This is a genomic window from Curtobacterium flaccumfaciens, assembly GCF_004361695.1.
Taxonomy (GTDB): domain Bacteria; phylum Actinomycetota; class Actinomycetes; order Actinomycetales; family Microbacteriaceae; genus Curtobacterium; species Curtobacterium flaccumfaciens_B.
Map to the genome: position 1 here is coordinate 55,834 of NZ_SNVW01000005.1, position 188,457 is coordinate 244,290.

A 188,457-nucleotide genomic window follows, 5' to 3' on the forward strand; every position below is an offset into this window, starting at 1 on the left:
GGGAGCGCGAGCGTGGCGACGCCCGAGCCGGCCTCGGCGAGCAGCGAGTCGGAGTGGCCGTGGTAGTGCCCGGCGAACTTCACGAGCAGGTCACGACCGGTGTAGCCACGGGCGAGCCGGATGGCCGTCATCGTCGCCTCGGTGCCGGTGGAGACCATGCGGATCTTCTCGATCGGCCCGTCGCCGTCGACCGAGACCCGCTGCTTCACGAGTTCGGCGAGCTCGGTCTCCCCCGGGGTCGACGCCCCGAACGAGAGCCCGCGCGCGGCGGCCTGCTGCACGGCCTCGACGGTGCCGGGGTGGGCGTGGCCGAGGATCGCGGGACCCCAGGACGCGACGAGGTCGACGTACTCGCGGCCCTCGGCGTCGGTGACGTAGGCGCCCTTCGCCGAGGTGAGGAACCGCGGGGTCCCGCCGACCGACCCGTAGGCGCGGACCGGCGAGTTGACCCCGCCGGGGATGCTGTTCTTCGCCCGGCTGAAGAGCTGGCCGTTCGTGGACGCTGCCGTGGTGGTCATTCGGGGGCCTTCCCGGTCGAGGCGATGCCGGCGACGTCTGCCGTGCTGCCCGAGGTGCGGAGTCCCGCTTCCTCGTTGAGCTTCCGGGCGATGTCGACGGCGAAGTAGGTCAGGATGGCGTCGGCGCCGGCACGCTTGATGCCGACGAGGGCCTCCATCGCGGCGGCGTCCCGGTCGATCCAGCCGTTCTGGGCGGCTGCCGTGATCATCGCGTACTCCCCCGAGATCTGGTAGGCCCACACCGGCACCGGCGAGGTCGCGGCGGCCTCGGCGAGGACGTCGAGGTAGCTCATCGCGGGCTTCACCATGACGACGTCGGCGCCCTCCTCGATGTCGAGCGCGACCTCGCGGAGGCCCTGGCGCCCGTTCGCCGCGTCGATCTGGTAGGTCCGACGGTCGCCCTGCAGCGAGGAGTCGACCGCTTCGCGGAACGGCCCGTAGAACGCGGAGGCGTACTTCGCGGCGTAGGCGAGGAGGGCCGTCCCGCTGTGCCCGGCGCCGTCGAGGGCATCGCGGGCGGCGGCGATCTGGCCGTCCATCATCCCGCTCATGCAGACGAGTTCGGCGCCGGCCTCGGCCTGCACGACGGCCATGTCGCGGTAGCGCAGCAGGGTGGCGTCGTTGTCGACGGAGCCGTCGGCGGCGAGGACACCGCAGTGCCCGTGGTCGGTGAACTCGTCGAGGCACAGGTCGGACTGCACGACGAGCGCGTCCCCGACCTCTTCCTTCGCGATGCGGATGGCGACGTTGAGGATGCCGTCCGGGTCGGTGGCGCCCGACCCGGTGGCGTCCTTCGCGGTCGGGACGCCGAACAGGTTCACGCCGCCCACGCCGACCGCCGCCGCCTCGTTCAGCGCGCGCCGGAACGAGTCGAGCGAGTGCTGCTCGACGCCGGGCATGCTCGAGATCGGGATCGCCGACGTCGCCCCCTCGCGGACGAACATCGGCAGCACGAGTTCGGCCGGGTGCAGCCGGGTCTCGGCGACGAGTCGTCGCATCGCGGGGGTGGCACGGAGCCGACGGGGGCGGACCTGGGGGAAGCGGCCGGTCACGGGTGGCCTTCCTGTTGGGGAGCGGATGGTGCGAGGGTCTCGACGACGGCGTCGAGCAGGGCTTCGGCGGATCGCGTGTGCGCGACCACGTGGACGGGCAGTCCGGCGGCGCGGGCGTCGTCGGCGGTCCCGGGGCCGATGCAGGCCACGATGGTCCGGGGGTCGAGCGGGGCCATCCGGCGCGCCACCTGGCGAGCGACGCTGCCGCTCGTCACGAGCACGGCGTCGGGCGGTGGGTCGAGGGTGATCGGCTCGTCGCCGGTCCCCACGGTACGGTACGCGACGACGTCGTCGACGTCGATCCCACGGGCGACGAGGCCCTCGACGAGCGTGGGGGCGGCGATGTCGGAACGCGGGAACAGGACGGTGCCGGTGGTGTCCGGCAACGCGGCGGCGAGCACCGCCGCGGATGCCTCGGCGGGCACGAGGTCGACGACCCAGCCCGCAGCGCGCGCGGCTCGCGCGGTCGGCTCGCCGACCGCCGCCACCCGCAGGTCGGACGGGAGGCGCGCCACGCGTTCCGCGACGACCCGCACGGCCGTCGCACTGGTCACCACCAACCACCCGTACCCGGCCACGTCGGTCGGGTCACCGGCGTCGGGCGGTGATCCGTGCCTCCCGGCACCGCCCTGGGCGACCAGCCGACGGACCGCGGCGGCGAGGGGCGACGGATCGAGCGGTGCGGCGTCCGTGATGAGCGGGACGACCACGGGGGCGAGCCCGCGGTCCCGTGCCGCCGACGCGACCCGCGCACCCCACGCGCCACCCCGCGGGACGACGACGACCGGAGGTCGTGCGGGTTCCGCGGCGATGGGCGGGCGTGCGGCGGGGCGTGTGGCGGCGGGCTGCGCGGCGTCGGGGTGCGTGGCGACCGCCCTACTCCGCGGGGGTCGCGAGGCCCGGACCCGCGGTGTGCGGTCCGTCCGTGGTGTCCTCGGCGACGGACGTCGCGAGGTCGGCGAGATCGGCGGCACCGTTCTCGAGGAGCTCCGCGGCGACACGGCCGCCGACCTCGAGCGCTTCGTCGAGTCGGTCCTGCGCCGAACCGTCGAGCACCGCGGCGTGTGACGCCGTGCGGTACTCGGAGCCGTCGGGCCGGTACACCGTCGCCGAGACGAGCAGCATCTCGGCGTCGACGATGGCGGTCGCACCGATCGGTGCCGAGCAGCCGGCCTCGAGCTTGGCGAGCACCTCGCGCTCGGCGGTCACGGTCAGCCGGGTCGGCGCGTGCTCGATCTTCTTCAGGGCCGCCAGGAGGTTCCGGTCCGTCTCGTCCGCACGCGTCTCGATCGCGAGCGCACCCTGACCAGGGGCACTCGGCCAGAAACCGAGGTCGAGCAGCTCGGTCGCGGCGTCGAGCCGCTCGATCCGGCCGAGACCGGCAGCGGCGAGCACGACGGCGTCGAGGTCGTCGTCCACCCGGCCGAGACGGGTGTCGATGTTCCCGCGGATGTCCACGACCTCGAGGTCGGGGCGCTTGGCCTTGAGCTGCGCGACCCGGCGGGGCGACCCGGTGCCGACCTTCGCGCCCTCGGGGAGGGTGTCGATCGTGGCGGCGTTCCGCGCGACCAGCACGTCGCGGGCGTCGGCGCGCTTCGGCACCGCGGCGATCGTGAGCCCCGGGTACGGCGCAGTCGGCAGGTCCTTCAGCGAGTGCACGAGGACGTCGACCTCGCCGGCGACCAGGGCCTCGCGCAGGGCGCTGGCGAAGACGCCCGTGCCGCCGAGGCTCGCGAGGGACGCACGGTTCGTGTCGCCCTCGCTCGTCACCGTGACGAGTTCGACCGGTCGACCGGCCGCCTTCGCCAGACGGTCGGCGACGTCCTGCGACTGCGCCACCGCGAGCCGGCTGGCACGCGTGCCGAGCCGGATCGGAGCGGTTGCCGGGCCGGTGTCGGTCACGGTGCCGTCGTCGGTCACGGTGCCAGTCCGGCGGCGGCCGGCTTGAACCCGGCGCGCACGTTCTCGCAGCACCCCGGACGGCAGACGTCGTACCAGGGGCCGATGTCGGTCAGGGCCGGACGCTCGGCGGTCGGCGTGCCGTTGACGCGCTCGAGCACGAGGTCGACCAGGCCGGACACGTACGCGGGGTCGACGCCCGGCGTCTGCGTGCGGAGCGACCAGAAGCCGAGCTCACCGGCGGTCTCGGTGGCCTCCTCGTCGAGGTCCCACATGACCTCCATGTGGTCGCTCACGAAGCCGAGCGGGACGATGAGCACCGCGCGGGTCGGGCCGCCCGCGAGTTCCTCGTTCATGTAGTCGTTGATGTCGGGCTCGAGCCACGGCTGCGAGGGGGGCCCGGAGCGCGACTGGTAGACGAGCTTCCACGGGGGCGTCGACGTGCCGCGCAGGGACTCGTGCTCCGGCTGCTCGAGCAGCTCGGCCCACGCCTGGTCGAGCACGACCTGGGCGACGGCGAGGTGCTGCGCCTCGTACGCGCCGTGCTCGTCGAAGCCGCGGTAGTCCGGTCCGGACTTGGCGGCGTCGGTCGAGGGGATGGAGTGCGTCGAGAACAGGACGTGCAGCTCGCTCGCGACGTCGAGCCCGTCGTTCTCGGCGATCGCCCGGGCGATGCCGTCGCGGACACCGTCGACGAACGGACGGACGAACCCGGGGTGGTCGAAGAACTGCCGCACCTTGTCGATCTGGATCGTGTCGACCAGGCCGGTCTCGGTGAGCACGCGGGCGTAGTCCTCGCGGTACTGCCGGCAGCTCGAGAACGACGAGTACGCGCTCGTGGCGATGGCGATGAGCTTGTTGTAGCCCTTGTCGGCCGCCTCGGTGAAGGCCTCTTCGAGGTAGGGCGCCCAGTTCCGGTTGCCCCAGAGCACCGGCATGTCGATGCCGCGCGACGCCAGTTCGGCCTCGAGCGCCGCCTTCAGCGCACGGTTCTGCGCGTTGATCGGGCTGACGCCGCCGAAGTGGCGGTAGTGGTGGGCGACCTCTTCGAGGCGCTCGTCCGGGATGCCGCGGCCGCGGGTGACGTTGCGGAGGAAGGGGATGACGTCGTCCTGGCCCTCGGGGCCACCGAAGCCGGCGAGCAGGATCGCGTCGTACGCGGTCGGGACCTCGACGTGCTCGGGCCCGGACGCGGCGGCGGGCGTGGCGGCGAGGACCTGGCCGTTCGTGATCATGCTGGTGTCGGTCATGACAGCACCTCCGGGAGTTCGGCGGTCGTCACCCGACGACCGGTGAAGAAGGGCACTTCCTCGCGCACGTGCATGCGCGCCTCGGTGTAGCGCAGGTCGCGCATCAGGTCGACGAGGTCCACCAGGTCGGGGCTCTCGAGCGGCAGGATCCACTCGTAGTCGCTCAGGGCGAAGGTGGCGATCGTGTTCGTCAGGACGCGGCGGTACTTCGCGCCGGCGACGCCGTGGTCGCGGAGCATCGTCGAACGCTCGTCCTCGGGCAGCAGGTACCACTCGTAGGAGCGGACGAACGGGTAGACCGTGATCCACGCCTCGGGGTCCTTGCCGCGCAGGAACGCTGGGGTGTGCCGCTTGTTGAACTCGGCTTCGCGGTGCATCGCCATCGCGTGCCACACCGGTTCGGCGTCCTGGAAGAGGCCCGTCCGGCGGATCTCGCGGAGCACCGCCTGGATCGCCTGTGCGTCGTCGCCGTGCAGCCAGACCATGACGTCGGCGTCGGCGCGGAAACCGGAGACGTCGTAGAAGCCGCGGATCGTGACGCCACGCTCGGCAGCGGCGGCGACGACCGCGTCCAGCTCGGCCACGGCGTCGTCACCGACGCGGTGGATCGGGCCGAGCGGCCGGCGGAACACCGCCCAGAGCGCGTACGCGGTCAGCAGGTTCGGGTCGATGCCCGAGGACGGGTCCGTCTCGTGGACGGGCGACGGCGCGGGTGAGGACGACGCAGTGGAGCTCATGGAATCCATTGTCCTATCGGTTGCCAGGGGAACTTTCGCCCCCTCTGCCGAGGGAGCCTGCACTCCTCACCGGCGACCACCGATCGGGCGGTCTACCGCCGTCGGAGCACCGTCACGACGATACCCCCGACCACCGCCACGCCCGCTGCGAGCCCGGCCAGGTACGGTACCGGCTTCTCATCGATCCCACGCTTGACCTTCGACGCCGCGATGCCGATCTGCTTCGGCACGTTGAGCTTGTCCTCGATCGCGTCGAGGGTGTCGAACAGCTGGGCTCGGGTCGCCGCGACGCGGTCCGCCAGGTCGTCGTGCTGATCGGTCACGTGGTTCCTCCGGGAGTGGGTGGGGTCGGGCGCCGCAGCGAGCGGCCGACGGCTAGAAACGGCCGCCGACGTCCGGATTGCGGGCGCCGTACTGCGTCGGCGGGGTCGGCTTCTTGCCGAGGCCCTTCACCGCGTTGACGTCGTTCTTGACGCTGTCGATCGTGCGCTTCGGCGTGAGCGGGAGCCCCTTCTTCAGGCGCTTCCAGCCGAGCAGCCCGAGGATGCCGGCGACGATGAGCATCAGCACGGCGATGAGGATCGCGGCGAGCCACGCGGGCATCACGGTCGCGAGGCCCATCACGGCTGCGGTGAGCAGGACGCCGATGGCGTACAGCACGATGACGAGCGCGCCCACGAGCAGACCCGCGGCGAGGCCGAAGATCTTCGCCTTCGTCAGCATTTCGGCCTTGAGCAGGTTCAGTTCCCCCGTGACCAGCTCCTTGACGAGCTTGGGGACGTCACCGACCAGGCCGAACAGCGAACGCGGCTTGCGGTCGCGGGTGTCCGTCATGAGGTTGCGGTGTCCTTCTTCTGCCCGACCTTGCGGACGACCTTCTTGGTCTGCTCACCGACGAACTCGGCGACGTCGGGGGTCTTGTCGGCGATGAAGTCCTCGGCGACGTGGACGCCCTTCTGGACGCCGTTGCTGTTCCAGATCTTGCCGCTGACGGTCTTGATCTGCTCGTACCGCGCCCGTCCGGCTCGCGATCCCAGGACGTACCCGAGTGCTGCGCCGGCGACGAACAGGAGCTTGCCTCGCATGTGCGAATCCTCCGTTGGGTCAGTGTGCGTGGTCATGCGCCGAACGGAATACGTCCGGCGTTCCTGCAACAGTAGCCCTCCTCCCCGGTGGGGTCCGCTCAGGAATCCAGGATGCGTCCAGCGGCCGTGCGCGACGCCGCCACGATGCCCGCCAGCCCCCGCCCGGACGAGGCCTCGCCGATGCCGACGACCCCCTCGGCCAGACCGGCCGCGGTCGCGTCCGGTCCGTTCCAACGGACGCTGGCAGCGCCCACGACGGCGTCCGGTGCGATGTGGACGCCGAGCAGGGCGGACGCGTCGCGGGTGGCGCGGGTCCCGGTGGCGTCCGCGGGGTCGACCGGGAGGCTCGTGGCCAGGTCCGCCTGGTCGGTCGCGGCCGTCGTGTAGCTGAGTCGCAGGACGTGTCGGCCAGCGGCCGCCTCGGCGAGCCACGGCCACTTCACGGTGGCGTGCGTGATCGCCTTCGCGGCGACGCCCTCGGCCTCGGGGTGCACGAGCATCCCGGTGCCCCGCGGCGCGGCGTCCAGCTCGGGCTGGTCGACCACGAGCGTGACGAGCTCGATGCCCGTGCGCGCGGCAGCGGCACTGCGGGTCGGGTCGGCCGTCGACGCGAGGACGTGGTCGGCGTGCAGGCGCTCGGTCTCGCCGTCGGCGCCGAGGACCTCGACCGCGTGCTCCTCGATCGCGGTCGCCCGGGTGTGCAGCCGGACGTCGACGCGGTAGGTCTCCAGGTCGGCGACGAGTTCGTCCACCAGCCGGACGGTGCCGCCGCGGATGCCCTGCACGGCGGACCCGGCGGTGGCCCGGGCGCGGAGGGCGAGGACGGCCCTGGCGAGCGAACCGTCGCGGAGCAGGGCGGCGCGGAGCCCCGGCGCCACCCGGTCCGGGTCGAGGTCGTCGGGGTGCGTCGAGTGCACGCCCGCGACGATCGGCACGACCAGGTCGTCGAGGACCCGCTCCCCCATCCGCTTCCGGACGAGTTCGCCGAGCGAGGGTGCCTTCGAGCCGACGAGCGAGGGCAGCAGCGAGTCCATCTGTGCCCGGAACGCGGCCTGCTGACCCACGACCGCGATCACGTCCGCCGCCATCGGGCTGCCGGGGATGCCGAGCAGCCCGGTCTGCGGGATCGGGTGGACGCCTCCGGTGCGGGTCATCAGCCAGGCGCCCCGCGGGTCCGGGGTGGTGACGTCGTTGCCCAGCCCGAGTTCGACGGCCAGGCGCCCGACGGCGTCGTTCCGGGTCGCGAACGAGTCGGCCGCCATGTCGAGGTCGATCCCCGCGACGGTGTGCCGGCGGACCATGCCGCCCAGGACGCCGGAGCCCTCGACGAGCACCACGTGCGCCCCGCCCTTCGCCAGGTCCCGCGCGGCGACCAGTCCGGCGACCCCGCCGCCGACCACGACGACGTCGGTCACGCCGGGACTCCGTCCCCGAGGCCGTGCACCAGCTCGACGATGCGGGTGAGCACCGCGGGGTCGGTCTCCGGCGGCACACCGTGGCCGAGGTTGACCACGTGGGCACGCGCGGCACCGCCGCGGCGGACGACGTCGCGCACGTGGGCCTCGAGCACCTCCCACGGGGCGGCGAGCATCGCCGGGTCGATGTTGCCCTGCACGGTGACGCCGGTGCCGACGCGGCGGACGGCCTCGTCCAGCGGCAGGCGCCAGTCGACGCCCACCGCGTCAACCCCCACCGTGTCGGTGCCGAACGTCGTCATGTCGTGCAGGACCTCGCCGCTGCCGACGCCGAAGTGGATGCGCGGGACGTCGAGGTCGGCGACGTGGGCGAGGGCCGCCGCGGAGTGCGGGGCGACGGACTGCACGTAGTCGGCGCGGGACAGCGAGCCCACCCACGAGTCGAAGAGCTGCACGGCCGAGGCCCCGGCGAGCACCTGGGCTCGGAGGAACGCCCCCGACACCTCGGCCGCCCAGCCGAGCAGTCGCGACCAGGTCTCCGGGTCGGCGTGCATGAGTGTGCGGGCGCGGATGTGGTCCTTGGACGGGCCGCCCTCGACCAGGTACGCGGCGAGGGTGAACGGGGCACCGGCGAACCCGATGAGCGGGGTGTCCCCGAGCTGCTCGACCGTCCGTGCCACGGCCGCGCTGATCGGGGCGAGCGCCGCCGGGTCGAGCGACTCGAGCGCGTCGACGTCGGCCGCCGAGCGGATCGGCGAACCGAGCACCGGACCGCGGCCGGGGACGATCTCGACGTCCACGCCGGCGAGCTTGATCGGCACGACGATGTCGCTGAAGAAGATGCCGGCGTCGACCCCGTGCCGACGGACCGGCTGCAGCGTGATCTCCGACGCCATCGCCGGGTCGAGGCAGGCGTCGAGCATGGCCGTGCCGACCCGGAGTTCGCGGTACTCGGGCAGGGACCGTCCGGCCTGCCGCATGAACCACACCGGCAGGGTCTCCGGGCGGTCGCCGCGCAGCGCCCGGACGAGCGGCGACCCCGACGTGCGCCCCGAGACGAGCGGGTGCGAGGCGGGCAGGGCGGTGGTCGGCGCGTCGGTCACCGGACGATTCTCCCATCGGCGAACAGGGCGTATCCCGAGCACGCACGATGCGGACGGGAGACCGAGCGGATGCGAGTTACCATGGAACACGTGCTCATCTGTCTCACGGCGTCGCACCGCAACGCCAGCTTCGACCTCCTGGAGCGACTGAGCATCGGCGCACCGACCGCCGCGAGCCGTCTCGTGACGGACTCCGACGTGCTGGACGGGGCCGTCGTCCTCGCCACGTGCAACCGCTTCGAGGCCTACCTCGACATCGCGGGCGACGACCGCGACTCCGCCGTCTCGGCCACCGTCGATGCCGTCGCCACCGCCAGCGACCTCGACCCCGCCGAGGTCCTCGACTCCGTGCAGGTGCTCGGCGGCAAGGACGTCGTGCAGCACCTCTTCGCCGTGTCGAGCGGCCTCGAGTCCGTCGTCGTCGGCGAGACCGAGATCTCCGGGCAGGTCCGGCGTTCCCTCGAGGACGCCCGCTCGAACGGCACCACCACCTCCGACCTCGAGCGCCTCTTCCAAGAGGCAGCGCACACCTCCCGCGGCGTGAAGACCCGCACCCGGATCGGTGCCGCCGGCCGCTCGCTCGTGCGACTCGGCCTCGAGCTCGCGTCGTCCCGCATCACCGACTGGGGCCACGCCCGCGTGCTCCTCGTCGGCACCGGCAGCTACGCCGCCACGACGATCGCCGCCCTCCGCGACCGCGGCGCCGTGCACATCCAGGTCTTCTCCCCCTCGGGCCGCGCGTCGTGGTTCGCCGCAAAGCACGACCTCGTCGCCGCGCGCGACCTCCGCCAGGCGATCGCGACGAGCGACGTCGTCATCACCTGCACGTCGAGCGAGGTGCCGGTCGTCGAACCAGCCGACCTCGACGACGGTGTCCGCCGGATCGTCATCGACCTCGGCCTCCCCCGGAACGTCGACCCGGACGCCGCCGACGTCGACGGGGTCGAGCTCCTCGACCTCGAGACGATCAGCATCCACGCCCCGGTCGCCGAGCTGAACGCCGAGTCCGAGGCCCGCGCCATGGTCGACGACGCCGTCTCGCGGTTCCGCGCCCAGGCCCTCGAGCAGTCCACCACCCCGGCGCTCGTGGCCTTCCGCAAGCACGTGTTCGACATCCTCGACGACGAGATCGACCGGGCGAAGCGCCGTGGCGACGCCGACGGCGAGTCCGTCGAGCAGACCGAGCGCGCGCTCCGGCACCTCGTCGGCGTCCTGCTGCACCGGCCGTCCGTCCGCGCCCGTGAGCTCGGTCGCGCGGGTCGCGGCGAGGAGTTCGTCGGAGCGCTCGACGCGATCTTCGGCGTCCGTCCCGAGCCGGAGGCGGAGCTGCCCGCGCCCGTCGTGCCGCTCGCGGAGCGCACCGCGCCCGACCGCGCCGTGGCGGACCGGGCAGACGAGGCGGACGCGAGCTGAGCCTCCAGGCCGTGCCGCCGACCCTGCGCGTCAGTGCGCTGCTGCTGGTGCGCGACCGACGCGTCCTGATGGTGCGCGCGCGAGCGCGCGACGTCCTCTACCTGCCCGGCGGCAAGGCGGAGCCCCACGAGACCGACGTCGAGGCGGCGATCCGCGAGGCGCACGAGGAGACCGGCCTGCGGCTGACCGCCGACGACGTCGACGCGTTCGGCACGGTCACCGAGCCCGCGCACGGGCAGGCTCCCGGCACGATGGTCGCGATGGCGCTCTTCCTGGTCCGGCCTGGAGGCACGCTGGACTCCGCCACGCCGGTCGCCTCGGCCGAGGTGGACGAGGTCGAGTGGGTCACCTCCGCGGACGCGGACCGGTGCCCGCCGGCGGGCGTGGAGACGCTCCGCCGCCTGGTGGCGGCGGAGCTCATCGACTAGCGATCAGGCCTGGTCGCGGTCCGTGTAGTGGCCGACCTCGCCGTCCGGAGTGGGCTCGGCCTCGCCCGGGATGTCCGACTCGACGTACTCACCCTCGCCGGTGCCGCCCTCCGGACGGACCTCACCGGGGATGTCGCTCGACACGAACTCACCAGCGGGCTCGTTCGTCCCCACCGGCGTCTCGCCCGGGATCTCGCTGTCCGTGAAGGCTCCGGCGCGGGGCTCGACGCCGTCCGACCGGCCCTCGTCGCCGCGTGCCTGTTCGTGCTTGCCTGCCATGTCGACCTCCGTTGCTCGAGCGCTCGCGCGCGTGCTCCGGAGTGTGCTCGTGACGGCTGGACGTCGCCCGAGTCGTGTACCCCGGTGCGGTGGTTGCGTTGGATCATGCAACAACGCGCGCGGATCACCGTCCTCGTCGGCACCGGCATCGTCGCCGCGGCCCTGCTCGCCGGCTGCTCGTCGGGCGGGACCGGCACCCCGACCGAGACGGCGACGGCCACCGAGACGGTCACGGCGTCGCCGACCACGGCCCCCTCGTCCGCCGGTGCATCGTCGCCCGGCGCCACCACGCCCGCGGGGGCATCGGGCGCGGGCGGCGGGAGCAGCGCGTGTGCGACGAGCTCGCTCGCGGGCAGCATCGAGGCGGGCAGCGGCGGGGCGGCCGGGAGCACCTACGTCCACCTCGTCCTCCGCAACACGGGTTCGGCGACCTGCACGCTGCAGGGCTGGCCGGGGGTCTCCTTCGTCGGGGACACCAACGGCACGCAGCTCGGCAACGCGGCGTCGCAGGACCGCGCGTCCGCGCACTCCACCGTGACGCTCGCCGCCGGGCAGCAGGCGGTCGCGCCGCTCAAGATCACGAACGCGGAGAACTACCCGGCCGGCAAATGCGACCCGGTCTCTCCCGACGGGTTCCGCGTCTACCCACCCGGGTCGAAGCAGTCGCTGTTCATCAAGGATGCCGACTACACGGCCTGCCGTTCCACCGACGTGAGCGTGCTGGAGGTCCAGGGTCTGGTGGCTGAGGGGCAGGCCGTCGATTGACGATGACCATCGCCGACGAGCGGCCCGGTCGGGACGAGCTGGTCGGGCTCTACGACGCCGTCGGATGGAGCGCCTACACGCGTGAACCGGACGCCCTCGTCGACGCGATCTCCGGCTCACACGCAGTCCTGACGGCACGGATCGACGACGGGTCGCTCGTCGGTCTGGTGCGGACCGTGTCCGACGGGGTCACGATCGCGTACGTGCAGGACCTGCTCGTCCGTCCCGCACACCAGCGGGCCGGCGTCGGCGGTGCGCTCCTCGACGCCGTGCTCGACCGGTACGCGGGCGTCCGGCAGACCGTGCTGCTGACCGACGCCGAGCCGGGGCAGCGCGCGTTCTACGAGTCGCGCGGGTTCACCGAGGTGCACGACGTGACTCCGGCGCCGCTGCGGTCATTCGTGCTGCTTCGCTGAGGCGTCGACGGCGGTGTCAGGTCAGGACTCGGCGCCGTCCGTGACAGTACGCTCGTCGCCGTGTCCCAGCCCACCATCCCGGACCTCGTCGAGGCCGCCGCACGCCTGCTCGGACGACCGCTCACCCTGGTTCGCGAACTCACCGGCGGACAGCACGCCCGCACGCTGCTGGCCGCCGACGGTGCGGAGCGCGTCGTGGTGCGGTCGTTCCCGCGCGCCGACGACTCGGTCGACCGTGAGTTGGCGGTGCTCGCCCGGCTCGGGCCCCTCGGTCGCCTGGCTCCTGCGGCGCTGGCCCACGGCGACCTGGACGGGCACGGGGTCATCGTGACCGAGGCCGTCCCGGGCGGACCGCCGTCGCCGACCCTCGACCCGGTCGTGATCGGCGAGCAGCTCGGCGTCGCCCTCGCGGCGATCCACCGGCTGGACCCGGTCGGCCTGCCGGACGAGGACCGCGAGCCCACGCACCGAGCGGGTCGCCTGGCCGCGATCGCGCAGGAGGCCTGGCGCGAGGCCGATCGCGACCGGGTGCTCACCCACGGCGACTTCTGGAGCGGCAACACCGTCTGGGACGGCGACCGGCTCACGGGGGTCGTCGACTGGTCCGGCGCACGCTCGGCGCCGCGCGGGGTCGACCTCGCCTGGTGTCGGCAGGACCTCGTGCTGCTCGGCTCCCCCGAGGCCGCCGAGCGGTTCCTGACGGCCTACGAGGCAGCAGCGGACCGCCGGGTCCGGGACGTGCACGCCTGGGACGTCGTCGCCGCCGCTCGTGCGGACACGTACGTGGAGACCTGGGCGCCGAACTACGCCGGGATCGGACGGCCGGAGATCGACGGTCGCCTGCTGCGCGAGCGTTTCGACGGCTGGGTCGGCACGCTGATCGGCGGGCGGATCGCGCGCTGACGCAGCGCTTGCTGACCCGACGCTTCGCGACGCAGCGCTGCCCGACTCAGCGCTTCGCGGGGGCGTGCACGGCCTCGAGCACCTCGGTGCCCATCGTCCGCAGCGCCTCGATCACGGCGAGCCGACGCTGCAGCGTGGCGTCGTCGAACGTCACCGTCACGGCGTAGCTCACGGACGAGCCGGGTCCGCGGAGGATCCCCGCCTCGGCCCGCACACCCGTGCTGGACCCGGTCACCGAGACGACCTGCAGCCCGTGGTCGAGCGCCCGGTGCGCCAGCGGGTCGAGCCCGAAGGCCCCCGCGACGAGGCTCAGGTCACTCGCGAGCGACAGCCAGCCGAGCACACGGTTCGACACCGCTTCGTCGACGACCTCGCCGAGCGCGAGACCGCGCATCAGCCAGGCGAGCTCGCCGGTCGGCGCGACCGAGGCGTCCGGGGCGTCGTCCGGCCCGCGACGGTCCCGCACCCGGTCGATGAGGGCGGTGCGCTCGATCCCCAGCGACTCCGCACGCTCGCGGACGGCGTCGATCCCGACGGTCGACAGCAGCGCGTTCGTCGCCCAGGCGTCCGCGCTCGCGCCGACCAGGGTCGCGAGGTCGGGCACCTGCATGGTCGGCTCCTGCAGGAACTGCCACAGCCCGGCACCGGTCGCGGTGTCCCGCGCCATCCGCTGCAGCCGGTCGCCGTGCAGTCGGCCGTCCTCGAGCCGCGCCGCGACCTCGACGAGCAGCAGCACCCGTCCGAGGCTCGCCACGGGCTGCACGAGGGTGTCGTCGACCGCGAGCAGGGCCTTGCCGGTCGAGGTGTCGATGACGGAGGCACTGACGGACGCACCGTCCCTGGCGATCGTGCCCAGCGCCTCCAGGGTGGACGCGAACCGGTCGTCGGCGCCCCCGCGGTGGCGACCGTGGGGACGACCGTCGGCCCCGCCGGCGTGCTGTCGTCGACGCGACCGTCGAGCCGCTCCCGGCTCGGACGACGGAGCCGCGTCGGGCTCGGTCATCACCAGATCGCGACGCGCTCGGCCGGATCGAGGTACATCGCGTCCCCCTCGGTCACGCCGAAGGTCTCGTAGAAGCCGTCGATGTTGCGGACCACCTGGTTGCAGCGGAACTCGTTCGGCGAGTGCGGGTCGATGCTGAGCAGGCGTGCGGCCTCTTCCGGACGGATCGCCATCCGCCAGGCCTGCGCCCAGCTCAGGAAGAACCGCTCGGCACCGCTGAGTCCGTCGACCACGGGCGGCTCCTGGCCGTCGAGGGAGAGCAGGTACGCCTTCCACGCGATGGACAGCCCACCGAGGTCGCCGATGTTTTCACCGATGGTCAGGGCACCGTTCACGTGGCCGTCCGGCACCTCGGTCGGCACGAGCGCGTCGTACTGCGCGATGAGGGCCTTCGTGCGCTCCTCGAACGCGGCACGGTCCGCCTCGGTCCACCAGTTCTGCAGCCGGCCGTCGCCGTCGTACTGCGAACCCTGGTCGTCGAAGCCGTGCCCGATCTCGTGCCCGATGACGGCACCGATCGCGCCGTAGTTCGCGGCGGCGTCACGGCCGGCGTCGAAGAACGGGAACTGCAGGATGGCCGCGGGGAACACGATCTCGTTGAACCCGGGGTTGTAGTAGGCGTTGATCGTCTGCGGGGTCATGAACCACTCGTCGCGGTCGATCGGCTTGCCGATCTTGCCGAGCTCGCGGTCGACCTGGAAGCTCGCGACGGCGCGGACGTTGCCGATGAGGTCGTCGGCAGACACCGGCAGCGCCGAGTAGTCGCGCCACTTCACCGGGTAGCCGATCTTCGGCGTGAACTTGTCGAGCTTGTCGAGGGCACGCGCCCGGGTCTCGTCGGTCATCCAGTCGAGCGCGGTGATGCTCTGGCGGTAGGCCTCGACGAGGTTCGCGACGAGGTCGTCCATCGTCGCCTTCGAGGTCTCGTCGAAGTGCTCCTGCACGTAGACGCGCCCGACGGCCTCGCCCATCGCGCCCTCGACGAGGGAGACGCCGCGCTTCCAGCGCTCGCGCTGCTTCGGTGCACCGGTCAGCGCCGTGCCGTAGAACGAGAAGTTGGTGGCCGAGAACGTGCTCGTCAGGTAGGCCGCCGACCCGCGGATGACCTGCCAGCGGAGCCAGTCCTTCCACATCTCGAGCGGTTCGCCGTGCAGCAGCTCCGACAGGCCGGTGACGAAGGACGGCTCGCGCACGACGACGGTCTCGAAGGCCCCGGCGGGCGCGTCGATGGCCTCCCACCAGTGCTGCAGCTGGACGTCCGCGGCGAGCGCGGCGACCTCGGCCCAGGGCAGCTTGTTGTAGGTCTTCTGGCTGTCGCGGGTGGTGACGTTGTCCCAGTGCCGTGCGGCCAGGGCGGTCTCGAGCGCGATCACGTTGTCCGTGCGCTGCCCGCCGTCGGCGAACCCGGCGAGGGGGAACATCGCGGCGACGAACTCGCGGTACTTCGTCCGGATGTCGGCGAAGCGGTCCTCGCGGTAGTACGACTCGTCGGGCAGGCCAAGGCCGGACTGCTCGAGGAAGACGACGTAGGACTCCGGGTCGCCCGGGTCGTTGTCGACGAAGAGCTGCAGGAAGCTCGGCAGTCCGATGCGTTCGAAGCGCCCGACCATCCGGACGACCTCGTCGACGGACTCGATCGCGGTGATCTCGGCGAGCAGGGGCTCGATCGGCGCGGTGCCCAGGGCCTCGAGCCGTTCCTCGTCGGTGAACGAGGTGAAGAGGTCGCCGACCTTCCGCTCCTCGGTCCCCGGGGCGGCGAGCTGCGAGCGCTCGATGATGTCCCGCACCGCGATCTCGGCGGCCTCGGCCAGCACCGTGAAGGAGCCGTACCGTGCCTTGTCGTCGGGGATCGGTGTGGCGTCGATCCAGGAGCCGTTCACGTGGCGGTACAGGTCGTCCTGGGGGCGGACCTCGGCGTCCAGCTCGTCGGTGTGGATCCCGGAGGTGCGTGCGACGTCGGTCATGCGGTCCACGATAGCCACCGCCGCCCTGATCGAGCAGGTCGGGCGCCGTCACGGGCCGCACCCTGCCGGTACGGTCGTCGCATGGGACTTCCGTGGAAGCTGCACGGGGACGGCAAGACCGTCTCGGCGACGACGATCGTGGCACCGGACGAACGCCTCACCTGGCCCCGGACGATCGGGCTCGGCGTCCAGCACGTGGTCGCGATGTTCGGCGCCACGTTCCTGGTGCCGCTGCTGACCGGCTTCCCGCCATCGACGACGCTGCTGTTCAGCGGCATCGGCACGATCCTGTTCCTGCTCATCACCGGCAACCGGCTGCCGAGCTACCTCGGGTCGTCGTTCGCGTTCATCGCCCCGATCGGTGCGGCCACGAAGATCGGCGGCATCCCGCTCGCCCTGTCCGGCATCATCGTCGTCGGCGTGCTGCTCGCGGTCGTCGGGCTCGTCGTGCACCTGGCCGGAGCCGGCTGGATCGACCGGCTGATGCCCCCGGTGGTCTCCGGCGCGATCGTGGCCCTGATCGGCTTCAACCTCGCGCCTGCGGCCCGAGACAACTTCACCGCCGCCCCGGTGGTCGCGCTCATCACCCTCGCGGCGATCATCCTGGTGACCGTCCTGTTCCGGGGCCTGATCGGCCGGTTGTCGATCGTCATCGGCGTGCTCGTCGGGTACGTCGCCGCGCTCATCGGCGGCCAGGTCGACTTCTCGAAGGTCGGCGAGGCGAAGTGGATCGGCCTGCCCGACTTCACCGCTCCCGCCTTCGACCCGGGGCAGATCGCGATCTACCTGGCGTTCGTGCCGGTGGTCCTCGCGCTCGTGGCCGAGAACGTCGGGCACGTGAAGGGCGTCGGGCAGCTGACCGGCCGCGACCTCACGCCGCTCACCGGTCGCGCGCTCTTCGCCGACGGCGTCTCGACCGTCCTGGCCGGTGTCGGCGGCGGGTCCGCCACCACCACCTACGGCGAGAACATCGGCGTGATGGCCGCCACTCGCGTCTTCTCCACCGCCGCGTACTGGGTCGCCGCCATCGCGGCCGTCCTGCTCGGCCTGTCACCGAAGATCGGTGCGGTCATCTCCTCGGTCCCGGCGGGCGTGCTCGGCGGTGCCACCACCGCCCTGTACGGCCTGATCGGCGTCATCGGCATCCGCATCTGGGTCGAGAACCGCGTCGACTTCTCGAAGCCGAAGAACCAGCTCACCGCGGGCATCGCCCTCATCATCGGCATCGCGGACTTCACGTTCCGGTTCGGTCAGGCGAGCTTCGGCGGCATCATCGTCGGCACGATCGCCGCGATCGTCGTCTACCACGTGATGGACGTCATCGGTCGGGCCCGTGGCACCGACGAGCCCTCGACCGAGGCAGCGGACCCCGCGCACGCCGCCACCGGCGGTGTACCCGCCGAACCACGCGCCGACTGACGCGAGTGGTCGGCCGGAACGCGCGTCCGGCCCGACGACGTGGGACCACCGGACTGGAGGCCCGTAGCGGCGCCGCCACGGGCCTCCAGTCCGTCCCGGCTTGACGCCCACCCCGTCGGCCGGCCACGACGGGTCGGCATCGCCGACAGAATGGATCGGTGCCCCGACCGACGAGACCCGCTGCGACCGCCGAGCGGCGCGCGGTCGACCGTGACATCGTCCGGCTGGCGGTGCCCGCACTCGGCGCGCTCGTGGTCGAGCCGCTGTTCCTGCTCACCGACACCGCCCTCGTCGGGCACCTCGGGGCGACGCCGCTCGCCGCCGTCGGTCTCGCGAGTGCCGTGCTGTCGACCGTGACCGGGCTGCTGGTGTTCCTGGCGTACTCGACCACGCCCGCCGTGGCCCGCGCCCTCGGCGGCGGCGACCGTCGGAGCGCCGTGCACGCCGGCATCGACGGTATGTGGCTCGCGCTCGTGCTGGGAGTGGTCCTGGCGCTCGTCGGGTGGCCGCTCGCCGGACCGCTCGTCGACCCGTTCGGTGCCTCACCTGACGTGTCGGCGACCGCGACCGCCTACCTGACGGTCTCGCTCATCGGGCTGCCCGGGATCCTGGTCGTGACCGCCTCGACCGGGCTGCTGCGTGGCCTGCAGGACACGAGGACGCCGCTCGTCGTCGCGACCGTCGGGTTCGTCGCGAACGGGCTGCTCAACGCCGTCCTGATCTACGGCGCCGGCTGGGGTGTCGAAGGGTCCGCCGCCGGCACCGTCATCGTGCAGTGGGCGATGGCGATCGTCTACGTCCGGATCGCGGTGCGGGCCGCGCGGTCGTCGGGGGCCCCACTGCGGCCCGGCGCCTCGGGCGTCGTCCGTGCCCTCCGGTCCGGAGCATGGCTGTTCCTGCGGACCGCCTCGCTGCGGATCGCGATGCTCGCGACCGTCGGGGCCGCTGCCGGGCTCGGGACCACCGGGCTCGCGACCACGCAGGTCGGGCTCACGGTGTTCTCGACCCTGGCGTTCGCGCTCGACGCCCTGGCCATCGCCGGGCAGGCACTCGTCGGGCACGGACTCGGCGCGCGGGACCCCGGGCGGGTGCGGCTGGTGACACGGCGGCTCGTGCTGCTCGGCATCGTCGGCGGGGTGCTGCTCGGGGTGCTGACCCTGGCCGTGAGCGGGGTGCTCGGGCCGGTGTTCTCGGACTCGTCCGCGGTGCGGGACGCGCTGCCCGTCGTGCTGGTGCTCATCGCGGTGGGGATGCCGGTCGCCGGGTACGTCTTCGTGCTCGACGGGGTGCTGATCGGTGCGGGGGACGCTCGGTACCTGGCGATCGCCGGCGGGGTGAACCTCGTCGTGTACCTGCCGCTGCTGTGGTGGGCGGGTGGGACGCTCGCGGGGCTGTGGGCGGCGTTCGCGCTCGGCTACATCGGCGTGCGGGCGGTGACGCTCGGGGTGCGGGCGCACCGGAGGGGGTGGGTGGAGCAGGCGTTGGCGCGCTGACGGGCGTCGTCGGGGCCGCGGGGTAGCGTGGCCGCATGGCGCACGACGACCGTCCCCATCGTGGTGGCATCCCCGTCGTGCCGGTCGTCGCGTTCGCGCTCGGTGGTCTCGTCGTCGCCGCGGCTGGTCTGGGGGCCCGTCCGATCCTGACCGGCGCCCGGTGGTCCCCGACCGTCGCCCCGGCCACCGCGCCGCCGCAGCCGGACGACGCCTCGGCACCGGCCACCGCCGAGCCGCAGCCGCTCGGTGCACGGGCCGCCCAGCACGTCGACACGACCTGGCTCCTCGTCGTCGCGACAGTTGTCCTCATCGCTCTCGGCGTCCTCGTGGTGCTGTACGTCCTCCGTCACCGGCGCCGCCGTGTGCGCCCGGAACGGATCGACGTCGCCGGACTCGCGGTCGACGTCACGACGGACCCCTCGGCCGAGGTCGGGCTGCAGCACATCCGCCGCGGGCTCAGCCGCGCGCTCGCGGTGCTGTCCGACCACCGCGACCCGTCCGACGCCGTCACCGCGGCGTGGCTCGGGCTGCAGGAGTCCGCGGAGGACGCCGGGTTCCGCCGCGGCCCCGCGGAGACGCCGACCGAGTTCACCACGCGCATCCTCCAGCAGCACGACGTCGACGAGACCGCCCTCGGCACCCTCCGTCGGTGCTACCTCGCGGTGCGGTTCGGCGGCGTACCGGCCACCGACGCGGACGTCGACGCGGTCCGTGCCGCCCTGCGGACGCTGGAGCAGCAGTGGTCCGTGGCCCCGACGGGCCGGACGTGAACCCCCGCGCCGCGGCCGGCGTCGTCGTGCTCGCCGTGATCGCGTCCGCCGTCGTCTGGTTCTTCGGCGTCGGCGTCGCACTGTCCCTCGCCGTCGGCGGCGTGGTCGCCGCAGTCGGACTGACGTGGACCGCGATCCGCGACGCTCCCTCGCTGACCTGGCCCGTGCCTCCCGTCCGATCCGCGCCCGGCGCACGACGCGGGCTGTCCGAGACCGCCTGGTCGCTCCGGTCCCGCGGCGGCGTGCCGGAGCGGGCGCTCGGCCGCGCCCGCGCGGTCGCTCGACACCGACTCAGGACCGTCCACCGGCTCGACCTGGACGACCCGGACGACCGCCCCGAGATCGAGGCGCTCCTGCCGCCGGACGTCGTCGCCGTGCTGCGGAGTGAACGGCGGCCCGAACTCGACCTCACCGCGTTCGGGGCCGTCCTCACCGCCGTCGAGGCGCTCGCACCCCCCACCGACCGCACCGCGACCGAGAGGCATCCGTGACCGTGACACAGCCCGAGACCGAGGCCCCGATGCCGATCGCCGAGGTCGCCGCGCGAGCTCGTGACGTCCTCGACGCGGTCGGCGCCGTCGTCGTCGGGATGCGCGAACCGCTCGCGCTGGCGTTCGCGAGCATCCTCGCCGGCGGCCACGTGCTCTTCGAGGACGTCCCGGGGCTCGGGAAGACCCTCGCAGCGCGGAGCCTCGCCGCGGCGTGCGGACTCGACTTCCGTCGGCTCCAGTGCACCCCGGACCTGCTGCCGGCCGACATCACCGGATCCTTCGTCTACGCCCCCGCGACCGCCGAGTTCGTCTTCCGGCCCGGTCCCGTCTTCACCGGCATGTTCCTCGCCGACGAGATCAACCGGACGTCACCGAAGACGCAGTCGGCGCTGCTCGAGGCGATGGCGGAGGGGCAGGTCACGGTCGAGGGTGAGGGCTTCCCGCTCCCGCGGCCGTTCCACGTCATCGCGACGTCGAACCCGATCGAGTACGAGGGGACGTACGCGCTCCCCGAGGCGCAGCTCGACCGGTTCATGGTGCGGCTCTCCGTCGGCTACCCGACCCGGGAGGGCGAGCAACGCGTGCTCCTCAACCGGATCGGCCGGCGACACGAGGTGGCGGAGGTCCCCGCCGTGGTCAGCGCGGCCGAGATGCTCCGGATGCAGGCGAGCGTCGAGGGCGTGCACGTCGACGACGACATCGCCCTGTACTGCGTCGACCTCGCGAGCGCGACGCGGTCCCACCGTGACGTGCAGGTCGGGGCGTCGCCGCGCGGTGCACAGGCGCTCATGCTCGTCGGCCGTGCACGGGCGGTCATGGACGGGCGGGACTTCGTCACGCCCGAGGACGTCAAGATCACCGCGGTCGCGGTGCTCGCGCACCGCATCTCGCTGACGCCGCAGGCGTGGGCGAACGGGGTCGACCCTGCGGGGATCGTCCGGGGCATCGTCGCGCAGGTGCCGGGGCCGCCGGTGGTCGGCCGGGGTGCGTCGGGACCGTCCGAAACGGTCGACCGGGAGGCGCGGTGAGCGTCCCCGACCCACCTCCCGCCCGGCACCGGCCCGGCCCCGACACCGCGCCGGTCTGGGTGCGCAACCCAGCGCTGGTGTTCGGGCTCGCCGGCGGGGTGTTCCTCGCCGGTCTCGCGCTCGTGACGGGGCGCCCCGAGCTCGCCGTCGTGGCGTTGCCGGCGCTCGTGGCCGCCGGGTTCGGCGCCCGTCCGCGGCTCGGCCGAGCGCCCCTCCGGGTGGTGACGACGCTCGAGCCGTCCGACTCGGGCCGCGGCGTCGGCTACCGGACGGAGATCGCACTGCCGCCGTCTGCCGAGGCCGTCGCCCTCGAGCTCCGCGTCGCGGGCGACCGACGACACGTCGTCGTGGTCGATCGCCGGACGGCTGCGAAGCTCGTCGGGACCGTCCCCGTCTCGCACTCCGGGCCCCAGGAGATCCTCCGGACGCACGTCTCGCTGCTCGGACGGGGCGGCACCGCGGTGTCGGTACCCGCCGCGGGACCGATCGCCGAGGCGGTCGTCCCGCCACCGCACCTCCGCATGCAGCACCTGCCGATGCCGCACCGCGTGACGGGGATCACCGGCGCGCACGACTCCGCCCGACCGGGCGACGGCGGTGAGTTCCGCGACGTCGCCCTGTTCGCGCCCGGGGACCGCCTCCGACGGATCGACTGGCGGCGCACCGCACGTCGCGCCGAGCGCGTCGGGGACCTCTACGTGCGACGGACCTTCGCCACCGCGGACGCGCTCGTCGTCCTCGTCGTCGACGGCCGCGACGACCTCGGCTCCGACGTCACGGAGTGGGGCGGCTCCCGCCACCGCGCGCACGGCGCGACGTCGCTCGACCTCGCGCGCGAGGCCGCCGTGTCCCTCGCGACCGCGTACATCTCCGCCGGCGACCGGGTTGGCTTCCGCGGTCTGGCCGGTACCGCGCGCTCGGTCGAACCCGGCGGCGGCACACGGCACCTCGAACGGCTCCGATCGACGATCGCCTCGGTGACCCCGACCGGCGACGCGACCGAGGCGGCACGGATGCCCCTCGTGCCGGCCGCGTCGCTCGTGGTCGTCCTGTCGACGTTCCTCGACGACCAGGCCGCCTCGATGGCGATGACGTGGGCCGCCACCGGTCACCGGGTCGTCGCGGTGGACGTGCTGCCGACGCCGGACCTGCGCCGGGCGAGCAAACACGAGCGCGCGTCCTTCCGGCTCCTCGCCCTCGAGCGCGACGACCGGCTCGCGGAGATGGCCGCCACCGGCGTCGAGCGGATCCGCTGGCAGACCGGCGACGACGGCTCCCCCGCCGTGCAGCTCCGGCTCCTCAGTCGCCCTCGGCGGGCCGGATGAGGCTCGGCTCGCGAGCAGAACGGGCCGGGGCGCCGTCGATCGGCGCTGCCGTCCCCGCGTGGACGATCGGTGCGCTCGGCCTCGTCGCGGGGATCACCGGGTCCGCCGTCGTCATCGGAGCGAGCGGGTGGCTCGTCGTCGCGGTCCTCCTCGCCGTGGCCGCCGCACTCCTGCCCCGCGGTCCGTTCGCCGCCCTGCTCGTGGTGCAGCTCGCGATCGCAGGGCTCAGCGGAACGAGCCTGCCGCTGCTCCTCGTCACGACGCACCTCGTCCTCGCCACGAGCCTGCTCTGGGCGTGGACGCCGCCGACCGCCCGCGTGCAACTCCGGTCGCTCCTGCCGTCGGCGCTGCGGTTCGCCGCGGTGCAGGCGGGGACGCAGGCGGTGGCGTTCATCGTGGTCGCGCAGTTCGGCGGCGCCGGGTCCATCGGGGGCGTGTGGCTCGCGGTGGCCGGCGCGGTCGCGCTCCTCGCACTGGCGCTCGGCCTGTTCGTGCCGACGCTGCTGCGCGTCGAAGGCGATGCCGAGGGCTGACCGGCGGAGCGCCGTGCGAGGGGCTGCGTCATCAGAGGACGACGCGGCCTTTCATCCCGGCGCGGCGAAGCGCTGTCTCGTCTTTCAGATGAGCACCGTTGCGATGACCATGACAGGGAACACCAGCAGCAGCTCACCTGTCCGACGTTCGCAAGCTGCCGAAACCACGAAACCGGTGGTTCCGGGCGAGCGACGCGGTGGGCGAAGTCCGCGACGAGGGACGGGTCATGCTCGCGCAGGACGACCGGGAGCCGATCGACCCGCGCACCATCCCGCGGAGTTGCCCGCACGTACCATGACGCCATGCCTGGGGATCAGAAGAAGAACGCCGACGGGCGGTACGCGGGGAGCAACTACCGGTACAGCGACCGGTTCATCAAGGTCGTCACCGGTTGTCTCATCGCGTGGATCTTCGTCGGAACTGGCCTCGGGTTCGCGCTGGGCGCGCTGGGCGACGTGTTCTTCCAGGGCGAGTACGGCCCGCAGACACCTGACTGGTACAGCCGCACGGCCGCGGCGATCGCCTTGAGTGGCGTGGTCTTGCCGCTGGTCGCAGGAGCGGTCCTGGGAGCGCTCGCGATCAACAAGTACGCCGCTCCGGTTGCGGTGCTGCTGCTCGCGGCCATCGGGTCGTTCATCTACGGCCGGGTCGTCGACGGGCAAGGAGTCTGGATGCTCTACGGGGTCGCTGGTGGCGTCGTTGCTGTCGCGCTGTTCTTCTCCATCGGGCTCCAGGCGAGGGTGCCCGTGTGGCTGCAGCTCCCCGGCCTGAACTCTCCACGTGTCCATCTCACAAGAGGCGATCCCGACGACAGCAAGCCCCCGCACAGGTGACGAATCGTTCGCACCGCCGTTCTTCCGCTCGTTGACCGAGCGTGGTCCTGATTGCTACGTTGAGTCGCATGTCAGTCGGGCCGAACGGACTCGCGGGCCAGTTCGGGCCGCTCGAGTTCGCGATCCTCGAAGCGCTCTGGGCCGGCGGAGAGTCGTCCGTGGGCGAATGCGCCGAGCGACTGAGCGGTGGCCAGGCGTACACGACGGTCAAGACCGTGATGGAGCGGATGACCGTGAAGGGGCTTCTCCTGCGGCGCAAGGAGTCCCGTGCCTACCGGTACAGCGCAGCGCGGACGCGTGACGAGATGAACCGAGACGCAGCGGAGCGGTCGAGCCGCGAGCTCCTCGCCGGGTTCGGCAGTGTCGCGGTGAGCAGCTTCGTGGACGCGATCGATCCGAGCTCGCCGGAGTTCGACGACCTGGTCGCGCGGCTCCGGGCCGTCGCCGGGCGGACCGAGGAGTAGACGGCGCCGAGCGCGTTGGGGGATGCACATGGACTTCGGAGTGATCGGTTACCCGCAGGTGCTGCTGGGGCTCTGGGGGCCCCTCGCCCTCCGCGCCGCGTGGTTCGTGTGGACCCGCCGCGGTGCCGCCAACGTCGCACCCGCCACGCGGGCACTCGTCACCGCAGCCGTCGCCATCGCGCCGCTCGTGGCGCTCTTCGTGCCGTTCGAGCCGTCGACACCGCTCCGCGACGCCTTGCCCTGGCGCGCACCCATCGCCTGGGGCATCGCGATCGCACCGCCTGCCGACGCCGAGCGGTCGCCGGTCGGACTGGTGCTCATGCTGTTCGCGGTCGTGCCCGTCGTCTCCGTCCTCGTGTCGTTCGCGATCGGTGTCGTCGAGGTGGTGGTGTCGCGGTGCCGACTCGCCCGTCTCGAGACCGGTCGCCGAGGGGGACTGCGCCTCATCGCCGAGAACGACAGTCTGACCGCGTGCGTGGCTGGCCTCGTGGTGCCACGGGTGTACATCACGGAGTCGACACTCCGCGGTCCGCACTCGTCGGCAGTCATCGCGCACGAGCGCGCGCACCAGCGTCGTCTCCACCCGCTCCTCAAGTGGACCGTCGGGTGCGCGCTCCGCGCGTGGTGGTGGATCCCCGGTGCTCGGGCGATGCGGCACGACCTCGTCGTCTCGACCGAACTCTGGGCCGACGATGCGGCGAGGCGACGCGTCGGCGACCGTGCGGTCGCGTCGGCGCTGCTCGGTTCGATGGAGCACGCCGGCGTGGGCGGGCTGCGGACGGCGGTCTCGGTGGCCGGTCTCGTCGGCGCGGAGAGCGTCCTCGGAATGCGCGTCGGAGCGCTGTGCGTGCCGGTGCGTGCTCGCCGCCCCGTCGAGCGGGTCCTCGTGCCGGTGTTGCTCCTCGGCTCGCTCGTCCTCTTCGTCCTCCTGTTCTGAGCCGTCTGTTCTGAGCCCCCTGGCGTTCCGCCGTCCCGAACCCGCCGGCGAAACCCCCATCTGCTACTTTGTGTAGCAGTTCGCATCGGAGCGAGCGTGGACGGAAGGGGACCACGGTGGACCATGCAGCAGCGACGGGGTGGGAGCGCGGCACGGGGACGATGGTGGGGAAGCCGGTCGCGGAGACCGGCGGGCTCACGAAGCGCTTCGGCCGGACAGTGGTGGTCGACGGCGTCGACCTCGTGGTGCGACCCGGCACCGTGTACGGCCTGCTCGGGCCGAACGGCGCGGGCAAGAGCACGACGCTGAAGATGATGCTCGGTCTCCTCAAGCCGACCTCGGGCGGGGTCGACCTGTTCGGGGAGCCGTGGAACCGCGCCGCACTCGGCCGCATCGGTGCGAGCGTCGACGGCCCGGGTCTCTACGAGCACCTCTCCGCCGCGCAGAACCTCGGCGTGCACGCGGAGCTGCTCGGACTCGATCGGGGCGGGATCGACACGGCCCTCGACATCGTCGGCCTCGCGCACACCGGACGGAAGGCCGTCCGGCACTTCTCCCTCGGGATGAAGAGTCGCCTCGCGCTGGCAGTGGCTCTGCTCGGCGAGCCGGAACTCGTCATCGTGGACGAACCCCAGAACGGGCTCGACCCGGAGGGGATCGCCGCGACGAGGCGGCTCCTGCGGTGCATCGCGGACTCCGGTCGCACCGTGTTGCTGTCCAGCCACGTGCTCGCCGAGGTCGCCGCAGTCGCGGACGACATCGGCGTCATGGCCGCGGGCCGGCTCGTCTACCAGGGGTCACTGACGGACCTCGCGCCCGACGGCGACCTCGAGCGGGCGTACTTCGCGCTCACCGCTGGCGGTGTGCGGTGAGCACGATGACCGGTGTCGCTCCCCTGCCGCGGGTGGTCGGTGCCGAGGCACTGCGGTGGCGGCGCGACGTGGCCGCATGGCTGCCGTTGGGCGGAGTCGTCATCGGCGCCGGTCTCGGCGTGCTCTCCGGTGGAGTCCACGCCGGGCCGGGATGGGGCGCCGTGCTGGCGTGGCTCAACCCGTGGGCGGTCTTCGTCGGACCGATGCTCGCCGTGCTCGTCGTCGGTGTCTCCGTCGCGGGCGATCGCACGTGTCGCGGCGGTGGGACCTGGTGGCGGCCGGTCGACGCCCTCCGTGCGGACGTGGCGAAGCTCGCGGTCGCAGCCGTGTTCCTCCTCGCGATGGACCTGCTCGCGGTCCTCGGGGTCCTCGGCATCGGGGCGACGCGTGCCAGCGGTGCGTTGCCGGTGCTCCGGGTCCTCGCGGTCGTGGTCGTGCTCTGGTCCGGGTCGCTCTGCGTGGCCGCGATCGGTCTCCGGGTGGCTCGACGGCTCGGCGTGCTCGCGGGGCTCGGCGTCGGCGTCGTGTGGTGTGTCGTCGGGGCCCTCGCCGCCGAGGGCAGCGCGGCGCTGTTCGTCCCCCCGGCGTGGGCGGTCCGCGCGACGATCCCGCTCCTCGGGACGCACGCGAACGGCGTCCCGCTCCCGGAGTCCTCCACCCTGCAGTCGATCCAGCCGCTCCCCCTCGCGCTCGCCTGCATCGTGCTGGCCGTCGTGATCGTCGTCGTACGCCTCCCGCAGGCACGCCCGTCCGGGATCTCGCACCGCTCCGGTCGACGTCGGCCCGACGCCGGTGGAGCCGGCGCAACGGCACCACCGCGGGCGCTCGACGCCCGCGAACGCGGAGCCGAGCCGGTCGAACGCGCGGTCGGCCGCCGGGCAGTGCGTCCCAGCGCGGCCGGTGCGGTGACCGCGTCGCTGCGACGCACCCCGGTCTGGATCCTCCCGGTCGGATCGGTCGCGCTCTGTCTCCTCATGACCCGGTGGCAGGCGCCGGATCGAGTCCTCGTGATCGTCCCCGTGCTCGTCGTGCCCGTCGTCGCGTTCGTCGCGCCGATGGTCCTGTGGGGACGGCAGCGGCCGGCGTGGCGGGCGATCGCGAGTCGGACGGTGCCGATCGAACGGGTCGCACACGCCCTCGCCCTCACGAACGCGGTGCTCGCCGCCGTGTCCGTCGTCGTTCCGCTCGTGGTGCTCGGCGTCCTCGCCGAGGCGCGGCCGGCGCGGGTGCTGCTGCTCGCCGGTCTGGGCTGTCTGGCCGTCCTGGCGGTGTCCGCCTGGCAACTCGTCCTCGAGATGACCGTCGGGCGCGTGGTGGCACTCGCCGTGGGGATCGTCGGCACGTTCGTGTCGCTGCTCATCGGCGGCAGCGGGCTCGGGACGGTCTTCTGGACCGTCGATCCGTGGTCGTGGGGCGCTTTCGGCGCGCCAGCACAGATGGTCCTGACGGTCCCGGTCATGCTCGCCGCCGTGGTCCTCGCGTGGTTCGTGATCGCCCGGTGTGGACGGCGGGCAGCCGCGTGACCGACGACCTGCTCGACCTCGATCTCGGCTCCGCACCGCGGCCGTCCGAGATGCCCGACGTCCGTCTGCTGGGCCGCCCGACGGTCAACGCCAAGCAAGTGCGGTCGACGAAGCCGCTGGAACTCGTCGCAGCGGTGGCACTCGCCGGTGGCCGGTACTCCCGGGACGGACTGGTCTCGGGCATCTACGGAGGCGAAGCGTCCGATTCGGCGCTCCCCACGCTCGCCTACCGCGCTCGCCTCCTCGGGCTCCCCGTCGAGTACGACCCGTACACCGGGTTCTACGCCCTGACGAGCGCGATCTCGCTCGACGTCGTGGACGTGCTGCGGCTCTCGGCCGCCGGACGCGCGAGTGATGCGCTGTGTCTCTACCGCGGACCGTTCCTCCCGCGGAGCGGGAGCCCGTTCGCCGCGACGCTCCGTGCGGAGATCGACAACGCCGTCGCCCAGGCGGCGCTGGCCACGGGCGACCAGCGCGTGATCGAGTACGCGGCGCGAGCGGTCCTGCACCCGATGCTCGCGGACGCCGTCCGTCGCGCTCGACCGGACGTCGCCTCGACCGTGCTCGGCGCGGCGTACCTGCGCGGCATCGGTGCGACCTCGTGACGTCCGGAGCGGAACTGTGATGGGGGTGTGAAGGGGGTGCGACCCATCGCCGCGACAGTGGTTCCGACGGGCCGACCGGCCCGTCGGAATCCTCGTTGAAAGGGGGGTGGAGATGAGCAACAGCGACTTCGATCTCGACCTGCAGGTCGAATCGACCAACGCGACGGTGACGCCGCAGATCACCAGCGTCTCGCTCTGTACGCCGGGTTGCCCGACGGGCGGCTTCGCGTGCTTCACGGCGGCGTGCACCGGTGGGTGCACGATCTCGTCGTCCAGCGCCTGACGGCAGCGATGCGCACGACGGCCGATCGCCCACGGGCGGTCGGCCGTCTTCGTTCCTCCGGGGTCTGCCAACTGTGATCGTCGTGTGAATCGTGGACCGTACGGTCTGGCCATGACGGACGCAGAACTCGAGTCGATCGGCATCGCGATGATCCGCATGCCGTTCTGGTCAACACGGCGGCTGGAGGCCCTGTCCGGCTTCGATCGACCCGACGAGGTCGTGCCGGTCCTGTGGGAGGATCCCGACTTCCGCCGGGCCGTGCGCATCAGCAGCCCGAGACTCGCCGCGGACGCGGACTGGGCGACGTCGACCGCCGCGGTACCCGGCAAGCGGCTCCGCGGGGTCGGTCTCGCGCTCCTCCGGTACGCGATCCGGATGTCGAGCCGACCGACACCGTTCGGCGCCTTCGCGGCCGTGGGCACCGTCCCCACCGAGACCGGCTCCGACGACGCCGTGACGACCGTCCACTCCACCGGGTTCCGGAGCCGGCACCGGATCGGCTCCGGCGCGGCACAGGGCGCCGTCCTCGCGACCGAGCGCGAGGCGCTGGAGGAGCTCGAGGTCATGATCAACCCGACGGTCCACCGCAGGTCCGACCGTCTGGAACTCCTCGTCAACGCGGCACAGGACCGGGAGACAGCGCACGACCTCCTCTCGGTGCGCTGGACGCCCGCGGTCGAGAAGACACTCGAACTCGCTGCCGGGCCGATCCGAGCAGACGCCCTCATCCGCGCACTCGTCGGCGACGGGGACGGGGAGATCCGCACTCGCGTCGAGTCGTTCGTCCGCACGCTCCTCGGGCGCGGCTTCCTCGTCTCGAGCGCCCGTGCGTCGTTGACCGACAGCGGCGCAGTGGAACGCGTCGCCCCCCTGGAACCGACCGGCGACCTGCGACGGACGGTGGATGCACTGGACCGCGGAGAACTCGACGACGCCGCGCTCGAGGACGTCTTCCGCTCGCTCCGGCCCTTCGTCGACTCGGAGACGCAGGAGATGCTCCAGGTCGACGTCGCCGCAGCCACCGAGGGAGTCGTGTCCGGCCGCCTCGTCGACCGGATCACCGCGGCGGCGACGGCGCTCACCCTCCTCTCGCCCGCACCGGGCCGATCGCCGGAGCTGCGCGACTACGCCTTCGCGTTCCAGGAGCGGTACGGCCGGCGGGAGGTCCCCGTCACCGAGCTCCTCGACGAACTCGTCGGTCTCGGATTCCCGCACGGGTACCCGGGCTCGAACCGACCCGCGCCGCCCCGGTTCGACGAGCGGTGGGAGGCCGACCTCGCGATCCTCCGGCGTCGGCTGACCACCCGCGCCGAGGTCGTCGACGGCATCCCGCACAGCGAACTCCTCGACGCGGACCTGACGCCGTTCCGCACGCGCGGCGACCGGCCGCCGGCGTCGCTCGACGTGTTCGCACTGATCGGGGGCACCGACGACCCGGACGGTGCGACGATCGCGCCGGTCGGGGCAACCACCCCGGCGGGCGCTGCGTTCGGTCGCTTCGACGCGATCCTCGACGACGTCACCGCGGTGCTCCACGGCGGCAGCGAGCTCGAGCTCGCCGCGCAGACCGACACCCGGTTCTGCCACGTCGACTACCTCAACCCACGGCCCCACATGAACAACGTTGCGTTCGCGCCACAGCAGTTCGACACGGTCATCCCACTGACGAGCACCGCCCACGCGGGCACCCCCGGCGCACTCCCGCTCGCCGACGTCCTGGTCGGCTGGGCCGACGGCTTCCACCTCCGGAGTGCGAGCACCGGCGCGCGGATCATCGTGCGGAACCCGAACATCCTCAACCGCGTCACGCAGCCGGGGCTCGTCCGGTTCCTGCTCGACGTCTCGGACGACGGCACGGCGAAGCCGGGCTGGGCCTGGGGTGCGCACGAGGAGCACGTCGACGTGCTCCCACGCATCGTCCACAACGGCATCACGATCGCTCCCGCACAGTGGCGGCTGCCGGAGACGGCCGGGGACCGCGACGAATCCGTGGCCGCGCTCCGCACGTGGCGGACGAAGCACGGCGTCCCGCGCCGGGTGTACGTCGGTGTCTACGACAACCGGCTGCTCGTCGACCTCGAGGACGATCTCCAGACAGAGGTGCTCCTCCGCGAGCACCGGGCAGGCGCCGCCTGGGTGCAGGAGGGTCCGGAGACGCTCGACTCCCCCACCGTCACCGGACCGGACGGGCAGCCGCGGCTCGCCGAGATCGTCCTGCCGTTGCGGCGCCGGACGGTCGAGCCGCACCCACCGCTGCCGCCCCGACGCGGATCGGTCGGCACGTCCGTCCCGCAGCCGTCGCCCGGAGCCGACCCACTCGCGGCGAGCGCGGCGCGCGGCCTGCGCGAACGATGCGCACCGGGCGTCGAGTGGTGGTCGTTCCGGATCGCCGGACGACGGAAGGACCAGGACGACGTCCTGCGCGCCATGACCGCGGCCGCGACGACGGCCGGTGCCGACTTCTTCTTCGTGCGCTACAGCGATCCCGAGGACCACGTCCGGTTCCGCGTCCGTGCCACGACGGCACCGGGTCCGGTGTTCGCGTGCGCCGGTGACCTCCTGTCGTCCGGTCGGGTGTCGGACGTCTCACTCCGGTCCTACGACCGCGAGGTCGAGCGGTACGGCGGCAGGGCGGTCTTCCCGAGGTGCGAGACGTTGTTCTGCCGGACGTCGCTGGCCACCGTCGGGCTCCTCGCGGCGCTGCCCGGCGAGCACGACGAGGACGGCGACCGCACGACGGCCGGGGCGTTCGTGGTCGACGCCTTCCTGCAGGGTCTCGGTGTCGGCGCCGAACGGTCCAGCGGTCTCCTGCAGGGCATGGCGGCCGGGTACGCGATGGAGTTCGCCGAGGAGGGTCCGGCCCTCCGCCGTGCGGTGCAGCGTGCGCGTCCCCTCCGGCGACCGGCGCTGGCCGCACTCATGGCATCGCGGGAGTCCGGCGCTCCGGGGGCGCTCGTGTCGGGGCCGCTCGTGACGGGGGCGACCGCCCTCGCCGCAGCAGCCGTCCACGACGGACCCGCGATCGTCGACGACGTGTTCGCCGCCGGTGACGACACGGCGTTCGGGGTGCTGAGCAGCCTCGTGCACATGCAGGCGAACCGACTCGGGTTCACCCGCCAAGAGGAGTACCAGATCGTGCTCGTCCTGCTGGACGGGCTCGCTGCGCGGAAGCACCGCGCGGCAACGGAGCAAGGGGGAGTTCGATGACCGACACAGCCGGGCTGCGGACGGCAGCCGTCCGCGACGCGCAGAGCATCGCCTGGGACACCGTCGCGCGGATCAGGGACGACGCGGAACGGGCGTCCCGACCGACGCCCGACGAGTTCACCGGACGGGTCGAGCCACGATGGCACCCGCTCAGCATCGACCAGGGCGACCTCGGCCTGGCGTTCATGTACGCGACCGCCGATCGGGTCGACCCGGATGCGGGATGGGACTCGAGCGCGCACCAGCACCTCTCGGCGGTCGGAGCGTCGTTCGGCTCGGTCGGACCGATCGGGCCGGGCGTCTTCGGCACCGGCGCGGTCCTCCTCGCGTTCCGGGCCCTCAGCCGAGGCGGTGCGCGGTACCAGCGCGCCGAAGCAGAGGCGGAGCGGGTGCTCCGGGAACGCCTCCGCTCGCTCCTGCGGTCGAGTCCGCTCCGTGGCGGCCTCCCGACGGCGGCGTTCGACGTGGCATCGGGCGTGGCCGGCGCACTCATGACCGGACTCACGACGGCCGGCTCCGACCCGAGCGCGCACCAGATGGTCGCCGAAGCCGCGGCCGCCCTCTCGATCTGGGCCCGACAGGCGGCGCCGGAGGGGCTCTGGACACCGCAGACCGGGGTGACCGACTTCGATCGGGCGCACCGCCCGGAGGCCGCGAGCGGCTACATCGACCTCGGGTACGCCCACGGTGTCCCCGGCGTGCTCGCGGCGCTCGGCGGGGCTCGTCGTGCCGGGATCGCGGTCGACGGACTCGACGACGCCGTCGATCGCCTGCGGGCGGAGCTCACGGCCGACCTGATCGACACGAGATGGGGTGCCGACGTCCCGTACCGACGCACGGCCGCGGTCTACGGCGAGTACCTGCCGGCCAGGACCGCGTGGTGTTACGGGGGCCCGGGCGTCGCCCTCGCCCTCGCCGTGAGCGCACGTGACGCCGGTGAACTGGGGGTGTCGGAGAAGCTGTGGCGCAGCAGCGTGGACCGGCCCCGCGCGGCGCGGAACACTGCCGCCGCCGGCATCTGCCACGGCACGGCCGGGCTGCTGCTGGTCGGCCGTGCCCTCCGCCGCGCCGGCCTCGAGGTGCCGGACTCCGATCTCGACCGACTCGTGGGCGAGATCATCGACGATCACGACGACGGAAGCCGGTACGGGTTCCGAGACCTCGACCACCACGGCGTCGCGTTCGACTCGGCAGGCTTCCTGCAGGGTGCAGCCGGCGTCGCGGCGGCCCTGCTGTCGATCACGGCGGAGGCCCCGTCGCCCGCGGAGACCGTCTTCACGGGGGTGGCCGATGTTCGAGCTCGCTGACGTCGCCGTCCGGTACCCCGGGGCGCCGGCCGATGTCTTCTCCGGTGTCGACCTGGCGCTCCCGGACGGCACCCTCATGGTGCTCGTGGGGCCGAACGGAGCGGGCAAGACGACGCTGCTCCGCGCCATGTGCGGCCTGATCCGCCCGACGAGCGGACGTATCGAGATCGACGGGTGCGACGTGGTGGCGCACCCCGACCGGGCTCAGCGCAGCTTCGGTGTGTCGCTCTACCCCGAGCGCAGCTTCTACTTCCGCCTGACGGCGCGGCAGAACCTCCGCTACTTCGCGGCACTCCGCGGGCTCGGTCGTCGCGACGCGATCGCCGAGGTGGACCGCGTGCTCGCCGTCGCCGGACTCGAGGAACACACGGAGCTGCCGTTCATGCGACTGTCGCTCGGACTCCGGAAGCGGCTCGGCTTCGCACGGGCGCTCCTCGGCACGCCGAGCACGCTCCTCCTCGACGAGCCACTCGCGAACCTCGATTCCGCGAGCGCCACCGCCGTCGTGGAGCACCTCGCCTCGCTCCGGGATGCGGGCCACCGGGTGGTCCTGTCGACGCACGAGGCGAGCGGCGTCGCGTCCCTGGTCGACATCGTCGGACAGCTCCGCGACGGGCGCCTCACGACGACCGACGAACGCACCGCGCTCGTCCTCGGCAAGACGGTGATGGTCGAGACCGAACCGGCACCGGACCCCGGAGTGCTCGTGCCCGGCTGGGCGACCACCTCGTACGGGTTCTCCCGGATGGTCGGCGCGGACGAGGACATCACGCCGCTCCTCACCACGCTCGGCGCGGCCGGCTTCCGCGCGGTCCGCATCGGCACCCGCCAAGAGGCCTCCGTGCTCCCCGTCTCGGAGGTCCTCGTATGACGGCCCTCGAGCAGCTGCGGATGGTGCTGGTGCGGTCCGTCTGGGAACGTCGGACCTACCGGACCGCGATGCTGCTGGGCGTGGTGACCGCCGTCATCGGCTGCCTCCAGTTCGCGATCATGGGCAAGTTCCTGCAAGCGGGCAACTCGTTCCCCGGGCTGCAGGCCTACGGCGGGGACATCCTCTCGTTCCTGCTCACCGGATCGATCTTCACCGGCTTCGTGAACATCTCGCTCGGCACGTTCTCACGGTTCGTCCAGAACGAGCAGCGGTCCGGGACGCTGGAGTCGCTGGTGGTGTCGAACGTCTCGCTGCTGCGCCTGATGATCTACCACGGCGTCGTCGGCATGGTCGGCACGGTCGTCAGCTCAGCGGTGATGCTCGTCGCGTTCGGGTTCGTCTTCCACGTTCCCTTCGACATCGACGTCTGGGCGTCCGCGCTCGTCCTCGTGGTCCTCGTGCTGACGATGGGCAGTCTCGGCCTCGCGGGGTGCGGCGTCCTGCTCGTCACGAAGCGCGGCGACCCGATCACGTGGGTCCTCACGACGCTGACGGTCCTCATGTCCGGGGTGCTCTACCCGACGTCGGTCCTGCCGCCCTGGATGTCCGCGACCGCGCAGTGGCTCCCGACGACCCGTGCTCTCGATGCGATGCGCCTGACGCTCGGTTCGCACGGCGGCGTCTCGGCGGTCGCCCCGGACCTGCTCGTCCTGGCGGTGTGGTGCCTCGTCGCGATGCCGGTCGGCGTGTGGACGTTCCGGACCGGGCTCCGACGAGCGCGCCGAGCGGGGTCGCTCGCCGAGTTCTGAGCCGCCGCGTCGACCCCGGCGACGGAGCGCGACCGGTCCCGACTCGCTCGACTCACGGACGAGGGTCGCGCACCGGCCCGGTGGTGTCCCCGATCCGCAGCTCGGACCGGAACGCCGCCGGCACGGGCTCGTCCCCCTCGAGCATCGCGAGCGCGGCACGAGCGGCAGCGCGGCCCTTCTGCGCGAACGGCTGCACGAGGGTGGTGAGGTGCCGGATCGGCGTGCGGTGCAACAGGCTGTCGTCCACCGTGATGCCGTCGAAGCCCACGACGCTGACGTCCTCCGGCACCCGGAGCCCGGCGTCGAGTGCGGCCGAGATCACCCCGACGGCGAGCAGGTCGCTCTGCGCCACGACGGCGGTCGGGACCGTCGACCCGGGGGCGAACAGGGCGTCGCCGGCGATCCGTCCTTCTTCCACTGAACTGCCCGCGGTCTCGATCGCGACGGCGTCCGGGTAGACCCCGCGCACGCCGCGCAGGCGTTCGAGGGTCGTGTGGGCGACGCCAGCGGCCTCGCGCGCAGCGTCGACCGGGCCCCGACGCCGAGCGGCGTCGAGCGGCAGCGCGACGATCGTGACCGAGGTGTGCCCGAGGTCGCGCAGGTACGCGGCGGCCCGGCGCGAGGCCTCGCGGTTGTCGAGGTGGATCGGCACGGCGCCCTCGATCTCGTCCGCCTCGATCGCGACGACGGGGATCTGCCGGCGGCGGAGGACGGCGACGGCGGGGTCGATCCGGACGTTGCACCCGACGAGCACGACGGCGTCCATCGGGGCGTCGACGATCGGACCGGCGCCCTGCTCGTCGTCGAGCGGGCTCCGGACGAGCAGCAGCGAGGCACCGGCGGCTCCGGCGACCTCGGCGATGCCGTCGAGCGTGAGGACGTTGACCGGGTCGCGGAAGGCGTCGCTCAGGCGTTCGTCCATGACGACCCCGATCACCCCGGATCGACCGCGGCGCAACGAGCGGGCGCGGGGGTCGGGGCCGCCGTACCCGAGCTCGGCGGCTGCGGCGAGCACGCGGGCCTTGGCGTCCTCGGACACCGGGCCGCTGCCGCTGAACGCGAGCGAGGCGGTCGACGGGGCGACCCCGGCGGCACGTGCGACGGCGGCGAGGGTCGGGCGCGACCGACGTGCGACGCCGTCACGGGCTGCTTCCGTCCGCGACGCGCCGGGTCCTGTTGCCGGTTCGTCCATCGCCCGTTAGCGTAGCCGGAACCAGCGGTCGAATCGATTCGACCGAAGCGCGACACGCACAGCACGACCCGCGCAGCACGACCCGCGCAGCAGCACGCACAGCACGACACTCACAGCACGACCCGCGCAGCGGCACGCACAGCACGACACCAGCACCACCCCGCCACGACCAGCACCGAAGCACGATGGGACCACCATGACGACGACGTCCGCCCGCACCACCCCGACGACACGGGCCTGGATCATCGCGGTGTTCGTCGTGTTCACCCTGTCCGGGCTCGACATCGCCACGTGGCTCGGCCGGATCCCGAGCGTCCGCGACGCCCTCGGCGCGAGCACGTTCGAGATGGGCCTGCTCGTGCTCGGCATGGCGGTCGGCTCGATCGGGGGCCTGACCTTCGCGGGGCACATCGTCTCGAAGCTCGGCGCCCGTCGTGGCGTGCAGGTCGCCGCAGCCTGCCTGGCGCTCGGCATGGTGTTCGCCGGGATCGCGGTGACGCTCGGGTGGGGCTTCGCCGCGATCTGGATCGCCCTCATCGCGTTCGGGTTCGGCAACGGCCTGTGCGACGTGTCGATGAACGTCTCCGGTGCTGCGGCCGAGAAGGCCGGCGGGCGCACGATCATGCCCCTGTTCCACGCCGCGTTCAGCCTCGGCACGCTCGCGGGCGCCGGCCTCGGGGCCCTGGCCGAAGCCCTCGAGATCCCGGTCGCGTGGCACTTCATCGTCCTCGTGCTCGTCACCAGCGCCGCGATGCTCGTGGCGGTCCGCGCTTTCCAGGACGAGCACCGGTTCGCCGACGCCGAGCACGTCGCCACGGAGACCAGCCCGGTGCCGACGCAGGTCACCCGCTGGCAGGTGTGGGCGCAGCCGTCCACGATCCTCATCGGCGTGATCGTGCTCGGCATGGCACTGGCCGAGGGATCAGCGAACGACTGGCTCCCGCTGGCGATGATCGACGGCCACGGGCTCGACAACGCCGCCGGCGCCGCGGTGCTCACCGTCTTCCTGGCGGCGATGACCGTCGGCCGCGTCGCGGGCAGCCCGCTCATCGACCGGTTCGGTCGTGTGCCGATCCTGCGGATCAGCGCCGCCGTCGCGGTGGTCGGCCTCGGCATGCTCATCTTCATCGACAACGTGCCGCTCGCGATCGTGGGCGTCGTGCTCTGGGGTCTCGGCGCCAGCCTCGGGTTCCCGATGGGGATGTCCGCCGCGGCCGACGACCCGCGGACCGCCGCACTCAAGGTCAGCGCCGTCGCGACGATCGGCTACGTCGCGTTCCTCGCCGGGCCGCCGATCATCGGGTTCCTGGGCGAGCACGTCGGACTCCTCGGTGCGCTGCTCGTGGTGTTCGTCTTCATCATCGCGGCCGGACTGGCGTCGGGAGCCGCCCGCGAGACCGGCGCCGCCGCCAGGCCGACCCGTCGCGGTCGCGACGCGGACGGCGGGGCCGGACCGCGCCTCCAGGCCGACGGCGCAGACCGGACCGACGCGACCGACCGGTCCCACGGGACGGAGGAGACCGACAGCGCCGACCGTGCAGACCGGCCCACGTCCGACCGCGCCGCCGACCGCAGGTAGGCTTCCCGGCGTGCGTCTCGTCATCGCCCGCTGCTCCGTCGACTACGCCGGTCGGCTGTCGGCCCATCTGCCGCTCGCCACCCGTCTGCTCATGCTGAAGGCCGACGGCTCGCTGCTCGTGCACTCCGACGGCGGCAGCTACAAGCCGCTCAACTGGATGAGCCCGCCGTGCTCGATCGAGATCACCGAGCCGGACGACGAGCAGTCGAGCGCCGGCATCACGCAGGTGTGGACGGTCACGCAGAAGAAGACGCAGGACAAGCTCATCGTGTCCCTGTACGAGGTCGTCTCCGACGAGACCCACGACCTCGGCGTCGACCCGGGCCTGGTGAAGGACGGGGTCGAGGCGCACCTGCAGCAGCTCCTGGCCGAGCAGATCGAGCTCCTCGGCGACGGGCACACCCTGGTCCGCCGCGAGTACATGACGGCCATCGGTCCGGTCGACATCCTCGCGCGGGACGAGGCCGGGGCGAGCGTCGCGGTCGAGATGAAGCGCAACGCCAACATCGACGCGGTCGAGCAGCTGACGCGGTACCTCGAGCTGATGAACCGCGACCCCCTGCTCCGTCCGGTGCAGGGCGTGCTGGCGGCGCAGACGGTCGCGCCGCAGGCGCGCACCCTCGCCGAGGACCGCGGCATCCGCGTCCTGGTGCTCGACTACGACGCGATGCGCGGCATCGAGGGCGGCCACACCCGCCTGTTCTGAGCAGCAGGCTCGGGTGCAGCACCGACTGCCCCGCCGGTTCCGAGGGCGGGCCTGGAGGCGCGGGTCGACTCCGCCACGTCGGCACGCCACCGCGCAGATAGGGTGGGGAGGACATGACCAGCCCGTTCAGCGCCATCCTCTTCGACCTCGACGGCACCATCAGTGACTCCGCTCCGGGCATCCTCGAGAGCCTCACGTACACGTTCCGCAAGGTCGGCGTGCCGGTGCCCGACCACGACACCCTGATGTCGTTCGTCGGTCCGCCGATCATGGACACGTTCACGACGGCCATGGGGATGGACCAGCAGCAGGCCGAGCACACCCTCGCCGTCTACCGCGAGCACTACTTCTCGCACGGCGCCCTCGACTCCGAGATGTTCCCCGGGATCGACGTCGTGCTCCGCACGCTGCACCAGGCCGGGCTGCCGATCTCGACCGCGACGAGCAAGCCCGAGACCCCGGCGACGTACATCCTCGAGCACTACGGCCTCACCGGGGACATCGACATCATCACCGGGGCGAGCGACGACGAGGTCCGGAGCTCGAAGGCCGACGTCGTCGAAGAAGCACTGAAGCGGCTCGACGCCCGCGGCTTCGACATCTCGCGTCCGGTGCTCGTCGGGGACCGCCTGCACGACGTCGAGGGCGCGACGGTGCACGGCGTGCCGGTCGTCTTCGCCGCGTGGGGGTACGGCTCGCCGTCCGAGGCAGAGGGCACGATCGCCACCGCGGCGACCCCGCTCGACCTGCTGCCGATCCTGCTGCCGTGACCCGCGCCGTCTCGACGGGCCTGCGCGGCGCGGCGTGGTTCCTGCCCGCCGCCATCGTCCTCATCGCGCTGAACTTCCGCGGCCCGATCGTCGCGACGGCTCCGGTGATCGGCGACGTCCGGGCCGACCTCGGGCTGACCGCCACGATCGCCGGCCTGCTGACGACCATCCCGGTGCTGTGCTTCGCCCTCGCGACGCCGTTCGCCAGCTGGGTGATCGCGAAGGCCGACCCGGAACGCGCCGTCTCCCTGTCGCTCGTCATCGTGCTCGTCGGCACCGTCGTCCGGTCGATGCCGTCCGCCGCGTCGCTGCTGATCGGCACCGCGGTCATCGGCATCGGGATCACGATCGGCAACGTCGTGATCCCGGTGGTGATCCGCCGCGACACCTCGCCGGAGCGGGTCGGCCTGGTCACCGGCGTCTACACGTCGGCGCTCAACGTCGGGTCGATGATCACCTCGCTCGGCACCGCGCCGATCGCCGCCGCGTGGGGCTGGCCGGTCGCGATCGCGATCTGGGCCGTGTTCGCGGTCATCGCCGGCGTCGCGTGGACGTCCGCCGTCGGTGCGCGAGCCGCCTGGATGCGTCCGACCCGCGCCGCCGCCGAGGAACCGCTCCCCGTGACCGGCCCGATCGACCAGGTGCTCGACACCGGCGCGATCCGGACCGTCCGTGCCGCGCGCGCCGCCGAGCTGGCGGCCGCCGAGCCCGTCCGTCCGGCTCGTCGACTCATCACCTGGGGCCTCACGCTGGCGTTCGGCGGGCAGGCCTTCTCGTACTACGCCCTCACCGCGTGGATCCCGACGCTGCTGCACGACGAGATCGGCTTCTCGAAGGCGTCGTCCGGCGCGAGCTCGTCGGTGTTCCAGATCCTCGCCGTCGTCGGGGCGCTCGGCGTGCCGATCCTGGCCGCGAAGTGGCGCCCGCGCGCGATCATCGCCCTCGTCGCGTTCCTCTGGCTCGCGATGCCGCTCGGCCTGCTCTTCGCGCCGCAGCTCTGGCTCCTCTGGTCGGTGCTCGGCGGAGCAGCCCAGGGTGGCGGCATCACGGTGATCTTCATCGTGATCGTCCGGATCGTCTCGAGCGACGCGGATGCGCGGCGGATGTCGGCGTTCGTGCAGGGCGGCGGCTACCTGCTCGGCTCGGCGGGGCCACTCGTCGCCGGGTCGCTGCACGGGGCGACCGGGGACTGGACGGCACCGCTGCTCGTCGTCCTCGGCGCGGTGCTGGTCCTCGGCGTCGTCGGCACGTTCGCCGCGCGTCGGGTGTCGTAGCGCTGGTCGCGCGTCAGCCCTGCTCGAGCACCTCGCGCAGGGACATCGGCCGTCGCCCGGTCACCCGCTCGACGTCGCCGGAGACCCGCGCGAGCGCGCCCTCGGCGATCGCCGTGTAGGTGCTCACCCACGCGTCCGCCTGCCACGGTTCGGGGTTCCACCTCGCCCGCGACGCGTACGCCTCGTCGAGGGTCTCCGGGTGGTAGGTGACGGTCCGCCCGCGGACCTCGGAGACGGTCGCCGCCGCCTGCTCGAGCGTGATCGCCGTGGGCCCGGTCAGCTCGTACGTCCGGTCGAGGTGGCCGTTCGGGTTCCGGAGCACCTCCGTCGCCACGCGTGCGACGTCGGCGCGCGCGACCGCCGCCATCGCTCCGTCGCCGGCCGGCCCGCGGATCACCCCGTCCTCGCCGACCAGGTCCTCGACGAAGTCCAGGTAGAAGGCGTCCCGCAGGAACGTGTGCGCCATCGACGTGGCCCGGATCGCCTGCTCCGTCGCCCAGTGGTCGCGCCCGAGCGTGAAGGTCGCGTCGGCCGCGGCGCCCATGAAGGACGTGTAGACGACGTGCCGGACGCCGGCCGTCGCCGCCGCGCCGACGAAGGCCTTGTGCTGCGCCAGACGGTCCGGGGCTTCGGCGCCGGACACCATCAGCAGCAGGTCGACGCCCTCGAGCGCGGCTCGGCTCGCCTCGACGTCGCCGAAGGTCGCCACCGCGGTCTCCGTCCCGGGGAGTTCCGGTGCGCGCGACGCGTCGCGCACGATCATGCGGAACGGCACGCCGTCCGCGGCGAGCGCTCGTGCGACGGCTCCGCCGATGTTGCCGGTCGCGCCGGTGAGTGCGATGGTCATGGTCGCTCCTGATCTGTCGGGGTCACCGGACGTGTGGTCACGTCCGGACCGTCCTGGAGGCACGGATCACCGTGGGCGCGACCCTCGCCGCGTTCACGCCGTCGACCTCCACCGCCCAGCGGCGGGCTGCCTCGTGGTCGCGTCCGTGCCGCATGTGCCGGCCGACGAGGCGGTCGACCCGGACCGTGTCGTCCACGGCGCAGAACCACGTCTCGGCGAACAGGTCGGGGAGCGCGGTCCAGGGGGCGGTGTCGTCGAGCAGGTAGTTCCCCTCCGACACGACCAGCCGGGCCGTCGGCGGGACGGAGATGCTGCCGGCGACGGGCTCGTCGACGCGGCGGTCGAAGTCGGGCGCCCAGACGACCGGCCCGTCGGGCGCTCCGTCGACCAGGCGGCGGACCAGCGCGACGTAGCCGTCGGCGTCGAAGGTGTCGATCGCACCCTTGCGGTCGTGGCGGCCGAGCGCGTCGAGGGCGGCGTTCGACAGGTGGAAGCCGTCCATCGGCACCTGCACGGCCGTCCCGGTGCCGAGGGCGTCGTCGACCGCGACCATGATCCGCCGGGCCAGGGTGGACTTGCCGGCGCCCGGTGCACCGACGATGCCGAGCACGACGCGTCGGCCGGCACCGGCGAGTCCGACCGCGCGGGTCACCGCTTCGTCGACGGACATCTCGGGCGGGGTCACGGCTTCATCCTGGCAGAGCCGACCGATGGGCTCCCGGAACGGGTCGCGGGCGAGTGGGCCAGCGGGTCAGCGGGTCAGCGGGTGAGCGCGCCCGCCCAGCCGAGGGCGATCGGGACGACCAGGCCGTGCCGGTGGTGTGGCAGGTCGGCGATCGGCAGCCAGGCGGCCTCGTCGGTCGACCCGTCGAGCTCCGACCGCAGCGACCCGCCGGTGATCGACGCCCGGAAGACGACCTGCACGGCCTTCATCGGTCGCCCGTTGGCGTGGATGCGACGCTCGGCGGGCACGATGTGGTGGCGGACGCCGAGGAGTGCGCCGACCGCGGCCTCGAAGCCGGTCTCCTCCCGGATCTCGCGCACGACGGCCTGCTCGACGGACTCGTCGAACTCGACCCCGCCGCCGGGCAGGGTCCAGGTGCCCGCCTCGGGGAACCGGAGCTTCGCGAGGAGCACGCGGTCGCCCTCGGTGATCACGCCGTAGGCGGCGAGCCGGGTGTCGTAGTCCGTGTACTCCATCTGCCGACCATGCCAGCAAGCCCACCCCGGACCGCTCAGCCGCGCCGGTCGCGCCCGGTCGTGGCGGTGTCGGTCAGGACAGCGTCGTGACGGAGCCGGTCGTGGGCGATGCCGCGGCGGCAGCCGACCACCCGACGCGCATCCGTGTCACGGCACGGTCGAAGCCGGCCAGCGGGTCGGTGTCGTCGCGGACCATCGACTGCAGCTGCAGCCCCTCGTACAGGGCGACGAGCTGCTCGGCCGCGTGCCGGGGCGAGGTGCCGCGGGGCTCCCGCCCGGCGACCACGTCGCGCACGAGGGCGAGGGTGATGTCGTCGAACGAGCGCGTGTACTGGCCGCGGAACCACCCGGCGGCGGGGTGCTCCGGGTTCGACGCGGCGCTGAGGAGCGCGGTCCGGAGCCGGACGAGCGCGGGTTCGTCGAGGCCGGCCTCGAGTCGGGCGCGCAGGTACGCGACGGCCCCGGAGCGTTCGGCCACGACCCACAGGGCTCGTCGGTTGCCGTTGTTCCACCGGTCCATCACGGCGACGACCAGGAGCTCCCACGACGGGTAGGCCCGGTGGACGTCGGCCTCGGTGACCTCCGCGTGCGCGGCGACCTCGGCCGGGCCGACGGAGTGGAAGTCGGATGCGCGGTACGCCTCGATCGCGCCCGTGACGATGCGGGCGCGCAGGTCGGCGTCGGACTCGGGCATGCCCTCGATTCTCCGGGCCGCACGCCCACCCCGCGAGCCGCCTGTTCTGGGGGCGTCCGGCCGGGTCCCGTCAGCCGCGGTCGAACGTCAGCGTCTCGTCGTCCTCGGCGGTGACCCGGCCGGTGCGCGCGAACTCGGCCCAGATCGCCCGGAACGCCCGGCCGCGCCGTTCGACCTCGGGCCAGTCGCGCTCCGGCACGAACCGGGTGCCGGCCCAGGCGTCGCGGCCGCCGAGCAGCAGCGGCAGGTCGCTCATGTGCACGGCACCGGTCGGCTTCGTCGTGACGCCGCGGTGCAGCCGGTACGCGGTCGCTCGACCACCCGCCGCCCGGTGGCGTTCGGCGAACCGTCGGACGTCGCGCCCGTAGATCACCTCGGACAGCGGGCGGACGAGCAGCCAGCGGAGGAGCGGACGGACCGCACGGAGCCTGGCGACCGACCGCAGGCCGGGGATGAGCGGGACGTACATGCCGGTCTCGTCCGAGGCGGACCCGATCAGGACGTCGACGTCCGGCGCGACCGCGCTCCAGGCACGGTCGAGGTCGCGTTCCGCGGGCAGCGGCGCGTGACCGTACTGGGTGCCGTACGGCATCCCGCTGGCCAGGCCGTACGGAGCAGCCGCCCTCGTGCCGACCGCCTGCCGGTCGAGCAGGTCCTCGAGCGGGGTGTCCGGGTGCACGGCGCCGATGGCCCTGGTCATCGCCCGGTTCATCCGGGCCCGACCCCGCGAGAGGCCGAGCGGCGCGCTCTGGATGATCGCGCGCCGGAAGAGCCCGGCCGTCCCCGCGCTGATCATGAGGTGTGCGGCCGCGTCCCCGCCGGCCGACTGCCCGAACACGGTGACGAGGTCGGGGTCGCCGCCGAACGCCGCGATGTTCCGCTGCACCCAGCGGAGGGACTCGACCAGGTCGAGCAGTCCGAGGTTCGCGGGGACGGTCTCCCCGTCGCCGAGGAACCCGAGGATCCCGAGCCGGAACGTCACCGACACGAGCACCACGCGCTGCTCGGTCACGAGCTCGCGCGCGTCGTAGATCGGTAGGTCGCCGCCGCCGATGACGTACGAGCCGCCGTGGATCCAGACCATGACGGGCAGTCGTTCGCCGGGCTGCACGTCGGCCGGCGCGGTGATCGACAGGCGCTGGCAGTGCTCGTCGACGGCGAGCCCCTCGACCGGCCGGAGCAGCTGGTCGACGAACTCCGCCTTCGGCTGCGGGGCCACGGGCGACGGCACGGTCGCCGGGTACGGCTCGGTGAACGTCGGCATCGGCTCCGGTGGCGCGAACCGCTCGGCGCGCGCGTACGGGATCCCGAGGGCACGGACGACGCTCCCGTCGACGACGCCGGTGACGGGTCCGGCGGGTGGTTCGAAGGTCAGCGAGGCGGCGTCGAGCATCCGCTCACGGTACCGAGGTGACCACACGGCGGCCTGGAGGCGCGGGGCGGGCCGGTCGCGCGCCTCCAGGCCGTCGTCAGTCCCGTCCGGCGACCGGACGCAGGGAACCCGACGCCGCGAAGGCCGCGACGAACAGGACGGCGACCAGCCAGAGCGCGCTCAGCGCGCCGACGTGCTCGGCGATCGCGCCCACGACGGGTGGCCCCGCGAAGTTCGCGAAGTACCCGATCGACGCGACCACGCTCACCCGCGCCGCCGGGTTGGGGCCGCTCTGGGCCGCCGCGGACATGCCGAGGGGGAAGCCCATCGAGACACCGACCGCCCAGAGCACCACGCCGATCAGCGTCAGCCACCAGCTGTCGCCGACGATGAAGAGGACCGCGCCGACGATGCCGAGGGCCGTCGTCCAGCGGATGGTGGCGACCCGGCCGAGACGGTCGACGACCGGTCCGGCGAACACGCGCGTGGCGGCCTCGGACACCGCGAAGGCGGTGAAGAACAGCGCACCCACCGCGGCACTCTGCCCGTGGCCGTCGGTGGCGGCGAGGGCGAGCCAGTTGTTCGCGGACCCCTCACCGAGCTCGACGCCGAGCATCACCACGCCGATGAGCAGGAGCCGCACGTCGGCCCACCCGCGTGCCCACTGACGGAGGCGCTGCCGACGGCTGAGCGTGGTGTCGGGCGGCTCGGCACGGCTGCCGTCCGGGATGCCGCACATCGCGACGGTCCCGACCACCAGGATGACGACGGCCTCTCCCAGGAGCTGGGCCGACGGGGTGATGCCCAGCCACGCGCAGAGGGCGGCGATCCCGGCGCCGAGGGCCGCGCCTCCCGACCAGGCGGCGTGCATGAGCGGGAGGAGCGTGCGTCCCGCGAGCACCTCGATGGCCGTGCCCTCGACGTTCGCCATCACGTCCAGCGCACCGATGCCGGCACCGGCGATCACGAACCCGACGGACGCCAGCGGCGCGGAGTGCAGGGCCGCCGCGGTGCCGATCACGCTGATCGCGGCGGGCACGAGCACGACGACCGCGGTGAGCGCGCGGCGGCTGCCGAGCCGGCGGAGGAGCGGTGCCGCACTGAGCAGACCACCGATCGACCCGATCGTGACCAGGCCGAGCATGAGCCCGATCGTGCCGACGTCCACGCCGAGTTCGACGCGGAGCTCGGGGAGACGCGGACCCCAGGCAGCCAGGCTCACCCCGCCGATCGCGAAGGCGGTGATGACGGCGTTCCGCCACCCGGCGAGCTGTCTGCGGTCCACGTCGACCCCGAGCTGGTGCATCCCGCTATCGAACCCGCTTGATGGGGATCACGGCAAGGGCACCGAGGACGGCTGCGGCGCCGGCACCCCAGAGCATGAGCGTGTAGTTCTGCGCGTCCGGGCTGCCGACCTGCAGGAGCCAGAGCGCGACGGCCGGGGCGAGCGACTGCGGCAGCGCGTTCGCGATGTTGATGACGCCGAGGTCCTTGCCGGGGCGGTCCGCGTTCGGCAGCACGTCGACGACGAGCGCGGTGTCGACGGCGGAGTAGATGCCGTACGCGAAGCCCATGATGACCTCGGCGACGTAGAACGTGCCGACCGAGTCGGCGTGCGCGAGGACGACGAGACCGACCGCGAACAGCGCGGTCGAGCCGCCCACGAAGACCTTCCGGCGACGGAACCGGTCGGAGAGCCAGCCGGAGACGGCGGCCGCGACCATGAGGACGATCGTGTAGAGGAGCACACCGAAGGCGACCGCCGCGGTGGCCTCCTTCTCGTCCTCGATGCCGAGGTGGTCCTGCATGTACAGCAGGCGGTACGTCGTGAACATGAAGGTCGCGAAGATGATGAGGAAGCGCGACCACCACGCGAAGCCGAAGTCCGGGTTCTTGATCGGGTTCGTCCAGAACGACGAGATGAGGTTGATCCAGGTGAACTTCTTCAGCCGGTACGTCGGCAGGTCGTCCCGCGCGACGAAGCAGTACACGAGGATGAGCACGACCGCGAGCACACCGGGGGCGATGAAGAGCACGGGCAGGTTCGCGACGAAGAACACCGACAGGTAGGTGCCGGCGAGGATCGCGATGTTCTGCGCGAGCGCGATGATGCTCGACGACCTGCCCCGCTGGAACTGCGGCACGTTGTCGGCGAAGCTCGCCGTCAGGGTCGCGAGCGTGGCGTTGGCCGCGACCTGGGCGAGGAGCCACGCGAAGGTCAGCTGCAGCTGGTCGGGCGCGTAGGCGATCCAGACCAGGGCGACGAGGAACAGTGTGACGCCGGCGAGCATCCACGGACGGCGGCGGCCCCAGCGGGTGCGGGTCCGGTCGGAGAGCGCGCCGGCGAGCGGGTTCGCGACGAGGGCGCCGAGCGCGCCGACCGGCAGCACCGCGCCGATGAGCGCCGCGGGGTTGTCCGGGTTGAGCTGCGACGCCTTGAGCTGCATCGAGACCATGACCGGGGCCATGAGCGCCACGAAGAGCCCGAACTGGCCGAGGAAGAGGGCGGCCTGGTACCCGGCCCCGACCTTCATCGTGCTGACCGGCTGGGTGATGCCCTGGTCGGGCTGCAGCAGGACCGGGGTCTCCGCGGGTTCGGGTGTGCTCATGACGCCTCCTTGAGTCGATGAAAACCTTGTCGGGCAAGGTTTTGACGAACGCGAGCATACATCGATGCCGGACGGGGGCAACAGGTGTGGTCGACGCGCGGCGTCACGGGGTCGTTGCGGTGCCGTCGCGCTGCAGGTGCGCCGCCGTCACGCGGCGTGACGGGCGGCGTAACGCGCGGCAGCAAAAACTACACACCGGGTGGTTTTTGGGGTAGCGTCGTCATCGATCTCGCCGCGGAGCATCGCTCCTCGACGGGCCGCGACACCCAGTCAGGACCGAAGGAGCCTCTGCAATGCCCACCACCTCTGTGCAGCTGTACTCGCTGCGCGACGCCGTCGCCGAAGACCTCGACAAGGCCATCGCCCGCGTCCGTGAGATCGGCTACGAGAACGTCGAGCCCTACGCGTTCGTCGAGCGTGCCGCCGACCTCGAGCGCGCCTTCGCCGCCACCGGCCTCAAGGCACCGTCCGGCCACGTCGCCGTGATCGACGCCGACGACACCGCCCCGATCTGGGACGCCGCCGAGCGCCTCGGCATCCAGACCGTCATCGACCCGTTCATCCCGACCGACCGCTGGCAGACCGCCGACGACGTCGCGAAGATCGCCGAGCGCGTCAACGAGCTCACCGCCGAGGCCGCGTCGCGCGGCCTGAAGTTCGGCTACCACAACCACCAGTGGGAGTTCACGAACAAGGTCGACGGCCGCACCGTCTACGACCTGTTCGTGTCGCAGCTCTCGCCGGAGACCGTCCTCGAGGTCGACACCTTCTGGGCGACCGTCGGTGGCGCCGACGCCCCGGCCGTGCTGAAGGCCCTCGGCGACCGCGTCGTCGCGATCCACGTCAAGGACGGCAAGGTCGACGGTGACATCCGCACCGCGCTGCCCTCGTCCGAGAGCGCCCTCATCGTGCCCGAGGCACTGCAGCGTGCCTTCGAGAACCAGACGCCGGCCGGCCAGGGCGACGTCGACGTGGCCGCCATCCTCGCCGCGGCCCCGCAGGCCATCCGCGTCGTCGAGTTCGACGCGTACAAGGGTGACGTCTTCGAGGGCATCGCCGAGTCGCTCGAGTGGCTGAAGGCCAACGACAAGTGAGCCGCGTCGGGATCGGCATCATCGGTGCCGGCAACATCTCCACGCAGTACCTCGAGAACCTGACGAAGTTCGCCGACGTCGAGGTCCGCTTCGTCGCCGACGTGCTGCTCGACCGTGCGGCCGCCCAGGCAGCCGCCTACGGTGTCGGTGCCTCGGGCAGCGTCGAGGAGCTCCTCGCGCGTGACGACGTCCAGATCGTGATCAACCTGACGATCCCGGCCGCACACGCCGAGGTCGACCAGCAGATCATCGACGCGGGCAAGCACGTCTGGAGCGAGAAGCCGATCGCGACCGACCACGAGTCGGCCGCCGCGGTGCTCGAGTCGGCGAAGGCCAAGGGGCTCCGCGTGGCGACCGCCCCGGACACCGTGCTCGGTGCGGGCATCCAGACGGCACTCCGGGCCATCGCCCGCGGTGACATCGGCGAGCCGCTCTCCGCGACGACGCTGTTCCACGTCCCCGGACCCGAGGCGTGGCACCCGAACCCGGACTTCCTGTTCGCGACGGGTGCCGGGCCGCTGTTCGACATGGGCCCGTACTACGTGACGACCCTCGTGCACGCGTTCGGCACCGCCACGCGCGTGCAGGCCGTGTCCTCGAAGTCGCTCGAGCGCCGGACCATCGCGTCCGGTCCCCGTGCGGGTGAGACGTTCCCGGTCGAGGTCCCCACGCACCACGCCGCGCTGATCGAGTTCGCCGGCGGGCAGTCCGCCCAGTCGACGTTCTCGTTCCAGCACGCGCTGCCGCGGATGGGCTTCGTCGAGATCAACGGCACGCTCGGCACGATCTCGCTCCCCGACCCGAACACGTTCGAGGGCGCGTCGCAGCTCTGGCGCTACGGCCAGGAGGAGCCCGAGACGCTCGAGGCGGTCGGCTCCACCTGGGGTCGCGGCACCGGCGTCGTCGAGCTCGCCCGCGCGATCGCCGAGGACCGTCCGGAACGCGCTTCCGGTGCGGTCGCGCTGCACGTCCTCGACGTGCTGCTCGGCATCCGCGACGCCGCCGAGGCCGGGTCCGCCGTCGACATCACGTCGACCGTGGACGCGATCCCGCCGCTGCCGGAGGACTTCGATCCGGCCGCCGCGGTGCTCACCGCCTAGCAGTCGCGCTCCGCGTGCCGGAACGGCCGGGTCCCGATCGGGACCCGGCCGTTCTCGTTCCGTCCCGGGCTGCGCCGGTGCTCAGCGGTCGCCGGGGACGAGCGCCTCGAGCAGTCGCAGGACCTTCTCGCCGTCGACGGCGTCCGGGTCGAGCAGCCACTGCACCTGCAGCCCGTCCGACGCGGCGATGCTCAACGACGCCAGGTCGACCGGATCCAGGTCGGCACGGATGCGTCCGGCCACCTGGTCCGCCTCGATGAGCGTCGCGAGGTCGGCCCGGAGCCGGGTGAAGCGCTCCCGCATGAACTCCCGGGTCGCCGGGTGGCCCTCCTGCACGGCATCGGCCGCGAGCGTCGTGTAGAGCTGCACGAGCCCCGGCACCGCACGGTTCCGCGAGGCACTCTCGCGCATGTCCCCGATCGCGGACTTCATCCGGTCGGGAGCGCCCTGCTCGCGCACCTCGTGCTCGCGGTACACGGCGAGCAGGAGTTCGTCGCGGTTCGGGAAGTAGTGGCGCAGGGCCGCGTGGGTGATCCCGAGCGCGTCGGCGACGGATCGCAACGACGACGCGTCCACCCCGTGGTCTGCGACCATCCGGATCATCTCGTCGAGGATCTGCGTCCGGCGCTCGGCACCCTTGCGGTACCCGCCGCGTCGCGGCGGGGCCGCGTCGTCGTCGACCGGGTGCGTCATCCCCCCAACCTACCGCTGGAAGTTACCGCTGGAAGGTTTTTTCCTGGAGGCGCGTGGGGACCCGTCCACGACGATCCGGTTCAGGGGACGTCCGGCTCTGCGACCGTCCGGCTCAGGAGTCGTTCGGCTCCGCGTCGCCGTCCGGGTCGACCACGTACTCGTCGACCGGGGCGGGGGCGCCGCCGACGAGGGCCTCGGTGATCTGCACCAGGCACCGGGTGAGGACGTCGTTCTCCTCGGTCGACAGGTGGTCCATGACCTCGACGACGGCCTCGTGGAACCGCGCGTACGAGGCGTCGATCTTCTTCGCCGCCTGCACCGTCGGCTCGAGCACCTGCGCGCGGCGGTCGGTGGGGTGCGGCACGCGGACGATGTCGCCCTTGTCGACGAGTCCGTCGACGATCTTCGTGACCGAGGCGTTCGACACGTTGAGCATGACGGCGAGGTCCTTCGGACCCATGGCCCGGCCGTCCCGGTGCGCCTGGAGCATGTACCGGACGGCGAGGAACTCGTTCTTCGTCAGCCCACTCTCGGACCGCGCCTGCTCGAGCTGCTGCTCCTCGGCGTGCTGCAGCCGGAGGAGGGCGTCGACGGCGACCTTCGCGGCACGCGACCGGGGCTCCCGGGCGTAGAGGTGCATGTGCTCGCGGCGGACGACGGTCAACGGCATGTGTTCGGGGGTTCTCTCGTGCCTGGTGGAGGGGCCTGCGGCGCGGTGCTACGCCGCGGACACGCTGAAGAAGTCCGCGTAGGACGGTTCGGAGCGCCCCGACAGGAGCGACGGGTCCTGGATGCGCCGCTCGACGTAGGCGTCGATGACGGCGGGGTCGGTCAGGCCGACCCGGGTGTGGGTCCCGCCGAGCCGTGCGTGGCGCGGCATCCCGGTGTACGTGCTGTGCATAGCGATCCCGCCTTCCGGCTTCCGAGCTGTCCCCTGCGGACGGTCAGAACTCTTTCACGAACCGAACGATCAGTGCAACGAACCTTTTTCGTTCTGTACGGTTCACGCACTGAACGGTTCGACGGGCCGAACGACAGGGGTCTCGGGCCAGGGTCGTCACCGGTTGCGGAGGAGCGAGGCGGCCCCGGCCGGGAACCACTGCCCGGCCGCTGGCCCGCCGTTGCAGGTGCCGTCGCTCTCTCCCGGGAGCTTCACCCAGAGCAGCGCGTCGAGCCCCGTGGCGTCGTCCACCACCGTGGGGTCCTGCCCCAGTCCGGCGGCTCGGGAGTTGCACCAGGCGCCCGTCGCTCCCCGACCGTTCCGCGACACGTCGATGACGAAGTGCCCTCCGGTCAGGCGCCGCAGCTGTTCGCCGTAGGCCCGTTCCCCCGCCGTCGCGTACGAGTTGGAGACGTTGAGCGAGAAGCCCCGCGCCTCGGCGACCCCGGCGTCTCGCAGGAGCCTGGCCATCGTCGTCGGCGCGGTCCAGCCCTCGTGACCGGCGTCGATGTACACCGCAGCGCCGGCCGACGCGAGGTCGTGCACCGCGGTGCGGATGAGGCGGGTCCGCTGGGTGGCGTCGGTCCCCGGGCAGGACGACAGCTGTGCGAGGGCGTCCGGTTCCACGATGACCGCGGCACGGTGCCCACGGAGGGTGTCGGCCAGCACGCGGTTCCACGTGCCGTACGCGCCCGGCGTGAGTCCACCGGCGGAGAAGCTCCCGCAGTCGCGGCCGGGGATCGCGTACGTGACGAACACCGGGGTGCCACCCTGGGCCGACGCGGCGGCGAGGTGTCGCTGGACGGTCGTCCGGAGTGCGGCGGTGGACAGCCAGTCACCGAGCCAGACGCTCGCCGGGCGGGCGGCGATCGTGCGGGCGACCGCCGCGTCCGATGCCCGACCGGCTGCGGCGAGCGCCGTCGCCTGGCGGGAGGCCGTCGTGTCGGCGGGGTGGTACAGCCCGCCGGCGAACACGTCGGAGCCGCGCGCGCTGGCGGACGGCGCGGGCCCGATGGTGGCGGCAGTGACGGCGGCGAGCAGCACGGCGAGTACCAGTGCGGGGACAGAGCGGCGGGTGCGGAGGAGCGGCATGGCGGCCTCGGTTCCTGGTCCGTGGACGAGCGTGGTGAGTGCTACCCGTCGAGGGTCCCTCCTGCTCCATAGAGCCCGTCACCGTTTCCCAGCCATGACGGAGGTTCGCAGGCATCGCCAGGCGGCTCCGGAACGAGGAAAGCCCCGCGGGCGCGCCCCGACGGGCATAGCGTGGACGCGTGGACCTCGAACTCAAGAACCGTGTCGCGCTCGTCGTCGGAGGGAAGGGGTACATCGGCGCAGCCGTCGCCGATCGACTCCGGGCCGAGGGGGCGACCGTCGTCGTGGCCTCCCGCAGCGCGGACGCCGCCGACGGCGTCGTGATCGACACCGCGGACCGGGCATCGGTCGACGCCGGCGTCGCGCGGGTGCTCGAGCAGCACGGACGCATCGACGCACTCGTCGTGACCGCCGCGCCGAGCGCCGGCACGCTCGACCCGTCGCGGAAGTCCGACCCGGAGCAGGTGCTGTCCGCGATCGACGGCAAGGCGCTCGGGTTCCTCCGCGTCGCGAACACCGTCCTGCCGGCACAGCGCGAGGCCGGCTACGGCCGGGTCGTGGTGGTGAGCGGGCAGAACGCGTACCTCTCCGGCAACATCACCGCCTCGCTCCGGAACACCGCCGTGAGCGTCATCGCGAAGAACCTGGCCGACGAGGTCGCCGGCTCCGGCGTCACGGTGAACGTCGTCAACCCGGGAACGGTGACGGACTCCCCCGCCGCCGAGGTCCAGCGCGGCGCGGGCGGCGAGTCCAGCCCGCAGCAGATCGCGGACCTGGTCGCGTTCCTCGTCTCGCCGCTGTCCGCGGTGTCGGGCGAGTCGATCTCGATCGCGCACCGGGTGCTCGGCCAACTGACGATCTGACGGACTGGAGGCGCGTGGCGGGCCCGCCCCGCGCCTCCAGGCCGCCACCGGGTCACGACGGTCTTTCACCCGGTGGGATGAAGCCCTTCGCCCGCTGGTCCGATGTGGCGGCGCCCGCGGTTGTCGATGCTGGTGTCATGGAGACCTCGACCAAGCACACGATCGCCACCCTGTTGCTCTGCGCGGCGATCGTCGTCGTCACCGCCGTCGCGCTCGTCGCGATGTCGCCGATGCCGTGACCGCCGGCTCCCACCATCGTGCGATGATCGAGCCGTGACGGAACGGCGCACGTTCATCCGGCCGCTCGCCACCCGAGCGATCGTCGTCGACGTGGCCTGGGCGGCGCTCGCTGCGTTCGTCTTCCTGCTCCCCATCGACCTCGAGCTGCAGCACGCGAGCCTCCTCGCGGTCCTCGCCGCGGCTGCCGCGATCGCGCTGCGCCGGATCTCGCCGACGGCGGCGATGGCGATGGTCGTCGTGCTCGGCGTCATCCAGGTCGGCGGCGGGGAACGGCCGTCGCTCGTGGACCTCGCGATGTTCGTGGTGATCGGCACGACCGCCGTGGTCGGGAGCCGTGGCGAGGTCGTCGCGTCCGGGCTCCTCGCCCTCGTCGCCGGCGTCGGCGCGACGGTGTACCTCGCGTCGACCGGTTTCCGCTTCCTGCTCCTCATCAACGGCCCGCGCGACCAGGCGTTCCTCGCCATGGCCGCACCAGTGACGGCGCTCCTCGGGGTGTGGGCCGGCGGGATCGCCCTGCGCGCGTTCCGTTCGCGCGACCGCGAGTCCGAACGGCGGGCCGACGCCGAGGCCGCCGCGTTCCGTGCCGAGGCCGTCGCGACCGAGGCGGCCGCCACCGCCACCCGCGCGATCGACGAGGCGGAGTCGGAGCGCATCCGCGCGGACATCGCCCGCGACGTCCACGACGTCGTCGGGCACTCCCTCGCCGTGATCATCGCGCAGGCCGACTCGGTGCCGTTCCTCGACGACGAGGCCCGCATCCGCGAGGTCAGCGCCACCATCGCCAGCACCGCCCGGAGCTCCCTCGTCGAGGTCCGGCAGGTCCTCGGGCACATCGACGGCTCCGGGACGGACACCGACCCAGGGTCGCTCGACGAGATCGTGCAGGGCATCCGCGAGGCCGGGGTCGACGTGGACCACAGCCGCCGCGGGGCCCTCGTGACGCTCGGCCCGGACAGCGGGACCGCCGCACGCCGTGTCCTGCAGGAGATGCTGACGAACGCCCTGCGGCACGGTGCCCCGGGACACCCCCTCGTCGTCCGCGAGACCTGGCGGAGCGCCGACCTCGTGCTCGAGGTCGAGAACCAGGTCGTCGATGCGGCCGCTGCCCTGCCGAGCACGCGTGGCTCCGGCCGGGGCCTCACCGGGATGCAGTCCCGGCTCACCACGCTCGGCGGGTCGTTCGACGCCGCCGTCCTGGACGACGTGTTCGCCGCACGCGCCCGCATCCCGTTCGACGTCCATGGGGGGACCATCCGATGACCGATCCGATCCGCATCCTGCTGACCGACGACCAGGCACTCTTCCGCGCGGGCCTGCGCGTGGTGCTCGACGCCCAGGACGACATGGTCGTCGTGGGCGAGGCGTCCGACGGGGCCGAGGCGCTCGGGCTCATCCCGCAGCTCCGACCGGACGTGGTGCTGCTCGACATGCGCATGGCCGGGATGGACGGTGTCGAGACCGTCCGCCAGCTCTTCTCCGGCGCCGTGCAGGGCCCCCTCCCCCGCGTGGTCGTCCTCACCACGTTCGGCCTCGATCCGGCCGCGGCCACGGCGATCCGCCTCGGCGCGAGCGGGTTCCTCCTCAAGGACACGACGCCGCCGTTCCTGTTCGCCGCCGTCCGGGCCGTGCACGAGGGCAGCTCGGTGATCGCGCCGAACGACCTGTCGCAGCTGTTCGGTGCGGACGTCGAGCGCGCCCCGTCCCCGCAGCCGTCCGAGTTCCAGTCGCTGACCGACCGGGAACGCATCGTGTTCGGCTGGGCGTCGCGCGGGCTGTCGAACGCCGAGATCGCGGCGAAGGAGTTCGTCACCGAGTCCACGGTGAAGACGCAGATCTCGAGCATCCTCGGCAAGCTCGCCCTTCGGGACCGGGTGCAGCTCGTCGTGTACGCGCACGACCACGGGCTGGCCGGCGCGCGCGGCGAGTCCTAGAGCGCCACCACCTCGTCGAGGATCGTCTCGACCGCGGTCGGGTCGTGCGCGAACCGGCCGAGGAACAGCCCGCCGATCCGGCCCTGCCCCCGCGTGAGCAGCCCCGGACCGGCACTGCCCCCGTAGACGACCCGCGACCCGGCCAGCTCGGGTCGCGTCGCGAGGTGCGCCGACACCCCGGCCAGCACCTCGACGACGTGGTCGTCCGGCGCGGGGGCCGGCGCCCCGATCGCCCACACCGGTTCGTAGGCGACGGTGAGCGGTCGGGCCTGCCCGGCGGCGACCGCCACCGAGACGGCGCGGTCGAGCTGCGCGGTCACGTCCGCGATCGCGTCCGGACTGGAGGCACGGGTCGCCTCGCCGACGCAGACCAGCGGACGCAGGTGGTTGCGGTACGCGGCGTGCACCTTGCGCGCGACGTCCTCGTCCGTCTCGTGGAACAGGGAGCGCCGCTCGGCGTGGCCGATCTCGACGAGGTCGACCCCGATCTCGCGGAGCTCCGCACCGGACACCTCGCCCGTGTACGCCCCCTCGTCCGCCCACGCCAGGTCCTGTGCGCCGAGCAGCACCGGGGCGTCGCCGAGGACCTGCCGCACCGGCACGAGCGCGGGGAACGTCGGGATGACGAACAGTTCGGCCGCTCCGGAGCGCACCGCGGGGTGCCGCCGGGCGATGTCCCCGACGGCCGCCGCCCACGAGAGCGTGCGGGCGTGCGAGAAGTACATCTTCAGCGACACCCCGACGGTGATCACTCCGCGACCGCCTCCACGATGAGCGCGAACGACACCGCGCCCGGGTCGACCGTGCCGACGGCCTGCTCGGCGTGCGTGCGGGCGCGGCCCTTCTTCGGCATGAGCTCCGCCGTGCCGTCCGCGGCCTCGCGGGCGGCGGCGACCGCAGCTGCCCAGGCCTCGGCGAGCGGTGCCCCGGAGTCGACGCGCGCACGGAGCGTGTCGTCGAACGGGACGAGCGCGTCCACCATCGTCTTGTCGCCGGGCACGGCGCCGAAGGCGAGGACCGCGTCGGTGGCGGCGTGCACCGCGTCCGCGACCTGCGCCGACGACGGACGCGAGTCGTCCCCGAGGACGCGACCCAGTGCCTCCAGGGCGGCTCCCCAGATCGCGCCGGAGGTGCCACCCGCCTTGTCGGACCAGGCGTCTGCGGCGATCCGGAGGACGGATCCCGTTCCTGCACCATGCTCCAGCGCGTCCGAGGCAGCGGCGTCGGCGGCGTGTGCGCCGCGCTGCATGCCGATCCCGTGGTCGCCGTCGCCGGCGACGGCGTCGATGCGGCCGAGCTCGTCGGCGTGCTCGTCGATGACGGCGCGGACGGCTGCCAGGCCGGCCGCCACCCGTCCGGCCACCGCTCGCGAGTCGTCGCTCGCCGGGCCGATCGCCACGGCTGCTTCGTCGGCCGAGGCGACCGACGGGTCGACGCGCTCCTGCGGGACGGCACCGCCCTTCCGGTAGGCGGGGGTGTCCGCGGGGGCCGACCAGAGTTCCTCGAGCTCGTCGTCGAGCCAGAAGAGCGTCAGCGAGACGCCGGCCATGTCGAAGCTCGTGACGAGCTCCCCCACCTCGGGTTCGACGATGACCACGCCCGCGTCGGCGAGCCGGCGCTGCACCGATCGGTAGACGACGAAGAGCTCCTCGTACTTCACGCTGCCGAGGCCGTTGAGGATCGGGACCACCCGCTGGCCGCCGAGCGAGACGCCGTCGGGGAGCTCGTCGAGGAGCTTGCCGACGAGCAGCTCGGCCAGGCCCTCCGCGGTCGGCACGTCGGTCTCGTCGATCCCGCGCTCACCGTGGATGCCCATGCCGATCGCCATCCGGCCCTCGGGCACCTCGAAGAGGGGCTCGTCGGCGCCGGGCAGCGAGCAGCCCGAGAAGGCGACACCGAACGACCGGGTGCGGTCGTTCGCGCGCTCCGCGATCGCGGTGACCGCCTCGAGGTCGTCGCCACGCTCCGCGGCGGCGCCCGCCACCTTGAAGACGCAGAGGTCACCCGCGATCCCGCGCCGTTCGTCCGCACGGTCGGCCGGCGCGGACACGACGTCGTCCGTGACGCGGACGGTCCGGACCGGGATGCCGTCCGCCTCCAGCGTCCGCGCCGCCGCGTCGAAGTTGAGCACGTCGCCCGCGTAGTTGCCGTAGCTGAGCAGCACGCCCCCGCCGTGCTCGGCCGCCCGCGCCACCCCGGCCACCTGCTGGGCGCTCGGGCTGGCGAACAGGTTGCCCATCGCGGCACCCGCGGCGAGGCCGTGGCCGACGAGCCCGCCGAACGCGGGGTAGTGACCGGAACCGCCGCCGATGACCACGGCGACCGTCCCCTCGGGGCTGGTGGTCGCACGGGCGACACCGCCGTGCACCTTCCGGACCCAGCGCTCGTTGGCGGCGACGAAGCCGTCGGTGGCTTCGTCCGCGAAGTCCGCGGGGTCGTTGAACAGTCGGGTCATCGGCCCGTCTCCTTCCGGTCGGCAGTGGCGACGTGCGAGGTGTCGAGCAGTTCGTCCGCCTTCGCCCCGCGGAAGAACTTGGTGCAGAAGATCATCACCGCGGCCACGAACGCCAGCACCCCGAGCGACACGATGCCGAACGCCCCGCTCTCCGTCGGGACGACCTCGTTGATCGCCGTGCGCATGATCGGTGCCACGAACCCGCCGAGGTTGCCGAGCGAGTTGATCAGGCCGATGCCCGCCGCCGCCGCGGCACCCGTGAGGAACGCCGTCGGGTACGCCCACGTGATCGGGCCGACCGCCAGGAAGCTCGCGACCGCCAGCGTGATGAACACGATGCCGAGGATCGGCTGCCCGTTCGCGCCGGCCCACGCCGACCCGAGGATCGACAGCCCCGTGGTGATGTAGAACAGGGAGCCCCAGCGACGACGACGGCCGACGGTGTCCGCCCGCGAGCCGACCAGGTAGCAGGCCACGAGACCGACGAGCCACGGGATGGCCGCGACGAGGCCGACCTGCCAGCCGACGTCCTGCCCGAGCAGCGCGGAGACCTGCTGCGGCAGGTAGAACGTCGTGCCGTACACGGCGACCTGCAGGCAGAAGTAGATGATCGTGAAGTACCAGACGCGGCCGCTTGCCATCGCCTTCCAGATGCCCGTCGGGCCGTCCTCGCTGCGCGCCGTGTCCTCGCGCTCCATCGCCGCGGTGAGGGACTGCTTCTCCCCCGGCTCCAGCCACTTCGCCTGCTGCGGACTGTTCGTCAGGAACACGAGCGCGGCGATGCCGGCCAGCACGGCCAGGATCCCCTCACCGGCGAACATGACCTGCCAGCCGTGGAACGGGGTGGCCTTGTCGCCGAAGCTGATCAGGCCACCGGACAGCGGGGCGCCGATCATCTGCGAGAACGGCTGCGCCAGGTAGAAGATCGCGAACATCCGCACGCGGACCTTGTTCGGGAACCACTCGGACAGGTACATGATCACGCCCGGGAACAGCCCCGCCTCGGTCACGCCGAGGATGAACCGCAGGATGATGAACATCGTGTCGTTCGTCGTGAAGGCGAACAGGGCGGCGACGATGCCCCACGTGACGGCGATGCGGGCGAGCCAGAAGCGCGCCCCGAACCGCTTGAGCAGCAGGTTCGACGGGATCTCGAAGATCGCGTAGCCGATGAAGAAGATGCCGGCGCCGAGCGCGAAGGCCGCGTCCGAGATGCCGCGGTCGACGCTGAGCGCCTCTTCCGCGAAGCCGACGTTGGTGCGGTCGAGGAAGGCGACGAAGTACAGGATGACGAGCATCGGCATCAGGTGCTTGGTCGCCTTGCCGATGGCGGACTTCAGGCCGGGGTCGTTCGTCGACCCGAGCGCTGGTGCAGGGGGTAGTGACACGGGGTTCGCTCCTTTGCGAGCACGGTGCGGTTGCTGACTGGAGGCGCGGATCGCGTCGCGTGTTCGGCGCACGACCGCAGGCGGCCGGGCCTAGTGCATGTACAGGCCGCCGTCGACGTTGAGCGTCTGTCCGGTCACGAAGCCGGCGTCCTCGCCGATGAGGTAGGCGATCGCGGCGGCGATGTCGCGCGGTGTGCCGATGCGGGGCAGGACCCCGTCGGCGGCCAGCTCGGCCTTCCGCTCCTCGGACAGCGTGCCGCCCATGATGTCGGTGTCGATCGGGCCGGGGGCGATCGCGTTGACGGTCACGCCCTTCGGCCCGAGTTCACGGGCGAGTCCGCGGGTGAGGCCGATCACGCCGGCCTTCGCCACCGTGTACGGCGTCTTGCTGAACGTGCCACCGCCGCGCTGGGCGGAGACCGACGACAGGTTCACGATGCGCCCGTACCCGTTCCGCACCATCGACTCCGCCGCCCGCAGGCTCGCGAAGTGGACGCCGTCGAGGTTGATCGACAGCACGCGGTGCCACTCCCCCTCCGGCAGGTCGAGGTACGCGTGGGCCGACGAGACACCGGCCAGGTTGACGAGCGCCGCGACGGGCGGCAGCTGCGACTCGATCGTGTCGAACGCCGCACGGACGGCCGACTCGTCGGCGACGTTCGCGCCCGCTCCGACGGCCTGCACGCCGTACTGGTCGCGGAGCTCGGCGGCGACGGCCTCGCTCGCGGCCTGGTCGAGGTCGATGACGCCGACGTTCCAGCCGGCCTCGGCGAGGTGGTGGGCGGTGGCCCGTCCGATGCCGCGCGGTGAGGCGGCTCCGGTGAGGACGACGGTGCGGTCCTGGTTGCTCATGGTCGTCCCCCTCAGTGGATCGGCGCCGGGCCGAGGTCGTCGAGGAGCTTCTGCATCGCGACGTACGCCTTGTTCCGGTACGCGACGAGCTCAGGGGTCCGGTCGGCCGGCACGTCGAGGTAGCCCGCGCCGGACTTCGTGCCGAGTTCGCCGGCGTCGACGTGCTGCTGCAGCGAGGCCGGGGTCGCGAAGCGCTCGGGCCAGCGGGTCTGCAGCGACTCGAAGCAGAACGCGTAGACGTCGAGGCCCGCCATGTCTGCGATCGCGAACGGGCCGAAGAACGGCAGGCGGAAGCCGAAGGTCGTGCGGACGATCGTGTCGATGTCGTCGGGGCTGGCGATGCCCTCGTCGGCGATCTTGGTCGCCTCCTCGAACAGCGCGTACTGCAGGCGGTTCAGGACGAAGCCGGTGGAGTCCTTCACGCGGGCGGACTGCTTGCCCGTGGCCGCGACGACGGCTTCGCCGACCTGGATCGCGTGCTCGCCGGTGGTGGGGTGCGGGATGAGCTCGACACCGGGGATGAACGGCGCGGGGTTCGAGAAGTGCACCCCGAGGAAGCGCTCCGGTCCGGTGACGGCCTCGGCGAGCGACTCGATGAGGATCGTCGACGTGTTGGACCCGATCACGGCATCGGGACGAGCCGCCTCGCTGATGCGCCGGAGGGTGGCGTGCTTGATCTCGAGCTTCTCCGGCACCGCCTCCTCGATGAAGTCGGCGGTCGCGACCGCTTCCTCGATGGACTCCGCGGCGCTGAGGTGCGCCCGGACGCGCTCGACGGCGTCCGCGGGGAAGAGCCCGTCGGCGACGAACTGCTCGGTCTCCCCGATCAGCCGCGCGAGGTTCTGCTGCGCGATCTCCGCGGAGACGTCGGCGATGCGGACGGTGTGGCCGGCGAGGGCGAGGACCTGGGCGATCCCGCCGCCCATGTAGCCGGACCCGACGACGGCGATGTCGAGGGTGCTCATCGAGTTGCTCCTTCGTGCTTCGTGCCCACGCTCGAGGTGGCGAGGACCGATCGGATGTACTGCTGGTTGGTGGCGCAGACGCCGAGGCTGTCCCCGCCGTACTGCTCGGTCATGAGGATCCCGCGGAACCCGTCGGCGACGGCGTCTCGGAGGACCTGGCGGTAGTTGATGAGGCCGGTCTCCATGGTGCTCGGCACGCTCGTCGCCCAGCTGCCGTCGGCGGCCTCGTCCCGCGTGTAGTTCTTCACGTGCAGGTAGTTCGTGACCGGGAGCGTCTTGGCGAACAGCTCCTTCCAGTCCTCCACCGGGCGGTGCAGGCGGATGAGGTTCGCGACGTCGGCGTTGAGGCCGACGTTGTCGAGGCCGATCTCCTCGATCAGTCGGACGGCGCTGTCCGCGGTGCCGAGGTAGGTGTCCTCGTAGAGCTCGAGCGCCATCGGCAGGCCGACCGACGCCGCGTGCTCGCCGAGCTCACGGAGCCGCGAGACCGCCGCCGCGCGGACCTCCGGGTCGTCCGGGTCCTTCGGGCCCTGCGCCGTCCAGAACCAGAGCGCGCGCTGCTGGTCCTCGTTGAACGGCTGGTGGAGGCCCGTCGAGAAGACCTGCATGCCCCACTCGGCCGCCGCGTCGATGGTGCGGTGGGCGTACGCGAGGTTGTCCTCCTCGTGCCCGGGCTGCACCACGCTCTTGCGCTGCAGGTGCACCGACGGGATCCCGACGCCGTGGGCCTTCGCGATGGCGAAGAGCTCGTCGCGACGGGAGCGCTCGAGGTCGGCGGGCCGGATGTGGCTGTCGGCGAGCTCGGCGAGCGAGAAGCCGACGGCCTCGATCTGCGCGAAGACGTCGTCCCAGACCGCGGGATCCGCGTCGTGGAAGGCGACGCCGTCGCGGGTGACCGGCGGGAACCCGTGCAGGCAGGTGGCGATCGGCCAGGTGTCCGACGTCCAGCTGGTGGGGTTCCAGTCCTGGTCGACCCAGTCCTGTGGTGTGCTCACGGAATGCTCCCTTGCATGTCTCGGTTCGACGATGAACCTCTTTCCTATAGGAAAGATACTCGCATGATCATCTCGCGCAACCCAGGTCGCGTGATCTGGTGTCTACCCGGTGTGCGTCGCGTCCGCCCGCGACCGCAACCGAACCGCGTCGATGTGGTGCCGCATCGCCGCGACCGCTTCCGCCGGCCCCGTGCCCAGGGCGTCGAGCACGGCGCGGTGCTCGTGCACGGCTCGGTCGGTGTCGTCCCCGCCGCCCTCGACGATCTGACGCATCCGGTGGACCCGGGTCGTGATGACCTCGGACATCTCCTCGAGGAAGGGGTTCCGCGTCGCGTCGAAGATCAGTTGGTGGAACTGCCAGTCGCTCCGGAAGAACCGGGCCATCAGCTCCTCGGACGCCGCCTCGACACCCACGGCCGCGACCTCCTCGGCCACGGCGGACTGCTCGGCCAGCGCGGCGGCGAGCCGGTCCCGCAGCAGGTCGACGTCGCCGCGGGCAGCGAGTTCGACCGCGCCGCTCTCCACGATGAGCCGTGCGTCGAACAGGGCCTCGAGCTGGTCGCCGGCGAGCGGTGGGGACACCCGGTACCCCTTGTTCGCCTCGCGGGTGACGAGCCCGGTGCGCTCGAGCTGCACGAGGGCTTCTCGCACCGGGGTCGGCGAGACCCCGAGCGTCCGTGCGAGTCCGTCGATCGACAGGCGCATGCCCGGCTCGACGTCGTGCCCCATCAGGACCTCGAGCACCCGGTCGTAGACGCGGTCCCGCAGTCCGAGCTGCGTGATGCGCTCCGTCCCGAAGCCCGGCATGGTCGTCGACATGTGTCGATCCTAGAGAATCGACGATCCACGGTCACCGCGTGGTCCCGCGCGGACGGTGCGGCGCGGTCAGGGCGGAACGGTGCGGCTCAGTAGACGGCGTCGATCCCGAGCACGTCGCCGAGCCCGAGGGTGCGTTGGCCCATCTCGCACGTGGTCGACGCCGGCTTCATGACGAGGCCGCTGTTCTGCGCGGTGTGCCCGAGGCCGAACGCGTGCCCCCACTCGTGCGTGGCGACCCCGCGCAGGTCGAACCGGGCACCGGAGCACGTCGGTCCGACGTACCACTGCTGCCCCGTCGTGTAGCGCTGGTCGACCTCGACGGCGACGCCCGACCGCGACCACACACACGTCACGGCGAGGGTGCCCGACGGCAGGGAGCCCCACCCGACGACGCTCGCACCGCTCGACGCGCCGCAGCCGCCGGTGCCGGAGACCCCGGTGGCCTTGGTGGTGTTGCCGACCAGGCTCTCCCCGGCCGCCGAGGTGACCGTCTTGCCGCACGAGGCGATCGTGCCCGTCCACGCGTCGGCGCCCGCTCGGATCGACGCCGCACCGGTGGTCTTCTGCCCGGCGGGGTTGTAGCTCCACTGCACGGGTGCCGCCCACTTGAAGCCGAGCTTCGAGAAGGTCTTGTTCGTGCAGCTCGACGGCTTCGCGGCCGCGGTGGTCGTCGCGGCCTGCGGGGTGGCGGCGAGGCGGGCGCGCAGGGCGTCCCGCTCCTGGCGGACGGCGGCGGCCGAGCCCTTCCAGACCTCGTCGACGTGCACGGCGACCCCGGAGCGCCCGGTGTTCGTGATCGAGACGTCCCCGTCGTCCGCCGCCCCGGTCGCGGCCACCGGTAGCGCGGCGACGGTGGTGCCGGGTGCGGGGACGGCGAAGTGCCGACCGTCGGGCAGGACGACCGTGCCCGAGGACACGGCACACCCGGTCGCGAGTTGCGCGACGGTGATGCGCTCCCCGCGGCAGGACGGTGCCGCCTCGGCCGGTGCCGCACCGGTCGACGTGACGATCGCGACGAGCGCGATCCCGAGTGCGACCGCCCCGGCGGTCACGGACGACGTCCGCACGATGATGCCTCCCTGATGCAGCAGTGATCGTTCGCTCCGGTGCGACGAGCCCCCTCGGCGCAACGGAAGACAGTGTGCGGAGCGCTCGGGGCAGGGGTCAACCCCCCGAAGTGGACCCGGGGCTCGTGCGGTCCGGCAGGATCGGTGCATGGGATCACGCTCCGTCGTCGTCATCGGGTCGGGCATCGCCGGCGCCGCCACCTTCTTCGCCCTGGCCCGACGCGGGGCCGAGGTCACCGTCGTGGACGACGGCGCGACCGGGCAGGCGACCGCGGCGAGCGCCGGCATCCTGCAGCCGTGGTCGTCCGCGATCGATGGACCGTTCGCCGACCTGTACGTCCGCGGAGCGGCGTTCTGGCCGGAGGTCCTCGCACGTCTCGCGGAGGTGGGCGTCACGCACACCGACCACCGGCGGAGCGGAGCACTCGTGGTGAACGCGGACCCGGCCGAGGTCGACGCCGCCGAGGCGCGGGTCGAGCGGCGCCGGGCAGCGGAGCCGGACGTGGTCGGACGGGTCGAGCGCATCGGCGGCGATCGCGCCCGCGAGCTGTTCCCGCCGCTCGCCTCGGGGCTCGACGCACTGTGGATCGAGGGCGGCGGCCGCGTGGACGGCCGCACGGTGCGGGATGCGCTGCTCGACGCCGGCGAACGGCTCGGCGGGGTCCGGCGTCGCGGACGGGCGACGCTCGAGGCCGACGGCCGGGTCCAGGTCGACGGCGACCTGCTCGAGGTCGACGGCGTCGTCGTCGCGGCGGGTGCCTGGACGAACGACCTGCTCGGCGCCCTCGGCCTGCGGGTGCCGGTCGCGCCGCAGCGCGGCCAGATCACCCACCTCGCGCTCCCCGGGGTGGACACCACGCACTGGCCGTCGGTGCACCCGTTGTCCCACCACTACCTCGTGGCGTTCGACGGCTCACGGATCGCGGTCGGGGCGACCCGCGAGACGGGCAGCGGCTTCGACGCACGCGTCACCGCAGCCGGGCAGCTGCAGGTGCTGCAGGACGCGCTCTCGATCGCTCCGGGCCTCGCCGACGCGACCGTGCTGGAGACCCGGGTCGGACTCCGTCCGCTCGCCGACGACGCGATGCCGATCGTCGGGGCCGTCCCCGGGAACGAGGGGCTCTTCGTCGCGACCGGGTACGGCGCGGCCGGGCTCACGATGGGGCCGCTCCTCGGCGACGCCCTCGCCCGCCGGGTCCTCGCTGAGCCCGCTCCCGAACTCGACGCGCTGCAGCCGGAGCGCGAAGGCGTCTAGGGCACCTGCACGAACCGCGGTGCCCCACGGTCCCGCAGCCGGAACCCGAGGTGCTGGTACAGACCGATCGCCCCGGTGTTCCCCGCGGCGGCGTGCATGAGCGGGACCTCCCCGCGCTGCCGGATGCCGTACGCGACGTCGAGGACGAGCCGTCGTCCGAGCCCCTGGCCGCGGAAGGCCTCGTCGGTGCACACGGCGCTGATCTCGGTCCACCCCGGGGGGTGCAGACGCTCGCCCGCCATCGCGATGAGCCGCCCGTCGCGCCGGACGCCGACGTACCGCCCGAGTTCGATCGTGCGCGGCAGGAACGGGCCGGGCTTCGTGCGGGCGACGAGCTCGGTCATCTCGGGGACGTCGTCCTGCGTGAGCTCGACGGCCTCGGCGTCCGGGGCTCCCTCGATCGCCTCGCCCGTGAGCTGCACGCCCCCGGAACCCTCGACCGTCTGCCACCCCTCCGGGACGACGGCTGAGGCACCGACGCCGAACACGGCACCCGATCCGATGAGGGCGCGGACGTCCTCCCAGTCCTCGGGTGTCGGGCGCTCCGGGATGCCGGTCCAGACCGACACGTCGGGCAGGTAGCGCGCGATCTCCCCACGCCGCTCCGCGAACCGGGCGTGCTCGCCGTTGAGGGACGCGAGAGCCGGGTTGTCGAGCAACCGGGTCGGGGTGCCGTCGTCGGCGATCGTCAGGTCGAGCGTCCGGAGTGCCGCGCCGCGGGCGTCGCCACCGCGGAATCCGAGTTCCTCGAGTCGGCGTCGGTCCCCGTCGGCCCACCCGGTCGTGTCCGCGACGACCCCGGCCGCGTACCGGTTGCGTGCACGGTCGACGACGTCGCCCATGTCGACCACGGTCTCGAGGACGACCTCACCGGGTCGCGTCGGGGCGGTCGGGCGTGCGCTGGTGGTCATGCGTCCATCCTCCGTCCGCCGGCGCTGCCGCGACGAATCGTTGCACCCCGTGACGCGTGCGCGCCTCGCACCGTGCGAAGGGGGGGGAACGGGCCCGCCTCTCGCACCGTGCGGGGTCGGTCAGCGCAGCGTGAACGCCACGGTCTCCGACGTGACACCGCCGGCGACGGCCGAGGCCCGGAGCGTGGCACCGGTGGCGTGCACCCCGACCGCGATCCGCACGGAGCCGTCCGGACCGGCCACGGCGCTCGCGGAGCCGATCCGCACCGTCGAACCCGGAGCGGCCACGGCAGTCACCGTCCAGTTCCGCAGCGACGGCATCCACGGGCTGGGGTTCGGGATCGCGACACCGCTCGTCGACGTGACCCGAGGAGCCGCCACGGTCGCGGCCGGGAGGCGGACGGTGGTCGCCGACGAGCGGTCCGAGCCGAGGACGATCGCGGTGACGTCGACGGTCCGACCCGCGAACCGGAACGGCAGGTCCAGTGCGAAGCGTCCGGTGCCGTCCGAGCGCACCGACGGGACGCCGTCGCCAGCGGCCGTCCGGGCGTCGACGATCGCGTTCGGGGTGGTGGTGCCGGTCAGCCGGAACGCGCCGCCGGACACGACCACCGGGTCAACTGCGGGAGCCTCGACCACCGGCGTCTCGACGTCGTGCGCCGGGAGCGACAGGGGCACCCCGACCGACTCGTCCTCGTCCCCGGGGAACCACGATGTGATCTGCAGCGTCTGCTCGGCGAAGCGCTTCGGGACGGTGAACTCGACCGTGTCGTCCGCTCCGGCGACGGCGTGCGCCACGACCCTGTCGGTGCCGTGGTGCGCCAGCGCCCAGCCCGTCGCCGGCAGCGTCCCGCGGACCACGAAGCCGACGGGGTCCTGCGTGACGTCGGTGACGATCACCTCCGCACGAGCCGTCCGGTCGTGTACCTGCGCCGAGGCGTGCGCATCGGGTCGGCCGGCGGCGTGTCCGTCCGCGTGGGCAGGCGCGGCGCCGACGAGTGCGACGCCGAACGCGAGTCCGATGGCGGTGGTGACTGTGGTGATGCGACGGTCCATGCCGGTACTCCTGGTCCGTGGCCCCGGACATCCGCGACGGTCACGGGAGGGACTCACCCTCGCACCGTATCTGGTATTTCACACCAGCCGCGCCCCGCACCGTGCGAGGAGCGCCCCCGCCCCGGCCTCACGCCAAGCGGTCCGCCACGAACTCCACCATCGCCCGCACGAGCCGCGCCCGCGACGACGCCCGCCGGTACTCGTGCCCCTCGCCCTCGAGCTCCAGGTACGACACGTCGTGCGACCGGGCCCGCAGCGCCGCCACGACCTGGTGCGCCTCACCGATCGGCACGTTCGTGTCGAGCTCGCCGTGGACGACGAGGAGCGGCGCGGTGACGTCCCCGATCGCCCGCATCGGCGACAGGGCCTCGAGCAGCTCGGCGTCGTCCACCGGGTGCCCGTACTTGGTGGCCGCGGCGGAGGCGATCCACGGCTCGGTGTCGCGGTAGAACGTCGCGAAGTCGCTCATCCCGCACACGGCCACGCCGGCCGCGAAGACGTCGGGCGTGAACGCCAGGGACGCGAGGGTCGCGTACCCGCCGTAGGACCGCCCCTCGACGGCGACACGGGAGCGGTCCGCGTACCCGTTGGACACCAGGAACCGTGCGCAGTCGACGACGTCGGCGAGGGCGTTCCACCGCAACCCGAGGTCGTCGGCGTGCACGAAGTCGCGTCCGTACCCGGAGGACCCGCGGATGTTCGGGGCGAACACCGTCACCCCCGCGGCGGCGAGCGCCTGGTGCTGCGGCGAGAAGGTGGGCCGCTCCTGGGACTCGGGTCCGCCGTGCAGGTGGACGAGCGCTGCGCGCGGGCCGGGAGGCACGGTGCCGATCGCGTCGTCCGCCCCCGTCGGCGAGACGGTGGGCTCCACGGCCCGGTACAGCCAGCCGGTGATCTCCAGTCCGTCGCGCGCCGCGAAGCGTTCGAGGGTCGGCTCGACGAGCGGCGCGTGCGGCAGCTCCGGCACGTCGGTGACCCGGCTCCACGTGAGCGCGTTCGTGTCGAGCCGCCAGAGCTCCCGGGGTCGCGCGGGACCCTCGACGGCGAGGATGACGCTCCGACCGTCACGGCTGAGGACCGGGTCGGTGACGACGTACCCGGGCAGGTCCGGCACGGGGGTGCGCGAGGCGTCGTGCGTGTTGACGAGCTCGAGCTCGCTGCGGCCGTCGACGTTCCAGCCGAGCAGCAGCGTCCGGCCGGCGTCGTCGGCGTCGAGGTACTCGAGTTCGGCGTCGGCGCGCTCGGTGAGCGGACGTGTCCTCCCCCGCCAGCCGTGCGGGCCGACCGGCTGCGCGATGAGGCCGCGGCGGGGCATGCCGGACTCGGTCGCGACGTAGGCGACGAGCGGACTGGTCTCGCTCGCGGGCGCCGGGCGGAGGAACGCGATCTCGGCCGACCCGTCGGGCTGGTCGGACAACAGCGCGCGGCTCTCGTCGGTGAGCCGGTCGACGACCACGACGAACTCCTGGCCGCGCTGGCCGTCCCGGAGCACCACGAGGCGCTCCTCGACGGAGAGGTCGAGGATGTGGATGAGCTCACCGACGGCGAGGTCGTCGCGGTCGCCGGACACCGGGTCGACGAGGTACGAGCGTGCGGGCTGGTCGGCCTCGGTGGACGGCAGGGTGATGACGACGCGGTGCCCGCTGCGGCTCCAGGGACCGAGCTCGGCGTGCTGGGAGCGCGAACCCGCGATCTGCGCGGCGTCGGAGCCGTCGGGGCGGACCACCCAGACCTGCTGCTTCACACCCCCGTCGGTCGCGATCGCCACCGCCAGCCACTCGCCGTCGGACGACCACGTGACGCGGATCACCGGGTCGTCGGACAACCGGATCCTGGTCGGCTCGGGCAGCTCACCGTCGACCACGACGTCCTGCACGAAGACCTCGGGGGTGCCGTGCCGGTCGCTCACGAACGCCACCCGTCGGGCGTTCCGGGTCATGGTGGGGCCCCACGATCCCCAGGCCGCGGCGAGGCGCTCGCCCAGGCCGGCCGCCTGCGCGACGCGGGCCGACGGACGGGCGCGGGTCGTGCCTCCAGGCCCGCTCACCGCACCCCCTGGTGCTGCAGCCACATCTCGATGAGGCCGAGCTGCCAGAGCGCGTTGGCGCCGATCTCGGTCCGCGTGCTGTTCGGGTCCTGGAGCATCCGCTCGACCGTACCCGGGTCGAACAGGCCGCGCTCCCGGGCCTCCGGTGCGTGCAGCGCCTGGCGGACGCGCTCGAGGTACGGGCCCTCGAGCTGCCGGATCGCCGGCACCGGGAAGTAGCCCTTCGTCCGGTCGATGACGGCGTCCGGGACGATGCCGCGGGCCGCGCGCTTCATGACCCCCTTGCCGCCGTCCGCCAGCTTCAGCGACGGCGGGATCGCGCCGGCGAACTCGACGAACTCGTGGTCGAGGAACGGCACGCGCGCCTCGAGTCCCCACGCCATCGTCATGTTGTCGACGCGCTTCACCGGGTCGTCCACGAGCATGATCGTGGTGTCGCTGCGGAGTGCGGCGTCCACGCTCGTCTCCGCGCCGGGCCGGGCGAACTCCGCGTCGACGAAGGCCGACGGGGTGTCGTCGTCGCTGCGCCAGCGCTCCCCGAGCAGCGCCTGCAGGGCGGGCCAGCGGCGGTCCATGAACACGGAGCGGTAGACCTCGGCGGCCTGGTCGCGCGGAGTGGCGGCGAGCGGCGGGTACCAGCTGTACCCACCGAGCACCTCGTCCGCACCCTGACCGGACTGCACCACCTTGACGTGCTGCGAGACCTCCTGCGAGAGCAGGTAGAACGCGACGCAGTCGTGGCTGACCATCGGTTCGCTCATCGCCTGGATGGACCCGTCGATCCCGTCCAGCAGGCGCGACGACGGGATCCGGATGCGGTGGTGGTCGGTGCCGAAGTGGCGGGCGACCTCGTCGGAGTACTCGAACTCGTCGCCGGACTCGCCGCCGGCCGACTCGAAGCCGATGCTGAACGTGGCGAGGTCCTGCTGGCCGGCCTCGGCGAGCAGCGCGACGACGAGGGACGAGTCGATCCCGCCGGAGAGCAGCACCCCGACCGGCACGTCGGCGACCATGCGGCGCTCGACGGCGGTGCGGAGCTTCTCGGTGAACGCCTCCTGCCAGTCCTGGTCGGACCAGCCGGCCGTGCCGGGGTCGCGCTCGAAGCGGGGCTCCCAGTACGTCTCGTCGTGGGAGCTGCCGTCGGGTTCGATCACCCGGACCGTCGCGGGCGGGAGCTTGCCGACGCCGGACAGGATCGTCCGGGGCGCGGGGACGATGGAGTGGAAGGACATGTACGAGGCGAAGGCGACCGGGTCGATGGACGTGTCGATCCCGGCGCTGCCGGCGCCGCCCGCACCGCCGTCCCCCGCCAGGATCGCCGGCAGGGACGACGCGAAGCGGAGCCCGCCGCGGACGGGCGCGACGTACAACGGCTTGATGCCGAGCCGGTCGCGCGCCAGCACGAGCCGGCCGGTGGCGTGCTCCCAGATCGCGATCGCGAACATCCCGATGAGGTGCTGCACGAAGTCGGTGCCCCACTCGGCGTAGGCGGCGACGATGACCTCGGTGTCCGACGTCGAGTCGAACGTGTGCCCCTTGCCGTGCAGCTCGTCGCGGAGCTGGCGGTAGTTGTAGACCATGCCGTTGTAGGCGATGGTGAGCCCGACGCGCGCCACCACCATCGGCTGCGCGCCCGCGGTCGACAGGTCGACGATCGACAGGCGGCGGTGCCCGAGCGCGACCGGTCCGCGCGCCCAGAGTCCGTCGCCGTCGGGACCGCGGTGCACCAGGCACCCGGTCATCCGGGCCACCGCCCCGACGTCCGGCGCCGTCCCGTCGAACCGGATCTCGCCCGCGAGTCCACACATCAGCTGTCTCCCTCGGTGGTGCCGGTACCGGTGCCGGTGCCTGTGCCTGGACCCGTGCCTGTCCCGGCGCCTGCGCCGGTGCCGGGCTCGGGGCCGACGATCCAGGTGTCCTTCGCGCCGCCGCCCCGCGACGAGTTGACGACCATGCTGCCCTCCGGCGCGACGCGCGTGAGCGCGACGTCGGCGAGGTGCGTGTCGTCCGGACCGGTCCCGGTGACGTACACGAAGGCGCGGAGGTCGACGTGCCGCGGGTCGAGCCCGGCGGGGCCGATCGTGGGGTGCGACGAGAGCTGCACGACCTCTTGTCCGACCCAGCCGGCCGGGTTCGCGGCGATCTCCCGGCGGCGTTCGGCGACCTCGGGGGCGCTGGCGCTCGGGCCGATCAGGACGTCCCGCCCGCCCTCGCCGTCCACCGGCTTCGTGACGAGTTCGCCGACGCGGTCGAGCACGGAGAGCCGTTCGCCCTCGATGCTCGTCCGGTACGTCGGCACCGACTCGAGCAGCGGCTTCTCGTCGAGGTAGTACCAGATGAGGTCGGGCACGTTGACGTACATCGCCTTGTCGTCGACGAGCGCGTTGCCGGGAGCGTTCGCCAGGTACACGGTGCCGGCCTCGGCCGCGTCGAGGATGCGGGCGCCGAGGTCCGGCGTGGTCTCGTTCGACAGGGCGCTGGCGTCGCGGTCGACGCGCAGGTAGAGCGCATCGAGGACGTCACCGGTCGCGGCCTCGACCACGCGTCCGTCGCGGACGTCCAGGTCGGACTCGGACAGGAGGCGCATCCCGGCCCCGTCGGACAGCCGCCGGTGCTCGTACCACGCGCCTGCGGCGGGGCCGTCCGACACCAGTGCCAGGATCGGGTCCGGGTTGCCGGTGACCGCGGTCGCGTCGGTGCGGAGGGTCTCCCGCAGGCGGTCGAGGACGGTGTGCGGATCGCGGAGCCGGGCCGGACGCGGGGCGTCCGGAACCACCTCGTCCATCATCTCGCGGAGGGCCAGGCCGTACGCGACGCCGGAGGGCGAGCGGACGTTGTCCTCGAGCACGCGCCATCCACCGAACTCGTTGCGGACCAGGTCGAACCCCATCACCGGCGCACGGACCGCGGTCTCGGGCAGCCGCGCTGCGTCCGGGTCCCAGCCGTTCGCGCCGACGAAGTCGTCCGCGTCCATGGCGCCGTCGGCGACGATCCGCCGCTGGCCGTACGCGTCGCGGAGGAACAGCTCGATCGCGCGGGCGCGCTGGGCGAGCCCGGCCTCGAGCTGCGCCCACTCGTACGCGCTCACGGTGCGCGGGACGAGGTCGCAGCCGAAGACCTGCACGCCGCCGTCGACCACGAAGCCGACCTCGTGCTCGCGCGTCCAGACGTCGCGCACCGCGCAGCGGTCGATCGTGGCCTCGGCGTCCCAGCCGCGGAAGAACGTCGCGAGCTCCCGGAAGGCCGGGCGGGGACGGGCTCCGGGACCGACCGCCTCGTCGCCCGCGCGGACCCGGTAGGCGGGGATCGCGACGATCGGGTGCTCGTCCCGCCCGGAGGGGGTGCCGGCGGTGTCCTCGACGACCTGGGCCACGACGTCGTCGAGGTCCCCGCGCTCGGCGTAGGCGGTGCGCTGCCGGTCGGTGGAGTTGCCGCGCGCGAGGGTGTCCTCGAGCAACGCGCTCACCGTGCCCCAGTCGCCGAGTTCCTCGAGCTCCGGGCGGAGCCGCGACACCAGCTGGCGGACGGCGATCTCGGCCGGGAGGCGTTCGGGGTGCTGCCCCAGCCCGAGCAGTTCGCCGCTCAGTCCGCTGCGGGCTGCCTGCCACATCGCCGCACGGTGCAGGGGCTCGCTGCGCGGGTGCCACTCCGTGCCGGCCTCGACCGCGACCTCGGCCTTCCGGACGGCCGCGCGGAACAGTCCGGCGATCAGGACGGCATCGTCGACCACGGGGGTGGCGTCGCAGACCCGGAGTTCGAGGGTGGGCGCGTGCGAGGACGGCCGCACGTCGAAGTACGCCATCTTCTTGTCCGCGATCACGCCGGAGGCGATGAGGTCGTCGAGCACCTTGTCGTACTCGGCGGCGCTCTCGACCCGACCGAAGCTGCCGGCGGACGGCCAGCGCTGCCAGATGATGCTCCGGAACGAGGCGTACCCGGTGTCCTGCCCGTTCCAGAACGGACTCGAGGCGCTGAGCGCGAGCAGGACCGGCAGCACCGGGGCGACCCGCTGGGCGATCTGCACCGCCAGGTCACGGTCGCTCACGCCGACGTGCACCTGCAGGCCGCAGATGAGCTGTTCGTCGACGAGCATCCGGTACTGCTCCTGCATCCGCCCGTAGCGGCCGCCGGAGGTCAGCTCGAAGTCGGCGTACTCGGACCGGGGCGCGGTGCCGACGGCCGCGATCGTGACGCCGGCCGGGGCGATCGCCGCGCTCAGCTCGCTGCGGAGGTCCACGATCACCCGGCGGAGGTCGTCGAGCGTCCGCACGACCGGGGTGTTCGTCTCGATGGTCGTGCGCTGGAGCTCGGCGCCGAACCGGTGGGCGGGCAGTCTGGGGAGGAGGCGCGGGGCCTTCGCGGACAGTCGGCCGGACTCGAGGTCGATGAGGTGCAGCTCTTCCTCGGCGCCCAGCGTCAACTCTGCACTCATGTAACGGAACCTACTGCCGGCACCCACGCGTCCGCCCGCCTCGGCCGAGATCGTCGCATGCTCGAAACAATCCCCGGACGCGGGGTACAGGCGTGCTGAGAGCGGGCGCGGACGGCAACGTAGGAACGAAGGATGCCGACCACCGTGTTCTGCCTCCACGCCCTCGGGTCGAGTTCCGAGGAGTTCGTGGGGCTGCGCACCCGGCTCGCCGGCACCCTCGACCTGGCCGGCATCGACCTGCCCGGTTTCGGCCGGTCGTCGGCCGCGACCGGCACGACCGTCGAGGAGATGACCCAGCTCGTCGAGCGCGCCATCGGCCGGAGCGGCGCGACCGAGTGGGCGCTGATCGGACACTCGATGGGCGGCAAGGTCGCGTCGATCGTCGCCGCGCGGACCATCGACGGCTCGAACGGCCTGTTCGGGCTCCGGGCCGTCGTCTTGCTCGCCGCCTCACCGCTGTCGCCCGAACCGATGGACGACGAACGACGGTCGACGATGCTCGGCTGGGCGGCGGACGGCGAGATCGGGCCGGACGAGGCCGAGGCGTTCGTCGACGCCAACACCGCGTCGCGCCTGCCGCCCGAACCGCACACCCAGGCCGTCCACGACGTGCAGCGTGCCGCGCCGGAGGCCTGGACGGACTGGCTCGTCCGCGGCAGCCGCGAGGACTGGTCCACCACGTACCCGCCGAACCCGGTGCCGGCCCTGGTGCTCGCCGGCGCCGAGGACGGAGACCTCGGGCCGGACGCCCAGCGCGCACTGAACCTGCCGCACTGGCCTGCCGGTGAGTTCGCCACGGTCCCCGGGGCGGCGCACCTGCTGCCGTGGGAACAGCCGGACCGGGTCGCCGACCGCATCCGCGACTTCTGGCGCCGCCGCATCGACCACGGCCCGGTCGTGCCGGAGGACACCGCGCGGCTGATCGCATCGCCCCGGGTGAGCGCCCGGACCCGCGGGATCCTCGCCGTGCGGGCGCTGCCGGACGCTCCGGATCGAGCACCCCGTGCACTGAACCACGAGCAGCTCGACACCCTGCGCGCCGTCGCCCGGGTCGTCGTGCCGCAGCCCGGCGAACGGCCCCTCGACCTCGCGCTCCGCGTCGACGACCAGCTCGCCGACGGCCTCGGCGACGGATGGCGACCGGACGGACTGCCCGCCGACGTCGACGCGTACCGAGCAGCACTCGACGTGCTGATGGCCGAAACCGCGCACGGCGACGACCACCTCGCTGCGGTGCTCGCGGCCGTGGACGCCGGCGAGTACACGCCCGCGTCGGGACCGCTCGACGCCGCACAGCTGCAGGCGTGGGCCGAGGACGCCGGCGTGGACCTCGCGAAGCAGTGGGTCGCGCACCCGGCGACGATGGCCGAGATCGACTACGACGGCTTCGCCAACGGCGGCGACGGCCTGCGGAAACAGGGCTTCCAGCTCCTCGGAGCCGGACAGCGTGAAGCATGGGAACCGGCAGGAGCCGAACGATGAACCTCTCCGGACAGCGCCACCACGACGAGGACGACGTCGTCGACGTGGTCGTCGTCGGCACCGGAGCGGGCGGCGCCCCGCTGCTCGCGACCCTGGCGCGCCGCGGCCTGCGGGTCGTCGCGCTCGAGGCCGGACCGAACACCGAACCGGGCGACCACACCCCCGACGAGGTCGAAGCACCAGGCGACATCAACTGGATGGACGAGCGCATCAGCGGCGGAAGCACCCCGACCGCGTTCGGGCCGAACAACAGCGGGACCGGGGTCGGCGGTTCGACGCTGCACTGGGGAGCCTTCACGCCCCGGCCGAACCGGCACGACATCCACCTGCGAACGGACTCGGGCGAGGGCCACGACTGGCCGATCGACCACGACGAGCTCACCGGGTGGATCGAGCGGGTCGAGCACGACGTCGGTGTCGCCGGACCCGCGCACTACCCGTGGGACCCGGCCCGGCGCTACCGGATGGGACCGCCCCCGCGGAACGCCTCCTCCGACATGATGATCCGGGGCGCCGCCGCGGTCGGGATCACGGCGACCGACGCACCCGTGGGACTCACCACCGAGGACCGGCTGCAGGAGCACCACGGCCTGCGGCAGGCGTGCGTGTCGTGCGGGTCCTGCCACCAGGGGTGCCGCAACGGCGCGAAGGTGTCGATGGACACCACCTACCTGCCCGCCGCCGTCGCGTTCGGCGCCGAGATCCGGGCCGAGGCGTTCGTGCACGGCATCGAGCTGGACGCACGTGGCGAGGTCGAGGCCGTCGTCTACCGGCAGGGCGGCCGGGACCACCGGCAGCGCACCCGTGCGCTCGTGCTGGCGGCCGGCGGCATCGAGACCCCGCGACTCCTGCTGCACACCGGTCTGGCGAACAGCAGCGGCCAGGTCGGCCGGAACTTCACGGCGCACGGGGCGACGCAGGTGTGGGCGACGTTCGACGAGTCGATGCGCTCCTACCGCGGGTACCCGTCGTCGATCATCACCGAGGACTTCGTCCGACCGTCCGACGCCGACTTCGCTGGCGGGTACCTCATCCAGAGCCTCGGCGTGCAGCCGCTGACCCTCGCCACGTCGCTCGTCCGCGGCGGTGGACTCCGCGGTGCCGCCCTGGTCCGGGCCATGCGCGACTACCCGAGGATGGCGGGCGTCGGCATCAACGCCGAGTGCCTGCCGTACGACGACAACCGCCTGGTCCTGGCGGACGAGGTCGACGCGAACGGGGTCCCGAAGGCCCGGGTCACGTTCTCCCCCGGCGCGAACGAAGCCGCCATCACGCGGCACGCCGTCCGCACGATGACCGCGATCGTCGAGGCCGCCGGCGGGCGCGACGTCCGGGTGCTCGACCGGACGGCGCACACCGTGGGCACCGCCCGGATGGGCACCGACGCGGCGAGCTCGGTCGTGGACGCGGCCGGCCGGTCGTGGGACGTGCCGAACCTCTGGGTCGTGGACAACTCGGTGTTCCCGAGCTCCCTCATCGCGAACCCGGCGCTGACGATCATGGCGCTGTCGCTCCGGACCGCCGACCGCCTGCTGCGCGACGACGCCCGCGCCGACCGCGAGGCCGCCCTGGCCACCGCCTGACCGCCTGCCCGACTGCCCTCAGCCGCGGGTCCGCGCCAGCCGCCGGTTGAGCGCCCCGTTCAGCAGCGCGACGAGCAGCCCCACCGCGAACACCAGCGTCCCGAAGCAGAGCACCTGCGGCGGCATGCCGGCCTTCGCGGCGCCGTACACGAACAGCGGGAACGTCACCGAGGGCCCGGCGACGAACGACGTGATCACGTAGTCGTCGATCGACATCGCCAACGCCAGCAGCCCGGCGGCGAGCATGCCCGGCGCGAGCAACGGCAGGGTGACGAGCCGGAACGCCTGGAACGGCGTCGCGCCGAGGTCCCCCGCGGCTTCCTCGAGCGCCCGCGACGTCCCCGCGATCCGCGCCCGCAGCACCACGACGACGTACGCGACGTCGAACGCCACGTGCGTGATGAGCACGGTGAGGAACCCGGTGCCGAGTCCGATCGACAGGAAGAACGACAGCGACGCGGACCCGACGACGATCGACGGCGCCGCGATGTCGGCGAACACGACGGCGTTCACGGCACCGCGCCCGGGGAACTTGTACCGCTCGAGCGCCAGGGCGAGCGGCAACCCGATCGCGACGGACACGATGGCCGCCAGGAACGCGATGACGACCGAGGTGACGAACGCCGCCCCGAGCCCGGAGACGTTCACGAGGTTGGCGTACCAGTAGGTCGTGAAGCCGTTCCACGCGAAGGACAGCCGGTTCGTCGGGGCGTCGTTGAACGAGTACACGATCATGTAGACGATCGGCACGAGGGTGATCGCGATGACCACCCAGTACACGATCGCGAGCCACGGCCCGCGGCGGTTCACCCCGTGACGACGCGGACCACGAGCCACACGACCGTCGACGGAAGCGGCAGCGGCAGCACCGGTGGCGGTGCGGGATGGTGCGACGGCGGTCATACGAGGTCCTCGAGGTCGTCGGTGCCGGACACACGGGCGTAGATGAACAGGATGATGCCGAGCACGACCATGAGCACGGTCGACAGTGCCGCGGCGACGTTGTACTGCTGGTTGCCGGAGTAGGCGTCCTGGATCGCCTGCCCGATCGTGTACGTGTTCGTGCCGCCGAGCAGCGCGGAGTTCACCGGGTCGCCGACGCTGTCGATGAACACGAGCAGCACCCCGGCGAAGATGCCCGATCGGGAGAGCGGCAGCGTGGTGTGCCAGAACGCCCGGAACTTCCCCGCGTACAGGTCGTTCGCCGCTTCGCCCAGCCGCGGGTCGATGCGCTCGAGCGCGGCGTAGATCGGCAGGACCATGAAGGCGAGGTCGTTGTACGCGTCGCCGAAGATGACCGCGCCGCCGGTGCCGAGGATGTGGAAGTCCTTGCCGGCCAGCCCGATCGCCTGCAGCGTGCTGACGACCGGACCCTGCGACGCCAGGACGAACGCCCACATGTCGGTCCGGATGATGAACGACACCAGGAAGCTCACGAACACGAGCATGAGCAGCGGGTTCTTCCACCGCGGCGACACCCGGAAGGCGATGAAGTACGCCACCGGGTACCCGACGATGATCGTCACGACGGTGGCCGCGGCTCCGTACCAGAGCGACCGGAGCAGGAACGTCAGGTAGGGCACCTGCGGGTCGACGAACAGGGCGGTGTAGACCCCCCAGTTCCATGTGAACGTGTACCCGTCGTCCGGGTTGCCGGACATGAGCGAGACGATGAGCCCGGACACGAGCGGGATGACGAAGAACACGCAGAGGTACGCGGTCCCGACCAACGCGAGGAAGAACGGCGTGCTACGACGACGCCCCCGGTGGACCGGGGCCGGCCCAGCGGCCAGCCCGGGTGAGAGCGCCGTCACGACTGCACCACCGCGTTGAAGACCTGGTTCCACTCGGAGTACTCGTCGTAGTTCTCGAACACCCGGAACTCGTGCGACCGCTTCAGCACCGATTCCGACGGGAACACCAGAGGGCTGTCCGCCACGGTCGGGTCGTCGAGCACGTCGCGGACGTAGTCCTCGGCGCCGGGCACGGGGCAGACGTAGTTGACGTAGTCCTCGACGATGCCGGCGACCTTCGGCGTGTAGTAGAAGTTCATCCACTCGAGCGCCGACACCGGGTTCGCCGCCTGCCGCGGGATGAGCATGTTGTCGTGCCAGGTCATCTGCCCCTCCTCCGGCGTGACGAACTCCAGGTGCGGGAACCCGGACTGCTGCGCCTGGAACACGTCGCCCGACCACGCCTGGGTGATCCAGGTGTCGCCGTTCTCGAGCCGGTTGATGTAGCTCTGGTCGTAGAACCCGGTGACGCTCGGCCGGAGCTTCCGCAGCCAGTCCTGCGCCTTCCGCCAGTCCGCGGGGGTCGACGTCTCGGGGGCGATCCCGAGGGCGAGGAGCGCGAGCGAGCCGAGCTCGGTGTTGTCGCTCATGAGGCCGATGCGGCCGGCGAACTCCGGGTCGAGCAGGTCCTGGAAGGACGTGATCTTCCGTCCGGTGTACTTCGGGTTGTACGCCAGGCCGGTGAACCCGGTCTGCCAGACGACGGAGTGCTCGTTGCCGGGGTCGTAGATCGGGTCCTTGACCGCCGGAGACGCGTTCGCGGCGAAGTTCGGCAGCCGCGAGTGGTCGAGCTTGCAGACGAACCCGTTCTTGATCATCTCGGTGAGCTCGTACCCGTTCGTCATGACGACGAGGTCGTACCCGGTGGCGCCGTGGGCCCGCAGGATCGGTGAGACGGTGGCGTAGAACGTCGCGTTGTCCTGGATCACCGCCTGGTAGTCCACGTCGATGCCCGTCTCCTTCCGGAACAGGGCGAGCGACTCGGACTTGCCGTGGTCGGAGTCGATGTACAGCGGCCAGTTCGCGAACTTGAGCTCCTTGGTCGCCTTCGCGTCCTTCCAGAAGCGCTTCCAGTCCACGGTGTCGTCCGCCGACGCCGCCGACCCCTTGATGCTGCAGCCGGCCAGGAGCGCGGCCATCGCGGCGGCCCCGCCGCCGGCGAGCAGGCCGCGTCGGCTGACGCGTGCCGACGTCAGTCCGCGGAGCAGGTCGGGACCCGGCTCCGGCGCCGGGCTCACGCGACCGCTCCTGCGGTGGCCGGTGCGGACTGGAGGCGCGGGTCGGCTCCGGCGGTGACGGTCGCGTCGGACGCGGGGTGCGCCTCCAGGCCGAAACCGTGGTCCACGCCCCACGTGAGCCAGACCTCGGTGCCGGTCGCGATCCGCGGGCCACCCTTCGAGTTCTGCGCGAACACCGAGACGCGGCCGGCGCCGGGCACGTCGACGAGGTACTGGGTGCTCACCCCGGAGAACGAGACGTCGACCACGCGGCCGGGCCCGAGGATGTTCCGCCCGGCCTCCGGGCTCGGCTCCGTGGTCCGGATCTTGAGCTTCTCGGGGCGGACGCCGACGACCACGCGACCGGAGGTCGCGACGGCCCGCGCGGACGGGACGGCGATCGTGCCGGCCGCGGTCGTGACGACGAGGAGCTCGCCCTCGGTCCCGCGCACCTCGCCCTCGAGCAGGTTCGACTGGCCGAGGAAGTTCGCGACGAACGCGGTCCGGGGCAGTTCGTAGAGGTCCTGCGGGCTGCCCATCTGCTCGATCCGGCCGCCGTTCATGACGGCGACCGTGTCGGCCATCGTCATCGCTTCCTCCTGGTCGTGCGTGACGTGCAGGAAGGTGAGCCCGACCTCGGCCTGGATCGTCTTCAGCTCGAGCTGCATCTGGTGCCGGAGCTTGAGGTCGAGCGCACCGAGCGGTTCGTCGAGGAGGAGCAGTGCCGGCCGATTCACGATCGCCCGGGCCAGGGCGACCCGCTGCTGCATGCCGCCGGAGAGCTGCGCGGGCCGCTTCGATGCCGAGGCCTCGAGCTCGACGAGCCGCAGCGCCTCCTTCGCCTTCGTCATCGGGTCCGGGATGCGCCGGCGCTTCAGGCCGAACGCGACGTTGTCGAGCACGCTCATGTGCGGGAACAGCGCGTAGTTCTGGAACACCGTGTTGACCGGCCGCTGGTACGGCTTCGTCTCGGTGACGTCCTGTCCGCCGATCGTGATCGTGCCGCTCGTGGGCTCCTCGAGGCCGGCGACGAGCCGCAGCGTCGTGGTCTTGCCGCAGCCGGAGGGACCGAGCAGGGCGAAGAACGATCCCGCCGGGACGGTGAGGTCGAGGGCGTCGACCGCGGTGTGGCCCGGGAAGGACTTGGTGATCCGGTCGAGCCGGAGGTCCGCGCCGGATTCGGCGAACGTGCCGGTCATTGCCATGGTGCCTCCAGGAGGTGTCGGGTTCAGCCGATGTAGGACATGACGTGCTTGATGCGGGTGTAGTCGTCGAACCCGTACTGGGACAGGTCCTTGCCGTAGCCGGAGTGCTTGAAGCCGCCGTGCGGCATCTCGGCGACGATCGGGATGTGCGTGTTGATCCACACGCACCCGAAGTCGAGGTCGCGAGCGAAGCGCATCGCCCGCGCGTGGTCGGTCGTCCACACCGAGCTCGCGAGCCCGTACGCGACGCCGTTCGCCGCGCGCAGGGCGTCCGCTTCGGAACCGAACCGCTGGACGGTCTGCACGGGGCCGAAGACCTCCTGCTGGACGATGCGGTCGTCCTGGCGGAGGCCCGACACGATCGTGGCCTCGTGGTGGAAGCCCCGGTCGCCGATCCGGTGTCCGCCTGCCTCGATGGTGGCGTGGTCGGGGAGCGTGTCGACGAAGGAGCGCACCTGGGCGAGCTGGGCCGCGTTGTTCACCGGGCCGAAGTACGGGTCGGCCGCGTCGGGGCCGGTCTGCGCGTTCGTCCGGGCCGCGGCGGCGAGCTCCGCCACGAACTCGTCGTGGATGCCGTCCTGCACGAGCAGCCGGGTCGCCGCGGTGCAGTCCTGTCCGGCGTTGAAGAACCCGGCGGCGACGATGCCGGCCACGGCGGCGGGGACGTCGGCGTCGTCGAACACGATGACCGGGGCCTTCCCGCCGAGCTCGAGGTGGGTGCGCTTCAGGTCGCCGGCGGCGGCGCGGGCGACCTCCATGCCGGCGCGGACGGACCCTGTGATGGACACGAGCTGCGGGGTGGGGTGGTCGACCATCGCGGCACCGGTGCTGCGGTCCCCCACGACGACGTTGAGGACACCCGGCGGCAGGAACTCCGCGGCGACCTCGGCGAGCAGCAGGGTCGACAGCGGGGTGGTGTCGCTCGGCTTGAGGACGGTGGTGTTGCCCGCGGCGAGCGCCGGCGCGAACTTCCACACCGCCATGTTGAGCGGGTAGTTCCACGGGGTGACCTGGGCGACGACGCCGATCGGTTCGCGGCGGACGAACGACGTGTGGTCGGCTAGGTACTCGCCGGCGCTCCGACCCTCGAGGTTGCGGGCGGCCCCGGCGAAGAAGCGGATCTGGTCGACGGAGAGCAGGATCTCGTCCTCGACCAGGGTGGCCCGGGGCTTCCCGGTGTCGAGCGACTCGAGGTCGGCGAACTCCGCCGCGCGGGCCTCCATCGCGTCGGCGATCCGGAACAGCGCGAGCTGGCGCTCCCCCGGGGTCGTGCGGCGCCAGGTCTCGAACGCGGTGCTCGCGGCGGTGAACGCGGCGTCGACGTCGGCGGCCGTGGAGACCGGCGAGGTGCCGTACACGCGCTCGTCGGTCGGGTCGACGAGATCGAAGGCGGTGTCGGCGCGGGACGCGACGGAGGCACCTCCGATGAAGTTCTGCACGGTGTCCGGCATGGCGGCGATACTGGCACGGATACCGGCGGTTCGGAAGACTTGTAACAACGGAAATCGTCGCGAAACACGGTGTTCACAACGGAATCCCTTGCTTTTCCGCGAGACGCACTGCCATGCTGTCCGGCATGGCGGCAGCACCACGACGTCCCGGTCCGATCGACGACATCTCCAAGCGCATCATCGAACAGCTCCAGGCGGACGGCCGCCGTCCGTACGGGGAGATCGGCAAGGCCGTCGGGCTCAGCGAGGCCGCGGTCCGGCAGCGGGTGCAGAAGCTCACCGAGACCGGCGTCATGCAGATCGTCGCGGTGACCGACCCCATGCAGCTCGGGTTCCACCGGCAGGCGATGATCGGCATCCGCGTGAACGGGGACACCCGCAGCGTGGCCGACGCCCTCGAGCAGCTGCCCTCGGTCGACTACCTCGTGATGACCGCTGGCAGCTTCGACCTCATGGTGGAGGTCGTCTGCGAGGACGACGACGACCTCATCGAACTGCTCAACGGCACGATCCGGGCGATCCCGGGCGTGACCGCGACCGAGACCTTCGTCTACCTGCAACTCCGCAAACAGCTCTACGACTGGGGAACGCGATGACCATGTCCGACCAGAAGACCGAACAGCCCACCCGCCTCGGCTCCTACGACCCGTTCGCCCCGGTGGACGACGCCGCGCTGCAGCAGAAGTCCCGCGACCACCTGTGGATGCACTTCGCCCGGCACGGCGCGAACCAGGCCGGTGCCGACGTGCCGATCATGGTCCGCGGCGAGGGCCATCACGTCTTCGACAGCCACGGCAAGGGCTACATCGACGGGCTCTCCGGCCTGTTCGTCGTCGCCGCGGGCCACGGCCGGAAGCGCCTCGCCGAGATGGCCGCGAAGCAGGCGGAGACGCTGTCGTTCTTCCCGATCTGGTCGTACGCGCACCCCGCGGCGATCGAGCTCGCGGACCGTCTGGCCGACCACGCGCCCGGCGACCTCAACAAGGTGTTCTTCTCGACCGGCGGCGGCGAGGCGGTGGAGACCGCGTTCAAGCTCGCGAAGTACTACTGGAAGCTCCGCGGCAAGCCGATGAAGCACAAGGTGATCTCTCGCGCGGTCGCGTACCACGGCACCCCGCAGGGCGCTCTCGCGATCACCGGCATCCCGGCGATGAAGCAGATGTTCGAGCCGCTCACCCCCGGCGGACTCCGTGTCCCGAACACGAACTACTACCGCGCCGACGAGATGGGCTTCGCCGGGCGGAGCGAAGAGGAGTTCGGCTTCTGGGCGGCCGAGCGCATCCGCGAGATGATCGAGTTCGAGGGGCCCGACACCGTCGCGGCCGTGTTCCTCGAGCCGGTCCAGAACTCCGGCGGCTGCTTCACCCCGCCGCCCGGGTACTTCCAGCGGGTCCGCGAGATCTGCGACGAGTACGACGTGCTGCTCGTCTCGGACGAGGTCATCTGCGCCTTCGGCCGCATCGGCACCATGTTCGCCTGCGACACGTACGACTTCGTGCCGGACATGATCACGTGCGCGAAGGCGATGACCTCGGGCTACTCGCCGATCGGCGCGACGATCATCAGCGACAAGATCTTCGAGCCGTTCTCGAAGGGCGACACGACCTTCTACCACGGGTACACGTTCGGCGGGCACCCGGTCTCCGCCGCCGTCGCGATGGAGAACCTCGACATCTTCGAGGAAGAGGGCCTGCTGCAGAACGTGCAGCAGAACGCCCCGCTCTTCAAGGCCGAGCTCGACACCCTGCTCGACCTGCCGATCGTCGGCGACGTCCGCGGCGCCGGGTACTTCTACGGCATCGAGCTCGTGAAGGACAAGGCCACGAAGACGACCTTCGACGACGACGAATCCGAGCGCCTGCTCCGCGGGTTCCTGTCGAAGGCACTGTTCGACGCCGGGCTGTACTGCCGCGCCGACGACCGTGGCGACCCGGTCGTGCAGCTCGCTCCGCCGCTCACCATCGGGCAGCCGGAGTTCCGCGAGATCACGTCGATCCTGCGGAGCGTCCTGTCCGAGGCCGCATCGAAGATCTGACCGTGACGGGCTACCGGGGCGTCTCGTTCTGGCTCGACCAGCTCGCGGCCACCGGCCGCGACGACCTGACGCCCCGGCCGCCCCTGGACGGCGACACGACCGCCGACGTGTGCATCGTCGGCGGTGGACTGACGGGTCTCTGGACCGCCTGGTACCTGCACCAGGCCGACCCGCGCCTCCAGATCGTCGTCGTCGAACGCGAGATCGCGGGATTCGGTGCGTCCGGACGGAACGGAGGATGGTGCTCGGCCCTGTTCCCCCGGTCCGCCGCGTCCGTCGCCGAGGAGCACGGCCGCCACGCCGCCCTCGCCCTCCGCGCAGCCATGCGCGACACCGTCGACGAGGTCGGCCGTGCCGCGGCCGACGCCGAGGTGGACTGCGACTACGTCAAGGGCGGCACCGTCCTCTACGCACGATCCGCCGTGCAGGAACGCGCCGCCCACGACGAGGTCGCGGCCTCGGCCGAATGGGGTGACGACATGACCTGGCGCCCGGCGCGTCCGGGTGACGCCTCCGGATCCGCCGGCGTCGCGTGGACCCCGGACTGCGCGCGCGTCCAGCCCGCAGCGCTGGTGCGTGGCCTGGCGGCCGCCCTGGAGGCACGGGGCGTCCGGATCGCGGAGCACACGCCCGCCGTGTCGTGGGCTCCAGGGCACGTGGTCACCTCGCGCGGGACCGTCTCGGCCGGCGCCGTGGTCATCGCGGTCGAGGGCTACGGCGCGCAGCTGCCGCAGACCCGACGGCGGGTCCTGCCGCTGTACTCGCTCATGATCGCGACCGCTCCGCTGCCCGCCGCCGTGTGGGACCGGATCGGACTCGAGCACGGGCAGACGTTCTCCGACTACCGGCACCTGCTCGTCTACGGACAGCGGACCGCCGACGACCGTCTGGCCTTCGGCGGACGCGGCGCGCGCTACCACTGGGGCTCCGCGATCACCCCCGGGTACGACCGGGTGCCGCGGGTCTTCGACCACCTGCGGCGATCCCTGGTGGAGCTGTTCCCCGCCGTCGCCGACGCCCCGATCACGCACACGTGGGGCGGCCCGCTCGGAGTCCCGCGCGACTGGTGCGCGTCGGTGACGTGGGACGGGCACGTCGGCACCGCCGGCGGCTACGTCGGCGACGGGCTGTCGACGACGAACCTGGCCGGGCGGACGCTCGCCGACCTCGTGCGCGGGGTCGCGTCACCGCTGACCGCGTTGCCGTGGGTCAACCACCGCTCGCCGGACTGGGAACCGGAACCGCTCCGCTTCCTCGGGGCGAACGCCGGGCTCGTGGCGACGGACCTCGCCGACCGCGAGGAAGCACTGACCGGGCGTCCGAGCCTGGCCGCGCGGCTGATGGCGCCGCTGACGGGAGGGCACTGATGGACGTCGACGTCGTGGTGGTCGGTGCCGGGGTCGCCGGGCTCGCCGCCGCCCGGGCCCTGGCGCTCGGCGGGCAGCGGGTCGTGGTGCTCGAGGCCCGCGACCGCATCGGTGGGCGCACCTGGACCGACTCCACGCTCGGGGTGCCGGTCGACCTCGGGGCGTCGTGGATCCACGGCGTCGACGGCAACCCGCTGTGGGCCCTGGCGCCCCGGTTCGGCATCGACACCGTCGAGTTCACGGTCGGGAGCTTCCAGTTCGACGGCCGACCGATCGCCTGGCACGGCCCCTCCGGCGCGCGCCTGTCAGCGGCCGACGCGGCGTCGTTCGTGGCCGACCTGCACACCGTCGACGCGGCCCTCGACACCGTCGTCGCACACGCTCCGCCGCCCTCGACCTACGCGGCCGCCGTGGACACCGTCCTGCGGTCGCTGCAGTGGCAGGGCGACCGGGCCGCGCGGGTCCGCGAGTACATGGCGCACCGCTCCGAGGACCTCTGCGGGGCACCCGTGACCGTCCTCGACGCGCACGGGTTGGAGGAGGAACACGTCCCCGGCGACGAGGTGGTGTTCCCCGGCGGGTACGGGCAGTACGCGGAGGCCCTGTCGGCGGGGCTCGACGTCCGGCTGTCGTCGGTGGTGCGGTCCGTGTCGCAGTCCGACACCGACGTGGTCGTCGGGCTCGCCGACGGGTGGTCGATCACCGCGCAGCACGTCGTCGTGACCGTCCCGCTCGGGGTGCTGCAGGCCGGCGACGTGACGTTCGACCCGCCGCTGTCCGATCCGGTGGCCGGTGCGGTGGGCCGCCTCGGGATGGGCGCCTACGACAAGGTCTTCCTCCGGTTCCCGTCACGGTTCTGGGACGACTGGGTGATCCGGCAGCAGGGCTCGGCCGGGGTCGACTGGCACTCCTGGTACGACATGTCCCGGGTGACCGGCGAACCCGTGCTCGCGGCGCTCGTCGGCGGTTCCGGGGCACGGCGGCTCGAGACGCTGCCCGACGCCATGGTGATCGAGGAGGGACTCGCGGCGCTCCGGAGGATGTACGGCGACTCGGTCCCCGAGCCGGAGGCGTACCGGATCACACGCTGGGCGGCGGACCCCTTCGCGCGCGGGTCGTACTCGTACCTGCACGTCGGGGCGTCGGCCGACGACCACGACCTGCTCGGCACCCCGTCCGGCCGGGTCCAGCTCGCCGGCGAGGCCACCTGGGGCGACGACCCCGCGACGGTGCACGGGGCGCTGCTGTCCGGTCTGCGGGCGGCGTCGCGGTTGCTCGGCACCGACGTGGCCGCGTCGACCCTCGCGGAGCCGCTCCCGACCGCCGTCGGCGACGACGCGCCGCGCGGATCCACGGCGGACGTGGGCGGTGGACGACACTCGGGTTCGTGAGCACTCCGCGGCCTCGGCCCCAGCACGAGCACCGGGCGCCGGTCGCCGTCGCGGTCCTGGTGAACCTGGCCCTCAGCCTGTTCCTGCCGAACGAGGTGCTGTTCTTCCCGTCGTGGGTCGTCCCGGTGCTCGGTGTCCTGCTCCTCAGCCCGCTCATCGTCTTCAACCCGCGGCGGTTGACGCGGGAGACGACCTGGTCGCGGTGGCTGTCCTTCGCCCTCGCGATCCTGCTCACGGTCGCGAACCAGCTCACGGTGGTGCGGACGATCGAGGTGCTCCTCGGCGGCCACGCCGACGGGGGCGCCGTCCTGCTCACCGCGCTGCAGGTGTGGGTGAGCACGATCATCGCGTTCGGGCTCGTCTACTGGAAGCTCGACCGCGGTGGTCCGGTGGCCCGTCGTCGCCCCGAGCTCTGGTCGAGCGACGAGGCCGACTTCCAGTTCCCGCAGGAGACCGACGCCAAGACCGCGGCCTGGCGTCCGGTGTACCTCGACTACCTCTACGTCGCGATGACGAACATGGTGGCCTTCAGCCCGACCGACACGATGCCGATGACGGTCCGCGCGAAGATGATCATGGCGTACCAGGCGCTCGGCGGGTTCATCCTGCTCGCCCTCGTGATCTCGCGAGCGGTCAACATCATCAGCTGATCGAGACCCCCGTCAGCTCCTCGGAGACGGTCCAGAGCCGGACTGCCGCCTCGTGATCGCGCATGGGCGCCCACGGCTCCTGCGGCGCTGCCGGCCCGCCGACGTTCCCGCGCCAGGCCGGACCGGTGAACCCGCCGTCCAGCTCGGGCGAGGTCGCGGCGAGCAGCGCCGGTTGCCCCGCGGTCTCGGCCGTGCCGACGAGCAGCCCGCGTGCCGAGAGCCACCGGATCACCCGGACCTGCGTGGTGTCACGACCACGGCCGACCTCGGGACGCGCCGCGAGGAGGCTCGTCGGTGCGACCCCGGGGTGGCTGACCGCGGCCGTGACACCCCAGTCGGCCGAGCGACTCCGGCGGCTCAGCTCGAGGCCGAAGAGGGCGCACGCCAGCTTCGACGCCCCGTACGCGCGCGTCCCGTCGTACGCGTGCTCGGACTGCAGGTCGTCCCACGGGATCGAAGCGCGGCGTGCGGCGATGCTCGTCTGCATCACGACCCGGCCACCGCCGTCCCGGAGGAGCGGCATCACGGCTCCCACGAGCGCGAAGTGCCCGAGGTGGTTGGTGCCGAACTGCAGCTCGAAGCCGTCGACGGTCGTCTGGCGTTCCGGCGGGGTCATCACCCCGGCGTTGCCGACGAGCAGGTCGATCGGGGCGCCGTCCGCGGCGAGCCGGTCGCCGAGGGCGTGCACCGACGCGAGCGACGACAGGTCCAGGTCCTCGAGCCGGAGTCGTGCCGCCGGGTAGCGCTCGCGGATGCGGTCGACCGCGGCCTCGCCCTTCCGCCGGTTCCGCACCGGCAGGACCACCTCGGCACCGGCACCGGCCAGACGGGCGGCGATCCCCAGTCCGATGCCGTCGCTCGCACCCGTCACGAGGGCCAGGCGGCCGGTCAGGTCGGGCAGGGGCAGTTCGTCGACGTGTCGGGGCATCAGGTCCTCCTGGGTCTTCGGGCCGCCGGTGCGATCCGTCGACACCAGACTGCGGCCGTGCACGATCGACATCCACGGCCTGACGATCCGTGGCTCCGGCGACGCGGGGGCGCGATGATGGCACGGTGATCGATCGATCGTCCCTGGCCGACTTCCTCCGCGGCCGACGCGAAGCCCTGCAGCCGGAGGACGTCGGCCTCCACCGCGGGCAGCGTCGGCGGACCACCGGCCTCCGTCGCGAGGAGGTCGCGCTGCTCGCCAACATGTCCGCCGACTACTACGCGCGCCTCGAGCGGGAGCGCGGGCCGCAGCCGTCCGAGCAGATGCTCGCGGCGATCGCGCAGGGGCTGCGGCTGTCGATCGACGAGCGGGACCACCTGTTCCGCCTCGCCGGACACCAGCCCCCGCAGCCCGGCCCCGGGGGCGACCACGTGAGCCCCGGCATGATGCGCATCTTCGACCGTCTGGTGGACACACCGGCGGAGATCGTCACGGAGCTCGGCGAGACGCTGCAGCAGACGCCGCTCGCGGCCGCCATCACGGGTGACGCCGCCGATCGCTCCGGGGACATGCGGAGCATCGGCTTCCGGTGGTTCACCGACCCGGCCGCGCGGGCACTGCACCCGGAGGAGGACCACGAGTTCCTGTCCCGCATGTACGCCTCGGGACTCCGTGGCGTCATCGCGCAGCGTGGGCCGACGTCACGGGCCGCCCACCTGGCCGAGGTCCTGCTCGCGGAGAACGCGGAGTTCCGGGACGTCTGGGCCAGGCACGAGGTCGGGATCCGCCCTCGCGAGGTCAAGCACTTCCGTCACCCCGAGGTCGGGCTGCTCACGCTCACCTGCCAGGTCCTGCTCGACCCCGAGCGCTCGCACGCCCTGCTCGTCTACACGGCGGAACCGGGGAGCGAGAGCGCCGACCGGCTGCGCCTGCTGTCCGTGATCGGGACGAGCGTCCTCCCCGGCTAGTCCGCCCGACGCGCCCTCGGGCCGGATGGCGGGCACCCCGCGCCGTTCAGCGCGGGGTGCCCTGGGTCTCAGCCCTTGCGGAACAGCTCGTGCAGGAGCCGGGCCACGGTCACGAGCAAGCTCGCGATCCCCAACCACGGCACCGGACGGCCGCGACGCGGTTCGTCGTCGTGCGACATCGGACCACCTTCGTGTCAGCGCCGGCGGACACGAGAAGTGCAGGCCGAGGGATGTATCCCACTCGCGGAGCGGGATACAATGGCTCCGAGTCTTGTGCTCGGGACCCGTGTTGTCCCTCGTTCTCCACTCGGAGGACAAATCGAAGCCCACCACTGTTCCTGCAGTGGTGGGCTTCATCCTCGTCTGGGCCGTCGTCCCGGCGTGACTCCGGCCCGCAGCCAGCATACCGATATTCTGGCCGCACACCCGGGGCTTGTGCTCGTTGATCGGTTGATCAACAATGGCGCCATGAACGTCATCACCGGCTCGACGCCGCGGTCTCCCCTCCACCAGGACACCGGTGCCCCTCGCCGCACCGTCCGCGTCGCCCTCGTGCAGACACGATGGCTGGCGGACCCGGAGGAACACCGGCGGCAGCTCGCGGACGGCATCGCCACGGCAGCCGCGAACGGCGCGAACGCGGTGTTCCTGCAGGAGCTCACCCTGCTTCGCTACCCGGGCGACACCCCGGCGTCCGGCGTCCCGAAGGACCTCGCCGAGTCGCTCGAGGACGGCCCCACGACCGCGTTCGCCCGCGCGCAGGCGATCGAGCACGGGGTGTTCGTGCACGCGTCGCTGTACGAGCGCCCCGCCGAGGACGACCGGCCCGACGACCCGCGCGGCTACAACACGGCGATCCTCGTCGGCCCCGACGGCACGGTGGTCGGCCGGACCCGCAAGACGCACATCCCGATCAGCGCCGGCTACCACGAGGACACCTACTTCCGCCCGGGCAGCGACGCGGACGCCTTCCCCGTGTACGAACCACCGGGGCTCGGCGCCCGGGTCGGGTTGCCGACCTGCTGGGACGAGTGGTTCCCCGAGGTCGCGCGGTCCTACGGCCTCGCGGGTTCCGAGGTCCTGGTGTACCCGACGGCGATCGGCTCCGAACCGACCTTCCCGGACTTCGACACCGCGCCGATCTGGCGGCAGGTCATCGTGGCGAACGGCATCACCGCCGGGCAGTTCATGGTCGTGCCGAACCGGTGGGGCGACGAGGGCGACATCACCTTCTACGGGTCGTCGTTCATCTCGGACCCGTTCGGCCGGGTCCTCGTCGAGGCGCCGCGCGATGCCGATGCGGTGCTGGTCGCGGACCTCGACCTCGACGCCCGCGTCGAGTGGCTCCGCCTCTTCCCCTTCTACGTGACACGGCGACCCGACCTGTACGGCGGCCTGGTGCAGGAGGTCGACCCCGTCCGCGACGGGTACGGCGCGCACGAGGCGATCCGCGCCTCCAGGCCGGTCCCGCCGACCGACGGCCGCTGGACGGAACCGGCCGGTGCCACCCGACCGGCGGTGCTGTCGTGAGCTGGCGGATGCCGGCGGAGAGGGCTCCGCAGGATCGCACGTGGATGGCGTTCCCACGGCCCGGCGCCACCCTCGGCGACGACCCGGCGAGCGCCGAGGCCGCGCGGACCGCGTGGGCCACGACGGCGAACACGATCAGCGAGTACCAGCCCGTCACGGTCGTGGTCGACCCGGTGGCACGTGCCGACGCCGACCGGTTGCTCGCCGGCGACATCGACGTCCTCGAAGCGCCCCTGGACGACTTCTGGATGCGTGACATCGGGCCGACGTTCGTCGTCGACGACGAGGGCGACCTCGGCGCCGTGGACTGGGTGTTCAACGGCTGGGGCGCGAACGCGTGGTCGACCTGGACGCGTGACGCCGAGGTCGCCGCGACCGTGGCGCACGCCGCGGGTGCAACGCGGATCCCCTCGCTCCTCGTCAACGAGGGCGGCGCGATCCACGTCGACGGCGCGGGGCGGGTCCTCGTGACGGAGACGGTGCAGCTCGACCCGCGGCGGAACCCGTACGCCGACCGCGCCCGAGTCGAGGAGGAACTCGCGCGGACCATCGGAGCGACGGACGTCGTCTGGCTCCCCCGCGGGCTGACACGCGACTACGACGGCCTGGGCACCCGCGGGCACGTGGACATGGTGGCGACGTTCCCCGAACCCGGTGTCGTCCTGCTGCACGCCCAGCCCGACCCGGTGCACCCGGACCACCTCGTGGTGCCGCAGATCCGTCGCGCACTCGAGCAGGCGGCCGACGTGACGATCATCGAGCTCCCGGCCCCGGCGACCCTGACCGACGGCGGTGGCCCGGTGGACTGGAACTACGTCAACCACGTCGTCGTGAACGGTGCGGTGATCGCTTGCGGGTTCGGCGAACCGGCGGCGGACGACCGGGCCCGGGGCATCTTGGCGGACGTGTACCCGGGGCGCGAGGTGCGTTCGGTCGACGCCCGCGAGGTCTTCGCGCGCGGCGGCGGCCTGCACTGCATCACGCAGCAGCAACCGAGGCTGCCGACCGGGTCCGCGACCGGCTGACGCGCACCTGACGCGGTGTACATCGTCTCCGACCGCCCTGTACACCGCGTCCGGTCCGCCGGGCACCGGGGCGTCGGTATGGTGCTCCGAACCGAACGGCCCGGGCACCGACGCCCGGCCCCGATCCAGCAGGGAAGTCAACGCACATGGCATCACCCATCGCGGTCACCGCCCCGGCACCACCGGCGCGCGGCGGTTCACTGAAGCGGAGCCTCGGCCTCTGGGCGATCGTCGGCCTCGGACTCGGCTACATGACCCCGACCGTGGTGTTCGACACCTTCGGCATCGTGTCCGGCGAGACCGAGGGGGCCGTCCCGAGCGCGTACCTCATCGCCCTGGTGATCATGCTCCTGACCGCGGTGAGCTACGGGAAGATGGTCCGCGTCTACCCCGCAGCCGGGTCCGCGTACACGTACGTGCGCGAGTCGATCCACCCGAACGCCGGGTTCATGGTCGGTTGGGCCTCGCTCCTCGACTACCTGCTCCTGCCGATGGTCAACGCGCTCATCATCCGGCTCTACCTCGAGCAGGTCTTCCCGGCACTGCCGCCGTGGGTGACCGTCGTGGTCTACACCGCGTTCGTCACCACGGTGATCTGCCTGTCGATGCGCGGGACCTCGAACCTCAACATGGTCCTGCTCATCGGGGCGGTCCTCGCGATGATCGCCTTCGTGGTCTTCGCCGTCATCGAACTCGTGCAGGGTGCCGGTGCGGGGACGCTCGTCAGCACGGAGCCGTTCGTGCACGACGGCGTCACGATGTCCGCGCTCCTCACCGGCGCGACCGTCGTCTGCTTCTCGTTCATCGGGTTCGACGCGGTCACGATGTACACGGAAGAGGCGAAGTCGGTCCGGATCATGCCGAAGGCCATCCTCATGACGGTCCTCATCGGCGGCCTGATCTTCCTGGTGTCGTCGTACTTCGCCCAGCTGCGGTTCCCGACCAACGCCCCCTTCGGCGAGTTCACCGACGACCCGCTCCCCCAGATCGGCCTGCTGGTCGGCGGCCGCGTGTTCCAGGCGATCCTCGTGGCAGCCGGGTTCATCGCCGCACTGGCGTCGGGCCTCGCCTCGCACGCCAGCGTCGCGCGCATGCTGCTCGTGATGGGCCGGAACAACGTCCTGCCGAAGCGGGTCTTCGGGTACGTCAGTCCCCGTACCCGCACGCCCATCCTGAACGTCGTGTTCGTCGGTCTGGTCACCCTGCTCGCGATGTCGTTCTCGCTCGACACGATCTCGTCCTACATCAACTTCGGTGCGCTCATCGCGTTCACGTTCGTCAACCTGACCGTCATCGTGCACTTCGCCTGGCGGGAGGGTCGCCGCCACACCGTCCGCGACCGGTTCACCTTCGTCGTGATGCCGGGCGTCGCGATGGTCCTCACCGGTGTTCTCTGGTCGCAGCTGCACGCCGACGCGCTGATCGCCGGCGGCGTGTGGGCGGCCATCGGGTTCGTGTACCTGCTGGTCATCACGAAGGGGTTCCGTGTGCAGCCGAAGGGCTTCGACGAGAACCAGCCGGTGACCGGCGTCAACAAGCAACTGACCGACGAGCAAGGCTGAGGAGCACCATGACCGACACCACCAGCACCGCCACAGACAGCACCGGCACCGCCAGCACCGCGACCGCCACCCTCTACGCCGTCACGGACCCGGCCTCCGGCGAGGTCCTCCGCACGTTCCCGACGATCACGGACGACGAACTCCGAGCGGCGATCGACACCGCCGACCGAGCGCACGCCGCCGACCGCAGCACCGTCTCCGACCGCGCGGCCCTGCTCCGCCGCGTCGCCGAGCTCTACCGGGAGCGCCGCGACGAGCTGGCCGCGACGATCGTCCGCGAGATGGCGAAGCCGATCGACCAGGCCGTCGGCGAGGTCGACTTCTGCGCCGACATCTACGACTACTACGCCGACCACGCGTCGGAGTTCCTGGCGGACGAGCCGATCACCCTGGCACCGGGCAGCGAGGGCTCCGCGTTCATCCGGAAGTCCTCGATCGGCGTGGTGCTCGGCATCATGCCCTGGAACTTCCCGGCGTACCAGATCGCCCGGTTCGCGGGCCCGAACCTGCTCATCGGCAACACGGTCCTGCTGAAGCACGCCCCGCAGTGCCCCGAGTCGGCACTGGCGATCGAGCAGGTCTTCCGCGACGCCGGCTTCCCGGAGGGCGCGTACACGAACGTGTTCGCGTCGAACGACCAGGTCGCCGACGTCATCGCCGACCCCCGGGTGCAGGGCGTCTCGCTGACGGGCTCGGCTCGTGCGGGTGCCGCGGTCGCGGAGATCGCCGGCCGGAACCTCACGAAGGTCGTGCTGGAGCTCGGTGGGTCGGACCCCTTCATCCTGCTGTCGACCGACGACCTCGACGCCGTGGTCGAGTCCGCCGTCGCCACCCGCCTCGAGGGCAACGGCCAGGTCTGCAACGCCGCGAAGCGCTTCCTGGTCGCCGACCACCTGTACGACGACTTCCTCACGAGGTTCACCGCGGCGATGTCCGCCGTCGAGCCGACGGACCCGACGACCCCCGGTGCGGAGCTCGGCCCGCTGTCCTCGCCGGCCGCGGCCGACCGTCTCGAGGAGCAGCTCACGAGTGCCCGCGCACAGGGTGCGACGGTCGTGACCGGCGGCGAGCGGCACGGCAACGCGTTCACCCCGACGGTGCTCACCGACGTCACGCCGGACAACGACGCCTACCGCGAGGAGTTCTTCGGCCCGGTTGCGGCCGTGTACCGCGTCGAGGACGAGGACGCCGCGGTCACGATCGCGAACGACACCCCGTACGGCCTCGGCTCGTACCTCTTCACGACCGACGCCGACCAGGCACTCCGCGTCGCGGACCGCATCGAGGCCGGCATGGTCTACGTGAACATCGTCGGCGCGGACAGCCCCGAGCTGCCGTTCGGCGGCGTCAAGGCGAGCGGCTTCGGCCGCGAGCTCGGCCCCCTGGGGGCCGACGAGTTCGTCAACAAGAAGCTGATCCGCATCGGCTGACCGATCGTCGGCCGCCGTCCGACTACTCCTGCGGGTCGGCGGGCTCGCCGCCCGAGTCGACGTCGCTGTCCTGTTCCGGGTCCTCGGTCGCGTTGCCGGAGGACGACCCGTCGGGCAGGTCCTCGGTGTACTCGCGCTGCTCGTCGGTGGGCTCGCTCGAGCCGTTCGCTGCGGTGTCGCTCATGGTCCGGACGCTACGCGGACGCGTCGAGGTGACCGCCCAGGCGGACGGGCGACGGACGGTGTGGACGCGGCCACGCGACGGACTGTAGGCGCGGTGCCAGCTGGCACCGCGCCTCCAGTCCGGCTCGGTGAGCGTCTACCGCACCGCCGGCTGCGGCAGGGCGGCGAGGATCTCCGAGGCCGCTTCGCGGCCCATCCGGACCGCTCCGTCGACGTGCTGGTACCCGTGCCCGGCGAGGTCGCTCGACGCGAACCGGATCGGACCCACGGCCGCTCGCTGGTCGGCCCCGTACCGGACCAGTCCGCCGAGGTCGAAGCTCGCCGCGTAGGCGCCGCGGGTCCACTCCTCGGTGCCCCAGTCGCTCTCGTAGTAGACGACGGGCCGGAGCGCCTCGTCCCCGTAGTAGTGCGCGAGTGAGGCGAGGACGCGGGCCTTGCGCTCCTCGGCGGACAGCGCGAAGACGTCGTCGGCGTGCACGTCCGAGACGAAGCCGACGAGCGTGCCCTGCTCCTGCCCGTACGAGGTGTTGTCGTACGCCTCGTGCACGAGCTCGTACGGGCTGAAGGCCGTGCCGGACAGCCCGGCACCCCGCCAGAACGGCCGGTCGTAGACGGCGTGCACCTTGATCACGAAGCCCATCGACAGGTGCTGGTGGAGCTGGTGCTGCCGACGGGGCAGCGGGGGCTCGTAGGAGATCCGCGAGTACAGGGGCGGCGGCACGGCGACGAGCGCCTGGCGTGCGTGGACCTCGATGCCGCCGTCCGCGATCGCGGTGACCCCCTCGTCGTCCCACCGCAGCGTCCGGACCGGTGCGTGCAGGTGCACGTCGTCACCGAGTCGTGCGGCGAGGCGCTCGGAGACCTGCTGCATCCCGCCGACCACGCGCTTGTCGAGGATGAAGTCGGCGTCGACGAGGTTCGAGAAACTGCCGGCCGACGCCGCCATCAGGAGCGCCTGCAGGGCCGAGAAGGCGTGGGCGGGCTTCGTCAGCATCGCACCGGCGATGAACAGCTCGACGTTGTCCGTCGCGACCCGGTCGTCGCTGAGGTCGTGCAGCCAGGCACGGAACGACGTCTCGTCGAGACGCGCGGCCTCCGGAGCCTCCCACGGGCGTGCCGGGTCGACGGTCGCGACGTACTCGTCGACCACGCTGACGAGCCGCTCGATCTCGGCCGCGGTGGCCTCGGGCAGCGGGAAGATGTCGCCGGTGTACTCGGTGCGGGTGCCGTGCTCGTCGACGTAGACGCTCGAGCCCTCGCGGTACCGGTCGTACGTCGCGAGTCCGAGTTCGTCGAGGGTCTCGAGCAGCGCGGTCTGGTCCGGCGAGACCCACTGGCCGCCGATCTCGAGCGTGACGCCCTCGATGTCCTCGGTCCAGGTGCGGCCGCCGACCCGGTCACGGGCCTCGAGCACGGCGACGGTCTTGCCCTCGGCGACCAGGCGCGCCGCGGCGGTGAGGCCGGTCACCCCGGCGCCGATGATGACGACGTCTCTCTCGGTCATCGTGCTGCTCCCTGTCCTGTGCTGCTGGTGCTGGCCGTGGCCCCGAACGGGTCCGGTGTCAGCGTGTACATGGTCTCGAGGTACTCGGCGATGCCCTCGCCGCCGCCCTCGCGGCCGAGGCCGGACTGCTTGACCCCGCCGAACGGTGCCGAGGCGTTCGAGACGACCCCGGCGTTGAGACCCAGCATGCCCGTCTCGAGCCGCTCCATGAGCCGCTGCCCACGCGCCGGGTCCGACGTGTACGCGTAACCGACGAGACCGTACTCGGTGTCGTTCGCCGCCGTCACCGCGTCGTCCTCGGTGCGGAAGGTGCTGATCGCCAGGACCGGCCCGAAGACCTCGTCACGGAGCAGGGCGCTCCCCGGCTGCACGTCGGTCAGCACGGTCGGCGTGTAGAACGTGCCCGGCCCCTCGACGGCGTGGCCGCCGGTCCGCACGACGGCGCCGCGCTCGACGGCGTCGGTCACCAGGCGGTGCACCTTGTCGACGGCGCGGGCGTCGATGAGCGGGCCGATGGCGACGCCGTCCTCGGTGCCGCGACCGACGGGCATGGCCGCGACGCGCTCGGTCACCCGGCGGGCGAACTCCTCGACGACGTCGTCGTGCACGAGGAACCGGTTCGCCGCGGTGCACGCCTGCCCGGTGTTCCGGAACTTGGCGAGCAACGCGCCCTCGACCGCGGCGTCCAGGTCGGCGTCCGCGAACACCAGGAACGGAGCGTTGCCGCCGAGTTCCATGCTCGTCCTGAGGACGGTGTCCGCCGCCTGCCGGAGCAGTGTCCGGCCGACCGGGGTCGATCCGGTGAAGGAGAGCTTGCGGAGTCGCGGGTCGGCGATCACCGGGCCGGACACGTCGGCGGCCCGCGTCGTCGGGACCACGTTGACGACACCGTCCGGCACCCCGGCCTCGAGCAGCAGGTCCGCGAACAGCAGCGTCGTGAGCGGGGTCAGTTCGGCGGGCTTCACGACGACGGTGCACCCCGCGGCGAGCGCCGGGGCGACCTTGCGGGTGGCCATCGCGAGCGGGAAGTTCCAGGGGGTGATGAGGAACGCGGGGCCGACGGGCTTGTGGGTCACGATCGCCCGGCCGGCGCCCTCGGGGTTCGTGCCGTAGGACCCGCCGATCCGGACCGCCTCCTCGGAGAACCAGCGGAGGAACTCGCCGCCGTACGTCACCTCGCCCCGGGCCTCGGCGAGGGGCTTGCCCATCTCGAGCGTCATGAGGAGCGCGAACTCCTCGCGGCGGTCCTGCAGCAGGTCGAAGGCACGTCGGAGGACCTCGGCGCGCTGCCGCGGTGGCGTCGCCGCCCACCCGGCGCGGGCCGCATCCGCTGCGTCGAGGGCCCTGACACCGTCTTCGGGGGTTGCATCGGCGATCCGGAGGAGCGTCGCACCGGTGGCCGGGTCGACGACGGGGAACGTGCCGCCGTCGGCCGCCGGTCGCCAGGTGCCGTCGACCAGGAGGCCCGTGGGGACCCGGTCGAGGACGGCCTGTTCCGCGGCTGGTCCGGTGGCGTCGGGGACGGTCGGCCACGCGGTCGCGACGTGCGTCGCGCTGGTTCCGGGGTGCGTCGCGGTCATGCTGCTGCCAGTCCTTCCAGGACGACGTCGAGTCCCTCGCGGAGCAGGTCGTCGTCGATCGCGAGCGGCGGCAGGAAGCGCACCACGTTGCCGTACGTCCCGGCGGTCAGCGCGATGACGCCGTGCTCGTACGCGGACCGGACGACCCTGCCGGTCAGCCCCGGGTCCGGGTCGCCGGTCACCGGGTCCACCAGTTCCATCGCGATCATCGCGCCACGACCCCGCACGTCGCCGATGCGCGGGTCACCCGACTGCGCGGTGCGGAGGGCCCGCAGGACGACGTCGCCGATCTCCCGCGCCCGCTCGACCAGGCCGTCGTGCTCGAAGGCGTCGATCGCGGCGAGCGCGGCGGCGCACGCGACGGGGTTGCCGCCGTACGTGCCGCCCAGACCCCCGACGTGCGCGGAGTCCATGATCTCGGCACGCCCGGTCACGGCGGACAGGGGCAGCCCACCGGCCATGCCCTTCGCCGTCGTGACGACGTCGGGGACGATCCCCTCGTGCTCGCTGGCGAACATCGCACCGGTGCGGGCGAACCCGGTCTGCACCTCGTCGGCGATGAAGACGACGCCGTTCGCCGTGGTCCACTCGGACAGGGCGGCGAGGAACCCGGGGGCCGGCACGACGAACCCGCCCTCGCCCTGGATCGGCTCGATGAGGACCGCCGCGGTGTTGGCCGCGCCGACCTGCTTCTCGATCTGACTGATCGCACGCTTCGCCGCCTCGGCGCCGGAGAGGCCGTCGTGGAACGGGTAGGACATCGGCACCCGGTAGACCTCGGGGGCGAAGGGACCGAAGCCGTCCTTGTAGGGCTGGTTCTTCGCGGTGAGCGCCATCGTCAGGTTCGTCCGACCGTGGTACGCGTGGTCGAACACCACGACCGCCTGCCGACCGGTGTGCTTGCGTGCGATCTTCACGGCGTTCTCGACAGCCTCGGCGCCGGAGTTGAACAGGGCGGTCCGCTTCTCGTGGTCGCCGGGGGTCAGCCGGTTGAGCGCCTCGGCGACGGCGACGTACCCGTCGTAGGCCGCGATGGTGAAGCACGTGTGGGTGAAGGCGGCGACCTGCTCGGTCACGGCGGCCACCACCCCGGGGTGGGCGTTCCCGACGCTCGTCACGGCGATGCCCGAGCCGAGGTCCACGAAGGAGTTCCCGTCCGCGTCGACCACCACCCCGCCGCCGGCCGCGACGACGGCGATCGGGACGGCCACCCCGACGCCGGCGGCCACCGCGGCGGACTTCCGGGCGAAGAGTTCGCGGGAGCGCGGGCCCGGCACCTCCGTGACGAGCCGCCGTTCCTGGGGCAGCGTGGGGCCGCCCGCGGCGGCGCTGGTGGAGGGTGCAGCGGTGGAGGACATGCGGCGATGGTAGGAGGGCGACCCCGCGACACCCACTGTCCGCCGTGTACACCGCCGGCGGTCCCGGTCGCCGCAGCGGATAGGGTTCCCCCATGCCCGCGACGCTGCGCTCCCTGCTGCACCGAGCCGATCTGCACCTCCGGCTCCTGACCGGTACCGACGCGGACGCCCTCGACGCCCCGCTGTCCTGGCTGCACAGCTCCGACCTCGCCGACCCGACCCCGTTCCTGGCGGACGGCCAGGGGCTCCTGACGACGGGCACGCAGTTCGGGGTGGACGCCGAGGTCGCCGGGTCCTTCGCCGACGCGTACGTCCGTCGGCTCCGGGCGCGGGGCGTCGTCGCGCTCGGGTTCGGCACCGAGGTGGTCCGTGCCGGCACCCCGACCGAACTCGTCGACGCGTGCGAGGCGCAGGGACTGCCGCTGTTCGAGGTGCCCTACGAGACCTCGTTCATCGCCGTCGCGCAGGCCAACGCGGACGCCGTCGCCCGCGACGCCAACGCCCGGAACGCCTGGGCCCTCGCCGCCCAGCGTGCGATCTCCCTCGCCGCGATGCGCCCGGACGGCCTGGGCGCCACCATCGCCGAGCTCTCCCGACAGCTCGACGGGTGGGTCGGCCTCTTCGACGTCTCCGGACGCCTGGACCGGGGGCACCCAGCGGACGGGGTCCCGGGGGCGGACCTCGAGCTGCTCCGGACCGAGTCGCTCCGTCTCCTCCGCGCCGGGCAGCGGGCGAGCCTGCCGGTCACGACCGAACACCACACGGGCTTCACGCTCCAGACCCTCGGCAGCGGTGGCCACCTGAGCGGGGTGCTCGCCATCGCGAACGGCGGTGCGCTCGACCGCGCCGGGCGCGAGGTCGTGACCGCCGTCATCGCCCTCGCCGGCCTGGCGCTGCAGCAGAACCGCGAGCTCGCCCGGGCTCGGGGGCTGCTCCGGACCGGGCTCCTCACGATGCTCTCGGTCGGCGACCCGGACGTCGTCGACAGCACCTCCCGCGAGGTCTGGGGACCACTCCCCGAGGAACCCGTCCGGATCGCCGCCGTCGAGGTTCCCGACCAGGACCTCGACACCGTGGTCGACCTGCTCGAACTCTGGGTCCAGGACCGGCCCGGACACCTGTTCTTCGCCGTCGACGACGCCCTCTTCCTCTGCGTCAGCGCGGACGACACGGCGATCGTCGAGGAACTCGTCTCCCGGTTCGACCTCCGGGCCGGCCTCTCCGACGGCGCCTCGTACCGGTACTTCGGACGCGCCCGCACCGAGGCCGTGCAGGCCCTCGACCGTCGGCGCGAGGGGCGCCCCGGCACCACCGAGTTCGGCGACCTCGCACGGGAGGGCGTGCTCGCCCACCTGGCCCACGTCGACGTCGACGCCGGCGCGGTCGCGCGTGCGTTCCTCGACCCGCTCCGGAGCCACGACCGGACCGCCGGCACCGAGCTCACCCGCACGGTGCGGACCTGGCTCGAGCAGAACTGCGAGTACGACCGCACGGCGCAGGCACTCGGCGTCCACCGGCACACCGCACGCGCCCGGGTCGAGCACGCTGGACGGCTGCTCGACCGGGACCTCGCCGTCTTCGCGACCCGGGCCGACCTGTGGGCCGCGTTCGTGGTCGAGGGCGGTCCGGCGGGCGCCGAATAGGCTGACACCGTGCCGACGACCCCGGCCCGCCGGCGCCTCAGCCCGGCCGAACGCGAGGCCCAGATCACCGCCGCCGCGATCGCCGTCGCCCGCGCCGAGGGACTCGCCGGGGTGACCCTCCGCGGCGTCGCTGCCGCCATCGGGGTCGCCCCGTCCCTCGTCGCCCACTACCGGCCGGCGATGGAGGACCTGGTCGGCGAGACCTTCCGCACGGTCGCGAGCGCCGAGGTCGCCGAGGTCCGCACGATCGTCACCGGCGTCGGCGACCCCGTCGGACAGCTCCGCTCCCTGCTGGCGTGCATCGCCGATCCCGAGCGCGACGACGTCGCGACCCTGTGGGCGGACGCGTGGAGCATCGGCCGGACGAACCCGTCCCTGGCGGCCGCGGCGCGCGAGGTCATGGACGACTGGCAGCTCCTGGCGACCACGGTGGTCGGCGCCGGGGTCCGCAACGGTGTCATGCACGCCGACGACCCGGACGAGGTCGGCCGGCTGCTCTTCGCGCTCGTGGACGCCACGAACGGGTACGCCCTCGTCGACCACCTCGACCGCCCGACGCGCGAGGGGTTGGTCCGCACGACGATCGCCCGCGCCGTCGGCCTCGACCCCGCCATCCTGGAAGGACGCACATGACCACGACCGACGACCTCCGACGAGCACGACGGCCGCGAGCGGTCACGATCGCCGTCGTCCTCTGGGCGATCTGGCTCGTGATCGGCGTGCTCTCCACCGTCCTGGTCTCGACGTCCGACGGCCTCACCGGCCTCGGCGCGGTCCTCACGGTCGCCCTGTCCTTCGTCGTGTGGGCCGTGGTCGCCGCGGCGGTCGTGCTGCTCCTCCGCGGGTCGGGCGTCGCTCGGATCGTCCTCGTCGCGGTCGCTGCCCTGCGTGCCGTCCTGAGCATCACGGACGGAGGGATCGCCACCGCCCTCATCGCACTCTCGGTCGTCGCGGCCGTCCTGCTGTTCCTGCCCAGCGCACGTCCGTTCTTCCGGCGGGCCGATCCGACGGAACCGAGCCGTGCCTCCAGGCCGACTCCGGACCGTCCGCGCGACTGAACCCGGACGCCGGACCCGGGAACACGAAGAAGCCCCGGCAACACGGAGCGGCCCCAGGGGCACGACGCGGCCCCCGGAACACGCAGAAGGCCCCCGGATTCCTCCGGGGGCCTTCTGCGTTCTCTGCCTGGTGCGCGAGGGGGGACTTGAACCCCCACGCCGTTTCCAGCACACGGACCTGAACCGTGCGCGTCTACCAATTCCGCCACTCGCGCCAGCCCGAGAACACTACCATGCACAGACGCTGCCAGATGCCAACCACTACCATGCAGAGGTCAGCGACCGAGAACACTGGAGACCCATGGGCCTGTTGGACAGCTTCGAGCGAGGGCTGGAGCGCGCCGTGAACGGCGCGTTCGCGAAGACCTTCCGCTCCGGCGTGCAGCCCGTCGAGATCTCGAGCGCCCTCCGCCGAGAGCTCGACACGAAGGCTGCCGTGGTGTCGCGCGAGCGCATCCTCGTGCCCAACGAGTTCACCGTGCGCCTCGCGCCACCGGACTTCACGCGGATGAACGACATCGGGCGTCCACTCGTCGACGAGCTCTCGCAGATGGTGCAGCAGCACGCCGTGGCGCAGAACTACTCGTTCTCCGGGCCCGTGACGATCGCCCTCAAGCAGGACGGCACGCTGTCCACCGGGATCCTCGAGATCGACTCGACCACCGTGCAGCGGGACGTCGCGTGGGTCGCGGTCCTCGACATCGGTTCGCAGCGCCACAAACTGCAGCGTGGGCGCACCGTCATCGGCCGCGGGACCGACGCCGACATCACCGTCGCGGACACCGGCACGAGCCGGAAGCACGTCGAGGTGATCTGGGACGGCAAGCACGCCCAGGCCAACGACCTGGGGTCCACGAACGGGTCGAAACTGAACGGCGAGCGCTTCCAGCAGGCCATCGTGGAGCCGGATTCGACGATCGAGATCGGTCGTACCCGTATGGTGTTCCGGGTGATCCCCGAGAACGACGGAGGTACCAGGTGACCACAGGGCTGACCCTGCTCGTCCTGCGCTTCGCGTTCCTCGCGGTGCTCTGGCTGTTCGTGTTCGTGATCGTCTTCGCGCTGCGCAGTGACCTCTTCGGTCAGCGCGTGCGCACCATCCCCACCGATCCGAAGGCCGGTGCGTCGGGTCCGACGACCCCGGCGGTGCCGGCAGCAGCGGCGCCGGCTCCGGCGTCCAACGGCGCGTTCACGGATCTCATCGGACAGCCTGGAGGCACGCAGCAGCCCGCCACGCCGGTCGCCACTCGCCTCGTCATCACCGAGGGATCGCGCGAGGGCATGGAGATGCCGCTCGGCGGCGGACCGATCACGATCGGCCGCTCCAGCGAGTCCAACGTGGTCATCCGCGACGACTACACCTCGACCAACCACGCCCGCCTGGACCTGCGCGCCGACGGCTGGCTCCTCACCGACCTCGAGTCCACGAACGGCACCTTCGTCAACGGTCAGAAGGTGACCGCCCCCGTGATGATCGCCGAGCGGACGCCGATCACGATCGGGACGACGACGTTCGAGCTGCGGCGGTAACCCCGGATGACGGCTCGCACGCTGAGCGCCGCTGTGTCCCACGTGGGGCGCATCCGTGCCAACAACCAGGACTCCGGCTACGCCGGGCAGCACCTGTTCGCGGTGGCGGACGGCATGGGCGGACACGCCGGCGGCGACGTCGCGTCGGCGATCGCGATCCGTCGCATCAGGGAGGTCGACCGCGAGTTCCCCTCGGCGCACGACGCCGAGTTCGCCCTGCAGTCGGCACTCATCGCGGCGAACCAGCTCATCACCGAGACGGTGTTCGAGCACCAGGAGTTGACCGGCATGGGCACCACGGTGTCCGCGATGATCCGGGTCGGCGACCAGATCGCGATCGCGCACATCGGTGACTCGCGCATCTACCGGCACCGTGACGGCGAGCTGCAGCAGATCACGTCCGACCACACCTTCGTGCAGCGCCTCGTCGACAGTGGCCGCATCACCCCGGAAGAGGCGGCGGTCCACCCTCGTCGCTCGGTCCTCATGCGCGTGCTCGGCGACGTCGACGCCGCGCCCGAGGTCGACACCGCGATCATGGACATCCAGCCGGGCGACCGCTGGCTGCTGTGCTCGGACGGTCTCTCGTCGTACCTGGCCGAAGAGCGCATCCGGCACGCGCTCGCGTCGAACATGGACGCGAACCAGGTCACGCAGCGCCTCGTGAAGGAGACGCTCGACCACGGCGCGCCCGACAACGTGACCGTCGTCGTGATGGACGTCACCGACACCGAGCCCGTCGACGACGACGACGCCGCGACCACCGTCGGTTCGGCCGCAGCGCCCCTGACCTTCGAGGCGTCGACCGGCCGGAAGCCGATCCGCCTCCCCACGATCCTGCTGCACCCGCTCAAGGTCACGACCGCGCCCGAGGACTCGCACTTCGAGCCGGAGTCCGACCAGTTCTTCGCCGAGCTCATCGCCGAGGACCGCCGTCGCCGGATCCGTCGCCGGGTGTCGTGGACGATCGCCCTCGTGGTCGCCGTCGCCGTGCTCGTCGGTGCCGTCTTCCTCGGCTGGCGCATCATCCAGGACCACTACTACGTCGGCACCGACCGCGGCACGGTCGCGATCTACAAGGGCGTCCAGCAGTCGATCGGACCGATCGCGCTGTCCGACGTCTACGAGGACACCGACGTCACGGTGTCCTCCCTGCCCGACTACACGCGGGAGAACGTCCGCTCGACGATCAACGCTCAGTCCCTCGACGACGCGCGCGACATCGTCGACCGCCTGCGGAAGGCCGCCGAGACCGGGCAGGACCAGGCCGGCACGGGGGGTGACGGCGGCTCGTCGTCCCCGACCCCCACACCGTCGGGCTCCCCGTCCTCGTCGTCCTCGCCGGGGGCGAAGCGATGAGCAACGCCACGGCACAGTCCTTCACCCAGGCGATCACGATCAAGCTGCGTGAACCCGCGCGCGCCCGGAACCTCGAGCTCGTGCTGCTCGTCATCGCGTGCGGCATCTGCGCCGGCGCGATGGTGCTCGTGCAGCTCGGCACGAAGGGGCGGCTGTTCGACACCTCGGTGCTGTGGGTCGGCGCGGGCATCCTCGGGCTCGCGCTCATCATGCACGTCGTGCTCCGGGTCGTCGCGAAGAACGCCGACCCGTTCATCCTGCCGGTGGCGCTCGTGCTCAACGGCATCGGGATCGCCGAGATCTACCGCATCGACGTCCACAACGACCTGACCGGCTGGTCCGCGATCGGCGTCAAGCAGATCGTGTGGACGATGCTCGCGATGGTCCTGGCGATCATCACGATCGTCGTCGTCCGGAACCACCGGTTCCTGCAGCGGTACCGCTACATCTTCATGTTCCTGACCATCGCGCTGCTGCTGCTGCCGATGCTCCCGGTGATCGGGTACGCGCCGGGCGGAGCGCGGGTCTGGATCCGTTTCGGCCCGTTCTCGTTCCAGCCCGGTGAGCTCGCGAAGATCACGATGGCGCTGTTCTTCGCCGGCTACCTGGTCACCGCCCGCGACTCGCTGTCGATCGTCGGGAAGAAGTTCCTCGGGATGACGTTCCCGCGAGCCCGCGACCTCGGCCCGATCCTCGTGATGTGGGGCGCGGCGATGGCCGTGCTCGTCTTCCAGCGCGACCTCGGCACCGCCCTGCTCTACTTCGGGCTGTTCCTCGTGATGATCTACGTCGCGACGGGTCGCATCAGCTGGGTCGTCATCGGCCTCGTGCTCTTCGTGGGTGGCGCGCTCATCGCGCAGAGCGTCCTCGTGTACGTGCACGGCCGGTTCGAACAGTGGCTCGACCCGTTCAACCCCGTCATCTACAACCGCCTGTCGCAGGGCAGCGGGCAGTTGGTGACCGGGCTGTTCGGCTTCGCGAGCGGCGGCATCACCGGCACCGGGCTCGGCCAGGGACGCCCGTACCTGACCCCCGTCGCGAACGCCGACTACATCGTCGCCTCGCTCGGCGAGGAACTCGGGCTCATCGGCGTCTTCGCGATCCTCGCGCTGTTCATCATCCTGGCCTCGCGCGGCATGCGGGTCGGCTTCATGGCGCAGGACGACTTCGGCAAGCTGCTCGGCGTGGGCTTCGGCTTCGTCATCGCCCTGCAGGTGTTCGTCGTCGTCGGCGGCATCACCCGGGTGATCCCGGTGACGGGGCTCACGACGCCGTTCATGGCGGCCGGTGGTTCCTCGCTCATCGCCAACTGGATCATCGCCGCGATGCTGCTGCGACTGACCGACGCCATCCCCGCCGAACAGCGCGTCCAGCAGGGAGCGATCCCGGCCGGTCGCGGGACGGCCGCGCGCGGTTCCGCCGCTCGCGTCACGACCAGGAAGGAGCGCAGCCGGTGAACCGACAGCTCCGCGGTGTCTCGACCGTCATCGTGCTCATGTTCGTCGCACTGTTCGTGTCGACGACCTCGATCCAGTTCTTCTCGGCGGACTCGCTCCGCGCCGACTCCCGCAACTCCCGCACGATCCTGGCGAGCTACTCGACCAAGCGCGGCGCCATCCTCGTGAACGGCAGCCCGATCGCCGAGTCCACCCCGGTGGACGACCAGTACCAGTACCAGCGGAAGTACACGAACGGCGAGCTCTACTCCGCCGTGACCGGGTACTTCACCATCGGGCAGGGCAACACCGGCATCGAGAGCGCCGAGAACACGGTGCTGTCCGGCAACTCGGACGCCTCGTTCTTCCAGAACCTCAACGCCATCCTCACCGGCCAGGACGTCCAGGGCGACAACGTCAACCTGACGATCGACCCCGACGTGCAGCGGGCTGCCTACGACGCCCTCGGGAGCAACTCCGGCGCGGTCGTCGCGATCCAGCCGAAGACCGGCAAGATCCTCGCGATGGTGTCGAAGCCGTCGTACGACCCGAACTCGCTCACCTCGCACGACACCGCCGAGGTCAAGGCCCAGTACAACGCCCTGCTCGGGCAGTCCCCGACGCCGCTGCAGAACCGCGCGATCGGCGGCGACCTGTACACACCGGGATCGGTGTTCAAGCTCGTCGTCGCGTCGGCGGCGCTCGAGGGCGGCAAGTACACCCTCGACTCCGAGTTCCCGAACCCGTCGCGGCTGCAACTCCCCGGCACGAGCACGTTCATCAACAACGCCGAGGGCGGCTCGTGCGGCGGCGGCAACAAGGTGAAGCTGCGCACGGCCATCCAGTACTCGTGCAACATCCCGTTCGCGGAGCTCGGCCAGAAGCTCGGCTACGACGCGATCAAGAGCATGGCCGACAAGTACGGCTTCGGCGACGCGATCGAGGTCCCGATGCGTGCCACCGCCAGCCAGTACCCCGCGGTCGAGTCGACGGCGGAGCTCATGCTCAGCTCGTTCGGTCAGGCCAGCGTCCGGGTGTCCCCGCTGCAGATGGCGATGGTCTCGGCCGGCATCGCGAACGGCGGCAAGGTCATGCAGCCGTCCCTCGTCGACTCGATCACCACGAGCGACCTGAAGACGGTCGAGTCCTTCTCGCCGAAGCAGTACAGCGACCCGCTGTCCGCCTCCGAATCCGCCGATCTGACCGAGGCCATGCAGAGCGTCGTCAGCTCCGGGACCGGCACCAATGCCAAGATCAACGGTGTCGACGTCGCAGGGAAGACGGGCACGGCCGAGGGCGGCACGGGCGACCCCTACACACTCTGGTTCACGGGCTTCGCCCCGGCGAAGGACCCCGAGGTGGCCGTTGCGGTCGTCGTCGGGAACGGCGGCGGGCTCGGGCAGTCCGGAGTCGGCAACACGGTCGCGGCCCCGGTCGCGAAGAAAGTCATGGAGGCGGTGCTGAACAAATGAGACCCACCAGCGGACTCACCTTCGGTGGGCGGTACCAGCTCTCGTCCCGAGTCGCCATCGGCGGCATGGGAGAGGTGTGGCAGGCCACCGACCTCGTCATCGGTCGCACCGTGGCACTCAAGATCCTCAAGGACGAGTACCTCGGCGACCCGGGCTTCCTCGAGCGCTTCCGCGCCGAGGCCCGTCACGCCGCGCTCGTCAACCACGAGGGCATCGCCAACGTGTTCGACTACGGCGAGGAGGACGGCAGCGCCTACCTCGTGATGGAGCTCGTCCCCGGCGAGGCCCTGTCCACCATGATCGAGCGGGAGCACACGCTGCCGGTCGACAAGGTCCTCGACATCGTCGCGCAGACGGCGAACGCACTGCAGGCCGCGCACGCCGTGGGCCTCGTGCACCGCGACATCAAGCCCGGCAACCTGCTCATCACGCCGGACGGCCGCGTCAAGATCACCGACTTCGGCATCGCCCGGATCGCCGACCAGGTCCCGCTCACCGCGACGGGCCAGGTCATGGGCACCGTGCAGTACCTGTCGCCGGAGCAGGCGAGCGGCCACCCCGCGTCGCCCTCGACGGACATCTACTCGCTCGGCATCGTCGCGTACGAGTGCCTGGCCGGTCGCCGTCCCTTCACGGGTGAGTCGCAGGTCGCGATCGCGATGGCGCACATCAACGAGCAGCCGCCGGCGCTCCCCGGGGACATCCCGGAGCCGGTCGCCGCCCTCGTGATGTCGTGCATCGCGAAGAAGCCCGCCGACCGTCCGGCCACGGCGGCCAACCTGGCGCGCGCCGCGCAGGCCCTCCGCCGTGGTGACGTCGCCGCGGCCACCGTCGCCGTGCCGGCCATCGCCGCCGGCGGCACCGTCGCGTTCAACCCGCCGCAGGGTCAGGGGAACGACGCCGCGACCGCGCTCATCGGCACGACCCAGGCCGGAGCCGTCACGGGCGGACCGGGCACCCCGGGATCGCCGCTCGACGGCGAGGACGAGGAACCGAAGAAGCGCCGCGCCTGGATCTGGTGGCTCGTCGGGGTCATCGCCCTGCTCGTCATCGGCGGGGTCGTCGCCGCGATCGCGCTGAACGGCAACGGGCAGCCGCAGGGATCGGGATCGGCGTCGTCCTCGTCGACGCCGAAGCCCACCCGGTCGGCGACCCAGACGCCGAGCGCGACGCCCACGCAGGCCCGGGTGCTCGTCAACGCCGCGGACTACGTCGGGCTCTCCGTCACGGATGCCCAGACGAAGCTGCAGCAGGCGAACCTGACCTCGCGCGTCGAGGACGGCGACCCTGCTCCGAGCGCCGACAAGGCGAACACGGTCCAGTCGATCAGCCCGACGGGCAGCCTGCCGGTGGGGTCGCTGGTCGTCATCCAGCAGTACACGGCGCAGCCGACGGTCAACCAGCCGAACTCGGCGTCGCCCGGGGACGTCTCCGCCGACGGGCAGGTGACCTTCAGCTGGGCGGCCGCCACGTGCCCGACCGGGTACACCGTGGCGTCGTACGCGTACACGATCACCGGCGGCAAGGACACCTCGAGCCAGACGTCGGGCACGCTCGACGCCGACCACCGCTCCGTCACCGTGCAGATCGACGCGGTCGGCAAGGCGGCGTCGCTGAGCTACACCGTGACCTGCGGGAACCTCCCCGCATCGGCCGCGTCCGAGGGTGCCACGAGCGATGCGTGGCAGCCAGACGGCGGCCAATCGCCGGAGCCCGGCAGCACCGAAACCCCGCAAGACCCGCTGTGAACACCCCCCGGACAGGGGCTCGCGACACCGTTGCGTAACGGTTCGGTCGGGAGCCCCTGTCGCCAGCGTCTGACCAGGAACGGCTGCCGTACACTTGCCCGGACGGACATTCGGAGGAGTACGTGCCAGAAGGTGTGACCGCGGGGATCACCCTCCTCGCCAACCGCTACGAGATCGGTGAAGTCATCGGTCGAGGCGGCATGGCCACCGTGCATGTCGGCAACGACACCCGCCTCGGTCGCAAGGTCGCGGTGAAGCTGCTGAAGCCGAGCCTCGCCAACGACCCGGCGTTCCGCACCCGGTTCCGGCAGGAAGCCCAGGCCGCGGCGCGCATGGCGCACCCCACGATCGTCCGTGTCTACGACGCCGGCGAAGAGACCGTCTCGGAACCCTCGGGTGCCGAGGTCCAGGTGCCCTTCATCGTCATGGAGCACGTCGAGGGCCGACCGCTCTCCGACATCATCGGCGACGGCCCGGTCGCGCCGGACGAAGCCGTGCGCATCACCGAGGGCATCCTCACCGCACTCGAGTACTCGCACCGCGCCGGCGTCGTGCACCGCGACATCAAGCCCGCCAACGTCATGGTGACGCACGCCGGCCAGGTCAAGGTCATGGACTTCGGCATCGCCCGCGCCATCACCGACACCTCGGCGACGGTCGCGCAGACCACCTCGATCCTCGGCACCGCGTCGTACTTCTCGCCGGAGCAGGCGCGCGGCGAGACCGTCGACGCCCGCACCGACGTGTACTCCACCGGCGTGGTGCTGTTCGAACTCCTCACCGGCCGCGCCCCGTTCATCGGTGACTCGCCCGTCGCCGTCGCGTACCAGCACGTCAGCGAGCAGCCGGTCGCGCCGTCCAGCCTCGTGCCGGCCGTGTCGCCCGCGCTCGACGCCGTCACGCTCCACGCGCTCGTGAAGGACCGCACCCGCCGCTACCAGAACGCGGCAGAGTTCCGTACCGAACTGCAGCAGGCCGCCACCGGGCACGTCCCGGCGTCGACCCGCAAGCTCCACAAGGCCGCGGCCAACGATGCCTCGTCGATGCTGTTCGGGGTCAACCCGCGCACGACCTCGAACCCGGCCGTCGCCTTCCGCGAGCTCGAGGACGACACCGCCGAGCACCGGCCCCAGCGGACGCAGAACCGTCCGCCGGTGGCGTGGATCTGGGTCGGCATCCTGCTGACCGCGGCGGTCATCGTCGCGGTGGTCTTCTTCGTCGCCAACCTGCAGCCGGGCAAGCCGCCGGTGTCGTCGTCGGTGAGCGTGCCGAACGTCGTCGGTGCCACGTGGGACTCGGCGTCCGCCGCGCTCCAGAAGCGCGACCTCGGCGCCGTCAAGGTCGACGAGAACTCCGACGACGTCGAGAAGGGCACGGTCATCCGCACCGAGCCCGGCTCAGGCACGAACGTCGGCCGGAGCCAGGACGTCCGTGTCGTCGTGTCCCTCGGGCCGCAGCAGATCGCCATCCCCGACCTGGCGAACCAGGCGCAGGACGCTGCCGAGAAGACGTTGACGGACGCCGGGTTCACGCTCGGTGCGATCAACTCGGACTACTCCCCGGACGTCCCCGAGGGAACGGTGATGAGCACCGACCCCGCCAGCGGCACCCAGCACGCCAAGGGCACGGTGGTGAACCTCCGAGTGTCGAACGGCAAGGTCGAACTGCCCGACGTCACGCAGCAGCCGTTCTCCACGGCGAACGCGACGCTCGCAGCCCTCGGTCTCACTGTGACGCCCGCGCCGACGAACTCGTGCACGGGCGGAACGGTCACGCAGCAGAACGCGCCGGCGGGTGACATCGCCCAGGGCAGCACCGTCGTCCTGACGTACTGCGCCGCCGCCGCGACGCCGCCGAGTCAGGCGCCGACGCCCGGTGGCGACGACAAGGGTGGCGACGACAAGGGCGGAGACGACGGCGGGGACGGTCGCTGACCGACCCCCGCGCGACGCACGGTCCGCGTCGGACGCGTGACGTGCCTCCAGGCCTGTTCTGCGCATCCACCGGACGAGCGGTCTCTGCTTGGCCAGCCGTCTCCCGGGTCGGCCGTGATCGCGGCATCGAAGGCCGGCACTCGACGGACCGTCAGCGCTCTTCCTGCGCTCGTCTGGCGGCCGTCGGGCGTCGGACCATCTGCGCGCGTCGCGCGCCTGCGCTCGGCGGACCATCTGCGCTCGGCGAACGGCCTGCCTGGAGGCGCGGCTCGCCACCCACACGTCGCCCGCGGCCAGCGGGCGGCTCGCCCCTCAGGCGGCTCGCCCCTCAGGCGCGGTGCGCGGCGATGAGCGGGTTGAGTCCGGCAGCGCGGTCGGCGGCGCCGTCGAGACCCGTGGTCTCGAGCCAGTTGCCGACCATGCGGTAGCCGCCCTCGGTCAGGACCGACTCCGGGTGGAACTGCACGCCGTAGACGGGGTGCTCACGGTGCTGCACGCCCATGATCACGCCGCCGCCGGTCCGCGCCGTGACCGTGAGCTCGTCGGGGACGGTGCCGTCGACGATCGCGAGGGAGTGGTACCGGGTGGCGGTGAAGGGGTGCGGGACGCCGGCGAAGAGTGCACTGTCGTCGTGGTCGACCTGTGACGTCTTGCCGTGCATGAGCTCGTCGGCGTGCGTGACGGTGGCTCCGAGGGCCTCGGCGATGGCCTGGTGGCCGAGGCAGACCCCGAGCAGGGGCGTGTCCGAGGCGATGGCTGCGTGGACCGTCGCGATCGAGACGCCGGCGTCGGCAGGGGTGCCCGGACCCGGCGACAGCAGCACACCGTCGTACTCCGCGATCCGGTCGGCGATCTCGGACTCGGGGAACGCGTCGTTCCGGACCACCTCGGTGTCCGCTCCGAGCTGCTGCACGTACCCGTTCAGCGTGTAGACGAAGCTGTCGTAGTTGTCGACGACGAGGATCCTGGTCATGGCGCTCCACCGTACTCGTGGGGGATGTGTGCAGCGGGCTGAGAGTCTTCCCACACACGTGGTCACGGTAGGATACCGGCCATGGCCAAGGACAAGGACCGCACCAAGCCCGCCCGGAGGACCCGAGCCGACTCGGTCGAGACCGCGGGGGACCAGCCGAACCCCGTCTGGTTCAAGCCGGTCATGTTCGGCTTCATGCTCATCGGGCTCGCCTGGGTGATCGTCTTCTACATCTCGAACACGACGCTCCCGGTGCCGTCCCTCGGGTCGTGGAACATCCTCATCGGCTTCGGCATCATGTTCGTCGGCTTCCTCATGACCACCCGCTGGCGCTGACCAGCCGGCCGATCACTTCCTCCCGACGCCCGTCGCACCGCAAGGTGCGGCGGGCGTCGTCGTTCTCCACAGTGACCGATGGCCGCTGCGGCGTCTCTCCCCACCCTGGGGGCGGTTCTCCACAGTTCTCCACACTTTCCACACCGCTCTCCACACATCCGTCCCGGAGTTATCCACAGCTCAGTCCACAGTGGGGATAATCACACCCGTGTAACTCACCGTTTTGTCCACACCTGTGGACAACTCGCTCGTGCACGTGTGGAAACCCGATCCCGCAGCCACCGCAGCGCCAACGACGAACGCCCCGTCGCAGTCTGCGACGGGGCGTTCGAGGGAGGGTCAGGACGCGATCAGATGCCGAGCCCGACCTGCAGGCCCGCGAACGCGGCGTAGATCGCTGCGATGAGGACGACCGCCTCGGCGACGAGCAGGCCGATCTGCAGCCCGCGCTGCCGGACGTTGCGCGTCTTCGAGAACACGAACCCGGTGATGAACCCGAGGACGATCCCACCGACGTGCGCCTGCCACGAGATGTTCGTCCCGGGCAGGAAGCCGACCACGAGGTTCAGGCCCATGATCACGAGGAGCTGGACGGCGTTGTAGCCGAGGCTCCGTTGGATCACGAAGAACGCCGCGAAGAGGCCGAAGATGGCGCCGGAGGCTCCGACCACCTGGGTGCCCGGGCTGAGCAACGCGACCGCGAGGTCACCGCCGAGCCCGGCCAGGAGGTACAGCGCCACGAACCGCCACGTGCCGAGGATGTTCTCGAGCATCCGCCCGAAGATCCACACCGCCCACATGTTGAACGCGATGTGGAGGAACGACGAGTGCACGAACAGTCCGGTGACCAGCCGCCACGGCTGCGTGCCGACGAGCGGCGTGTAGAAGCTCAGCCAGGCGTTGACGTACCCGCCGCTGACCTGGTTGAGCAGCCACAGCACGACCGAGACGACGACGATGACGACCGTCGCCTTCTGGTCGAGCATGGCGAAGCGCCGCCGGGCGACCGTCATCCCACTGGGACCGTTCGCCCGGCGGTTCGCAGTGAACTGCGCGCGCTGTTCACGCACGCACTCCGGGCAGTGCACCCCGACCGCCGCCGGCGTCTGGCACTCCGGGCAGATCGTGCGCCCGCACCGCTGGCACAGGACGAAGCTCTGCCGGTCGGGGTGCCGGTAGCAGGTGTTGTTCGAGTTGTACGCCGGATCGCTCACGTGGTGGCTCAGACGTCCTCGACGTCGATGCTCTGGATGAGGACGTCCTCGAGCGGCTTGTCACGGCCGTCGGTGGCGACACCCTCGATCGCGTCGACGACGGCACGGGACTCGTCGTCCGCGACCTCGCCGAAGATGGTGTGCTTGCCCTGCAGCCACGGCGTCGCCACCGTGGTGATGAAGAACTGCGAGCCGTTCGTGCCGCGGCCGCCCTGGATGCCGGCGTTCGCCATCGCGAAGATGTACGAGTTCTGGAAGGTGAGCTCCGGGTGGATCTCGTCGTCGAAGCGGTAGCCCGGGCCGCCGATGCCCTGGCCGAGCGGGTCGCCGCCCTGGATCATGAAGTCCTTGATGATGCGGTGGAAGACCACGCCGTCGTAGAGCTTGTCCGTCGACACCTTGCCGGTGCCCGGGTGGGTCCATTCCTGCTTGCCCGTCGCGAGGTCGACGAAGTTCTTGACGGTCTTCGGAGCGTGGTTGCCGAACAGGTTGACGCGGATGTCGCCCTTGTTCGTGTGGATCGTTGCGACAGCAGTGTGCAGAGACATGTTCCGATTCTCGCATGTGTGACCTGCGTACAGACGAGACGCACAGGGACGGCTCCGTGACCTGTCAGGCGGCCTGGTGGCAGGATGGGCACACGCCGTTCCGATGGAGGTACCAGATGACGACGATCGAACTGCCGCGCAAGCGCCGGAAGCAGATCAAGAAGCTCAAGGGCAAGACCGCCTCGCTCCTCGGCGAGCAGCGCAAGGTGCTCGAGCACGCGAACGAGATCCTGGCCGAGGCCCGCGCCCACGCCGCCGATGCAGCACGCAAGGACATCGCTCCCCGGGTGCAGAACGCGATCGACAACGGGATCCGTCCCGCCGTGGCCACCGGCGTGCACGCAGCCACCTCGGCTGCGCAGACCGCGTCGCACCGCTTCCAGACCGAGGTCATCCCCGGGCTGGTCTCGACCGCCGGCTCCGTCCTCAGCGTGGGCGACCTCGCGAAGGACCCGCGGGTCAAGAAGCTCGTGAAGAACGCCCAGAAGAAGAGCAAGAAGGCTCGCAAGGCCGCCGCCAAGTACGTGCCGGCCGCGCAGCAGAAGAAGGGCCTCGGCTTCGGGGGCGTCGCGCTCATCGTGGTCGGCGTGGTCGCCGTCGCCGGTGCCGCGTACGCCGCGTACCAGACGCTCCGCGCCGACGACGACCTCTGGGTCGCCGACGACGCCGACACGGCGGAGAAGCCCTCCGCCTGACCTCCCGGTTCGTACGAAGGGCCCCGGCATCGCCGGGGCCCTTCGTCGTCCCGCGGGCGCGGTCACACGATCGCGGGCGCGGACGGCTCCGGCTCCGGCTCCGCCGAGCGGGTGAAAAACGTCCCGCTCACCGCCGAGGGTGCCATTTCGTACCCGCTCGGCGGAGTACCGACGGCACGTCACGCCCGCTCACGCACCCACCCGACGGACTGGAGGCGCGTACCGCCCCCGCCCCGCGCCTCCAGTCCGGAAGATGCGCAGCATCACCGCCGCGAGATCGCACTCCCGCGCCCCAAGCCCACCGGTCCCCGCGCCAAACCGCGATCTCGGCGAAGGGCCCGCGACCACCGACGACGCGACCCGACGACCGAGCGCGAGCCGAACGCCGAACGCGAGCCAAACGCCGAACGCCGAACGCGAGCCGCACGCACGGCGCTGACCGATCGCCGGGCGCAAGCCGAACCCCGAACGCGAGCCGAACACCGGGCGCAAGCCGAACGCCGGGCGTAAGCCACATGCCGGGCGCGAGCCACATGCCGGCCGCAAGCCGAACGCCAGGCGGAGCCATCGCGGAGCGGCGCGCCGAAGGCGCCGACAAGCACAAACGACCGAGCAAGGCGAAGCGAGGAACGAGCGGAGCAGTGCTCACGCCGAGGGAGTGGAGCCTAGGAGAATCGAACTCCTGACATCCTGCTTGCAAAGCAGGCGCTCTACCAACTGAGCTAAGGCCCCGAGACACCCATGCTACGGGTGTCGGAGGGAAGTGGTGGGGCTACAAGGACTTGAACCTTGGACCTCTTCGTTATCAGCGAAGCGCTCTAACCGCCTGAGCTATAGCCCCTCAGACCGGATGAAAGCCTACCGTACCGATCCCGCAGAACGAAATCGAGCGGTCGGCCTCATCCGGCCGGGTGTGTCAGTTGTTCGTGAAGCCCACGAGCAGGCCGCCCGTGATCCGCACACTGAGGTTGTAGAGGACACTCACGATCGCGCCGAGCACGGTGCCGACGACCACGTTGAGGATGCCCACGACGATGGAGAACCCGAGCACCTGTCCCAGCGAGAACTGGTCCATGATCGAGTAGTTGTTCTGCCCGGTGACGTCCTTCAGGAGCGAGTCGATCTCGCCGAAGACACCGGTCTGGTTCAGGATGACCCACACGAGTGCCGTGGCGACGACGATCACGATGGAGCCGGCCAGGGCGATGAGGAAGCTGAGCTTCACCATCGACCAGAAGTCGACGTACACGAGCCGCAGTCGCACCTGACGGGTGCCGACGGGCCGCTTCGCCTTCTTCTGGAGCTTCTCGGCGACACTACTCATTGCTCGACTGGTCCTCTCCGGCCTGGTCGTCGCCAGGCGCGGTGTCAATGGGATCAGTGGAATCCGGCGCTGCTTCAGCAGGGCTGACCGTCTCCACCGGGCCCGCGGGCTCGATCTCGGCGTCGTCCTGGTCATCCAGGTTCCGCTCGGTGTTCCGGGCCACTGCGATGATCCGGTCGTTCTCCGCGAACCTCGCGAAGACCACACCCATCGTGTCGCGACCCTTGGCGGGCACCTCGGCCACGGCAGACCTTACCACCTTGCCCGATTGCAGCACGACGAGCACCTCGTCGTCCTCGCCCACGATGAGAGCACCCACAAGGTCGCCTCGGTCGGCGGCCAGCTTGGCCACCTTGATGCCGAGGCCACCACGGCCCTGCACGCGGTACTGGTCGACCGAGGTGCGCTTGGCGTAGCCGCCCTCGGTCATGACCCACACGTAGCCGTCGTCCGAGACGACCCGGGCAGCGAGGAGGGCATCGTCGTCGCGGAACGACATGCCCTTCACGCCCGAGGTCGACCGGCCCATCGGGCGCAGGGTGTCGTTCGTGGCGGTGAAGCGCAGCGACATGCCGTGCTTCGACACGAGCAGCAGGTCGTCGTGCTCGTCGACGAGCAGCGCCTGCACGAGGGTGTCGCCGTCGCGCAGGTTGATCGCGATGATGCCGCCGGTGCGGTTCGTGTCGTACTCGGTCAGCGCGGTCTTCTTGACGAGGCCGTGCGCCGTGGCGAGCACGAGGTACTGCGCTGCCTCGTAGTCGCGGATGTCGAGCACCTGCTGGATCTGCTCGTCGGGCTGCATCGCGAGCAGGTTGGCCACGTGCTGGCCCTTCGCGTCGCGGCTGGCCTCTTGCAGTTCGTACGCCTTGGCCCGGTACACGCGGCCCTGGTCGGTGAGGAACAGCAGCCAGTGGTGCGTCGTCGTGACGAAGAAGTGCTCGACGATGTCGTCCGCGCGGAGCTGCGCACCCTTCACGCCACGGCCGCCGCGGTGCTGCGAGCGGTAGTTGTCGCTCCGGGTCCGCTTGACGTACCCGCCGCGGGTGATGGTGACGACCATCTCCTCTTCGGGGATGAGGTCCTCGATGGACATGTCGCCGTCGAAGCCGAGCAGGATCTCGCTCCGACGGTCGTCGCCGAAGCGGTCCACGATCTCGTCGAGCTCGTCGCCGATGATCGAACGCTGGCGGGTCTCCGACCCCAGGATGTCCTGGAAGTCGGCGATCTTCCGCTCGAGCTCCTCGGCCTCGTCGTGGATCTTCTGGCGCTCGAGGGCGGCCAGACGACGGAGCTGCAGTTCGAGGATCGCGCGCGCCTGGATCTCGTCGACGGACAGCAGGTCCATCAGGCCGGTGCGGGCCTCTTCGACGTCGGGCGAGCGGCGGATGAGCGCGATGACCTCGTCGAGGGCATCGAGCGCCGCCAGGTAGCCGCGCAGGATGTGGGCGCGCTTCTCGGCCTCGCGCAGCCGGTACTGGGTCCGGCGGACGATGACGTCGATCTGGTGGTCGACCCACGCCGAGATGAACCCGTCGAGGGCGAGCGTGCGCGGCACGCCGTCCACGATCGCGAGCATGTTCGCGCCGAAGTTCTCCTGCAGCTGCGTGTGCTTGTACAGGTTGTTGAGGACGACCTTGGCGACGGCGTCGCGCTTCAGGACGATCACGAGGCGCTGGCCCGTACGGCCCGAGGTCTCGTCGCGGATGTCGGCGATGCCGGAGAGCTTGCCGTCCTTGACCCCCTCGGCGATGCGGATCGCCAGGTTGTCCGGGTTCACCTGGTACGGCAGCTCGGTGACCACGAGGCACGTGCGGCCCTGGATCTCCTCGACGTTGACGACCGCGCGCATCGTGATCGAGCCACGACCGGTGCGGTAGGCGTCCTGGATGCCCTTGGTGCCGAGGATCTGCGCACCGGTCGGGAAGTCCGGGCCCTTGATCCGCTGCATGAGCGCGCCGAGGAGCTCCTCGCGCGTCGCGTCGGGGTGCTCGAGCGCCCACTTCGCGCCGGCGGCGACCTCGCGCAGGTTGTGCGGCGGGATGTTCGTCGCCATGCCGACCGCGATGCCGACCGAGCCGTTGACGAGCAGGTTCGGGAACCGTGCCGGCAGGATCGCGGGCTCCTGCGTGCGCCCGTCGTAGTTGTCCTGGAAGTCGACGGTGTCCTCGTCGATGTCCCGGACCATCTCCATGGCGAGCGGCGCCATCTTGGTCTCGGTGTACCGCGGGGCTGCTGCGCCGTCGTTGCCGGGGGAACCGAAGTTGCCCTGGCCGAGCGCGAGCGGGTAGCGGAGCGACCACGGCTGCACGAGGCGGACGAGCGCGTCGTAGATCGCGCTGTCACCGTGCGGGTGGAACTGCCCCATCACGTCGCCGACGACGCGCGAGCACTTCGAGAACGCACGGTCGGGGCGGTAGCCGCCGTCGAACATCGCGTAGATCACGCGGCGGTGCACCGGCTTCAGTCCGTCGCGCACCTCTGGCAGGGCGCGTCCGACGATGACGGACATCGCGTAGTCGAGGTACGACCGCTGCATCTCGAGCTGCAGGTCGACCTGCGAGATGCGGTCGCCGGAGACGACGATGTCCCCGCTGTCGCCGTGGACGATCTCGGGCTGCTCGTCGGCGCCGTTCTCGTTGTCGTCAGCCATGTGGCTTGGTCACCTTTCTGGTGGCCCTCCGGGCGAGAGCCTGGAGGCACTGGTTCCGTTCGTCGCGCCGGGCGCGACGACAGGCGGTCGGGACTGGTCGACGCGGCTGGCACCGCGCCTCCTGTCCTAGATGTCGAGGAAGCGCACGTCCTTGGCGTTCTGCTGGATGAACTGGCGCCGGGACTCGACGTCCTCGCCCATCAGCGTCGCGAAGACGCTGTCCACCGCTGCCGCGTCCTCGAGCGTGACCTGCAGGAGCGTCCGGGTGTCCGGGTTCATCGTGGTGTCCCACAGCTCCTTGTAGTCCATCTCGCCGAGGCCCTTGTAGCGCTGGATCCCGTTGTCCTTCGGGATGCGCTTGCCCGCCGCGAGGCCGGCCTGCATGAGGGCGTCGCGCTCACGGTCGCTGAACACGTACTCGTGCGCCGAGTTCGACCACTTCAGGCGGTACAGCGGCGGCTGCGCGAGGTACACGTAGCCGCGCTCGATGAGCGGTCGCATGTAGCGGAACAGGAGCGTGAGCAGGAGCGTCGTGATGTGCTGGCCGTCGACGTCGGCATCGGCCATCAGCACGATCTTGTGGTACCGGGCCTTGTCCGGGTCGAAGTCCTCGCCGATGCCGGCGCCGAACGCCGTGATCATCGACTGGATCTCCTGGTTGGCCAGGGCACGGTCGAGGCGCGCCTTCTCGACGTTGAGGATCTTGCCGCGGAGCGGGAGGATCGCCTGCGTCATCGGGTTGCGTCCCTGCACGGCGGAACCGCCGGCGGAGTCACCCTCGACCATGAAGATCTCGGAGACCGTCGGGTCCTTCGACTGGCAGTCCTTGAGCTTGCCGGGCATGCCGCCCGACTCGAGGAGGCCCTTGCGTCGGGTGGTCTCGCGCGCCTTGCGGGCGGCGAGCCGCGCCTGCGACGCCTGGATCGCCTTGCGCACGACGTCGCGGGCCTGCGTCGGGTTGCTCTCGAACCAGTGGGTGAGCTCGGTGCCGACGACGCGCTGCACGAAGCCCTTGGCCTCGGTGTTGCCGAGCTTGGTCTTCGTCTGGCCCTCGAACTGCGGCTCGCCGAGCTTCACCGAGATGACGGCCGTCAGCCCTTCGCGGATGTCGTCACCCGTGAGGTTGTCGTCCTTCTCCTTGATGATCTTCGCTTCGCGCGCGTACTTGTTCACCAGGTACGTCAGCGCCGCGCGGAAGCCCTCTTCGTGGGTGCCGCCCTCGTGCGTGTTGATCGTGTTCGCGAAGGTGTGGACGCTCTCCTGGTAGGAGGTGTTCCACTGCATCGCGACCTCGAGCGCGATCTTGCGCTCCGGGTCCTCGGCCTCGAAGCCGATGACGTCGGGGTGCACGAGGTCGGCCTTCTTCTGCGCGTTGAGGTACTCGACGTAGTCGGCGAGCCCGCGCTCGTAGAGGAAGTAGTCCTGACGGGCCTCTTCCCCTTCGTCCGGGGTGCGCTCGTCCTGCAGGGTGATGCGGAGCCCCTTGTTGAGGAACGCCATCTGCTGGAAGCGGGTGCGCAGGGTCTCGTAGTCGAAGACGACCGTCTCGAAGATCTCGGCGTTCGGCCAGAACGTGATCGTGGTGCCGTGCTCGTCGGACTCTTCGTCCTTCGACAGCGGCGCGACCGGCACGCCGTCGGTGTAGCTCTGACGCCAGACGTGGCCCTGCTGACGGACCTCGACGTCGAGCTCGGAGCTCAGCGCGTTGACGACGGACGAGCCGACGCCGTGCAGACCGCCGGACACCGCGTACGCGCCGCCGCCGAACTTGCCGCCGGCGTGCAGGACCGTCAGGACGACCTGGACCGTCGAGACGCCCTCGGCCGCGTGGATCCCGACCGGGATGCCACGGCCGTTGTCGACCACGCGGACGCCGCCGTCTTCGCGGATCGTGACGTTGATGGTGTCGCAGTAGCCCGCGAGCGCTTCGTCGACGGAGTTGTCGACGATCTCCTGCACGAGGTGGTGCAGACCGCGCGGCCCCGTCGACCCGATGTACATGCCCGGACGCTTCCGGACGGCTTCGAGCCCTTCGAGCACCTGGATCTGGTCTGCGCCGTACGCTTGGTCGCTCTGCGGGGTCGGCTCGGCGGACGAGTTCTGTCGGTCGTCGTCAGATCCGGATGTCATTCGAGGGTGCTCCTGCCTGCGCGCGGAACACCCGCGCACTGCACCCCCCAGTCTACCTCAGGACCCCCTCGTCCGAGGGCTGAAATCGGCCGTTCAGCGGCCGAAATCGGTACCAGAGGATGATTTCGTCGGCTCAACCGTAGGTATCGCGAGGACCACGCCCCTGGACCGTCCTGGGGCCGCGTTTCCAGGTGGGGGCGTCGGGGCCCGAAACCCGGATCGACTGGACCCCGGCTTCCGGGTGCCGCTCGGCGATGGTCGTCGTGATGGTGCTCCGCATCAGCCGGAGCTGCGTCGCCCACGCCGTCGAGTCGCACCGGATGACCAGTGCGCCGTCGTCGATCGTCATCGGACGGGAGTGCTTCGCGAGCTCGTCGCCGACCACCGCGGGCCAGTCCACGAAGAGCTCGGAACGGGCGAGCGGCTCGGTCCAGCCGAGCTCCTGGGCGAGGGAACCGACGACGTCGCCGAGGCCCTTCGGTTCGCGACCGCGGCCGTACGGCACGGAGTCGGGGTCGAGGGCACTCATCCGGCGGCGTCGGGCGTCGACGCCGCGCTTCGAGGGGTCGCCGAAGACGGCGCGGAGGTGACGGTAGACGCGGGACGGCTCGGTGGGTCGCGACGGCTTCGGCATCAGACGCCGGCTTCCGTCGCGGGTGCGTCCGTCGGAGCTGCTTCCGTCGCGGCTGCTTCCGCGCTTTCGGGCGGCCTGGAGGCGCGGCTCGCGTCCGCCTCGTCGGTCACGATGGTGCCGGCTTCGATCCGGACGGTGTGTGCCGCCAGCTGCACCGGCACGTCACCGAAGACCGCAGCGGTGATGAGCACCTGCTCGTAGTCGGCGACCGCTCCGGCCAGGCGCTCCCGGCGGGACTCGTCGAGTTCGGCGAACACGTCGTCGAGGATGATGATCGGGTCACCGAGGCTCGACTCGGCGCGGAGGATCGAGGCGCTGGCGAGCTTCATCGCGAGCGCGAACGACCACGATTCGCCGTGACTTGCGTACCCACGGGCGGGTAACCCGTTCAGCTGGAAGAGCACGTCGTCGCGGTGCGGTCCGACCAGGGTGAGTCCTCGGTCGAGTTCGTCCCGACGTCGCCGCTCCAGCGCCGCACGGAACGCGTCGCCTGCGGCCGTCACCGACACCGGCTCGTCCGGCGTCCCGAGCACCGGGTCCGTCGCCGCCGCGTCCTCCGGGTCGCCGCCGCGGACGCTGAGCACGCCCGCGATCGACGCCTCGTGCCGTTCGCCGGCGACGGTCGCGTACGCCTCGGCGACGAAGGGCGCCAGGCGCCGGGTCAGGTGGTCGCGCGCGGCGATGATCTCGGCTCCGAACGCCACGAGCCGGTCGTCCCAGACGTCGAGCGTCGCGAGTGAACCGGCCTTCGCCCCGGTGGCGCGCGCCGACTTCAGCAGGGTGTTCCGCTGTCGGAGCGTCCGGTCGTAGTCGGCGAGGACGCCCTGCATCCGGGGCGCGATCTGGCCGAGCAGTTCATCGAGCATCCGGCGCCGCCCGGCCGGTTCGCCGCGAACGAGTGCGAGGTCCTCGGGCGCGAAGAGCACGCTCGTGCAGTACCGCGGCAGCTCGCGCGGCTTGATCGCCGAGCGGTTGACCTGCGCCCGGTTCGCCCCGGTGCGGTTGATCTGCACCTCGGCGAGGATGCTCCGGTCCTCGTGGGCGAGCCGCGCACGGACGATCGCCGCGTCGCAGCCCTGCCGCACGAGTGCCGCGTCGGTGGGGACACGGTGCGAGCCGAGGGTGGAGAGGTACCCGATCGCCTCGACCAGGTTCGTCTTCCCCTGGCCGTTCCGCCCGACGAACAGGTTCGGCCCGCGTGCGAGGTCGACGTCCGCCTCCCGGTAGTTCCGGAAGTCGGTGAGCTGGAGATGGTCGACGTGCACGCGGGCCGATACGGGTCGAGGTGGTTACCTCGGCAGGACTACGCCTTCTTGACGGCGTGACCGCCGAACTGGTTGCGGAGCGCCGCGACGGCCTTCATCGTCGGGGACGCACTGCCCTGACGCGAGACGAAGCGCGCGAAGATCGACGCCGAGAGCGCGGGCATCGGCACCGCGAGCTCGATGCCCTCTTCGAGCGTCCAGCGGCCCTCGCCCGAGTCCTCGACGTAGCCCTCGAGGGCGTCGAGCTTCGGGTCCTCGTTGAGGGCGAGCACCATGAGGTCGAGCAGCCAGGAGCGCACGACGGTGCCGCGCTGCCATCCGGCGAACACGGCGGGGACGTCGTGGATGATGTCCTTCGCCTCGAGGAGCTCGTAGCCCTCGCCGTACGCCTGCATGATCGCGTACTCGATGCCGTTGTGGACCATCTTCGCGTAGTGACCGGCACCGATCGGGCCGGCGTGCGAGAAGCCCTCTTCGCGCGGGCCCTCGGGGCGGAGCGCATCGAAGACCGGCATCGCGAACTCGACGTCCTTGGCGTCACCGCCGACCATCAGGCCGTAGCCGTTGTCCTTGCCCCAGACGCCACCGGAGACGCCGGCGTCCATGTAGCGGATGCCCTTGGCGCCGAGCTGCTCGGCGTGCACGGAGTCGTCCAGCCACTTCGAGTTGCCGCCGTCGATGACCAGGTCGCCCTCGCTGAGGACGCCGGCGAGCTCGGTGATCACGTCGTCGGTGATCTTGCCGTGCGGGACCATGACCCAGACGAGCTTCTGGCCCTCGGGGAGCGCTGCTGCGAGGTCGGCGAGGCTGGCCACATCGGAGACGGCGGGGTTCGCGTCGTACCCGGTGACCTCGATGCCTGCGTTGCGGAGACGGGCACGCATGTTGTTGCCCATGCGACCGAGGCCGACAAGACCGATGTGCATGATTTCCTCTTCTGTTCGTCGTCGCGCTGATGCAGGGATGGCGCGTCAGCGCAGTGTTCGGCTGTTGCGCTTACCGCAGCAGGAGATTGGGCTGCAGCAGGTACCGGTATCCGTCCGCTGCCGGGGCCTCTTGCGAGGTCTGCCCGGTGATGAGCACCGGGCCCGGCTTGTTGGGGTTCTCCGTCTTGGTGAAGGAGATGCGGACGAACTCGGAGTGCACCGCGTTCAACCCGTCCAGGAGGAAGGCGGGCTTCAACGAGACCACCGTTTCCTCACCGGTCAGCAACGCACTGATCGACTCTGACGCCTGCGCTTGTTCGGAACCGATCGCCTCGAGCGTGAGCCCGTCGACCGTGAAGGAGAACCGGAGCGCGGCTTCGCGCTCCAGGACGAGGGAGACCCGTCGGACCGCTTCGACCAGTTCCGCGGTGTTGATCACCGCGTGGTCCTGGACGGTCTCGGGGAAGAGCCGGCGCACCGGCGGGTAGTTGCCCTTGATGAGCAGCGACGTCACCGTCTTGTCGTCGGCGTGGAACGCGATGAGCTCGCGCTCGGAGGAACCGCTGATCGACACCGAGACGGTGGAGGCCGAGCCGAACGTGCGGCCGACTTCCTGCAGCGTGCGGGCCGGCACGAGTGCGTGGAGCGGTGCGCTCTCGGACTCGCCGGTGCGGCCGGAGTCCCACTGGATCGTGCGGACCGCGACGCGGTAGCGGTCGGTCGCGATGAGCGAGACGTCGTGGTCGCCGACCTCGAGCTGCACGCCGGTGATCACCGGGGTGACGTCGTCGCGGCTGGCGGCGACGGCGACCTGCGACACCGCTTCGGAGAACGCGTCGCCGGGGATCACACCCGTCTGCGCACCGATCTCCGGGAGGGTCGGGTACTCCTCGACCGGCATCGACAGGAGCGTGAAGTGGGCCGAGCCGCAGCTGACCGAGATCTTCGCGTCCTCGGTGGTGAAGGTGACCGGGGCGTTCGGCAGCCGGCTCGCGATGTCGTTGAGCAGTCGGCCCGAGACGAGCACGGTGCCGGGATCGTCGATCTGCGCGGTGATCGACGTCTGCGCCGAGACCTCGTAGTCGAACGAGGAGAGCGTGAGCCGGTCACCCTCTGCGTGGATCAGGACGCCCGACAGGATCGGGAGGGTCGTGCGCTGTGGGAGGAGCTTCACCGCGAAGGAGACGGCTTCGGAGAAGACGTCCCGGTTGACCTCGAACTTCACAGCTGGAACCCCTGTCGATCGGTTGGACTGTCCGGCCGCCCCATTGTGGCACAGCCCGGCGGAGCCAGGATTTCTTGTCATCCCGCCGTCCACAAGGTTGGCCCCCTGAGATCAATCGTTAACCAGGAGTAATGGTGTTAACGCCTGTGCACACTGTGGATAACCCTGTTGATGCCGCTCGGCGACAGGGAACTACAACCGTGTGACTTGTGAGTGGGGTGTTGGCGACATCTGGATGAGTGAATCTCAGGTATCCACTTCCATCCCCAGTTTCCACAGTTGCCCCTCCACCTGTGAACAACCGAGCGGCGTGTCCTCCACAGTTATCCACAGGCTTTCCACACTGTGAGAAGTCCGGTGCATGGAACCGTCTCAGATGGTGGATACGCGCCAGGGTGGGCCGATCTGACGGTCGTCAGTCGTGCCTCCAGGCTGGATCAGCCGGCCACGTCGCGACGCGAGACGCGTCGTCGATCGGTCCTCCGGAGACCGCGATCAGCGGTGATGGCGGTCCTGGTCAGCGGTAGCGGCGGTCCTGCTTGATGCGGCTGGTGAGTTCGGTGACCTGGTTGTAGATCGACCGACGCTCCTTCATCAGCTCGGTGATCTTCTTGTTCGCGTACATGACCGTGGTGTGGTCGCGGTTGCCGAACAGCTGCCCGATCTTCGGCAGCGACAGGCTCGTGAGTTCGCGGCAGAGGTACATCGCGATCTGTCGTGCCGTGGCGATCGCCTGTGAGCGGGACGAGCCGTAGAGGTCGTCGACGGAGAGCTTGAAGTACTCCGCGGTGTGGTTGATGATGTCCGTCGGCGCGACCACGTTGTCGTCGTCGAGGGTGATCAGGTCCTTCAGGACGGTCTGCACGAGTGCCATGTCGACGGCCGTGCGGTTGAGGCTCGCGAACGCGGTGACGCGGATGAGCGTCCCCTCGAGCTCGCGGATGTTGCTCGACACCTTCGACGCCATGAACTCGAGGATGTCGTCCGGCACCTGCAGGTGGTCGGACTGCGCCTTCTTGCGGAGGATCGCGATGCGCGTCTCGAGCTCGGGCGCCTGCACGTCCGTGATGAGGCCCCACTCGAAGCGCGAGCGCATCCGGTCCTCGAACCCGGTGAGGTGCTTCGGCGCGACGTCCGACGTGATCACGACCTGCTTGTTGTGGTCGTGCAGCGTGTTGAACGTGTGGAAGAAGGCCTCCTGCGTGGAGTCCTTCCCCTGCAGGAACTGGATGTCGTCGATCAGCAGGATGTCGATGTCGCGGTACCGCTGCTGGAACTGGTTCGACCGGTTGTTCGCGATCGAGTTGATGAAGTCGTTCGTGAACTCCTCACTCGAGACGTACCGGACGCGGATCCCGGGGTAGAGGCTCTCGGCGTAGTGGCCGATGGCGTGCAGGAGGTGCGTCTTGCCGAGCCCCGAGTCGCCGTAGATGAAGAGGGGGTTGTAGGCCTTGGCCGGTGCCTCGGCGACGGCGACTGCTGCGGCGTGCGCGAAGCGGTTCGACGAGCCGATGACGAAGTTGTCGAAGTTGTACTTCGGGTTGAGCCGCGACTCGGGCCGGCCGCCGGTGCCCGGGGAGTCGATCTGGCTCGGGACGAAGGGCGCCTCGATGTACTGCCGGGGCGCCGCACTCTGCTCGACCGGCTGCTGCACCGGCTCGGCGTACTCGGGGACGTGGGACGCGACGGTCGGGTCGACCCGGGGCTCGGACGCCATGTCCGGGTTCACGGTGATGGCGAAGTTCGCGACGGTGTCGTCACCGATGCGGGAGACGGCCTCGGTGATGGGGATCCGGATGCGCTGTTCGAGCATGCCGCGGGTGAGGTCGTTCGGGACCTCGAGGTAGAGGGTGCCGGCGAGGACGCCCTTCGGTTCGACCAGGTGGAGGAAGCCCTGCAGCTGCGGGGTGACGCGGTCGTCCTCGGAGAGGAGTCCGAGGACCGATGACCAGAGGTCCTCGACGGGGTCGGCCGGCATCGTCATGTCGCGCTCGTCTCCTGGTCTTGTGTCGTCTGGCATGGCCGTTCCGGGCCGCGCACGACCGGCGTGTCTTCCGGCGGGGCGTCCGTGTCCGGGTGGCTTCTTCGACGGCCCGGACCGCGTGTCGTCCCGCGGTGGTCCACAGGGTTGTCCACAGTCTTGTCCACGTCCGCCGGGTGCTGCACGTCGGGGGGACTCCCCCGTCCTGCCGGGCAAGTGGCGGATCGATCACACCACTGTAAAGGACCGGGGCGCGTCGCACCGAACGCACGTTTTCCCCAGTGTGGATAATGATCGTGCGCGGCGCCCCGGCTGCGGGGTCCGCGCCCCGCGTTTGACCTGCCCGCTGCTGTCACGTACCGTTAACCAGTTGACTGCGGCCACCTGGTCGCGCCCATCTGCGTCGTTCGGCACCGAGCGGCGACACATACGTGACGGCTGTTGCTGCGTCGCGTCCCGCTGAGGACGAGACCCAGTGCAGCCGTGTGGAGATCATCATGAGCAAGCGCACCTTCCAGCCGAACAACCGTCGTCGTGCCAAGAAGCACGGCTTCCGTGCCCGCATGCGCACCCGTGCCGGCCGCGCCATCCTCGCTGCGCGCCGTTCCAAGGGCCGCACCGAGCTCAGCGCCTGAACGAGCCTCACCTGATCGGGCTCCGTCCGGTCCGGTCCCGGCTGGGAACCAGGTAGCGATCGTGTTGGCCCGCGCCAACCGCATCGTCCGTGGTGACGACTACCGGTCCGTCGTGCGTCGTGGTCGCAGGAGCGCCACGGCGCACGCCGTCGTATCGGTGGTCCGCCGTACCACGGTCGACGGCAGGGTCGACCCCGCTCCGACACGGTTCGGCTTCATCGTCGCCAAGACGGTGGGCAACGCCGTGACGCGGAACCTGGTCCGGCGTCGCCTCAAGGCGATCGCGCACGGGGTCCTGACGGACCTCCCCACCGGGTACGACGTGGTGGTCCGCGCACTGCCAGCCGCTGCGCAGGCCGGATGGCCTACCCTGCTCGAAGACGTCTCGCGCTCCTGCGCGCGTGGTGTGGAGAAGGCAGCATGAACCGGTTGACGCGCCTCGCCTGGGGCATCGCGTTGCTCCCGCGCAACGTGTGCGTCGTCGTGCTGCGTGCGTACCGGGCCGTCATCTCCCCGCTCTACGGGAACGTCTGCCGCTACCACCCCTCGTGCTCGCGGTACGCGCTCGAAGCGATCCAGCAGTACGGCGTCGTCCGCGGATCGGCGATGGGCGCGTGGCGCATCGCCCGGTGCAACCCCTGGGCAGCCGGGGGCATCGACGACGTTCGTGCACGGCGTCGCCCCTACGACGTCAACCGGTTCGGGTTCGTGCTCGCGCCGAACCAGCAGCAACCGCAGACCGCGGTCGGGACTCCCCTCCCGGTCCTGCTCCCCCAGCGCACTCGAAAGGCGTGACCGTCCCCATGGACCTCATCGGTACGATCCTCTGGCCGCTCAAATGGGTGGTCTCGGCCATCCTCGTCGGCTTCCACTGGATCTTCGAGAACATCGGCATGGACCCCGGCGCGGGTATCACCTGGGTGCTCTCGATCATCTTCCTGACGTTCGTGGTCCGTGCCGCGCTGATCCCGATCTTCGTGCGCCAGATCAAGTCGCAGCGCCGCATGCTCGAGGTCGCGCCGCAGCTGAAGAAGATCCAGGACAAGTACAAGGGCAAGAAGGACCAGTTCTCGCGTGAGGCCATGAGCCGCGAGACCATGGCGCTCTACAAGGAGACCGGGACGAACCCGCTGAGCTCCTGCCTGCCGCTGCTGATCCAGATGCCGATCTTCTTCTCGCTGTACTCCGTGCTGCACGAGGCGCAGATCAACAAGACCGGCATCGGTCTGCTCACGAACGACCTGGCGGGTTCCTTCGGCAACGCGTCGCTGTTCGGTGCACCGCTGCACGAGACCTTCACGAACGCGTCGGGCTGGGAAGTCCGCGCGATCGCCGGCTTCATGATCGTCGTGATGACGGCATCGCAGTTCATCACGCAGCTGCAGCTCGTCGCGAAGAACATGTCCCCGGAGACCAAGGCGTCGCCGATGTACCGCCAGCAGAAGATGATGCTGTACATCCTCCCGCTGGTCTTCGTCATCTCGGGTCTGTCCTTCCCCCTCGGCGTCATGTTCTACTGGCTCGCCTCGAACATCTGGACGATGGCGCAGCAGTACTTCGTCATCCGCAGCATGCCGACGCCCGGGTCCGAAGCGGCCCTCGCCCGAGAGGCCCGCCTGGCGAAGAAGGCCCAGCGTCGCGGATCGGCCACCCCGGTCCTCGCCGAGGCCGGCGCCGGTGCCGGTGCGGCCGAGATCGAGGCCGTGCGCGTGACCACGCAGCGTCAGCAGCCGGTCGGCAAGAACCGCTCCAAGAAGAACGGGAAGAAGTAAGTGACCGAGCAGGACATCGCAGACGCCGTGGAGACCCCCGTCGAGACCGTCGAGGGCGACACGAACGCTGTGGACACGGTGGCCGAGGACACCGCGGCCGAGGACACCGACGCTGAGGACACCGACGCTGAGGACGCCCGCGACGAAGCGGACATCGCAGCGGACTACATCGAGGAACTCCTCGACATCTGCGACCTCGATGGGGACATCGAGATCGAGGAGCGCGCTGGTCGTGTGTACCTGTCGGTGACCGACGAGGGCGATGCACTCCGCGTGCTCTCGAAGCCGGACACCGTGTCGGCGCTCCAGGAACTCACCCGCATCGCCGTGCAGGCGGAGACGGGCGAGTTCAGCCGGCTCATCCTCGACGTGGGCGGCTCCCGTGACGCACGCGCGACCGAGCTCCAGCGGCTCGTGGACACCGCGGTGGAGCGCATCGAGGGCGGCTCGTCCTCTGCGGCACTCCCCCCGATGTCGTCGTACGAGCGCAAGCTCGTCCACGACCTGGTCGCCGAGAAGGGCTTCCACTCGGAGTCCGAGGGTGAGGGTCGGGACCGCCACACGGTCGTCACCCGATGACCGAGGCCGCTCAGCCGGTGCTCGAGGACGAACCCGCAGCGGCAGCGACGCTGTTCGGTGACCGGATTGACGTCGCTCGGTCCTTCACGAACGAGCTCGCTCGTCGCGGGGAAGAGCTGGGCCTGATCGGCCCACTCGAGCCACCTCGCCTCTGGACGCGACACATCCTCAATTCTGCGGTGCTCGCTCCCCTCCTGGAGGCACGGGGTCGCGTTGCCGACGTCGGCTCCGGTGCCGGCCTGCCCGGCCTGGTACTGGCGATCGCCCGCCCGGACGTGCACCTCACGCTCATCGAGCCGATGGAGCGTCGTGTGGACTGGCTCACGACGGAAGCAGAACGGCTCGGCCTGGACAACGTCGACGTGGTGCGTGCGCGCGCCGAGGACGTCGCAGACGACATCGTCGTCGACCAGGTGACGGCGCGGGCAGTCAGTGCCCTCTCGAAGCTCATCCCCCTCACGGCGCCGCTCGTCCGCTCCGGTGGGCAGCTCATCCTGATGAAGGGTGCGCGGGTCGAGGACGAGATGGAGAAGGCCCGAAAGGTCATCCTCCGCACGCACCTGACCGATGTCGAGGTGCTCGAGCTCGGAGTCGGTGTGGTCGAGGAGACCACGCGGGTCTTCCGGGCTACAGTTGACTGACGCTGCGGCTCAGGTCGGTTTCACCGGCCGCCAGTGGCTCCGCGTTCCACGTGAAACACCGAACCGGGGAAGAGGCACTCGTTGAGTTCATCGACCGATTACGACGCGTCGACACCGCTTGCTCGCGAGATCGCGGATCTGAACCGACGCCGGCGTGCGATCGCGACGCAGCAGTTCCCGCTGCCCGCGAAGACCCGCGTCTTCACGGTCTCGAACCAGAAGGGTGGCGTCGGTAAGACCACGACCACTGTGAACCTGGCGGCGGCGCTGGCCCACGGCGGAGCCCGTGTACTCGTCATCGACCTCGACCCGCAGGGCAACGCGTCCACGGCTCTCGGTGTCGATCACCAGGCCGAGGTCGCGAGCATCTACGACGTCATCGTCGACGAGGCACCGATCGCCGACACGGTGCAGCGGTCCCCCGAGTCAGACACGCTCTGGTGTGTGCCCGCCACGATCCATCTGGCCGGCGCCGAGATCGAGCTGGTCTCGCTCGTGGCACGAGAGCAACGCCTCCGTACGGCGCTCGACGAGTACCTCGCGTCGCTTGACGAGCCGTACCACTACGTCTTCATCGACTGCCCGCCGTCGCTCGGCCTCCTGACGATCAACGCCTTCGTGGCGGCGCAGGAAGTCCTGATCCCGATCCAGTGCGAGTACTACGCGCTCGAGGGGCTCAGCCAGCTGCTGCGGAACATCGAGCTCATCGAGCGGCACCTCAACCCGAAGCTGCGGGTGTCGACGATCCTGCTCACGATGTACGACAGCCGGACGAACCTGTCCAACCAGGTCGCCGCTGACGTTCGCGAGCACTTCGGAGGCCAGGTCCTCAATGCCGTGATCCCCCGGTCCGTCCGGGTGAGCGAGGCGCCGAGCTACGGCCAGAGCGTGGTCTCCTACGACGTCAACTCCACTGGTTCGCTCTCCTACCTGGAGGCAGCGGCCGAGATCGCAGCACGAGGAGCACAGGACTGATGGCACCGAAGCGAACCGGACTCGGCCGAGGGATCGGCGCCCTGATCCCCACCGCCACCGAGCAGCAGGAACGGCCCGTCGACGTCTTCTTCCCGACCGGAGGGACGCCGTCGTCCGCACCGACGGCTGAGGACCTGGTGGCTGTCCCCGGGGCGCGGCTGGCGAACCTGAACCCGCTTGACGTCGCGCCGAACGCCCAGCAGCCCCGCAAGGAGTTCCGCGAGGAAGAGCTGCAGGAGCTCGTGCACTCCATCCGTGAGATCGGCGTGCTGCAGCCGATCGTGGTTCGGCCGATCGCCGGCGCGACCGGAACCGCACCGCAGTACGAGCTCATCATGGGTGAGCGCCGTCTCCGTGCCACGAAGGAACTCGGGCTCAGCACGATCCCGGCGATCGTCAAGGACACCCCCGACGATGCGATGCTCCGCGACGCGCTGTTGGAGAACCTGCACCGGGCGAACCTCAACCCGCTCGAAGAGGCATCGGCGTACCAACAGCTCCTCGCTGACTTCGGCATCACGCAGGAGCAGCTCGCGCAGCGCATCGGACGCTCCCGGCCGCAGATCACCAACACCATCCGGTTGCTGCGCCTGCCCTCCGCTGTGCAGCGCCGGGTTGCCGCTGGCGTCCTGTCCGCCGGTCACGCCCGCGCGATCCTCGCGGCTCCGGATGCCGAGGCGATGGAGTACCTGGCCGAGAAGATCGTCAACGAGGACCTGTCCGTCCGTTCGGCCGAGGCGATCGCACAGCAGCTCGCCTCGAAGGCCCCGGTGAAGTCGAAGCCGGAGCCGTCGGAGCGTCAGGCGCACTTCAACGACCTCGCCGAGCGATTGGGTGACCGGCTCAACACCCGGGTCAAGATCGCTGTGGGTGCTCGCAAGAGCTCGGTGACGATCGACTTCGCCAACGGCGACGACCTGAACCGGATCCTCGGCGAACTGGGTGTGCGGGACATCTCCGAGTAACCCCGTGCGGCGCTGAGCGCCCCGCTGCGGCGTCAGTACGGCTCGTGGGCGTACGGGTGTCGGCGGCGCCGAGACAGCGGCGTACGCGGCGTTGTAACGCCGCCAGGCTTGATGTTCCACGTGGAACGTCGGTACCAGTACCAGTACCAGTACCAGCACCAGCATCGGTATCGCACGAGACCGGCCCCGGGTGCGGACCAGGGACCGAGTACGGATCCAGCCGATGCCCTACGGCAGGGATACTGACGGCTGGCGACGTTCCACGTGGAACACCGGCCGTACGTGTCAGCGCTTGCGGAGTGCGTGCAGCTTCCGCAGTCCGACGGCGGCGAAGAGCGGCTTGAAGGGCGACATCTCCCCCGCGCGGTAGTCATCGGCCGCAGCGAGGCGCTCTGCAAGGTCGGGGCGCTGCCGAGCGAGGTAGATCCTGGCCTTTTCGGCGTGCAGGCCGTTCGATGCGAAGACGATCCCGTCAGCCTGATCCACGAGTGGGATAACGTTCCGGACGTTCTCCCACGTGGACGTGCTCTCCCGGTCCACGAGGACAGCGTCGGTCCAGTGCAGGGATCCCGTGATGTAGTCACGAAGCAGATCCGCCTCGGACACGGTGCCGTGCACCGCTCCCCCGCTCGTCACGAGTACCACCGACCTCGCCCGCCCCGAGGCCGCGCGCGCAGTACGAACGCCGATCCGGGCCCGCCACCTGTTGACGATGTTCGCGCGCGTCCCCCCGTTGCGGAACCCGAGGACGACGACCGCTACCGAAGCACCGGACGCGATCGGCGGGAGACGACGTGCCCGAACAGCAGCAGCGCCGTGTACGGCCTCACCCCACAGCAGGGTCGCTGCGCCGACGCACACCACACCGACGAACACCGACCGCAGTGTTCCACGTGGAACACTCGACGCCATGGTCAGGCCCGGTGGTCGCGGATGGCCTGCTCGGCGAGCTCGGCGTAGGTCCACCCGAGGTCGAAGCCGGACGCGGACAGCGCTTGCGGCACCAGCGAGGTCTCGGTGAGGCCCGGCAGGACGTTCGCCTCGAGGAACCAGGGAGTCCCCGCGCCGTCGATGATGATGTCGACGCGTGAGATGTGCCGGAGCCCGAGGGCCTCGTGCGCGGCCACAGCCGCTGCGGAGGCCGCCTGGGCGTCCGCCTCGGACAGACGAGCCGGCGTGTAGAAGGTCGTCTCGCCAGCGTTGTAGCGGGCCTCGAACCCGTAGATGCCGTTGCGCGGAACGATCTCGACGGCCGACAGCGCCACGGGACCGTCGCCGGTGTCGATGATGCCGACCGCGACCTCGGTCCCCCGGATGAGCTGCTCAACCACGACGTCGTCGCAGTACGTGTAGGCCGTCACCATCGCCCGCGGCAGGTCGTTGACGTCGTCGACGAGCGTGACACCCTGGGCACTCCCACCCCGGGCGGGCTTGACCGCGAGCGGCACGGGGTGTTCGCCAGCGATGCTCTCGAGCACCCCGACCGCGCCGAGCTCGCGGAACACGTCGTGCGACAGCGCGACGGAACGCGGGGTGCGGACCCCCGCCCGGGCGACGAGCGCCGAGGCCGTGGGCTTGTCCCATGCCAACCGGGCTGACGTGGATCGTGAGCCGACGAACGGGATGTCCAGCGCCTCCAGGATGCCCCGCAGGGCCCCGTCCTCACCGGAGGCCCCGTGGAGAGCCGGCCACACGACGTCCGGGCGGGTCTCCCGCAGGGTCGGCAGGAGGGACGCGTCAGCGTCCCGCAGGTCGACCTGCCAGCCGTACCCCGTCAGGGAGTCTGCGACGCGACGGCCGGAACGCAGGGAGACGTCACGCTCGTGCGAGATGCCTCCGGCGACGACGACGACGTGACGGCGAGTGAGCTCGGCCATGCGAGGAGACCTCCGGTGTTGCGGTGTGAGGAGTTGCGGATCAGGGCACGACCACGAGGGAAAGTGCTGATCAGGAGATGTTCGGCGGCGGAGCGCTCACCGACGACGTCGGCCGCACGACCGCGTTGGGGCGGGTCGCCGCACCGAAGGTCTCGACGAGTTCGAGCTCGTCGTTCACCACGTTGGCGAGCCGCTTGACGCCGACGCGGATCTGCTCCGGCGTCGGGTAGCAGAACGACAGGCGGATGTGTCCGCCGCCGCGACCGTCGGCGTAGAAGGCGGTGCCCGGCGTGTAGGCGACGAGCTCCTTCACGGCACGCGGCAGCATGCCCTTCGAGTCGAGCGACTCCGGCAGGGTCAGCCAGACGAAGAACCCGCCGTCCGGCTTCGTCCACGACAGGTCCGGCAGGAACTCCCCCAGTGCGGAGAGCATCGCGTCGCGCCGCTCGGCGTAGATGCCGCGGAACGTGTCGACCTGGCCCTTCCAGTCGGCCGCGTCGAGGTACGCGTTGACGACGTACTGGCCGAAGGAGTTCGGGGCGAGGACGGCGGACTCGTTCGCGAGCACGAGCTTCTCGCGGATGGCGTGCGGGGCGAGCGCCCAGCCGACGCGGAAGCCTGGGGCGAGGGTCTTCGAGAACGAGCCGAGGTACACGACGCCCTCTTCGTCGATCGAGCGGATCGCCTGTGGGGCGGGCTCGTCGAACCAGAGGAGGCCGTACGGGTTGTCCTCGAGCACGAGGATGTTGTTCGAGCGGCAGATGTCGAGGATCTCGATGCGGCGCTCACGGCTCAGCGTGACGCCGGCCGGGTTGTGGAAGTTCGGGATCGTGTAGAGGAACTTGATGCGCTTGCCCTGCGTGCGCAGGTTGGCGATCGCCTCGCGCAGGGCCTCCGGTACGAGACCGTTCTCATCCGTCGTGACGTGCACCGTCTCGGCCTGGTACGACCGGAAGACCCCGATGGCACCGACGTAGGACGGCGACTCGGCCAGCACGACGTCACCCGGGTCGATGAACAGCCGCGTGACGAGGTCGAGCGCGTGCTGCGAACCGGTGGTGACGACGACGTCCTCGGCGCTGGCACGGATGCCCTCGAGGCTCATGATGTCGACGATGTGCTCACGGAGGGACCGCAGCCCCTGCCCACCGCCGTACTGCAGCGCCATGGCCGCGTCCTGCGCCATCACGCGGTCGAGGGAGCCCGTGACGAGCTCACGCGGCAGCGCGGAGACGAACGGCATGCCGCCAGCGAGCGAGACCACTTCGGGCCGCGACGCGACGGCGAACAGGGCTCGGACCTCGGAGGCGCTCAGCCCGGCGGTGCGCTGGGCGTAGGAGTCGTACCAGGGGTCGAGGCTGTTGCCGTTCGTCATCATTGCTCCGTTTCAGTGGGACATTCCCGCCACACTACGACATCCGCCCCGGGAACCAGGGCTGCGGGACGGGGCCGATCCTGAACCAGTGGCCCGGAACGACGACCAGTGGCCCGGAACGACAACGGCCCCGCTCTCCGGGGAGAGCGGGGCCGGTCAGGGACGACCTACGCGAGGAACTCGGCGAGGTCGGCCTCGAGCGCGGGCTTCGGCTTGGCGCCGATGACGGTCTTGACGACCTCGCCGCCCTTGAAGACCTTCATCGCCGGGATCGACGTGATCTGGTAGTTCATGGCCGACTGCGGGTTGTCGTCGACGTTGAGCTTGACGATCTCGATCTTGCCGGCGTGCTCGGCCGCGATCTGGTCGAGGATCGGCGAGACGGCGCGACACGGGCCGCACCACTCTGCCCAGAAGTCGACGAGGATCGTCTTGTCGGACTTGAGGACCTCGTCCGAGAAGGTGGCGTCGGTGACTGCCTTGGCGTTGGACATGTGTGCTCCTTCGGGAAGTCGTTCAGTGGGTACAACGGCCGTGCCGTCGTGGTATTCCGAGTGGCGTCGGCGCCTCAAACGCGGGCGGCGGTGACGTCGACCATGGCGGGCTCCGACGGCGAGACGCCGTCCGCCTGGTCCGTCAGCTCGTCCTCGAGGTCGGCGAGGTACTTCTCGGCGTCGAGTGCAGCGACCGTGCCCGATCCGGCCGCGGTGATGGCCTGCCGGTAGGTCGGGTCGATGACGTCGCCCGCGGCGAAGACACCGGGCAGGTTGGTCTTCGAGGTGCGGCCCTGGACGGCGATCGTGCCCTCGGGCGCGATGTCGATCTGGCCGTGGATGAGGTGCGTGCGCGGGTCGTTGCCGATCGCGATGAACAGGCCGTCGAGCGCGAGCTCGGACTGCTCGCCGGTGACGGTGTCCGTGAGCGTGACGCCCTCGACCGCGGAGTCACCCGTGATGCCGGTGACCTCCTTGTTCCACGCGAACTCGATCTTCGGGTCGTTCATCGCGCGGTCCTGCATGATCTTCGACGCACGCAGGCTGTCCTTGCGGTGGATGACCGTCACCTTGTCGGCGAAGCGGGTGAGGAACGTCGCCTCTTCCATGGCGGAGTCACCGCCGCCGACGACGGCGATGTTCTTCTGGCGGAAGAAGAAGCCGTCGCAGGTCGCGCACCACGAGACGCCGTGGCCGGACAGACGCTCTTCGTCGGCCAGGCCGAGGTGACGGTAGGCGGAACCGGTCGCGTAGATGACCGCGAGGGCCTCGTACGTCTCGCCGGAGCCGACGGTGACCTTCTTGACCTTCCCCGTCAGGTCGACGGAGACGGCGTCGTCGTACAGGACCTCGGCGCCGAACTTCTCCGCCTGTTCCTGCATCTTGATCATGAGGTCCGGGCCCTGGATCCCCTCGGGGAAGCCCGGGAAGTTCTCGACCTCGGTCGTCTTGGTGAGCTCGCCGCCGGTCTCGACGCTCGAGGCGACGATGAGGGGCTTGAGCTCCGCACGTGCGGCGTAGATGCCGGCGGTGAACCCGGCCGGGCCGGAACCGATGATGATGAGCTGGCGCATGCCTGGGAGCCCTTCCGTTGAGATCGCTGACCGGGTCAACACATCGTACCGGCGGGACATTCCACGGCGCCCGACCGCGGCGTACCTCACCTCACCGCACCGCATCGGACCGGACCGGACCGGACCGGACCGGACCGGACCGGGCCGGTCAGCGTCCGAGCCGGCCTCGCAGCAGCGTGACGGCGTTGGCGATCTCGCCGTTCTTCGCGACGACCAGGGCACCGAAGTACACGACGACCATCACGGCCCCGGTCAGGGCCAGGGTGATCAGCGCGCCGGTGACGTCGGCCATCGCGAACCCGTCCGACGAGAACGCGCCGAAGAAGTTCGCGACGACGAGTCCGGCGACGCCGGCGATGAGCGCCGCGATGACGAACTGCACGTGCGAGCGGGTCACGACGGCTCCCTCGATGCCGCCGAGGCGCTTGCGGACGAGCACGAGTGCGACGATCGTCTGCGCGGACCCGGCGATGGTCGTGCATACCGCGATGCCGACACCGATCGCGGAACCGGGCAGCATCGCGACCGACAGGGCGCCGATGACGAACAGCCCGGACTGCACGAGCTGCATGAGGAACGGTGTGCGGTGGTCGTGCATGGCCCAGAAGACCCGCTGGATGATGAAGAGCATGCTGAACAGCACGAGGCCGGGCATGTAGGCGACGAGCACGAGGGCCATTGCCTGGGTGTTGCCGAACTCGTTCTCCCAGATGCGGGCGAACGGCATCGCCGTGACGGTGAGCGCCACCGAGGCGAAGACCGTGAACAGGCCCACGATCCGGAGCGACAGGGACAGGTTCCGGCGCACGGCGTCCAGGTCACCCCGCTCGGCGTCGTGGCTCATCCGGGTGAAGTACGCCGTCGCGATCGACACGGTGATGATCGAGTGCGGCAGCATGAACAGCAGCCAGGTCGTGCTGAGCGTCGCGTTGCCGGCGCCGGTGGCGAGGGACGCCACACGCGCCTGCACGACGCCGGCGAGCTGCGTCACGAGGATCATCGCGAACAGCCACCCGGCGGCCGTGCCGGTCGCCTTGAGGCCGACGCCGCGCCACCGGAAGTCCGGCCGGAACCGCAGCCCGGCGCGTCGCCAGAACAGCGGCAGGAACGCGGCTTGGGCGAAGACGCCGATCGACGCGCTGCCGGCCAGCACGGCGATCTTGAGGGGCGTCCAGTCGTCGGTGGAGGCGTTCTCGGCGCGGCCGCCGAACAGCGCGATGAAGACGATGAGGCCGGCGATCGCGATGACGTTGTTGATGAGCGGCGCCCAGGTGAACGGCCCGAACACCTGCTTGGCGTTGAGGACTTCGCCGAGCAGCGAGTACATCGCGTAGAAGAGGATCTGCGGCAGGCACCAGAACGCGAACGCCACGGCCAGGTCCGTCGTCGACGCGCTGAAGCCCTTGCCCCCGTCGCCGGCGCTCTGGCTGTAGACGCGGACCAACAGCGGTGCGAGCAGGGTCGCGGCGACCGTGATGACGAGGAACGCCGATCCGCCGAGGGTGACGATCTTGTTGACGTACGCCGTGCCGCCGTCCGTGTGCTGCTTCATCGAGCGGACGATCTGCGGGATGAGCACGGCCGACAGCAGGCCGCCCGCGATGAGCGCGTAGATGTTGTTCGGCAGCTGGTTCGAGATCGCGAAGGCGTTCGCCGCGTCGGAACCGGTGTTGCCGATGGCGAAGGCCAGCACGAACGTCTTCGCGAACCCGAGGATGCGCGAGACCATCGTCCCCGCTGCGAGCATGGCGCTCGCCCGGCCGAGGCTGCGCTCGGCCGCCGGCGCCGCGTCGACCGACGGCTGGGGCTGGCTGGCGCTGATGGTGGGCTCCTCGGGGGTCACGGACGGTTCGGTGCGGGGTGCGGTGTCGGCCTGGAGGAACGGCGCGCGTCCATCGGGAGCGGTCGCGGCCGGCAGGCGGTCACCTGCGACCACCGGCTGGACCTCCAGGGGACGGTTCGGGTCGTCGTCGTCCTCGTCGTCGAGCTCGCCGTTCCGGCGACGGATCCGCTTGCGGATGCTCCGGAAGATGCCGAAGCCGAAGATCGCGACGAGGGCCACGGCTGCGGCGGCGGTGATGACCGTCTCCCACTGCGCCTGCACGTTGAGCTCGACGGTCGCCGGGCTCGCGATCTTGATGCCGGTGGGGCTCGACAGCGACATCGTCAGGTTGACCTTGCCGTTCGCCACGGACTGCACGGGGACGGTCGTGCGGGTCGAGGACTCGGGCTGGATCTTCACCTCGATGTCGTTCCGCACGATGCGGAGCGCGGAGTTCGAGGGCTGCACGGAGAGCCGCACGGTGACGGGGTACTTCGAGCTGTTCCGGACGGAGATCGGGAGCGAGGACCGGTCGCCGAGGAGCGTCAGCGAGCTCGAGTCGACGATCCCCACCTGTGAGACGACATCCGACCAGGTGCCCACCCGGGAGTCCACGGCGGTCGTGAGCCCGTCGGGGTCGTCGCGCCAGGCGTTCGACGCCAGCGCGAGCAGGTTGAGGCGTGCCGGGGCGGTCAGCACGATCGGGTCGTCCACCGCCGAGGCGAAGTCCGTCAGGTCCTGTTCCCCCCGGACGAGGCGTTCGAGCTGGTCGGTGCGGGTGTCGGCGTTCGCGCCCGGGGTGAGGGTGAGCGACCCGGGGGTGGTGGCGGACGCCGAGGAGAGGTCGGCGGGGGCGACCCACGGCGTGCTCTCGATGGCGTCGAGCGCCTGACCGAGGCGGTCGGAGTTCGTCGGCCACGACCGGTCGAGCGTCAGCAGGATCGGTCCCCCCGCCGATTCGGCACGTGCCGAGGTGGCGAGGGTGGCCGTGAGCTCGGACATCGCCGCCGCCCAGTCCTGCTGGTTCGTGGCCGACGCTGCCGCACGGAGGAGCGTCGACGTGGCCTGGTCGGAGACGAGGACGTGCTGCCCGCTGATCTGTTCGGACGCGGCGATCGTGGCGTCCGCTCCGGCTGAGGTGTTGCCGCTCGACACGATGGTGGTCTTGGTGCCGGCCTTCGCGAGCGCCGGCAGGTCCGCGGCGGCGACGGTGCCGTCGGAGGGCCAGGCGATGGAGTCCATCGAGTAGGGGAAGTCGAGGAGCGTCTGCGTCGTGGGCAGCACGGACGGCGTCTGGTCGTCCGCGCCCTGGTCGCCCTGGTCGTCAGCGGAGCCGGTGTCCGCGCCGGCGGTCGCACTGGCCGACGGTGCGTCCGTCGCGGTGGGGTCGGCGGCCGGGGTGGACGGGTCCGACGTCGGCGTCGGAGTGGCCGTGGCGGCGCCGGGGAAGTGCGTGTCGTCGACGGCCTGGTCGAGGGAGATCGGCGACAGGATGCCGTTCGCACCGGCCTGCCGCAGCCCGGTGACGTCCGCGTCGGCGTAGGGCAGCGCGAAGGTCTCGTTGCGGAGCGACTCGAGCCGGGCAAGCCAGGTGACGGCCGACGAGGGGGCGTCCTCGCCGAGGATCCGGATCGAGGCGATGATGCGGGGGTCGATGGCGACGGCGACGTTGTGGTCCTCGGCGGCGAGGAGCTGCTGCGTCAGGGTGCCGTCCACCGCGGTCGCGGCGGCGAGGGCCCCGGCCCCGAGGATGCCGTCGCCGGTCTTCGGCATCGTGATCGGCATCGCCACGGAGACGCTCACCGGGGTCTGCTCGAAGTCGGGGTACCAGGTGATCGCCGACCGGGCGACGGCGTACGTGTCGCCGGCCGTGTACTCCGCCGCGATGCGCCGGGCGCCGAACGAGGAGTACCCGCCGAGGGCGACGTTGCCGGACACGATCTTGACCGAGCCGAGCGTGACCGATCGGTGCGCCGGGACAGCCGGGACGTCCACGGAGTCCATCGGAGCGCCGAGGTAACCCGTCGTAGTGGTGTCGGAAAGCCAGTCGGCGAGGACGTCGCGCGTGCTCACCTGCCGGAAGATGTCGAGGTCGACGGTGCCGGCGGGGACGTCCGAGTCGGTGTCGTTCGTCACCGTGACGGCGAGCTCGAGGTCCTCGTCGCGACGGACGATCCCGCGGTCGGCGGGTGCGATCGAGACCGTCGTCTTCCCCTGCGAGGCGGCGGCCGGGTGGGCCGTGCGGGACGTGGTCGTGCCGGCCGTCGAGGCCAGTGCGCCGTCGGTCACGGCGGGCGCGACGACGAGACCGAGGGCGACGAGTGCGGTCGCCGCCGCGGCGAGCGTGGAGCGGAAGATCTGCATGCGGGAGGGCCACGGGGTCGGTTCGGGCCGTGACGAGTGTATGAGGCACGACGGTGAACGCTCCCCGTGTGCGCGCACGTCGTGGAGAACTCGGGGCATCCATCTGGGAGGATGAGGACCGTCATGCAGTCCGTTGCCCAGGCCGTCGAACGACTCGACGCACTCGCTGCCACCGAGCCGGTCGCCCTCCTCGCTCGGGTCTTCGCCGACGCCGGACACGAACTCGCGCTCGTCGGTGGTCCGGTCCGCGACGCCTTCCTCGGTCGCCCGGTGACCGACCTCGACTTCACGACGGACGCCCGGCCGGACGACGTCCTGGCGATCGTCGAGCCCATCGCGAGCGCCACGTGGGACGTCGGCCGACAGTTCGGCACCATCGCCGCGCGGGTCGCCGGCGAGCAGGTCGAGATCACCACCTACCGCAGCGACGTCTACGACGGCGAGACCCGGAAGCCCGAGGTCGCGTTCGGCGACACCATCGAGGACGACCTGCTGCGCCGCGACTTCACGGTGAACGCGATGGCGCTGCGCCTGCCCGCCCGCGAACTCGTCGACGTGCACGGCGGCGTCGAGGACCTGCTCGCCCGGCGGCTGCACACGCCGCAGGCCGCGCGGGTGTCCTTCCGCGACGACCCGCTCCGGATGATGCGCGCGGCCCGGTTCACCGCACAGCTCGGGTTCACCGTCTCGGACGAGGTGCGCGAGGCGATGACCGACCTGGCCGACTCGATCGACATCGTCTCCGCCGAGCGCGTGCGCGACGAACTCGTCAAGCTGCTCAACACCGCCGAGCCCGTCGACGGCGTGCGCCTGCTCGTCGACACCGGCCTCGCCGAGCGGTTCCTGCCGGAGCTGCCCGCGATGCGCCTCGAGATCGACGAGCACCACCACCACAAGGACGTCTACGAGCACTCGCTCACCGTCCTGACGCAGGCGATCGGCTACGAGGCCGAGCGGCATCCCGGCGAAGCGCCCGACACCGTCCTCCGCCTGGCCGCGCTGCTGCACGACATCGGGAAGCCCGCGACGCGCAAGCTCGAGCCCGCCGGCGCGGTGAGCTTCCACCACCACGACCTCGTCGGCGCGAAGCTCGCGAAGAAGCGGCTCCGGGCCCTGCGGTTCGACAACGACACGATCGCCGCGGTGAGCCGGCTCATCGAGCTGCACCTCCGCTTCTTCGGCTACACCGAGGGCACCTGGACCGACTCCGCCGTGCGCCGATACGTGCGCGATGCCGGCGACCAGCTCGAGCGGTTGCACGAGCTCACCCGCTCCGACGTCACCACCCGGAACCGGCGGAAGGCCGACCGGTTGGCGTTCGCGTACGACGACCTCGAGGACAGGATCACGGTGCTGTCCGAGCAGGAGAAGCTCGACTCCATCCGACCCGACCTGTCCGGCGACGACATCATGCGGATCCTCGACATCCCGCCGGGCCGTGCGGTCGGCGAGGCGTACCGGTTCCTCCTCGAGGTCCGCATGGACGAGGGACCCCTCGGCGCCGACGATGCCGAGGCGCGCCTGCGCGACTGGTGGGCCGCACGCGACGCGACCGCCTGACGGGCGCGACCCGTTCTCCACAGCCGGTGGCGCGCCTCCAGGCCGTCCGCTAAGCTTGCCGGGTTGTCCGCACGCGTCTGCGTGGCAGGACACATGCATCAACCCTCCTGCCCCGGGAACTGCCCGGGGCCGCTGAGACCAGAGGAGGTGGGTTCCGCATGCACCAGTACGAACTGATGGCGATCCTCGACCCCGAGATCGATGAGCGCACCGTCGCTCCCAGCCTGGACAAGTTCCTCGCTGTCATCCGCAACGACGGTGGCACCGTCGACAACGTGGACGTCTGGGGCCGTCGCCGGCTTGCTTACGAGATCGCGAAGAAGTCCGAGGGCATCTACGCCGTCGTGAACTTCACGTCGTCCGCCGACTCCGCCAAGGAGCTGGACCGCCAGCTCGGTCTCTCCGAGGCCGTGCTCCGCACGAAGGTCCTCCGCGCCGAAGAGGGCATCGCGCAGGTCGCCGCCCAGAAGCAGCGCGACGAGGCCCGCGCGGCCCGCAAGGCCGCCAACGCGACCGCAACCGCGACCGCGAGCGCCGAGTAACCCGTGGCCGGCGAAACCGTCATCACGGTGGTGGGCAACCTCACCGCGGACCCGGAGCTGCGCTACACGCAGAACGGGCTCGCCGTGGCGAACTTCACCATCGCGTCCACCCCTCGCACGTTCGACCGTCAGGCGAACGAGTGGAAGGACGGCGATGCGCTGTTCCTCCGCGCGAGCGTGTGGCGCGAGTTCGCCGAGCACGTGGCGGGCTCACTGACGAAGGGCTCGCGCGTCATCGCGCAGGGTCGCCTCCGTCAGCGCTCCTACCAGGACCGTGAGGGCCAGCAGCGCACGAGCATCGAGCTCGAGGTCGACGAGATCGGCCCCTCGCTCCGCTACGCGACCGCACAGGTCACCCGCGCTGCGGGTGGGGCCGGCGGCGGTCGTGGCCAGGTCGGTGGTGGCGCTGGCAACAGTGGCGCCGGCGGCAACGGCGGCGGCAACTGGAACAACAACGGCGGCGGTCAGTCGGACGCGCCCTGGTCCCCGCAGGGTGGCCAGCAGCAGGGCGGCAACGCACAGTCGAACGACGTGTGGAGCACCCCTGGTGGCACGTACGACGACGAGACCCCGTTCTGATCCTCGGGTCCACGGACACACAACTTCTTCTTCTCTAAGGACAAACAATGGCTGGAAAGAGCACCGGCGACCGCCGGAAGCCTCGCGGTAAGGGCGGCAAGAACGCCGCTCCCGCGAAGTCGATCAAGGTCGGCGTCATCGACTACAAGGACGTTGCGACCCTTCGCAAGTTCATCTCGGAGCGTGGAAAGATCCGCGCCCGTCGCATCACCGGCGTCTCCGTCCAGGAGCAGCGCCTCATTGCCCGTGCCGTGAAGAACGCCCGTGAGATGGCGCTCCTCCCCTACGCCGGCTCCGGCCGCTGATCAGGAGGATCACCATGTCCAAGCTCATCCTCACCCACGAGGTCTCCGGCCTCGGTTCCGCCGGTGACGTCGTCGACGTCAAGAACGGCTACGCCCGCAACTACCTGATCCCGCAGGGCTTCGCTGTCTCGTGGTCGAAGGGCGGCGAGAAGCAGGTCGAGTCGATCCGTGCAGCTCGTGCCGCGCGCGAGCTCGCCACCATCGAAGAGGCCCAGGACCTCAAGATGAAGCTCGAGAACGCGACCATCAAGCTGACCGTCAAGGCCGGCAAGGACGGTCGTCTGTTCGGCTCCGTCCGTCCGGGCGACGTCGCTGACGCCGTCCAGGCGCAGGGCGTCGGCTCGCTCGACAAGCGCAAGGTCGAGGTCCCCGCGACCATCAAGACCGTCGGTGACCACGAGGCCACCGTGCGTCTGCGCGAGGACATCACTGCTGTGATCTCGCTCCAGGTCGTCGCTGCCAAGTAGTCCGGCAGCACCACCGCTCACGACGGGCGGGTCTCCTTCGGGGGCCCGCCCGTTGTGGCGTTCGGGAGGTCGGCGTCGCGTCTTGTTCCGGCTTGGGCGCGCGGGGTGCGGTGCACGTCGCGCGGTCGTTCCGGGCCTGGAGGCGCGGCTTGCGCTGGGCTGACCGGTTACCACTCAGACACGGTCCCGCTTGCTGGGAGCGGCTTGGGAAAGTTCTCCTCAGGTTCGGGTTTGTCAACTCTTTTTACACAGGGCAACGCTGTCAAATCGGAACCTTCAACGGGTACTTGAACCCCAGTTCTCCACACATGGTGTGAGTCGAAAAAGCCCAGGTCAAGCGGTCGAAAGTGTGTTCCCCACCGAGGTTGTCCACACGCCCATCCACAGTTGTCCACACAGCAGTCCGGCGTGTTCCGCAGACTCTCCACAGAGTTATCCACAGGGCCGTTTGCTGGGGATAACTCTGTCCCCGTAGCTTGGCCCAGCGACTCGGCGATGTCGGTCGCCCGGGGTAGAAATGGCACGGTCGGGTCGTCCCGTTCGGTCCGTTCCGTTCAACAAGAGGAGTACGTGTGTCGATCGCGCATCTGGACACCGCACCGCAGGACTACGCGGAGCGCGGTGGCATGGAGCGCACTCCGCCGCACGACCTCCTGGCCGAGCAGTCGACCATCGGCGGCATGCTCCTGTCGAAGGACGCCGTCGCCGACGTCATCGAGACCGCCCGCGGCGTGGACTTCTACATCCCGAAGCACGAGGTCATCTTCGACGCGATCCTGTCGCTCTACTCGCACGGCGAGCCCACCGACGTCATCGCCGTCACCGACGAGCTGACGAAGACCGGTCTGCTCTCCCGCGCCGGTGGCGCCGAGTACCTGCACAGCGTCACGAGCATGGTGCCCACCGCGGCGAACGCCGGCTACTACGCCGCGATCGTCGCCGAGAAGGCCGTGCTCCGCCGCCTCGTCGACGCCGGCACCCGCATCGTGCAGATGGGTTACGCGTCCGAGGGTGAGGTCACCGACCTCGTCAACAGCGCCCAGGCCGAGGTCTACAACGTCGCCGGCGGCGTGCAGACCGAGGACTACGTGCCCCTGACCGAGGCGATCTCGGCCGCCCTCGACGAGATCGAGGCCGCCAAGGGCCGCGACGGCCAGATGACCGGCGTGCCGACCGGGTTCGCGCAGCTCGACGGCCTCACCAACGGCTTCCACCCCGGGCAGCTCATCATCATCGCCGCCCGCCCCGCCCTCGGGAAGTCGACCCTCGCACTCGACCTGTGCCGCGCGGCAGCCATCAAGCACAACGAGACCGCCGCGTTCTTCTCGCTCGAGATGGGCCGCGCCGAGATCGCGATGCGTCTGCTCTCCGCCGAGTCGAGCGTGCCGCTGCAGAACATGCGCAAGGGCACCGTCGACTCCCGCGACTGGACGACCATCGCGCAGACACGCGGGCGCATCAACGACGCCCCGTTCTTCATCGACGACTCCCCCAACATGACGCTCGTCGAGATCCGCGCGAAGTGCCGTCGCCTCAAGCAGCAGCACAACCTCCGCATGGTCGTCATCGACTACCTGCAGCTGATGACCTCGGGCAAGAAGGTCGAGAGCCGCCAGCAGGAGGTCTCGGAGTTCTCGCGTGCGCTGAAGCTCATGGCGAAGGAGCTCCAGGTCCCCGTGGTCGCGCTCTCGCAGCTGAACCGTGGTCCGGAACAGCGTGCCGACAAGAAGCCGCAGATCTCCGACCTCCGTGAATCCGGCTCGATCGAGCAGGACGCCGACATGGTGATCCTGCTCCACCGCGAGTCGGCGTACGAGAAGGACAACCCGCGGCAGGGCGAGGCGGACCTCATCGTGGCGAAGCACCGCAACGGGCCGACGGACACCATCACGGTGGCGTTCCACGGGATGTTCTCGCGGTTCGTTGACATGCCGCAGTAGCGGTGTTGTTGTCGTCCGCCAGCTAACTTGTCCGACTGCCACTTAACGTGTCTGAAATACGGACGTGGACACGATGTTTGGCAGTACGGACGGGCTACCTCGACGGCGAGTCAGCAAGACCTTCGTTCGCCGCTCGGAGTTCGTGTGCCTGCGTGCAGTGCCAAAGGTCTCGGACGACCAAGGTGCGACAGAGGTACGCCTCAGACCAGGGCGACTCGAGTCGGGCGCCTGCGATCGGGGTGACGTCGACGTCGGGGGTCGCGGCTAGTTTGTCCGCACTGCTAGTCAGCCCTGAGGGAGAACCAGATGACGCTCTACTACTTTGACTCGCACGGTCGCTGGATCGCCTTCCGGACGAGCGAGTCCGACATTCATTTGTGGAGCCCTGAAGCAGAGTGGCTCGGCTGGCTGGCGTGGGACAACGACGACGTCTGCGGAGTCGCGGCGATGAACTACCTCGGCACGCTCGTTGGAGACCGACTTCTGAAGAGGACGACTCCACCGTCGTACTACACCCCTTACACCCCCTACACGCCGTACACGCCGTACACGCCCTACTCGCCTTACTCAAAGGCGGAAATGAGCATCCCGTCTGGGTATACGGACGTTGATCTCGGCTGACTCGCCCCCGAGGTCCCCTACCGGCCGCGCTTCGCGTTCGGGAGTGCGAAGGGCCAACAACCAGGTGCCGGCGCAGAGCGGAAAGGTGCCGAGTGCGGTGTTCAAGATCACCTCGAGCACGTCAGATTCGGTCGGTGCGGCAAGCGGCACCGACGGCCGGGCCTTCGCTCACGTTAGGAGAGGTTCAAGCCGTCACGAGGCCAGTGCTCCCGGGGGTAATGATGCGGCGCTCACCGTGCTGACGATATCTCCCGGTGTGGGTAGCTTCGCTTGTCCCGTAGCTGACCTGCCACCGCCGGATCGCCCGGCGACGTGTCCTGATCAGTGCGGACGCACGCGCCTATCGGAAGACGTGACCCGTGTGAAGGATGTAGCGAAACTCGACCAAATAGGGGTCGGAGCGGACGCAGATTTCGGAACTGAGTTTCGCTACGTGTGAGCAGCCTCGCTCTGTGTCGTCGTTTTCGCTGCGATCGGTGTCGGGTCAGGTGGTGCCGATGACGAGGGTGCTGCGGGCGGCCTCGACGACGTCGTTGGTGATGACGTCGAGCTCGTTGATCTTCAGGACGCGTTGGATCTGAGGGAGGAGGCGCTCAAGGAGCCGGAAGTTGCCGCGGGTGATGCGTTCGACGGCGGCGATGGCTTGCGCGTCGGTGAAGTCGTCGGGGTCGAGCGTCTTGCCGAGCTTGCGCCATTGACGTTCGAGGACGAAGAGCAGCTCGTCGTGGCCGAGCGGACGGTACTGGTGGGCGAAACCGAGGCGGCTGTAGAGCTGCGGGTAGTGGCTGAACTGCTTCTCGATGCCGGGCATGCCGATGAGGATCATCGCTATGCCGGTGCGGTCGTACTGGTCGCGGAGCCACTCGATCGCGTTGCCGGTGAGGCGTTCGGACTCGTCGATGATGATCAGCTCGAGCAGGGACGGGTTGGGGCCGTGTGCGTGGTCGAAGTGGCGACCCTGGAGCAGGAGGTGTTCCTCGATGCAGCGTTCGGTGCGGAGCATGTCGTGCCGGAGGTCGTCCTGCAGGGCGCGCATCGTGGCGGAGACCTCGGGCGTGTAGAAGACGGTGCGGGCTCGGTGGGCGGCGGCGTAGATCTTCGTGTCGTCTTCGCTGCGTGCGGCCCATCTGGCGATGAACGGGCCGATGCTGTCCCAGTGGGCGTAGCGGCGTGCGGAGAGGGTCTTGCCGACGCCAGCGGGGCCGAAGCAGACGCCGATGGTGTTCTGCTTCCGGACGGCGTCGGCGAACTCCGCGAACCGACGGTGTTCCTTCGTGATGATGAACTGGCTCGTCATGACCGGTCCTCCTCGTAGGTCATCAGTCGCGGTTGATCCGGTGCCGGTGCGGGTGCTGGTGGGGTGTGATCATCGGGTGTGGGGCGGACGATCGCGATGCGTTCGCGGATCTGCCCGCGCAGGGCTCTTCGTTGCGCGTTCCGGGCGGCCTGGATCTGCTTGAGACTGATGGTCTCGGTCTGATGCGCGGTACTGATCGCGGTGCACAGGAACGCGTCGCGGTGAAAGACACGGATCTCGGTGACGTCGCGGGGGTCGTACCGGACGCTGACGGTGCTGCCCACGAAGGGTGCGAGAGTGGTTGCGGTGTAGCGGAGCCCTTCGTATTTGTTACGTCTGCCGCGCTCGCGCGGCGAGCCGGAGTGCTTGCACGGAACGGAGGTGTTGTTCCGATCGGTGGCGGCCGTTGGCGGGAGACGGATGTGGTGCTGCGATGACCGGAAGGAGTCGGGGGTGCTCGTCCAGGGTGAAGTGTCGCATGACGCCGTCGAGGGCAACGGCCCCGTACGTGACGATCGCAGTGAGAGCGGGGAGGGCCGCGAGCAGTGTGGCGAGGGCATGCCGCCCCTCGTCGATGTCCTCGAGTCGCACGCGGTCGGGCAGTTCCCATGGGACAAGGTTCCAGCGGACGTACTCGCCGCGTGCGAGTCCGGACTCGATACGGGCTGCTCGGAACGCGGCCGCGGTCGGGCCCGGGTTGTCCTCGCTGCAGATCGCTGCGTGCGCTGCGGCGATGGTCTGGGGGCCAGGCGACTGCATCAGGACCAGGACACGGCTGAATCTGCCGCCGGATCGTGGGTCGAAGCTCGGGACGAACCGTCGGCTGCCGTCGGGCGCGGTCCGCCACGTCTCCGCGAGACCGTTCAGCGATCGAACGTCAGCGAGTTCCTCGGGGGTACTCATGCCGGCTGTGGCGGTGCCAGCAGGGTGCCACGGATGACGGATCCGTGAAAGGTGCGAAGGGCAACGGTGATCCATGCGGCGACGAGGCCGGCGTAGTAGATGCCGGCGAGGACGGCAACGACGGTCAGGCCTGAGTGCAGGGCGAGCCCGTTCAGGCCGGTGACGCAGGTCCCGACGGGGAACGTGAAGGACCACCAAGTCAGGCTGAACGGCAAGTGTTCGCGGGCAGTGCGGATGGTGATCGCGAGGGCGATGACGGTCCACAGCAGCGCGAAGCCGAGCATCGCGAACCCGTACACCAGCGCCACGACCAGCAGGGCATGCGCGGTACTCGCATCGACAACGGTGGGGGCGTTCGATGCGAGGAGGTTCACCGCGGTGATCGACTGTCCGACCGGCCCGAGGACGATCCACAGAGTCGGGACCATGCCGGCGGCCCCGACCTTGTGCTGCGCGAGACGGTTCCAGATCAGCGTGATCACGACCAGCGACGTGATGAGGCTGAGGCCGAAGAAGCCGTAGCAGGACCACAGCAGCGTCTCCCGCGCCTGCCCGGCGGGGGCGTACGGCAGCAGGAGCGCACCGGTGGAGGCGGACACCATCGGCGGGACGATCGGCATCAGCCAGCCGCCGAACGCGGAGTCGGGCTTGTTCTCGTGGCGGGTGAACGCCAGGTACGGCACGAGCACTGCCGTGAGCAGTCCTCCGATGGTGCCGATGGTCCACAGGACCCAGTCGATGGTGACGGCGGCGGGCAGGCCGACCCAGTCCTTGCCGAGCAGGAGTGTCCCGGCGCCGACGGTGAGGAACGCCATCGGTGGTGCGCCGTAGAAGTGCGAGATCACCGGGTTGAGCTGGTGCCCGGCTGCAGTGCTCCGGTAGCGGATCCAGTGCAGCACCGTCGCGGTCGTGAGGGCGACGAGGAGCACCGCGGCGATCGCCCACACGACCGTCGCCGCGAGGCGCAGCCCGGGGAACTGCAGCGGCAGTGACGCAGCTGCGACAGCGACGATCCCCGTGCCCATGATCGACGCGAACCAGTTCGGTGTGAGATTCGACACGATCAGGCCTGGCCGCTCCAGGTCACGGAACAACGCCGTCTGCGGCCGTTGGGGCAGCTGGCTACCGTTCGCGGGTGCAGGGTCCGTGCGGAGCGTTGTCATGGGCCAAGCCTGCGCGAATCCTGCCTCTGGCGGTACCCGGAACCTCTTGGCAGGGCACAATCAATGATTGTGGCACTACGGCGACTCACGGACCGAACCCTCGACCTCGACACACTCGACGTGCTCGCACGCGTCGCCGAGACCGGCTCCCTCTCCGCTGCCGCTGGAGCGCTCGGCGTCACGCAACAGGCAGTGTCTGCTCGGATCCGGGTCGCCGAGCGCATGGTCGGTCACTTGTTGGTGCACCGCTCGACCACGGGGTCGGTGATGACCGAGACCGGCAGGCTCGTCGTCGGGCTGGCCGGACCGGTCCTCGACGCGTCTCGCCACCTCGAAGCAGGAGTGGCTGCGCTGCGGACTCCCACGGGTTCGCTCGTCGTCGCAGCGTCACAGACGATCGCGGAGCTGCTGCTGCCGGGCTGGCTGCTCGAATTCCGCCGCCGCGAACCCGACGTGCGGGTGCGCCTGATCGCGGGCAACTCCGCCGCGGTGACGGACCTCGTGCAGTCGGGTGGCGCGAACCTCGGGTTCACGGAGACCCCGGTGACGGCGGCAGGTGTGTCCGCGCAGGTGATCGCGGACGATGAGCTCGCGGTCGTCGTTGCGCCGGAACATCCCTGGGCTCGGTCGACCGGGATCACTGCGGAGGTCCTGGCGGCGACGGCTCTGCTCCTGCGGGAAGAAGGTTCCGGAACTCGCGCGACCCTCGCCGCATGGCTCAGGGAGGCCGGTTTGAGCATGTCGGTTCCGGCCGCGGTGCTGGAGACCACGAGCATCATCCGGGCGAACGCGCAGGCTGGAATTGCACCGGCGGTGATGAGCCTTCGCACGGTCGCCGCCGACATCAACGACGGGTCGCTGGTGCGGGTCCCGCTCGCTGGGCCGCCACTTGCCCGGCCGTTGCGGGCGATCTGGTCGGGAGAGCCTCAGCCAGCTGGTTCTGCTTTCCTGCGCGTCGCCCACGAGGTGACCGGTCGGGGTCAGCGCAGCCCGTAGGGCAGCTCCGGATTGTTCTCCGCGATCTCGGTGAGCCGGTTGTACTTGGCGACGCGTTCTCCGCGGGCGGGTGCGCCGGACTTGATCTGTCCGGTTCCGGTGCCGACGACGAGGTCCGCGATGAACGTGTCGGTGGTCTCGCCGGACCGGTGCGACACCATGCTCCGCATCCCGAGCGAGCGTGCGACGCCGATCGCGTCGAGGGTCTGGGAGACGGTGCCGATCTGGTTCGGCTTGATGAGCGCCGCGTTCGAGAGCCCGTCCTTCCCACCGTCGCGGATGCGCTGCGGATCGGTGACGTAGAGATCATCGCCGACGATCTGGAGCATGTCGCCGAGCGCGAACGACATCGCCTTCCAGCCGCCGTGGTCATCTTCGGAGAAGCCGTCTTCGATGCTCCGGATCGGATACCGGCTGATGAGGTCGCGGTAGTAGTCGACCATGCCTGCGCGGTCGAGCCGGCGGTCCACGACCCGGTAGCTACCGTCACCGAGCGCGAACTCGTTCGCCGCCGGGTCGAGTGCGATCGCGACGGTGTCCACGCCGGGCTCGTAACCGGCGGCACTGATCGCGGCGACGAGGAGGTCGAGGGCCTCCTCGGGCGCGGCGATCGACGGGGCGAAGCCGCCTTCGTCCCCGAGACCGAGACTGCCGAACCGTTCCCGGACCAGTGCCGCCAGCGCGTGGTAGACGTCCGATCCGATCCGAACCGCGTCGGTCATGGTCTCGGCGTTCACCGGGGCGATCATGAACTCCTGGAAGTCGAGCGCGTTCGCTGCGTGCGCTCCGCCGTTGAGCACGTTGAAGTGCGGGACGGGCAGGCGGGGCGTGCTGCCGGTGACGTCTGCGATCCAACGCCAGAGCGGCAGCTCCGCTGCGGCGGCGAGAGCGCGTGCCATCGCGATCGAGGTCGCGACGACACTGTTCGCGCCGAGCCGGCGGTGGTTCGGGGTGCCGTCGAGGGCAGCGAGGGCGGCGTCGGCCTGCCCGATCGAGGTCCACGACTGGCCGGTGATCATCGGTGCGACGTCCGTCGTGATGAGGTGCAGTGCCTGGCTCACGTCGCGGCCGCCGTAGCTGCTGCCGCCGTCGCGAAGCTCGACAGCCTCATGCGCGCCAGTGGATGCGCCTGCGGGGGCGTCACCGGTGACGACGGTGCCGTCCTCGAGCTCGAGACGCACCTGGATCGTCGGGTAGCCGCGGGAGTCGAGGATCCGGGAGCCGTGCAGGCTGCTGATGGTGACGGGGCGGCTGGTGTGGGTCACGTACTCGCCCTGATGGTGGGTGGTGTGGTGGACGTTGCTGATGTAGTCGTTCACGGCGGTTGTCGCCTTTCGGGTTGGTCGTGCGGGTGTGGGCCGCGGGGAGGCGGAGGGACGACCTCCTGGCGATCACTGGGCGCCAGTTGCCTCCCCACGGCGGTTCAGGGCGCGCACTGGATGGTGTCGGGTGCGCGGGTGCCGGTCAGGGGTGCGGGGTGAACCGTTCCTGTGCGGCGCGGATGATGGCTTCGGCGTCGACACGGTTCGCCCACCCGTTGGTGGTGACGTGCTTGCCGTGCTCGATCTCCTTGTAGTGGGCGAAGAAGTGCTCGATCTCCGCCAGGACCGGCTCGGCGACGTCGGAGATGTCCTGGACGTGGTCGAAGCGGACGTCTCCGGCGGGGACGGTGAGGATCTTGTCATCGCCGCCGTTCTCGTCGACCATGCGGAGCATCCCGACCGGGCGGACGTCGATGACGACGCCGGGGAACGTGGGCCGGGGCAGCAGCACGAGCGCGTCGAGGGGGTCGCCGTCATCGCCGAGAGTGTCGTCGATCGAGCCGTAGTCCTGCGGGAACACCATGCTGGTGAACACCGCCCGGTCCAGGCGGATCCGTCCGGTGGCGTGGTCGACCTCGTACTTGTTGCCGCTGCCGCGGGGGATCTCGATCGTGATGTCGAAGTGCATGAGCTGTTCGTCTCCCAGTCGGATGGTCAAGTGAGGGTGCCGAGGGTGACGCCCCCGGCGGCTGCGGCGACGGAGACGACGAGCATCCCGAGCCCGTTCACGGCAGCCGCGGTGGTGCGGCCAGTGCGTGCGAGGCGGACGGTCTCGAAGCTGGCGGTGCTGAACGTGGTGTAGCCACCCATGAGCCCTGTTCCGAGCACCGCGACGGGGGTGGCGCCGAGGTGACCGGCGGCGCCGGTGATCAAGCCCAGCAGGAACGAGCCGGTGATGTTGATCGTCAGCGTCCCGACCGGGAGCCGGAACTGCCGACCCCGGTTGATCGCACCATCCACGAAGAACCGTGCGGCCGCGCCGACACCGCCAGCGACCGCGACGCTGAGGAAGGCCAGGGCGCTCATGATGTGGCCCCGTTCGGTCGGACCAAACCCGCGATCGCGAGGCCGCTACCGGTGGCGATCGCGCCGGCGAGGACCGTCAGGAGCGCGTACCCGGTGCCGGCCAACCCGCGGCCAGCGAGGAACAACACCGCGGTGCTGGTCGCGAGGGTGCTGTAGGTGGTGAACCCGCCGAGGACACCGGTTCCCAGAAGCAGGCGCAGTGTCCGGCGGCGACCCTCGTCAGGTCCGCGATGCGCGAGGTGTTCCAGCAGCACACCCAGTAGGAGCGCGCCGGCGATGTTGATCCAGAAGATCGCCCAGGACACCTCCTGCTGAGCGGGGAACGCGGTGCTGAGTCCGTCGCGTGCGGCGGTACCGATGGCGCCGCCGAGTGCGACGACACCGAGGTACCGCCACCGCAGATGCACTGGCCGGTCGATACGTTCCGGGTCGTTGGCGTCGATGTCTGGGTCGGGCGGGAGCTGCCCATCGGGCAGGTGCGTGTCCGTTCGGGAGGTCATGTTCCACCTTCCGCAGCGACCGCTGCCGCTGCTGCTCGTGCTGCCGGATGCAGGTACTCCCCACCCCGCGGACAGAACCCACCGTCGCCGTCGAACCGGTAGATCAGGGGTTCGCCCGTGGGGAGGTTCAGGTCCGCGAGCTCACCGTCAGTTAGGCCGTCCATGCAGGCACACAGTGCCCGCAGTGAGTTGCCGTGCGCGACGACGAGCACTGTCTGCCCGTCGCGGAGTGCCGGGGTGATGCTGTGCGACAGGACGGGTTGGACCCGGCGGATGACGTCGGAGAGTGTTTCGGTTCGACGAAGTGCCGCCCACGGCAGTCCACGAAGCGCCGGCGTCCGCCGGAGCGCCAGCCACGCGCGGATCGACATGCGTGGTGGCCGTCCCGTGCGGGTCCGACGAACAGCGAAGAACTGCTCCGCCCCCAACGCCGCTTGCGCATTCTGCTTGGACATGCCGGTGAGGGCGCCGTAGTTCCGCTCGTTCAACCGCCACGTCGACTCGATCGGCGCATCACGTCCGAGGACGTCGGTGACGAGCTCCGCCGTGTGGAGCGCCCGCTCGAGCGTCGACGTGAGCACGAGGTCCGGTCGGATGCCGGCATGCAGAAGTAGCAACCCAGCCCGATTCGCTTCGGCGCTGCCCTGTTCGGTCAGCGCGACGTCTCGCAAGCCGGTGAAGGTACCGGCAGCGTTCGCAGTGCTCTGTCCGTGGCGGAGCAGAACAAGCTGGCCGGTCACGGGGTGTCCCACGGCAGTGGGGCATCGAACCCGACCGGATCAACGGGCACTACGAGCACTGAACGGTGCTGCTGATGGGTCAGCCGTACCGCGACCGACCCCGTGAAGAACTCCGCGATTCGACCCGCTCCCGTCCTGGCCCCGACGACCAGCATCGCCGCGTCGCGGTCTTCGGCCACTTGCGACAGTGCCCGGCTCGGATCCCCGACACCCGGGACGAACGTGACGTCGACGCCGTAGGTCGTTGCGGCAGCACGTACTGCCGCCTTGTCACTGTCCGACAAGCCCTGCGGTGTCGTGTCAGCGGTGTCAGGGTCGATCGGTTCCACCATCACCGACCCGTCCGAGCGCGTACCGGCATCGAAGAGCGATGCATCCACGCTGACGCACACCAGCGTCGTACCGAAGCGCCGCGCGATAGACGACGCAACCTCGATGACCCCCGGAGCGAGGCCGGGCAGGACGCCGACGACGACCGGTCCGGAACCGATTGGTGCTGTCATGACACTCCCTACCTCAGGCGCGCAGAAGCGCGACCAGCTGAGATAGGGACTGTTGTCGACAACTGTCGAGGTTGGGTCCGGCAAGCCCCACTACCGGGTCCGAAGACACCACCATTATGCACCCGAACCCCAAGTCACGCGGGCCGTCTCGCGCACCCGCGACGTCCCGACACCGAAGGAAGCGATTCCGACGACACGGAGCGAAGCTGCCCACAGCTACGAGACAGGCGGTTCTGAACGGCAGCTCACCGTGCGGATCGCCGGTTTTAGCGGAATCGGAGGTTTGTGGCACGTCCGATAGACAGAGTTCTCCTGGCCGAATGAGGGACGGCTTTTTGAACCGGCGGTTACTTCTGCCCGCGGCGTGCTCGACGCAGTTCTGCGACGATGCGAGCACGCTCGGGATCCTTGGCCAGCGTGCGGTCGTCGATGACATCGATGACGTGCTGGATCAGTACGACGACCTGCTTGGGCAAGACGACACTGAGCACGCCACCAACGACGGCGATGACGCCAGTCAGGGCAGCGGTACCACCGGAGGCCATCAGCATGTCCACCGTGTCGGTGATGGGCATGATGCCTCCTTCGGGATTGGCCAGATGCGGCCAGAACCCACCCGTCGTCGGGTGGGGGCATGAGAGCGCCGACGCGCAATGAGGGGCGCGGCGGCGGATGGCAGGGGCGCCGATCGCTTCCTGCAGATGCCCGGTTCAGATCAGGGCGTGAAAAAGGCCGGTCCTGAGAGGGCCGGCCGGAGACAGAATCGTGGTGTCTTGAGTGTCAGCGTACAGAACGGATGCGACACCCGCGAGATTCCGGGCAGACGCGTGCCGAGCAGTCTCACAGTAGTGGAGCAGCCAGGCATGAAAAAAGCCGATCCAGAGGACCGGCTGTAGGCGCGCACTATGGACGCAGGACGATTCTGACACAGCTGGCGGACATTCGGCAAGAAGCAAGGTTGGCGCTCTTCACGCGTCGCCAGCTCGCCGCCGTTGGTCGGAGGTTCTTCAGTGGTGGCCGTGAACGACCGCGTGCCCGAGCCCGCGGCTGATCATCCACCTGTTGACGGGGGTCGTCACGATGAAGGCGATGACGAGGGAGAACGCGAGCGAGCCCCAGAACAGCCAGTCGCTTAGCTGCGCGTCCATGGCGCCGGGGACAGCGACGATGACGGTGTTGTCGATGATCTCCATCACGGCGATCGACACAGTGTCGGCGGCGAGAGCGACCTTGAACGCGGCGGAGAACGTCAGTCCTGATCGGATGACGCCGCGCATCGTGAGTGCGTAGCCGAAGATGAACGCGAGCACGATCGACAGGATGATCGTCCCGGTGTTGTGCAAGCCGGTGGCGGTGCCAATGACCATGCCAAGCACCTCACCGATCGCGCAGCCGCTGAGGCAGTGCAGCGTCGCTTGCGCGGCCATCGACCAGGTTGTCGTCCCGTGGCTGCCGCTGTGCTCGGCCATGTTGTGGTGCTCGTGCGCGTTCATGGTGCTCCTCACCGGTTGTTGTCAACGTTTCGTTCTGGTACCCCCGGGGGGTACCCTAGACGCCTAACGCTGATCGCTCTGATGTGTTCCCAAGCCGATCCGTGTCGCCGTGAGTCCGTTCCGCTGGTTGCTTCCGCTCGGTCCGCTGTCGCACCATGAGTCCCGCACCCTGGCCAGCCAGATCACCGAAAGCCGCATGCTCCTCACCACCAACGCTCCGCGTCGCCGCCTGCTGCTGCAGGTCACGGCGACGTTGGCGTTGCTGCTGCTGGTCGGCTTCACGGTGCTGATGCACAGCATGCTCGGCCACACCACCGGCTCCGAGCACGCGATGACCGCAGCGTCAAGCGCCATGAGTGCCGAGCGTCCCCACGGCGCGCCCACCGGCCACGCTGAGCACGCCGCCGCACCCGCCAGCGCCGTCATGACGGTCCTCAGCGATGCCGGCTGTGACGGAGGGCTGTGCGCACTGATGTGTTCGCTGATGGGGATGGCGTGCGCGCTGACGATCGCCCTATTCGCGTGGGTGCTGCTGCGCGCCCGAAGCGGCGGAGTCCTCTACGTCCTGGCGCGGCTACTCGCGCTCGTTGACCGGGTGGCGCGTCGTGTCGCCCCACCGAAACCGCCGTCACTGACGGCGCTGCAGATCATTCGCATCTGATTCGTTCCCGCGGGATCCACCCACCTCGGGAGGTTCCCGCATGCCCGGAAACCCCGGGTAGGCACACGCCTGCCTGGATCACCTGACGCATCCACGGGAACGGATCACCTCATGCACACCACCACGCGTACCCTCGCCGCCGCCGCGGCACTCACCATCGGTCTCACCCTCGCCGGCTGCTCCACCAACAGCACCGGATCTTCCGACAGCTCCTCGTCCTCGTCGTCAACGTCGGCGGCGTCGGCACACAACGACCAGGACGTGATGTTCACGCAGGGGATGCTGCCGCATCACCAGCAGGCGATCGAGATGAGCGACATGCTCCTCGACAAGGGCTCCGACGTTGACGCCGATGTCGTCACCCTCGCCAACCAGATCAAGGCCGAGCAGGCACCGGAAATCAAGATGATGACCGGTTGGCTGAAAACCTGGGGTGAACCCACCGCGACCTCGAGCATGTCTGGGATGGATCACTCCTCGATGTCGAGCGGGATGATGTCCGACTCCGACATGGACGCCCTCGACAAGGCCTCCGCCGCGGACGCCGGGAAGCTCTACCTCGAGCAGATGGTCGAACACCACACCAGCGCCGTCGACATGGCCAAGACCGAAGTTGACAAGGGCAAGAACACCGACGCGATCGCCCTGGCGAAGTCGATCGTGTCGAGCCAGACCGAGCAGATCAGCCAGATGAAGGACATGCTCGCGTCGATGTGACCCCGGCGTGGGCCGCGGTGATGCCCCCCCTCACTGCCGCGGCCCGCGACTGGCCCCGCCCCTACCAATGGGACAGTACGCACTGTATGGTCATCACATGCTGACCAGTGCTTCCCGCGTTGACGTCATGAACCGGCTCGGTCGGGCGATGGCGGACCGGACCCGATCCCGCATCCTGCTCGAACTCCTGGATGGGCCGGGGTACCCGGGAAGGCTTGCGGAGACGCTGGGCCTCACGCGGTCGAACGTGTCGAATCATCTGACGTGTCTGCGTGGGTGCGGCATCGTCGTCGCAGTACCGGAGGGACGGTCAACCCGGTACGAGATCGCTGACCCGAACATTGGGGCGGCCTTGCACGCCCTGCTCGACGTCGTTCTCGCCGTCGATGACGGTGTCGACTGCGTTGATGACGACTGCGTGGTCGAGATGAGCTGCGAGGTCTCCGCATGACCGCCACGACCGCCGTCGGGACGCTGCAACCGGATCGGAAGCGCATCCTGCAGCGGCGCATCCGGTGGCTCGTCGCCGCGACGATCACCTACAACGTCATCGAAGCGATCATCGCGATCGCCGCCGGCACGGTGTCGTCGTCGACGGCGCTCATTGGGTTCGGTCTGGACTCGATCGTCGAGGTCCTCTCCGCCGCAGCCGTCGCGTGGCAGTTCGCCGGCCCGGACCCGGAGGCGCGGGAACGGGTTGCGTTGAAGGTGATCGCGGTGTCCTTCTTCGGTCTCGCGCTCTACGTCACCATCGACGCCATCCTGAGCCTGACCGGTCTCCGCTCCCCGGAGCACTCTACGGTCGGCATCATCCTGACAGCAGTCTCGCTGCTGGTGATGCCCGGGCTGAGCCTGTTCGAGCGCCGCACCGGCAAGGAACTCGGATCCGCGTCCGCCGTCGCAGACTCGAAGCAGACCCTGATCTGCTCCTACCTCTCCGCCGCGGTCCTGATCGGCCTGCTGCTGAACACCCTGTTCGGATGGGCCTGGGCAGACGCTGTCGCCGGTCTCGTGATCGTCGTCTTCGCGGTCCGGGAAGGCCTGGAAGCGTGGCGCGGGGAAGCGTGCGCCGTTCCCGCCTCGGTCCTCACCGGGGAACGCGAACACCACGACGACCACGACCACTGCTGCTGACACCGCCTGCGACCAACGGAGAACCGGATGACGCACGACCACGCTCACGGCAGCACCATCAACCGGAAACGGCTCGCGATCGCGTTCGCGATCACCAGCACCGTCCTCGTCGCCGAAGTCATCGGAGCGATCTGGACGGGGTCCCTGGCGCTCCTGGTCGACGCGGGCCACATGCTCACCGACGCCGGCGGGCTCGGTGTCGCACTGCTCGCGACGACCCTCGCGATGCGGCCCGCCACCTCCCGCCGCACCTGGGGGTATGCACGAGCGGAGGTCCTTGCCGCGACCGCGCAGGCCGCGGTTCTGCTCGCAGTGGGGCTTTTCGTCCTCGTCGAAGGCATCCAACGCCTGGTCACACCGCCGGAGATCCCGTCCGCGGGACTGCTGATCTTCGGCGTGATCGGGCTTGCCGGGAACCTCGTATCGATCCTCGTCCTCGCCTCCGGGCGGGGCGCGAACCTGAACCTGCGGGCCGCGTTCCTCGAGGTCGTCAACGACGCTCTCGGCTCGGTCGGGGTCATCATCGCCGCGATCGTCATTGCCATCACCGGCTGGGGCGGCGCAGACGCGATCGCCGCGATCCTCATCGGCGTGCTGATCCTGCCGCGCGCGTTCGTGCTGCTGAGGGACGCGGTCAACGTGCTGCTGGAAACCACACCTGCCGGTCTTGATCTCGACGACGTCCGCGCCCACCTTGAAGCGCTCGAGCACGTTGAGGCGGTGCATGATCTGCACGCCTCTCAGATCGCGTCTGGGCTGCCCATCCTCACCGCGCATGTCACCATCACCCGTGACTGCTTCCGCGACGGTCACGCACCGGAGATCCTCGACCAGCTGCAGGCGTGTGTCGCGGAGCACTTCGACGTCAGCGTCGAGCACTCCACGTTCCAACTCGAGCCCGCTACCCACCGGGAACACGAACACACCCCGCACGCCTGAACTGTGCGGCTTGACAGCATCAGTGACAATGGATGCGGCCGTATTGGTATGGCCACCACTCCCATGACGACACTTCGCCACCTCCCGCTCCGGCTGCTCCGCGCAGTCACCGCGGTCATCGCTGCCGTCCTGCTGCTACTCGGCGCCGTCACCCTGCAGAACAACGCAGCCCACACCGACACCGCCGTCACGACCCTCACCGCAGCACCGGCCAGCACCGCGAACGTCGGGCACGTGGAACCGCCGACGGTGCACATCGATGCCCACGACGGTGTCGGCGGGATCTTCTGCGCCCTACTTGGGCTCGTCGCGCTCGTCATCACGACGGCGATCACCCTCGCCCTCGCAAGCCGCATCGGGCAGCGCCAGAGGCCGTTGTTCACCCTGTCCCGGGTCCTCGCCCGTGTGCGACCGCCGCGGACGTTTGAGCGGTGGTCTGCGGTATCGCTGACCGGGCTCGCCATCGCCCGCATCTGATCAGCCTTCCGGGCGACCCCGATCATCGGGGCCGTCAGCCGTGCCCTGCCCGCACTCGCCCCGGAATCGCTTGATCGGAACCGTGACCACCACCATCCCCACCCCTTCCCTGCCCACTCACCTCACTCGCCGCGCCGCCCTCGACGCCGAACGCGCCGCAGCCCGCGGCCTACGTCGACCCGTGCGCAGCAACTCACTGAACCGCGCAGACCGAACCCGTCGCCGACGGGCGGCGCCTTCCGTGGACGCATCGACCGGCGCTGCCGCTGTGATGGTGCTCTTCGCATCCGCGGCGCTCCCGGCGCACACCGCTGCAGCAGCCACGCCGGAGGCTGTGGTCGCACCGGCCCTGAACGGCCAGAGCCTCACCGTCGCAGCATCGGCGCTCGACCCGACCCTGCAGCGAGACGGCTTCACGGTCACCACCCGCGCCGCGGCGGCGGTGGCGCAGCAAAGCTCGGCGCCGGCTCCGGGGGCGTCGAAGCCAGGGGCGGTGCAGTGGCCGTTCCCCGGTGGCGCGCCGTTGAGCTCGGGCTTCGGCTACCGGCTGGCGCCGTGCGCCACCTGCTCAACGAACCACCAGGGGCTCGACCTCGTGCCCGGCGCCGGCACTCCAATTCAGGTCGTCGCCGATGGCGTCGTCCGGATCGCCGGCCGGCACTCGGAGTTCGGCCAGTACGCCGTTATCGACCACCGCGTCAACGGCCGGCTCGTGTCGACCCTGTACGCACACATGGTGATCGGTTCCTCACCGCTGTCCGCCGGTCAGCTCGTCACCGCCGGGGATCTGGTGGGCCTGGTCGGTTCCTCCGGCCGCAGCACGGGCGCCCACCTGCACTTCGAGGTCCGCGCCAACGGCACCACCCCAATCGACCCCGCTGCCTGGCTGCGCGCCAACGCCGCCAGGATGTCCTGACGAAAGGCTTTCCCGTGCGTCTGCGCGCTCTCGCCCTCACCATCTTCCCGATCGCTCTTGCCACGGCGCTGCTCGTACCGGCCGCCCCGGCTGCTGCGCACGACGCGCTCGCCTCGGCGACACCGGCCGTGAACGGCACCGTTTCCGGCGACCTCGACCAGGTCACCCTGACGTTCTCCGAAGCCCCACTCGCCGGTCTGGAATCGGGCCTGATCATTCAAGTCACTGGACCCGATGGTGCCGAAACCTCCACCGGCACGGTCCGTGTGGATGGCAGCACCCTGACGAAACCCGTCGACCTCACCAAACCCGGCACGTACAACCTCGGCTGGCGCAGCGTCTCCGTCGACGGTCACCCCATCTCCGGCACCTACCAGTTCACTTCCACCGGAGCACCCACCGCCCCAGCCAGCACCCCCACCGGCACGCCGACGGCATCAGCTGCCCCGGAGCCGGCATCCGCCACGGAACCGTCCGCCACGCCTACGGCCGCTGCAGACAGTGCGCGAGACACCGGGCCCGCGGTGTGGGTACTCGCCGGCCTGACCGCGGTGCTGTTCCTCGCGATCATCGCCGTGCTGCTCATCACCCGACGCCGACCGAAGAGCACCGAATGATTCGCCGCAGCATAATTGCCGCGGTGACCGCGGCCGCCATCGTGGGCGCTGTTCTTCCCGCATCCACTGCCGCCGCCGCGCCGGCACCGACCTGGGCTGACGTGCTCGCAGCCCGCGGCGACGAAGCAGCCGCGACAGCCAAAGCCGCCGAACTGACCGCACTCATCGCCACGCTCGAGGGTGAGACCGCTACAGCGGCTGCAGCGGCCAAAGCGCGCGGCAAGGAGCTGCAGGAAGCCCAAGACGCTGCCGATGAGGCTGCCGGCCGCTACGACAAGCTCACCGAGCAGGCCGCCCGCGCCCGCGAAGACGCCGCCGGCGCAGAAGAGCAGATCGCGTCCTGGTCGGGCTACCTGTCCCGTTCCGCCGGACGTGACCTGTCCGTCAGTGTCGGGACCGACACTGGAAACCTCCTCGAACGGCTCGGCACCGCGGCGAAAGTCACCGACACGATGAACGCCGCCCTCGAGGACGCTGCCACCCGTGCCGGCACTGCGACCGCGCTCGGACGGCAAGCCGCCGCCGCACGAACGGCCCGCGACCGGCTCCGCAACGACGCTGCAGCTACCTTCCAAGCGGCGACCACCGCTGCGGAACAGGCGGCGGCCGCGGAAGCGACGCAGCGCACCCGGAAGCGCGAGCTCAGTGACCAGCTCGCTGTCCTCCGTAACCGGACCCTCAGCACCGAGGCGGCGTACACGGAAGCGGAACGCCGACGCGCCGAGGCGGCCCGTGCCGCCGCAGCGGCCGCCGCTGCTCGTGCTGCGCAAGCACGCCCGCAGCCGGTGACCAATCCCGGTGCTGTATCGGCGGCCGGATGGACGATGCCGATCACCTCGTACGGGTCGTACCAGTCGTACGGGAACCGCCTGCACCCCGTGCTCGGCTACTACCGCATGCACGCCGGCGACGACTTCGGCACCCCCTGCGGCACCGGCCTCTACGCCGCATCCGCCGGCACCGTCACCTACGCCGGCCCGTACGGCGGCTACGGGAATCTCATCACCATCGACCACGGCAACGGTGTCACCAGCAACTACGCCCACATGTTCCCCGACGGTGTCCTCGCCCGCGCTGGCCAACGCGTCAGCGCCGGACAGAACATCGCCGCCGTCGGCAACGCCGGCCTGTCCACCGGCTGCCACCTCCACTTCGAGATCCGCCAAAACGGTGCCGCCATCTCGCCCATGCCGTTCCTCAACGCCCGCGGCGTCTGACCCCTAGGAGCCCACATGACCCGCAGTGCCCGTATCGGGATCACCTCCGGCATCATCGCCGGCGTCATCGTCCTCATCGTCGTGATCGCCGTCATCATCCGCCTCAGCACCCCCAGCACCGCCACCCCAAGCGCCGCCGACATGACCGCGTCCCCGGCCGCTCCGCTCGTCCGCGACGACACGCACATCCTGGGAACGCCCGGCACCAGCGGCGTCACCGTTGTCGAGTTCCTCGACTTCGAATGCGAAGCGTGCGGTGCGTTCTACCCCTACGTCGAACAGCTTCGGAAGGACTACGCCGGCGACGTGACCTTCGCGTTCCGCTACTTCCCCCTCCCCGGCCACGGCAACGCCCGAAACGCCGCCAACGCGGTCGAAGCCGCCGCCCGGCAAGACCAGCTCGAACCCATGTACCAGCGCATGTTCACCACACAAGCGGAATGGGGCGAACGCGGAACGGACTCCCAAGCCAAACGATTCCGCGGTTACGCAAAGAGCTTCGGCCTCGACATGAGCCAGTACGACCGTGATGTCGCCAGCAAGAGCGTCCGGGACCGCATTCAGCAAGACGTCACCGACGGCGCTGCCCTCGGGGTGCAGAGCACCCCCTCGTTCTTCGTCGACGGTGAACTCGTGCAACTGAGCACCTACGACGACCTCGAGCAAGCCATCACCACAGCGCTCGAGCGGCAGGATGGCTGATGGCGCCCCGACCCGGACAGACACAGCCCCACCCGAGCCGCCTCCGAGGCACGCTGATCAGCGCAGCAGCTCTGCTCGTCGCGGTGGCCGTCGCGGGCTGTTCGGACAGCAGCAATGACGACCTTTCCGGGCAGTACAAGTCCGGCACAACCCAGAACTACGTCTCCGGCGACGGCGCTGTCACCCAAGTACCGCCTGCGGGCAGAACCGACCCCATCAGCTTCGACGTGACCGCCAGCGACGGCAGCCGCTTCAGCTCTGACGGCCTCGTCGGCACCGTCGTCGTCATCAACTTCTGGTACGCCAGCTGCCCGCCCTGCCGAGCGGAAGCGAAGCACCTCAACGCCGTCAACGACCGCTTCCAGGATCAAGACGTCCAGTTCATCGGTGTCAACGTGCGCGATCAGCAGTCCACCGCCGAGGCATTCGAGCGTCGCTTCAACGTCCGCTACCCGTCGGTCATCGACGCGAATGAGGGGCGCATGCAACTGGCTCTATCGGGCCAAGTCGCACCAAATGCGGTCCCGACGACGATCGTGCTCGACACGAAGGGTCGCGTCGCAGCGCGCGTGCTCGGGGCTATCGACGGCCCCGGCACGCTCTCCGCGCTCGTCACCGACGAACTCGGTACCTAAGCACCCGCCGTCCGCCACCGTAGGACGCGGCGGCATTGCTGCGGGTCAGCGCGACGGCGCAGTGATCAAACCGGCGAGAGTGTCGAGCGCGCCGGGCACGAGGGAGAAGTACGCCCACGTGCCGCGCTTCTCGCGGTGCAGGATTCCCGCGTCGACGAGGACCTTGAGGTGGTGTGACACGGTCGGCTGTGACAGGCCGAGCGGTTCCTGCAGGTCACACACGCAGGCTTCGGCGCCGTCGTGCGCGGCGACCATCGAGATGAGTCGGAGCCGCGCCGGGTCCGCGATCGCCTTGAGCGACTTCGCGAGGACCTCGGCGGATGCCTGGTCCATCGCCTCGGTCGTGACGGGCGAGCAGCACGCGGTGACGTCCTGAATGGGAAGCAGCTCGATCGTCATGACCTCATCCTCCCATGGACTTCGACACGCGTCTATATTTACGCACATCGATATCGACGTGCTTCGATGTAGCTGCCGGCTCTCGGCTCCCGCTCGATCCGTGAAGGACCAGCCTGATGACTCACCTCCTCGCCGTCGGCGGCAGCGACGCCGGCATCGCCGCAGCGCTCCGCGCCCGTGAACTCGACCCGACCACCGATGTGACGGTGGTGCTCGCGGACGAGTTCCCGAACTTCTCCATCTGCGGCATCCCGTACTGGGTGTCCGGCGACGTCGCCACGGAAGCGTCCCTCGCGCACCGCACCCGCGCGGACCTCGAAGCCGCCGGCATGACCGTCCGCTCCTCCACCTGGGCCTCCGCCGTCGACGTCCACCGCCGCCGCCTCACCGTCACGGGCCCCGCCGGGGAAGAGGAGATCTCCTACGACGAGCTGCTGATCGGGACCGGCGCTGAGCCGGTGCGCCCGGCGGGGGTGCCGTTCGGTGAGCCGGGCATCCACCTGCTGCACTCCATGACCGACGCCGAGCAGGTCGTCGCCGCCCTCGAGCTGCTGCCGGCAGGGAGCCGGGTCGCGGTCGTCGGCGCCGGGTACATCGGCCTGGAGATGACCGAAGGGCTCGTCGCACGCGGCTTCGACACAACGCTGGTCCAGCGCGGACCGGAAGTGCTCTCCACCCTCGACCCAGAACTCGGCTCCCTCGTCACCGCCGAGGTCCGCCACCACGGCGCGACGGTCCTCACCGGTGCCACCGTCACGGGCATCACCCCGGGCGGCAACGGGCAGTGGCGTGTCGCCACCAGCTCCACCTCCGGTGACGCGGAGGGCACGTTCGCGCTCGTCGTGGTCTGTGTCGGCGTCCGTCCCGTCACGGACCTCGCGGTCGCCGCGGGCGCGCATCTGGGGCAGGGCGGAGCGATTGTCGTCGACGCGTCCATGCGCACCGGGGTGCCGCACGTGTGGGCTGCCGGCGACTGCGTCGTAACCCACCACCGGCTCCTCGGCACGAAGTGGTTGCCGCTCGGGACGACCTCGCACAAGCAGGGTCGTGTCGCCGGGGAGAACATGCTCGGCGGTTCGAGGACGTTCGCCGGTTCGGTGGGGACGCAGGTGGTGAAGGTCTTCGACCTCGTTGCCGCCCGCACCGGCCTCCGCCAGCACGAGACCGCACCGCTGGAGGTGTCCGCATTGACGCGGGTCACGGTGGCGGATGACCACAAGCGGTACTACCCGGGCGCCGTCCCGCTGACGATCAGCGTCACCGGCGACCAGGCCACCGGTCGGCTGCTCGGTGCGCAGATCGTCGGGCAGCGCACCGCGGAGATCAGCAAGCGCATCGACACATTCGCCACCGCCCTCCACGCGGAACTCACCATCGACGACGTCATCGACCTCGACCTCAGCTACACGCCGCCGCTCGGGTCCCCGTGGGACGCCGTACAGATCGCCGCGCAGGGCTGGGAACGCGCCGCCGCCGCAACGAACCACGCTGCAGCGAACCAGGCCGGGGTGCCTGCCTGATGGTGATGGCTGTAGTCGCTGCGGCGATCTTCGTCGCGACACTCGTGGTGGTGATCTGGCAGCCCAAGGGCTTCCCGATCGGCTACACCGCGCTCATCGGCGCCGTCATCGCCCTCGCCACCACCGTCGTCGGACTCTCCGACATCCCGACCGTGGTCGGGATCGTGTGGAACGCGACGCTGACGTTCGTCGCGGTGGTGTTGATCTCGTTGATCCTCGACGAGGCCGGGTTCTTCGAGTGGGCTGCGCTCCACGTTGCCCGCTGGGGCCGCGGCAACGGACGGCTGCTGTTCGTCCTCATCGTTGGCCTCGGCGCCGTCATCGCCGCGGTGTTCGCCAACGACGGAGCCGCGTTGATCCTCACCCCGATCGTCGTCGGGATGCTCCGCGCGTTGAAGATGCCGCAGAAGGCGGCGCTCGGGTTCATCCTCGCCACCGGGTTCATCGCCGACACCGGCAGCCTGCCGCTGGTGGTGTCGAACCTGGTCAACATCGTCTCCGCCGACTACTTCCACCTCGGCTTCGCCGAGTACGCCGCCGTCATGATCCCCGTCGGCATCGTCTCCGTCCTGGCCTCCCTCGGGATGCTGCTGCTTTACTTCGGCAAGAGCATCCCGAAGCGGTACAACGTCCTCGCCCTCACCAGCCCCACCGCCGCGATCACGGACAGGGCGACGTTCCGCGCCGGTTGGGTCGTCCTCGCCCTGCTGCTCGTCGGCTACTTCGCCGCCGACCCACTCGGTGTGCCGCTCGCGGCCGTCGCTGGTGTCGGGGCGGTCGTGATCGTGCTCGTTGCCGCCCGGCAGCCCGCGTTCCTCTTCGCCCGCGCCCAGGCCGCACCGGTCCTGGTCACCACCGGCGGCACCGCCACCGTCCGTGCCGCCGGTGGCGGTGCGGGTGCGCCGTCGGGGCGGGTGATTCCGGTATGGAAGACGATCCGGGAGGCGCCGTGGCAGATCGTGCTGTTCTCGATCGGCATGTACCTCGTCGTCTACGGCCTTCAGAACCAGGGCCTGACCGACCACCTCGCGACGCTGTTCGACGTGTTCGGCGACCACGGGGTGCTCGTCACGGCGCTCGGCGTCGGGTTCACCATCGCGATCCTCGCGTCCCTGATGAACAACATGCCCACCGTCCTCATCGCTGCCCTCGCCATCGGCGGTGCCGGCGCGACCGGGCTCACGCACGAGGTGATGGTCTACGCCAACGTCATCGGCTCCGACCTCGGCCCGAAGATCACCCCCATCGGCTCCCTCGCGACCCTGCTGTGGTTGCACGTGCTGGAGAAGAAGGGCATCCACATCGGGTGGGGGCAGTACTTCCGCACCGGCATCGTCCTCACCGTCCCCGTCCTCGCCGTCACCCTCGCCGCCCTCGCCGGCTGGCTCACCCTCATCCACTGAACCCGGAAAGACACACACCCATGAGTGACAAGCCCACGATCCTGTTCGTCTGCGTCCACAACGCCGGACGCTCCCAGATGGCCGCCGGCTACGCCCAGGCCCTCGGTGGCGACCGCGTCGAAGTCCTCTCCGCCGGCAGTGAGCCGAAGGACCAGATCAACCCGATCGCGATCCAGGCGATGGCCGAAGACGGCATCGACATCGCCGGCAACCAGCCGAAGATCCTCACCACCGACGCCGTCCGCGACTCCGACGCCGTCATCACGATGGGCTGCGGCGACGCGTGCCCGATCTTCCCCGGCAAGCGGTACGAGGACTGGGAACTCACCGACCCCGCCGGCCGCGGCATCGAGGACGTCCGCCCCATCCGGGACGACATCAAGCACCGCGTCCAGACACTCCTCGCCGAGCTACTGCCCACCGAAGCAACCGCGTAACGACCAGGAAGCCGCAGACCATGACGCTCACCCTCACCGTCCCACCCCGGACCGACGCGGACCGCCTCACCGGACTCCCCGTCGCCGTCATCGGCGCCGGCCCCGTCGGACTTGCCGCCGCCGCGCACCTGGTCGAACAGGGCCTCCCCGTCGTCGTGTACGAAGCTGGCCCGACGGTCGGGACGAGCGTCCGTGCCTGGGGGCACACCCGTCTGTTCTCCCCGTGGCAGTACGTCATCGACCCTGCCGCCCAGCGACTCCTGGAAGCCACCGGCTGGGAAGCACCCCGGGCATCATCCCTGCCCACCGGCCACGACCTCGTCGACACGTACCTGGCACCCCTGGCAGCGACCCCGCAGCTCGCACCGGCGATCCAGTACGGCACCCGCGTGGAAGCGGTGTCACGGCAGGGCATGGACCGCACCCGCTCCACCGGCCGCGCCGACACCCCGTTCCTGCTCCGCCTCCACACCGCCGACGGCGTCACGGACGTGACCGCGCGTGCGGTCGTCGACACCTCGGGCACCTACACGTCCCCGAACCCCCTCACTGCCGCTGGGCTCGCACCCGCCGCGGACCTCGGCGACCGGGTCGTCCACGCACTGCCTGACGTCCTCGGCGCCGACCGTGACCGGTTCACGGGGAAGCGGGTCCTCGTCGTCGGTGCAGGCCACTCCGCCGCGAACACCCTCATCAAACTCGCCAGCCTCGCGAAGACCGCGCCGGGTACCGAAGTGCTGTGGGCTGTCCGGAACGCCGGCACCGCCCGGCTCGGCGCCGACGCAGCCGACGGGCTCGCCGCCCGCGGTCAGCTCGGCTCCACCGTCCACGGGCTCGTCGAGTCCGGTCAGGTGCAGCAGATCGCCTCGTTCGAGATCGACGATGTCCGACTCGACGGCGACCAGGTCACCGTCACCGGCCGCCACGCCGGCGAAGTCTTCGCGGTGACCGTCGACGTGATCGTGAACGCGACCGGGTTCCGGCCCGACCTCAACATGCTCCGCGAGATCCGGCTCGGCCTCGACGACATCGTCGAAGCGCCCCGAGCCCTCGCACCGCTGATCGACCCGAACCTGCACTCCTGCGGGTCCGTGCCACCGCACGGCGTCGCTGAGCTCGCGCACCCGGAGCCGAACTTCTTCATCGCCGGGATGAAGTCCTACGGCCGCGCACCCACGTTCCTGCTCCTCACCGGGTACGAGCAGGTCAGGTCCATCGCCGCCGAGCTCGCGGGCGACCACACCGCCGCACGCCTGGTCGAACTCGTCCTCCCAGAGACCGGTGTCTGCTCCACCGACATCGGTGGCAACTCCTGCTGCACCACCCCCGCCGCCACCGCTACTCCTGCCGCTGAGGACGCTGCCTGCTGCACTCCGCCAGAGCTGACTACTGACAGCCCTTCGTGCTGCGCCAACTGACCGGAGGCGCGCCCGTGACCTCGAAGCCCACCGTCCTGTTCGTCTGCAAGCACAACGCCGGCCGCTCACAACTCGGCGCCGCCCTCCTCGAAATCGCAGCCGCCGACCGGTACACGGGCACTTCCGCCGGCATCAGCCCAGCCGGCGAGGTGAATCAATCGATCGCCGCGACCGTCGGCGAACTGGGCCTCGACATCACCGGACGCGTGCCCCGGCGCGTGACGCCCGAGCTGCTCGAGCAGGCGGACATCGTCGTCCTCATGAAGCCCGGCCTTGAGCTGCCTGCAGAACCACACGGCACGGTCTTGGAGTGGTCGTTCCCTGACCCGACCTCCTGGTCGCCAGACGACGTGCGGCCGATGCGGGACGCCGTCGCGGCACGCATCGAACGAGAACTCCTGCAGCCGTAGCGACCAGCCCTCCCCAATAGGGAGCGAAAGTCAGAAGCATGACTCAGGGCGAAGCTGCCTACTGTTGTACATCGCGAAGCCCATGCATCGTGCTGTGGCTGGAGGGGGGGATGTCATGCCAAAGGATCCAGAACGGCAGCCGTTCGAGGATGCGAGGGCGCAGGTGCGCTGGATGATAGAGCAGCAGAACCGGCAGCCCAGGGTCTTCATGGCAGTCAAAGATCGGGATCTGATCACGCTGATGGATCGGTTCGCGGGACCGCTCGAGTTCCACTCGATGTTGGTCGCCGGGCAGCTGATGGCCGAGGTGAGCCGTCGCCAGCTGTGGGACGCGGTCCTGGAGCGACGGACCGCGATGCTGTTTCGTATGCACCCCGCTGAGGATGTTTCTGCACTGCGGGACAAGGCTCGGGAGTCGCTCGATCACTTCCGGAACGAGCACTTCCCGATCGATCCCGACATTTTCGGGGAGGACGGGTCAGACGCGGAGCGGGGCTGGAACGGGTACATCCAGTTCTGACCTCGACATTCGTGAGGTCCTGCCGCCCCCTCCAGCGCACGGCCTCAGGGCACGGCGAGGTGCACGTGCCGCGTGCACGGGTGAGGGGTAAGTCGGAAGAGATGAGGAGCACTTCGGCGCAGAAGCTAAATCAAGCGCCGCGTCTCGAGTAGTTCCAGCAAAGGCTGCACGTGTCGGCCCGCAGTAAGCCACTCGACGGGTGTCGCCGGCTCTCCTTCGATCTGCGTGTACGAGTGCGGCGTCGTCATGAACCCGAGGATCGACGTCGGGTGCATGTCGTCATCGAACGCTCCGACCAGCGACGACATGTAGTTCAGCGATGGCTGGTCCGGGTCGTCGGTGAACTGCCATGCGGGAAACAGAAGCTCGTCGTCGCATACGAACGCGAACAGGTCGCCGAACGCGAGGTCGGTGAGGACCCGTCCCGTTCCGACGTCCAGCCAGTCGGCCGCTTCCTCCAGGGTGAGGGAGGCGCTCATTGCGCGCTGCCAAGAGTGGCGTTCGGCTGCGGCGAGCTCTCCGCGCGCGACCGCAGCCTTCGCGGCTTCATACCGCGCTCGTGTACGGAACACGGACTCGATGAGGGCGTCTTCCTCGTCAGGCGTGAGCTCGCGGCCTATTCGCCGCCGCGGCGGGTTGTGGCGCGGCCCGAAATCTCGACCGCCGGCGTGAACTCCGATCAGTCGCCTGTAGGCGCCGTCTTGCCGGGGTGGGTCGAGATCGCGGTCCCGGGTGATCAGCACAGCGTCGTCGGCATCCGCGAAGTCCATGGTGGCGGTGTTGCGGACGCTGTCGGGCAGGTCTTCACCCGTCAGGGCGGCGATAGCAACACGTGCGCGTGCGCGCGCGATCTGTATCCGTGACGTCATCGGGCACTCCCATCTTGCGTGACGTATTGGTCCCCCACGGAGGCCGCCTGGAGGGATGGGTGAGCTGAGGTTGATTGCGAGACGCGAAGGGACGGACCCGTGTGCATCCGAGGGGTTCCTACGGCCAGCCCGCGGCTTCGAGATGGTCGAGGACGACCTGGACGTCGCCGCCGATCGTCAACCACTCGACGGGCGTGAAGGACTCATCGGTCCCCTCTATCTCGAGGTCCGCGTTGTACATGTAGCCGAGGATTGTGGAGGGGTGCTTTTGCTCGCCCCACGCCGGCGTGAGTCGAGCGAGGCCGGGAAGGACAGGTATCGCTGGGTCATCGGTGAACTGCCACGCCGGGTACCGCAACTGACCGTGGCAGACGAAGGCGGTCACTTCTCCCGCGGCGAGGCGCGCATGCAGTTCCGCGTCGCTGATGCCCAACCAGTCCGCGGTCTCCTCGGCCGACAGTGAGGCGATGATGCCCTCTAGCTCGGTGCGACGCTCAATCTCGTTGAGCTCGCCGCGAGCGACTTCTGCCTTCGATTCGTCGTACTCGGCGCGGGTCATGCTTCCGGAGCGGATGAGGAACTCCTCCTCCTCGCGCGTCGCCTGTCGTCCATTCGGGCCAGCCAGTAACCCATCGACTCGGCCGAAGTCGCGACCGTGCGCGATGACACCAAGAAGCGAGGCGAAGGTCGGGTGGGGTTCGTTCATCTCAGTGACGCCCGTCGATTCGTCGATTCGTCTCGTAAACGAGGGAGAATGGTGGCGCTGGCCTGGCGGGAAGTCGGGCCGGGAGGGCGACGGGAACCGGGAGCTACCATGGCTTGTAGGCAGGACTCACAGGGGTCGTCATTGACCCCGTGGCACGCGACCGCCAAATCGCGTGAAGTGCCCACAAGAACCCAGATTCCTATGTCCGATCCGAGCGAGATTCGCGTCGGATCCTTCCACGTGCCCGCGGGGCGCGCAACTACCGTTCCGACGCTCGAAGTGAACGTTGGAGCGCAACCGTGAGCACATCGACCCCAGGTCGCCGGATCGGCCGTCCCCCGAAGGTCGTGAAGGATCAGGCGAGGGCCGACGCCCTTCTTGATGCGATGCGAACAGCGGAGCGAGTTCTCCGCGAGACGACTGAGGAGCGCGTCCGGCTGGCGCTGGAAGCGTACGAGGAAGGTCTCACGTTGGACGCCATTGGGGAGGCGCTTGGCGTGAGTAACGTGGCGGTCGGGAAGTGGGTCCGGGCTGCAAGGGATCACAAGACGTCGCACCGTCGTTGAACCTCCCGCTCGGTTGTTTTTCAAACTAGATTCACATTAGTGTGCCGCCATGAGCACACCGCTGTCCATCACCAACTGCAGACCGTGCGGGCGGTGCGGCCGTAATAGCGGCGACCGCCTCCGGTCTCTGTCCGGCCTCGAGGGCGCCGCAGCGTGAGCGCGCTTTCGGTCGTCGCCAATCCCCCCGACGAACCAGACCGCCCCAGCCAATCGCCGCGTGTGCGGATCCCCGGAGTCCCTCCTGCATGGGCTGGGGAGCTTGGGCTTGCGCTCCTCCGCGACAGCGAACGGTTGGCTCGACGCGGCCGAACACGCGTGGGTGAGTGGGACGTAGACCCTATGGCGATGCTGAACTCCTGGGCGGCGAAACCCCGGCCCACGACGAATCGCGTGGTAGCCGTGGTCCAGGGGCTGCGGGTGCGAGTGCATCGGCCGTGGTCGACGTACCGGTTGAAGCCAGCTCGACCTTCCGCGGGCGTGGTTGCTGGGTACTCGACCGACGGACGCATCGTCGGAAGCGTCCAATTGCCCGATCTGACAGCTGAGTTGCTGCGCGCTGCCCATCCCATGCGCGAGTTTTCTCGACGGCTGACACAGGAGCACAAGCCGGTCGCCGTGTGGACGCACACGAACGGGTCGCTCGTTGGTGCGGAGTCGCATCTGGAGCGCGACTTCATCACTCTCGCCGACTTCCACCCAGCGGTTCGATACATCGGCGGTCAGCCATTCACGCTGGCGTTCGCGCCCGGAGCTCCTTGCAAGCTGCATACCCCAGACCTGGTTCTTCTCGGGGACGGGTTGCCGCCGCTGGTCGTGGACGTGAAGAACCCCGAGCAGGCGGCAACGCAGAAATGGCAGGAGCGTGCCGCCGTGATCCGCGACGTCTTGGCCGAGGCGGGTATCGGGTACGAGACCTGGACGGGTATGCCGCGGCTCATGCAGGCGAACCTCGAGAACTTCACCGAAGCGCGCGTCCCGGAGCCGTCATACCGACGGTGGGCGCCGGTCGGCCAAGAGCTCTGCTCGGAGCCGATGCCGGTTGTCGAACTCGTGGCACGCATCGCGGCGCAGGGTTACGAGCCGGGCTTTGCGCTGATGCTGATCCGGCGGATGCTGTGGCGACGCGACCTGCGCACCGACATGCGGCTGCTCTTCCGGTCAACCTCGATCGTGTGGACGGTGAACCCGTGACGAAGGACTCGGAATGGGTCGCGAGGCTCCGCGTCGGCATGCCTGTGGTGTTCGACGGAGAGCTAGTCTTCGTCCGGTCGTGGGCGGACGGTTGGGTGCAGTTCGTCGACGCCGCCAACCGTCTCGTGACTCCCCGACCGCTGCGAGCGGTCGCCAAGGCTCTCGCCAGTCCGGGCAACCCGCCCCCAGTGTCGATGCGGCTGCACAACCTCGAGTCCCATCTCAGCGAGCGGGCGCTCGACAAACGTGACGACCACCGTGCCTTGATCCGCTTCATCGACTCCGGGATCGCGCCATGGCAAGGCGCGGAGGAGGCGCCCACACGAGACGTTGACCCAAAGATCATCCGAGTTGACCAGAAGCGCCTCGCCGCAGTCGCCCGACGCATTGCGGAGCACGACGAGGTCTCTTACGAGGCCGCCCGGAAACGCATCAGGCGCGCACTCCAGCGAGAAGCGGCTGGACCCGCTGCGACCGTCGACGGTCGCTTCATCCGAGAACGCAGCCTCGGCCGCAACACCGACATCCCTGAGCTGGTCGAGCGGTTTCTCCTTGAGCGGGTGTTCGACCCCGCCCTTCACACGCAGACGCAGTACCTCGAGTTCCGGCTGTGGATGACCCAAAACGCAACCGACGTGAAGGAGTCGCCGTCGGAGAGAACCTTCTACCGGCTGGTCGGGCGTCTACACAAGCGGATGCCGCACTTGAAGACCAAGTCGAAGACGAAGCATGGGACCGAGCAAGCGCCGAAGCAGTCGTTCGCTCCACGCCATCCCGAACGACCCGGGAGCCTCTGGCAAATCGACGCCACCACCTCCAATGTGATGGTGTGGGACCCGAAGGATCGTTCTGGCAAGGGTCGCTGCTACCGGGTCACGTTGGTGAAGATCATCGACTCCGCAACACGGATGATCGTCGGCCGCTCCATCACCGAGCATGCTTCCGGCGTCGGAGCGGTGCTCGCCCTTGCCGACGCGTTCGCGTCGATGGTGGACGACCGCGAGACGGTGACCGTTGACGGGCGCGTCTACCCGCGACCCTTCGTCGGACTGCCGCGCGCCCTCACCCGCTGGCCGATCCCGCCGCGACGGCTGATCACGGACAACGGCAAAGACTTCCTCTCAGCGTTCCACGTCGCTCAGCTCGCGCGACTGGGATGCGAGGTCGAGTTCGCTCGGATCCGCGACCCGCGAGCCAAGGCGCTCATCGAACGGAGCTTCCTGAGCTACAAGACTGAGTTCGAGGAGTTCTGCGCAGGCTACGTCGGCGGGTCGACCGACGAGCGCGGCCTCGACACCGAGGCGCTCCTCACCTGGGAGCAGCTGTGGGAACGCGACCAGCAATGGACCGACCTCTACAACTTCCGCGAGCACCGAGGTCTCCGTGCTGAACTCGGACGACGCATCAGCCCCTACCAACGCTGGGCGGAGCTGGTCGGCGAGACGGGATTCGTGGAGATGCCGAAGTGGGAGAACGAGTGGATCCGCTTTCTCCCGACGTTCACATCGAAACTCCGCAAGTACGGCATCACGCGCCGACAGGAGGTCTTCAACGCGCCCATCCTCGAGACACTGCTGCGCACCCCTGGCGCCACGCGCGACGGCAACTACACGTTCCACTACAACCCGTCGGACCTCCGGCAGGTGTACTGCTTCGACCCGGACGGCGCTGCGTGGGAAGTGCCATGGGTTCTGCGCACCGAGGACACCCCCCGGTTCTCGGACCACTCCCTCACCGCCTTCGCCGAACAGACCGGAGACCTGACGATGCGCCGGTTCGAGTATCAGGACCGCATACTGCAGCTGCTCATCCAGTGGCGAGCCGACGACGCACTCCTGCGCGCGAACAGGTCGGAGCTGTCCCGGACCGACGAAATGACCGCGGCCGCGTACCGCCGGCTGCAATCGCTTGACTCGGGCACGGTGATCCCGAGCGACATGGACTACGACCTCGAGACGATCTTGGACGAGGCGGGAAATGGCGGCGACGATGACTTCGATGACCTGGATGAACTTGACGACCTGTTCGGGCGATTCGCATGACACTCGTCCAGCAGGGCCTCCTGCCGACGTCGGTCCGGCGGCTGTTCGGCGAGGATCCCTATCCGGAGCAGAGCTGGGCGCTGATGGCCGAGCAGGACCGATCCTTCGTTCTTGGTGCCGCCGGCGCTGATGTTCCCGATCCTGGCCTGCTGCAAGTTGGAGCCGGGCCGGACGAGCGGCGCCGGCATCGTGCTGCGCTCGAAGACTGGCATCACTCCTGGCCGTACCTTCGCACCCGCCAGACTGCGGGAGCCGAGATGCAGTACCGCACCGTCCGAAGCCCGCAGCCTCGCCGTACCGCCGACCCCATCCCGATCACGCTTGTCACCGGGCCGCCCGGCACTGGGAAGACAAAGCTGATGCGCCGCATTGCCGCAGAGACGATGTGCCACGCGGCCTGGGACGCCCGCATCGGCATCAGTGCACCACTGCACGATGACGGCCTCTTCGCTGCGCCGCGTCGGGACGTCGTCGTCGTGGACCTGCCAAAGAAGCAGGCGGAGCAGCAACTCTTCGCTCTCCTCTGCCAACAGGTCGGAGCACCGTTCGACAAAGACGCTCGCGCAGCATTCGGACGAGCAGTCGACCGCCACCGCATCCGGTGGGTGTTCGTTGACGAGATTCAGTTCATCAACTTCGACGGTCAGACCGGCAAGTACGTCCACGACGGTTTTAAGTCGCTGCAGAACATGGGCGTCCGGGTCGTCCTCGCCGGCCACGACATGCGCCAGCAACTCGCCGCACAACGTAGTGGTGCCCGAGAAGCAGCACGGGTCCAGTCCGAAGCGCGCTGGATGCTCATCGAGCTGGAGCCGTACCGGCGCAGCACCAAAACCGAAATGGCCGAATGGAGGAAACTGCTGCAACGCATCGAGCAGCGGATCCGGCTTAGTGGTCACAAGCCGGGAGAAGCGGTGCTCAGCGAGGAGTTCGAGGAGTACCTGTGGGTCGCGACGCTCGGGTACATGAGTCACGTGTCGACGCTGGTGTCGGGCGCCGTGAACGTTGCGGCGGCGACGGCTGATCAGCGCATCACCCGGAAGATTCTCGACATGGTCGCTGTGGAAAAGCGGGCGCAGGACGGCCGTGCACAGCGCCTACAGCTGTGGGACGCCGGCCGGTTCTCGTTCCGCCAGAGTTGGCGTTGAGGTGAGGGCGTCGTACCGGGGGCCGGACGCGTTAAGCCGTGTCGACACGGTCCCGTTCGGGTTCCGGACGACCGTCGTGCCCGGCGAGTACCTGCCGAGCTTGCTACTGCGGATTGCTGCCTACGTCGGCGAGCCCCCGGTAGCGATCAGCCGTTGGTGCGGTCTTGGAGCGCTTCGGTGGGAAGACCGGCGTCGGCTCGACATGATTCTGCCGCCCGAGGTCGCGCGCTCCATCGGAATCGCGATCGGCTGCAGCAGCAACGAACTCATGGACGGGATGATGCGGTCGTTCATAAATGACGCGCTCGCACCGGGCGTCGACGGTCTCCCCGCGCATGCGAAGAACTGGACCAGAGGATCCGGAACCCGGTACTGCCCACAGTGCCTGGCCGCCCGGCCAGCTGTCTTCCTCGCGCACTGGCGCTTGTGGTGGTCATTCCTTTGCGAGACGCACCTTGTGCCGCTGCACGACACCTGCCCTGCCTGCGGGAAGGGGATTCCAGACCCCGCGCTCATGGAAGCACACCCTGTCGACCCCTCGAGCTGCCGCGCACACCTAAACGATGCCAGCAGATGCGGTCACGACTTACGGGCCGCCTGGCATGAAGCACCGTTCGACAACTCTGCTCCCGTCGTCCGGGCGCAAGTCGCGATTTCGGCCGCTTGGAAACGCGACCGAGAGACGCTGGAGGTCTTCATCCCAGACGTACAGCACCTCTTCCCCACGCTGCGCGGCGTCGGCATCGCACTCCTCGCCGCGAACGACATCCCCCTCATCGCCGAGCTTGCCGAGCTCGACCCGTCGCAGCTGCAAGGTCTCTTCGACGAGACCGCTCGAGTCGGAACGGCGCCTCCGAAGAACGCGTTGGCGATGGGGGCGCTGATGGCAGCCTCGTTCACGCTCATGTTTGCCCGGGAGGAGACAGTGCGAGCCGTTATTCGCCGGCTCACGTTCGCGCGGCCATCCGAGCGGGGGCAGACCGAACGCAGCCCTGGCAGCGCCGCGACCCTCCTCGGCTACTGGCCCGGCGTCGGACCGCGTTTCCGAGGCCGCATCCTCCGAGCCATCGATCAGGACCTCCCCGCGATGCAACGCCTCGTGACCGGTAGCGCGGTGCGAGCAGAGTTCGACGAACCAGCCGTCGCCGCCTACATCGGCTTCCTGACGGCCCACGACTCCCTACGCAACCCAGAGTGGACCGCGGACCACATCCCACCACTGCTCTGGACAAACTGGGCGGTACCGCTGAGCGTGGCCGGCGGCGCCGACTCCGAAACCCTCCAACGATCACTCGCGCTCGGACTGACTGCTGCTCTCGCTGGCACCCACCGAGACGCACCTGACCCCGAGGTGATCGCCGGCATCGGAAGACGACTCCGACCAGCCATGCTCGGCGCACCCACCCAGACGACCGCGATCCTGCGCCAACTCGGCGAGCTCGCCCGCTACCTCGCAGCGTCCACACCGCTCATCAACTACTCGACCCGGCGCCGACACTTGCCGTGGTGGCAACTCCTCGACCAGACGCACTGGGACATGATCTGCGCGAGCGTCGGCACCTTCACCGGCAGCCGCCAACGGCTACTTAACGCACGCCGATACCTCTACCTCCGAGCCACAGCGCAACCCACCAGCGCCCTCCCCGTTCCTTGGGCGGTCACAGCCAACGGTCGAGATGCCGCGGAGTACACCGACTTCCAGATCCGCATGACCGCACAACTCCAACTCGCCCTCGACGCATATCTAGAGGCCTGGTTGGGAGTCACGATCGACGCCGTGAACGCATACGACCGAGGCAAAGGCACATGCCCCACCGCTGTGTGGGAGCCCCCGCGCTGGGCCGGTCCGGAGGTCGTGCACCTGGGCCCTGAGCTCGACGATATCGACGTGCCGGCACTCCACGAGCTCGTCGGCTCCGGCGTCACGACGGTCAGAGCCCTCGCCGCAGTCGTGCAGCGCACTCCGCAGCACGTTCGCTGGGCGCTCAGGAAGCATCCGGTGCCGTCCGACCAGCCGGTCTTCCCTATCGATTGGAGCCTGCATCTACGCGAGGTCCCGTGGTGGCCGTACCTTCCGATCATGCGGACGCCACAGCGAGCTGAGTGCGGCTTCGGCCAGGACGTTACCTTGCTGGTGCCATTCGGCTGGCACGGCGCTCGCGTACGCAGCGGAGTGCGCGGCAACCAGTTCGTCGATTGGCATTGACAGAAGGGTTCTACGGCGCAGGCCGATCAATCTACAAGGAAGAACAGCGGTGGCAAGATGTACGGTCCGACATCGGACTGCACGTACTCTGCAACGCTCCGACTCAGCACGCTGGAAGTACAGCGCCGCGTTCCTCAAGGTTCAGCGCAGGGGAAAGAAGACCCCGGGTGTGGGGGTCGTATCGTCCGCGCGAAGATGAGCGGGCAGGGACGCCCGCTCACGGCGTCATCATCGTGTCGGAACACGTGAGGACCCGCGCAAGCAGTGCGCTGCTCGGGGTTCTCGGGCTCAAGTCTTCCCGTAGACACCGCTGGTCCAGGATGCCGCGTGTTCCCGTCACCCTGATATAGGGTCAGGGCGAAGCAGGTTCCGACCCCAAGAGAGTGAAAAGTGGCTGACAACGTTTTTCGGTACGCGCGATCCTCGGCGGCGCCACGAGTACGGTCTTGGTCGGTACGAAACTTCAAGGCAATCGATTTTGCTGAGACCCCCACAACGGGTCTGATTGCAGTCGCGGGAGCAAACAGCTCTGGCAAATCGAGTCTGCTTCAGAGCCTTCTTCTCGTGGCCCAATCGGGAGACCAAGAAGTTACTCTCAACGGGAATCTCGTTCGACTCGGCGTGCCGCGAGATGTTGTTCGGAGCGGCGCCAACACTCTTGCAATCACCTGTACTGCTGAGACGGGCCCCAAGGATGCAACGTCTGAATGGCACGTTCAGCTCACTCTTCGACCTACGCAGGACGGGCTCCGCGTTTCGGAGTGCGAAATAGCCCGTGACGGCATCGCTGTATTCTCCGCAAGCGACGCCCGCATAACAGAGAACACGCGGGCTCAAGTCGACGACGAGCGAGCTTACGGCGATACTCTTCTACGAATCCGAGAGATTGCCGGAAAACCTGCACCGTCCCGCACCTACGTCATCTTCAACGGTTTTCTCCCGACAGTTCTACATACTCGGGCGGACACGGAAGCAGTACTCAGAGAACTGCGGAAAACCTTTTCGGTCGAGGCGTTGAGGCACGACAGTGCAGTCGCGGACCAATTCACTGATCTAGTCTTCACTTACCTATACCGTACGCAGGCCGAGGAAGAGGCGGGTCCCCTCAGCAATGCGGTGCGTCAAATTATCGGCGGCGGGCTGTTTAGGGATCAGGCTCGCGAGCCGCTCAGCCGGGCAACCATCGACGTTCTTCTGAACGCTTTGGCAGAACGAGGCGGAGGCGCTGCCGGGCAGGCGATCCCCATTCAATCCTGGATGGGCTCGGCACCTCGGCGAGGTGCTTCGCGGCACCTGCTGCTGAATCTCTCCGCGGTGTCAGCAGCCTATGATGCTTTGACAATCGCAAGGGAAGTGTTTGTCCGAGCTGGACAATCGATTCGATACCTCGGGCCGCTCCGAGAAGAGCCGCAAGTTGTTTCAAAGACAGGCGCACGATCAAGGCAGATCCCCGTGGGCCTGCGCGGAGAACTCACAGCGGAACTCCTTTCGACGAGGACCTCGCACGTGGCATATTTTGATTGGGAAGGTAATTCGCGCCGCTCCGATCTGATCACTGCGGTGAGTGCTTGGTGTGCTCACCTCGGTATTGGAGAGGATGTCTCCGTCGAGGATCAGGGCAAGCTTGGCAGGGGTCTCCGGATTACGGTGAATGGCACCGCTCGGGACTTGACAATGGTCGGGGTGGGGGCCAGCCAGTTACTTCCCGTTGTCGCTGCGGTTTTGGACGCGCCTGAAGGATCCGTCGTCCTACTCGAGCAACCGGAGTTGCACCTACACCCATCCGTACAGTCCCGTCTTGGTGATTTGCTCATTTTCGCCAGGCCGGACATTTGCGTAATTGTCGAGACCCATAGCGAATACTTGATAACCCGGATTCGACGCTGGGTTGCAGAGGGGCGCGTCAAACGCGAAAAGGTACATGTACTATTTGCCGAACCCGCAGTCGACGGCACTGAAGTTCGAGAACTTCGGATGTCGGAGCTCGGGAATCTTGACGACTGGCCCGCTGGCTTCTTTGATGCGCAGGACGGCGATGCGCGTGCGATCGTGCGTGCAATCGCGGGGCGTCGAGAGCGGCGATGACGAACGTAGTTTGCCTCCTCGATCCGCATATTCTGGTGCCGCTCACCCTTGAAGGGATACCAGACGACGAGGAGTTCTGGCAGCGCGTAGTCAACGTCGCAGCAAGCGGGACATTCTCGATTGGTCACGAGTCGTTTTATTGGGTGGTCGATCAGCTGCAAGAAAGAGGATATCCTGATCGAAGAATCGATTTCGGCCCACCCGAGTTTCGCCGGGAATGCCAGACCGCTGTCGAAAAAATTCTCACGAGGGTCTCACGTGGCAGTGACGAGATAGCGGAGGCTTCTCTATCGCCTGCATATCTTGGAGCGGAGGATGCTGCTCTCTCCATTGTCATTGACGCGACTCAGCACAGCTCGACGGTGGCTGCGCTCATGTCAGACACTCGTCACTGGGTGGACCAAGAGCCACTGCTGGCGATCGGAGATCTTGAAATCGAGCTGCTTTTCGATCCGTTGGCCGAGCCCAAAATTTTGAGTAGTCGGGCAGCGAAGGTGGCTTTCGAAGGTCGGCAACTGCACGTAGTGGGGGGCGAACTGACTGAATCATTAGGTCGCGCTCTCGACGTCGAGCTTGGAATACCGACGCCGTCCGTCCACTGGATAGTCAGTGAGAAGGCGAAGCCCGCACGGGATCTAGACAAGCGGTGGGGGAGCCTGGACCCCGCTAAGGACATCGCCGTGTGCATAACGGGGCGCGTGCCGCATGCTGTCTGGGAACAGGCAGATAAGGCGGCCGATAAGTGCGGAGTGAAAATGATCGAGTGCCATTCGCAGGGTCAACTTGTCGACGCGCTTCGAGGCTGGGCCACTCAAGCGTAAGCACTTCGCGTGCGGCGGTCCCCGCGAAAAGCGCGCTGTTTAAACGTAGCGGCTAGTGCACGCGATGAACACGGAAGGCGCGAGACGCCTCGTGCGTAGGGTGGTGAAGGCGCTCGCGCTAAGCGGGGTCCACGGCGTCGTAGAGAGGTCGCTGAGATGCTTCGGGCCGGTGCTGAGGTGCGAAGTCCGCAACACGATCTGTTTGATCGCGTGTACGGCGTTTCCCAGAAGCGCGGCGAGCCTTCGTCGCTCCGGACAACTTGGACCCGATCTGAATGTGTAGACATCCGTGGATCGTGAAGGTTGAGGCCTGGACAAGTTAGTTGGCAGTGAGCCGGGACACGACCGTCGCGTAGCATGGCGAGCAGCCCTGCAAAGGACAAGTAATCTGGCGTCCGACAGTTGTCGCCGCGAACACAACTTGTCTCCTTCGCGTACAACTTGTCGCCGGAGTGCGTTCCTCGGTGCTGCCTCGGTCGGGGGTCGTCTCCCGGCGAGTCAGGAGCAGCGTGCCGTGCGCGCTACGTTGCTGCCGGGGTGGACACGGCGTTCTGCGGGGACGTGCTCGAGCGGAACGCGCAGCGATCTGGTCCCCCGCGCTGACGTCACCGACTGGAAGTGCCGCACCCTTGCTCGGGTGCGTGAACGATGTAGCGTTTAGCGCCCCTTCACCGGGCATTTTCGCGGGACAGTCATACGGGAATCCCCAGGTCAAGCAGGATACGGGGAAGTTTTCGTGGTTGTCGCCGCCAGCCGTGTGCCGGTGGACTACCGGCTATCGGGACGGCACCCGTCCTGATTGACTCGCCACATGTCTGCTCGGAGTCTCACCGTGACCGGTGTCGTCGTGATCGCGTTCGCGCTGCTTGTGTGGATCATCAATCCGACGATTCATGGGGTGAGTTTCGTGGTGCTGGTCGTCGCGCTCGTCGCTGGCCTTGCCTGCGTCGTCCTGGGGATCGTGCGGCGTCCACGAGGTTGATCCTCGTCTGTGTTGAACCCCGTCCCACCGGGGGATCGGGTACCGAGACGGTGCGGGCGGCGATGCCGATGGTAGACAGACGCATGCGCATCCGCCCCCGGACTCTCACGCTCCTGATCGTTCTCGCGGCTTGCGAGTTGGCCTCCTCGTACTGCCCCCGGGAGTGCCAACGAAGATCCTCGGGGCGGCACTCATCGTTGTGGCGTTCGTGGTGCTGATCGTCGCAGGACGAGCTGGCCGGTCGGGCCGCTGACCGCCGGTAGGTGATCCATCCGCTGCCCGATGGCCGATCGGCTATCGAGACGCTGTGACGGAGGTGCTGGATAGGGTCCGGAGGCATGGAAGCAACGACGCTTGAACCTCGCACCCTGGTCCCCGGCGACACCGTCGCGATCGTTTCGCCGGGCATCCTGGCCAGAGGACTCCGTGCCCGGCTGGATCGCCCAGCAGGTCGAGTCGTGGGGCCTTCGCGCAATGGTGGCTCCGCACGCACTCGACCACCGCGGCTACCTCGCCGGCACTGATGCCGACCGGATCGCAGACCTCAACAACGTCATCCGAGACCCGGCGGTCCGAGCCATCATCGCGTCAACCGGGGGATGCGGCAGCTTCCGGATCGCCCCAAACGTCGACGTCGACGCGCTCCGCACCGATCCCAAGCTGCTCATTGGGTACAGCGACATCACCGCGCTGCACTGTGTGTGGGACGCGGCCGGCGTCCCGACCCTGCACGGTGCGATCGCTGGCGCTCACGCTGACCATGTCCGACGGCTGCTCATGGAAGGCGCCCACACTGTCGTCGACGCTGACGCTGACGCCCTCTCGGCGGAGCTCACCACAGCAGGGCATGCGGAGGGGGTGCTCTTCGGTGGCAACCTTGAAATGCTGGCGCGATCGGTCGGGGTCGTGAACCTCTACCTCGCGGGCAGGATCTTCCTCCTCGAAATCAACCGCGCCGCGGGACTGGGCATGGTGGACCGGGCGCTGACGCAGCTGCGGTACTCCGGAGCACTCGACGGCGTTGCCGGCGTTGCGCTCGGCAGCATCGACCAATTCGCCAGCTACGAGGACCGCGGCTGGACGATCCTCGACACCCTCCGAGACCACCTCGATGTGCTCGGCGTCCCCGTCCTCGGCGGCCTACCCCTCGGACACATCGATGACCTCGTCACCGTGCCCCTCGGCACGCACGCCATCCTCGACGTCGATCAAGCTCGGCTCACGGTGTCCGCGCTGTCCGACGCTGCACAGATCCCGAAGACGCCCCGTTGACGGAACAGCTGAGCCGCGCTGTCGTCGCCGCCGGCATGTTCAGACGGACCCCGCTCGAACGGTCCGACCGACGGGTCGCATGGGACCGCGCCGACGAGTCGTTCTTCGCGGCCGGAGCGTGTCACGTTCTCGCGTACCGCTGCGCGGCAGCCCATCCGGGCGTCGCCGTCGGCATCCGAGCGATGCGGCGGGCTGATGACGGAGCCCTAGTCCACGTCGTCGCAGCGTGGGGTGAGTGACTTTTCGACTTCAACGGCTGGAGTCCGGCCTCGGACCTCCTCGTCGCGAACGAAGAATTTGAGCACATCGGGTTCAACCTCCATCCGATCGAGACGAGCATCGAGGACTTCTGCGTGCAGTGGAACCATCGGCTGCCGAATCAGTACCACCAAGACGCAACAGACCGAGCAGATGCTTTCGTCCGACGCTTCGCGCCCCCGTTTCTGGCCGCAACGACGTCTTGATGACCCATCCGCATGCGGGACGGCCGGAGGTACGGTGACCGCATGAACCGTTCAAACGCCCTGTGGCTCATGTTCGCGCTGCTCGGCGTGGTGTTCCTTGGAGCCACAGCCGCCTTGTTCGCGCACGAATCATCGAGGCCGTTCGGATGGATCACACTCGTCAGCGCCATTGTCATCATGGCGAGTGCCTGGTTGGGCTACAGACGTTCCAAGCTGTGAACAAGCGGTGCCGAGCGTTTCGATAGCCGATCGGTCACCGGACACCCCACTCGTACACCGCTTCGACCCGTAGTCTCGGCACGTGACAGACCGGTTCTGCCAGCAACGCGATCCGATGGAGGTGCGCAGCCATGATGGGTCGGGGCGAGCGTCTGCCGGGTGGGTGGCCCTCGTACTTGTAGCGCTCTACTCGGCGCTGCTGGCGCTCGTGCTCTCGGTCGCGAACCGTGTCACGGCGGCGGACCTCGCCAGCGCAGGCGCAACACGGCACCCGTTCGACGACCCTCCGGTCCTGGTTGCTCGGGCGGAGTTCATGGTCGGGCTCGTCGGCGTCGCCGCGCTCCCCATCGCCCTCGCCGTGATCGCGCTCGGGTACCGCGGCGTGGTTCGAGGCTGGGTCGCCGGTCGACGAGTTGGCTGGGTGGCGCTCGTCATCGGCGGGGTTGGTCTGCTCCCCGCCCTCTTCGCCTGCCTGTTCGGGATGCTGATCTGCGTGCTCGACGGAGGAGTGATCGCCAGTAGCTGACCATCGAAGCGAGCGAGACTGTCTCGACAGCCGATCCTTGGGTTCAGCCGGTCGTTGCAACACCACCGTGATTTGGAGTGTTGCAGATGGGATCGAGGCTGGAACACCGTGCCCGAGAGGCGCGGTTCTGGGAGCTATTGAGACAGGGTCTCGGACGCACGGCGGCCTGTGATGCTGTCGGCGTGGACCGACGTCAGGGATACCGATGGGTCAAAGCAGCCGGCGGACGGAACCCGTTCGCCCACACGCCCCGCTCCGACAGGTACCTCAGCCAAGAAGAGCGGCTCCAGATCGCAGACCTACGCCAGGACGGTGAGGGCGTGCGCGCGATCGCCAAAGCACTCGGTCGGTCGCCGTCGACGATCAGCCGCGAGCTCACCAGGAACGCAGCGGCTGGCGGAACCTACCGGCCGTACTCGGCTGAGAAGCAATGCCGTGCTCGTGCGCGACGCCCGAAACCGCGGAAACTCAACCGGCTGGAGCTCGCTCTGCAGGTCGAGCTGCGGTTGGTGCGGAACTGGTCCCCGGAGCAGATCCGTGATGACCTGGCTAGGACATTCCCCGACCGGCCGGAGATGCACGTGTCCCACGAGACGATCTACCAGTCCCTCTTCGTCCAAGGCCGCGGCCACCTGCGCGCTGACCTGCACAAACACCTCCGCACCGGCCGAGCCCTCCGCCGGCACCGCGGTGAACGTCGGCAAGCGTCGTGGTCGAAGATCCGCGACATGATCCTGATCAGCGAACGCCCCGCTGAGGCCGACGACCGGGCTGTTCCCGGCCACTGGCAAGGCGACCTGATCGTCGGGATCAACGCCCGCAGCGCGATCGGCACCCTCGTCGAACGAACGACTCGGTACGTGATGCTGCTGCATTTGCCCAACGGGCACAGCGCCGACGCGGTCCGTGACGCGATGATCCCCACCATCCAGACCCTGCCCGAGCAT

At 70.3% G+C, this 188,457-nt stretch carries 182 protein-coding genes and 3 tRNA genes (1 of these 185 only partly in view); 102 read left to right on the top strand and 83 right to left on the bottom strand.

The genetic code is table 11. The features are described 5' to 3' along the window. The 11 genes from hemL to hemE form a co-directional block, all read right to left on the bottom strand. Window positions 1-518 carry the beginning of a glutamate-1-semialdehyde 2,1-aminomutase gene (gene hemL / locus EDF64_RS08995; protein WP_133519676.1) on the bottom strand. The gene continues 829 nt to the left of window position 1, outside the view, so only the first 518 of its 1,347 coding nucleotides appear in the window; the start codon lies at window positions 516-518; the stop codon falls past the left edge of the window. Next, the gene (gene hemB / locus EDF64_RS09000; protein ID WP_279512728.1) at window positions 515-1,570 is read right to left on the bottom strand and encodes a porphobilinogen synthase; all 1,056 of its coding nucleotides are present in this window, start codon (window positions 1,568-1,570) and stop codon (window positions 515-517) included. Before hemB ends, hemL begins: the two co-directional genes overlap by 4 nt. Continuing rightward, window positions 1,567-2,280 carry a uroporphyrinogen-III synthase gene (locus tag EDF64_RS09005; RefSeq protein ID WP_243736310.1) on the bottom strand — a complete coding sequence of 238 codons (714 nt, stop codon included), beginning with the start codon at window positions 2,278-2,280 and terminating at the stop codon, window positions 1,567-1,569. The genes hemB and EDF64_RS09005 overlap by 4 nt, the downstream gene beginning before the upstream one ends. A 166-nt stretch (window positions 2,281-2,446) precedes the next feature. Next, on the bottom strand, window positions 2,447-3,490 hold the full coding sequence (gene hemC, locus EDF64_RS09010) for a hydroxymethylbilane synthase (RefSeq protein WP_243736311.1): 1,044 nt from the start codon (window positions 3,488-3,490) through the stop codon (window positions 2,447-2,449). Beyond that, window positions 3,487-4,719, bottom strand: a complete 1,233-nt coding sequence (locus EDF64_RS09015; RefSeq protein WP_208108873.1) for a ferrochelatase — start codon at window positions 4,717-4,719, stop codon at window positions 3,487-3,489. Before EDF64_RS09015 ends, hemC begins: the two co-directional genes overlap by 4 nt. After that, window positions 4,716-5,456 carry a hydrogen peroxide-dependent heme synthase gene (gene hemQ, locus EDF64_RS09020; protein ID WP_243736312.1) on the bottom strand — a complete coding sequence of 247 codons (741 nt, stop codon included), beginning with the start codon at window positions 5,454-5,456 and terminating at the stop codon, window positions 4,716-4,718. Before hemQ ends, EDF64_RS09015 begins: the two co-directional genes overlap by 4 nt. 92 nt (window positions 5,457-5,548) lie before the next feature. Continuing rightward, window positions 5,549-5,779, bottom strand: a complete 231-nt coding sequence (locus EDF64_RS09025) for a DUF3618 domain-containing protein (protein ID WP_071291573.1) — start codon at window positions 5,777-5,779, stop codon at window positions 5,549-5,551. Window positions 5,780-5,831: 52 nt separating this feature from the next. After that, window positions 5,832-6,290 (bottom strand): phage holin family protein, encoded by a 459-nt coding sequence (locus EDF64_RS09030; protein WP_133519679.1) that lies wholly within the window; start codon window positions 6,288-6,290, stop codon window positions 5,832-5,834. After that, a complete protein-coding gene (locus EDF64_RS09035) occupies window positions 6,287-6,541 on the bottom strand; it encodes a hypothetical protein (RefSeq protein WP_092092010.1) in 255 nt (84 codons plus the stop codon). The genes EDF64_RS09030 and EDF64_RS09035 overlap by 4 nt, the downstream gene beginning before the upstream one ends. Window positions 6,542-6,639: 98 nt before the next feature. Then, window positions 6,640-7,956 carry a protoporphyrinogen/coproporphyrinogen oxidase gene (locus EDF64_RS09040; RefSeq protein WP_133519680.1) on the bottom strand — a complete coding sequence of 439 codons (1,317 nt, stop codon included), beginning with the start codon at window positions 7,954-7,956 and terminating at the stop codon, window positions 6,640-6,642. Then, window positions 7,953-9,059 (bottom strand): uroporphyrinogen decarboxylase, encoded by a 1,107-nt coding sequence (gene hemE / locus EDF64_RS09045; protein ID WP_133519681.1) that lies wholly within the window; start codon window positions 9,057-9,059, stop codon window positions 7,953-7,955. Before hemE ends, EDF64_RS09040 begins: the two co-directional genes overlap by 4 nt. Window positions 9,060-9,149: 90 nt before the next feature. Between hemE and EDF64_RS09050 the strand changes: the two genes are divergently transcribed. Continuing rightward, window positions 9,150-10,472 (top strand): glutamyl-tRNA reductase, encoded by a 1,323-nt coding sequence (locus EDF64_RS09050; RefSeq protein ID WP_133519682.1) that lies wholly within the window; start codon window positions 9,150-9,152, stop codon window positions 10,470-10,472. An 11-nt stretch (window positions 10,473-10,483) separates the two neighbouring features. Next, window positions 10,484-10,900: an NUDIX hydrolase gene (locus EDF64_RS09055; RefSeq protein ID WP_243736313.1), complete on the top strand. Its 417-nt coding sequence runs from the start codon at window positions 10,484-10,486 to the stop codon at window positions 10,898-10,900. Window positions 10,901-10,903: 3 nt separating this feature from the next. On the opposite strand, the gene EDF64_RS09060 is transcribed toward EDF64_RS09055, so the two are convergent. Continuing rightward, window positions 10,904-11,179, bottom strand: a complete 276-nt coding sequence (locus EDF64_RS09060) for a hypothetical protein (RefSeq protein ID WP_133519683.1) — start codon at window positions 11,177-11,179, stop codon at window positions 10,904-10,906. Window positions 11,180-11,284: 105 nt separating this feature from the next. On the opposite strand from EDF64_RS09060, the gene EDF64_RS09065 reads away from it, so the two are divergent. Genes EDF64_RS09065 through EDF64_RS09075 form a run of 3 tightly spaced genes read left to right on the top strand, consistent with a single transcriptional unit; the run spans window position 11,285 to window position 13,263 of the window. Beyond that, the gene (locus EDF64_RS09065) at window positions 11,285-11,944 is read left to right on the top strand and encodes a DUF4232 domain-containing protein (protein ID WP_133519684.1); all 660 of its coding nucleotides are present in this window, start codon (window positions 11,285-11,287) and stop codon (window positions 11,942-11,944) included. A gap of 2 nt (window positions 11,945-11,946) precedes the next feature. Next, window positions 11,947-12,360, top strand: coding sequence for a GNAT family N-acetyltransferase (locus EDF64_RS09070; RefSeq protein ID WP_133519685.1), 414 nt, complete (start codon window positions 11,947-11,949; stop codon window positions 12,358-12,360). Window positions 12,361-12,420: 60 nt separating this feature from the next. After that, window positions 12,421-13,263, top strand: coding sequence for an aminoglycoside phosphotransferase family protein (locus EDF64_RS09075; RefSeq protein WP_243736314.1), 843 nt, complete (start codon window positions 12,421-12,423; stop codon window positions 13,261-13,263). Window positions 13,264-13,309: 46 nt separating this feature from the next. Here the strand turns inward: EDF64_RS09075 and EDF64_RS09080 are convergent, their stop codons facing one another. Beyond that, window positions 13,310-14,266, bottom strand: a complete 957-nt coding sequence (locus EDF64_RS09080) for a serine hydrolase (protein ID WP_133519686.1) — start codon at window positions 14,264-14,266, stop codon at window positions 13,310-13,312. Then, window positions 14,266-16,230, bottom strand: coding sequence for a M13 family metallopeptidase (locus tag EDF64_RS09085; RefSeq protein ID WP_133519687.1), 1,965 nt, complete (start codon window positions 16,228-16,230; stop codon window positions 14,266-14,268). Before EDF64_RS09085 ends, EDF64_RS09080 begins: the two co-directional genes overlap by 1 nt. A gap of 81 nt (window positions 16,231-16,311) precedes the next feature. Here EDF64_RS09085 and EDF64_RS09090 point away from each other — a divergent pair, with 81 nt between their 5' ends. The 18 genes from EDF64_RS09090 (at window position 16,312) to EDF64_RS09175 (ending at window position 35,001) form a co-directional block, all read left to right on the top strand. Continuing rightward, complete coding sequence (locus EDF64_RS09090) at window positions 16,312-17,649, top strand: uracil-xanthine permease family protein (protein ID WP_133519688.1); 1,338 nt, start codon at window positions 16,312-16,314, stop codon at window positions 17,647-17,649. Window positions 17,650-17,807: 158 nt separating this feature from the next. Then, on the top strand, window positions 17,808-19,142 hold the full coding sequence (locus tag EDF64_RS09095; RefSeq protein WP_133519689.1) for an MATE family efflux transporter: 1,335 nt from the start codon (window positions 17,808-17,810) through the stop codon (window positions 19,140-19,142). A 35-nt stretch (window positions 19,143-19,177) separates the two neighbouring features. Then, window positions 19,178-19,912 carry a DUF4129 domain-containing protein gene (locus tag EDF64_RS09100; protein WP_133519690.1) on the top strand — a complete coding sequence of 245 codons (735 nt, stop codon included), beginning with the start codon at window positions 19,178-19,180 and terminating at the stop codon, window positions 19,910-19,912. Beyond that, window positions 19,909-20,403, top strand: a complete 495-nt coding sequence (locus EDF64_RS09105) for a hypothetical protein (protein ID WP_133519691.1) — start codon at window positions 19,909-19,911, stop codon at window positions 20,401-20,403. Before EDF64_RS09100 ends, EDF64_RS09105 begins: the two co-directional genes overlap by 4 nt. A 29-nt stretch (window positions 20,404-20,432) precedes the next feature. Continuing rightward, window positions 20,433-21,431: an AAA family ATPase gene (locus EDF64_RS09110; RefSeq protein WP_133519818.1), complete on the top strand. Its 999-nt coding sequence runs from the start codon at window positions 20,433-20,435 to the stop codon at window positions 21,429-21,431. Further along, complete coding sequence (locus EDF64_RS09115) at window positions 21,428-22,756, top strand: DUF58 domain-containing protein (protein ID WP_133519692.1); 1,329 nt, start codon at window positions 21,428-21,430, stop codon at window positions 22,754-22,756. The genes EDF64_RS09110 and EDF64_RS09115 overlap by 4 nt, the downstream gene beginning before the upstream one ends. Beyond that, a complete protein-coding gene (locus EDF64_RS09120) occupies window positions 22,753-23,289 on the top strand; it encodes a hypothetical protein (RefSeq protein WP_133519693.1) in 537 nt (178 codons plus the stop codon). The genes EDF64_RS09115 and EDF64_RS09120 overlap by 4 nt, the downstream gene beginning before the upstream one ends. Before the next feature lie 303 nt (window positions 23,290-23,592). Then, window positions 23,593-24,123, top strand: coding sequence for a hypothetical protein (locus EDF64_RS09125; protein ID WP_133519694.1), 531 nt, complete (start codon window positions 23,593-23,595; stop codon window positions 24,121-24,123). A gap of 68 nt (window positions 24,124-24,191) precedes the next feature. Continuing rightward, window positions 24,192-24,587: a BlaI/MecI/CopY family transcriptional regulator gene (locus EDF64_RS09130; protein WP_133519695.1), complete on the top strand. Its 396-nt coding sequence runs from the start codon at window positions 24,192-24,194 to the stop codon at window positions 24,585-24,587. A gap of 28 nt (window positions 24,588-24,615) precedes the next feature. Continuing rightward, window positions 24,616-25,524, top strand: a complete 909-nt coding sequence (locus EDF64_RS09135; RefSeq protein WP_133519696.1) for a M56 family metallopeptidase — start codon at window positions 24,616-24,618, stop codon at window positions 25,522-25,524. 116 nt (window positions 25,525-25,640) lie between these two features. Then, entirely contained in the window at window positions 25,641-26,396 is a 756-nt protein-coding gene (locus tag EDF64_RS09140) for an ATP-binding cassette domain-containing protein (RefSeq protein WP_243736315.1), read from the top strand. Next, the gene (locus EDF64_RS09145) at window positions 26,393-27,919 is read left to right on the top strand and encodes a hypothetical protein (protein WP_133519697.1); all 1,527 of its coding nucleotides are present in this window, start codon (window positions 26,393-26,395) and stop codon (window positions 27,917-27,919) included. Before EDF64_RS09140 ends, EDF64_RS09145 begins: the two co-directional genes overlap by 4 nt. Next, window positions 27,916-28,524, top strand: a complete 609-nt coding sequence (locus EDF64_RS09150) for a hypothetical protein (protein ID WP_133519698.1) — start codon at window positions 27,916-27,918, stop codon at window positions 28,522-28,524. The genes EDF64_RS09145 and EDF64_RS09150 overlap by 4 nt, the downstream gene beginning before the upstream one ends. A 112-nt stretch (window positions 28,525-28,636) precedes the next feature. Beyond that, window positions 28,637-28,807 (top strand): gallidermin/nisin family lantibiotic, encoded by a 171-nt coding sequence (locus tag EDF64_RS09155; protein WP_133519699.1) that lies wholly within the window; start codon window positions 28,637-28,639, stop codon window positions 28,805-28,807. 111 nt (window positions 28,808-28,918) lie between these two features. After that, entirely contained in the window at window positions 28,919-32,014 is a 3,096-nt protein-coding gene (locus EDF64_RS09160) for a lantibiotic dehydratase (protein WP_133519700.1), read from the top strand. Next, window positions 32,011-33,321, top strand: coding sequence for a lanthionine synthetase LanC family protein (locus EDF64_RS09165; protein ID WP_133519701.1), 1,311 nt, complete (start codon window positions 32,011-32,013; stop codon window positions 33,319-33,321). The genes EDF64_RS09160 and EDF64_RS09165 overlap by 4 nt, the downstream gene beginning before the upstream one ends. Beyond that, on the top strand, window positions 33,305-34,192 hold the full coding sequence (locus EDF64_RS09170; protein WP_133519702.1) for an ABC transporter ATP-binding protein: 888 nt from the start codon (window positions 33,305-33,307) through the stop codon (window positions 34,190-34,192). Before EDF64_RS09165 ends, EDF64_RS09170 begins: the two co-directional genes overlap by 17 nt. After that, window positions 34,189-35,001, top strand: a complete 813-nt coding sequence (locus EDF64_RS09175) for an ABC transporter permease (RefSeq protein WP_133519703.1) — start codon at window positions 34,189-34,191, stop codon at window positions 34,999-35,001. Before EDF64_RS09170 ends, EDF64_RS09175 begins: the two co-directional genes overlap by 4 nt. Window positions 35,002-35,053: 52 nt before the next feature. On the opposite strand, the gene EDF64_RS09180 is transcribed toward EDF64_RS09175, so the two are convergent. Beyond that, complete coding sequence (locus EDF64_RS09180; RefSeq protein ID WP_133519704.1) at window positions 35,054-36,193, bottom strand: LacI family DNA-binding transcriptional regulator; 1,140 nt, start codon at window positions 36,191-36,193, stop codon at window positions 35,054-35,056. A gap of 196 nt (window positions 36,194-36,389) precedes the next feature. On the opposite strand from EDF64_RS09180, the gene EDF64_RS09185 reads away from it, so the two are divergent. The 4 genes from EDF64_RS09185 to EDF64_RS09200 all read left to right on the top strand — a co-directional run bounded on the left by EDF64_RS09185 (window position 36,390) and on the right by EDF64_RS09200 (window position 40,522). Further along, a complete protein-coding gene (locus EDF64_RS09185; protein WP_243736316.1) occupies window positions 36,390-37,772 on the top strand; it encodes an MFS transporter in 1,383 nt (460 codons plus the stop codon). Window positions 37,773-37,782: 10 nt separating this feature from the next. Further along, on the top strand, window positions 37,783-38,478 hold the full coding sequence (gene nucS, locus EDF64_RS09190; protein WP_133519705.1) for an endonuclease NucS: 696 nt from the start codon (window positions 37,783-37,785) through the stop codon (window positions 38,476-38,478). A gap of 113 nt (window positions 38,479-38,591) precedes the next feature. Beyond that, complete coding sequence (locus EDF64_RS09195; protein ID WP_133519706.1) at window positions 38,592-39,248, top strand: HAD hydrolase-like protein; 657 nt, start codon at window positions 38,592-38,594, stop codon at window positions 39,246-39,248. Next, a complete protein-coding gene (locus EDF64_RS09200) occupies window positions 39,245-40,522 on the top strand; it encodes an MFS transporter (RefSeq protein WP_133519707.1) in 1,278 nt (425 codons plus the stop codon). Before EDF64_RS09195 ends, EDF64_RS09200 begins: the two co-directional genes overlap by 4 nt. Window positions 40,523-40,535: 13 nt before the next feature. Here the strand turns inward: EDF64_RS09200 and EDF64_RS09205 are convergent, their stop codons facing one another. The 7 genes from EDF64_RS09205 to EDF64_RS09235 all read right to left on the bottom strand — a co-directional run bounded on the left by EDF64_RS09205 (window position 40,536) and on the right by EDF64_RS09235 (window position 47,244). Further along, window positions 40,536-41,369 (bottom strand): SDR family oxidoreductase, encoded by an 834-nt coding sequence (locus EDF64_RS09205; RefSeq protein ID WP_133519708.1) that lies wholly within the window; start codon window positions 41,367-41,369, stop codon window positions 40,536-40,538. Between the two features lie 37 nt (window positions 41,370-41,406). Next, the gene (locus EDF64_RS09210; RefSeq protein ID WP_243736317.1) at window positions 41,407-42,054 is read right to left on the bottom strand and encodes a nucleoside/nucleotide kinase family protein; all 648 of its coding nucleotides are present in this window, start codon (window positions 42,052-42,054) and stop codon (window positions 41,407-41,409) included. A gap of 74 nt (window positions 42,055-42,128) precedes the next feature. Further along, the gene (locus EDF64_RS09215; protein WP_133519709.1) at window positions 42,129-42,569 is read right to left on the bottom strand and encodes an NUDIX hydrolase; all 441 of its coding nucleotides are present in this window, start codon (window positions 42,567-42,569) and stop codon (window positions 42,129-42,131) included. Between the two features lie 73 nt (window positions 42,570-42,642). Then, window positions 42,643-43,263, bottom strand: coding sequence for a TetR/AcrR family transcriptional regulator (locus tag EDF64_RS09220; RefSeq protein WP_133519710.1), 621 nt, complete (start codon window positions 43,261-43,263; stop codon window positions 42,643-42,645). Window positions 43,264-43,333: 70 nt separating this feature from the next. Continuing rightward, window positions 43,334-44,656, bottom strand: a complete 1,323-nt coding sequence (locus EDF64_RS09225; protein ID WP_133519711.1) for a carboxylesterase family protein — start codon at window positions 44,654-44,656, stop codon at window positions 43,334-43,336. 76 nt (window positions 44,657-44,732) lie between these two features. Then, window positions 44,733-45,941: an MFS transporter gene (locus EDF64_RS09230; protein WP_133519712.1), complete on the bottom strand. Its 1,209-nt coding sequence runs from the start codon at window positions 45,939-45,941 to the stop codon at window positions 44,733-44,735. Window positions 45,942-45,945: 4 nt separating this feature from the next. Beyond that, window positions 45,946-47,244: an MFS transporter gene (locus EDF64_RS09235; protein WP_133519713.1), complete on the bottom strand. Its 1,299-nt coding sequence runs from the start codon at window positions 47,242-47,244 to the stop codon at window positions 45,946-45,948. Window positions 47,245-47,537: 293 nt separating this feature from the next. Between EDF64_RS09235 and EDF64_RS09240 the strand changes: the two genes are divergently transcribed. After that, a complete protein-coding gene (locus EDF64_RS09240; RefSeq protein ID WP_208108874.1) occupies window positions 47,538-48,338 on the top strand; it encodes a sugar phosphate isomerase/epimerase family protein in 801 nt (266 codons plus the stop codon). After that, complete coding sequence (locus EDF64_RS09245) at window positions 48,335-49,438, top strand: Gfo/Idh/MocA family protein (RefSeq protein WP_133519714.1); 1,104 nt, start codon at window positions 48,335-48,337, stop codon at window positions 49,436-49,438. The genes EDF64_RS09240 and EDF64_RS09245 overlap by 4 nt, the downstream gene beginning before the upstream one ends. Window positions 49,439-49,519: 81 nt before the next feature. On the opposite strand, the gene EDF64_RS09250 is transcribed toward EDF64_RS09245, so the two are convergent. The 4 genes from EDF64_RS09250 to EDF64_RS09265 form a co-directional block, all read right to left on the bottom strand. Beyond that, complete coding sequence (locus EDF64_RS09250; protein ID WP_133519715.1) at window positions 49,520-50,131, bottom strand: TetR/AcrR family transcriptional regulator; 612 nt, start codon at window positions 50,129-50,131, stop codon at window positions 49,520-49,522. Between the two features lie 112 nt (window positions 50,132-50,243). Continuing rightward, on the bottom strand, window positions 50,244-50,801 hold the full coding sequence (locus tag EDF64_RS09255; RefSeq protein ID WP_133519716.1) for a MarR family winged helix-turn-helix transcriptional regulator: 558 nt from the start codon (window positions 50,799-50,801) through the stop codon (window positions 50,244-50,246). A gap of 48 nt (window positions 50,802-50,849) precedes the next feature. Beyond that, window positions 50,850-51,032: a hypothetical protein gene (locus tag EDF64_RS09260; RefSeq protein WP_133519717.1), complete on the bottom strand. Its 183-nt coding sequence runs from the start codon at window positions 51,030-51,032 to the stop codon at window positions 50,850-50,852. 156 nt (window positions 51,033-51,188) lie between these two features. After that, window positions 51,189-52,163 (bottom strand): glycoside hydrolase family 6 protein, encoded by a 975-nt coding sequence (locus tag EDF64_RS09265; protein WP_133519718.1) that lies wholly within the window; start codon window positions 52,161-52,163, stop codon window positions 51,189-51,191. A gap of 179 nt (window positions 52,164-52,342) precedes the next feature. On the opposite strand from EDF64_RS09265, the gene EDF64_RS09270 reads away from it, so the two are divergent. The 3 genes from EDF64_RS09270 (at window position 52,343) to EDF64_RS09280 (ending at window position 55,197) form a co-directional block, all read left to right on the top strand. Further along, window positions 52,343-53,026 (top strand): SDR family NAD(P)-dependent oxidoreductase, encoded by a 684-nt coding sequence (locus EDF64_RS09270; protein ID WP_133519719.1) that lies wholly within the window; start codon window positions 52,343-52,345, stop codon window positions 53,024-53,026. A gap of 273 nt (window positions 53,027-53,299) precedes the next feature. Then, on the top strand, window positions 53,300-54,526 hold the full coding sequence (locus EDF64_RS09275; RefSeq protein WP_133519720.1) for a sensor histidine kinase: 1,227 nt from the start codon (window positions 53,300-53,302) through the stop codon (window positions 54,524-54,526). Then, window positions 54,523-55,197, top strand: coding sequence for a response regulator (locus EDF64_RS09280; RefSeq protein WP_133519721.1), 675 nt, complete (start codon window positions 54,523-54,525; stop codon window positions 55,195-55,197). The genes EDF64_RS09275 and EDF64_RS09280 overlap by 4 nt, the downstream gene beginning before the upstream one ends. On the opposite strand, the gene EDF64_RS09285 is transcribed toward EDF64_RS09280, so the two are convergent. From EDF64_RS09285 to EDF64_RS09320, 8 genes are all read right to left on the bottom strand, one after another. Continuing rightward, window positions 55,194-55,949: a triose-phosphate isomerase family protein gene (locus EDF64_RS09285; RefSeq protein ID WP_243736318.1), complete on the bottom strand. Its 756-nt coding sequence runs from the start codon at window positions 55,947-55,949 to the stop codon at window positions 55,194-55,196. The genes EDF64_RS09280 and EDF64_RS09285 overlap by 4 nt on opposite strands. After that, window positions 55,946-57,652, bottom strand: a complete 1,707-nt coding sequence (locus EDF64_RS09290) for a dihydroxyacetone kinase family protein (RefSeq protein WP_133519722.1) — start codon at window positions 57,650-57,652, stop codon at window positions 55,946-55,948. The genes EDF64_RS09285 and EDF64_RS09290 overlap by 4 nt, the downstream gene beginning before the upstream one ends. After that, a complete protein-coding gene (locus EDF64_RS09295; RefSeq protein ID WP_133519723.1) occupies window positions 57,649-59,040 on the bottom strand; it encodes an MFS transporter in 1,392 nt (463 codons plus the stop codon). The genes EDF64_RS09290 and EDF64_RS09295 overlap by 4 nt, the downstream gene beginning before the upstream one ends. A 90-nt stretch (window positions 59,041-59,130) precedes the next feature. Beyond that, the gene (locus EDF64_RS09300; RefSeq protein WP_133519724.1) at window positions 59,131-59,892 is read right to left on the bottom strand and encodes an SDR family NAD(P)-dependent oxidoreductase; all 762 of its coding nucleotides are present in this window, start codon (window positions 59,890-59,892) and stop codon (window positions 59,131-59,133) included. An 11-nt stretch (window positions 59,893-59,903) separates the two neighbouring features. Next, window positions 59,904-60,857, bottom strand: coding sequence for a 3-hydroxyacyl-CoA dehydrogenase family protein (locus EDF64_RS09305; RefSeq protein ID WP_133519725.1), 954 nt, complete (start codon window positions 60,855-60,857; stop codon window positions 59,904-59,906). Further along, window positions 60,854-61,852, bottom strand: a complete 999-nt coding sequence (locus EDF64_RS09310) for a sugar phosphate isomerase/epimerase family protein (protein ID WP_133519726.1) — start codon at window positions 61,850-61,852, stop codon at window positions 60,854-60,856. The genes EDF64_RS09305 and EDF64_RS09310 overlap by 4 nt, the downstream gene beginning before the upstream one ends. Window positions 61,853-61,954: 102 nt before the next feature. After that, complete coding sequence (locus EDF64_RS09315; protein WP_133519727.1) at window positions 61,955-62,671, bottom strand: GntR family transcriptional regulator; 717 nt, start codon at window positions 62,669-62,671, stop codon at window positions 61,955-61,957. Between the two features lie 86 nt (window positions 62,672-62,757). Then, on the bottom strand, window positions 62,758-63,738 hold the full coding sequence (locus tag EDF64_RS09320; RefSeq protein WP_133519728.1) for a matrixin family metalloprotease: 981 nt from the start codon (window positions 63,736-63,738) through the stop codon (window positions 62,758-62,760). Window positions 63,739-63,886: 148 nt separating this feature from the next. Here EDF64_RS09320 and EDF64_RS09325 point away from each other — a divergent pair, with 148 nt between their 5' ends. Continuing rightward, window positions 63,887-64,993, top strand: coding sequence for an NAD(P)/FAD-dependent oxidoreductase (locus EDF64_RS09325; RefSeq protein WP_133519729.1), 1,107 nt, complete (start codon window positions 63,887-63,889; stop codon window positions 64,991-64,993). Here the strand turns inward: EDF64_RS09325 and EDF64_RS09330 are convergent. The 5 genes from EDF64_RS09330 to EDF64_RS09350 form a co-directional block, all read right to left on the bottom strand. Next, a complete protein-coding gene (locus tag EDF64_RS09330; protein WP_133519730.1) occupies window positions 64,990-65,904 on the bottom strand; it encodes a GNAT family N-acetyltransferase in 915 nt (304 codons plus the stop codon). The two genes, EDF64_RS09325 and EDF64_RS09330, sit on opposite strands and share 4 nt — an antisense overlap. A gap of 120 nt (window positions 65,905-66,024) precedes the next feature. Continuing rightward, complete coding sequence (locus tag EDF64_RS09335) at window positions 66,025-66,960, bottom strand: hypothetical protein (RefSeq protein ID WP_133519731.1); 936 nt, start codon at window positions 66,958-66,960, stop codon at window positions 66,025-66,027. A 127-nt stretch (window positions 66,961-67,087) separates the two neighbouring features. Further along, on the bottom strand, window positions 67,088-69,031 hold the full coding sequence (locus EDF64_RS09340; protein ID WP_243736319.1) for a S9 family peptidase: 1,944 nt from the start codon (window positions 69,029-69,031) through the stop codon (window positions 67,088-67,090). Further along, the gene (locus tag EDF64_RS09345) at window positions 69,004-70,815 is read right to left on the bottom strand and encodes an N-acetylglutaminylglutamine amidotransferase (RefSeq protein ID WP_133519732.1); all 1,812 of its coding nucleotides are present in this window, start codon (window positions 70,813-70,815) and stop codon (window positions 69,004-69,006) included. The genes EDF64_RS09340 and EDF64_RS09345 overlap by 28 nt, the downstream gene beginning before the upstream one ends. After that, window positions 70,815-73,439 (bottom strand): carboxylate--amine ligase/circularly permuted type 2 ATP-grasp protein, encoded by a 2,625-nt coding sequence (locus EDF64_RS09350; RefSeq protein WP_133519733.1) that lies wholly within the window; start codon window positions 73,437-73,439, stop codon window positions 70,815-70,817. The genes EDF64_RS09345 and EDF64_RS09350 overlap by 1 nt, the downstream gene beginning before the upstream one ends. A 132-nt stretch (window positions 73,440-73,571) precedes the next feature. Between EDF64_RS09350 and EDF64_RS09355 the strand changes: the two genes are divergently transcribed. After that, window positions 73,572-74,921: an alpha/beta fold hydrolase gene (locus EDF64_RS09355; RefSeq protein ID WP_133519734.1), complete on the top strand. Its 1,350-nt coding sequence runs from the start codon at window positions 73,572-73,574 to the stop codon at window positions 74,919-74,921. Continuing rightward, window positions 74,918-76,504 (top strand): GMC family oxidoreductase, encoded by a 1,587-nt coding sequence (locus tag EDF64_RS09360; RefSeq protein WP_133519735.1) that lies wholly within the window; start codon window positions 74,918-74,920, stop codon window positions 76,502-76,504. The genes EDF64_RS09355 and EDF64_RS09360 overlap by 4 nt, the downstream gene beginning before the upstream one ends. Before the next feature lie 18 nt (window positions 76,505-76,522). Here the strand turns inward: EDF64_RS09360 and EDF64_RS09365 are convergent, their stop codons facing one another. From EDF64_RS09365 to EDF64_RS09385, 5 genes are read right to left on the bottom strand one after another with little or no spacing between them, the layout of a single operon-like run. Continuing rightward, on the bottom strand, window positions 76,523-77,407 hold the full coding sequence (locus tag EDF64_RS09365; protein ID WP_133519736.1) for an ABC transporter permease: 885 nt from the start codon (window positions 77,405-77,407) through the stop codon (window positions 76,523-76,525). Then, window positions 77,404-78,318: an ABC transporter permease gene (locus EDF64_RS09370; RefSeq protein WP_133519737.1), complete on the bottom strand. Its 915-nt coding sequence runs from the start codon at window positions 78,316-78,318 to the stop codon at window positions 77,404-77,406. The genes EDF64_RS09365 and EDF64_RS09370 overlap by 4 nt, the downstream gene beginning before the upstream one ends. Beyond that, window positions 78,315-79,535 (bottom strand): ABC transporter substrate-binding protein, encoded by a 1,221-nt coding sequence (locus tag EDF64_RS09375; protein ID WP_208108875.1) that lies wholly within the window; start codon window positions 79,533-79,535, stop codon window positions 78,315-78,317. Before EDF64_RS09375 ends, EDF64_RS09370 begins: the two co-directional genes overlap by 4 nt. Continuing rightward, complete coding sequence (locus EDF64_RS09380; protein WP_133519738.1) at window positions 79,532-80,719, bottom strand: ABC transporter ATP-binding protein; 1,188 nt, start codon at window positions 80,717-80,719, stop codon at window positions 79,532-79,534. Before EDF64_RS09380 ends, EDF64_RS09375 begins: the two co-directional genes overlap by 4 nt. A gap of 23 nt (window positions 80,720-80,742) precedes the next feature. Further along, window positions 80,743-82,170 (bottom strand): aminobutyraldehyde dehydrogenase, encoded by a 1,428-nt coding sequence (locus EDF64_RS09385; protein ID WP_133519739.1) that lies wholly within the window; start codon window positions 82,168-82,170, stop codon window positions 80,743-80,745. Between the two features lie 113 nt (window positions 82,171-82,283). Between EDF64_RS09385 and EDF64_RS09390 the strand changes: the two genes are divergently transcribed. The 5 genes from EDF64_RS09390 to EDF64_RS09410 are packed head-to-tail and all read left to right on the top strand — an operon-like array spanning window position 82,284 to window position 87,613. Next, window positions 82,284-82,766, top strand: coding sequence for an Lrp/AsnC family transcriptional regulator (locus tag EDF64_RS09390; RefSeq protein ID WP_071291630.1), 483 nt, complete (start codon window positions 82,284-82,286; stop codon window positions 82,764-82,766). Between the two features lie 2 nt (window positions 82,767-82,768). Further along, entirely contained in the window at window positions 82,769-84,205 is a 1,437-nt protein-coding gene (locus tag EDF64_RS09395; protein WP_243736320.1) for an aspartate aminotransferase family protein, read from the top strand. A gap of 2 nt (window positions 84,206-84,207) precedes the next feature. Then, window positions 84,208-85,572 carry an NAD(P)/FAD-dependent oxidoreductase gene (locus EDF64_RS09400; RefSeq protein ID WP_133519741.1) on the top strand — a complete coding sequence of 455 codons (1,365 nt, stop codon included), beginning with the start codon at window positions 84,208-84,210 and terminating at the stop codon, window positions 85,570-85,572. Continuing rightward, window positions 85,572-86,963: a flavin monoamine oxidase family protein gene (locus EDF64_RS09405; protein ID WP_166645668.1), complete on the top strand. Its 1,392-nt coding sequence runs from the start codon at window positions 85,572-85,574 to the stop codon at window positions 86,961-86,963. The genes EDF64_RS09400 and EDF64_RS09405 overlap by 1 nt, the downstream gene beginning before the upstream one ends. Then, the gene (locus EDF64_RS09410) at window positions 86,960-87,613 is read left to right on the top strand and encodes a DUF1345 domain-containing protein (protein ID WP_133519742.1); all 654 of its coding nucleotides are present in this window, start codon (window positions 86,960-86,962) and stop codon (window positions 87,611-87,613) included. Before EDF64_RS09405 ends, EDF64_RS09410 begins: the two co-directional genes overlap by 4 nt. Here EDF64_RS09410 and EDF64_RS09415 read toward each other — a convergent pair. Then, window positions 87,606-88,541, bottom strand: a complete 936-nt coding sequence (locus EDF64_RS09415; protein ID WP_133519743.1) for an SDR family oxidoreductase — start codon at window positions 88,539-88,541, stop codon at window positions 87,606-87,608. The genes EDF64_RS09410 and EDF64_RS09415 overlap by 8 nt on opposite strands. A gap of 125 nt (window positions 88,542-88,666) precedes the next feature. On the opposite strand from EDF64_RS09415, the gene EDF64_RS09420 reads away from it, so the two are divergent. From EDF64_RS09420 to EDF64_RS09440, 5 genes are all read left to right on the top strand, one after another. Continuing rightward, on the top strand, window positions 88,667-89,509 hold the full coding sequence (locus EDF64_RS09420; protein ID WP_133519744.1) for a helix-turn-helix transcriptional regulator: 843 nt from the start codon (window positions 88,667-88,669) through the stop codon (window positions 89,507-89,509). A 468-nt stretch (window positions 89,510-89,977) separates the two neighbouring features. Further along, on the top strand, window positions 89,978-91,039 hold the full coding sequence (locus EDF64_RS09425) for a nitrilase-related carbon-nitrogen hydrolase (RefSeq protein WP_133519745.1): 1,062 nt from the start codon (window positions 89,978-89,980) through the stop codon (window positions 91,037-91,039). After that, window positions 91,036-92,064, top strand: coding sequence for an agmatine deiminase family protein (locus EDF64_RS09430; protein ID WP_133519746.1), 1,029 nt, complete (start codon window positions 91,036-91,038; stop codon window positions 92,062-92,064). The genes EDF64_RS09425 and EDF64_RS09430 overlap by 4 nt, the downstream gene beginning before the upstream one ends. A gap of 146 nt (window positions 92,065-92,210) precedes the next feature. Further along, on the top strand, window positions 92,211-93,626 hold the full coding sequence (locus tag EDF64_RS09435; RefSeq protein WP_133519747.1) for an APC family permease: 1,416 nt from the start codon (window positions 92,211-92,213) through the stop codon (window positions 93,624-93,626). 8 nt (window positions 93,627-93,634) lie between these two features. Continuing rightward, on the top strand, window positions 93,635-95,056 hold the full coding sequence (locus tag EDF64_RS09440) for an NAD-dependent succinate-semialdehyde dehydrogenase (RefSeq protein WP_133519748.1): 1,422 nt from the start codon (window positions 93,635-93,637) through the stop codon (window positions 95,054-95,056). A gap of 22 nt (window positions 95,057-95,078) precedes the next feature. Here the strand turns inward: EDF64_RS09440 and EDF64_RS18165 are convergent, their stop codons facing one another. The 4 genes from EDF64_RS18165 to gabT all read right to left on the bottom strand — a co-directional run bounded on the left by EDF64_RS18165 (window position 95,079) and on the right by gabT (window position 99,681). Further along, a complete protein-coding gene (locus EDF64_RS18165; protein WP_166645669.1) occupies window positions 95,079-95,240 on the bottom strand; it encodes a hypothetical protein in 162 nt (53 codons plus the stop codon). Between the two features lie 135 nt (window positions 95,241-95,375). Beyond that, window positions 95,376-96,743 carry a flavin monoamine oxidase family protein gene (locus tag EDF64_RS09445; RefSeq protein WP_133519749.1) on the bottom strand — a complete coding sequence of 456 codons (1,368 nt, stop codon included), beginning with the start codon at window positions 96,741-96,743 and terminating at the stop codon, window positions 95,376-95,378. Then, window positions 96,740-98,323 (bottom strand): NAD-dependent succinate-semialdehyde dehydrogenase, encoded by a 1,584-nt coding sequence (locus EDF64_RS09450; RefSeq protein WP_133519750.1) that lies wholly within the window; start codon window positions 98,321-98,323, stop codon window positions 96,740-96,742. Before EDF64_RS09450 ends, EDF64_RS09445 begins: the two co-directional genes overlap by 4 nt. Then, on the bottom strand, window positions 98,320-99,681 hold the full coding sequence (gene gabT, locus EDF64_RS09455; RefSeq protein WP_133519751.1) for a 4-aminobutyrate--2-oxoglutarate transaminase: 1,362 nt from the start codon (window positions 99,679-99,681) through the stop codon (window positions 98,320-98,322). The genes EDF64_RS09450 and gabT overlap by 4 nt, the downstream gene beginning before the upstream one ends. A 92-nt stretch (window positions 99,682-99,773) precedes the next feature. On the opposite strand from gabT, the gene EDF64_RS09460 reads away from it, so the two are divergent. Genes EDF64_RS09460 through EDF64_RS09470 form a run of 3 tightly spaced genes read left to right on the top strand, consistent with a single transcriptional unit; the run spans window position 99,774 to window position 102,382 of the window. Further along, on the top strand, window positions 99,774-101,324 hold the full coding sequence (locus EDF64_RS09460; protein ID WP_133519752.1) for a PucR family transcriptional regulator: 1,551 nt from the start codon (window positions 99,774-99,776) through the stop codon (window positions 101,322-101,324). Between the two features lie 9 nt (window positions 101,325-101,333). Continuing rightward, complete coding sequence (locus EDF64_RS09465; protein WP_133519753.1) at window positions 101,334-101,957, top strand: TetR family transcriptional regulator C-terminal domain-containing protein; 624 nt, start codon at window positions 101,334-101,336, stop codon at window positions 101,955-101,957. Further along, entirely contained in the window at window positions 101,954-102,382 is a 429-nt protein-coding gene (locus tag EDF64_RS09470) for a hypothetical protein (protein ID WP_133519754.1), read from the top strand. Before EDF64_RS09465 ends, EDF64_RS09470 begins: the two co-directional genes overlap by 4 nt. A 128-nt stretch (window positions 102,383-102,510) precedes the next feature. Here the strand turns inward: EDF64_RS09470 and EDF64_RS09475 are convergent. Then, window positions 102,511-102,597: transfer RNA gene (locus EDF64_RS09475), tRNA-Leu, on the bottom strand. A gap of 86 nt (window positions 102,598-102,683) precedes the next feature. On the opposite strand from EDF64_RS09475, the gene EDF64_RS09480 reads away from it, so the two are divergent. From EDF64_RS09480 to pknB, 7 genes are all read left to right on the top strand, one after another. After that, complete coding sequence (locus EDF64_RS09480) at window positions 102,684-103,364, top strand: FhaA domain-containing protein (protein ID WP_133519755.1); 681 nt, start codon at window positions 102,684-102,686, stop codon at window positions 103,362-103,364. Further along, entirely contained in the window at window positions 103,361-103,912 is a 552-nt protein-coding gene (locus EDF64_RS09485) for an FHA domain-containing protein FhaB/FipA (protein ID WP_133519756.1), read from the top strand. The genes EDF64_RS09480 and EDF64_RS09485 overlap by 4 nt, the downstream gene beginning before the upstream one ends. 6 nt (window positions 103,913-103,918) lie before the next feature. Further along, on the top strand, window positions 103,919-105,271 hold the full coding sequence (locus EDF64_RS09490) for a Stp1/IreP family PP2C-type Ser/Thr phosphatase (RefSeq protein WP_133519757.1): 1,353 nt from the start codon (window positions 103,919-103,921) through the stop codon (window positions 105,269-105,271). Further along, entirely contained in the window at window positions 105,268-106,728 is a 1,461-nt protein-coding gene (locus EDF64_RS09495) for an FtsW/RodA/SpoVE family cell cycle protein (RefSeq protein WP_243736321.1), read from the top strand. Before EDF64_RS09490 ends, EDF64_RS09495 begins: the two co-directional genes overlap by 4 nt. After that, complete coding sequence (locus EDF64_RS09500) at window positions 106,725-108,179, top strand: peptidoglycan D,D-transpeptidase FtsI family protein (protein ID WP_133519758.1); 1,455 nt, start codon at window positions 106,725-106,727, stop codon at window positions 108,177-108,179. Before EDF64_RS09495 ends, EDF64_RS09500 begins: the two co-directional genes overlap by 4 nt. Further along, the gene (locus EDF64_RS09505) at window positions 108,176-109,927 is read left to right on the top strand and encodes a protein kinase domain-containing protein (RefSeq protein WP_133519759.1); all 1,752 of its coding nucleotides are present in this window, start codon (window positions 108,176-108,178) and stop codon (window positions 109,925-109,927) included. The genes EDF64_RS09500 and EDF64_RS09505 overlap by 4 nt, the downstream gene beginning before the upstream one ends. A 122-nt stretch (window positions 109,928-110,049) precedes the next feature. Next, the gene (gene pknB / locus EDF64_RS09510; protein WP_279512729.1) at window positions 110,050-111,861 is read left to right on the top strand and encodes a Stk1 family PASTA domain-containing Ser/Thr kinase; all 1,812 of its coding nucleotides are present in this window, start codon (window positions 110,050-110,052) and stop codon (window positions 111,859-111,861) included. A 328-nt stretch (window positions 111,862-112,189) separates the two neighbouring features. Here the strand turns inward: pknB and EDF64_RS09515 are convergent, their stop codons facing one another. Further along, a complete protein-coding gene (locus EDF64_RS09515) occupies window positions 112,190-112,834 on the bottom strand; it encodes an anthranilate synthase component II (protein WP_133519760.1) in 645 nt (214 codons plus the stop codon). Window positions 112,835-112,915: 81 nt separating this feature from the next. Between EDF64_RS09515 and EDF64_RS09520 the strand changes: the two genes are divergently transcribed. Beyond that, a complete protein-coding gene (locus EDF64_RS09520; RefSeq protein WP_071291654.1) occupies window positions 112,916-113,170 on the top strand; it encodes a cell division protein CrgA in 255 nt (84 codons plus the stop codon). A gap of 350 nt (window positions 113,171-113,520) precedes the next feature. Here the strand turns inward: EDF64_RS09520 and EDF64_RS09525 are convergent, their stop codons facing one another. Both EDF64_RS09525 and EDF64_RS09530 read right to left on the bottom strand, forming a co-directional pair. Then, window positions 113,521-114,384 carry a rhomboid family intramembrane serine protease gene (locus EDF64_RS09525; RefSeq protein ID WP_133519761.1) on the bottom strand — a complete coding sequence of 288 codons (864 nt, stop codon included), beginning with the start codon at window positions 114,382-114,384 and terminating at the stop codon, window positions 113,521-113,523. A gap of 8 nt (window positions 114,385-114,392) precedes the next feature. Next, complete coding sequence (locus EDF64_RS09530; RefSeq protein WP_133519762.1) at window positions 114,393-114,932, bottom strand: peptidylprolyl isomerase; 540 nt, start codon at window positions 114,930-114,932, stop codon at window positions 114,393-114,395. Window positions 114,933-115,048: 116 nt separating this feature from the next. Between EDF64_RS09530 and EDF64_RS18170 the strand changes: the two genes are divergently transcribed. After that, window positions 115,049-115,627 carry a hypothetical protein gene (locus EDF64_RS18170; protein ID WP_083402689.1) on the top strand — a complete coding sequence of 193 codons (579 nt, stop codon included), beginning with the start codon at window positions 115,049-115,051 and terminating at the stop codon, window positions 115,625-115,627. A 659-nt stretch (window positions 115,628-116,286) separates the two neighbouring features. Here the strand turns inward: EDF64_RS18170 and EDF64_RS09540 are convergent. The 10 genes from EDF64_RS09540 to dnaA form a co-directional block, all read right to left on the bottom strand. After that, window positions 116,287-116,359, bottom strand: a tRNA-Ala gene (locus EDF64_RS09540). A 32-nt stretch (window positions 116,360-116,391) separates the two neighbouring features. Next, a tRNA-Ile gene (locus EDF64_RS09545) sits at window positions 116,392-116,468 on the bottom strand. A gap of 75 nt (window positions 116,469-116,543) precedes the next feature. Then, the gene (locus tag EDF64_RS09550; RefSeq protein WP_071291657.1) at window positions 116,544-116,951 is read right to left on the bottom strand and encodes a DUF3566 domain-containing protein; all 408 of its coding nucleotides are present in this window, start codon (window positions 116,949-116,951) and stop codon (window positions 116,544-116,546) included. Further along, the gene (gene gyrA / locus EDF64_RS09555; RefSeq protein WP_208108876.1) at window positions 116,944-119,601 is read right to left on the bottom strand and encodes a DNA gyrase subunit A; all 2,658 of its coding nucleotides are present in this window, start codon (window positions 119,599-119,601) and stop codon (window positions 116,944-116,946) included. Before gyrA ends, EDF64_RS09550 begins: the two co-directional genes overlap by 8 nt. A gap of 126 nt (window positions 119,602-119,727) precedes the next feature. Further along, window positions 119,728-121,731, bottom strand: coding sequence for a DNA topoisomerase (ATP-hydrolyzing) subunit B (gyrB, locus tag EDF64_RS09560; protein ID WP_133519763.1), 2,004 nt, complete (start codon window positions 121,729-121,731; stop codon window positions 119,728-119,730). 133 nt (window positions 121,732-121,864) lie between these two features. Continuing rightward, entirely contained in the window at window positions 121,865-122,365 is a 501-nt protein-coding gene (locus EDF64_RS09565; RefSeq protein ID WP_133519764.1) for a DUF721 domain-containing protein, read from the bottom strand. Further along, entirely contained in the window at window positions 122,365-123,630 is a 1,266-nt protein-coding gene (gene recF, locus EDF64_RS09570) for a DNA replication/repair protein RecF (RefSeq protein WP_243736322.1), read from the bottom strand. The genes EDF64_RS09565 and recF overlap by 1 nt, the downstream gene beginning before the upstream one ends. Before the next feature lie 38 nt (window positions 123,631-123,668). Beyond that, a complete protein-coding gene (gnd, locus tag EDF64_RS09575; protein ID WP_133519765.1) occupies window positions 123,669-124,556 on the bottom strand; it encodes a phosphogluconate dehydrogenase (NAD(+)-dependent, decarboxylating) in 888 nt (295 codons plus the stop codon). A gap of 70 nt (window positions 124,557-124,626) precedes the next feature. Further along, entirely contained in the window at window positions 124,627-125,781 is a 1,155-nt protein-coding gene (gene dnaN, locus EDF64_RS09580) for a DNA polymerase III subunit beta (protein ID WP_133519766.1), read from the bottom strand. Window positions 125,782-126,298: 517 nt separating this feature from the next. Continuing rightward, window positions 126,299-127,765 carry a chromosomal replication initiator protein DnaA gene (gene dnaA / locus EDF64_RS09585; protein ID WP_071291663.1) on the bottom strand — a complete coding sequence of 489 codons (1,467 nt, stop codon included), beginning with the start codon at window positions 127,763-127,765 and terminating at the stop codon, window positions 126,299-126,301. A 494-nt stretch (window positions 127,766-128,259) separates the two neighbouring features. Between dnaA and rpmH the strand changes: the two genes are divergently transcribed. From rpmH to EDF64_RS09625, 8 genes are all read left to right on the top strand, one after another. Beyond that, window positions 128,260-128,397, top strand: a complete 138-nt coding sequence (gene rpmH, locus EDF64_RS09590; RefSeq protein ID WP_019181680.1) for a 50S ribosomal protein L34 — start codon at window positions 128,260-128,262, stop codon at window positions 128,395-128,397. Between the two features lie 61 nt (window positions 128,398-128,458). Further along, entirely contained in the window at window positions 128,459-128,821 is a 363-nt protein-coding gene (gene rnpA, locus EDF64_RS09595) for a ribonuclease P protein component (protein ID WP_133519767.1), read from the top strand. After that, window positions 128,818-129,192 carry a membrane protein insertion efficiency factor YidD gene (yidD, locus tag EDF64_RS09600; RefSeq protein WP_133519768.1) on the top strand — a complete coding sequence of 125 codons (375 nt, stop codon included), beginning with the start codon at window positions 128,818-128,820 and terminating at the stop codon, window positions 129,190-129,192. The genes rnpA and yidD overlap by 4 nt, the downstream gene beginning before the upstream one ends. A gap of 8 nt (window positions 129,193-129,200) precedes the next feature. After that, a complete protein-coding gene (yidC, locus tag EDF64_RS09605) occupies window positions 129,201-130,169 on the top strand; it encodes a membrane protein insertase YidC (protein ID WP_071291666.1) in 969 nt (322 codons plus the stop codon). A 69-nt stretch (window positions 130,170-130,238) separates the two neighbouring features. Further along, window positions 130,239-130,748, top strand: a complete 510-nt coding sequence (locus tag EDF64_RS09610; RefSeq protein WP_432207024.1) for a protein jag — start codon at window positions 130,239-130,241, stop codon at window positions 130,746-130,748. After that, window positions 130,745-131,389, top strand: a complete 645-nt coding sequence (gene rsmG / locus EDF64_RS09615) for a 16S rRNA (guanine(527)-N(7))-methyltransferase RsmG (RefSeq protein WP_133519769.1) — start codon at window positions 130,745-130,747, stop codon at window positions 131,387-131,389. Before EDF64_RS09610 ends, rsmG begins: the two co-directional genes overlap by 4 nt. An 81-nt stretch (window positions 131,390-131,470) precedes the next feature. Continuing rightward, a complete protein-coding gene (locus tag EDF64_RS09620; RefSeq protein WP_133519770.1) occupies window positions 131,471-132,364 on the top strand; it encodes a ParA family protein in 894 nt (297 codons plus the stop codon). Beyond that, window positions 132,364-133,329, top strand: a complete 966-nt coding sequence (locus EDF64_RS09625; RefSeq protein ID WP_133519771.1) for a ParB/RepB/Spo0J family partition protein — start codon at window positions 132,364-132,366, stop codon at window positions 133,327-133,329. Before EDF64_RS09620 ends, EDF64_RS09625 begins: the two co-directional genes overlap by 1 nt. A 285-nt stretch (window positions 133,330-133,614) precedes the next feature. Here EDF64_RS09625 and EDF64_RS09630 read toward each other — a convergent pair whose 3' ends face one another. From EDF64_RS09630 to EDF64_RS09655, 6 genes are all read right to left on the bottom strand, one after another. Next, window positions 133,615-134,205, bottom strand: a complete 591-nt coding sequence (locus tag EDF64_RS09630) for a YdcF family protein (RefSeq protein ID WP_166645670.1) — start codon at window positions 134,203-134,205, stop codon at window positions 133,615-133,617. Between the two features lie 38 nt (window positions 134,206-134,243). Continuing rightward, the gene (locus tag EDF64_RS09635; RefSeq protein ID WP_133519773.1) at window positions 134,244-135,206 is read right to left on the bottom strand and encodes a D-alanine--D-alanine ligase family protein; all 963 of its coding nucleotides are present in this window, start codon (window positions 135,204-135,206) and stop codon (window positions 134,244-134,246) included. 70 nt (window positions 135,207-135,276) lie between these two features. Beyond that, a complete protein-coding gene (locus EDF64_RS09640; RefSeq protein WP_133519774.1) occupies window positions 135,277-136,581 on the bottom strand; it encodes a PLP-dependent aminotransferase family protein in 1,305 nt (434 codons plus the stop codon). 167 nt (window positions 136,582-136,748) lie between these two features. Further along, entirely contained in the window at window positions 136,749-137,075 is a 327-nt protein-coding gene (gene trxA / locus EDF64_RS09645) for a thioredoxin (protein WP_071291672.1), read from the bottom strand. 74 nt (window positions 137,076-137,149) lie between these two features. Further along, entirely contained in the window at window positions 137,150-138,148 is a 999-nt protein-coding gene (gene trxB / locus EDF64_RS09650; protein WP_133519775.1) for a thioredoxin-disulfide reductase, read from the bottom strand. Window positions 138,149-138,296: 148 nt separating this feature from the next. Next, entirely contained in the window at window positions 138,297-142,334 is a 4,038-nt protein-coding gene (locus tag EDF64_RS09655; RefSeq protein ID WP_133519776.1) for a DUF6049 family protein, read from the bottom strand. A gap of 123 nt (window positions 142,335-142,457) precedes the next feature. On the opposite strand from EDF64_RS09655, the gene EDF64_RS09660 reads away from it, so the two are divergent. The 7 genes from EDF64_RS09660 (at window position 142,458) to EDF64_RS09690 (ending at window position 148,348) form a co-directional block, all read left to right on the top strand. Continuing rightward, complete coding sequence (locus EDF64_RS09660) at window positions 142,458-143,894, top strand: CCA tRNA nucleotidyltransferase (RefSeq protein ID WP_133519777.1); 1,437 nt, start codon at window positions 142,458-142,460, stop codon at window positions 143,892-143,894. 158 nt (window positions 143,895-144,052) lie between these two features. Next, window positions 144,053-144,436, top strand: coding sequence for a 30S ribosomal protein S6 (gene rpsF, locus EDF64_RS09665; protein WP_071291675.1), 384 nt, complete (start codon window positions 144,053-144,055; stop codon window positions 144,434-144,436). A 3-nt stretch (window positions 144,437-144,439) separates the two neighbouring features. Continuing rightward, window positions 144,440-145,015: a single-stranded DNA-binding protein gene (locus EDF64_RS09670; RefSeq protein ID WP_133519778.1), complete on the top strand. Its 576-nt coding sequence runs from the start codon at window positions 144,440-144,442 to the stop codon at window positions 145,013-145,015. A 47-nt stretch (window positions 145,016-145,062) separates the two neighbouring features. Continuing rightward, complete coding sequence (rpsR, locus tag EDF64_RS09675) at window positions 145,063-145,320, top strand: 30S ribosomal protein S18 (RefSeq protein WP_017887834.1); 258 nt, start codon at window positions 145,063-145,065, stop codon at window positions 145,318-145,320. Window positions 145,321-145,334: 14 nt separating this feature from the next. Then, window positions 145,335-145,787, top strand: coding sequence for a 50S ribosomal protein L9 (gene rplI, locus EDF64_RS09680; RefSeq protein ID WP_071291677.1), 453 nt, complete (start codon window positions 145,335-145,337; stop codon window positions 145,785-145,787). Window positions 145,788-146,359: 572 nt separating this feature from the next. Further along, window positions 146,360-147,727: a replicative DNA helicase gene (gene dnaB, locus EDF64_RS09685; protein WP_133519779.1), complete on the top strand. Its 1,368-nt coding sequence runs from the start codon at window positions 146,360-146,362 to the stop codon at window positions 147,725-147,727. Window positions 147,728-148,033: 306 nt separating this feature from the next. Then, window positions 148,034-148,348 (top strand): hypothetical protein, encoded by a 315-nt coding sequence (locus EDF64_RS09690; RefSeq protein WP_092091768.1) that lies wholly within the window; start codon window positions 148,034-148,036, stop codon window positions 148,346-148,348. Between the two features lie 484 nt (window positions 148,349-148,832). Here the strand turns inward: EDF64_RS09690 and EDF64_RS09695 are convergent, their stop codons facing one another. The 3 genes from EDF64_RS09695 to EDF64_RS09710 all read right to left on the bottom strand — a co-directional run bounded on the left by EDF64_RS09695 (window position 148,833) and on the right by EDF64_RS09710 (window position 151,609). Further along, on the bottom strand, window positions 148,833-149,645 hold the full coding sequence (locus EDF64_RS09695; protein ID WP_055960810.1) for an AAA family ATPase: 813 nt from the start codon (window positions 149,643-149,645) through the stop codon (window positions 148,833-148,835). After that, window positions 149,642-150,205 (bottom strand): Mu transposase C-terminal domain-containing protein, encoded by a 564-nt coding sequence (locus tag EDF64_RS18600; protein ID WP_279512730.1) that lies wholly within the window; start codon window positions 150,203-150,205, stop codon window positions 149,642-149,644. The genes EDF64_RS09695 and EDF64_RS18600 overlap by 4 nt, the downstream gene beginning before the upstream one ends. Window positions 150,206-150,544: 339 nt before the next feature. Then, entirely contained in the window at window positions 150,545-151,609 is a 1,065-nt protein-coding gene (locus EDF64_RS09710; RefSeq protein ID WP_243736325.1) for a TDT family transporter, read from the bottom strand. 165 nt (window positions 151,610-151,774) lie between these two features. Between EDF64_RS09710 and EDF64_RS09715 the strand changes: the two genes are divergently transcribed. Beyond that, window positions 151,775-152,707, top strand: coding sequence for a LysR family transcriptional regulator (locus EDF64_RS09715; protein WP_347813183.1), 933 nt, complete (start codon window positions 151,775-151,777; stop codon window positions 152,705-152,707). Here the strand turns inward: EDF64_RS09715 and eno are convergent. From eno to EDF64_RS09755, 8 genes are all read right to left on the bottom strand, one after another. Further along, window positions 152,692-154,026: a phosphopyruvate hydratase gene (gene eno / locus EDF64_RS09720; protein ID WP_083393829.1), complete on the bottom strand. Its 1,335-nt coding sequence runs from the start codon at window positions 154,024-154,026 to the stop codon at window positions 152,692-152,694. The two genes, EDF64_RS09715 and eno, sit on opposite strands and share 16 nt — an antisense overlap. A 145-nt stretch (window positions 154,027-154,171) precedes the next feature. Beyond that, a complete protein-coding gene (locus EDF64_RS09725) occupies window positions 154,172-154,657 on the bottom strand; it encodes an inorganic diphosphatase (RefSeq protein WP_055960822.1) in 486 nt (161 codons plus the stop codon). A 26-nt stretch (window positions 154,658-154,683) separates the two neighbouring features. After that, entirely contained in the window at window positions 154,684-155,055 is a 372-nt protein-coding gene (locus EDF64_RS09730) for a fluoride efflux transporter FluC (RefSeq protein ID WP_055960823.1), read from the bottom strand. Continuing rightward, complete coding sequence (locus tag EDF64_RS09735) at window positions 155,052-155,555, bottom strand: fluoride efflux transporter FluC (protein WP_228506157.1); 504 nt, start codon at window positions 155,553-155,555, stop codon at window positions 155,052-155,054. The genes EDF64_RS09730 and EDF64_RS09735 overlap by 4 nt, the downstream gene beginning before the upstream one ends. Further along, window positions 155,552-156,295 (bottom strand): 2,3-bisphosphoglycerate-dependent phosphoglycerate mutase, encoded by a 744-nt coding sequence (locus EDF64_RS09740; protein WP_055960826.1) that lies wholly within the window; start codon window positions 156,293-156,295, stop codon window positions 155,552-155,554. Before EDF64_RS09740 ends, EDF64_RS09735 begins: the two co-directional genes overlap by 4 nt. Next, complete coding sequence (locus EDF64_RS09745) at window positions 156,292-156,798, bottom strand: universal stress protein (protein ID WP_060915497.1); 507 nt, start codon at window positions 156,796-156,798, stop codon at window positions 156,292-156,294. Before EDF64_RS09745 ends, EDF64_RS09740 begins: the two co-directional genes overlap by 4 nt. Window positions 156,799-157,145: 347 nt before the next feature. Beyond that, window positions 157,146-157,373 carry a hypothetical protein gene (locus EDF64_RS09750; protein ID WP_133519780.1) on the bottom strand — a complete coding sequence of 76 codons (228 nt, stop codon included), beginning with the start codon at window positions 157,371-157,373 and terminating at the stop codon, window positions 157,146-157,148. A gap of 432 nt (window positions 157,374-157,805) precedes the next feature. Further along, window positions 157,806-158,291 carry a DUF4396 domain-containing protein gene (locus tag EDF64_RS09755; RefSeq protein WP_208108877.1) on the bottom strand — a complete coding sequence of 162 codons (486 nt, stop codon included), beginning with the start codon at window positions 158,289-158,291 and terminating at the stop codon, window positions 157,806-157,808. A 109-nt stretch (window positions 158,292-158,400) separates the two neighbouring features. Between EDF64_RS09755 and EDF64_RS09760 the strand changes: the two genes are divergently transcribed. The 11 genes from EDF64_RS09760 to EDF64_RS09810 all read left to right on the top strand — a co-directional run bounded on the left by EDF64_RS09760 (window position 158,401) and on the right by EDF64_RS09810 (window position 166,306). Beyond that, on the top strand, window positions 158,401-158,952 hold the full coding sequence (locus EDF64_RS09760; protein WP_133519781.1) for a hypothetical protein: 552 nt from the start codon (window positions 158,401-158,403) through the stop codon (window positions 158,950-158,952). Between the two features lie 111 nt (window positions 158,953-159,063). Beyond that, window positions 159,064-159,669, top strand: a complete 606-nt coding sequence (locus tag EDF64_RS09765) for a DUF305 domain-containing protein (RefSeq protein ID WP_133519782.1) — start codon at window positions 159,064-159,066, stop codon at window positions 159,667-159,669. A 97-nt stretch (window positions 159,670-159,766) separates the two neighbouring features. Then, on the top strand, window positions 159,767-160,120 hold the full coding sequence (gene cmtR / locus EDF64_RS09770; RefSeq protein ID WP_133519783.1) for a Cd(II)/Pb(II)-sensing metalloregulatory transcriptional regulator CmtR: 354 nt from the start codon (window positions 159,767-159,769) through the stop codon (window positions 160,118-160,120). Further along, on the top strand, window positions 160,117-160,803 hold the full coding sequence (locus EDF64_RS09775; protein ID WP_133519784.1) for a cation diffusion facilitator family transporter: 687 nt from the start codon (window positions 160,117-160,119) through the stop codon (window positions 160,801-160,803). Before cmtR ends, EDF64_RS09775 begins: the two co-directional genes overlap by 4 nt. A 27-nt stretch (window positions 160,804-160,830) precedes the next feature. Next, on the top strand, window positions 160,831-161,742 hold the full coding sequence (locus EDF64_RS09780; RefSeq protein WP_133519785.1) for a cation diffusion facilitator family transporter: 912 nt from the start codon (window positions 160,831-160,833) through the stop codon (window positions 161,740-161,742). Window positions 161,743-161,790: 48 nt separating this feature from the next. Then, window positions 161,791-162,219, top strand: a complete 429-nt coding sequence (locus EDF64_RS09785) for a hypothetical protein (RefSeq protein ID WP_166645671.1) — start codon at window positions 161,791-161,793, stop codon at window positions 162,217-162,219. A gap of 241 nt (window positions 162,220-162,460) precedes the next feature. Next, window positions 162,461-163,135 carry a M23 family metallopeptidase gene (locus EDF64_RS09790; RefSeq protein WP_133519787.1) on the top strand — a complete coding sequence of 225 codons (675 nt, stop codon included), beginning with the start codon at window positions 162,461-162,463 and terminating at the stop codon, window positions 163,133-163,135. Window positions 163,136-163,149: 14 nt separating this feature from the next. Beyond that, complete coding sequence (locus tag EDF64_RS18175) at window positions 163,150-163,752, top strand: copper resistance CopC family protein (RefSeq protein ID WP_166645672.1); 603 nt, start codon at window positions 163,150-163,152, stop codon at window positions 163,750-163,752. Further along, window positions 163,749-164,969 (top strand): M23 family metallopeptidase, encoded by a 1,221-nt coding sequence (locus tag EDF64_RS09800; RefSeq protein ID WP_243736327.1) that lies wholly within the window; start codon window positions 163,749-163,751, stop codon window positions 164,967-164,969. The genes EDF64_RS18175 and EDF64_RS09800 overlap by 4 nt, the downstream gene beginning before the upstream one ends. A gap of 15 nt (window positions 164,970-164,984) precedes the next feature. After that, a complete protein-coding gene (locus tag EDF64_RS09805) occupies window positions 164,985-165,671 on the top strand; it encodes a DsbA family protein (protein WP_133519789.1) in 687 nt (228 codons plus the stop codon). Beyond that, a complete protein-coding gene (locus EDF64_RS09810) occupies window positions 165,671-166,306 on the top strand; it encodes a TlpA family protein disulfide reductase (RefSeq protein ID WP_133519790.1) in 636 nt (211 codons plus the stop codon). The genes EDF64_RS09805 and EDF64_RS09810 overlap by 1 nt, the downstream gene beginning before the upstream one ends. A 45-nt stretch (window positions 166,307-166,351) precedes the next feature. On the opposite strand, the gene EDF64_RS09815 is transcribed toward EDF64_RS09810, so the two are convergent. Continuing rightward, on the bottom strand, window positions 166,352-166,705 hold the full coding sequence (locus tag EDF64_RS09815; protein ID WP_133519791.1) for an ArsR/SmtB family transcription factor: 354 nt from the start codon (window positions 166,703-166,705) through the stop codon (window positions 166,352-166,354). Window positions 166,706-166,821: 116 nt separating this feature from the next. On the opposite strand from EDF64_RS09815, the gene EDF64_RS09820 reads away from it, so the two are divergent. From EDF64_RS09820 to EDF64_RS09845, 6 genes are all read left to right on the top strand, one after another. Continuing rightward, window positions 166,822-168,225 carry an FAD-dependent oxidoreductase gene (locus tag EDF64_RS09820; RefSeq protein ID WP_133519792.1) on the top strand — a complete coding sequence of 468 codons (1,404 nt, stop codon included), beginning with the start codon at window positions 166,822-166,824 and terminating at the stop codon, window positions 168,223-168,225. 5 nt (window positions 168,226-168,230) lie between these two features. After that, window positions 168,231-169,628 (top strand): arsenic transporter, encoded by a 1,398-nt coding sequence (locus tag EDF64_RS09825; RefSeq protein ID WP_133519793.1) that lies wholly within the window; start codon window positions 168,231-168,233, stop codon window positions 169,626-169,628. Window positions 169,629-169,648: 20 nt separating this feature from the next. Further along, complete coding sequence (locus EDF64_RS09830; protein WP_133519794.1) at window positions 169,649-170,065, top strand: arsenate reductase ArsC; 417 nt, start codon at window positions 169,649-169,651, stop codon at window positions 170,063-170,065. Between the two features lie 20 nt (window positions 170,066-170,085). Continuing rightward, the gene (locus EDF64_RS09835) at window positions 170,086-171,483 is read left to right on the top strand and encodes an NAD(P)-binding domain-containing protein (RefSeq protein WP_133519795.1); all 1,398 of its coding nucleotides are present in this window, start codon (window positions 170,086-170,088) and stop codon (window positions 171,481-171,483) included. Between the two features lie 14 nt (window positions 171,484-171,497). Then, window positions 171,498-171,893 carry a low molecular weight phosphatase family protein gene (locus EDF64_RS09840; protein WP_133519796.1) on the top strand — a complete coding sequence of 132 codons (396 nt, stop codon included), beginning with the start codon at window positions 171,498-171,500 and terminating at the stop codon, window positions 171,891-171,893. Window positions 171,894-172,008: 115 nt separating this feature from the next. Beyond that, window positions 172,009-172,413 (top strand): hypothetical protein, encoded by a 405-nt coding sequence (locus tag EDF64_RS09845; protein WP_133519797.1) that lies wholly within the window; start codon window positions 172,009-172,011, stop codon window positions 172,411-172,413. 125 nt (window positions 172,414-172,538) lie between these two features. Here the strand turns inward: EDF64_RS09845 and EDF64_RS09850 are convergent, their stop codons facing one another. Then, on the bottom strand, window positions 172,539-173,282 hold the full coding sequence (locus EDF64_RS09850; RefSeq protein ID WP_133519798.1) for a hypothetical protein: 744 nt from the start codon (window positions 173,280-173,282) through the stop codon (window positions 172,539-172,541). A gap of 118 nt (window positions 173,283-173,400) precedes the next feature. Continuing rightward, window positions 173,401-173,988, bottom strand: a complete 588-nt coding sequence (locus EDF64_RS09855; RefSeq protein WP_133519799.1) for a hypothetical protein — start codon at window positions 173,986-173,988, stop codon at window positions 173,401-173,403. Window positions 173,989-174,287: 299 nt separating this feature from the next. On the opposite strand from EDF64_RS09855, the gene EDF64_RS09860 reads away from it, so the two are divergent. The 12 genes from EDF64_RS09860 to EDF64_RS09900 form a co-directional block, all read left to right on the top strand. Further along, window positions 174,288-174,554: a hypothetical protein gene (locus EDF64_RS09860; protein ID WP_133519800.1), complete on the top strand. Its 267-nt coding sequence runs from the start codon at window positions 174,288-174,290 to the stop codon at window positions 174,552-174,554. A gap of 339 nt (window positions 174,555-174,893) precedes the next feature. Next, window positions 174,894-175,745, top strand: coding sequence for a hypothetical protein (locus tag EDF64_RS18180; RefSeq protein WP_166645673.1), 852 nt, complete (start codon window positions 174,894-174,896; stop codon window positions 175,743-175,745). Further along, window positions 175,742-177,787 (top strand): DDE-type integrase/transposase/recombinase, encoded by a 2,046-nt coding sequence (locus tag EDF64_RS09865; RefSeq protein WP_166645674.1) that lies wholly within the window; start codon window positions 175,742-175,744, stop codon window positions 177,785-177,787. Before EDF64_RS18180 ends, EDF64_RS09865 begins: the two co-directional genes overlap by 4 nt. Beyond that, window positions 177,784-178,935: an ATP-binding protein gene (locus EDF64_RS09870; protein ID WP_133519802.1), complete on the top strand. Its 1,152-nt coding sequence runs from the start codon at window positions 177,784-177,786 to the stop codon at window positions 178,933-178,935. Before EDF64_RS09865 ends, EDF64_RS09870 begins: the two co-directional genes overlap by 4 nt. Before the next feature lie 76 nt (window positions 178,936-179,011). Next, on the top strand, window positions 179,012-181,141 hold the full coding sequence (locus EDF64_RS09875; protein WP_166645675.1) for a TniQ family protein: 2,130 nt from the start codon (window positions 179,012-179,014) through the stop codon (window positions 181,139-181,141). Between the two features lie 390 nt (window positions 181,142-181,531). Then, window positions 181,532-183,226 carry an AAA family ATPase gene (locus EDF64_RS09880; protein ID WP_133519804.1) on the top strand — a complete coding sequence of 565 codons (1,695 nt, stop codon included), beginning with the start codon at window positions 181,532-181,534 and terminating at the stop codon, window positions 183,224-183,226. Next, on the top strand, window positions 183,223-184,047 hold the full coding sequence (locus EDF64_RS09885) for a hypothetical protein (RefSeq protein ID WP_133519805.1): 825 nt from the start codon (window positions 183,223-183,225) through the stop codon (window positions 184,045-184,047). Before EDF64_RS09880 ends, EDF64_RS09885 begins: the two co-directional genes overlap by 4 nt. A gap of 832 nt (window positions 184,048-184,879) precedes the next feature. Next, window positions 184,880-185,029, top strand: a complete 150-nt coding sequence (locus EDF64_RS18185) for a hypothetical protein (protein ID WP_156463515.1) — start codon at window positions 184,880-184,882, stop codon at window positions 185,027-185,029. Between the two features lie 426 nt (window positions 185,030-185,455). Continuing rightward, entirely contained in the window at window positions 185,456-186,301 is an 846-nt protein-coding gene (locus EDF64_RS09890; RefSeq protein WP_243736328.1) for a S66 peptidase family protein, read from the top strand. Between the two features lie 506 nt (window positions 186,302-186,807). Beyond that, the gene (locus tag EDF64_RS18190; protein WP_166645676.1) at window positions 186,808-186,984 is read left to right on the top strand and encodes a hypothetical protein; all 177 of its coding nucleotides are present in this window, start codon (window positions 186,808-186,810) and stop codon (window positions 186,982-186,984) included. A gap of 82 nt (window positions 186,985-187,066) precedes the next feature. After that, a complete protein-coding gene (locus EDF64_RS09895) occupies window positions 187,067-187,510 on the top strand; it encodes a hypothetical protein (RefSeq protein WP_133519806.1) in 444 nt (147 codons plus the stop codon). An 86-nt stretch (window positions 187,511-187,596) separates the two neighbouring features. Beyond that, a partial coding sequence (locus EDF64_RS09900; RefSeq protein WP_279512731.1) for an IS30 family transposase occupies window positions 187,597-188,457 on the top strand: 861 nt, incomplete at its 3' end.

Coding starts and splice junctions, on each gene's coding strand:
- EDF64_RS09635 (WP_133519773.1), bottom strand. CDS start 135,206: ATGGCCGAGCTCACTCGCCGTCACGTCGTCGTCGTCGCCGGAGGCATC.
- EDF64_RS09290 (WP_133519722.1), bottom strand. CDS start 57,652: ATGACCCGACTGTTCAACGACCCCGCGGACTTCGCGGACGAAGCCACC.
- EDF64_RS09300 (WP_133519724.1), bottom strand. CDS start 59,892: ATGAGCAACCAGGACCGCACCGTCGTCCTCACCGGAGCCGCCTCACCG.
- EDF64_RS09750 (WP_133519780.1), bottom strand. CDS start 157,373: ATGCCCATCACCGACACGGTGGACATGCTGATGGCCTCCGGTGGTACC.
- EDF64_RS09800 (WP_243736327.1), top strand. CDS start 163,749: ATGATTCGCCGCAGCATAATTGCCGCGGTGACCGCGGCCGCCATCGTG.
- gyrA (WP_208108876.1), bottom strand. CDS start 119,601: ATGGCTGACGACAACGAGAACGGCGCCGACGAGCAGCCCGAGATCGTC.
- EDF64_RS09065 (WP_133519684.1), top strand. CDS start 11,285: ATGCAACAACGCGCGCGGATCACCGTCCTCGTCGGCACCGGCATCGTC.
- EDF64_RS18180 (WP_166645673.1), top strand. CDS start 174,894: ATGGCGATGCTGAACTCCTGGGCGGCGAAACCCCGGCCCACGACGAAT.
- EDF64_RS09845 (WP_133519797.1), top strand. CDS start 172,009: ATGCCAAAGGATCCAGAACGGCAGCCGTTCGAGGATGCGAGGGCGCAG.
- EDF64_RS09495 (WP_243736321.1), top strand. CDS start 105,268: ATGAGCAACGCCACGGCACAGTCCTTCACCCAGGCGATCACGATCAAG.
- EDF64_RS09175 (WP_133519703.1), top strand. CDS start 34,189: ATGACGGCCCTCGAGCAGCTGCGGATGGTGCTGGTGCGGTCCGTCTGG.
- EDF64_RS18165 (WP_166645669.1), bottom strand. CDS start 95,240: ATGAGCGACACCGCAGCGAACGGCTCGAGCGAGCCCACCGACGAGCAG.
- EDF64_RS09380 (WP_133519738.1), bottom strand. CDS start 80,719: ATGGCAATGACCGGCACGTTCGCCGAATCCGGCGCGGACCTCCGGCTC.
- EDF64_RS09825 (WP_133519793.1), top strand. CDS start 168,231: ATGGCTGTAGTCGCTGCGGCGATCTTCGTCGCGACACTCGTGGTGGTG.
- EDF64_RS09655 (WP_133519776.1), bottom strand. CDS start 142,334: ATGCAGATCTTCCGCTCCACGCTCGCCGCGGCGGCGACCGCACTCGTC.
- EDF64_RS09690 (WP_092091768.1), top strand. CDS start 148,034: ATGACGCTCTACTACTTTGACTCGCACGGTCGCTGGATCGCCTTCCGG.
- EDF64_RS09755 (WP_208108877.1), bottom strand. CDS start 158,291: ATGAACGCGCACGAGCACCACAACATGGCCGAGCACAGCGGCAGCCAC.
- EDF64_RS09365 (WP_133519736.1), bottom strand. CDS start 77,407: ATGACCGCCGTCGCACCATCCCGCACCGCCACCGGTGCTGCCGCTGCC.
- EDF64_RS09080 (WP_133519686.1), bottom strand. CDS start 14,266: ATGACCGAGCCCGACGCGGCTCCGTCGTCCGAGCCGGGAGCGGCTCGA.
- EDF64_RS09220 (WP_133519710.1), bottom strand. CDS start 43,263: ATGCCCGAGTCCGACGCCGACCTGCGCGCCCGCATCGTCACGGGCGCG.
- EDF64_RS09030 (WP_133519679.1), bottom strand. CDS start 6,290: ATGACGGACACCCGCGACCGCAAGCCGCGTTCGCTGTTCGGCCTGGTC.
- EDF64_RS09135 (WP_133519696.1), top strand. CDS start 24,616: ATGGACTTCGGAGTGATCGGTTACCCGCAGGTGCTGCTGGGGCTCTGG.
- EDF64_RS09405 (WP_166645668.1), top strand. CDS start 85,572: ATGGACGTCGACGTCGTGGTGGTCGGTGCCGGGGTCGCCGGGCTCGCC.
- EDF64_RS09240 (WP_208108874.1), top strand. CDS start 47,538: ATGCCCACCACCTCTGTGCAGCTGTACTCGCTGCGCGACGCCGTCGCC.
- EDF64_RS09780 (WP_133519785.1), top strand. CDS start 160,831: ATGACGCACGACCACGCTCACGGCAGCACCATCAACCGGAAACGGCTC.
- yidD (WP_133519768.1), top strand. CDS start 128,818: ATGAACCGGTTGACGCGCCTCGCCTGGGGCATCGCGTTGCTCCCGCGC.
- hemQ (WP_243736312.1), bottom strand. CDS start 5,456: ATGAGCTCCACTGCGTCGTCCTCACCCGCGCCGTCGCCCGTCCACGAG.
- EDF64_RS09350 (WP_133519733.1), bottom strand. CDS start 73,439: ATGAGTGCAGAGTTGACGCTGGGCGCCGAGGAAGAGCTGCACCTCATC.
- gyrB (WP_133519763.1), bottom strand. CDS start 121,731: ATGACATCCGGATCTGACGACGACCGACAGAACTCGTCCGCCGAGCCG.
- EDF64_RS09305 (WP_133519725.1), bottom strand. CDS start 60,857: ATGAGCACCCTCGACATCGCCGTCGTCGGGTCCGGCTACATGGGCGGC.
- EDF64_RS09435 (WP_133519747.1), top strand. CDS start 92,211: ATGGCATCACCCATCGCGGTCACCGCCCCGGCACCACCGGCGCGCGGC.
- EDF64_RS09805 (WP_133519789.1), top strand. CDS start 164,985: ATGACCCGCAGTGCCCGTATCGGGATCACCTCCGGCATCATCGCCGGC.
- trxB (WP_133519775.1), bottom strand. CDS start 138,148: ATGCGCCAGCTCATCATCATCGGTTCCGGCCCGGCCGGGTTCACCGCC.
- EDF64_RS09870 (WP_133519802.1), top strand. CDS start 177,784: ATGACACTCGTCCAGCAGGGCCTCCTGCCGACGTCGGTCCGGCGGCTG.
- rpsF (WP_071291675.1), top strand. CDS start 144,053: ATGCACCAGTACGAACTGATGGCGATCCTCGACCCCGAGATCGATGAG.
- EDF64_RS09425 (WP_133519745.1), top strand. CDS start 89,978: ATGAACGTCATCACCGGCTCGACGCCGCGGTCTCCCCTCCACCAGGAC.
- EDF64_RS09460 (WP_133519752.1), top strand. CDS start 99,774: ATGCCCGCGACGCTGCGCTCCCTGCTGCACCGAGCCGATCTGCACCTC.
- EDF64_RS09765 (WP_133519782.1), top strand. CDS start 159,064: ATGCACACCACCACGCGTACCCTCGCCGCCGCCGCGGCACTCACCATC.
- EDF64_RS18190 (WP_166645676.1), top strand. CDS start 186,808: ATGAACCGTTCAAACGCCCTGTGGCTCATGTTCGCGCTGCTCGGCGTG.
- EDF64_RS09660 (WP_133519777.1), top strand. CDS start 142,458: ATGCAGTCCGTTGCCCAGGCCGTCGAACGACTCGACGCACTCGCTGCC.
- gnd (WP_133519765.1), bottom strand. CDS start 124,556: ATGCACATCGGTCTTGTCGGCCTCGGTCGCATGGGCAACAACATGCGT.
- EDF64_RS09395 (WP_243736320.1), top strand. CDS start 82,769: ATGTCCGACCAGAAGACCGAACAGCCCACCCGCCTCGGCTCCTACGAC.
- EDF64_RS09530 (WP_133519762.1), bottom strand. CDS start 114,932: ATGTCTCTGCACACTGCTGTCGCAACGATCCACACGAACAAGGGCGAC.
- EDF64_RS09385 (WP_133519739.1), bottom strand. CDS start 82,170: ATGCCGGACACCGTGCAGAACTTCATCGGAGGTGCCTCCGTCGCGTCC.
- rpmH (WP_019181680.1), top strand. CDS start 128,260: ATGAGCAAGCGCACCTTCCAGCCGAACAACCGTCGTCGTGCCAAGAAG.
- EDF64_RS09565 (WP_133519764.1), bottom strand. CDS start 122,365: ATGCCGAAGCCGTCGCGACCCACCGAGCCGTCCCGCGTCTACCGTCAC.
- EDF64_RS09315 (WP_133519727.1), bottom strand. CDS start 62,671: ATGTCGACGACCATGCCGGGCTTCGGGACGGAGCGCATCACGCAGCTC.
- EDF64_RS09810 (WP_133519790.1), top strand. CDS start 165,671: ATGGCGCCCCGACCCGGACAGACACAGCCCCACCCGAGCCGCCTCCGA.
- EDF64_RS09490 (WP_133519757.1), top strand. CDS start 103,919: ATGACGGCTCGCACGCTGAGCGCCGCTGTGTCCCACGTGGGGCGCATC.
- EDF64_RS09855 (WP_133519799.1), bottom strand. CDS start 173,988: ATGAACGAACCCCACCCGACCTTCGCCTCGCTTCTTGGTGTCATCGCG.
- EDF64_RS09260 (WP_133519717.1), bottom strand. CDS start 51,032: ATGCACAGCACGTACACCGGGATGCCGCGCCACGCACGGCTCGGCGGG.
- rsmG (WP_133519769.1), top strand. CDS start 130,745: ATGACCGAGGCCGCTCAGCCGGTGCTCGAGGACGAACCCGCAGCGGCA.
- EDF64_RS09085 (WP_133519687.1), bottom strand. CDS start 16,230: ATGACCGACGTCGCACGCACCTCCGGGATCCACACCGACGAGCTGGAC.
- EDF64_RS09360 (WP_133519735.1), top strand. CDS start 74,918: ATGAACCTCTCCGGACAGCGCCACCACGACGAGGACGACGTCGTCGAC.
- EDF64_RS09415 (WP_133519743.1), bottom strand. CDS start 88,541: ATGCCCCGACACGTCGACGAACTGCCCCTGCCCGACCTGACCGGCCGC.
- EDF64_RS18600 (WP_279512730.1), bottom strand. CDS start 150,205: ATGCCCTCGCCACACTGCTCGCGGCCCTCCCCGCTCTCACTGCGATCG.
- EDF64_RS09100 (WP_133519690.1), top strand. CDS start 19,178: ATGGCGCACGACGACCGTCCCCATCGTGGTGGCATCCCCGTCGTGCCG.
- EDF64_RS09170 (WP_133519702.1), top strand. CDS start 33,305: ATGTTCGAGCTCGCTGACGTCGCCGTCCGGTACCCCGGGGCGCCGGCC.
- EDF64_RS09550 (WP_071291657.1), bottom strand. CDS start 116,951: ATGAGTAGTGTCGCCGAGAAGCTCCAGAAGAAGGCGAAGCGGCCCGTC.
- EDF64_RS09280 (WP_133519721.1), top strand. CDS start 54,523: ATGACCGATCCGATCCGCATCCTGCTGACCGACGACCAGGCACTCTTC.
- EDF64_RS09775 (WP_133519784.1), top strand. CDS start 160,117: ATGACCGCCACGACCGCCGTCGGGACGCTGCAACCGGATCGGAAGCGC.
- EDF64_RS09450 (WP_133519750.1), bottom strand. CDS start 98,323: ATGACCGCGACGCACCCCGGAACCAGCGCGACGCACGTCGCGACCGCG.
- EDF64_RS09120 (WP_133519693.1), top strand. CDS start 22,753: ATGAGGCTCGGCTCGCGAGCAGAACGGGCCGGGGCGCCGTCGATCGGC.
- dnaA (WP_071291663.1), bottom strand. CDS start 127,765: ATGACGATGCCGGCCGACCCCGTCGAGGACCTCTGGTCATCGGTCCTC.
- EDF64_RS09255 (WP_133519716.1), bottom strand. CDS start 50,801: ATGCCGTTGACCGTCGTCCGCCGCGAGCACATGCACCTCTACGCCCGG.
- EDF64_RS09480 (WP_133519755.1), top strand. CDS start 102,684: ATGGGCCTGTTGGACAGCTTCGAGCGAGGGCTGGAGCGCGCCGTGAAC.
- EDF64_RS18170 (WP_083402689.1), top strand. CDS start 115,049: ATGACGACGATCGAACTGCCGCGCAAGCGCCGGAAGCAGATCAAGAAG.
- EDF64_RS09715 (WP_347813183.1), top strand. CDS start 151,775: ATGATTGTGGCACTACGGCGACTCACGGACCGAACCCTCGACCTCGAC.
- EDF64_RS09815 (WP_133519791.1), bottom strand. CDS start 166,705: ATGACGATCGAGCTGCTTCCCATTCAGGACGTCACCGCGTGCTGCTCG.
- gabT (WP_133519751.1), bottom strand. CDS start 99,681: ATGTCCTCCACCGCTGCACCCTCCACCAGCGCCGCCGCGGGCGGCCCC.
- EDF64_RS09325 (WP_133519729.1), top strand. CDS start 63,887: ATGGGATCACGCTCCGTCGTCGTCATCGGGTCGGGCATCGCCGGCGCC.
- EDF64_RS09225 (WP_133519711.1), bottom strand. CDS start 44,656: ATGCTCGACGCCGCCTCGCTGACCTTCGAACCACCCGCCGGACCCGTC.
- EDF64_RS09730 (WP_055960823.1), bottom strand. CDS start 155,055: ATGAGCGCCCTGGCCTTCCTCAGCGTCGCGGTCGCTGGCGGTGTCGGC.
- EDF64_RS09695 (WP_055960810.1), bottom strand. CDS start 149,645: ATGACGAGCCAGTTCATCATCACGAAGGAACACCGTCGGTTCGCGGAG.
- EDF64_RS09640 (WP_133519774.1), bottom strand. CDS start 136,581: ATGACGAACGGCAACAGCCTCGACCCCTGGTACGACTCCTACGCCCAG.
- EDF64_RS09070 (WP_133519685.1), top strand. CDS start 11,947: ATGACCATCGCCGACGAGCGGCCCGGTCGGGACGAGCTGGTCGGGCTC.
- EDF64_RS09230 (WP_133519712.1), bottom strand. CDS start 45,941: ATGCACCAGCTCGGGGTCGACGTGGACCGCAGACAGCTCGCCGGGTGG.
- EDF64_RS09625 (WP_133519771.1), top strand. CDS start 132,364: ATGGCACCGAAGCGAACCGGACTCGGCCGAGGGATCGGCGCCCTGATC.
- EDF64_RS09165 (WP_133519701.1), top strand. CDS start 32,011: ATGACCGACACAGCCGGGCTGCGGACGGCAGCCGTCCGCGACGCGCAG.
- EDF64_RS09505 (WP_133519759.1), top strand. CDS start 108,176: ATGAGACCCACCAGCGGACTCACCTTCGGTGGGCGGTACCAGCTCTCG.
- cmtR (WP_133519783.1), top strand. CDS start 159,767: ATGCTGACCAGTGCTTCCCGCGTTGACGTCATGAACCGGCTCGGTCGG.
- EDF64_RS09130 (WP_133519695.1), top strand. CDS start 24,192: ATGTCAGTCGGGCCGAACGGACTCGCGGGCCAGTTCGGGCCGCTCGAG.
- EDF64_RS09335 (WP_133519731.1), bottom strand. CDS start 66,960: ATGGACCGTCGCATCACCACAGTCACCACCGCCATCGGACTCGCGTTC.
- yidC (WP_071291666.1), top strand. CDS start 129,201: ATGGACCTCATCGGTACGATCCTCTGGCCGCTCAAATGGGTGGTCTCG.
- EDF64_RS09155 (WP_133519699.1), top strand. CDS start 28,637: ATGAGCAACAGCGACTTCGATCTCGACCTGCAGGTCGAATCGACCAAC.
- EDF64_RS09520 (WP_071291654.1), top strand. CDS start 112,916: ATGGCCAAGGACAAGGACCGCACCAAGCCCGCCCGGAGGACCCGAGCC.
- EDF64_RS09180 (WP_133519704.1), bottom strand. CDS start 36,193: ATGGACGAACCGGCAACAGGACCCGGCGCGTCGCGGACGGAAGCAGCC.
- EDF64_RS09205 (WP_133519708.1), bottom strand. CDS start 41,369: ATGACCATCGCACTCACCGGCGCGACCGGCAACATCGGCGGAGCCGTC.
- EDF64_RS09125 (WP_133519694.1), top strand. CDS start 23,593: ATGCCTGGGGATCAGAAGAAGAACGCCGACGGGCGGTACGCGGGGAGC.
- EDF64_RS09235 (WP_133519713.1), bottom strand. CDS start 47,244: ATGAGCACACCCGAACCCGCGGAGACCCCGGTCCTGCTGCAGCCCGAC.
- EDF64_RS09745 (WP_060915497.1), bottom strand. CDS start 156,798: ATGACAGCACCAATCGGTTCCGGACCGGTCGTCGTCGGCGTCCTGCCC.
- EDF64_RS09735 (WP_228506157.1), bottom strand. CDS start 155,555: ATGACCTCCCGAACGGACACGCACCTGCCCGATGGGCAGCTCCCGCCC.
- EDF64_RS09015 (WP_208108873.1), bottom strand. CDS start 4,719: ATGACCGACACCAGCATGATCACGAACGGCCAGGTCCTCGCCGCCACG.
- EDF64_RS09090 (WP_133519688.1), top strand. CDS start 16,312: ATGGGACTTCCGTGGAAGCTGCACGGGGACGGCAAGACCGTCTCGGCG.
- trxA (WP_071291672.1), bottom strand. CDS start 137,075: ATGTCCAACGCCAAGGCAGTCACCGACGCCACCTTCTCGGACGAGGTC.
- EDF64_RS09820 (WP_133519792.1), top strand. CDS start 166,822: ATGACTCACCTCCTCGCCGTCGGCGGCAGCGACGCCGGCATCGCCGCA.
- EDF64_RS09035 (WP_092092010.1), bottom strand. CDS start 6,541: ATGCGAGGCAAGCTCCTGTTCGTCGCCGGCGCAGCACTCGGGTACGTC.
- EDF64_RS09515 (WP_133519760.1), bottom strand. CDS start 112,834: ATGACCAGGATCCTCGTCGTCGACAACTACGACAGCTTCGTCTACACG.
- EDF64_RS09060 (WP_133519683.1), bottom strand. CDS start 11,179: ATGGCAGGCAAGCACGAACAGGCACGCGGCGACGAGGGCCGGTCGGAC.
- EDF64_RS09330 (WP_133519730.1), bottom strand. CDS start 65,904: ATGACCACCAGCGCACGCCCGACCGCCCCGACGCGACCCGGTGAGGTC.
- EDF64_RS09725 (WP_055960822.1), bottom strand. CDS start 154,657: ATGCACTTCGACATCACGATCGAGATCCCCCGCGGCAGCGGCAACAAG.
- EDF64_RS09185 (WP_243736316.1), top strand. CDS start 36,390: ATGACGACGACGTCCGCCCGCACCACCCCGACGACACGGGCCTGGATC.
- EDF64_RS09215 (WP_133519709.1), bottom strand. CDS start 42,569: ATGGAGTACACGGACTACGACACCCGGCTCGCCGCCTACGGCGTGATC.
- EDF64_RS09195 (WP_133519706.1), top strand. CDS start 38,592: ATGACCAGCCCGTTCAGCGCCATCCTCTTCGACCTCGACGGCACCATC.
- EDF64_RS09440 (WP_133519748.1), top strand. CDS start 93,635: ATGACCGACACCACCAGCACCGCCACAGACAGCACCGGCACCGCCAGC.
- EDF64_RS09470 (WP_133519754.1), top strand. CDS start 101,954: ATGACCACGACCGACGACCTCCGACGAGCACGACGGCCGCGAGCGGTC.
- EDF64_RS09265 (WP_133519718.1), bottom strand. CDS start 52,163: ATGCCGCTCCTCCGCACCCGCCGCTCTGTCCCCGCACTGGTACTCGCC.
- EDF64_RS09160 (WP_133519700.1), top strand. CDS start 28,919: ATGACGGACGCAGAACTCGAGTCGATCGGCATCGCGATGATCCGCATG.
- EDF64_RS09355 (WP_133519734.1), top strand. CDS start 73,572: ATGCCGACCACCGTGTTCTGCCTCCACGCCCTCGGGTCGAGTTCCGAG.
- EDF64_RS09785 (WP_166645671.1), top strand. CDS start 161,791: ATGGCCACCACTCCCATGACGACACTTCGCCACCTCCCGCTCCGGCTG.
- EDF64_RS09830 (WP_133519794.1), top strand. CDS start 169,649: ATGAGTGACAAGCCCACGATCCTGTTCGTCTGCGTCCACAACGCCGGA.
- rplI (WP_071291677.1), top strand. CDS start 145,335: ATGTCCAAGCTCATCCTCACCCACGAGGTCTCCGGCCTCGGTTCCGCC.
- EDF64_RS09390 (WP_071291630.1), top strand. CDS start 82,284: ATGCTGTCCGGCATGGCGGCAGCACCACGACGTCCCGGTCCGATCGAC.
- EDF64_RS09110 (WP_133519818.1), top strand. CDS start 20,433: ATGCCGATCGCCGAGGTCGCCGCGCGAGCTCGTGACGTCCTCGACGCG.
- EDF64_RS09445 (WP_133519749.1), bottom strand. CDS start 96,743: ATGACCGAGAGAGACGTCGTCATCATCGGCGCCGGGGTGACCGGCCTC.
- EDF64_RS09345 (WP_133519732.1), bottom strand. CDS start 70,815: ATGTGTGGACTCGCGGGCGAGATCCGGTTCGACGGGACGGCGCCGGAC.
- rpsR (WP_017887834.1), top strand. CDS start 145,063: ATGGCTGGAAAGAGCACCGGCGACCGCCGGAAGCCTCGCGGTAAGGGC.
- EDF64_RS09850 (WP_133519798.1), bottom strand. CDS start 173,282: ATGACGTCACGGATACAGATCGCGCGCGCACGCGCACGTGTTGCTATC.
- EDF64_RS09885 (WP_133519805.1), top strand. CDS start 183,223: ATGACGAACGTAGTTTGCCTCCTCGATCCGCATATTCTGGTGCCGCTC.
- EDF64_RS09250 (WP_133519715.1), bottom strand. CDS start 50,131: ATGACGCACCCGGTCGACGACGACGCGGCCCCGCCGCGACGCGGCGGG.
- EDF64_RS09835 (WP_133519795.1), top strand. CDS start 170,086: ATGACGCTCACCCTCACCGTCCCACCCCGGACCGACGCGGACCGCCTC.